The organism is Luteimonas gilva, assembly GCF_005239095.1.
GTDB classification, from domain to species: Bacteria; Pseudomonadota; Gammaproteobacteria; order Xanthomonadales; family Xanthomonadaceae; genus Luteimonas_C; species Luteimonas_C gilva.
In genome coordinates this window covers 1,442,730-1,673,415 of record NZ_SZUA01000001.1, presented here as the reverse complement: position 1 = coordinate 1,673,415, position 230,686 = coordinate 1,442,730, and the positions used below count along the sequence as shown (strand labels likewise).

The 230,686-nt window shown below is 65.5% G+C and carries 179 protein-coding genes, 6 tRNA genes and 2 pseudogenes (1 of these 187 running past the window's edge); 130 read left to right on the top strand and 57 right to left on the bottom strand.

Annotation, left to right across the window (positions count from 1 at the left end):
* Together btuB and FCE95_RS07830 are read left to right on the top strand one after the other, a co-directional pair.
* On the top strand, positions 1-71 hold the 3' portion of the coding sequence (btuB, locus tag FCE95_RS07835) for a TonB-dependent vitamin B12 receptor (RefSeq protein WP_137266366.1). 1,786 nt of this gene lie to the left of the window's left edge; the window shows 71 of its 1,857 coding nt (coding positions 1,787-1,857); the start codon falls outside the window, past its left edge; it ends in the stop codon at positions 69-71.
* 184 nt (positions 72-255) lie between these two features.
* Positions 256-1,914, top strand: coding sequence for an alpha/beta hydrolase (locus FCE95_RS07830; protein ID WP_137266365.1), 1,659 nt, complete (start codon positions 256-258; stop codon positions 1,912-1,914).
* Between the two features lie 119 nt (positions 1,915-2,033).
* On the opposite strand, the gene FCE95_RS07825 is transcribed toward FCE95_RS07830, so the two are convergent.
* On the bottom strand, positions 2,034-4,457 hold the full coding sequence (locus FCE95_RS07825; RefSeq protein ID WP_137266364.1) for a TonB-dependent receptor plug domain-containing protein: 2,424 nt from the start codon (positions 4,455-4,457) through the stop codon (positions 2,034-2,036).
* A gap of 154 nt (positions 4,458-4,611) precedes the next feature.
* Between FCE95_RS07825 and FCE95_RS07820 the strand changes: the two genes are divergently transcribed.
* A complete protein-coding gene (locus tag FCE95_RS07820; RefSeq protein ID WP_137266363.1) occupies positions 4,612-6,546 on the top strand; it encodes an ABC-F family ATP-binding cassette domain-containing protein in 1,935 nt (644 codons plus the stop codon).
* Between the two features lie 66 nt (positions 6,547-6,612).
* The gene (locus tag FCE95_RS07815) at positions 6,613-6,918 is read left to right on the top strand and encodes an FmdB family zinc ribbon protein (RefSeq protein WP_137266362.1); all 306 of its coding nucleotides are present in this window, start codon (positions 6,613-6,615) and stop codon (positions 6,916-6,918) included.
* 139 nt (positions 6,919-7,057) lie between these two features.
* Here the strand turns inward: FCE95_RS07815 and FCE95_RS07810 are convergent, their stop codons facing one another.
* Positions 7,058-7,984, bottom strand: a complete 927-nt coding sequence (locus FCE95_RS07810; RefSeq protein ID WP_137266361.1) for a DUF3011 domain-containing protein — start codon at positions 7,982-7,984, stop codon at positions 7,058-7,060.
* Positions 7,985-8,254: 270 nt separating this feature from the next.
* On the opposite strand from FCE95_RS07810, the gene aspS reads away from it, so the two are divergent.
* The 35 genes and pseudogenes from aspS to FCE95_RS07630 all read left to right on the top strand — a co-directional run bounded on the left by aspS (position 8,255) and on the right by FCE95_RS07630 (position 45,405).
* On the top strand, positions 8,255-10,036 hold the full coding sequence (gene aspS / locus FCE95_RS07805) for an aspartate--tRNA ligase (protein ID WP_137266360.1): 1,782 nt from the start codon (positions 8,255-8,257) through the stop codon (positions 10,034-10,036).
* A gap of 167 nt (positions 10,037-10,203) precedes the next feature.
* On the top strand, positions 10,204-10,434 hold the full coding sequence (locus FCE95_RS07800) for a DUF6289 family protein (protein WP_137266359.1): 231 nt from the start codon (positions 10,204-10,206) through the stop codon (positions 10,432-10,434).
* A 188-nt stretch (positions 10,435-10,622) separates the two neighbouring features.
* Positions 10,623-11,240 (top strand): esterase/lipase family protein, encoded by a 618-nt coding sequence (locus FCE95_RS07795; protein WP_137266358.1) that lies wholly within the window; start codon positions 10,623-10,625, stop codon positions 11,238-11,240.
* A 63-nt stretch (positions 11,241-11,303) separates the two neighbouring features.
* Complete coding sequence (locus FCE95_RS07790; protein WP_137266357.1) at positions 11,304-12,032, top strand: YebC/PmpR family DNA-binding transcriptional regulator; 729 nt, start codon at positions 11,304-11,306, stop codon at positions 12,030-12,032.
* 8 nt (positions 12,033-12,040) lie between these two features.
* A complete protein-coding gene (gene ruvC / locus FCE95_RS07785) occupies positions 12,041-12,574 on the top strand; it encodes a crossover junction endodeoxyribonuclease RuvC (RefSeq protein WP_137266356.1) in 534 nt (177 codons plus the stop codon).
* 130 nt (positions 12,575-12,704) lie between these two features.
* The gene (gene ruvA, locus FCE95_RS07780) at positions 12,705-13,295 is read left to right on the top strand and encodes a Holliday junction branch migration protein RuvA (RefSeq protein WP_137266355.1); all 591 of its coding nucleotides are present in this window, start codon (positions 12,705-12,707) and stop codon (positions 13,293-13,295) included.
* A 38-nt stretch (positions 13,296-13,333) separates the two neighbouring features.
* A complete protein-coding gene (locus tag FCE95_RS07775) occupies positions 13,334-15,244 on the top strand; it encodes a potassium transporter Kup (protein WP_137266354.1) in 1,911 nt (636 codons plus the stop codon).
* Positions 15,245-15,375: 131 nt separating this feature from the next.
* Positions 15,376-15,825 carry a cupin domain-containing protein gene (locus FCE95_RS07770; protein WP_137266353.1) on the top strand — a complete coding sequence of 150 codons (450 nt, stop codon included), beginning with the start codon at positions 15,376-15,378 and terminating at the stop codon, positions 15,823-15,825.
* Between the two features lie 50 nt (positions 15,826-15,875).
* Entirely contained in the window at positions 15,876-16,925 is a 1,050-nt protein-coding gene (gene ruvB / locus FCE95_RS07765) for a Holliday junction branch migration DNA helicase RuvB (RefSeq protein ID WP_137266352.1), read from the top strand.
* A 67-nt stretch (positions 16,926-16,992) separates the two neighbouring features.
* Positions 16,993-17,406 carry a tol-pal system-associated acyl-CoA thioesterase gene (gene ybgC, locus FCE95_RS07760; protein WP_137266351.1) on the top strand — a complete coding sequence of 138 codons (414 nt, stop codon included), beginning with the start codon at positions 16,993-16,995 and terminating at the stop codon, positions 17,404-17,406.
* A 4-nt stretch (positions 17,407-17,410) separates the two neighbouring features.
* Positions 17,411-18,193, top strand: coding sequence for a protein TolQ (gene tolQ / locus FCE95_RS07755; RefSeq protein WP_137266350.1), 783 nt, complete (start codon positions 17,411-17,413; stop codon positions 18,191-18,193).
* 93 nt (positions 18,194-18,286) lie between these two features.
* Positions 18,287-18,730, top strand: coding sequence for an ExbD/TolR family protein (locus FCE95_RS07750; protein WP_137266349.1), 444 nt, complete (start codon positions 18,287-18,289; stop codon positions 18,728-18,730).
* On the top strand, positions 18,727-19,689 hold the full coding sequence (gene tolA / locus FCE95_RS07745) for a cell envelope integrity protein TolA (RefSeq protein WP_223266813.1): 963 nt from the start codon (positions 18,727-18,729) through the stop codon (positions 19,687-19,689). Before FCE95_RS07750 ends, tolA begins: the two co-directional genes overlap by 4 nt.
* Before the next feature lie 117 nt (positions 19,690-19,806).
* Positions 19,807-21,117 (top strand): Tol-Pal system beta propeller repeat protein TolB, encoded by a 1,311-nt coding sequence (tolB, locus tag FCE95_RS07740; RefSeq protein ID WP_137266348.1) that lies wholly within the window; start codon positions 19,807-19,809, stop codon positions 21,115-21,117.
* Between the two features lie 44 nt (positions 21,118-21,161).
* A complete protein-coding gene (pal, locus tag FCE95_RS07735) occupies positions 21,162-21,677 on the top strand; it encodes a peptidoglycan-associated lipoprotein Pal (RefSeq protein ID WP_137266347.1) in 516 nt (171 codons plus the stop codon).
* Between the two features lie 31 nt (positions 21,678-21,708).
* Positions 21,709-22,503 carry a tol-pal system protein YbgF gene (ybgF, locus tag FCE95_RS07730; RefSeq protein WP_137266496.1) on the top strand — a complete coding sequence of 265 codons (795 nt, stop codon included), beginning with the start codon at positions 21,709-21,711 and terminating at the stop codon, positions 22,501-22,503.
* Between the two features lie 147 nt (positions 22,504-22,650).
* Positions 22,651-23,331 (top strand): 7-carboxy-7-deazaguanine synthase QueE, encoded by a 681-nt coding sequence (queE, locus tag FCE95_RS07725; protein WP_137266346.1) that lies wholly within the window; start codon positions 22,651-22,653, stop codon positions 23,329-23,331.
* A 119-nt stretch (positions 23,332-23,450) separates the two neighbouring features.
* Positions 23,451-24,149, top strand: coding sequence for a 7-cyano-7-deazaguanine synthase QueC (queC, locus tag FCE95_RS07720; RefSeq protein WP_137266345.1), 699 nt, complete (start codon positions 23,451-23,453; stop codon positions 24,147-24,149).
* Between the two features lie 101 nt (positions 24,150-24,250).
* Positions 24,251-24,326, top strand: a tRNA-Lys gene (locus tag FCE95_RS07715).
* A 177-nt stretch (positions 24,327-24,503) separates the two neighbouring features.
* Complete coding sequence (locus tag FCE95_RS07710; RefSeq protein ID WP_137266344.1) at positions 24,504-25,772, top strand: tyrosine-type recombinase/integrase; 1,269 nt, start codon at positions 24,504-24,506, stop codon at positions 25,770-25,772.
* Positions 25,773-26,065: 293 nt separating this feature from the next.
* Positions 26,066-26,425, top strand: a complete 360-nt coding sequence (locus FCE95_RS07700; protein WP_137266342.1) for a hypothetical protein — start codon at positions 26,066-26,068, stop codon at positions 26,423-26,425.
* Between the two features lie 39 nt (positions 26,426-26,464).
* On the top strand, positions 26,465-27,085 hold the full coding sequence (locus FCE95_RS07695; RefSeq protein WP_137266341.1) for a hypothetical protein: 621 nt from the start codon (positions 26,465-26,467) through the stop codon (positions 27,083-27,085).
* Positions 27,086-27,190: 105 nt separating this feature from the next.
* Positions 27,191-27,508 carry a helix-turn-helix transcriptional regulator gene (locus FCE95_RS17470; RefSeq protein WP_137266340.1) on the top strand — a complete coding sequence of 106 codons (318 nt, stop codon included), beginning with the start codon at positions 27,191-27,193 and terminating at the stop codon, positions 27,506-27,508.
* A gap of 365 nt (positions 27,509-27,873) precedes the next feature.
* Positions 27,874-28,824 (top strand): hypothetical protein, encoded by a 951-nt coding sequence (locus tag FCE95_RS07685; RefSeq protein ID WP_137266339.1) that lies wholly within the window; start codon positions 27,874-27,876, stop codon positions 28,822-28,824.
* A 166-nt stretch (positions 28,825-28,990) separates the two neighbouring features.
* A pseudogene (locus tag FCE95_RS17465) lies at positions 28,991-29,290 on the top strand (DUF1376 domain-containing protein); the annotation flags it as partial.
* 1,171 nt (positions 29,291-30,461) lie between these two features.
* On the top strand, positions 30,462-30,842 hold the full coding sequence (locus tag FCE95_RS17460) for an HGGxSTG domain-containing protein (RefSeq protein WP_137266338.1): 381 nt from the start codon (positions 30,462-30,464) through the stop codon (positions 30,840-30,842).
* A 427-nt stretch (positions 30,843-31,269) separates the two neighbouring features.
* Positions 31,270-32,292 (top strand): Fic family protein, encoded by a 1,023-nt coding sequence (locus FCE95_RS07670; RefSeq protein ID WP_189644663.1) that lies wholly within the window; start codon positions 31,270-31,272, stop codon positions 32,290-32,292.
* A gap of 6 nt (positions 32,293-32,298) precedes the next feature.
* Positions 32,299-37,446 carry an RHS repeat-associated core domain-containing protein gene (locus tag FCE95_RS07665; RefSeq protein ID WP_137266336.1) on the top strand — a complete coding sequence of 1,716 codons (5,148 nt, stop codon included), beginning with the start codon at positions 32,299-32,301 and terminating at the stop codon, positions 37,444-37,446.
* Positions 37,447-37,586: 140 nt separating this feature from the next.
* Positions 37,587-38,081: a hypothetical protein gene (locus FCE95_RS07660; RefSeq protein WP_137266335.1), complete on the top strand. Its 495-nt coding sequence runs from the start codon at positions 37,587-37,589 to the stop codon at positions 38,079-38,081.
* Positions 38,082-38,191: 110 nt separating this feature from the next.
* Positions 38,192-38,704 carry a methionyl-tRNA formyltransferase-like protein gene (locus FCE95_RS07655; RefSeq protein ID WP_137266334.1) on the top strand — a complete coding sequence of 171 codons (513 nt, stop codon included), beginning with the start codon at positions 38,192-38,194 and terminating at the stop codon, positions 38,702-38,704.
* A 36-nt stretch (positions 38,705-38,740) separates the two neighbouring features.
* Positions 38,741-39,409: a hypothetical protein gene (locus tag FCE95_RS07650; RefSeq protein ID WP_137266333.1), complete on the top strand. Its 669-nt coding sequence runs from the start codon at positions 38,741-38,743 to the stop codon at positions 39,407-39,409.
* A 271-nt stretch (positions 39,410-39,680) separates the two neighbouring features.
* A complete protein-coding gene (gene lexA / locus FCE95_RS07645; RefSeq protein WP_137266332.1) occupies positions 39,681-40,289 on the top strand; it encodes a transcriptional repressor LexA in 609 nt (202 codons plus the stop codon).
* Positions 40,290-40,291: 2 nt separating this feature from the next.
* The gene (gene imuA / locus FCE95_RS07640) at positions 40,292-40,906 is read left to right on the top strand and encodes a translesion DNA synthesis-associated protein ImuA (RefSeq protein WP_137266331.1); all 615 of its coding nucleotides are present in this window, start codon (positions 40,292-40,294) and stop codon (positions 40,904-40,906) included.
* Between the two features lie 9 nt (positions 40,907-40,915).
* The gene (locus tag FCE95_RS07635) at positions 40,916-42,331 is read left to right on the top strand and encodes a Y-family DNA polymerase (protein WP_137266330.1); all 1,416 of its coding nucleotides are present in this window, start codon (positions 40,916-40,918) and stop codon (positions 42,329-42,331) included.
* On the top strand, positions 42,328-45,405 hold the full coding sequence (locus FCE95_RS07630; RefSeq protein WP_137266329.1) for an error-prone DNA polymerase: 3,078 nt from the start codon (positions 42,328-42,330) through the stop codon (positions 45,403-45,405). The genes FCE95_RS07635 and FCE95_RS07630 overlap by 4 nt, the downstream gene beginning before the upstream one ends.
* A gap of 20 nt (positions 45,406-45,425) precedes the next feature.
* Here FCE95_RS07630 and FCE95_RS07625 read toward each other — a convergent pair whose 3' ends face one another.
* Both FCE95_RS07625 and FCE95_RS07620 read right to left on the bottom strand, forming a co-directional pair.
* Positions 45,426-47,942, bottom strand: coding sequence for a hypothetical protein (locus FCE95_RS07625; RefSeq protein WP_137266328.1), 2,517 nt, complete (start codon positions 47,940-47,942; stop codon positions 45,426-45,428).
* 583 nt (positions 47,943-48,525) lie between these two features.
* Positions 48,526-53,163, bottom strand: a complete 4,638-nt coding sequence (locus tag FCE95_RS07620) for a hypothetical protein (RefSeq protein WP_137266327.1) — start codon at positions 53,161-53,163, stop codon at positions 48,526-48,528.
* A 975-nt stretch (positions 53,164-54,138) separates the two neighbouring features.
* Between FCE95_RS07620 and FCE95_RS07615 the strand changes: the two genes are divergently transcribed.
* The 6 genes from FCE95_RS07615 to FCE95_RS07590 all read left to right on the top strand — a co-directional run bounded on the left by FCE95_RS07615 (position 54,139) and on the right by FCE95_RS07590 (position 75,424).
* Entirely contained in the window at positions 54,139-55,590 is a 1,452-nt protein-coding gene (locus tag FCE95_RS07615) for a collagen-like triple helix repeat-containing protein (protein ID WP_137266326.1), read from the top strand.
* A 151-nt stretch (positions 55,591-55,741) separates the two neighbouring features.
* Positions 55,742-57,433 carry a ShlB/FhaC/HecB family hemolysin secretion/activation protein gene (locus FCE95_RS07610; protein WP_137266325.1) on the top strand — a complete coding sequence of 564 codons (1,692 nt, stop codon included), beginning with the start codon at positions 55,742-55,744 and terminating at the stop codon, positions 57,431-57,433.
* Positions 57,434-57,743: 310 nt separating this feature from the next.
* On the top strand, positions 57,744-67,607 hold the full coding sequence (locus FCE95_RS07605; protein WP_189644662.1) for a DUF7507 domain-containing protein: 9,864 nt from the start codon (positions 57,744-57,746) through the stop codon (positions 67,605-67,607).
* Positions 67,608-67,623: 16 nt separating this feature from the next.
* Positions 67,624-71,394 carry a TonB-dependent receptor gene (locus FCE95_RS07600; protein ID WP_223266812.1) on the top strand — a complete coding sequence of 1,257 codons (3,771 nt, stop codon included), beginning with the start codon at positions 67,624-67,626 and terminating at the stop codon, positions 71,392-71,394.
* Between the two features lie 52 nt (positions 71,395-71,446).
* Complete coding sequence (locus FCE95_RS07595; RefSeq protein ID WP_189644661.1) at positions 71,447-73,321, top strand: DUF11 domain-containing protein; 1,875 nt, start codon at positions 71,447-71,449, stop codon at positions 73,319-73,321.
* Between the two features lie 240 nt (positions 73,322-73,561).
* Complete coding sequence (locus tag FCE95_RS07590) at positions 73,562-75,424, top strand: DUF11 domain-containing protein (RefSeq protein ID WP_189644660.1); 1,863 nt, start codon at positions 73,562-73,564, stop codon at positions 75,422-75,424.
* Positions 75,425-75,534: 110 nt separating this feature from the next.
* Here FCE95_RS07590 and recQ read toward each other — a convergent pair whose 3' ends face one another.
* Together recQ and FCE95_RS07580 are read right to left on the bottom strand one after the other, a co-directional pair.
* Complete coding sequence (gene recQ, locus FCE95_RS07585; protein ID WP_137266321.1) at positions 75,535-77,334, bottom strand: DNA helicase RecQ; 1,800 nt, start codon at positions 77,332-77,334, stop codon at positions 75,535-75,537.
* Positions 77,335-77,687: 353 nt separating this feature from the next.
* Positions 77,688-78,239: a Dps family protein gene (locus FCE95_RS07580; protein ID WP_137266320.1), complete on the bottom strand. Its 552-nt coding sequence runs from the start codon at positions 78,237-78,239 to the stop codon at positions 77,688-77,690.
* 83 nt (positions 78,240-78,322) lie between these two features.
* Here FCE95_RS07580 and hrpA point away from each other — a divergent pair, with 83 nt between their 5' ends.
* Complete coding sequence (gene hrpA / locus FCE95_RS07575) at positions 78,323-82,375, top strand: ATP-dependent RNA helicase HrpA (protein WP_137266319.1); 4,053 nt, start codon at positions 78,323-78,325, stop codon at positions 82,373-82,375.
* A 249-nt stretch (positions 82,376-82,624) separates the two neighbouring features.
* Here hrpA and FCE95_RS07570 read toward each other — a convergent pair whose 3' ends face one another.
* A complete protein-coding gene (locus FCE95_RS07570) occupies positions 82,625-83,113 on the bottom strand; it encodes a hypothetical protein (protein ID WP_137266318.1) in 489 nt (162 codons plus the stop codon).
* A gap of 266 nt (positions 83,114-83,379) precedes the next feature.
* Here FCE95_RS07570 and FCE95_RS07565 point away from each other — a divergent pair, with 266 nt between their 5' ends.
* A complete protein-coding gene (locus tag FCE95_RS07565) occupies positions 83,380-85,530 on the top strand; it encodes a RelA/SpoT family protein (RefSeq protein ID WP_137266317.1) in 2,151 nt (716 codons plus the stop codon).
* Positions 85,531-85,697: 167 nt separating this feature from the next.
* Positions 85,698-87,149 (top strand): tetratricopeptide repeat protein, encoded by a 1,452-nt coding sequence (locus FCE95_RS07560; protein ID WP_425481295.1) that lies wholly within the window; start codon positions 85,698-85,700, stop codon positions 87,147-87,149.
* Here the strand turns inward: FCE95_RS07560 and FCE95_RS07555 are convergent.
* Positions 87,133-89,238, bottom strand: a complete 2,106-nt coding sequence (locus FCE95_RS07555; RefSeq protein WP_137266315.1) for a glycosyltransferase — start codon at positions 89,236-89,238, stop codon at positions 87,133-87,135. The genes FCE95_RS07560 and FCE95_RS07555 overlap by 17 nt on opposite strands.
* Positions 89,239-89,326: 88 nt before the next feature.
* Between FCE95_RS07555 and mrcB the strand changes: the two genes are divergently transcribed.
* The 4 genes from mrcB (at position 89,327) to tsaB (ending at position 95,176) form a co-directional block, all read left to right on the top strand.
* Entirely contained in the window at positions 89,327-91,726 is a 2,400-nt protein-coding gene (mrcB, locus tag FCE95_RS07550) for a penicillin-binding protein 1B (RefSeq protein WP_137266314.1), read from the top strand.
* On the top strand, positions 91,723-92,253 hold the full coding sequence (locus tag FCE95_RS07545) for a tetratricopeptide repeat protein (RefSeq protein WP_223266811.1): 531 nt from the start codon (positions 91,723-91,725) through the stop codon (positions 92,251-92,253). Before mrcB ends, FCE95_RS07545 begins: the two co-directional genes overlap by 4 nt.
* Positions 92,254-92,407: 154 nt before the next feature.
* Positions 92,408-94,423, top strand: coding sequence for a DNA repair helicase YoaA (gene yoaA, locus FCE95_RS07540; protein WP_137266313.1), 2,016 nt, complete (start codon positions 92,408-92,410; stop codon positions 94,421-94,423).
* Between the two features lie 54 nt (positions 94,424-94,477).
* Positions 94,478-95,176 (top strand): tRNA (adenosine(37)-N6)-threonylcarbamoyltransferase complex dimerization subunit type 1 TsaB, encoded by a 699-nt coding sequence (tsaB, locus tag FCE95_RS07535; RefSeq protein WP_137266312.1) that lies wholly within the window; start codon positions 94,478-94,480, stop codon positions 95,174-95,176.
* A gap of 225 nt (positions 95,177-95,401) precedes the next feature.
* On the opposite strand, the gene FCE95_RS07530 is transcribed toward tsaB, so the two are convergent.
* The 3 genes from FCE95_RS07530 to gshB form a co-directional block, all read right to left on the bottom strand.
* Positions 95,402-95,965 (bottom strand): hypothetical protein, encoded by a 564-nt coding sequence (locus FCE95_RS07530; RefSeq protein WP_137266311.1) that lies wholly within the window; start codon positions 95,963-95,965, stop codon positions 95,402-95,404.
* A 1-nt stretch (position 95,966) separates the two neighbouring features.
* Complete coding sequence (locus tag FCE95_RS07525) at positions 95,967-96,845, bottom strand: energy transducer TonB (protein WP_137266310.1); 879 nt, start codon at positions 96,843-96,845, stop codon at positions 95,967-95,969.
* 117 nt (positions 96,846-96,962) lie between these two features.
* On the bottom strand, positions 96,963-97,910 hold the full coding sequence (gene gshB, locus FCE95_RS07520) for a glutathione synthase (protein WP_137266309.1): 948 nt from the start codon (positions 97,908-97,910) through the stop codon (positions 96,963-96,965).
* A gap of 241 nt (positions 97,911-98,151) precedes the next feature.
* Here gshB and pilG point away from each other — a divergent pair, with 241 nt between their 5' ends.
* The 7 genes from pilG to FCE95_RS07485 all read left to right on the top strand — a co-directional run bounded on the left by pilG (position 98,152) and on the right by FCE95_RS07485 (position 109,494).
* The gene (gene pilG / locus FCE95_RS07515; RefSeq protein WP_137266308.1) at positions 98,152-98,550 is read left to right on the top strand and encodes a twitching motility response regulator PilG; all 399 of its coding nucleotides are present in this window, start codon (positions 98,152-98,154) and stop codon (positions 98,548-98,550) included.
* A gap of 19 nt (positions 98,551-98,569) precedes the next feature.
* The gene (locus FCE95_RS07510; RefSeq protein WP_137266307.1) at positions 98,570-98,935 is read left to right on the top strand and encodes a response regulator; all 366 of its coding nucleotides are present in this window, start codon (positions 98,570-98,572) and stop codon (positions 98,933-98,935) included.
* A gap of 3 nt (positions 98,936-98,938) precedes the next feature.
* The gene (locus FCE95_RS07505) at positions 98,939-99,499 is read left to right on the top strand and encodes a chemotaxis protein CheW (protein WP_137266306.1); all 561 of its coding nucleotides are present in this window, start codon (positions 98,939-98,941) and stop codon (positions 99,497-99,499) included.
* Between the two features lie 50 nt (positions 99,500-99,549).
* Positions 99,550-101,565 carry a methyl-accepting chemotaxis protein gene (locus FCE95_RS07500; RefSeq protein WP_137266305.1) on the top strand — a complete coding sequence of 672 codons (2,016 nt, stop codon included), beginning with the start codon at positions 99,550-99,552 and terminating at the stop codon, positions 101,563-101,565.
* 115 nt (positions 101,566-101,680) lie between these two features.
* Positions 101,681-107,602 (top strand): Hpt domain-containing protein, encoded by a 5,922-nt coding sequence (locus FCE95_RS07495; RefSeq protein WP_223266810.1) that lies wholly within the window; start codon positions 101,681-101,683, stop codon positions 107,600-107,602.
* The gene (locus FCE95_RS07490) at positions 107,589-108,995 is read left to right on the top strand and encodes a chemotaxis protein CheB (protein WP_137266304.1); all 1,407 of its coding nucleotides are present in this window, start codon (positions 107,589-107,591) and stop codon (positions 108,993-108,995) included. The genes FCE95_RS07495 and FCE95_RS07490 overlap by 14 nt, the downstream gene beginning before the upstream one ends.
* A 25-nt stretch (positions 108,996-109,020) precedes the next feature.
* Complete coding sequence (locus FCE95_RS07485; RefSeq protein WP_137266303.1) at positions 109,021-109,494, top strand: chemotaxis protein CheW; 474 nt, start codon at positions 109,021-109,023, stop codon at positions 109,492-109,494.
* A 139-nt stretch (positions 109,495-109,633) separates the two neighbouring features.
* Here FCE95_RS07485 and FCE95_RS07480 read toward each other — a convergent pair whose 3' ends face one another.
* Positions 109,634-110,368, bottom strand: coding sequence for a 16S rRNA (uracil(1498)-N(3))-methyltransferase (locus FCE95_RS07480; RefSeq protein ID WP_137266302.1), 735 nt, complete (start codon positions 110,366-110,368; stop codon positions 109,634-109,636).
* Between the two features lie 172 nt (positions 110,369-110,540).
* Complete coding sequence (bioA, locus tag FCE95_RS07475; RefSeq protein ID WP_137266301.1) at positions 110,541-111,935, bottom strand: adenosylmethionine--8-amino-7-oxononanoate transaminase; 1,395 nt, start codon at positions 111,933-111,935, stop codon at positions 110,541-110,543.
* 53 nt (positions 111,936-111,988) lie between these two features.
* Here bioA and nudE point away from each other — a divergent pair, with 53 nt between their 5' ends.
* From nudE to FCE95_RS07455, 4 genes are all read left to right on the top strand, one after another.
* On the top strand, positions 111,989-112,549 hold the full coding sequence (gene nudE / locus FCE95_RS07470; RefSeq protein ID WP_137266300.1) for an ADP compounds hydrolase NudE: 561 nt from the start codon (positions 111,989-111,991) through the stop codon (positions 112,547-112,549).
* Positions 112,533-113,327: a 3'(2'),5'-bisphosphate nucleotidase CysQ gene (cysQ, locus tag FCE95_RS07465; protein ID WP_137266299.1), complete on the top strand. Its 795-nt coding sequence runs from the start codon at positions 112,533-112,535 to the stop codon at positions 113,325-113,327. The genes nudE and cysQ overlap by 17 nt, the downstream gene beginning before the upstream one ends.
* Positions 113,328-113,432: 105 nt before the next feature.
* Positions 113,433-114,290 carry a nucleoside triphosphate pyrophosphohydrolase gene (gene mazG, locus FCE95_RS07460; protein WP_137266298.1) on the top strand — a complete coding sequence of 286 codons (858 nt, stop codon included), beginning with the start codon at positions 113,433-113,435 and terminating at the stop codon, positions 114,288-114,290.
* 146 nt (positions 114,291-114,436) lie between these two features.
* A complete protein-coding gene (locus tag FCE95_RS07455; protein ID WP_137266297.1) occupies positions 114,437-114,739 on the top strand; it encodes an Mpo1-like protein in 303 nt (100 codons plus the stop codon).
* 78 nt (positions 114,740-114,817) lie between these two features.
* Here FCE95_RS07455 and FCE95_RS07450 read toward each other — a convergent pair whose 3' ends face one another.
* Positions 114,818-115,162, bottom strand: coding sequence for a DMT family protein (locus FCE95_RS07450; protein ID WP_137266296.1), 345 nt, complete (start codon positions 115,160-115,162; stop codon positions 114,818-114,820).
* Positions 115,163-115,263: 101 nt separating this feature from the next.
* Between FCE95_RS07450 and FCE95_RS07445 the strand changes: the two genes are divergently transcribed.
* The 5 genes from FCE95_RS07445 to FCE95_RS07425 all read left to right on the top strand — a co-directional run bounded on the left by FCE95_RS07445 (position 115,264) and on the right by FCE95_RS07425 (position 121,085).
* Positions 115,264-115,977 (top strand): response regulator transcription factor, encoded by a 714-nt coding sequence (locus tag FCE95_RS07445; protein ID WP_137266295.1) that lies wholly within the window; start codon positions 115,264-115,266, stop codon positions 115,975-115,977.
* A gap of 7 nt (positions 115,978-115,984) precedes the next feature.
* Positions 115,985-117,262, top strand: coding sequence for a sensor histidine kinase (locus FCE95_RS07440; RefSeq protein ID WP_137266294.1), 1,278 nt, complete (start codon positions 115,985-115,987; stop codon positions 117,260-117,262).
* Positions 117,263-117,610: 348 nt separating this feature from the next.
* A complete protein-coding gene (locus FCE95_RS07435) occupies positions 117,611-119,149 on the top strand; it encodes an efflux RND transporter periplasmic adaptor subunit (RefSeq protein WP_137266293.1) in 1,539 nt (512 codons plus the stop codon).
* A complete protein-coding gene (locus tag FCE95_RS07430; RefSeq protein ID WP_137266292.1) occupies positions 119,146-119,853 on the top strand; it encodes an ABC transporter ATP-binding protein in 708 nt (235 codons plus the stop codon). Before FCE95_RS07435 ends, FCE95_RS07430 begins: the two co-directional genes overlap by 4 nt.
* On the top strand, positions 119,850-121,085 hold the full coding sequence (locus tag FCE95_RS07425) for an ABC transporter permease (protein ID WP_137266291.1): 1,236 nt from the start codon (positions 119,850-119,852) through the stop codon (positions 121,083-121,085). Before FCE95_RS07430 ends, FCE95_RS07425 begins: the two co-directional genes overlap by 4 nt.
* A 154-nt stretch (positions 121,086-121,239) precedes the next feature.
* On the opposite strand, the gene FCE95_RS07420 is transcribed toward FCE95_RS07425, so the two are convergent.
* Positions 121,240-121,806: an SGNH/GDSL hydrolase family protein gene (locus tag FCE95_RS07420; RefSeq protein ID WP_223266809.1), complete on the bottom strand. Its 567-nt coding sequence runs from the start codon at positions 121,804-121,806 to the stop codon at positions 121,240-121,242.
* A gap of 399 nt (positions 121,807-122,205) precedes the next feature.
* On the opposite strand from FCE95_RS07420, the gene FCE95_RS07415 reads away from it, so the two are divergent.
* The 9 genes from FCE95_RS07415 (at position 122,206) to FCE95_RS07375 (ending at position 128,415) form a co-directional block, all read left to right on the top strand.
* The gene (locus tag FCE95_RS07415) at positions 122,206-122,586 is read left to right on the top strand and encodes a diacylglycerol kinase (protein ID WP_137266289.1); all 381 of its coding nucleotides are present in this window, start codon (positions 122,206-122,208) and stop codon (positions 122,584-122,586) included.
* Positions 122,587-122,601: 15 nt separating this feature from the next.
* A complete protein-coding gene (locus tag FCE95_RS07410; protein ID WP_137266288.1) occupies positions 122,602-123,351 on the top strand; it encodes a TerC family protein in 750 nt (249 codons plus the stop codon).
* Positions 123,352-123,476: 125 nt separating this feature from the next.
* Positions 123,477-124,115 (top strand): LemA family protein, encoded by a 639-nt coding sequence (locus tag FCE95_RS07405; RefSeq protein ID WP_137266287.1) that lies wholly within the window; start codon positions 123,477-123,479, stop codon positions 124,113-124,115.
* Between the two features lie 30 nt (positions 124,116-124,145).
* Positions 124,146-125,030 carry a TPM domain-containing protein gene (locus FCE95_RS07400; protein WP_137266491.1) on the top strand — a complete coding sequence of 295 codons (885 nt, stop codon included), beginning with the start codon at positions 124,146-124,148 and terminating at the stop codon, positions 125,028-125,030.
* Positions 125,030-125,521: a TPM domain-containing protein gene (locus FCE95_RS07395; protein ID WP_137266286.1), complete on the top strand. Its 492-nt coding sequence runs from the start codon at positions 125,030-125,032 to the stop codon at positions 125,519-125,521. The genes FCE95_RS07400 and FCE95_RS07395 overlap by 1 nt, the downstream gene beginning before the upstream one ends.
* Before the next feature lie 154 nt (positions 125,522-125,675).
* Positions 125,676-126,578, top strand: coding sequence for a prolipoprotein diacylglyceryl transferase (gene lgt / locus FCE95_RS07390; RefSeq protein ID WP_137266285.1), 903 nt, complete (start codon positions 125,676-125,678; stop codon positions 126,576-126,578).
* A gap of 9 nt (positions 126,579-126,587) precedes the next feature.
* A complete protein-coding gene (locus tag FCE95_RS07385) occupies positions 126,588-127,382 on the top strand; it encodes a thymidylate synthase (protein WP_137266284.1) in 795 nt (264 codons plus the stop codon).
* Positions 127,383-127,480: 98 nt separating this feature from the next.
* Positions 127,481-127,921, top strand: a complete 441-nt coding sequence (locus tag FCE95_RS07380) for a DoxX family protein (RefSeq protein WP_189644659.1) — start codon at positions 127,481-127,483, stop codon at positions 127,919-127,921.
* Entirely contained in the window at positions 127,918-128,415 is a 498-nt protein-coding gene (locus FCE95_RS07375) for a dihydrofolate reductase (RefSeq protein ID WP_189644658.1), read from the top strand. The genes FCE95_RS07380 and FCE95_RS07375 overlap by 4 nt, the downstream gene beginning before the upstream one ends.
* Here FCE95_RS07375 and FCE95_RS07370 read toward each other — a convergent pair.
* The 10 genes from FCE95_RS07370 to FCE95_RS07325 form a co-directional block, all read right to left on the bottom strand.
* The gene (locus FCE95_RS07370; RefSeq protein WP_137266282.1) at positions 128,400-129,263 is read right to left on the bottom strand and encodes a symmetrical bis(5'-nucleosyl)-tetraphosphatase; all 864 of its coding nucleotides are present in this window, start codon (positions 129,261-129,263) and stop codon (positions 128,400-128,402) included. The two genes, FCE95_RS07375 and FCE95_RS07370, sit on opposite strands and share 16 nt — an antisense overlap.
* Before the next feature lie 11 nt (positions 129,264-129,274).
* Positions 129,275-129,655, bottom strand: coding sequence for a Co2+/Mg2+ efflux protein ApaG (apaG, locus tag FCE95_RS07365; protein ID WP_137266281.1), 381 nt, complete (start codon positions 129,653-129,655; stop codon positions 129,275-129,277).
* Positions 129,656-129,690: 35 nt separating this feature from the next.
* Positions 129,691-130,476 carry a 16S rRNA (adenine(1518)-N(6)/adenine(1519)-N(6))-dimethyltransferase RsmA gene (rsmA, locus tag FCE95_RS07360; RefSeq protein ID WP_137266280.1) on the bottom strand — a complete coding sequence of 262 codons (786 nt, stop codon included), beginning with the start codon at positions 130,474-130,476 and terminating at the stop codon, positions 129,691-129,693.
* Entirely contained in the window at positions 130,473-131,447 is a 975-nt protein-coding gene (gene pdxA, locus FCE95_RS07355) for a 4-hydroxythreonine-4-phosphate dehydrogenase PdxA (protein ID WP_137266279.1), read from the bottom strand. The genes rsmA and pdxA overlap by 4 nt, the downstream gene beginning before the upstream one ends.
* A gap of 1 nt (position 131,448) precedes the next feature.
* Positions 131,449-132,852: a peptidylprolyl isomerase gene (locus tag FCE95_RS07350; protein WP_137266278.1), complete on the bottom strand. Its 1,404-nt coding sequence runs from the start codon at positions 132,850-132,852 to the stop codon at positions 131,449-131,451.
* Positions 132,849-135,221 carry an LPS-assembly protein LptD gene (lptD, locus tag FCE95_RS07345; protein ID WP_137266277.1) on the bottom strand — a complete coding sequence of 791 codons (2,373 nt, stop codon included), beginning with the start codon at positions 135,219-135,221 and terminating at the stop codon, positions 132,849-132,851. Before lptD ends, FCE95_RS07350 begins: the two co-directional genes overlap by 4 nt.
* 203 nt (positions 135,222-135,424) lie before the next feature.
* Complete coding sequence (locus FCE95_RS07340; protein ID WP_137266276.1) at positions 135,425-136,354, bottom strand: histone deacetylase family protein; 930 nt, start codon at positions 136,352-136,354, stop codon at positions 135,425-135,427.
* Between the two features lies 1 nt (position 136,355).
* The gene (locus tag FCE95_RS07335; RefSeq protein WP_137266275.1) at positions 136,356-136,571 is read right to left on the bottom strand and encodes a YdeI/OmpD-associated family protein; all 216 of its coding nucleotides are present in this window, start codon (positions 136,569-136,571) and stop codon (positions 136,356-136,358) included.
* A 53-nt stretch (positions 136,572-136,624) separates the two neighbouring features.
* Positions 136,625-137,179, bottom strand: a complete 555-nt coding sequence (locus tag FCE95_RS07330) for a cob(I)yrinic acid a,c-diamide adenosyltransferase (protein ID WP_137266274.1) — start codon at positions 137,177-137,179, stop codon at positions 136,625-136,627.
* Positions 137,180-137,184: 5 nt separating this feature from the next.
* Positions 137,185-137,784: a hypothetical protein gene (locus FCE95_RS07325; RefSeq protein WP_137266273.1), complete on the bottom strand. Its 600-nt coding sequence runs from the start codon at positions 137,782-137,784 to the stop codon at positions 137,185-137,187.
* 81 nt (positions 137,785-137,865) lie between these two features.
* On the opposite strand from FCE95_RS07325, the gene ubiH reads away from it, so the two are divergent.
* Both ubiH and FCE95_RS07315 read left to right on the top strand, forming a co-directional pair.
* Positions 137,866-139,080 carry a 2-octaprenyl-6-methoxyphenyl hydroxylase gene (gene ubiH / locus FCE95_RS07320; RefSeq protein ID WP_137266272.1) on the top strand — a complete coding sequence of 405 codons (1,215 nt, stop codon included), beginning with the start codon at positions 137,866-137,868 and terminating at the stop codon, positions 139,078-139,080.
* The gene (locus FCE95_RS07315) at positions 139,077-140,264 is read left to right on the top strand and encodes a UbiH/UbiF family hydroxylase (RefSeq protein ID WP_137266271.1); all 1,188 of its coding nucleotides are present in this window, start codon (positions 139,077-139,079) and stop codon (positions 140,262-140,264) included. The genes ubiH and FCE95_RS07315 overlap by 4 nt, the downstream gene beginning before the upstream one ends.
* A gap of 112 nt (positions 140,265-140,376) precedes the next feature.
* On the opposite strand, the gene FCE95_RS17230 is transcribed toward FCE95_RS07315, so the two are convergent.
* From FCE95_RS17230 to FCE95_RS07290, 5 genes are all read right to left on the bottom strand, one after another.
* The gene (locus tag FCE95_RS17230; RefSeq protein ID WP_223266808.1) at positions 140,377-141,087 is read right to left on the bottom strand and encodes an EF-hand domain-containing protein; all 711 of its coding nucleotides are present in this window, start codon (positions 141,085-141,087) and stop codon (positions 140,377-140,379) included.
* Between the two features lie 95 nt (positions 141,088-141,182).
* The gene (gene rlmM, locus FCE95_RS07305) at positions 141,183-142,235 is read right to left on the bottom strand and encodes a 23S rRNA (cytidine(2498)-2'-O)-methyltransferase RlmM (RefSeq protein ID WP_137266488.1); all 1,053 of its coding nucleotides are present in this window, start codon (positions 142,233-142,235) and stop codon (positions 141,183-141,185) included.
* A gap of 120 nt (positions 142,236-142,355) precedes the next feature.
* Positions 142,356-142,931 (bottom strand): nucleoside deaminase, encoded by a 576-nt coding sequence (locus tag FCE95_RS07300; RefSeq protein ID WP_137266270.1) that lies wholly within the window; start codon positions 142,929-142,931, stop codon positions 142,356-142,358.
* Entirely contained in the window at positions 142,931-143,368 is a 438-nt protein-coding gene (locus tag FCE95_RS07295) for a hypothetical protein (RefSeq protein ID WP_137266269.1), read from the bottom strand. The genes FCE95_RS07300 and FCE95_RS07295 overlap by 1 nt, the downstream gene beginning before the upstream one ends.
* A 4-nt stretch (positions 143,369-143,372) precedes the next feature.
* Positions 143,373-145,154: a glutamine--tRNA ligase/YqeY domain fusion protein gene (locus FCE95_RS07290; protein ID WP_137266268.1), complete on the bottom strand. Its 1,782-nt coding sequence runs from the start codon at positions 145,152-145,154 to the stop codon at positions 143,373-143,375.
* A 232-nt stretch (positions 145,155-145,386) separates the two neighbouring features.
* Between FCE95_RS07290 and FCE95_RS07285 the strand changes: the two genes are divergently transcribed.
* The 4 genes from FCE95_RS07285 (at position 145,387) to msrA (ending at position 150,098) form a co-directional block, all read left to right on the top strand.
* Positions 145,387-147,573: a sensor domain-containing diguanylate cyclase gene (locus FCE95_RS07285; protein WP_137266267.1), complete on the top strand. Its 2,187-nt coding sequence runs from the start codon at positions 145,387-145,389 to the stop codon at positions 147,571-147,573.
* 242 nt (positions 147,574-147,815) lie between these two features.
* Entirely contained in the window at positions 147,816-148,472 is a 657-nt protein-coding gene (locus FCE95_RS07280) for a glutathione S-transferase family protein (RefSeq protein ID WP_223266807.1), read from the top strand.
* Positions 148,469-149,389 carry a DMT family transporter gene (locus FCE95_RS07275; RefSeq protein WP_137266266.1) on the top strand — a complete coding sequence of 307 codons (921 nt, stop codon included), beginning with the start codon at positions 148,469-148,471 and terminating at the stop codon, positions 149,387-149,389. Before FCE95_RS07280 ends, FCE95_RS07275 begins: the two co-directional genes overlap by 4 nt.
* A gap of 52 nt (positions 149,390-149,441) precedes the next feature.
* On the top strand, positions 149,442-150,098 hold the full coding sequence (msrA, locus tag FCE95_RS07270; RefSeq protein WP_137266265.1) for a peptide-methionine (S)-S-oxide reductase MsrA: 657 nt from the start codon (positions 149,442-149,444) through the stop codon (positions 150,096-150,098).
* A 153-nt stretch (positions 150,099-150,251) separates the two neighbouring features.
* Here the strand turns inward: msrA and rnk are convergent, their stop codons facing one another.
* The 3 genes from rnk to oxyR all read right to left on the bottom strand — a co-directional run bounded on the left by rnk (position 150,252) and on the right by oxyR (position 152,438).
* Positions 150,252-150,659 carry a nucleoside diphosphate kinase regulator gene (gene rnk / locus FCE95_RS07265; RefSeq protein ID WP_137266264.1) on the bottom strand — a complete coding sequence of 136 codons (408 nt, stop codon included), beginning with the start codon at positions 150,657-150,659 and terminating at the stop codon, positions 150,252-150,254.
* 122 nt (positions 150,660-150,781) lie between these two features.
* Positions 150,782-151,354 carry a DJ-1/PfpI family protein gene (locus FCE95_RS07260; RefSeq protein WP_137266263.1) on the bottom strand — a complete coding sequence of 191 codons (573 nt, stop codon included), beginning with the start codon at positions 151,352-151,354 and terminating at the stop codon, positions 150,782-150,784.
* Positions 151,355-151,505: 151 nt separating this feature from the next.
* Positions 151,506-152,438, bottom strand: a complete 933-nt coding sequence (gene oxyR, locus FCE95_RS07255) for a DNA-binding transcriptional regulator OxyR (protein WP_137266262.1) — start codon at positions 152,436-152,438, stop codon at positions 151,506-151,508.
* Between the two features lie 140 nt (positions 152,439-152,578).
* Here oxyR and FCE95_RS07250 point away from each other — a divergent pair, with 140 nt between their 5' ends.
* The 7 genes and pseudogenes from FCE95_RS07250 to FCE95_RS07220 all read left to right on the top strand — a co-directional run bounded on the left by FCE95_RS07250 (position 152,579) and on the right by FCE95_RS07220 (position 160,588).
* Positions 152,579-153,118, top strand: a complete 540-nt coding sequence (locus FCE95_RS07250) for a peroxiredoxin (protein WP_137266261.1) — start codon at positions 152,579-152,581, stop codon at positions 153,116-153,118.
* A gap of 206 nt (positions 153,119-153,324) precedes the next feature.
* Positions 153,325-153,858: an alkylhydroperoxidase, AhpD family gene (gene ahpD, locus FCE95_RS07245; RefSeq protein ID WP_137266260.1), complete on the top strand. Its 534-nt coding sequence runs from the start codon at positions 153,325-153,327 to the stop codon at positions 153,856-153,858.
* Positions 153,859-153,975: 117 nt separating this feature from the next.
* A complete protein-coding gene (locus FCE95_RS07240) occupies positions 153,976-156,657 on the top strand; it encodes a M1 family metallopeptidase (protein ID WP_189644657.1) in 2,682 nt (893 codons plus the stop codon).
* Between the two features lie 224 nt (positions 156,658-156,881).
* Positions 156,882-157,721 (top strand): peptide chain release factor N(5)-glutamine methyltransferase, encoded by an 840-nt coding sequence (gene prmC, locus FCE95_RS07235; protein WP_137266258.1) that lies wholly within the window; start codon positions 156,882-156,884, stop codon positions 157,719-157,721.
* Between the two features lie 144 nt (positions 157,722-157,865).
* The gene (pip, locus tag FCE95_RS07230) at positions 157,866-158,822 is read left to right on the top strand and encodes a prolyl aminopeptidase (RefSeq protein ID WP_137266257.1); all 957 of its coding nucleotides are present in this window, start codon (positions 157,866-157,868) and stop codon (positions 158,820-158,822) included.
* A 17-nt stretch (positions 158,823-158,839) separates the two neighbouring features.
* Positions 158,840-159,046, top strand: a pseudogene (locus FCE95_RS07225) (alkylphosphonate utilization protein); the annotation flags it as partial.
* A gap of 132 nt (positions 159,047-159,178) precedes the next feature.
* Positions 159,179-160,588 carry a sugar porter family MFS transporter gene (locus tag FCE95_RS07220; protein ID WP_137266255.1) on the top strand — a complete coding sequence of 470 codons (1,410 nt, stop codon included), beginning with the start codon at positions 159,179-159,181 and terminating at the stop codon, positions 160,586-160,588.
* A gap of 124 nt (positions 160,589-160,712) precedes the next feature.
* Here the strand turns inward: FCE95_RS07220 and FCE95_RS07215 are convergent, their stop codons facing one another.
* From FCE95_RS07215 to FCE95_RS07205, 3 genes are read right to left on the bottom strand one after another with little or no spacing between them, the layout of a single operon-like run.
* Positions 160,713-161,282 (bottom strand): NUDIX hydrolase, encoded by a 570-nt coding sequence (locus FCE95_RS07215; RefSeq protein ID WP_137266254.1) that lies wholly within the window; start codon positions 161,280-161,282, stop codon positions 160,713-160,715.
* Positions 161,283-161,291: 9 nt separating this feature from the next.
* The gene (locus tag FCE95_RS07210) at positions 161,292-162,218 is read right to left on the bottom strand and encodes a 5'-3' exonuclease (protein WP_137266253.1); all 927 of its coding nucleotides are present in this window, start codon (positions 162,216-162,218) and stop codon (positions 161,292-161,294) included.
* A complete protein-coding gene (locus FCE95_RS07205) occupies positions 162,215-162,778 on the bottom strand; it encodes a nitroreductase family protein (protein WP_137266252.1) in 564 nt (187 codons plus the stop codon). Before FCE95_RS07205 ends, FCE95_RS07210 begins: the two co-directional genes overlap by 4 nt.
* A 102-nt stretch (positions 162,779-162,880) precedes the next feature.
* On the opposite strand from FCE95_RS07205, the gene FCE95_RS07200 reads away from it, so the two are divergent.
* A complete protein-coding gene (locus FCE95_RS07200) occupies positions 162,881-165,202 on the top strand; it encodes a DUF1631 family protein (protein WP_137266251.1) in 2,322 nt (773 codons plus the stop codon).
* 55 nt (positions 165,203-165,257) lie between these two features.
* Entirely contained in the window at positions 165,258-166,355 is a 1,098-nt protein-coding gene (locus tag FCE95_RS07195; protein ID WP_137266250.1) for an NAD(P) transhydrogenase subunit alpha, read from the top strand.
* Positions 166,356-166,530: 175 nt separating this feature from the next.
* Here the strand turns inward: FCE95_RS07195 and FCE95_RS07190 are convergent, their stop codons facing one another.
* From FCE95_RS07190 to FCE95_RS07175, 4 genes are read right to left on the bottom strand one after another with little or no spacing between them, the layout of a single operon-like run.
* Complete coding sequence (locus FCE95_RS07190) at positions 166,531-166,962, bottom strand: DUF3106 domain-containing protein (protein ID WP_137266249.1); 432 nt, start codon at positions 166,960-166,962, stop codon at positions 166,531-166,533.
* Positions 166,963-166,967: 5 nt separating this feature from the next.
* A complete protein-coding gene (locus tag FCE95_RS07185; RefSeq protein WP_137266248.1) occupies positions 166,968-167,327 on the bottom strand; it encodes a hypothetical protein in 360 nt (119 codons plus the stop codon).
* A complete protein-coding gene (locus FCE95_RS07180; RefSeq protein WP_137266247.1) occupies positions 167,324-167,920 on the bottom strand; it encodes an RNA polymerase sigma factor in 597 nt (198 codons plus the stop codon). The genes FCE95_RS07185 and FCE95_RS07180 overlap by 4 nt, the downstream gene beginning before the upstream one ends.
* 13 nt (positions 167,921-167,933) lie before the next feature.
* Positions 167,934-168,260: a hypothetical protein gene (locus FCE95_RS07175; RefSeq protein WP_137266246.1), complete on the bottom strand. Its 327-nt coding sequence runs from the start codon at positions 168,258-168,260 to the stop codon at positions 167,934-167,936.
* Positions 168,261-168,390: 130 nt separating this feature from the next.
* Between FCE95_RS07175 and FCE95_RS07170 the strand changes: the two genes are divergently transcribed.
* Positions 168,391-168,690, top strand: coding sequence for an NAD(P) transhydrogenase subunit alpha part 2 (locus FCE95_RS07170; protein WP_137266245.1), 300 nt, complete (start codon positions 168,391-168,393; stop codon positions 168,688-168,690).
* Positions 168,687-170,075: an NAD(P)(+) transhydrogenase (Re/Si-specific) subunit beta gene (locus tag FCE95_RS07165; RefSeq protein WP_137266244.1), complete on the top strand. Its 1,389-nt coding sequence runs from the start codon at positions 168,687-168,689 to the stop codon at positions 170,073-170,075. Before FCE95_RS07170 ends, FCE95_RS07165 begins: the two co-directional genes overlap by 4 nt.
* Positions 170,076-170,088: 13 nt before the next feature.
* On the opposite strand, the gene FCE95_RS07160 is transcribed toward FCE95_RS07165, so the two are convergent.
* Both FCE95_RS07160 and FCE95_RS07155 read right to left on the bottom strand, forming a co-directional pair.
* On the bottom strand, positions 170,089-170,571 hold the full coding sequence (locus tag FCE95_RS07160; protein ID WP_137266243.1) for a hypothetical protein: 483 nt from the start codon (positions 170,569-170,571) through the stop codon (positions 170,089-170,091).
* Between the two features lie 141 nt (positions 170,572-170,712).
* Positions 170,713-173,697 (bottom strand): TonB-dependent receptor, encoded by a 2,985-nt coding sequence (locus FCE95_RS07155; RefSeq protein WP_137266242.1) that lies wholly within the window; start codon positions 173,695-173,697, stop codon positions 170,713-170,715.
* A gap of 386 nt (positions 173,698-174,083) precedes the next feature.
* Between FCE95_RS07155 and pdxR (FCE95_RS07150) the strand changes: the two genes are divergently transcribed.
* Complete coding sequence (gene pdxR, locus FCE95_RS07150; protein WP_137266241.1) at positions 174,084-175,526, top strand: MocR-like pyridoxine biosynthesis transcription factor PdxR; 1,443 nt, start codon at positions 174,084-174,086, stop codon at positions 175,524-175,526.
* On the opposite strand, the gene FCE95_RS07145 is transcribed toward pdxR (FCE95_RS07150), so the two are convergent.
* Positions 175,523-176,032 carry a hypothetical protein gene (locus FCE95_RS07145; protein ID WP_137266240.1) on the bottom strand — a complete coding sequence of 170 codons (510 nt, stop codon included), beginning with the start codon at positions 176,030-176,032 and terminating at the stop codon, positions 175,523-175,525. The genes pdxR (FCE95_RS07150) and FCE95_RS07145 overlap by 4 nt on opposite strands.
* A 132-nt stretch (positions 176,033-176,164) precedes the next feature.
* Between FCE95_RS07145 and pdxR (FCE95_RS07140) the strand changes: the two genes are divergently transcribed.
* Positions 176,165-177,604: a MocR-like pyridoxine biosynthesis transcription factor PdxR gene (gene pdxR, locus FCE95_RS07140; protein WP_137266239.1), complete on the top strand. Its 1,440-nt coding sequence runs from the start codon at positions 176,165-176,167 to the stop codon at positions 177,602-177,604.
* A gap of 123 nt (positions 177,605-177,727) precedes the next feature.
* On the opposite strand, the gene FCE95_RS07135 is transcribed toward pdxR (FCE95_RS07140), so the two are convergent.
* Positions 177,728-178,147 carry a hypothetical protein gene (locus tag FCE95_RS07135; protein WP_137266238.1) on the bottom strand — a complete coding sequence of 140 codons (420 nt, stop codon included), beginning with the start codon at positions 178,145-178,147 and terminating at the stop codon, positions 177,728-177,730.
* A 91-nt stretch (positions 178,148-178,238) separates the two neighbouring features.
* Here FCE95_RS07135 and sufT point away from each other — a divergent pair, with 91 nt between their 5' ends.
* The 4 genes from sufT (at position 178,239) to FCE95_RS07115 (ending at position 186,346) form a co-directional block, all read left to right on the top strand.
* Positions 178,239-178,790 (top strand): putative Fe-S cluster assembly protein SufT, encoded by a 552-nt coding sequence (sufT, locus tag FCE95_RS07130; RefSeq protein ID WP_137266237.1) that lies wholly within the window; start codon positions 178,239-178,241, stop codon positions 178,788-178,790.
* A gap of 709 nt (positions 178,791-179,499) precedes the next feature.
* The gene (locus FCE95_RS07125) at positions 179,500-181,317 is read left to right on the top strand and encodes a M4 family metallopeptidase (RefSeq protein WP_137266236.1); all 1,818 of its coding nucleotides are present in this window, start codon (positions 179,500-179,502) and stop codon (positions 181,315-181,317) included.
* Positions 181,318-181,512: 195 nt separating this feature from the next.
* On the top strand, positions 181,513-183,408 hold the full coding sequence (locus FCE95_RS07120) for a M20/M25/M40 family metallo-hydrolase (RefSeq protein WP_137266235.1): 1,896 nt from the start codon (positions 181,513-181,515) through the stop codon (positions 183,406-183,408).
* Between the two features lie 694 nt (positions 183,409-184,102).
* Entirely contained in the window at positions 184,103-186,346 is a 2,244-nt protein-coding gene (locus FCE95_RS07115) for a M4 family metallopeptidase (protein WP_223266805.1), read from the top strand.
* A gap of 152 nt (positions 186,347-186,498) precedes the next feature.
* On the opposite strand, the gene FCE95_RS07110 is transcribed toward FCE95_RS07115, so the two are convergent.
* The 4 genes from FCE95_RS07110 to wrbA form a co-directional block, all read right to left on the bottom strand.
* Positions 186,499-188,058 carry a tetratricopeptide repeat-containing sulfotransferase family protein gene (locus FCE95_RS07110; RefSeq protein WP_137266233.1) on the bottom strand — a complete coding sequence of 520 codons (1,560 nt, stop codon included), beginning with the start codon at positions 188,056-188,058 and terminating at the stop codon, positions 186,499-186,501.
* A 25-nt stretch (positions 188,059-188,083) separates the two neighbouring features.
* The gene (locus tag FCE95_RS07105; RefSeq protein ID WP_137266232.1) at positions 188,084-188,572 is read right to left on the bottom strand and encodes an asparaginase domain-containing protein; all 489 of its coding nucleotides are present in this window, start codon (positions 188,570-188,572) and stop codon (positions 188,084-188,086) included.
* Between the two features lie 99 nt (positions 188,573-188,671).
* The gene (locus FCE95_RS07100) at positions 188,672-189,016 is read right to left on the bottom strand and encodes a DUF2069 domain-containing protein (protein WP_137266231.1); all 345 of its coding nucleotides are present in this window, start codon (positions 189,014-189,016) and stop codon (positions 188,672-188,674) included.
* On the bottom strand, positions 189,013-189,606 hold the full coding sequence (gene wrbA / locus FCE95_RS07095; protein WP_137266230.1) for an NAD(P)H:quinone oxidoreductase: 594 nt from the start codon (positions 189,604-189,606) through the stop codon (positions 189,013-189,015). Before wrbA ends, FCE95_RS07100 begins: the two co-directional genes overlap by 4 nt.
* 82 nt (positions 189,607-189,688) lie before the next feature.
* On the opposite strand from wrbA, the gene FCE95_RS07090 reads away from it, so the two are divergent.
* Genes FCE95_RS07090 through yccX form a run of 3 tightly spaced genes read left to right on the top strand, consistent with a single transcriptional unit; the run spans position 189,689 to position 191,735 of the window.
* Positions 189,689-190,963, top strand: a complete 1,275-nt coding sequence (locus FCE95_RS07090; RefSeq protein WP_137266229.1) for a YihY family inner membrane protein — start codon at positions 189,689-189,691, stop codon at positions 190,961-190,963.
* Positions 190,960-191,469 carry a TlpA family protein disulfide reductase gene (locus FCE95_RS07085; protein WP_137266228.1) on the top strand — a complete coding sequence of 170 codons (510 nt, stop codon included), beginning with the start codon at positions 190,960-190,962 and terminating at the stop codon, positions 191,467-191,469. The genes FCE95_RS07090 and FCE95_RS07085 overlap by 4 nt, the downstream gene beginning before the upstream one ends.
* Positions 191,469-191,735: an acylphosphatase gene (gene yccX, locus FCE95_RS07080; RefSeq protein ID WP_137266227.1), complete on the top strand. Its 267-nt coding sequence runs from the start codon at positions 191,469-191,471 to the stop codon at positions 191,733-191,735. Before FCE95_RS07085 ends, yccX begins: the two co-directional genes overlap by 1 nt.
* A 119-nt stretch (positions 191,736-191,854) precedes the next feature.
* Here the strand turns inward: yccX and ppk2 are convergent, their stop codons facing one another.
* From ppk2 to hemA, 6 genes are all read right to left on the bottom strand, one after another.
* Entirely contained in the window at positions 191,855-192,637 is a 783-nt protein-coding gene (gene ppk2, locus FCE95_RS07075) for a polyphosphate kinase 2 (protein WP_137266226.1), read from the bottom strand.
* Between the two features lie 18 nt (positions 192,638-192,655).
* Entirely contained in the window at positions 192,656-192,985 is a 330-nt protein-coding gene (locus FCE95_RS07070) for a helix-turn-helix domain-containing protein (RefSeq protein ID WP_137266225.1), read from the bottom strand.
* Positions 192,986-192,987: 2 nt separating this feature from the next.
* Entirely contained in the window at positions 192,988-193,506 is a 519-nt protein-coding gene (gene moaB, locus FCE95_RS07065) for a molybdenum cofactor biosynthesis protein B (RefSeq protein WP_137266224.1), read from the bottom strand.
* Positions 193,507-194,091: 585 nt separating this feature from the next.
* The gene (locus FCE95_RS07060; protein WP_137266223.1) at positions 194,092-194,538 is read right to left on the bottom strand and encodes a GNAT family N-acetyltransferase; all 447 of its coding nucleotides are present in this window, start codon (positions 194,536-194,538) and stop codon (positions 194,092-194,094) included.
* Positions 194,535-195,620 (bottom strand): peptide chain release factor 1, encoded by a 1,086-nt coding sequence (gene prfA, locus FCE95_RS07055; RefSeq protein ID WP_137266222.1) that lies wholly within the window; start codon positions 195,618-195,620, stop codon positions 194,535-194,537. The genes FCE95_RS07060 and prfA overlap by 4 nt, the downstream gene beginning before the upstream one ends.
* A complete protein-coding gene (hemA, locus tag FCE95_RS07050; RefSeq protein ID WP_137266221.1) occupies positions 195,598-196,884 on the bottom strand; it encodes a glutamyl-tRNA reductase in 1,287 nt (428 codons plus the stop codon). The genes prfA and hemA overlap by 23 nt, the downstream gene beginning before the upstream one ends.
* 163 nt (positions 196,885-197,047) lie before the next feature.
* Here hemA and FCE95_RS07045 point away from each other — a divergent pair, with 163 nt between their 5' ends.
* The 8 genes from FCE95_RS07045 (at position 197,048) to ychF (ending at position 204,073) form a co-directional block, all read left to right on the top strand.
* Positions 197,048-198,649: a tetratricopeptide repeat protein gene (locus FCE95_RS07045; RefSeq protein WP_189644680.1), complete on the top strand. Its 1,602-nt coding sequence runs from the start codon at positions 197,048-197,050 to the stop codon at positions 198,647-198,649.
* 165 nt (positions 198,650-198,814) lie between these two features.
* On the top strand, positions 198,815-199,471 hold the full coding sequence (lolB, locus tag FCE95_RS07040) for a lipoprotein insertase outer membrane protein LolB (protein WP_137266219.1): 657 nt from the start codon (positions 198,815-198,817) through the stop codon (positions 199,469-199,471).
* Positions 199,468-200,325 carry a 4-(cytidine 5'-diphospho)-2-C-methyl-D-erythritol kinase gene (gene ispE / locus FCE95_RS07035; RefSeq protein ID WP_137266218.1) on the top strand — a complete coding sequence of 286 codons (858 nt, stop codon included), beginning with the start codon at positions 199,468-199,470 and terminating at the stop codon, positions 200,323-200,325. Before lolB ends, ispE begins: the two co-directional genes overlap by 4 nt.
* A 4-nt stretch (positions 200,326-200,329) precedes the next feature.
* Positions 200,330-200,406: transfer RNA gene (locus tag FCE95_RS07030), tRNA-Gln, on the top strand.
* Positions 200,407-200,438: 32 nt separating this feature from the next.
* On the top strand, positions 200,439-201,398 hold the full coding sequence (locus tag FCE95_RS07025; protein ID WP_137266217.1) for a ribose-phosphate diphosphokinase: 960 nt from the start codon (positions 200,439-200,441) through the stop codon (positions 201,396-201,398).
* 102 nt (positions 201,399-201,500) lie between these two features.
* Entirely contained in the window at positions 201,501-202,172 is a 672-nt protein-coding gene (locus FCE95_RS07020) for a 50S ribosomal protein L25/general stress protein Ctc (RefSeq protein ID WP_137266216.1), read from the top strand.
* Positions 202,173-202,258: 86 nt separating this feature from the next.
* Positions 202,259-202,843: an aminoacyl-tRNA hydrolase gene (pth, locus tag FCE95_RS07015; protein ID WP_137266215.1), complete on the top strand. Its 585-nt coding sequence runs from the start codon at positions 202,259-202,261 to the stop codon at positions 202,841-202,843.
* A 138-nt stretch (positions 202,844-202,981) separates the two neighbouring features.
* Positions 202,982-204,073 carry a redox-regulated ATPase YchF gene (gene ychF / locus FCE95_RS07010; protein WP_137266214.1) on the top strand — a complete coding sequence of 364 codons (1,092 nt, stop codon included), beginning with the start codon at positions 202,982-202,984 and terminating at the stop codon, positions 204,071-204,073.
* 250 nt (positions 204,074-204,323) lie between these two features.
* Here the strand turns inward: ychF and FCE95_RS07005 are convergent, their stop codons facing one another.
* The 3 genes from FCE95_RS07005 to FCE95_RS06995 all read right to left on the bottom strand — a co-directional run bounded on the left by FCE95_RS07005 (position 204,324) and on the right by FCE95_RS06995 (position 209,133).
* Positions 204,324-207,428, bottom strand: a complete 3,105-nt coding sequence (locus tag FCE95_RS07005; protein ID WP_137266213.1) for a TonB-dependent receptor — start codon at positions 207,426-207,428, stop codon at positions 204,324-204,326.
* 87 nt (positions 207,429-207,515) lie between these two features.
* Positions 207,516-208,571, bottom strand: a complete 1,056-nt coding sequence (locus FCE95_RS07000; RefSeq protein ID WP_137266212.1) for a FecR family protein — start codon at positions 208,569-208,571, stop codon at positions 207,516-207,518.
* Positions 208,549-209,133 carry an RNA polymerase sigma factor gene (locus tag FCE95_RS06995; protein WP_137266211.1) on the bottom strand — a complete coding sequence of 195 codons (585 nt, stop codon included), beginning with the start codon at positions 209,131-209,133 and terminating at the stop codon, positions 208,549-208,551. Before FCE95_RS06995 ends, FCE95_RS07000 begins: the two co-directional genes overlap by 23 nt.
* A 134-nt stretch (positions 209,134-209,267) precedes the next feature.
* Between FCE95_RS06995 and FCE95_RS06990 the strand changes: the two genes are divergently transcribed.
* From FCE95_RS06990 to tuf (FCE95_RS06900), 19 genes are all read left to right on the top strand, one after another.
* Positions 209,268-210,299 carry a cyanophycinase gene (locus tag FCE95_RS06990; protein ID WP_137266210.1) on the top strand — a complete coding sequence of 344 codons (1,032 nt, stop codon included), beginning with the start codon at positions 209,268-209,270 and terminating at the stop codon, positions 210,297-210,299.
* A 31-nt stretch (positions 210,300-210,330) separates the two neighbouring features.
* Positions 210,331-211,353 (top strand): isoaspartyl peptidase/L-asparaginase family protein, encoded by a 1,023-nt coding sequence (locus FCE95_RS06985; RefSeq protein ID WP_137266209.1) that lies wholly within the window; start codon positions 210,331-210,333, stop codon positions 211,351-211,353.
* Between the two features lie 214 nt (positions 211,354-211,567).
* Positions 211,568-211,653 (top strand) — tRNA-Tyr (locus FCE95_RS06980).
* A 17-nt stretch (positions 211,654-211,670) separates the two neighbouring features.
* Positions 211,671-211,744: transfer RNA gene (locus FCE95_RS06975), tRNA-Gly, on the top strand.
* Positions 211,745-211,799: 55 nt separating this feature from the next.
* Positions 211,800-211,875, top strand: a tRNA-Thr gene (locus tag FCE95_RS06970).
* A gap of 138 nt (positions 211,876-212,013) precedes the next feature.
* Positions 212,014-213,204: an elongation factor Tu gene (tuf, locus tag FCE95_RS06965; protein ID WP_137266197.1), complete on the top strand. Its 1,191-nt coding sequence runs from the start codon at positions 212,014-212,016 to the stop codon at positions 213,202-213,204.
* A gap of 129 nt (positions 213,205-213,333) precedes the next feature.
* A tRNA-Trp gene (locus FCE95_RS06960) sits at positions 213,334-213,409 on the top strand.
* 23 nt (positions 213,410-213,432) lie between these two features.
* A complete protein-coding gene (secE, locus tag FCE95_RS06955; protein ID WP_137266208.1) occupies positions 213,433-213,816 on the top strand; it encodes a preprotein translocase subunit SecE in 384 nt (127 codons plus the stop codon).
* Between the two features lie 11 nt (positions 213,817-213,827).
* The gene (gene nusG / locus FCE95_RS06950; protein ID WP_137266207.1) at positions 213,828-214,412 is read left to right on the top strand and encodes a transcription termination/antitermination protein NusG; all 585 of its coding nucleotides are present in this window, start codon (positions 213,828-213,830) and stop codon (positions 214,410-214,412) included.
* Between the two features lie 83 nt (positions 214,413-214,495).
* Positions 214,496-214,924: a 50S ribosomal protein L11 gene (rplK, locus tag FCE95_RS06945; protein WP_137266206.1), complete on the top strand. Its 429-nt coding sequence runs from the start codon at positions 214,496-214,498 to the stop codon at positions 214,922-214,924.
* Between the two features lie 2 nt (positions 214,925-214,926).
* Positions 214,927-215,622: a 50S ribosomal protein L1 gene (gene rplA, locus FCE95_RS06940; RefSeq protein WP_137266205.1), complete on the top strand. Its 696-nt coding sequence runs from the start codon at positions 214,927-214,929 to the stop codon at positions 215,620-215,622.
* 464 nt (positions 215,623-216,086) lie between these two features.
* A complete protein-coding gene (gene rplJ / locus FCE95_RS06935; RefSeq protein ID WP_137266204.1) occupies positions 216,087-216,611 on the top strand; it encodes a 50S ribosomal protein L10 in 525 nt (174 codons plus the stop codon).
* A gap of 73 nt (positions 216,612-216,684) precedes the next feature.
* A complete protein-coding gene (gene rplL / locus FCE95_RS06930) occupies positions 216,685-217,059 on the top strand; it encodes a 50S ribosomal protein L7/L12 (RefSeq protein WP_137266203.1) in 375 nt (124 codons plus the stop codon).
* A gap of 247 nt (positions 217,060-217,306) precedes the next feature.
* A complete protein-coding gene (rpoB, locus tag FCE95_RS06925) occupies positions 217,307-221,458 on the top strand; it encodes a DNA-directed RNA polymerase subunit beta (protein WP_137266202.1) in 4,152 nt (1,383 codons plus the stop codon).
* A gap of 51 nt (positions 221,459-221,509) precedes the next feature.
* On the top strand, positions 221,510-225,739 hold the full coding sequence (rpoC, locus tag FCE95_RS06920) for a DNA-directed RNA polymerase subunit beta' (RefSeq protein WP_137266201.1): 4,230 nt from the start codon (positions 221,510-221,512) through the stop codon (positions 225,737-225,739).
* Between the two features lie 282 nt (positions 225,740-226,021).
* Positions 226,022-226,396 carry a 30S ribosomal protein S12 gene (gene rpsL, locus FCE95_RS06915; protein WP_137266200.1) on the top strand — a complete coding sequence of 125 codons (375 nt, stop codon included), beginning with the start codon at positions 226,022-226,024 and terminating at the stop codon, positions 226,394-226,396.
* A gap of 80 nt (positions 226,397-226,476) precedes the next feature.
* On the top strand, positions 226,477-226,944 hold the full coding sequence (rpsG, locus tag FCE95_RS06910; RefSeq protein ID WP_137266199.1) for a 30S ribosomal protein S7: 468 nt from the start codon (positions 226,477-226,479) through the stop codon (positions 226,942-226,944).
* Positions 226,945-227,078: 134 nt separating this feature from the next.
* Complete coding sequence (fusA, locus tag FCE95_RS06905; RefSeq protein ID WP_137266198.1) at positions 227,079-229,196, top strand: elongation factor G; 2,118 nt, start codon at positions 227,079-227,081, stop codon at positions 229,194-229,196.
* Between the two features lie 94 nt (positions 229,197-229,290).
* On the top strand, positions 229,291-230,481 hold the full coding sequence (gene tuf / locus FCE95_RS06900) for an elongation factor Tu (protein ID WP_137266197.1): 1,191 nt from the start codon (positions 229,291-229,293) through the stop codon (positions 230,479-230,481).
* Positions 230,482-230,686 lie beyond the last annotated feature (205 nt).

Here is a 230,686-nt window from a genome sequence, read left to right as displayed (position 1 = left end):
AAACCGCCGCGTATTACAACCAGCCGGGCCGCAGCTACACCCTGAGCCTGCGGTTCCAGCCGAAGCGCTGACCGGCGCTTCCGTAGCCCGGGGGAGCGAAGCGATACCCGGGACGCGTTATCTCGTGAAATATGGCGCCCCCGGGTATCGCTTCGCTCCACCCGGGCTACTGCTTCATCGAGCGGCTGTGACTCTCGTCATTGGCCCGAGGCCGATCTTCGTGCTTGACTGCGCCTTTCCGCCCGAGGCGCAGACATGGCCGCATACCTCATCCGACGCACCGCCGGCGCAAGCCTGATCCTGTTGCTCCTGCTCGCCGGCTGCCGCCGCGACGATGCGGCGCAAGCCGACGGCCTGCGCGTGCAGCTCAGCGCTTCCGCCGCGCATCCGGTTTCCGGGCGCCTGCTGGTGTTCGCGATGCCGGCGGATGCGGCGCGCGCCGCGGCCAAGGACGGCAAGATCGAGCAGGTCGACAACGATCCTTTCGACCCTTCGCAGGTCAGCGTCGCGGCGATGGACGTGCCGCATCTGGCGCCGGGCGAAACCTTGCGCGCCGACACCGAGACGCTCGCCTTCCCCGAGGCGTTCTCCAAGCTCAAGCCGGGCGAGTACGCGGTGCAGGCCGTTTTGGACGTGAACGGCGATTACAACTACGGTGGCCGCGGCGCGGGCGATTGGGTCAGCGACGTGGCCACGGTCGAGCTCGGCGGCGGTGCGATCGCGCCGTTGCCGCTGGTGCGCGAACTGCCGGGCGAAAGCGCGCCGACCTGGGATCTGCCGGCCGATGCGCCGAAGGAAGTGAAGGACGACGCGGCGGCGGCGCTGCCGCACGCCGAGCGCGTGGATTTCGTCAGTCCCGCCCTGAGCGCGTTCTGGGGGCGCCCGTTGCATATGCGCGGCTGGGTGCTGTTGCCGCCCGGTTACGCCGAACAAACGCAGCAGCGTTATCCCACCGTGTACTTCACCCACGGGTTCACCGGCAAATTGAAGCATCTGATCGCCGAAGCGGGGTCGGTCGACAAGCGCATGCGCGACGGGCGCATGCCGCCGATGATCTGGGTCTTCCTGGACGAATCCGGCGCCAGCGGCACGCACGAATTCGCCGATTCGGTCAACAACGGTCCCTGGGGCGCCGCGCTCACCACCGAACTGATTCCGGACTTGGAAAAGCGCTATCGGATGGACGCGCAGCCTTCGGGCCGTTTCCTCACCGGGCATTCCTCCGGCGGTTGGGCGACGCTGTGGCTGCAGGTGGCGTATCCGAAGGTTTTCGGCGGCACTTGGTCGACTTCGCCGGACCCCAGCGACTTCACCGATTTCACCGGCGTCGACCTCTATGCCAAGGACGCCAACGTCTACCGCAAGCCCGACGGCGGCGCAGTGCCGCTGGTGCGCGACAAGGGCGAAGTGAAGGCGAGCTTCGAGCAGTTCTCCCGGCTCGAACGCGTGCTCGGCCCGTACGGCGGGCAGATGGCTTCGTTCGAATGGGTGTTCTCGCCGCGCGGCGCGGACGGCCGCCCGGTGCCGCTGTTCGATCGCGATACCGGCAAGGTCGATCCGCAGGTCGCGGCGTATTGGCGCGACCATTACGACATCGCGCACAAGCTGCGCACGCAATGGCCGGCGCTGAAGCCGGATTTGGACGGCAAGATCCACGTCATCGTCGGCGACGCCGACACGTTCTATCTGGACGGCGCAGCGCGCAAGCTGAAGGCTACGCTGGAATCGCTGGGCGCCAAGACCGACGTGCGCTTCCTGCCGGGCCGCACTCACTTCGATCTGTACGTCGAAGGCGACGACCGCCGCGCGCTGTCGAGCAAGATCGCTTGGGAGATGTACGCGGTGGCGCGGCCGGATGCGCCCAAGCCGGCAAAAGAGAATGCGCCTTCGAATGCGGTACCGGTGAAGCGTTGAGCGTAGCCCGGGTAAGCGGAGCGCACCCGGGGATTCGCTGCGACGTGCTTGCCCTCACCCAACCCTCTCCCGCAAGCGGGAGAGGGCTCGAAGCTGAGCTGCGACTCGATGTCGGCCATTCACCACTTATACCCGACCTTGCCGTACACGAATGCGCCGTTGAAGCCGAACGGCGAAGCCGCGCTGTACGGGATCTGGCCGCCGGTGGTGTTGGGCGGAATGATCTCGTCCGGATATTCGTCGAGCACGTTGTCGCCGCCGATCGTGTATTCCCAGCCGTTGCGCTTGTAGGTCGCGGCCAGATCCAGAGTCCACTTCGCGCCGAAAGTCTGGTCGCGGTTGGCCGAGGCCGGATCGAACAGTACGGTGAATTCGCCGTAGCGGGTGGCGCCGACGCTGAAGTTCCAATGGTCGCTGTTCCAGACGCCGCCGAGGAAGGTCTTGTCGCGCGGCGCGCCTTTCGTGATGCGGCCCTGTTCGACGCGGCCGATGCGGTTGAGGTTCAAGCCGCCCGAGGTCAGCTCCGGCGGATTCGGCGCGATCTTCTCGATCTCGGTCTTGTTGTAGTTGTAGCCGGCGGTGAAATCGAGATTGCCGCCGCTCAGCTTCCAGCGATAAGTGCCGACCAGATCCACGCCTTGGGTCTTGGTGTCGACCGCATTGGTGAAGTAGCGGCCGCCGGTGACGCCGGTGATGCCGCGCGCGGCCAGGAAGTTGGTGACCGCGGCGCCGATCAGGTTCTCGGACAGGATGATGCGGTCGTCGATCTTGATCTGGTAGGCGTCGATGGTGATGTACAGGCCGTCGGCCGGTTGCAGCACCAGTCCTAAGCCGTAGTTGGTCGATTCTTCCGCCTTCAGCGGTTCGGCGCCGAGCGCGATCGCCACCGGATCGGTCACCGCGAAAGTGCGCACGTCGAACGGCGCGCCGCCGATGAAGTTGGTTGCGGTGGACTGGAAGAACTGCTGCTGCAGCGACGGCGCGCGGAAGCCGGTCGATACCGTGGCGCGCAAGGCCACCGCATCGGTGAACGCGTAGCGCGCCGAGAGCTTGCCGGACGTGGTGTTGCCGAAGTCGCTGTATTTCTCGTAGCGCCCGGCGATGCCGGCCGAGAGCTTCTCGGTGATGTCGGCTTCGAGGTCTACGTAGACCGACGAACTGTGGCGGTCGTAATGGCCGGCGTCGCTCGGCTTGAAGCCGGGAAAGACCTGCGCGCCGGGCGGCGTGTTCACCGGCCCGTCGCCGTCGACGTAGGAGCCGAGTTCGCCTGGACTTTCGTTGAACTTCTCGCGCCGGTATTCGGCGCCGACCGCGAAAGTCAGCGGCCCGGCCAGCCAGTCGACGTCGAACGGCTTGCTGAGGTCGGCGTTGAACACGTTCTGAGTGACTTCCAGCGCGCCGGCGTAGAACTGCGTCGGCGAGCTGTTGCCCAGGCTGCGGTTCAAGGTGTGCTCGATGTTGAACGACAGGTGGTTGTAGCCGTAGTTGTAGCTCACGTCCCAGTCCCAGCCGCCGGCGAACTGGCCGCGCACGCCGAACACGGCCGAGCGGTCCTGCGCCAGGTTGTGGATCTGCGGCAGGAAGCCGTTCGGATAGATGGCCGGATTGTTGCGGCTGTCGTTGGCGGCGCGGAAGAAGCCGTTGGACAGGGCGTCGCGGTTGCTGGCCATCGCAAAGCCATAGGCGGTGATGTCGTCGGTGAAGGCGAACTCGCCGTTGACCGATATCGCGCCCTGGCTCACTTTCGGATCGCCGTAGCGCTGCACCACCTTGCCCAGCGGCGGCACCGGATTGGGCAGCGGCACCGCGCTCAGATCCACGGGCTGCGCGCGGTCGGTCTGTTCGTTGTGCAGGGCTTGCGCGGCCAGATGCACTTGGCCGCGGTCGCCTGCGAAATTGAAGCCGCCGTCGCCGATCAGCTGGGTCTGCGCGCCGTCGCCGGCGGACATTTGCCCGTACTTGGCTTCGATGCCGCCGCCGGCGCCGCCCTTGAGCACGATGTTGATCACGCCGGCGATCGCATCCGAACCGTATTGCGCCGAAGCGCCGTCGCGCAGCACTTCCACGCGCTCGACGGCGGCGATCGGAATCGCGTTGATGTCCACCGGCGAAGAGCCGCGGCCCTGGCTGCCGTTGAGGTTGATCAGCGCGGTGGTGTGGCGGCGCTTGCCGTTCACCAGCACCAGCACCTGATCGGGCGCCAGGCCGCGCAGCTGCGCCGGCTTGATCGCGTCGGTGCCGTCGGTGATCGCCGGCCGCGGAAAATTCAGCGAGGGCAGGGCGCGCGCCAAGGCCGAGGCGAGTTCGGAGGTACCGGTCGATTGCAGCGTCTCGGGCGTGATCACGTCTATCGGCGCCAGCGATTCGGCCACGGTGCGGTCGGCGACGCGCGTGCCGGTGACGACGACGTTGTCGAGCGTCCTGACGGCATCGGCAGGTGTGGGGGCGGGGGGTTGCTGGGCGAAGGCGGGAATCGCGAGCGCGCTAAGCACGGCGAGGACGAGCGGACGGCGGGAACGGTCGAAAGCGGAGCGATACGGCATGGACGGGAACTCCTCTCGGGGGAAATGGAGTACGGCTATATTCGCTTTAACATCGTTTTAACAATCATGTCAATTGCTGTATCGGCATGAGGAGATGCCCGTCGCATATATGCGTCCGGCGCAGCCGCGGCCGCTTCGGTAGAATTCGCGCCTCATGATTTCCTTCCGAAATTTCGCCCTAAGGCGCGGCGAACGCCTGCTGCTGTCCGATGTCGACCTGGCCCTGCACGCAGGCTGGCGCGTTGGCGTGGTCGGCCGCAACGGCACCGGCAAGTCCTCGCTGTTCGCCGCCATCCGCAACGAACTGGAGCCCGACCGCGGCGATCTGGACGTGCCCAATCGCGTTCGCATCGCCAGCATCGCCCAGGAAATGCCGTCGCTGCCCGATCCCGCGATCGACTTCGTGCTGTCCGGGGACGCCGACGTGCACGCGGCGCTGCACGCCGAAGCCAATGCGTTCGCGGCCGAGGATTGGGAAGCCGTCGCCGAGGCGCATCACCGCTTGGAAGAGGTCAACGGCTACGACGCCACGGCGCGCGCCGGCAAATTGCTGCATGGCCTGGGTTTTCCGGCGGAAACCCATTCGCGCGCGGTGAGCACGTTCTCGGGCGGCTGGCGCGTGCGCCTGAACTTGGCGCGCGCGCTGATGACGCCATCGGACCTGCTGCTGCTCGACGAGCCCACCAACCATTTGGACTTGGACGCGGTGCTCTGGCTGGAGCAGTGGCTGCTGAAATATCCCGGCACGCTGCTGCTGATCAGCCACGACCGCGAATTCCTGGACAACGTCAGCACCCACACCCTGCATCTGCACGAAGGCAAGGCCAAGCTGTACGTGGGCGACTACACCGCGTTCGAGCGACAGCGCGCGGAACAATTGCGCCAGCAGCAGATTGCGTTCGAGAAGGAACAGGCCGAGCGCGCGCATCTGCAGAGCTTCATCGACCGCTTCAAGGCCAAGGCCAGCAAGGCCAAGCAGGCGCAGTCGCGGATGAAGCGCTTGGCCAAGCTGGCCGGCACCGAGGCGGTGCGCGCCGAGCGCGAACTGCGGATCGATTTCCCCGAGCCGCTGAAGCTGCCGCATGCGTTGCTGCGGCTGAATCATGCCGATTGCGGTTATGTGGGAGGGGCTTCAGCCCCGACAGACGGCGCGGCGAACCTTGTCGGGGCTGAAGCCCCTCCCACAAGAGCCTCGTCCGTCACGATCCTCCACAACGTCGGCTTCGGCCTGGAGGCAGGCGACCGCATCGGCCTGCTCGGCGCGAACGGCGCCGGCAAGTCGACGCTGGTGAAGACGCTGGTCGGCGAACTGCCGCCGTTGTCCGGCGAGCGTTACGCGCACCCCGATCTGCGCATCGGCTATTTCGCCCAGCACACGGTCGAATCGCTGAAGAAAGGCACTTCGCCCATCGACCATCTGCGCGAACTGTCGCCGAACCTGGCGACGCAATCGTTCCGCGATTTCCTGGGCAAGTGGAACTTCCCCGGCGACCGCGCCTTCGAGAGCATCGACGGCTTCTCCGGCGGCGAGCGCGCGCGCCTGGCGCTGGCGCTGATCGCCTGGCGCCAGCCGAACGTGCTGCTGCTCGACGAACCGACCAACCACCTCGACCTGGACATGCGCGAAGCGCTGGCCGAGGCGCTCAGCGATTTCGACGGCGCCATCGTGCTGGTGTCGCACGACCGGCATTTGATCGGCCTGGTCAGCGACACGTTCTGGCGGGTCGCCGACGGCAAGGTCGAACCCTTCGACGGCGATCTGGACGAATACGCCGCCTGGCTGCGCGCGCGTCCGGCGGCGGATACGCTGGCGGGGCCGGTCGCGGCGGCCGCAGCAACGGCTCCGTCGCCCGCGCCGAAACCGAAAACCGCCAAGGTCAATCCGCACAAATTGGCCAAGGCCGAAGCGCGCGTGGCCGAGTTGGAAACCGAATTGGCCGGCATCGAAAGCGCGCTGGCCGATCCGCTCGCCTATGCCGACGGCGGCGCGCGCGCCGCCGACTTGGGCCGCCGCCAAGGCGAACTGCACGACGCCTTGCAAGCCGCCGAGGCCGAACTGCTCCAGCTCTACGAGGCGAACGCGGCCTGATCCGCCTTGGAAACGGCCGCCGCCGGCCCCAGAATCCTCTCAGCAACGATAGCGACACGACCCGCCATGCCGATCTACGCCTTCCGCTGCGCCGAATGCGGTTACGAATTCGACCGCTTGCAGAAACTCTCGGATCCCGACCCCGACACGTGCCCGAACTGCGGCGCGCACGCGGTCGGTCGCCAGGTGACCGCGCCTTCGTTCCGTTTGTCGGGCAGCGGCTGGTACGAAACCGACTTCAAGAAAGGCGGCGACAAGAAGCGCAACCTGGCTGAAGGGGGCGAGGGCGCCAGCAAGCCGGCCGCCGCGGAGAAGAAAGCCGAGGCCGCGCCCAAGAGCGATGCGAAGCCTGCGGACAAGCCCGCGGCGTAAGTGCGGGCTGCATTTATAAGAGCGGCTTGTGGGAGCGGCTTTAGCCGCGAGCTTTTCCCAGATGTCGCGACCTACTCGAAAAGCTCGCGGCTAAAAGCCGCCCAAGCGGAGCGGGGCGAACCCGCTCCGCTTGGCACGATCAACGCCAGCTCGAAGCGAACCGGCCGCTGCAGCCGCCGTTGACCCAGATGGCGCGGTTGCCGTCGTAGCCCCAGGTGCGGCCCTCGACGCAGGCGCTGCCCGACAATTGCTGTTGCAGATAGGGCCGGCCGTTGCGCGAATCCCAGGCGCAAGTCGTCGGGCGCATCTTTACGCTGGAACAGGTGACGCTGTAATTCGGATTGCCGCCGCCACCGCCGCCGCGGCCGGGGGCGAATTCGGCGCGGCAACCGCCGCTGACGGAGACCTGTCCGCGCTGCGAAAACCAGGTGCGGCCTTCGTCGCAAGCCGATCCGGAGATCTGGCGCACCAGACGCGAAGGACCCGCCCACGGCGTGCGGCAGGTATTCGGACGGCCGTTGGTGCTTTCGCAGCGGATGCTGCCGCCGATGCCGTGGCCCGGATCGTACGGCGCTTCTTCGAACTCGGCGCGGCAACCGCCGCCCACATAGACTTGGCCGCGCTGCGATTGCCAAGTACGGCCTTCCTCGCAAGCCGTGCCCGACAACTGCCGGACCAGTCTGGAGTCTCCGCGCCAGGGCGTGGGGCAAGTCTGGGATCGGTTGTTGACGCTTTCGCAGCGGATCCGTTGGCCGTTGCCGGGATAGGGCGGTTGCGGTCCGCCGTTGTTGTGGCCCAGCGATTGGGAGATGTCTTGCTTGATCCGGCTGAAGGTCCAGTTGGAACGGTTGACCTGGTCCAGATAGAAGCGCAGTTGGTCGTCCGGAATGCGGCGGCCGCGCGATTGCTCCTGGTATTCCAGGCTGATCACCCGGACTTGGTCGTTGTAGGGCAGGGTGCGCAGGTTTTCCGGCGCATAGGCGCGTTGTTGCATCTGGGCGTGCACCGGTACCGCCAGCAGCGACAGGCCGAAGGCGAGCAGTGCGCAATCGAGCAGCCTTTTCATAGCGAAATCCTCTAGCGGTGGTGTTGGATTGGTAGGGGCTTCAGCCCCGACGCTTTTCGGCGGGTTGCTGTGGGGCTGAAGCCCCTCCCACAAGATCGGTTTGGTGTTTAAAACGACCGCTGAACTCGACGCCGCCTGCGATCTCCCCGTTCAGCGGCCGCCCAAGTCGCCAAGTAAGGCGCCGGAACCGTTAAAATCGCGTGTTCCGGCCCTGCCGCCGGGCCCCACCGGCCGGCCGCTCATGCGGGCCGGCCCGCTCCGGAGTTCCTAATGCGTACCCATTACTGCGGCCTCGTCGACGAGGCGCTGATCGGCCAGACCGTCACCTTGTGCGGCTGGGCCGACGTCGCCCGCAACCTCGGCGGCCTGTGCTTCATCGATCTGCGCGACCACGAAGGCATCGTCCAGGTCGTCGCCGAACCCGACGCCGACACCGCCGGCAATGCCGAAGTGATCGCCGCCGCCGCGCACGTGGGTTACGAAGACTGCCTGCGCGTCACCGGCGTGGTGCGCAAGCGCCAATCGGTGAACGAGAAGATCAAGACCGGCCGCGTCGAAGTCGTGGCGACCCAGATCGAGCTGTTGAACAAAGCCGAGCCGCTGCCGTTCCACGCGCACGAAAATCCGGGCGAAGACATTCGGCTCAAGTACCGCTACCTGGATCTGCGTACGCCGGACATGCAGCGGATGATGCGTACCCGCATCAAGCTGGTGCAGGCGCTGCGCCGATGGTTGGACGCGCGCGGCTTCCAGGACATCGAAACGCCGATCCTCACCAAAGCCACGCCCGAGGGCGCGCGCGACTTCCTGGTTCCGGCGCGGATGCATCCGGGCGAGTTCTACGCCTTGCCGCAGTCGCCGCAGCTGTTCAAGCAGATCCTGATGATGGCCGGCTTCGACCGCTACTACCAGATCGCGCGCTGCTTCCGCGACGAGGCCCTGCGCGCCGACCGCCAGCTGGAATTCACCCAGCTCGACATGGAATTCGCCTGGGTCGACGAAAAGATCGTGCAGGACGCCGTCGAAGGCATGATGCGCGACGTGTTCCGCGAAGTGATGCAAGTCGAACTGGCGAGCCCGTTCCCGCGCATGACTTACGAAGAAGCCATGCGCCGTTACGGTTCGGACAAGCCGGATCTGCGCATCGCGCTGGAGCTGGTCGACGTCGCCGCGTTGGTGAAAACCTCGGAGTTCAAGGTATTCGCGGATTGGGCGAACCACGAAGACGGCCGCGTGGTCGCGCTGCGCGCGCCGGGCGGCGCGACGCTGTCGCGCAAGCAGATCGACGACTACGCCGCGCACGCCGCCAAGTACGGCGCCAAGGGCCTGGCGTGGCTGAAGGTGGAAGACGCGGCGAAGGGGCGCGATGGCGTCAATTCGCCGATCGCCAAGTTCCTGGACGACGCGACGCTCGCCGCGATCCTGCAGGCGACCGGCGCGCAGACCGGCGATCTGCTGTTCTTCGGCGCGGCCACCTACAAGACCGCGTCGGATTTCATGGGCGCGCTGCGGCTGAAATTGGGCAAGGACCTGGGCCTGGTCGCCGAAGGCTGGGCGCCGCTGTGGGTCACCGATTTCCCGATGTTCGAATGGGACGAGGAAGAAGGCCGTTACGTCGCCTTGCATCACCCGTTCACCGCGCCCGCCGTCGACGACGAGGCGGACTTGCGCGCCAACGCCAAGACCGCGGTGTCGCGCGGCTACGACATGGTGCTGAACGGCAACGAGATCGGCGGCGGTTCGATCCGCATCCATCGCTCGTCGATGCAGAGCGCGGTGTTCGACCTGCTCGGCATCGGCGCGGAAGAGGCGCAGGGCAAATTCGGCTTCCTGCTGGACGCGCTGAAGTACGGCGCCCCGCCGCACGGCGGCATCGCTTTCGGCATCGACCGCATCGCCGCGCTGATGGCCGGCACCGAATCGATCCGCGACGTGATCGCGTTCCCCAAGACCACCACTGCGCAATGCCTGATGACCGGTGCGCCGTCGCCGGTGCCGGACAAGCAATTGGCCGAAGTGCATATCTCCGTCCGAGAGAAGCCCGCGGCGTAAACGCAGCCCGGGTAAGCGCAGCGCACCCGGGACCGCGTCGCGACGACGGCCCGGGTGCGCTGCGCTTACCCGGGCTACGCGAAAAACGTGACGCACCCCAACGCGCCGCTCCGATATCGGCGCTAGCCTTGCCCTTGCAGGGGGAAGACTAGCCAAAGGAGTGGAACATGGAACGTACGAACCGAATCCTGCGCATCGCCGCAGCGGTTTTCCTGTTGCTGTTCGTCGCCGGCACCGCATCGGCGCGCTGGCCGATCCTCGGCGAGGAATGGGCCGAATGGACGCGTTACGACAGCAGCGGCAATCCGGTCGGCGGCGGCCGCATCGAATGTGACGGCAGCATCCAGACCTGGGGCAATGCCGGCGCGCCGACGGGTTTGACCTTGCACGATTGCTGATCGCCGCGCGGCGGACGGCGACCCCGTCCGCCGCGTTTCCGCCGATTTTGTAGAGTCGAGCCTGCTCGACTGCTTTTCTGTCCGGTCATTGCATTGCCGGAACGAAGAGCAGTCGAGCAGGCTCGACTCTACAAAGCGCGGGCTTTCCTTCATGATCGCAGATCGTTAGCGAGGCCCGGAAAGAACGAATGGCGACCGACCGCGTTGTCCTGCTGCACGGCATCTGGATGGTCGCGCCGACCATGCAATGGTTCGCGTCGCGGCTGAAAGCGGAAGGTTTCGCGCCGGAAACTTTCGGCTACCACAGCGTCGTCGGCGGTCCCGATTCGGCGGTGCCGCAATTGGCCGAACAGCTTCGCGCCGGCGGGCCGACGCATGTCGTGGCCCACAGCCTGGGCGGGTTGATCGCGCTGCAAGCGCTGGCCGCGCATCCTGATCTGCCGGTGGAACGCGTGGTCTGCCTGGGCGTGCCTTTGTGCGGCAGCGCCGCCGCCGCCGGACTGGCGCACGTGCCGGTCGCCGGCTTGATGCTGGGGCGGAGCGCGCCGTTGCTGCAGGAAGGCTGCGCGGTGTGGCCCGAGCGGTTCCGGGTGGGCATGGTGGCGGGCCGGCTGCCGCACGGCCTGGGCAATTTCTTCGCCCATTTCGACGGCGAGCACGACGGCACGGTTTCGGTGGAGGAAACCCGCAGCCCCGCGCTGGCCGACCATGTCCTAGTCGAGGCCGGCCACAGCGGCCTGTTGTTTTCCGCGGACGCGGCGCGGCATGCGGCCGAATTCCTGCGCGAGGGGCGGTTCCGGCGTTGATCCGCGGCGGACCGGGCGGATCGAGTAAAATCGCGACTTTCCACCGCCGGATCCGGAATTTCCATGGGTAGAGGACCGTCCATCGAGGCCCGCAAGAACGCCGAGGACGCCCGCCGCGGCAAGATCTTCACCAAGATCATCCGCGAGATTTCCGTTTCCGCCCGCGCCGGCGGCGGCGATCCGGCCGCCAATCCGCGCCTGCGCAGCGCGATCGACAAGGCCTTGTCGGCCAACATGTCCAAGGACGTGATCGAACGCGCCGTGAAGAAGGCCACCGGCGAGCTGGAAGGCGTGGAATACGAAGAGATCCGCTACGAAGGCTATGCGCCGGGCGGCGTGGCGGTGATCGTCGACTGCTTGACCGACAACAAAGTCCGCACCGTCGCCGACGTGCGCCATGCGTTCGGCAAATTCGGCGGCAACCTCGGCACCGACGGTTCGGTCGCCTTCATGTTCAAGAAGCTCGGCGTGCTGGCGTTCGCGGCCGGCGACGAGGACAAGATCACCGAAGCCGCGATCGAAGCCGGCGCCGACGACGTGGTCGCCTATCCCGACGACGGTTCCATCGAAGTGCTGATCGCGCCCGAGAATTTCGCCGAAGTGAAGTCGGCGATGGAAAAGGCGGGCCTGAAGCCCGATCTGGCCGAAGTGACGATGCGCGCCGACAACGACATCGCCGTCGAAGGCGAAACCGCGCAGCAAGTCGCCAAGTTGCTGGCCTGGTTGGAGGACATGGACGACGTGCAGAACGTGTACAGCAACGCCGATCTCGGCGAAGACGCGTACGCATAGCCGGCGACGTGACCCGCATCCTCGGCATCGATCCCGGTTCGCAGCGGACCGGCGTGGGCATCATCGACGTGGACGGCGCCGGCAAGACCACGCACGTCTTCCACGGACCGCTGGACCTGCTGGCCGATCCCGCCGCCAAAACCGACTTCCCGCGCCGGTTGAAGCTATTGCTCGAAGGCTTGTCCGGGATAATCGACGCCCATCGGCCCGACGAGGTCGCGATCGAGCAGGTCTTCATGGCCCGCAATCCGGATTCCGCGCTGAAACTCGGCCAGGCCCGCGGCGCGGCCTTGTGCGCGGTGGTGATGCGCGACCTGCCGGTGCACGAATACGCCGCCAAGGAGATCAAACTGGCGCTGGTGGGCAAGGGCGGCGCGGACAAGGTCCAGGTGCAGCACATGGTCGGCGTCATGCTGAATTTGAAAGGCAAATTGCAGGCCGACGCGGCCGACGCGCTGGCGGTGGCGATCACGCATGCGCACGTGCGGGCGAGCGCGAAGCGCCTGGGCGTGAACGTGCGCGAGGCTTGGAGCCGGAAATGAGCGCTTTCAAGCCGCCATTCCCGCGGAGGCGGACCGTAGCCCGGGTAAGCGCAGCGCACCCGGGACGGCGTCGCGACGTGACCCCGGGTGCGCTGCGCTTACCCGGGCTACTCAACGCAAGGCGCGACGCATGATCGGACGTCTGAAAGGAATCCTGCTCCACAAGCAACCGCCTTGGCTGGTGGTGGACGTGCACGGCGTCGGCTACGAGCTGGAAGCGCCGATGAGCACTTTCTACGACTTGCCCGAGGCCGGCCGCGAGGTGTCGCTGTTCACCCATTACGCGCAGAAGGAAGACAGCGTGTCGCTGTACGGCTTCCTCAGCGAATCCGAGCGACGCCTGTTCCGCGACGTGCAGCGGGTGAGCGGCATCGGGGCCAAGATCGCGCTGGCGGTGCTGTCGGGCGTGTCGGTGGACGAGTTCGCGCGGCTGGTGCAGACGGGCGACGTGACCGCGCTGACGCGGATCCCGGGCATCGGCAAGAAGACCGCCGAACGCATGGTCGTGGAATTGCGCGACCGCGCCGCGGACCTGCTGGGCGGCGCGTCGCCGATCGCGGCCGGCAAGGGGCCGGCGGATCCGCTTTCCGAAGCGATCGTGGCCTTGCAGCAGCTCGGCTACAAGCCCGCCGAAGCGCAGCGCATGGCTAAAGTCGCGGCCGCCGACGGCGACGCTGCCGAAACCATCATCCGCAAAGCGCTACAGTCCGCGCTTCGTTGACTCCGCACGGTCCGCCGCGCGGACGCGACAGGAAGCCCATGGCCACCTCACGCAACGGCAATTCGCACGACCATCACGGCCACGGCAAGCCCGGCTTGCCGGCGCTGGTGGTGGGCGCGATCGGGGTGGTGTTCGGCGACATCGGCACCAGTCCGCTGTACACGCTGAAGGAAGCGTTCTCCCCTCATTTCGGCTTGACCGGCAACCACGACACCGTGCTCGGCATCCTGTCGCTGGTGTTCTGGGCGCTGATGATCGTGGTGACGGTGAAGTACGTGACCATCATCATGCGCGCCGACAACGAAGGCGAGGGCGGGATCATGGCGTTGATGACGCTGGCCCAGCGCACGCTCGCCAAGGGCGGGCGCTCGGCCTACGTGGTCGGCATCCTGGGCATCTTCGGCGCCTCGCTGTTCTTCGGCGACAGCGTGATCACGCCGGCGATCTCGGTGCTTGGCGCGGTGGAAGGCCTGGAAGTCGCCGCGCCGGGCCTGCACCGCTTCATCGTGCCGATCACCGTCGTGATCCTGATCGCCGTGTTCGTCGCGCAGCGCTTCGGCACGGAAAAAGTCGGCAAGGTGTTCGGGCCGATCACTTCGCTCTGGTTTCTGGCCCTGGCCGCGATCGGCATCCACAACATCGTCGACGCGCCGGAAGTGCTGAAGGCGCTGAATCCGCTGTGGGGCGCGCGCTTCTTCCTCCAGCACGGTTCGCATTCGGTGCTGATCCTGGGCGTGGTGGTGCTGGCGGTGACCGGCGGCGAGGCGCTGTATGCCGACATGGGCCATTTCGGCGCCAGGCCCATCCGCTACGCCTGGTACATCATGGTGCTGCCCTGCCTGATGCTGAACTATTTGGGCCAGGGCGCGTTCGTACTCAAGCATCCGGACGCGGTGGTCAATCCGTTTTTCGAAGCGGTGCCGTCGTGGGCGCTGTATCCGATGATCGTGCTGGCCACGATGGCCGCGGTGATCGCCTCGCAGGCGGTGATCACCGGCGCCTATTCGGTGGCGCGGCAGGCGATGCAGCTGGGCTACATCCCGCGGATGCAGATCAAGCACACCTCGCGCGAGACCATCGGCCAGATCTACGTGCCCTACATCAATTGGGTGCTGATGATCGCGGTGCTGGTGGTGGTACTGATGTTCCGCAGCTCGACCGCGCTGGCCACCGCTTACGGCATCTCGGTGTCGGCGACGATGTTGATCGACACGCTGCTGCTGGCGCTGGTGGCGCGCGCGTTGTGGCCGAAGTGGCGCACGATCGTGCTGCCGCTGTGCGTGGTGTTCTTCATCGTCGACGCCGGCTTCGTGTTCGCCAACGGCGCCAAGTTCCTCGACGGCGCGTGGTTCCCGGTGCTGCTGGGCCTGTTGGTGTTCACTCTGCTTCGCACTTGGCGCCGCGGGCGCGAACTGCTGCACGAGGAAGTGCGCAAGGAAGGCATCCAGCTGGACAGCTTCCTGCCGGGCCTGATGCTGGCGCCCCCGGCGCGCGTGCCCGGCACCGCCGTCTTCCTCACCGCCGATCCGGGCGTGGTGCCGCATGCGCTGCTGCACAATCTGAAGCACAACAAGGTGCTGCACGAGCGCAACGTGTTCCTGACCGTGGAGACGCTGACGGTGCCGATCGCGCCGGCGAACAAGCGCCTGAAGATCGAGCCGATCGGCGACGATTTCTACCGCGTCCTGATCCGCTACGGCTTCATCGAATCGCCCGACGTGCCGCTGGCGCTGATGCGCAGCTGCGACGCCGGCGGCATCTATTTCGATCCGATGGACACCACTTATTTCGCCAGTCGCGAAACCGTGGTCGCCAGCCGCCACCGCGGGATGCCGATCTGGCGCGACAAGCTGTTCGCCTTCATGCACCGCAATGCTGCGCCGGCGACCGGGTTCTTCCGGATTCCGGGCAATCGGCTGGTCGAGCTCGGCGCGCAGGTCGAGATCTGACGCATCCGTTCGGCGCCGGGCGGGCAGCGATCCGTCGGCACGGCCGAGAAGGATCGTTCCATCCGCGGCGGCGGTTTGCGGCGCCTGCGTTCCTACACTCGCGTCCATATCCATCGCGCGAGGTTTCTTCCATGACCGCTAATCGGGCCTTCGTGATCCAGGCGAGAGACGCCGAAATCCTGGCCGGCGACGGCAGCCGCCTGTGGCTGCTGGCCGACGCCAGCGATTGCTGCGGCGCGCTGGGCGCCAACCGGCTGCGCCTGGAAGCGGGCGCGGCCGGCGCCAAACGGCATCTGCACAAGAAATCGAGCGAAGCCTTCTACGTGCTGGAGGGCACGCTGGAGATGGACATCGAAGGCGAAACCGTCCGCATCGACGAAGGCGGATATGCGGTCGTCCCGCCCGGCGTCGTGCACGCGTTCCGCGCTGCGGCCGGGAAAACGGCCGACGTGCTGGTGACCCTGGTGCCCGGCGTGGACCGGTTCGGCTATTTCCGCAGCCTGCCGAGCATCCTGCGCGGCGAGCTGGACGAACGCGCCCTGGCCGAGATGCAGGAGCGCTACGACGTGCACTTCGCCTGAGCCGGCGGCCGCGGGAGCCGCGCCGCGCCGTCTCGTGCGAACATAGCCGCATGAACGACCCGCGCATCATCGGCTCAGACGCGACCCGCGAAGACGACGCCATCGAGGCGTCGATCCGCCCCAAGCGGCTGGACGAATACCTGGGCCAGCAGCCGGTGCGCGAGCAGTTGGCGATCTACATCGAAGCGGCCAAGCACCGCAGCGAGGCGCTCGACCATGTGCTGATCTTCGGGCCGCCGGGGTTGGGCAAGACCACGCTGAGCCACGTCATCGCCAACGAGCTCGGCGTCAATCTGCGGGTGACCTCGGGGCCTGTGATCGAGAAGGCCGGCGACCTGGCCGCGCTGCTGACCAATCTGCAACCGCACGACGTGCTGTTCATCGACGAGATCCATCGCCTCTCGCCGGTGGTCGAAGAAGTGCTGTATCCGGCGATGGAGGATTTCCAGATCGACATCATGATCGGCGAAGGCCCGGCCGCGCGTTCGATCAAGCTCGATCTGCCGCCCTTCACCCTGATCGGCGCCACCACCCGCGCCGGTCTGCTGACCGCGCCGCTGCGCGACCGCTTCGGCATCGTGCAGCGGCTGGAGTTCTACAGCGCCGAGGAGCTGGCGCGGATCGTGCGGCGTTCGGCCAAGATCCTCGGCATCGATTGCGCGACCGAAGGCGCGGGCGAGATCGCGCGCCGCGCGCGCGGCACCCCGCGCATCGCCAACCGCCTGCTGCGGCGGGTGCGCGACTATGCCCAGGTGCGCGCCGGTGGGCACATCGACCACGCGGTGGCACAGGCGGCGATGCAGATGCTGAAGGTCGATCCGGAAGGCTTCGACGAGCTCGACCGGCGCCTGCTCAACTTGATCATCGACAACTTCGACGGCGGCCCGGTCGGCGTCGAATCGCTGGCCGCGGCGCTGAGCGAGGAGCGCGGCACGCTGGAAGACGTGATCGAACCGTATCTGATCCAGCAGGGTTTCCTGGTCCGCACCGCGCGCGGCCGGATGGCCACGCACAAGGCGTATCGCCACCTCGGGCTCAAGCCCAAACGCCCCAACGCGGATCTTTTCGCGGCCGACGAAGGGCCGGAAAACGTCGGCTGAGGTTCGGCGCAGCGTCCGCAGCCGCTATCATTGCGGCTGTTTCTGCGAGTTCCCGGGCGTTTTCTCCATGTTCAGTTGGCCGACACGCGTGTATTGGGAAGATACCGACGCCGGTGGCGTGGTCTACCACGCGCAATACCTGGCGTTCCTGGAGCGGGCGCGCACCGAATGGATGCGCGCGCTCGGGCACGGCCAGGAAACGCTGCGCGCGGAGCACGATCTGGTGTTCGCGGTGCGGGCGATGCGGGTCGATTTCCGCGCTCCCGCGCGTTTGGACGATGTTCTGGACGTGTCGGTGTCGCTGAGCGGATGCCGGCGCGCGAGCTTGGTGCTGGACCAGGCGATCCGCCGCGGCGGATCGCTGCTGCTGGATGCGCAGGTGCGCGTCGCGGCGCTGGGCGCGGCGGATTTCCGTCCGCGCGCCATCCCCGACGCGCTGTACGCAGAATTGAAATCCCACGAAACGAAGATTGCGGAGTGAACGGATGATCGCGATGTTGCTCGCCACGCAGGCCGCCACGGCGGAACCCTTGCCGGAGGAGGCCGCCAACACCGCGGTCCAGGCCGCCGCGGCCGTTGCGCCCGCTTCCGCCGACCACTTCAACATCCTCACGTTGATATTGCACGCCAGCATTCCCGTGCAGTTGGTGATGCTGCTGCTGCTGTTCGCCTCGATCGCCTCCTGGGTGATCATCTTCCGCAAGAAGCGCGTGCTGGACCGGGCCGAGAACGAGGCCATCAAGTTCGAGGAACGCTTCTGGTCCGGCGCCGAGCTGAGCAAGCTCTACGCCGGCGCGTCCGAGCGCAACCGCGACATCGGCGGCCTGGAAGCGATCTTCGAGGGCGGCTTCCGCGAGTTCAACCGCATCCGCCAGCGCCGCGGCGTCGACAGCCGCATCCAGCTGGAAGGAGCGCAGCGCGCGATGCGCGCGACCGCTTCGCGCGAACTCGACGGCCTGGAGCACAACCTGGAATTCCTGGCCAACGTCGGCTCGATCAGCCCGTACGTGGGCCTGTTCGGCACCGTGTGGGGCATCATGATTTCGTTCCAGGGCCTGGCCAACGTGAAGGAGGCGACCATCGCCACCGTGGCGCCGGGCATTTCCGAAGCGCTGATCGCCACCGCGATGGGCCTGTTCGCGGCGATCCCAGCGGTGTGGGCCTACAACCGCTTCGCCACCAAGGTCGAGCGGATCGGCGTGCGCTACGAGGCCTTCGCCGAAGAGTTCTCCTCGATCCTGCAGCGCCAGGCGCACCTGGACGAATGACCCTTTCCGCGCCCGCCGGACGTTGACGTCCGACGGGCCAGCGACGCGCCCGCGCAAGCACAGCGCCGGCGCGCGCCACGAGGACGAAACCGCATGACCGTCGCCATCCGCCGCAAACGCAAACGCAAGCTCAAGGCCGAGATCAACGTCGTGCCCTACATCGACGTGATGCTGGTGCTGTTGATCATCTTCATGGTCACCGCGCCGCTGCTCAACCTGGGCGTGGACATCCAGCTGCCGCAGTCCAACGCCAAGTCGATCCAGGAGAAGAAGGATCCGGTGATCGTCAGCGTCGACCGCGAGGGCCACCTGTTCCTGACCATCGAAGGCGCCAAGAACCAGGCGGTCAGTTCGGCCGAGATGGTGACCAAGGTCGGCGCCTACGTGCGCAACAACCCGAAGGTGGCGGTGTTCGTGGCCGGCGACGGCAACGCGCCGTACCAGACCATCTATACCGTGCTCACCGACCTGCAGACCAAGGCGAACGTGCCGCGCGCGGGGTTGATGAGCAACCCGACCGAGGCGCCGGCGAAGTGAGGGAAACCCGCGCCGACAACAGGCTGGCGGTGGTCTATGCCATCGTCTTGCACGCGCTGTTGTTCCTGCTGATGTTCGCCGGTTTGTGGTGGACGCGCGTCAGCGCGCCGGTGTCGGCCGCGGGGCCGATCGTGGAAGCCGAGTTGATCGATCCGAACGCCTTGTCCGCGCGCATGAAACGCGTGCTGGCGCAGCGTCCCGAACCGGTGCCGCCGGAAGAGGTAACGCCGCCTCCGCAACCGGCCGAAGAAGAAACGAACCCGCCGCCGCAACCGCAGCCCGAGCCGCGCCCGCAGGACGCGCCGGTGCCGCAGCAGCAACAGGCGCAGGAACAGGTTCCCGAACCCGATACGCGCGAGCAGGAGCGCGTCGACCGCGAGGCGATCGCGCTGGAGCAGCGCGAGAAGGAACAAGAGGAAAAGCGCCGCCAGGAGCAAATCGATCTGACCGAGCGCCAGCGCCAGGAAGAAGCCGAGCAGAAACAGCGTTTGGCGCAGCAGCAGAAAGAAGAGGAATTGAAGAAGATCCGCGCCGAGATCGCCAAAGCCAAGCGCGACGAGGATCTGGCCCAGCAGCGTCTGAAGCAGCTCGCCGACCGCCGCGCGCAGCAAGCATCGTCCTATGCCGATGCCGCGCCCAGCGCCAGTCCGCCGCCCGGCAACGAAGGCGCGAACAGCGATTTGGCGGCGAAATACGCCGCCGCGCTGCAGGAAGCGATCCTGCGCAACTGGACCCGGCCCGATACCGTGCCGCTCGGCCAGCGCTGCCGTTTGAACATCCGCCAGCTGCCGGGCGGCGAGGTGGTGGACGTCCAGGTCTCGCCGTCCTGTCCCTACGACGAGCTGGGCCGGCGTTCGGTCGAGGCGGCGGTGCTGAAAGCGCAGCCTTTGCCTTATGCGGGCTTCGAAGCGGTGTTTCAGCGCAATCTGACGCTCAATTTCGAGGCTCAGGACCGCTAGATCCGCTGTGCGAGCAGGCCCCCGTTCATCTTTGAGATGAATTTCACATACAAGCTGTTTAATAGCCCGGGCCGCCACGGCTCGATCCCGGACTCTCCGAAATCGATGGAACCGCCGATGAAACGACCGCTGCACCTGCTCGCTACGCTGTTCGCGCTCTTCTTGCTGCCCCTGATCGCCTCGGCGCAAGAGAAAGGGCTGGAAATCGACATCGTCGGCGGCAACGCCTCGGCCCTGCCGATCGTGGTGGTGCCGTTCCAGGGCAGCGCGGGCGAAACCGACGTCGCCGCGGTGATCCGCGCCGATCTGGCCCGTTCCGGCCAGTTCCGCGGCCTGCCCGAGCAGGACATCGTCGAGCGTCCCAGCCGCGGCAGCGAGATCAACTATCCGACCTGGCGGATGCTCAAGCAGGACTACATCGTGGTCGGCCGCATTCTGCCCGGCGGCGACGGCAGCGCGCGGGTCGAATACGAATTGTTCGACGTGGCCAAGCAAGAACGCCTGCTCGGCTTCGCGTTGACCGCGCGCAGCAACGCGATGCGCGACGTCGCCCACCAGATCGCCGATGCCGTCTACGAAAAAATCCTCGGCGTGCGCGGCGCGTTCTGGACCCGGATCGCCTACATCACCGCCAGCGGCACCGGCAAAGGCAGCCGCTACGCGTTGATGGTCGCCGACTCGGACGGCTACAACCCGCAGGTCGTGGTGCGTTCGAGCGAGCCGATGCTGTCGCCGGCCTGGAGTCCGGACGGACGCAAGTTGGCTTATGTGAGTTTCGAGCGCGGCAACTCGGCGGTCTACATCCAGGACATCGCCACCGGCGCGCGCGAACTGGTCGCCAGCTTCCGCGGCATCAACGGCTCGCCCAGCTTCTCGCCCGACGGCAACCGCCTGGCCTTGATGCTGTCGCGCAGCGGCAATCCCGAGATCTACGTGATGAACCTGGGCAGCAAGGCGCTGACCCAGATCACCAACCAATTCGGCATCGACACCGAGCCGAGCTTCAGCGCCGACGGCGGCACGATCTACTTCACTTCCGACCGCGGCGGCCGGCCGCAGATCTACCAGGCTTCGGCTTCCGGCGGCGGCGCCACGCGGGTCACTTTCCAAGGCAGCTACAACGCCAGCGCCACCGTGTCCTACGACGGCAAGAAGATCGCCGTGGCGCAGGGCGCTGGAAACGTTTACCGTATCGCGTTGATGGACCGGAGCCTCGGTTCGCCACGCTGGACCACGCTGTCCCCGGGCTCGCTGGACGAATCGCCCAGCTTCGCCCCCAACGCCAGCATGGTCGTGTATGCGGCCAAAGAGGGCGGACGCGGCGTGCTGTACGCCGTCTCCGCCGACGGCCGCGTGCGCAGCCGCCTGACCGTCGCCAATGGCGATGTGCGTGAGCCGGCCTGGTCGCCGTATCGGCAGAAGCGCTGAATCACCGCAGTAGAATTCCAACCCCCGCAAGACGAGGATCGACGATGAACACCACCACCCGCCTCATGCTGACCGCCGCGCTCGTTTGCGTCGCCGCCGTCGGCTGCTCCAAGAAGGTCAAGGAACAGCCGCAGCCGCCGACCGGCGACACCGGCGCCGTGACCCAGCCCGACACCGGCACCGCCGGCGCCTACGGCCCGAACGATTTGGACACCGACGCTTGCCTGCGCCAGCGCATCGTCTACTTCGATCTGGACCAGGACGCGCTGAAGCCGGAATTCCAGGCGGCGATGGCCTGCCACGCCAAGTACTTGCGCGACCGTCCGTCCTCGCGCATCACTCTGGAAGGCAACGCCGACGAGCGCGGCAGCCGCGCCTACAACATGGGCCTGGGCGAGCGCCGCGGCAACGCCGTGTCGTCCGCACTGCAGGCCAACGGCGGTTCGGGCAGCCAGCTCACCGTGGTCAGCTACGGCGAAGAGCGCCCGACCTGCACCGAATCCAGCGAGGACTGCTGGGCCAAGAACCGCCGCGTCGAGATCGTCTACACGGCTAAGTAAGCAGCGCCCAGTAAACGGAAGACGTTCGATGATGCGTGTCTCCATCGCAAGCATCGCGTTCGCGGCGGCCCTCGTGGCCGCCGCGCCCGCATTCGCGCAACGCGCCAGCCTGGCCGATCGCGTGACCGCGCTCGAGCAGCAGGCCTCCAACAACCAAGGCAACGTCGACCTCTTGAACCAGGTCACGCAGCTGAGGAGCGAGATGCAGACCCTGCGCTCGCAGATCGAAGAACTGCAGCAACAGTTGGAACAGCAGAAAGCCAGCAACCGCAGCCAGTATCTCGATCTGGATGGTCGCTTGAACCGCGTGGAAAGCGGCGGAAGCAATCCGACCATCGTGCCTCCGCCTGCGGCGAGCGCCAAACCGGCCAAACCGGCGGCGCCGGCCGACAAGCCTCCGGTCGTGCGCGGCGACGCAGGCGCCCTGGCCAAAGGCGCCGACGAACGCACCGCGTACAACGCCGCGTTCGATGCGCTCAAAGCCGGCCAGTACGTGGATTCGGCGCGCCTGTTCTCCGATTTCCTGCAGGCCTATCCCAGCGGCGCCTACGCGCCGAACGCGCTGTATTGGCTGGGCGAGAGCTATTACGTCACCCAGAACTACGCGCTGGCGCAAGAGCAATTCCAAGCTTTGCTCGACCGCTATCCGACCCACGACAAGGCGCCGGGCGCCTTGCTCAAGGTCGGTTTGTCGCAGTACGGCCTCAAGCAGATGGATGCGGCCGGACGCACCTTGACGCAGGTGACCCAGCGGTTCCCCGGCACCGACGCGGCCCGCGCCGCCGACGCCCGTTTGCGGGCGATCGAGATTTCGCAAGTCCGCTGACCGCTTTCGCTCTTGTAGGAGCGGCTTCAGCCGCGAGCTTTTCCTTCAAATCGCGGCATCGCGACGATTTCATAGAAAGAGCTCGCGGCAGAAGCCGATCCTACGAAAAGCCGGCCTGGACGGGTTCCAGGCGCTAAAATAACGCCCATGAACGCCGTTTCCGCCCCCGATGCGGCCGCCGCATCCGCGGACCGGCTGCGGATCACCGAGATCTTCCTGTCGCTGCAGGGCGAGGCGCGCGACGCCGGCTGGCCCACCGTATTCGTGCGCCTTACCGGCTGCCCGCTGCGCTGCCAATACTGCGACACCGCCTACGCCTTCCACGGCGGCGAATGGCGGACGATCGATGCGATCCTCGAAGAAGTCGCGCGCCAAGGGGTGCGCCACGTATGCGTGACCGGCGGCGAGCCGCTGGCGCAGAAACGCTGCCTGGGCCTGCTGTCGCGGTTGTGCGACGCGGGCTACATCGTGTCGTTGGAGACGTCCGGCGCGATCGACGTCGCCGCGGTCGATCCGCGCGTGAGCCGGGTGCTGGACATCAAGACGCCCGGCTCGGCCGAGGTCGGCCGCAATCTGTGGCAGAACCTGCCGCTGCTGACCGCGCGCGACCAGGTCAAGTTCGTGCTGTGCGGGCGGGGCGACTACGAATGGGCGCGCGCGTTGCTGGCCGAGCATCGCTTGGCCGAACGCTGCGACGTGCTGTTCTCGCCGAGCAAGACCGAGTTGGATCCGACCGAGCTGGCGGACTGGATCGTCGCCGACCGGCTGCCGGTGCGGTTCCAGATGCAGTTGCACAAGCTGTTGTGGAACGACGAGCCCGGCCGTTGATACTGCTTTTTGTGGGAGCGGCTTCAGCCGCGAGCTTTTACGATCCGGTCGGCGAAGTGTGGGAAGAGCTCGCGGCTGAAGCCGCTCCCACAAAAGCATTTTCGATAAGCGAGAAAAAGATGAAACCCGCAGTCGTACTCGTTTCCGGGGGCATGGATTCCGCCGTCGTCCTGGCCATCGCGCGCGAGCGCGGGCATGCGGTGCACGCGCTGAGCGTGCGCTACGGCCAGCGCCATACTTCCGAACTGGACGCCGCCGCGCGCATCGCGACCGCGCTCGGCGCGGTCGCGCACAAGACCGTCAACGTCGACCTGCGCGCGATCGGCGGCTCGGCCCTGACCGACGACATCGACGTGCCGTTGGATACCGACGGACATCCGGTCGGGCAAAGCGCGCCGAAGGACGCGATTCCGGTCACCTACGTGCCGGCGCGCAACACCATCATGCTGTCGGTGGCGCTGGGCTGGGCCGAGGTGCTGGGCGCCAGCGACATCTACTGCGGCGTCAACGCGGTGGACTATTCCGGCTATCCGGATTGCCGCCCGGAGTTCGTCGAAGCCTTCGAACGCCTGGCCAACCTGGCCACCAAGGCGGGCGTCGAAGGCGCCGGCCTGCGCGTGCAGGCGCCGCTGCAATACCTCAGCAAGGCCGACATCGTCCGCGAGGGCCTGCGCCTGGGCGTGGACTTCGGCTTGACCGTCTCCTGCTATCAGGCCGACGAGCAGGGCAGGGCCTGCGGCCACTGCGACGCCTGCCGGCTGCGCGCCGAAGGCTTCGCCGCCGCGGGCGTCGCCGATCCCACGCATTACGTCGGCTGACCGCGCTGGGTTAGAATATCGGGCCGCCGCTCTCGACGCGGCCCGGCCTCATCGGCCGCGATGCGCCCGATAGGCCCATCGATCAATTCGCAAGCAAGACCGGGTCGTTAGCTCAGTCGGTAGAGCATCGGACTTTTAATCCGCTGGTCGTTGGTTCGATTCCAACACGACCCACCAAATCTTGTGCTGTTTGCGTCCAACTCAGTCCGATCCATCTCAAAAACCTCTTTGTAAACCTAGGTTTACATTCAGAACCTGGTTTGTCAGAGTCCGGTCTGGCCCACTTGAATCCGTCTGATTCCGGGGGTACCTTCAGGGGTATGGAGCCGGCGAGGGCCCTGTCTGGGGGTATGAGTGGCCGGAGATGGCGGAAAACTCACCGCGTTGGCGATCAAGGCTGCCAAGCCTGGCAAGCATTTCGATGGCGGCGGCTTGTATCTCGACGTGCGAGAGGTCGGCCGGTATTGGCGGTTGAAGTACCGCTTCGCCGGCAAGGAGAAGCTGCTGGCGCTCGGCGTGTTCCCCGAGGTGTCCTTGGCTGAAGCCCGCCGTGGCCGCGAAGCAGCGCGCGCTGTACTGCGTACGGGCAAGGACCCGTCGGCCGAGCGGCAAGGGGCCAAGACCAGAGCCAAGATAGCGGCCGCCAATAGTTTCGAAGCGATCGCGGAAGAGTGGCTGGAGCTGCGGTCCCACAACTGGACTCGCCGCCAATTCCTCAAGGAGCGGGCCCGGCTGGTAGTGCACGCTTACCCGTGGCTAGGCAAGACACCTATAGCCGACGTGGGGGTGGCAGAGATCAGACCCCTCCTGATGCGGCTCGTGAAGAAGGGACATACCGACCAGGCTCACAGGCTTCGGCAAGAGTTGAGCCGGATTTTCCGGCATGCCATCGCCACTGAGCGCGCCTCAAGGGATCCGGCTCACGATTTGAGGGACGTCTTGCCGGCGCATGCAAAGCGCAACTACGCCACGATCACGGATCCCGGACGGGTAGGTGAGCTCCTCCGGGCAATCGAGGCCTTTGGCGGCACCTTCCCGGTGGCCTGCGCCCTTCGGCTAGCTCCGTTGCTGTTCGCCCGGCCAGGCGAAATCCGGGCAGCGGAGTGGTCGGAGATCGACCTTGAGCACGCAGAAGGCGCGCGCTGGGTAATACCGGCGCATCGGCGGAAGCTGAAAAAGGCAGATAAAGACAATCCGCGGACACCCCCTCACATTGTCCCGCTTTCGGCTCAGGCGCTATCCATACTCCGCGAACTTCAGCCGCTCACGGGCCACGGCCGCTACCTATTTCCCGGGCAGCGCAGTCCGACGCGATCGATAAGCGAGAACACAATCAACGCCGCGTTGCGCCGTATCGGCTATGACAGGGATGCGATGACTGGGCACGGCTTCCGTCATATGGCGTCGACGTTGCTCAACGAGCTCGGTTTCGACAAAGACGCTATCGAGCGGCAGTTGTCGCATAAGGAGCCTGGAGTGGCTGGCGTCTACAACAAAGCCGAGCACTTAGGTCTGCGTACGAAGATGATGCAAGCGTGGGCTGACTACTTGGATGCGCTGCGGCAGGAAACTGGGAAAGTTGTACCGATTCATAGTGGGATCATTCGTGAGGTCCGCGCATGACAATTCGCTATGTGACCATCAAGAAATTCGAAGAATTAACCGGGTATACCACCAAAGCGGTTCAATCGAAGATGGCCAGGGGCGACTGGCTACTTGATCGCGAATACCTCAAAGCGCCAGACGGGCGGATATTAATGGACCTCCAGGGGTTCGAGCGCTGGGTAGAAAGCTCTGCGCTGATGCTCGCTGACCGTGTGACGTTCGGGAGGCCGCGAAGAGATCGATAACAAGCGGCCCGCGGCGTGTGCTACCACGTCGCGGGCCTTCCACAACCGTTCGATAGGAGAACGATCATGGCACCACCAAGCATAAGCCAGTTCCGTGGTCAGAAGCAGTACGCATCTGGAGCATTGATCCAATTGCTTCCCTCGTTGTCGGAGATAGAGGTTATGTTGAAATTTGTCCCAGAGCTTCCAACTGCGCATTGCGCAGCCGCAATCGCCAAGATCGACATCGGCGATGACGTCACCGACAAAGATCCGTGTTTACTTTTAATGGATCAGAAGGGAAAAATGGCGCTGACAGGCCCAATCAGTACGATTGATGAGTTGCCCACTGGTTACTCTCTCGTTGCTTCGATGGGACCTTCGACGGATGTGGAACGTCTAACGCATCGAATCGTGTGGGCTGACGCGGATAGGCTTCGGCGCTAAGTCGTGATAACCGCGGGTAAAGCCCAATTTGAAGAGCGCTTGCGTGAACTGCTTGTCGCGCAGAAGAGGCTGGGCGATGTTGATGAGGTCATGGCAGCGCTGAGCGTTGCTGTGAAAGTCTATTCGCAATTCACGCACAAAAAGCCCCGTCGAGCTGGGAAACAGTTCCCGTCCAAAGGAGTAAAGACCATCAAAGATGCGCGAGCTGAGCTCGCCGCTTTGGCGAAATCAATCGACGAAATGCAGAAGGATTTGCTAGCCGTTTCGCCGATTACTCTCTTGCATTTTTCAAGGGCGCGCGCCTACCGGAAAAGAGAACTGCCAAGAGGACGGGTATTGGCAAGTTTTAAGGACCTGGGATCAATATCAGAAGATATTAAATCAACGGTTGAGCGCGCCTCTGAGTTGGCTCGTAACGAGCCCGATAAGCCGGGCAATACTCCGCTGGTTTCCCTTGCGTACAAGGTCGGCCTGCAGCTTAAGACATTAGGAGTAGCACTCTCCATTTCAGAAGAATCCAGCGAAGTAAGCGGGAGGAGAGGTGGTGCGGTGTGGGCGCGAGTGACAAACCTCCTTTTGTCTATGAACGGATATCAGGTTCGCGTAGACAAGGGCGTATTAAGGGCCGCACGCGGTTGGTTTCAAGAGTTCGGGGATTAGCGTGAACTGGGGGAAATGTCGAGCAAATAATGTGCTGCATTTCCCCCAAGACTGAAGTCAGCGTCCATTGCATGATGTCGGCGTCCAGATAAGCCGGGATATGTCATGCAAAATAAAGAGGTCAATGAGGGGTTTCGGAATAGCACTGCGCAGCCATATCTTCGAGCTGCGCAAGCGGCGGCTCGGTACGGTATCGCGCGCAGCACGTTCTGGCTCTATGTCAAAGAGGGAAAACTCCCGCAGCCGATAAGATTCGGACCTCGTATTCGAGTCTGGAAAGTTGAGGAGATCGATAGGGCCTTTGAGGAGTTCTCGGGGAAGGGCGTTGGTGTGTCAGAGCTCACCAGTTCACGCAGAGAGTCTCCGCAGAGATCTACGCGACGGAGGGCCGGCCGGCAAAGCGCCGCGGTGGCGGAACTGTGACTCCGTTCGATGCCGCGCCTCGGAGGCGCCTGGGCACTCAAAGTACAGAGGATCCGTGGGCCCAAAGCGGAGCGGGAGTACGACGAACTCTCGACCAAACCGCTGACCGCGCGCAAGAGCGATGGGCCGCTGCAGGAGCGGTAGGCGTCAAACCAAGCAATTTCGATCAAGCTCCAAGAGCTGGCCTTGGTGGAGCGATCAGCGGCTTCGTGCGCGGCTTGTCAGGTGCACCAGCGATGGCGAGCGCACCTACGCCTATGAAGCCCGCCAGTCGACCTACAGCCGTAGTGCCTGCAGCGCCGATGGCTCGTCGGTCCTTAGGAGGTCCGAATGCTGGTGTCCGACCTACGGTGGCGGCGGATGCCATGCCAGCGGCCAATATCGCGATGCCCGCGACGGCTCGACTGCGCCCCGGTGACCCCAACACTTTTACCGGGTCCGATGGTCGCACGCATTCGGTGCCATACGATGTAGCCAACTCAGTGCCTCCTGTGGTGCCTAGCGTGCGGCGGCTGGATCCAGTTTTTGCCCCACCCAGCACTGCGCCCCAGGTTCAAGACGTCACGCAACGAACGCTCAATAGCGCGCGCGGCGCGGCGATCGACGCCAGGAACGATGCTGCAGAAATCCTCAACCCGTTGTCGACCAGTGGCGAATTGCTGCGTCGGCTCGAGATTAGCCAGGGCGGGTTCAAGGGAAGCCCTTCCGCACGCCGTGCTATGGCGGAGGCCTTAACCGGCCAGATCGGCGCTCAAAATGCTGCGTCAAGCATCGGCCAGGCGGCGGCCAATCAAGCTCTACAGCAGGGAGCGCAGGCTGAGAATGTCGCCAATGAAACTTACGCGCGCCGCAGGCTTGATGCCGACCAGTTCAACGTAGGCTCCGAATTAGACAGGGCCGTACTCGACGCGAAGGCAAGGAGACCGAGCGAAGCGATTCCGCTGATCCGTTCCCTTGATGGAAGAACGAGCCTTGTGAGAGAGGACGGTTCTGCAGAAACCCTTCGCGATGAAGCAGGCAATCCGATCCAAACGATTGCTGCAGGCGGTATCACGGAGAAGGACCTGTTCGAGGCCAGAAATAGTGAAATCCGTGCGGTGCAGGAGAACAGCTTCCGCGCGCTGGAAGATCGGGCTAGACAGTTGCGCGAAATCGACGAAAGACCGGAATACCAGCGGATTTTGCGCCGACTTTCTAAGCCGGAGAGCCCGGCCTTGGCGGAATTTCTTCCGCGGGCCAGGAAGCAGAATCCGGGTATGGCAGACGCGGTGCTTATCGAGTTTTACAACAAGCGATACGGTGGAGGTAATTCATGATCCACACAAATGAAACCGCCACGGTCCGGGCAGACGGTGGCGGTTTTTTGAACATAGCGCTGGGAACGCGATGGGAAGATATCACAGTTCGTAACGGAGAATTGCACGGGCGTGTCCTGAGTGGCCATCGCGGAGCAGTTAGGTGCCTTGAGCGCAGGGGGCTCCTATGACGGCGCCCCTGGTTCCTCCTGAAGTAGACCTACGAGATTTCGGCTTTATGCCGCTCGATGTGCGCCGCCTCCTTACTTCGGAAACTTGGATCGAAGCTGCGTACAACCCTAAGGTAGGCCATGCTGCAGTTTGCCTTTGGTGCGAAGCCTGGCATCAGGTGCCGGCGGGATCTCTACCCGATAACAATCGAGTGTTGGCTCGACTGGCCATGTGTGATGCCAGGACATGGGGTCGCATTCGAGCCGCGGTCCTGGCCGGCTGGGTGAAATGCAGCGATGGCCTGCTGTACCACCCCACGGTGGCAGAGAAGGCGCTCGAATCTTGGGGGCACAAGATCGCTCAGAGGAAGCGCACGGAGGCCGCAACGGCTGCTCGAAGTGCGAACCGAAAGTCAAAACCAGGTAAGCAGGAACAGAACGGCCACGATCGTCAACGCGGTGATCGTGCCGAACAACGTCACGACCAACGTGACGCACCGCGTAACGTTCACCAAGAGACAGGGACAGGGATAGGACAGGGAACAGAGATAGAAGAGCGCGCTCCCGCGGGATGTTCCGCTGAAGAAGGAGACCATGAGCTATCGCGTCTGGCTAGTCAGGCAAGTATGGCGATGAGGCGCGCGGGATTGATGCACGCCAACGATGCAGATCCACGGCTCAAGGCAGCCCTTGCGGCTGGAGTCGGCGTCCCGGAGCTCGAAGCCGCGGCCAAGGAAGCCCATGCGAAGGACTTGTCATTCGCATGGGCAGTGGCAGCAGCGGTAGGGCGCCGGCGCGATGCTGGCCCAGCAGCTCCCATCCGCGGAGTTGATTATCACGGGCGTGTGGGACTGGCCGACAAATTCCCATCCGTCTTGGCTGAATTCGATAACAGGGAGCCGATCGATGCTACGGCCATCGTTATCAGTTCTTGAGGTGGTCTGGCGTCATATGCTGGCCATGTTTGGCAATGCGTGGGCATCGCAATATGGCGAGCGGCCGGCAGGGATCACGGCGAGGACGTGGGCTGGAGTGCTCTCAGGCCTTTCAGAGGATCAGATATCGCACGGCCTGAGGAAGTGCACGAGCGAGGGGACCACCTTTCCTCCGACAGCACCGCAGTTCAGAGCGATGTGCCTCGAAATCCCGGACCTGGCCGAGGTTCGCCGGGAAATCGCGCCGGGCAGAAAGCCATCCTCTTTTGGCCGTTTGGTCTGGTCTTTTTTGGATAGCTACGCATACGGACACGCGAGTATCCGCGACGCCGATCGCCTGCTTCGTGAGGCATACAAACTTGCCCGCCAGCATGTCCTCGGTGGAGGAGAGCTGCCCGCCGAGCCCCAGGCGCTAATTGGCCAAGAAACGGCGGTCTACGTGCCCGCTTCACCTGACGTCGTTCGTCGACACCTCCTGAATATCTCGAAGGTCCTGGGTCGGAGCGAACACTCAGAGGGCTAGGCCGAAGTAACCACTTTGAGGGCGCACACCATGAAAGCAGATCAAACCCACGATACGAACGAGCAAGGTCCTAGTAGGCGCCCGGTAGGCGACTCCTCGCGCGGGCGCGCGCGTTTGACTTTGAGCGACCCGGCAAGTTTGTCGCCGGAAGCACGGACCAAACTGGTCGCGATGCTTGAAAAGCTGTGGGGTCAAGAGACTAAGCGACGTGGTCGGAAGAAGAGGGCGAAGGAGCGGGTGATATGCGGCGCGAAGATGGGGTTCGGCGTCCTTTGCCGTCTCAAGAGTGAACCAGGAAAGAAGCGCTGCCGATATCATGGCGGACGATCAACAGGACCCCGCACCGAGGCAGGCAAGGCGAGGTCGGCGGCGAACCTGCCGAATAGGCACAAGGAGCAACCCGAAGGCTAGGCTTGATATGGTGGTAATGGCAGGTCCGACCTTGCGCCAGCTTTGGGAGCAGGAATGCCGGCGGATCTGCCTTGCTTTCCGGTATCCCCATTCCCCGTCACCTACCGCCGGCCTGGTCGATCCCAGCTCGACACGCTGACGGGCGTTTTCAAAGTCCGTCAGGTTCTGGCCACTGCCATAACCATTCCGTAACAATTTAAGGTCGATCTACCGCAAGCCCAAAACAATGACCCGTGCGGCAGATGTTGACGCCATCCGGGACTGATAGGATTAGTCTGGGGTGATTGAAAGGGGCGATGCCGCCTGGCATCGGATCGCAGACGGGGTCTAGGGCAGCTCACATGCTTCCTCTCAGGGATGAGGTCTCAACGCGCCCATGAGGACAGCGTCAGACTCCGCAACTCACAGCCCTTCTTTTAGGCCGGGTATGGACCAGCCGCCGGGAAGGGTGGACAACGTGCCGTCCGCTATCACCGGGCTGCCTCTGCGCTACTTCACGCCCGATCCCCTAACGGTGCTGCTCGATCGCTGCAGGCCGACAGCGGGGGCTGTCCCTGTTGTACAAGACCCGCGGCTTGAAGACGCAGGCCTGCTGTTGATCGCGTCTTCGTCGCGGCGCGGGCCCAGTGGCGGTGTTGATTTCGCGCAGGCGATGCGATTTGCCGAAATCCTCACGGGTTTAAAGCAGCTAGATACGCTAGATGAAATTGTCAACGCCGGAAGAACGCTTTCAACGCGGGTCACGGGGCTCCGGGATGAGATCGTATTTTCGGGTGGGCCTACAGCAAGCGATGCGCATTTGGTCTACGCGTTGCCGGCCTCATTGCGGCAACTCCTTGTGTCGCTTGAAGCAGGACTAGCGGGTTTGAACGAATCACCGCTAGACCCCGCCATTGTGGTCGGGGTCACAGGCTTCTTTTGCATCCATCTCCATCCCTTTGTAGACGCCAACGGCCGATGGTCGCGGCTCGTTATGGCATCTGTAGGTGCGCGGCGCAAAGCGGGTTGGCCGGCAATGGTTCAGACAAGCTTGCAAAACGCATGCAAGCGCGAGTTCGGCGAGAGGATATGGCCGGAAGCTAGGGCAAATGGACTTAAGAATTATCTTTTACTGGTTCATCGCTTCGAGCAAGAGCTGACGGGTAGGCTTCACGGGTCAGAAATACTGCACGCGCTTTCGACGATTACAGGCGAAATAAATAGGCAGGCCAGAACCCGCAGCGCCAGACAAACGACGATCGCGGAACTGTTTTCGAAGAATAGCGTTTCGGTGCACAAGTTGCGGGAGAAGTTCGGCTCGTCTGCCAAATCCATGGCAGGTTTCTTGGACAGGGTCACGAGTTACAGCACGATAGTTCGGGTCGAAAAGGACATGCTCTCGATACAGGGCTTGATCGATGCGTCGGAAGCGGAATTCGGCGCTTGCGTTGAAAAAATTGTACGGGGATAGGAACGAATGAACTGCCAAAATCTTCAGCATCTCGGTCGCGAGTTGCCACCAGCCGCCATGACCGATTTGAAGCGGGCGATCGCGACGCTATTGTTTATCGGTGCGGCGTCTATGGGGTTCCAAGCTTCCGCGCAATCTGCCCATGACCCCACTAAAAGGGTCACGACGTTAGATGGGCTTCTAGTGATTGGCCGCAATCCGGGCGGTGGCGGTAGTTATGGCGCGGGTGGCTACGCCTATGGCGGCGGTTTTGATACTGGAAGTAGCAATACTTACTCAGGGGAAACGGGAGATCCTCCCGCCGATGATCCAGGGCCAAGTAAAGAAACCCTATGCGACAATCCTGTCGATATCGTCACAGGAAAGAAGTCTCATTTCGAAACGGACTTCGCATCCGAAGCAGATGATGGGCTGAGGTTCGATAGAGCCTACAACCAACTCTGGGCTGGTTATGGCCTTTTGGGAGGCCGATGGATCACGAACTTCGATCTGACCCTTTCTTTCGATACACGGTGGCCCGAACAGGTGGGGTGCTACCCCACTGTCGATCCGACATATTGCGTGCCGTCTGCGCCGACGAATATCTATTCGCATCGTGAAGGCGGCGACGTCATTACTTTCACGTACGACGCGGCGAGTGGAACCTGGAAAGGCTCAGAAGAGGCTCCCAATGCCAGCATCGTTAAGTTAGGCGACGGCACTTTTAAGTTAAGCCTCCCTGGGAAAGGATATGAGATATATGCGGGCGGCGGGCTGATTACCCAGCGTAAGGGCCTGGATAACGTCGGCCTGACCTACAGCTACAACGGAACCTTGCTTACTCAGGTGACGCACACTTCCGGTCGCAACATCCAAATCGAGCAAGATCGGAGCCCGACTGGGTGGGTGAAGGTAAAGGACCCGGCCGGAAATGTATATACGTATGCATTTGGATACGAAACTGCTCTTCTAACATACGTAACTTTCCCAGACGGGAAAGGAAATATTACCTATGGGTACGATGGGTATGATGGTGCCTTAGGTGGCATATATGTGAATGGAGTTAGAAAAACCCGCTATACCTATGACGCTTCACGACGGGTAATCGAGTCTCGCAAGGAAGACGGAAGTGACATCAAGACGTACGCCTACTTTTCTGATCGAACCGAAAGAACGAATTCGCTCGGGAAAAAGACAATATATGCGATCCAAAATGGAAAGATCGCTTCGGTTTCTGGCGTGGTCTCTGCGCATTGTGCGGCGACCTTTAGCGCTAGAACGTTCGATAGCGAAGGACGACTTGATGAGGAAACAGACGAAAATGGCGTTAAGATCAACTACGACTACGACACAAATGGTCGGCTGATCAAGAAAACTGAAGCAGTCGGAACCCCGCAGCAAAGGGTGTCGGAACTGGAGTGGGATGCAGAGAACAGGCTGACGCGTCGGAAGGTGGTTGGATTCGCCGAGGATATTTTTAGCTATACGCCGGATGGGTATATCGCGAGCGTCGTCAACAAAAATCTTTCGACGAAAGGGGTTAGTGGAGCTACCCACACCACGACATACGTATATACCAAGCAGCCAAATGGGATGCTCGCTTCAGCGACGCTTGATGGTCCACTTCAAGGCTCAGGCGATGCGATCACGAGCACATACGATGCCTACGGGCGTCTTTCCTCTGTCACAAATAGCCTTGGCCATACCACGCTTTACAGCAACTACAATGTGCTTGGTAAGCCTGGCCGAATAACCAGCGCCAATGGTGCAATTGCGGACTACTCGTACGATGTTCGCGGACGAGTTTTGACAGAAACGACTTACGTCGGCACCTCGCCGAGCACAACGATCAATAGCTACGATGCTCGTGGGCGCCTAGCAGCAACCACTACTCCCGACAATGTCACGACCAGTTTCTTCTACGACAGTAGTGATCGGCTGATCAAGGCGACGCGTCCCGAGCCCGGCTCGCCCTATGCCAGCCAGATGAGCAGTCTGACGGGCCCGACTTCTTCGGCGGGTTCTACGGGGCAATTCACCGTAGAAGGCGAATTGGACGGCGGCGGCACCGTCGCACCGATGATCTGCCATCCGCAGCCGGATTGCGAAACCGATCCGCCGGGACCGCCCCTCCGTTCGGCCGGCTTCGTCGACCAGAACGTACCTACGATGATGGTGGCCGGACAAACCTATTCCGTCACGCTGCGCATGATCAACGGTGGCAGCGAGACTTGGACCGCCGCAACCAACCACAACCTGGGTTCGGCCAACCCGCTCGACAACATGACTTGGGGCTTGCAGCGCGTCGCGACGCCAGGCTCGGTAGCCAATGGGCAAACCGCGACCTTCAATTTCAACGTCACCGCTCCGGCTACCGCCGGCAACTACAATTTCCAGTGGCGGATGGTGCGCGACGGCGTGGCTTGGTTCGGCGCCTATACGCCGAATACCGTGATCACCGTTCAGCCCGCCCCTACGAACGGCGCTTCGTTCGTGAGCAAGAGCATCCCGGCATCCGTGGAGACCGGGAAGCCGGTGACTTTCAACATTCAGATGCTCAATAGCGGCACCACCACGTGGACGCCGGACCTCTACTTCCTCTCTCCGACCAACGGCGCCAACTACGCGCTATGGAATATGAGCTGGGGCACGCTGTCCGCCCCGGTGGCGCCTGGCCAGACCGCAAACTTCAGCATTCCGGCGACGGCTCCGGCCGTCGGCAATTATTCGCTACAGTGGTCGATGATCAAATACGGCGTCGAATGGTTCGGGCCGCTGGTCGACGCGTCTATCGCGGTCCAGCCCCCACCCCCGCCGCCGCTCGGCTTCCAGAAATTCAGCTACAACTTGAACGGCGACGTCACCATGATCGAGACCGGCATCGAATCCGGCTCATCGACGCTGGTCCTGTCGCGCACCTACATCGACTACGACGAGCTCGCGCGCGTCCGCGCCAGACGCGGTAACGACGTCAACGGTAGCAGTTCGAATATTCGTTATACCTACGATGGCGTAGGTCGAGTCAAGACGATTACCGACTCGCTCAATAGAGTCACGACGTTAACTTACGACGGCTTGGCTCGGATGGTCACATCTACCGATCCTCGCAATGCAATTACTCAGTTCGAATATGACGCTGGGGACCGATTAGCCAAGGTGGTGGATTCGCGGGGCCTTATCACGACTTACAGCTATGACGGATTCGGGCAGCTCTGGTCTCAATCTAGTCCGGATACAGGTATCACTACTTTCCAATATAGCCCTGAGGGGTTACGTACAAGTCTAAGTAGGGCAGACGGCAGCGGATTGGTCTACCAATACGATGGGCTCGGGCGTATTACTTGGTATGGCACAAGTACCGCCGGTCGCAACTACACGTACGATACGTGCGCCAATGGCAAGGGCATGTTGTGTGAGACCAATACGAATCTCGCTGGCGGGACTATCACTCAATATTCCTACACCCCTCAAGGGCAGGTGGCGACTAAGCACGATTGGACACCAAGCTCTAGCTACCACACGGGTTACGCTTACGACGGCATGGGCCGGATCACCGGCATTAGCTATCCGAGCGGCGTCTATGTTGCCTACTCCTATGCCAATGGCCGCTTGTCGGGCGTGGCCGCCAACGCGAGTGGGACAGGCGTCTATGTGGCCACGAACTTCCTCTATCGACCTTTTGGGCCAGCGATCGGCTGGACCTACGGCAACGGCTTAGAGCGCCGCTACAACTACGACATGGATGGTCGCCTGAGCGGCATCAGCACCAGCGATACCGACACTCTGACTCAGAGCTTGACTTATGCTTTCGACAAGAACAACGACATCACGTCTATGACCGATGCCGCAACGCCATCGTTGAGCCGGAACTACGGTTACGACGAGCTAAGCCGATTAACCAGCGTGTCTGCAGGTGGCGCGAATATGGCGACCTGGCAGCACGACGCCAACGGCAACCGCGGCAGTTATGTCGGGCCCAACGGCGACAGGGTGTACAGCATCGATGCGTACAGTAATCGTGTCATAGGGTCTAATCTTTCAAACAACAACACCGCCGTCGAATACCAATACGATGGCCGTGGCAACCGAAATTGGGAACATGCGCACTACCATCACATCACCTCGTACGAGTACGACGCCTTCAACCGTATGTCGAAGGCTTCCTACTACAATGGCGCGACTACGGCGGACACTACCTATACATTTAACGCGCACGACCAACGCGTCGCCAAATCGAATTCGACGGGCACGACCCGCTTCGTCTACGCCGGCCAGAACCAACTGTTGGCCGAATCCGATGCCAGTGGATGGAAGAGCTATATTTGGGTAGGGAACGAACTGCTAGGCGTCGTTACACCGAATAGCGTGCTCAACTTTGTGCATAACGACAATCTGGGGCGGCCTGAGACCGTCACCAGTTCGACGCAGCAGCCGGTTTGGCGTGCCGCGAACTATGCCTTTGAACGAACCGTTTACCAAGACGGTATTGGTGGTCTCAATATCGGGTATCCGGGGCAGTATTTCGACTCAGAGACGGGGAATTGGTACAACGGCTTCCGGGATTACGACGCGAGCATCGGTCGCTACTTGCAATCTGACCCGATAGGACTAGTTGGCGGCATGAATACCTATGCCTATGTCGGCGGGAATCCGATGACTCGCGTCGATCCGGCTGGACTCGAGTGCAATGAGAAGGGCTGTTGGGTTTCGGATGTTGAGAGAAGGGCGGCGAATAATGGCGATTGGGATGTTTACTATCAATCCGCTTGCGCCGGCGGCGACACCTATGCATGCAGGGGCTACGAGGTTGCATCGCAAACCGGAGCCTCGCTAGGAAATTATGCTGGAGCACTCTTCACCAACGTGCGGCTGGCGAATTCTTTAAAGGAAAACGATCCCGAGCTAAATAACTGCCCGCGGGAACTAGAAAACAGGATGAACAAGGTTCGGGTGGGCTTGGTTCGAGGGCATATGAACGCCTTAGATAGAGCCGGGGCAAGCCCATCGAACCCAGTGCGGTTGAGCGGTCAAACAATCGCTGAATTTCATTATGATGTTTTCCGAGCAAATGGGGCTTCGCCAGACATATTTGGTGGCGATTTCCTTTGGACTGTCGGAAGGCCTGTCGTGAACTTCTTCTTTACATGGTGCACTCTACCGAGTTGTGAACTATGAAGTGGCTCGTACTCAGTATTGGACTTTTGTGCTCGACAGCATGTGGTTCACGAAACCACGGGGCCGACAAGGGTGTTTTTTGTGTTCCGGCAGCGCGTGCCATCTCTAACGTGGGTTGGGCGCCAGCCGATACTGGCCATATGGGTGACGTTGCATTTCGCGGATGCGAAGCAGCCGATAAGGATTGCGGACTGCCAAAAGAGATCAGTAGTGGTCTTATCACCACCAAAACCGCACAGGTTTGGAAGTGGGAGAGCCTTCCGGCTGACTCCTTTTATAAACGCGTAGCGATTGAAGGCAGTCCTCAGTTCGAATTGTCTGGCGACGGCCGTACGGTGACTATTTCAAACCCCAACCTAACAAGCGACCTCTATGTTTGGAGGAAGGTAGCGTCTGCTAATGGGCGGCAAAATCCCCTTGCTGACGGCGACGAGCTTTTGGCGGTTTGTCGCCTAGCGGAACAAGCGGGGCGGTCCGCCGAATCATGGATTCTTTCTTGCGATCGTTATGTGCAAGGTAAGGGCTATGGATTGCACTACACATTTAAATCAACGGGTCGAGTGCCGCAAGACGTTCAGTCGATGGACTCTAAGACCCTCGCGCAGGTTGAAAGCTGGCGTTGCAAAAAAGATTGATCGCGCGCGCGTAATCGCTATGGGCGTTTTCGGCCGACTGCTTGATATTTTTGAGACAGAGATGCTGATGTTTGAAGTGGGATATAGCAACGGTGCTTATGCGATAAGCCATGAATCTTGTTGAAAAAATTAGACAGGCGACTCAACGTATAGACGGCCGCTATTTTGATTTGCCCGTTGCGGGCCGAGAGCCAATTAAGCGTGAGCGCGCTTATTGCTACGAACTCTATCATCAACTCCGCCTCATATTCGGCGATATGCGTCTCACGCTAACTGCTGAGCCAGACAAGCGGGGTCATCCAGATTTTGACTCGCATACCGGCCCAAACCCAGACCTAATTCTTCACCTTCCCGGCGTACATCGATATAACGCTGCGGTCATAGAGGTTGAATGTCGCCCCGACCTGGGCCACCTCAAGAAAGACCTTAAGACGCTCAAGCTGATGCAGGGCATAGGATATCGAAGGCTAATCTTGTTGCTTTTTGGAGTGGATAGCGTTCCCTGGAAAAAATTGATCGACGCGACGGCTGCGGCTGATCTTCCTTTAGCAGAAATAGTCGTTCTGCTTCATCGAACGAGCGGCGAGGAAGCGCGTCTCGAGCTTCCACCGAATCTAGCCTAAACATTTGGTCGATCATCTTCTTTAGGAATAAGCTGTGTGCAAGACATTCTCCCGCCATCACTAATAAGCATGCTTCGTGACCGATATCTGGCGGGCGTTGCGGATGCAGAAGCTTTCTTTGATCAAAATCGCGGCGATGAGGACTCTCTGACGGGTGCGCTTGGACAAGCGCTGGCCATGCGTGAGCCGATCCTATTTACCGGCCCAGAAGGCATCTACTCGGTTCGTGTTAGTTATATGAAGCTGCGTGGCCGCGGCCCAAATGCTCCTGAGAAACGACTGGGTGCGGACGGCATCTTTCAGATTGAAGTTGCGAACAATCGTGGAGACGTAATTCGCAGAAAAGGTCTTCCATTCCAAGCGAAAACAAACTGGCGAGGGAAGAGCTCAACTCTGCTGCGGCAGGCCGAGCTTATGGAGCAGATGTCTCCCGGGGGGCTTGTGATTGACTATTCTTCAAACGGTTACAAAGCATGCCTTGCGAATAATGTGGTTGTAGTGGGAGGGCATAGATCTGGCGTCAATCACAGCGGTGCGATGCGTCCGCTCGGCCAAGTTCTAAGCCGTGATTTTTTGAATTGCACTATTGGGACGAGAGATTTGTATTTTGACCCGGAAAGAGAAATTTATAGTCAGTTTGAAGGGGCCGGCGGCTTAAATTTAATTACGACGCAGGTCACCAAGGTTGGTCAAGATGAGGCGTGACTGAAGCGCGTTGGTCCAAGCACTAATTCAAGACACGCTTCTATACGCGGAGCGGAGACTGGGTGCACGGATGCCTCAATCAACGATAGAGGAATGTAAATGAGGCCTGCAGCTAATCTAGGTATCGCCTCGGGACCCGCGATCCGCTACCAGGTCAGCCCTTAAGAACGGCCGGCAAAGGCTTGTTTTGCCTACTGTCTTAACCGGTGAGATGGGGCCGGCGTTCACTGGGTTTGGACTTTTATACCCTTAGGGTGTAAATATTTACACCATGAGCCTAACCGACCGCCAAGACGCGATCTTGGAATACCTGCGCGCCTCTATTGCGGCCAACGGACGTCCGCCAACCATTTTGGAGATTGCTGAAGGCTTTGGCCTGGCTAGCCCCAATGGGGTAGCCAAACACCTCCAGGCGTTAGCCGAAAAAGGGTTCATCGAGCTCACGCGAGGCCGAGCGCGTGGGATCCGCTTACTGGAGGCGAGGCGCGCCTCCGACACCCTGAGCTTGCCCCTCATAGGGCGAGTGGCCGCTGGCATACCGATTCTGGTCGGTGATCATATCGAGCGCGAAATTGCGGTAGATCGGGCTTTGTTTCGACCACGGCCGCGCTATCTGCTTCGAGTCCAAGGCCAGTCGATGATCGAAGCGGGGATCCTCGATGGCGATCTGATTGGCGTCCATCCCACGCCCGATGCTGAGCATGGGCAAATCGTGGTGGCGCGAGTGGGTGAGGAAGGCATTACCGTCAAACGCTTGCACCGCAAAGGGCGATCGTTACGTCTGATGCCTTGCAATCCGACTTTTGCGCCGATCGATCCGGATCCGACCGAAGACTTCGCGGTCGAGGGACTTTACTGCGGCCTAATCCGGACGGTCTAAGCATGGGCCAGGTGATAGCACTGGATAACCTGTTGCTCGCGCGTCAGGTGTGGCGCGGTCGCTCGAATGCGCTGCCGCTTAGTCGACAATCCACAGGACACGCCTCGCTGGATGAAGCGCTGCCTTTGGGTGGATGGCCCGAGCGCTCGCTTACCGAGATATTGATACCCGCCGACGGGGTAGGCGAGTTGGATCTGCTCATGCCGACCTTGGAGCGGTTTACGCAAGCAGGTAAAGCCGTCGCCTTGATCGCTCCGCCTTACATTCCCTATGCGCCGGCTTGGCAAGTGCGCGGGATCGATCTGCGCCATCTCCATATCGTGGAGGCCGAGCCCAGGCAAGCGGTGTGGGCCTTTGAACAGGCGCTGCGCTCGGGCGCATGCGCCGCGGTGGTGGCCTGGCCACAGAAAGTTAACCATCATGCGTTGCGCCGTCTGCAGGTAGCCGCAGATACCGGCCAAACGCTGGGCTTTGCCGTTCGCGACCTGCGTTATGCCAATGAGGCATCGCCCGCCGCTTTGCGTCTGGAGATTGGCGTGGACCGTCAGGTCTTTGTGCGCAAATGCCGCGGTGGACCCGCGCCAACACGCGCATTTCCCATTGCCGTTCGCCATTGAGCCGCGACCATGCTGTGGGCAGGTATCTATTTCCCTCATCTGGGTATCGACAGCATCCTTCGTTGGCATCCCGCACCCGATGAACCTTTGGCGATTATTGGAGGGCATGCACAGCGTCGCGACCTGATCGCCGTCAATCGAGCTGCGGGGCAGGCAGGCCTAAGGCCGGGCATGCGCTTGATCGCGGCGCAAGCCATCGTGCCCGGATTTGCCGCGATCAACCATGACCCCAAAACCGAAGAGCGCTGGCAGCAGTTCCTTGCCGCCTGGGCTTACCGTTTCAGTTCGCAGGTTTACGCCGGCTGGCCAGGGGCGATCGTATTGGAGGCCAAAGGAAGCTTCGGCCTCCATGGCTCTTGGCCTCAGTTCCAAAGGCAATTGCGTGAGGACCTCACCGCGTTGGGCTTTCGTCACCACATTGCCCTGGCACCCACTGCTTACGGTGCGCGACTGTTGGCGCGCATGGAAGATGGGCTCACGATCCTTAACCAAGAACAGTTGCGCAACATGCTAGGGCGTGTGCCTGTGCGGCGCGCGTTCTTGCCGGAGGACTGCGGCGACCGCCTTCATGCGATGGGGCTGCGGCATCTGCGCCAAGTGTTCGAGTTACCCCGCGACGGATTGCGCCGCCGTTTCGGGCAGGAACTGCTGACGACCCTGGATTACATGTTGGGGGATGCGCCTGAGTTGCTGGAGTGCTACCAGCCACCGGACCGTTTCGATATGAAAATCGAGCTGTCCTATGAGGTCGAAAACCATCAAGCCTTGCTGTTTCCAGTACGCCGGATGACGGCAGACCTGGCGGCGTATCTGGCCGGGCGCGATGGAGGCGTCCAACAATTCCAGTTGCACCTGGAGCATGAAGGCCTGCCACCCACCATCGTGATGGTGGGACTGCTCTGCGCCGAACGCGAGGCTGGCATGCTGTTCGAGCTGACCAAGGGTCGTTTGGAACAAGCCCAGATCCCGAAGGCCATCGTGGCGTTGAGATTGATCGCCAAGGACTTGCCGACTTTCGTGCCGGGTGGCCGGGATCTATTCGATGAGCGTCCCGCCCATGCGATGCCGTGGGAGCAATTGCGCGAGCGGCTACGTGCGCGGCTAGGGAACGAAGCGGTCTATCAGGTCGCGCCTGAGGTGGACCCGCGTCCCGAGCGGGCCTGGTCGCGTTGGAGTGCGAGCAAGCTTCCAGTGGCACCCCAGAGGCCGCTGCGGCCGAGTTGGTTGCTGCATCGCCCCCTACCGCTTCGCGACCCGCGGCCGACGGTCCTGTCCGGTCCCGAACGGTTGGAAACCGGGTGGTGGGACGGGGAGGATGCTCGACGCGATTACTACATTCTGGAGCTATCCACCGGGCAGCGCGCGTGGGCCTTCTGCCCGATTAACGAACCGGGCACCTGGATGCTGCAGGGCTGGTTCGCATGACCCCGGAGTATGCCGAGCTCCATTGCCTGAGTGATTTCTCGTTCCAGCGCGGTGCTGCCAACGCCGAAGAGCTCTTCGTGCGTGCCAAGGCCTGCGGCTATACCGCGCTGGCCATCACCGATGAATGCTCGATGGCCGGCATCGTCCGGGCGCATGAGGCGGCCAAGCGTCACGAGATGAAGCTGATCGTCGGCACCGAGATCACATTGGTCGATGGGCCCAAGCTGGTGTTACTCGCTCAAACCAAGGAAGGTTATGAGGCGTTGTGCGCTCTGATAACGCTCGGGCGCCGCGCGGCGGAAAAGGGCGAATATCGGCTCACTCGTGCCGACTTGGCCGGTGGTTTGCCCGGCACCTTGGTGCTGTGGGCGCCGGGGGCGCAAATCGTGCGTGAGCACGGTGCATGGTTCAAAGCTTTGTTTGGCGATCGCGGTTGGCTGGCCGTCGAGCTCCACCGAGATGGCAACGATGCCGAGCGTTTGGTGGCTTTGGAAGGGGTGGCCTGCGAGCTGGGATTGCCGATGGTGGCCGCCGGCGATGTGCATATGGATATCCGGCGCCGGCGCGCGCTTCAGGACACCATGACCGCGATCCGGCATAACCGGACCATCAGTGCCGCTGGCGGCTATTTGTTCCGTAACGGTGAGCGGCATCTACGCACACGCGACCTTCTGGCCAAGGTCTATCCCCCCTCGTTGCTGGAGGAAACCCTTCGCATCGCGCAGCGCTGTAGTTTTTCCCTGAACGAGCTTTGCTATCGCTATCCCGCCGAAATCGTGCCCGAGGGCCATACGCCCGCCTCCTGGCTACGTCACCTGACCGAGGAAGGGATTAAATGGCGCTGGCCCGAGGGCATCTCGGACAAGGTTCGCGCCCAGATCGAGCATGAGCTCGATCTCATTCGGGCATTGAACTACGAAGCCTACTTTTTAACCGTTTACGACCTAGTCCGCTTCGCCCGCAGCCAGAACATCCTCTGTCAGGGGAGAGGGTCGGCGGCCAATTCGGCAGTGTGCTTTGCCATCGGCGTCACCGAGGTCGATCCCATGCGCATGAACATGCTTATGGAGCGGTTCATTTCCAAGGAGCGTAATGAGCCGCCGGACATCGATATCGACTTCGAACACGAGCGGCGCGAAGAGGTCATCCAATACATTTACCAGCGTTACGGGCGCGAGCGTGCGGCGCTGGCCGCGACCGTCATCTGCTATCGGGGCAAAAGCGCCGTGCGCGATGTGGCCAAGGCCCTGGGGCTGCCGGCCGACCAAGTCGATGCGCTGTCCCATTGTTTCGGCTGGTGGTCAGGCGAAGACCCGATCGAGGACAAACTGATCGAGGCAGGGTTTGATCCTGCCGCGCCAATCATCCGACGCGTTATCGGGCTGACCGCCGAGTTGCTCGATCACCCACGGCATCTCTCCCAACATGTAGGCGGTTTCGTCATTTCCGACGCCCCCCTATCGACGCTGGTGCCCGTCGAAAATGCAGCAATGGAGGATCGCACCATCATCCAATGGGACAAGGACGACCTAGACAGCTTAGGGCTACTCAAGGTCGACTGTCTGGCGCTCGGTATGCTGACCTGTATCCGCAAAACACTCGATCTGCTGCGTGCGCATCGCAATCGTGACCTGACGCCCGCCACGATTCAGTCCGAGGATCCAGCGACCTACGACATGATCTGCAAGGCCGACACGATCGGTGTCTTTCAGATCGAAAGCCGAGCGCAGATGTCCATGCTGCCGCGGATGCAGCCTCGCTGCTTTTACGACTTAGTTATTGAGGTGGCGATCATTCGCCCGGGACCGATCCAAGGAAAAATGGTCCACCCCTTCCTCCAGCGCCGACAGGGCAAGGAATTTGCGACTTACCCCAACGAAGACATCAAAGCTATCTACGAACGCACGATGGGGGTGCCCCTGTTCCAGGAACAAGTGATGCGCGTAGCGATCGTGGCGGCGGGCTACTCCGCCGGCGATGCCGACCAACTACGCCGATCGATGGCGGCCTGGAAGCGCCACGGCACCATGGATCACCATCGCGAGAAAATCATCAATGGCATGCTCGCCAAGGGTTACACCCAGGCCTACGCCGAAGAAACTTTCCAGCAAATCATCGGGTTTTCCGGTTACGGCTTTCCCGAGAGCCATGCGGTCTCTTTCGCCTTACTGACCTACACCAGTTGCTGGCTTAAGTGCCATGAGCCCGCTGCCTTTGCCTGCGGCTTGCTCAATTCCCAGCCCATGGGCTTCTATTCGTCTAGCCAGATCATCCAGGACTTGCGCCGACATGAGGTCGAGGTGCGTCCGGTCGATGTGACGGTCAGTGGCTGGAACAACACCTTGGAAGCTGGGCCCGACCTCGCGAAGCAGCCCGCCCTTCGATTGGGCCTACGCGAGATCCGTGGGATGTCCGAAGCGGCCGCGCTGCGGATTGAATCTGCTCGCGCGAGGGCGCCCTTCTGGGATGTAGCCGATTTGTGCCACCGGGCAGGGTTAGATCATCGGGAACGCTCAGTCCTTGTCGAGGCTGGCGCCTTGGCGAGCTTAGCTGGCCACCGTAACGCGGCTCGCTGGTCGGTCGCAGGTGTAGAGCATCAAAGCCCACTGCGGCAAGGCAGCCCGCAGGAGACCCGTGTGGAACTTCCAGTGCCGACCCCGGGCGAAGACCTGCTGTCGGATTACGCGTCAGTAGGGCTCACGCTGGGGCCGCATCCTGTGTCTTTGGTCCGCGCGAAGCTTAAGCGTCAACGCTGCCTCATGAGCCGGGAAGTAATGGTCCGTCGCAATGGCGCGCGTGTCCGGGTCGCAGGTTTGGTGACGCTTCGTCAGCGCCCGGCCACCGCCCATGGGACGACCTTCTTGACCTTGGAAGATGAGACGGGGGTAGTGCAGGTCATCGTCTGGCAAGACTTGGGTAATCGGCAGCGTAAGGAACTCTTGGGTTCTCGACTGCTGGTCGTGGACGGCATTTGGGAGATGGCCGATGGGGTAGGGAATCTAGTGGCGGCCAAACTGCATGACCTTTCGGAGCTCTTGGGTAGACTGGATGCTCGAAGCCGAGATTTCCATTAATACGATAGCTTCTCGCATGGCTATCGACCAGATCGAGAATGTTCCCAATCAAGTCTTCCTACACGAGAGCCCCTCCAACCAAGATCGGCTGGAACTTCATTGAACTCCGGAAAGTCATTGGCGATAAGCACTTCGAGCCCTATCCAGGGCGCGATCCGCTCGCGAATCTCTTTAGCAGTAGCCACCAATCGCTCCCTTGTAGCGGCTTCATCCACGCCAGCTTCGCAAAGCTGCTGGAAGGACAGCACTGCAACATCGGGACGAAGTCGAATAACATTCGCACAAAACTTGTCTGCAGCGTCTAAGGCGTTAAGAAAGGTGGTTGCGCTACGTTTGACCTCGACCGCGTAGAACTTGCGGCCTAATACACACAGAATGTCTAGCTCAACCTTATCGTTTCCTTCGTGGCTCAAGAAAAGGTCAACTTCAGGCAAGTACAGGAAGGAATCCGAGTGCAGGCGATCTAGCAGAAAGCCCAGTGTCCAAAGCACGGGAAGCCCAGCATGACGCTTCAGAGAACGATGTACGAAGTCGTTGAGCTCGAAATGCCATTCCAGGTCTATCGGCGCCATGTAGTCGGTCGCACAGATTTCGCACTCGTTCCTAATCTGCATCTTGTCGAACGTTCGAGAATTTGAGTGACCGCAGTAAATACATCGCCAATTTGCGACCTGAAAGAACACATTCGCTCTAACTAGGTGCTCCAAAGTATCGAATAACCCGGCCTCAAGATACTTCTTGGCTTCCCCGATGTTTTGGCATCTTTGTTCCCGCTTGACACGTTCAACCGAATTCTTGTCATCTCGAATCAAGCTAAGAAGCTTATCGCGCTTGAATGTGCGAGGTCTGGCTGTGTCCTCCGTTGCCGCATTAAGCACTTTGCGCCAGAAGGCGTTTGCAAGAATGTTCGCTGCAGTTGATAGGTGGTCAAACATTGCAATGATGCCGCGAAGGTTTTGCCCTTTATCCGAGACGGCTAAGTCAGCATAGCCGTACTTTTCAAGGCCGGATCGTAGGTCGTCGTCGGGATACGAGAATGCGTCCAGCGCCAGGTGTCGGAAGAACGTCTCGTCCGAAGGCAGGGAAAGTTCGTAGTGGTAGTGTTCAACGACCGGCCGGCCGCCAAAGGGGAAGCTGTCGTTCAAGGGTAACAAGGCGAGTGCTCCCTGCCTGGTGGGCCTTGAAGAACGTTCGGTAAATGCGCGTGAAATTTTTCTTCGCCGCGGGAGTTGCCATTTGTCGATGACGTTGCTGTATTTGGAGAGGTTGTTATGACGGTCGACATTGAGTTCAATTACCCATTGGCCGCGACCCGCGCCCCTAAATTGCGGTGCCAGGTAGGCGAGATGCGCTGGCGCGTCGGCCCTGACCTTGGTGAAATCCTCGTTGATCTTGAGACTTACGGTGTCTTGAACAGTGCGGTGAAGATTGTGTTTTAGATCTTGTTGACTTGGTACGGCTAGTGTTTCGGGAGAAGCGCCTACTGCTACCGAGTTCCAAGTTACCTGTTGCAGCATGTCCCGCAACGCTCTGAGCACCTCAACGCTGAGGCTTGCGCTGTGCAGTGAGGCGTGATGTGGCCCGCCGTTCCCGCCCAAGAAGTTGTTCTTGTTAAGGTACTGACCGAGCTGTCGGACGAGGAGATCGTCATTAAAGAAGGATTCGTCGAGAACTAGTGCGTTGGTTGTTCGAGTCCAACCATCCTTTAGATGACGACAGTTCCAAAAGTTAACCCTGTCGAGAGGCGAGCTTCCGACGAATATGCGAAACGAGGAAGTCCAGGCGGAAGCCTCTACACTCGCGGCACCGTCGCTATGGGCCATTGCGAGTTGCGAGATCGGCGTTGCCTGGTGGTCAGTAATGGCCTTGAAGGCCTCCAGTAGGGAGGTGCAGCGATCACTCCCGGCGATGTGGTTTTCGGGGAGGTCTGTCGGAACCAGACAAAGTGTCCGAAAGAGCCCGGGAGTGCCATGCGTGCTTGCAAGAAGGTCAAAGCTAACGCCGAAGTTATCTGCTAGTACTCGGTTTAGCGGGGACATGCTGTACTGACTGAATATCGTCAATTCTGTGGGTAGCTCATCGCGACGAGGTGGAACACGCAGCGCGGGGCTTTGAACAGTGCTGAGTGATGAGATCGACTTGAAGTGGTGGTCCCAACGGGGAAGATATGCTCGCCACTTTCTCGCAGCGTCGTCGCGTTCTTGTATTCGGTGCTTCAGAAACGCGATAGGACAAGACAAACGATCGATGTCCGCTATCGTCGAGCTTTCTAGCGTTGAATAAGCATAGAGGTAATCCGGGTCGAAGTGGTCTAGCCACGATCGGAAGGATTCGTCCAAAAAGCGACCGCCCGATATAGGAACAATCAGGGTGTAGACGCCTGCCCAACGCGTATACGATTCATAGAAGACGGCGTCTAGAATCAGGTGGGCCTCCTCCAAATCATCGAGTGGCACCAGATACGCAACTTTGATTGGGCGGGAAGACGCCGTAACCTCGACTGTCTTTCCTAGTGAGGACGGACGGTTCCAGCGCATACCTCATCTCCGTTGCTGTCGCGGCCGTTAATTAGATCCAAATACCCACGCTTCGGCCAGCGAAGGCCGACGAAGGGATTTTGGGGGTTAGGCCCTATCCCCAAGCATATAGCCAGGAGAGGAGGGTGCTCATGCGTCAGTCCACGAATGGACTGTCATTTCCGCCAGAGGCGTGTCGTGCATTTTTCACGTGAAAGCTCAGCAGTGCTCCTGCTGAAATGGATCGGCGACCTCGGAACTGCAAGTAAGAATTTTCTTATTCAGGAGAGCTACGGAGTGCAGTTAGCTAAGTCATCTGGCAGCCTATTGCCGTTGGACTGGTCGCCCTAGGCGCTTATCCGCAAGGTACTCGGTGTCGAAAGAAACTCGACTAAGGAGCTAACCAAGGATGGCTTTGGCTATGCTAGGAGTGCTATTCGGTCCTGGGTCTAATTCGCCAGGCTCGCTTTCTTAGGCGCGCTAAGAGTGCTAAGCAGCTCGAGCAATTCCTTGTCTCAACCCTCGTAAGGGGGCAATGACATGAGCGGCCGAAATTCGTATCTAGCTACGGCGAGCTGCAAGGTAAGGCTGTTGGTGCGCCGGACTACGAGCGCTCGCGCCATGGCCATACCTTTGCCTCGATCCTCCGGCGGAGGAACTTTCGGCCCAACTGCAATTTACTCTCCTCTGCCCCATGCTTTAGGCTGAGACGGTTCGCTTGCCAGTGGCGTCGCTTGGTCTCTTTTAATGACGCTGAATTTGGAGATTGCTCTGCGATGGGCCCCATCCAGGAAAGTGCTCGTCTGTCCGCGAAGTGTCCGAACAGCACCCAGGCAGCGTAGGCTTCGTCCAGGTTCTCAAGCCGCCAGTACTCAGTCCACCAGTGGCGTGCGCATGCCTCAAAGTACCGCGCGCGCGCGGATTGGCGGCCGACTTCCTCGGCCCATGATTTCGATGGGCCTTCGGGCCAGGCTTCCGCAATGGATAGTTCGTTGTTGATTGTGAAACCCGAGAGAACCGCCGCACGTTGCTGGCGCCAAGGCAAATCCGAAGTCGTGTCGCTTGCCATCTGAGATTCAAGCCAATCGGTCTGATGATTGAGGATTGCAACCAGCGCCACCTCATATAGATCCGCATCGCTGTTGGTTGTTGTCAGGTCGAACAACTCTCTACGCGCCTCAAGCACGGGCGGCGAGGTCGGAGCCCGAAAGATAACGTGCAACAGCTCGGGCAGATCAGCAGGACCCGTGATGCGTGTTCGAATTGCTAGGCGAAGTGACTTCCAAAGGCGCACTCCCCGCTCGGGTGCGATAATGAGCAGGGCCTCACAAAGAGCGAGAAAGAGGCCCTCGGCTTGGGTCACCCGCCGGATGAACTGTGGGCTCAACGAATCGTGACCATCCAGCCACCGCTCCATAACCTCTGGGGCGTGCCTGCAGAGCGCTAAGCCGTCCTCAGGGGTTACAAACTCAAGAAAAAGGCTGGCACCTTCTCGCCGGACTTTTTCGATCTGCTGACGGACTACTTCGCTGACGCGGTCTCGTGCCGCAAGACGTGCGTCATCATCAAGAATGTCACGCATGGCCTCAAGCGAGTGGGGGTTATCATGCGGCAGCGGTTCAACGGAATACCAGGACGGATCTGTTGAACCAGCTTTACGACGAACTCCAAGTTGCCCCGCCATGTCGAGTGGTTGAGCCGGGCCCCCAGTAAGAACCGAATCCAGGATCTCGACAGCCAGGCGCGTCTCCGCGGCGTCGCCTCCTCGATGGCGGACGGCCTCGAGCAGGCGCCAGGGCGCCAGTCGAACAGCAACTTGCTCAAAGGGGACTCCAACCGTCGCCTCAAATAGGGCGCCGGATGCATAGTGCGCTGAAAAGGTATCTAGCTCGGCCGTGAACCGCCATCCTTGGCTATCAAGATCCCGGCCCAACCGTTTTGCGTCGGTGCGCACGAGCACGATATGCCCTATTCGCACGTCGATCGGATCCTCGGAAGTCGTTAATGTCGAGACCCACTCCCAAGCGAAGTCGCTGAGCAGTGGCGGGTCTGCGGCAAGCAGAACGGCAAGATCCCGCTGTTGCTCAGGCGTGCCGTGCTGAAAGCGTCGTATGAGCTCATCTACCTGTTCAGTCGTAAGCGCCGGCAAAGCGTCGATCAAAGCCGTAGGGATATGTGGTAATGCAGCCTCGATCACAGTGATGGCTTGGGTTAGTGCATCAAGTCTAGCTAGTTCCGGGCGTAATAGTTCGGAAGCCGCGACAGTTTCGTCGCCATCCCGCAACTCTCGCCCCAAGGTCCGGGCAGCCCGGGCACCGGCCGCTTCATCCGCACCATAGATCAACAGCGCTTGATTGATCTGCCAAGAGCGAGCGGCACGGCTGGCTTGCGTGGCAGGATCACGGGCCAGGCGCCTGCGCAAATCAGCAAGTTGTTTCGGCGCGCAGCGAGCTAGTACCGCCTGGAACTGATCAAACTCGTGGTCGTCAGCGGTGAGATAGCGCCCAGTAAACAAGCGCTCGACGGATAGATTATCGGCAAAAGCAGCGACCTCCTCGCAGAACGCCGCGGGTGGTTCAAAGGTTGGATCTGCCCACAGGGTTTCACAGCGCTGAGCTCGATAGCGCAAGTTGAGCGACGTATCGGTTAAAGCTGCCGAGGCGTGACGACGTTCCAGGGCGTAAAAGCTTGTACTAGGATTCGATAGGTAATCGGCCTCGTAATCGGGTCGTCCCATAAATCCTACTTCTATCGCTGCCGCTGACTCGTCATCCTGGCGTGTTCCTGGGATGCGCAGTAGGAGTTCTGCTACCCGAGCGTTCAGGTGCGGATGTACGCTCGGTTCTGGCACCCGACTCATCATTTCGGTTGCAGCTTGCCGCGCGGCTTCAGCAACTTCGTGTGGGTCGATGGGATTGAGCAGGCATGTCCATCGCAACTGGTTCCACCCCAGATGGTTTAAACTCACTGCTGCGGATATGGCTGCGATTCGCAAAGCCGGCAACGCCCCCAATAACGGATAGCCCTCGAGTAGCCCTGGAAGGTGCTCCGCCAACATCGTGTCATCGCGATCGACCAGCTCCATCGACTCGCCAAGTAGTTGGCGTTCTCCCGCAACGTCAACCCCGATACGACCTATTAGACGATCACGGCGAGAGCGTTCGGCCTCTGCGTTAGGTGTGGATCGTGGCTCAACATCACGGGAGATTACACGCAGCCAATGCTCGGCCCGCTTAAGCACTACCTGTCGCACCGTTGGATTATTTCGATCGACGCTTCGAAGCGCGGCAACCGCGATTTCCTGGCTGGCAGCATGTGTGTGTCGATGCGACATTTCGATCGTGTCCAACAGCGCCTCGGATATTTCGGGAGCCAAGGCATGGATGTCACGAAGGTGGACTTCTGCAAGATTCTGGGTTTGGAGCCACGCGGCAGTTAAGACGCCGTGCAAGAGCCGCGGCGCGCCGGACTCTAGCGCGATCGCGACGGCCGCCCTAAGGATCTGGGCACGCTGATCGAGCCCGCTAATCGGATCGAGCCATTGGGCAAGCGTTGATTCCATGGCGCCTCGATCTTTCGTCGGAGCGGACGTGAGCAGCGAGACGGCCATCGCGCCAAGGGCGTGTGCTACTAGGTCGGGCGACAGCTCCAGCGTTTGATCGGCGCGCGCTTGGACAAAGGGGGTGTCGATAATCTCGCTTAGGCGCTGATATACCTCAGTGGTATTGAGGTCAGGCCGCGCGGCTAAGGTGCTGAGCTCTTGTGTCGTATAGGTTCGGATGCCGCCCCGTAACGAACGTGCCGTGGTTTGTAACCACTCCTCCCACTCCCGTTCCGAGAAGACACGGTTCATTATCTGCCCGGCTGTGTCGCGTCCGTACTCCCAGAGTAAGCGATGAAGAGTTACACCTCCACCATCGACCAGTCGCCCGCGAAAGCGGATTACCAGATCGAATAGGCGGGGATTTTGCGCAAGTTGAATCAGATCGGGATGCAGATCGCTGCGCGTGAGCGCGTTCAGGCCGAGCATCTGGTCAAGCTCGCCTGCAGGGAGAGCGTCGTACACGTTGACTTCGACTTCCACCGCTCGGTCGAGGAGCCGGCGGAGTTTCTGGAGACGTGTTTCGAAGTGGTGCGATCGGGTGGTTGCGATGACACGGATACGACCACGAAACTCATCGCTCTGAAGCATGCTCAACAAGCCAGCCCAATCTACCCCGGGTTGCTGGTTCAGTCCGTCGAATACGATGAGTAGAGCACAGCCTTCCTCTTCGGGGCGAAGAAGTATGCGATCTAGGCGATTGCGCCAATGCTCGACATCCCGCACCTGCATCAGCTCCTGGAGACGTTGGGCGAGAAAGGTCTTGAGTGCGTAGACGGAGCTGAACCCACTCGACACGGCGGACGCAGGCACAAGCAAGGTGGTGGGCAACGAATCCTTGTTGCGAATCAGCCAATCGGCGACCACCCAAGTCTTGCCGACACCGAAAAACCCAACAGCGCAGAGAGGCGCGCCAATGCCCGGCGGCGACTTCCACCAATCGTCGATCGATTGAAGCAGATTGGTTCGGTGGATTAACTTCTTTGCGCCGCCGGAAACCACTTGGCCGAAATGTGATTGTGATTGACGCGGGTCATCCCAGATTGCTTCCAGGCGTTCCCAGGCCCGTCGTCGAAGGTTAGCGGTACCTATCTGCCAACTGGCCAAATCCCGACGCAGCCGCTCGATCTGAGACGCCGCGAGCGGCTGTAGGGCAGCGGCGATCGCTGCGGCCTCGTGGCCTAACAAATCGTCCACGATGGTGGGACTGGACGCTAAGAGCGCGGCTAGGGTCGGCGTTTCGTGAGACTTCCAATCAATGATCAGCACGGGCACGCCCTGCCCGTCGCCTTTGCGAGAAAGGGCTTTCTCTAGTTGCTCCGGGACTTCGCGGGTGGCTGCCAAGACCCAAGCTTCTAAGGCCGGATCCTGGGCGAACGCCTGATCCATTTCGCCGAGTAGCTCCCGATCGTTCAGCCCGGTGTTGTCCTGATAGCGTTTGCATTCGATGCGTAGGTAACGCTGTTGGCGTCCTGTCGTTCCCGCATCAGCGCCGTGCTGAAAGCCAGGCTTGGCAACGGCGAGGCTCGTTCCGATCAGCTCTCCGATGAGGCCCGCAACCAAATGCTCAAAGACCCTGGTGTCGACAGCCTGCACCACAGCTTTAAGTCTCTGTAGTTCCGCTGAATTAATTGCGGTCATCAAGATCCCCTATATAGCCGCTGATCAGGCACTCGCATTCGCACGCGCTCCATGTGAACGGCAATCCGATGCGAATTATGTTCCCGCCAAGGGTTCTGTCTTGGCCGTTAGCTTGATAAGTACCTGATCGATATCAGGGCGATGCCCGCCGCAAATTGATTCTGTGGTCGATAGCAAAGCCAATTATGTGGGGGTATCTCTGGGGGTATCTGCTGCGTGCAAATTTGCAGAATGGCTTCATAGTGCGCTGTAGCCACGGAATTCGGATGCAACACGACCCACCATCCTCGCTTGCAGTCGGCATCCGAATCGGCCTCAACCGTTGGTTCGATTCCAACGCGACCTCATCTTCTTGGCTGCAGTGGAATCGGTCTCGATCCGCTGTTCGACTCCAGACGACATCGTTCGCGCTCGTTGTAGAACCTGTCGACTGCTCGTCGCAGCCGAGTTCGAATCCGGCCACTTGCTGATTCCGATCGTCCTGTGGCGATAGCGCACGATTCGTTGCTGCGGTTCGCAGGCCGGCTTTCTACGCGCAACGAAAATTTTGCGCGAATCGCTTACGGGCGCCGAAGGTATGCGACGTGGTTCTCATTTGGATCGATACAGGGCAAAGCGTGGCCGGAGCGCTGTTTTTTTCGCGTTTAGCGCGGTTTTCGACCGCTAGTCCTCTGTTTTAAGCCGTTTGTCGAGCAAACCGGAAATAAGTCGCAAAATAACATTTGTGAGTATTTGTCTCACTGGCCGTTCACTTCCGCCGAGAGCAGTCTCGTGGTGAGTCGCACGGACAAGCGACGACTTGCTGACGCAAGCCGGTGGACCTTGTTCGAAGCGACGGGGGCAACACTTGATGGTTTCTCCGCCAAGAAGCATCGGAGCGCTTCACACAGGAGGATGGTCATGGACACTTCTCGCGTTCGCGCGGTACTTACTCAATCGATACTGGCGACCTGCCTGCTGACAGCGACCGTTGCAATGACGGCCTGCTCCGGTTCGGGCGGGGTCAAATCTTCTTTCAACGGTGGTGGCAAGGGCGGCCCAGGCGGCCCTGGCGATCCGGGTGGCCCCGGTGGTCCCGGCGATCCGGGCGGCCCTGGTGGTCCCGGTGGTCCAGGCGGTCCCGGCCCGGGTGGTCCAGGCGGTCCCGGCGGCCCGGGTGGCCCCGGCAATCCCGATCCGGGCGGTCCCGGCAATCCGACCCCGCAGGCGCCTTCCAATGCGCTCGGTTCGATCATCACCTCGGGCGGCAACGTCGTCACCACGGTCGGCGGCGCGCTGGATAGCCTCGGCAACCAGATCCCGAACCAGCAATTGCTCGGCGGCGACAACGCGACGACCCAGGGCTTGGGCAAAGTCGTGAAGGATCTAGGCACGACGGTCACCGCGATCGGCACCGCGACCAAGGTCGGGCTGGGCCAGATCGGCAACATCGACGATCCGGTCGGCGTCACTCTCGACGACGCCGGCAACATCGTGGTCGATGCCGGCCAGACGGTCGACGATCTCGGCCACACCGTGGGCACCGTCGGCGCCTTCCAAGGTTCGCCGATCAGCCCGATCACCTCGACCGTCGGCACCGTCGTGTCGAAAGTCGGCACCGGCGTGAAGCAGATCGGCAACGGTTTGGACGGCGTGCTCGAAAGCGACGGCACGCATGGCCTGACCGGCGCGGTCAGCGATGTGCTGACGCCGGTCGCCGGCATCGGCCAAGCGAACGGCGGCGGCAATGCGGGCGGATCCGGCGGCGGCAATCTGATCGCTTCGGTCTCGCAAGCGGCAGGCGGCGGCACGTCCGGCGTCGGCGGCGCGGTGACCGCGATCGGCAGCCAGATCGCAGGGCAATCCCTGCCGGGCGGACTGGGCAACGGCACCACGGCCGCTTTGGGCGGCACGGTGCAATCGCTCGGCGGCGCGGTCAGCACGGTCGGCAACGGCGTCACCCAAGGCCTCGGCCAGAGCGGCAGCATCGCCAATCCGGTCGGCGTGACCGCCACCGGCGTGGCGGGCGGCGTTTCCGGACTCGGCCAGACCGTGAACGGTGCGGGCCAGACGGTCGCCAGCCTCGGCGGCGGTCAGTTGGGCGCGTTGAATCCGGTGACATCGCTCGCCGGCGGCGCAGTCAGCCAAGTTGGCAACGGCATCACCGCGATCGGCAATGGCGTGGCCGGTGCGGTCAACGGTCCGCTGCAGCCAGTGACCCAAGGCGTGAGCAACGTCGTCAACGGTGTGGCCAATGCGACTTCCGGCGGCCTGAGCGGCGGCGGATTGGGCGGCGTGGTCGGCCAAGTGACCGGCGCGCTCCAGGGCGGCACGCAGGGCGGCGGCCTGGGCGGCGTGCTCGGCAACGTGACCGGCGCGGTGCAAGGCAACGACAGCGGCCAGCAACAGCAGGGCGGTCTGTTGGGCGGTCTGCTCGGCGGTCATTGATCGCCTGCGATAGGCAATGCCTGCAGGGACGGCGCGAGCCGTCCCTGCAGTATCGGAAGCACGGATAGGGGAGAAGGAATGCCATCGTTCGCGTACGGGCGCCGCCGCGGGAGGGCGCGCCGATATTCCGCCTCGGCCGGGATCGTGGTGAATGCGATCGGTCGCTAGGATGTGCGCAGCGGCAGCGCTGTCCGCCGCATCGCTCGCGCATGCGCAATCGCGCCTGCCCGCGACCAATCCTTTGCAAACCCTGCCCACGGCCGAAGTGCCCAAGCAGGAACCGAAAGTCAGCACGACCATCCAGCCGCAGCAGAATCCGGAACTGGCGGCGTTGCTGGCGACCCAGATCGTGCCGAAGCGATTCGACGTATCCGGCGTGAGCGCGGTGCCTTTCGACGAAATCGCGGCTTTCTTCACTCCGCTCGCCGGCAAGACGATCACCGTCGCCGACTTGCTGAAAGCGGCCGACGAATGCACGGGCGCCTACAAACGGCACGGCTATGCGCTTTCGTTCTGCTACGTGCCGACCCAGGACTTCGCCGACGGCGTGGTCAAGGTGATCGCGATCGAAGGCTACGTCGCCGAAGTGAAGATCGCCGGCGATACCGGCAAACTCGACAAACGCATCCGCGCGATCGCCAAACGCATCGCCGACGACCGTCCGTTGCGGCAGGCCACGTTCGACCGCTATTCGCAAATCCTCGGTTTTCTGCCGGGCGCCAAGATCGCGATCAACGTGCCCGTGCCGACCACCACCGACGGCGCCACCCGGCTCGAACTGCAAGTGACGCGCAAGCGCTTCGACGGCAGCTATGCGCTGGATTTCAACCACCCCGGCGTGCAGGGCCTGGCCACGTTCAACGCCAATGCGCTCACAACGCTGGGCGAACAATGGAGCGCGTCGGCGCTGTATCCGCCGGGCCGCGGTAGCCAGCGCTTCTATTCCGGCGCGTATTCGCAATTGCTCGGCAGCGACGGTCTGAGCCTGCGGCTGGACGCCTCGCGTTTCCGCGGCGAACCGGACGACCGGCAACTGCCCGATTTCCTGCGCCACAACGTCGAGCAGGATCGCCGCTCGGTTTCGTTGCGCTATCCGCTGGTGCTGCGAGCCACGCGCGTGCTGTTCCTCGGCGGCGGCGCCTATGCCGCAGACCAATCGGACCGCTACTTGAACACCAACGACGGCGCGTCGCTGGAGCTGCGCACGCAGGCGCGGGTGGTCCATGCCGAGCTCGACTATGCGTCGGCCTCGCCGACGGGCGACGCTTCGCGACGTGCGGGCCTGGGCGTGTCGCGCGGACTCGATGCGTGGGGTGCGTCCTCGCGCACGATCAGCAACATCCCCGGCGCGGTCCTCGCCGCGCCCAGCGACATCTCGTTCACGCGCTACAACCTGAGCTACGCCCAGGGCAAAACCTGGAAGAACCGCATCGGCGCCGTGCTCAGCATGGCCGGGCAGTACAGCGGAAACCGGCTGCCGACTTCCGAACAGATCGCTTTCGGCGGCCCCCGCTTCGCCTTGGCTTACGACCCGGGCAGCGCCTCGGGCGATAGCGGCTGGGGGGCATCGTTCGAACTGAACCGCTCCTTCGCCCGCGGCAACGGTCGGGTGAAGGCCGTGGTGCCGTATCTCGCCGGGCAGTACGCCCGCGTCTATCTCAATCGGGCGCAGCCGCCGATCGACCGACTGGGGACCGTGGCCTTAGGCGTGCGCCTATCGGACAACAAGCACTACAACGTCGATTTCTCGGTAGCCCAGCCCACGGCCGACGTGCCGCTGGATTCCGAATCCGGCCGTCGCCGGCCTAGGCTGAATCTCACCTTCGCCTACGACTTCCGCTGACCGGCTCGTAGGCCGCCGTCGCTTAACACGTCAGGTTCCAACCCGGAGCCTTGGTCACTCTTTGCCCTAAATGGTCAGGTTGCTGAACCTGACAGGGGTAAGCGCGCGCTTTTGCAGTTGGCACGAAAACTGCTGATAGAATCCCACAAATTTTGTGAGGTAGCTCACAAAAATGTGAGTTTTCCTCCGAGGAGAGCCGTCTGGCTATACGTCGGACGGTCGTATTGGGCGCAGGAAGCGCTTGGGGAATTTAAACGTCTGATGCGGCGGCCTTATGGATAGGGCCGGCGCGTGCTGGGGAGCAGTCGGCGTGGCGGTCAATCTGAAGAGCTTCAAGGCGGCTATCGGTCGTCTGATCCTGTCGTGCGCACTGGTCGGCATCGCCGCAGTTCCCGCATACGCGCAGAACGCCTCCAATACGGCGACGATCGCCGTGCCGTCCGGGGTCTCCGATCCCAATACGGGCAATAACAGCGCGACCGACACCGATCCCATCGCCCGGATCGCCGACTTGTCGGTCGCCAAGACCGACGGCGTGGCCAGCGTGCAGGCCGGTGGTTCGACCGTCTACACGATCACCGTCAGCAACAACGGCCCGAGCGAACTCACGGGCGCGACGGTCGTCGACACCGCTCCGGCCGGCTTGACCATCGGCAGCTGGACTTGCGCCGTCACCACCGCCGGCACGGGCGGCAGCGTGACCACGGCCTGCGGCGCGGCGAGCGGCACGGGCAACATCAACACTACCGTCAATCTGAAGAACGGCGCGGTGATCACCTATACGGTGAACGCGACCGTTGCGGCCTCGGCGACGGGCTCGATCGCCAATACCGTCACCGTCGCCGTGCCCAGTGGCGCGAGCGACCCCACCCCCGCCAACAACTCCGCGACCGACACCAACACGGTGACGCCGGTAGCGAATTTGGCCGTGACCAAAACCGACGGCGTGGCCAGCGTGCAAGCGGGCGGCTCGACCGCCTACACGATCACCGTCACCAACAACGGTCCGAGCGAGATCACCGGCGGCACGGTGGTCGACACCGCGCCGGCCGGTTTGACCATCGGCGGCTGGACTTGCACGGTTACCACCGTCGGCACCGGTGGCACGGTCACCACCGCGTGCGGCGCGGCGAGCGGCACCGGCAACATCAACACCAGCGTCAATATGAAGAACGGTGCGGTGATCACCTACACGGTGAACGCGACCGTCGCCGGCTCCACGACCGGTTCTGTCGCCAATACCGTCACCGTCGGCACGCCGGCCGGCACCACGGATCCGACCCCAGGCAACAACAGCGCGACGGACACCAACGCGGTCACGCCAGTGGCGAACTTGGCGATCACCAAGACCGACGGCGTTTCCAGCGTTGCGGCCGGCGGTTCGACGGTTTACACGATTACCGTCACCAACAACGGCCCGAGCGAAATCACCGGCGGCACGGTGGTCGACACGGCGCCGGCCGGATTGACGATCGGCAACTGGACTTGCGCCGTGGCTACGGCGGGTTCGGGCGGCACGGTGACCACGGCCTGCGGCGCGGCGAGCGGCACGGGCAACATCAACACGACCGTTACTATGAAGAACGGCGCGGTCATCACCTATACGGTGAACGCGACCGTTTCGGGCTCGGCTACGGGCTCCATCGCCAACACGGCCACGGTCGCAACGCCGGCCGGCACTAACGACCCCACGCCGGGCAACAACAGCGCGACCGATACCAACACAATCACGCCGATAGCGGATCTATCGATCGCCAAGACCGACGGCGCGACCAATGTGCAAGCCGGCGGTTCGACCGCCTACACAATCACCGTCACCAACAACGGTCCGAGCGAACTCACCGGGGGCACCGTCGTCGACACGGCGCCGGCCGGTTTGACCATCGGCAACTGGACCTGCGCAGTCACGACCGCCGGCACCGGCGGCAGCGTGACCACGGCCTGCGGCGCGGCCAGCGGCACCGGCAACATCAATACCACCGTCAACATGAAGAACGGCGCGGTGATCACCTATACGGTGAACGCGACCGTCTCCGGCTCGGCGACCGGTTCCATCGCCAATACGGCGACCGTCGGTACGCCAGCCGGTACCAACGATCCGACGCCGGGCAATAACAGCGCGACCGACACCAACACGGTGACGGCGGTGGCGAATCTGTCGGTCACCAAGACCGACGGCGCAACCAACGTTCCTGCAGGCGGTTCCACGGTCTACACGATCGTGGTCAGCAACGGCGGCCCGAGCGAAGTCGCGGGCGCGACGGTGGTCGACACGGCCCCGGCGGGCCTGACCATCGGCAACTGGACTTGCGCCGTCACCACCGCCGGCAGCGGCGGCACGGTGACCACGGCCTGCGGCGCGGCGAGCGGCACCGGCAACATCAATACCACCGTCAATCTCAAGAACGGCGCGGCGATCACCTACACGGTGAACGCGACCGTTTCGGGCACGGCGACGGGTTCCATCGCCAACACGGTCACGGTGGCGACGCCGGCTGGCACCAACGATCCAACGCCGGGCGACAACACGGCTACGGATACGAACAACGTCACTGCGCAAGCCGATTTGTCGATCACCAAGACCGACGGCGCGACCAATGTGCAAGCCGGCGGTTCGACCGTCTACACGATCGCGGTCGGCAACGCCGGCCCGAGCGAAATCACGGGCGCGACCGTCGTAGATACAGCGCCGGCCGGCCTGACCATCGGCAACTGGACTTGCGCCGTCACCACCGCGGGCACCGGCGGCAGCGTGGTCACGGCCTGCGGCGCGGCCAGCGGCACGGGCAACATCAACACCACCGTCAATCTGAAGAACGGCGCGGTGATCACCTACACGGTGAACGCGACCGTGGCGGGTTCGGCTACGGGCTCCATCGCCAATACGGCGACGGTCGGCGTACCGGCGGGCGCGAACGATCCGACCCCGGGCAATAACAACGCGACCGATACGAATACGGTCACGCCGGTGGCGAACCTGTCGGTCACCAAGACCGACGGCGCGACCAGCGTGCCTCCGGGCGGCTCCACGGTCTATACGATCGTGGTCAGCAACGCCGGCCCGAGCGAAGTGACTGGCGCGACCGTCGTCGACACGGCGCCGGCGGGTCTGACCATCGGCAACTGGAGCTGCGCGGTCACCACCGCCGGCACCGGCGGCACGGTCGCCACCGCGTGCGGCGCGGCCAGCGGCACGGGCAACATCAACACCACCGTCAACATGAAGAACGGCGCGGCGATCACCTATACGGTTAACGCCACCGTCGCCGCGTCGGCCACAGGTTCCATCGCCAATACGGTCACCGTCGCTCCGCCGGCCGGCACCACCGATCCGGGTCCGGACGGCAACACCGCCACCGACACCAACACCGTTCCGCGCACGGCCGACATCGCCGTGCAGAAAACGCTGACCACGCCGGCGCCGTATGTGATCGGCCAGGCGGTGACGTATTCCATCGTCGTCACCAACAACGGCCCGTCGCAGGCGCTGAACGTCGGCGTCAGCGATACGCCCAGCAATCTGACCATCACCGGCGTCAGCGGCGCCTGCACCGCTTTCCCGTGCACGATCGCGTCGATCAATAGCGGCGCCAACGCCACGATCACCGTCACCGGCACGGTCGGCAACACGTCCGGCGCGTTCAACAACACCGCGACGGCGACGGTGCCCGCGGGCACCACGGATCCGGTGCCGGCCAACAACACCGACGACGCGCCGGCGACGGCGGCCGAGTCGGCCGACGTTTCCATCGTCAAGACGCTGACCACGGCGGGGCCGTTCTTCGTCGGGCAGGCCATTACCTATTCGTTGACGGTCGCCAACGCCGGCCCGTCGACGGCGACCTCGGTGCAGGTCACCGATACGCCGACCAATTTGACGATCCAGTCCGTGTCCGGCGCCTGCACGGCGCTGCCGTGCACGATCGCCTCGTTGGCGCCGGGCGCCAATGCCGCGATCAACGTGACGGCGACCGTCGTCGCCGCCGGCGCGTTCGACAACAGCGCTTCGGCGAACGCGACCCAGAGCGATCCCAACCCGGCCAACAACACCGACAACGCCGGCAACGGCGGCAACGCCAGCGCTTCGGCCGACGTGTCGGTCGTCAAGACCTTGACGACGGCCGGTCCGTACACCATCGGCCAGGCGGTGTCGTTCGACATCGTGGTCAGCAACGTCGGTCCGTCGCCTGCCACGGGCATCAATGTCGCCGACGTTCCGACGAATTTGACGCTCGGTACGGTCAGCGGCGCCTGCGCGGCGCTGCCTTGCACCATCGCTTCCATCGCTTCCGGCGCGTCGGCGACGATCACCGTCACCGGTACGATCCAAGCCGACGGCGCGTTCTCCAATAGCGCGACCGCCACGCCGACCGAGAACGATCCGAACACCGGCAACAACACCGGCACCGACGGCGACAACACCACGCCGACCGCCGATATCCGCGTCGTCAAGACGCTGACCACGGCCGGTCCGTACACCATCGGCCAGGCGGTGTCGTTCGACATCGTGGTCAGCAACCTCGGTCCGTCGGACGCGAATACCGTCCAAGTCACCGATACGCCGACCAACTTGACGCTGGGCGCGGTCAGCGGCGCCTGCACGGCGCTGCCTTGCACCATCGCGTCCATCGCTTCCGGCGCATCGGCGACGATCACCGTCGCCGGCACGATCCAAGCCGACGGCGCGTTCGCCAATAGCGCGACCGCGACCGCGACCGAAACCGATCCGGCCCCGGGCAACAACACGAGCACCGACGGCGACAACACCACGCCGACCGCCGATATCCGCGTCGTCAAGACGCTGACCACGGCCGGTCCGTACACCATCGGCCAAGTGGTGTCGTTCGACATCGTCGTCAGCAATGCGGGTCCGTCGGCCGCCACGGGCGTCAACGTCACCGATACGCCGACCAATCTGACGTTGGGCACGGTCAGCGGCGCCTGCACGGCGCTGCCTTGCACCATCGCGTCCATCGCTTCCGGCGCATCGGCGACGATTACCGTCACCGGCACGATCCAGGCCGACGGCGCCTTCGCCAACTCGGCGACTGCGACGCCGACCGAGAACGACCCGAACGGCGGCAACAACACCAGTACCGACGGCGACAACACCACGCCGACCGCCGATGTCCGCGTCGTCAAGACACTGACCACCGCAGGCCCGTACACCATCGGCCAGATCGTTTCCTTCGACATCGTGGTCAGCAACGCCGGCCCATCGGCCGCGACCAACGTATCGGTCGCCGACACCCCGACCAATCTGACCCTGGGTACGATCAGCGGCGCCTGCACGGCGCTGCCGTGCACGATCGCGAGCATCGCGTCCGGCGCGTCCGCTACGATCACCGTGACCGGCACGATTCAAGCCGATGGCGCGTTCGGCAACAGCGCCACGGCCACGCCGAACGAAACCGATCCGAATACGGGCAACAACACGAGCACCGACGGCGACAACACCACGCCGACGGCCGATGTCCGTGTCGTCAAGACCCTGACGACCGCGGGTCCGTACGTGATCGGCCAGGCCGTTACGTTCGATATCGTCGCCAGCAACGCCGGCCCGTCGGCCGCGACCAACGTTTCGGTCACCGATACGCCGACCAACTTGACATTGGGCGCCGTGAGCGGCGCTTGCACCGCGCTGCCTTGCACGATCTCGAGCATCGCTTCCGGCAGCTCGGCCACGATCACCGTGACCGGCACCATCGTCGCGGACGGCGCGTTCGGCAACAGCGCGACCGCGACGCCGAGCGAGACCGACCCGAACGGCGGCAACAACACCAGCACCGACGGCGACAACACGACGCCGACGGCGGACGTGTCGGTCGTCAAGACGCTGACGACCGCGGGTCCGTACACGATCGGCCAAACGGTGTCGTTCGACATCGTCGTGAGCAATGCGGGTCCGTCGGCGGCGACGAACGTCTCCGTCACCGACACGCCGACCAATCTCGCCATCACCGGCGTGTCCGGCGCCTGCACGGCGATGCCGTGCAGCATCGCCAGCATCGCCTCGGGCGCGAACGCGACGGTCACGGTCACCGGCACGATCCAGGCCGACGGCGCCTTCGCCAACTCGGCGACCGCGACGCCGACCGAGAACGATCCGAACGGCGGCAACAACACCAGCAGCGACGGCGACAACACCACGCCGACCGCCGATGTCCGCGTCGTCAAGACGCTGACCACCGCGGGCCCGTACGTGATCGGCCAGACCGTGTCGTTCGACATCGTCGTCAGCAACGCCGGTCCGTCCGCCGCGACCAACGTCTCGGTTACTGACACGCCGACCAATCTGACCCTGGGTACGATCAGCGGCGCTTGTACGGCGCTGCCGTGCTCCATTGCCTCGATCGCCTCCGGCGCATCGGCGACGATTACCGTCAGCGGCACGATCCAGGCCGACGGCGCCTTCGCCAACTCGGCGACCGCAACGCCGACCGAAAACGACCCGAACGGCGGCAACAACACCAGCACCGACGGCGACAACACGACGCCGACGGCGGACGTGTCGGTCGTCAAGACGCTGACGACCGCCGGTCCGTACGTGATTGGCCAGGCCGTCTCGTTCGACATCGTGGTCAGCAACGCCGGTCCGTCGACGGGGACCAACGTCTCGGTCACCGACACGCCGACGAACCTGACCATCACGGCCGTCTCCGGCGCCGGCTGCAGCGCGATGCCGTGCACGGTCGCGTCGATCGCTTCCGGCGCATCGGCCACGATCACCGTGACCGGCACCATCGTCGCGGACGGCGCGTTCGGCAACAGCGCGACCGCGACGCCGAGCGAGACCGACCCGAACGGCGGCAACAACACCAGCACCGACGGCGACAACACGACGCCGACGGCGGACGTGTCGGTCGTCAAGACGCTGACCACCGCGGGCCCGTACACGATCGGCCAAACGGTGTCGTTCGACATCGTCGTGAGCAATGCGGGTCCGTCGACGGCGACGAACGTCTCCGCCACCGACACGCCGAACAACCTGACGATCACGAACGTCTCCGGCGCCGGCTGCAGCGCGTTGCCGTGCACGGTCGCGTCGATCGCTTCCGGCGCTTCGGCCACGATCACCGTGACCGGCACGATCGACGCCGACGGCGCGTTCGCGAACAGCGCGACCGCCACGCCGGCCGAGACCGATCCGAACGGCGGCAACAACACCGGCAGCGACGGCGACAGCACCACGCCGACGGCCGACGTGTCGCTGGCGAAGACCTTGACGACCGCCGGTCCGTACCTGGCCGGCCAGGCGGTGCAGTACTCGATCGTCGTCGCCAACGCGGGTCCGTCGACGGCGACGAACGTGCAGGTCGCCGATACGCCGACCAACCTGACGATCACGGGCGTGTCCGGCGCCGGCTGCAGCGCGCTGCCGTGCACCATCGCTTCGATCGCTTCGGGTGCGAGCGCGACGATCACGGTCAACGCCACCATCGGCGCGACCGGCGGCGCGTTCAACAACAGCGCCACGGCGACCGGCAGCGAAACCGATCCGAACGGCGGCAACAACACCGACGACGATCCGGCCACCGCGAGCGCGTTGCCGATCGTCGCCAATCCGGACAGCGCGACCACGCCGCAGAACACGCCGGTGACGGTGTCGGTGCTGGGCAACGACACGCTCAACGGCGTGCCGGCCAATCCGACGACGGTGACGGTCACGCAGGCCTCGCCGCCGGCCAATGGCAGCATCGTCGTCAATCCGGACGGCACGATCGCGTACACGCCGGCGCCCGGCTTCTCGGGCACCGACACGTACAGCTATCAGATCTGCGAAATCGCCAATCCGGCCAACTGCGCCACCGCCACGGTGACCGTGACGGTGCAGCCGAACGTCGTGACCGCGGTCGACGACAGCGCTTCGACGCCGGCCAACACGCCGGCGACGATCTCGCCGCTGGCGAACGACAGCGCGACCGGCGCGCCGCTGAATCCGGCGTCGGTGACGATCACCGCCCAGCCCGCGCACGGCACCGTCGCCGTCAATCCGGACGGCACGGTGGTCTACACGCCGGCCACGAACTATCTGGGCGCCGATACGTTCACCTATCAGGTCTGCGACACCTCGACGCCGACCGCGATCTGCGACACCGCCGTGGTCACGGTCAACGTCACCGGCCGTCCGCCGGTGACCGGCGCCGCGGGCGATCAAGGCAGCGGCCCGGCCGGCCAACCGGTCACCATTCCGGTGCTGGCGAACGACAGCGATCCGGACGGCAACTTGGATCCGACCACCGTCGTCATCGTCGGCGCGCCGGGCAACGGCAAGAGCCTGGTCGTGCCGGGGCAGGGCGCGTGGACGGTGAATCCGGACGGCAGCATCACCTTCACGCCGGAGCCCGGTTTCGCTGGTCAGGCGACGCCGATCCAGTACACCGTGTCGGACACGACCGGGCTGGTTTCGAATCCGTCGACGGTCAACGTGACCATCCTGGGCGACGTGCAGTTGCGCGTCAGCAAGACCGCCAGCCCGCGCGACGTGAAAATCGGCGACCTGGTCCGCTACACCGTGACCATCGAGAACGTCGGCGTGGCCAACGCGAACGATGCGACCCTGGTCGACACGCCGCCAGCCGGCTTCAGCTACGTCGCCGATTCGTTGACCGTCGTCGACGGCAACGGCGGCGGCCGCCTGGCGGGCACGTATCCGATCCGCGTCGATCAGCTCGACATCGCCATCGGCGAACGCGCGACGATCACCTACCTGCTGCGCGTCGGCGCCGGCGTGCGTCCGGGTGTGCACACCAACCATGCGTTCGCGCAGGACGGCGGCGCCACGGTCTCTAACGAGGCGACTGCGGACGTGCAATTGGTCGCCGATCCGCTGCTCGACGAATCGCTGCTGATCGGTACGGTGTTCGACGATCGCGACGGCGACGGTTGGCAGGATCGCGCCACGCTCGACGGCGTGCGCGTGCAGGGCGGCTTCGCGCCGGGCGCTTACGTCGCCGGCTCGACGACGGTGGATCGCGGCGAAGGCGCCAAGCCCGAGCCCGACGCCAGCGCGCCGTTGTTGCACGGCATCGACCTGGGCAAGGTCGCCGGCCGCGAAACCGAGGCCGACACGGCCGCGGCGCACGCGATCACGATCAGCCAGACGCTGAGCGCGCTCGATTTCGCCGACGACTTCGTGCTCACCAGCAAGCAAGGCGTCGTCCTGCGCATGGATGCGGCCGGCAACACGCGGATCGAGCGCAATGCGGGCGATGCGGCCAAGGGCCTCACCGGCGCCGAGCCGAAGGTCGAGCGCCGCGTCAGCCAAGTGCAGGGCGGCTACCGCGTCGATTACGTCGTCAGCAACCTCGGCGTCGACGAACGCGGCATCCCCGGCGTGCGCATCGCATCGGTGGAAGGCTTGTTGATCGAGACCGACCAGTACGGCCGCTATCACCTGGAAGGCGTGGCGGGCGGACCTTGGGAACGCGGCCGCAACTTCATCCTCAAGGTCGATCCGGCCACCTTGCCACCGGGCAGCGCGTTCACCACGGACAACCCGTTGGTCCGCCGCATCACTCCGGGCGTGCCGGTGCGCTTCGATTTCGGCGTCAAACTGCCGTCCGGTTTGATCGAGGGCGGCAAGCAGGACGTCGAAATGGAGCTGGGCGAGGTGATGTTCGCCCCGGGCAGCGCCGAGCTGCGCCGCGAGCATCAGCCGGTGATCGACAAGATGGCCGAACAGGTGCAGCAGCACGGCGGCGGCGAAATCGTCATCGCCGCCAACGGCGACACCCAAGCGCTGGCCTACGACCGCGCGCGCGCCGTGCAGGACGCGCTGGCGAAAGCTTTGACGCCGGAACAGTTGGCGGCGCTGAAGATCAGCCTGCGCGCCGATGTCGAAGATCCGCACAGCGCACTGGCTACGGTGGGCGGTTCGACCCTGCTGGGCACCTTGCTGTTCGACACCGACAAGGCCGACATCCGCGCCGAATACCGGCCGTTGATCGAAGCCATCGCCGCCGACATCGAAAAACGCGGCGGCGGCGTGATCGGCGTGGTCGGCCATGCCGACCGGCGCGGTTCGGACGCCTACAACGTGCAATTGGGACTGCGCCGCGCCAAGGCCGTCTACGAAGCGATCGCCGCCAAGCTCGCGCCGGAGGCGCGCGCGAAGTTGCGAGTGGAAATCAGCGACAACCCGACAGCCCCTGTCGGCATTCGTGGCCAGTAAGGGGATGGCGAAGATCATGAAGATGAAACTGCTCGATTACACCTTGATCTGCCTGCTTGCGGGCGTCGCCTCGCAGGCGCGAGCGCAGGAAGAGAATCTGCCCGAGAACCGCCCGCAGGCCGTGCCTGCGGCATCGCCGACTGCCCCGCTGACACCCGCCGCGCAGAAACGCGCCGATGCCGATGCTCCGCCGTCGGACGTCGAGTGCACCGGCGAAGGCTGCGCTTCGGATCGCGGCGTGCTGCTGCGCGTGCGCACGCGCGGCGAACGCCAGCCGGCGACCGAAGGCACGAACGCCGCATCGGGTTCCGAAGCGCTGCAGCCCGACCGCCGCGTCACCGTCGCCACCGAAGCGCCCGGCAAAGCCGTGGCGGTGGGCAAGTGGTCGGTGCAATTGCCCAACGGCGGCGTGATCTGGGCCACCGAAGATCCCAATCTCGGCCAGCCGCAGATGAACGCGTCGGCGCCGAGCCTGGTCGCGTTCGACGGGCAGCGCATCGTCAAGCCGGTGCAGTTCTACGTCTACAACAATTACTCGGCTTTCATCCAGCGCTCGGAAGTGCGGGTGTACCGCGCCAGCGACGCCGACCTGGTGTCGCCGATCGCCACCGTGCCGCTGAAGGCCGGCGCGGTCAGCAGCACCGAATGGGACGGCGCTTTGCCGGCGGATCTGGAACTGCGCGCCGGCGACGAGCTGATCTACATCGTCCGCGCCTACGGCGAAGGCGGCAGCTTCGACGAAACCTATCCGCGCCGCCTGCAATTGGTGAAGCCGGAAGAAGCCGAACGCGGCCAGCAGCTGCTGCGCGATTCCGTGCAGAAACAATTCGGCACGCCGTTCACCGCCGAGCAAGCGCAAGCGCAAAGCCTGGTCGACCAAGTGTTCGGCCAGAACAGCCTGCGCCAGCAGAACATCGCCATCTACGGTTCGCGCATCCGCATCCAGGGCCGCAATCTGCCGGAAGGCTATTCGGTCGAGATCGACGGGCAGAGCCAGCCGGTCGATCTGGAACGCAAGCTGGTGGCCGAATATCTGGTGCCGGTGGGCCGGCATCAGTTCCACTTGGCGCTGACCGGCCGCGACAAGCGGGTGATCGAGCACACGCTCGATGTCGACGTCAGCGGCAAGTATTTCTTCGGCGTGGCCATCGCCGACCTCACCGCGTCCAAGAACAAGGTGAGCGGCTCGGTCGAGCCGCTGGCCAACGATCCGCGCCTGAAGGACGACGACTTCCTGGTCGAAGGCCGCCTGGCCTTCTATATGAAGGGCAAGCTGAAGGGCAAATACCTGGTCACCGCGCAGGCCGACACGCAGGAACGCGAAGTCAGCGAGCTGTTCGACGGTTTCTGGGACGCCGACCCGCAGGACGTGTTCCGCCGCCTGGATCCGGACCTGTATTACCCGGTGTACGGCGACGACTCGGTGGTCTACCGCGACGTCGACACCCAAGGCCGCCTGTATTTGCGCGTCGATTGGGACAAGAACCAGGCGCTGTGGGGCAATTTCGACACCGGCATCACCGGCACCGAATACGGCCAGTATTCGCGCGCGCTGTACGGCGGCGCCTTCAGCTGGCGCAGCCGCGGCAACAATGTCTGGGGCGAACCGGGCAGCGAATTGCGCGCGTTCGGTTCCGAGGCGCAGACCGCGCCCGGCCACACCGAATTCCTCGGCACCGGCGCCAGCGTCTACTTCCTCAAGCACGGCGACGTGCTGCCGGGTTCGGAGCGCGCGGTGATCGAGCTGCGCGACAACACCACCGGCCGCGTCGAAAGCCGGGTCGAGCTGCAGAGCGGCGCCGATTACGAAATCGACGAGCTGCAGGGCCGCATCATCCTGACCAAGCCGCTGCTGACCCGCGCCGACCGCGCCAACCTGCCGCGCCTGACCACGGACGCGCCGCTCGACGGCCTGACCCAGGTGCTGCTGGTCGATTACGAATACGTGCCCAGCGGCTTCAATCCCGACGAAGTCACCGCCGGCGTGCGCGGCAAGCACTGGTTCGGCGACCACCTCGGCGTCGGCGTGACCTACGTCGACGAGAACCGCGCGGGCGACGATTATTCGTTGAAGGGCGCGGACGTCACCTTGCAAGCCGGACGCGGCACTTACCTGAAATTGGAGCATAGCCGCACCGAAGCCACCAGCGCGCCGGTGTTCTTCTCCGACAACGGCGGCTTGAGCTTCACCGAGATCAACTCCGGGCTGGGCGCGCGCAAGGGCGAAGCCCGCGCCGCCGAGGCGCGCGTCAACTTGAAGGAATTGGGTTGGACTTCGCTCGACTGGTCCGCCGGCGCCTGGTGGCGCGAAGTGGACGCCGGCTACTCGATCACCCGCTTCGACCAGGGCTTGGACATCGAAGAAAAGGGCGCCGAACTATTGGGCCTGGTCACCCAGTCCTTCCAGCTGTACGCGCGCTACAGCCGCGCCGAACGCGGCTTGGAATCGCTGACCCAGGCGCAGCTCACCGGCGAATGGCGCATCGACGACGCCAGCACGCTCAGCGGCGAATTGCGCCGCGTCGACGAGGAGCGCGCCTCCGGCCCGTCCGCGGACGCGGTCGGCACGCTGGCCGCGTTGCGTTATCTGCGCCGCTTCGGCAGCAATCTGGAGCTGTACGGCACGGCGCAGAAGACCGTCGACGACGACGACGGCAAATACGCCGACAACGACGCCGTCGCGCTGGGCGCCAAGTACCTGTTCGGCGAGCTGTCCACGGTCGGCGCGGAAGTCAGCAGCGGCGACCGCGGCGACGCGGCGCAGGTCAACGCCGAATACCGGCTCACGCCGGACCATTCGTTCTACGGCGCCTACACCTATTCGACCGACACCACCGAATACGACCCGCTGTTCAACAGCCGGCAGAATCCGGGCTGGACGCTCGGCCAGCGCTGGCGCCTGTCGAACCAGGTCAGCCTGTTCAACGAAAGCCAGTTCCTGAAGGCGCCGAACGAAAGCGGTCTGGCGCACACCTTCGGCATGGATTTCTTCCCGGGCGAAGGCTGGAATCTCGGCTTCACCCTGCAGACGGCGAATTTGGATGCGACGGTCGGCGAAGTGAACCGCGATGCGGTCAGCCTGAGCGGCGGCCGCACGTCCAACGACACCCAGTGGCAGAGCAAGTTGGAATGGCGCCGCGACAGCGGCGCGGAACGCCGCGAGCAGTGGGTGACCACCAACCGTTTCCTGCACAAGCTGAGCGAAAGCTTCCGCATCGCCGCGCGGGTCAACTACTCGAAGACCACCGACGAACTGCAAGCTTCGGCCGGCGCCAAGTTCGTCGAAGCCAACTTGGGCTTCGCCTGGCGTCCGTTCGACAGCACGCGTTGGGCGCTGCTCGGTAAGTACACCTATCTGTACGACGTGTCGGCGCTGGAGCAGATCGGCGACAACATCGCCTTCTACGACCAGCGCAGCCAGGTGCTGTCGCTCGAAGGCGTGTACAACCCCGACAACCGCTGGGAATACGCGGCCAAGCTGATGCGGCGCGAAGGCGAAGTGCGCTTCGGCCGTTTGGAAGGGCAGTGGGCCGACGCGGCCGCCACGTTCGCCGCCGGCCAGGTCCGCTACGAGTTCGGCGACCGCTGGCATGCGCTGGGCGAGTACCGCTGGCTGGACGTGACCAGCGGCGGCACCCGCAGCGGCTTCCTGATCGGCATCGATCGCGACATCGGCGCCAATTTCAGGATCGGCGTGGGCTACAACTTCACCGATTTCAGCGACGACCTGACCGATTTCGATTACGACCACAAGGGGTTCTTCCTCAACGTGGTGGGCAAATACTGAGAACCGGCGCGATGCGGACCCGGTCCGCATCGGCCGCATGACGGGAAAGAAGATGCGCAACCCCATCCGCCTGTACGCTGCAATGCTGGTTTTGGCGCTAGTCGCCCAGACCGCCTACGCGTCCTCCGTGATCCGTTCCTTCACGCCTCGCTACTCGACCACTTCGCGCGGCGAGTTGGTGCTGATAGGCAATGCCAACATGAGCTGCCCGACCGGCGGGGGCTGCGCGGCGGCGCGCAACGGCACCGGCACGAACAACAACAACAACAGCTACACCATGGCGTATCAGAACGCAGACAGCGTCGCGACCTCGCCGGCCAACTCCAGCACCGCCACGCTCACCATTCCGGGCGGCAGCACCGTGCTGTTCGCCGGGCTGTATTGGGGCGCGGACACGTCGGCGGGCAGCGGCGGTTCGGCGGCGCCCAGCGCGGCGGCGCGCAACTCGGTCCGCTTCGCGACGCCGGCGGCGGCTTACGCGTCGATCACCGCCAGCCAGGTCGACGTCAGCGGCACGCGCTATGCCGGTTTCGCCGACGTGACTTCGCAGGTGCAGGCCGGCGGCAGCGGCACTTACAAAGTCGCCGGCATCCAAGCGGGCACCGGCGAAGACCGGTACGCCGGCTGGTCTCTGGTCGTCGTGCTGCGCAATCCTTCGTTGCCGCCGCGCAACATGGTGGTCTTCGACGGCTACGCCAACATCAATTCGTCGAACCCCACATCGGTCACCACGGCGGTCAGCGGCTTCCGCACGCCGCCCACTGGCGCGGTGACCACGCAGATGGGTTTCGTGGCCTACGAAGGCGACCTAGATTCCACCGGCGACCGCTTCCAGTTGAACGCCACAAACCTGTCCAATGCGGTGAATCCGGCCGACAACGCCTTCAATTCGACCATCTCCAATCTCGGCGCGCTGGTCACCAGCCGCAATCCGAACCACCGCAACAACTTCGGTTTCGACATCGATCTGTTCGGCACCAATGTCCTAGGCAACAACGCCACCAGCGCCAACCTGACCTTCACCACCGGCGGCGAAACCTATTTCCCTTCGGTGGTCACGTTCCAGACCGACGTGTTCGAGCCGGTGATCCTGTCCAACGTCACCAAAACCGTCAGCGACGTCAACGGCGGCACGGTCCAGCCGGGAGACGTGCTGGAATATACGATCGGCTTATCCAACACCGGCAACGACGGCGCCACGCAAATGGTGCTGACCGATCCGATTCCGGCCAATACGACCTACGTGCCCAATTCGCTGGTGATCGCCAGCGGCGCCAACGCGGGCAACAAGACCGACGGCACCGGAGACGACCAAGCCAACTTCACCTCCAACCAAGCGGTGTTCCGCCTGGGAACCGGCGCCAACGCCACCGTCGGCGGTACGGTCGATCCCGGCGAGACGACCACGGCGCGCTTCAGGGTCACGGTCAACGCCGGCGTGGCCGACGGCACGGTGATCAGCAACCAGGGTACCGTCAACTTCGTGTCGGAAACCCTCAACGAAGCGGCGAACGGCCCCACGCCGGTCGCCAGCGTGACGGTGGCCAACGTCGCCGATCTGTCCATCACCAAAACCAACACGCCTGCGTCGGGTCCCGCCGACCAGCCCGCCGACACGGTGTCTTCGGGCACCGCGACCACCTACACGCTGCGCATCGTGAACGCGGGCCCCGCGACGGTGGCCAACGCCGTGGTCACCGATACGCCTGGGGCGGGAATCACTTGCCCGGGCGCGTTGGGAAGTACCGTCGTCGCTTGCAATGCGACCAGCTCGCCGGCGGGAGCTACGACCTGCCCTGGCGCCGGCGCATTGACCACCGCGAACCTGTTCGGCGGCGGCATCGCCATTCCCAGCATCGCGGTCAGTCCGAATCCTGGAGCGCCCAACAATGCCGTCACGCTCACCTTCTCGTGCACCGTGAACTGACTTTCACATTCTTCGGCACTCGCGGAGGCTAGGCCGTCTCGCGGCCTCCGCCATTGACGGGCGCGCGCACCAGTGCGCTAAATAGGCCCGCCAGCTATGCGCGCCGTCGCTAGCCACGGCGGGCGAGCCGCTGATGCGGCCAACCCCCGGCAAGCGATCAGGATGCGCTGAGTACGGAGGGACAGAATGGATTGCGCGCCCGACACGATCCGGAAGAGGCGAGCCAAGCTGCCCTTCGCCATGCGTTTATGGCTCGCAGCCATCGCGGCCTGCGCGACGGGTTTCAGCGCGGCTCCCGCCCAAGCCCAGGTCCAGCGCACTTTCGTCAATCTGGGCTTCGAGCAGCCCGCACTGACCGGCAGCAACTGCTATCTCATTTTCTCCGCCACCGCAGTGAACGGTTGGACCACCAATCATCCCAACAACGCGGTCAGCGGCAGTTGCAGCCTGGCCGGACAGACGCCGGGCGCGATCGTGACTCAGCCGGTCGAATTCTGGCGAGGACCGAGCTTCAGCGGCGTGCCGCCGCGCGCCGGACTGCAGCATGCGGAGCTCAATGCCTACGTGGCCTCGCGGCTGTCGCAGAACATCTGTCTTACCACGGGCGAACGCATCGATTGGCGGTTGAGCCATCGAGGCCGTAACGTGACCGCCGACGTGATGAATTTCAATATCGACAGCACGGCGAACACCGTCGCCGTCATCACGAGCGATACCTTGGGCGGCGGCGGCAATCCGGTCTGCGCCAGCAGCGGGCCGATCGACAACCTCAGCTGCTCGGTCGCGGCGGCACCCAACAATTGGCGCGATTTTTCCGGCAGCTTCATCTGGAACGGCACCACGAACAACCACAGCTTCGGTTTCGAGGCGATCGGCGGCACCGGTTCGGGCAATTTCCTGGACGAGATCCAGGTGACCTTGAGGCCCTACGTCGAGTTCACGTCCTCGACTTTCGTCACCCGCGAAGGCCAGGCGATGACGCTGCCGACGATCCGCATCACCGGCACCGTGCCCGCGGGCGGCATCACGGTGTTAGCCACCATCACCGGCGGCACCGCGTCGCGACCCGACGACTACACCACTGCCAGCGGGACGGCGACCGTCAATATCGCGGTACCGCAAGGCGTCTACGACAATAACCTATTCACCGTGCCGATCGCTTCGATCGTCGACGACACGGCGATCGAGAACAACGAGACGGTGACTTTCGAGCTTCAGTCCGACACCGCCAATTACACCCTGTCGTCCACCAGCACCTGCGGCACCGCGGCCATCACCGCGGCCACCCTGACCATCCAGGACAACGACGTCGACTTGCGCACCACCAAGACGGTGAATACGAGTACGCCCGCGCCGGGCGGCACGGCCGTGTTTACGGTCGCCTACCAGAACAACACCGCCCAACCGACCGTCGGCGATACCACCATGCACGACGCGACGGCGACGCTCGCCGATGCGCTGCCCGCGGGCTTCACCGCTTTCTCCTGGACTTGCGCCGCGAGCGGCACGCCCGCACCGGTCTGCCCGGCCGCCAGCGGTACGGGCCCGATCAACACGGCCGCGACCTTGCCGGCCGGTATCGGCGGCGCGGCCGGCGGCACGCTGACCTACACCGTCACCGGCACCTTGGCGACCACCCAATGCACCTCCACCACCAACACCAGCACGGTGACGGCGACGGGCGCGATGGCGGAAGGAGCCTCGGCGCAAGCGGGCTTTCCGACACCGGCTCCGGGCGGCACGGCCAACAACCCGGCGACGGCGGCGGTGGATCCGGTCTGCGCCGATTTGTCGATCGCCAAGACCAACAACGCGACCTCGGTGACGTCGGGCACCATCACGACCTACGACATCGTGGTGAGCAACGCCGGCCCCGATGCGGTGGCGAACGCGATTTTGACCGATCCGTCGCCGACCAACCTCAGCAACTGCGTTCTGGGCGCGCCGGCTTGCGCGGTGAGCGGCGGAACCGCGACTTGTCCTACGGTCGGCGCCGCTGCCGGGCAGTTGTCGATCGCCAATTTGCAGGGCGCGGGCGTGTTGATTCCGTCGATGAATCCGGGGGGCAGTTTGACTTTCAAGATCGCGTGTACGGTGAATTAGCTGGACTCTCTTACTTAATATTGCGGTAGCCGTTTTTTATCCGCGAAAAGCCGAACCCTCTCCCTGGCGCTTCGCGCCTTTCCCTCTCCCGCGGAGGGGAGAGGGAAGAACTACGCACCTTGCACCGCGGCCAATACCTGTTCGCCGTAACGCGCGAGCTTGGTGCCGCCGATGCCGCCGATCGACGCCAATTCGTCCAGCGTGGCCGGACGCCGCTCGGCGATGCTGCGCAAGGTGCTGTCGTGGAAGATCACGTAGGCGGGCACGTTCTGTTCGCGCGCCAGTTGCGCGCGCAAGTCGCGCAAGGCGTCGAACAGGGGTTGGTCCGCGGCTTGCAAGACCGCGCTGGCGGGCGTTCGCGCGGTTCGTTCGCGCTGCTTCTTGCGCGGCATTTCCAGGCGCAGCATCACCGTGCGTTCGCCGCGCAAAATCTCGCGGCTGGCCGGGGTCAAGCGCAAGCCGCCGAAGCCTTCCGCATCCACTTCCAGCCAGCCGCCGGCGACCAGCTGCCGGAGCACGCTGCGCCAGGTGCCGGCGTCGAGATCCTGGCCGACGCCGAAAGTGCTGAGCTGGTCGTGGCGGAACTGGCGGATGCGTTCGTTGTCGACGCCGCGCAGGATGTCGATCAGGTGCATCGCGCCGAAGCGCTGGCCGCTGCGGTACACGCAGCTCAGCGCCTTTTGCGCGGCTACCGTCGCGTCCCAGGTCTGCGCCGGCTGCAGGCAGTTGTCGCAGTTGCCGCAAGCCTCCGGATACGTCTCGCCGAAGCTCGCCAGCAACACTTGCCGCCGGCAGCGCATCGTTTCGCAATAGCCGACTAAGGCGTCGAGCTTGCGCCGCTCCAAGCGCTTGCGTTCTTCGCCGGCTTCGGACTGCTCGATCATCTGCTTGAGCAGCACCACATCGCCCAGGCCGTGGCAAAGCCAGGCCTCGGCGGGTTCGCCGTCGCGGCCGGCGCGGCCGGTCTCCTGGTAGTAGCCTTCGATCGACTTGGGCAAATCCAGATGCGCGACGAAGCGCACGTCCGGCTTGTCGATGCCCATGCCGAAGGCGATGGTCGCCACCATCACCACGCCGTCCTCGCGCAAGAAGCGGCGCTGGTTCGCGGCGCGCACGCCGGCATCCAGCCCGGCGTGGTAGGGCAGGGCGTCGATGCCCATGCCGGCCAGCGTTTCGGCGGTCTTCTCCACCTTCTTGCGCGACAGGCAATACACGATGCCCGACTCGCCGGCGTGCGCGGCGAGGAAGTCGCGCAATTGGCGGGCGCTGTTGTCCTTCTGCACCACGTTGTAGCGGATATTGGGACGGTCGAACGAGCTGACGAAACGGCGCGCGTCCTCCAGCTGCAGGCGTTCGGCGATCTCGCGCTGGGTGGGCGGGTCGGCGGTCGCGGTCAGGGCGACGCGCGGCACCTGCGGCCAGCGTTCGTGCAGGACGGTCAGCTCGCGGTATTCGCGGCGGAAGTCGTGGCCCCATTGCGATACGCAATGCGCTTCGTCGATCGCGAACAGGGCGATCCGGCTGCGTTCGAGCAGCGATAGGAACGAAGCGGTGAGCAGGCGTTCCGGCGCGACGTAGAGCAGGTCGAGCTCGCCGGACAGCAGCGAACGCTCGATCCGCGCCGCTTCCCCGGCTTCCAAGGTCGAATTGAGATAAGCCGCGCGCACGCCGAGCTGGCGCAGCGCTTCCACCTGGTCCTGCATCAGCGCGATCAGCGGCGACACGACGATGCCGCAGCCTTCGCGCAGCAGCGAGGGGATCTGGTAGCAAAGCGATTTGCCGCCGCCGGTGGGCATCAGCACCAGCGCGTCGTTGCCTGCGGCGACGTGTTCGACGATGGCGCCCTGTTCGCCGCGGAAATCGGAATAGCCGAAGACGGTCTGGAGCAGTTCGCGGGCGCGGGAGGGCATGGGCAAAGGATAACGTCGCTGCCCGAGGGGCGCTAAGGGAGAATCTTGTCGCGCCTTCGGAATTTCCCGATCTCGCGCGACTGCCCCCTCTCCCGCTCGCGGGAGAGGGCTGGGGTGAGGGCGCGCAGAGCCTCAGATCGCACCAAACAAATGTCATCCGGTGGATATCTACCGGTTCCGGTATTCGTCGAGGTTGCGATTCCGCTTGCCCTCACCCAACCCCGCTCTGTGTCCGGCTCGTGCTTTTCGCACGGGCGCTCGACGGCGCGCGGCGGTGCCGCGCAAGCAGCGCCGCTTCGCCCGCAAGCGGGAGAGAGCCAAGCAAGCGGCGGCGGGGGCGCTGTGCCGGGGGCTTACTGCAACAACGACCGCAGCATCCACGCGTACTTCTCGTGGGTCTGCAGACGTTGGGTCATCAGGTCCACGGTGGGGTCGTCGTCGCCGCCCTCGGCCACATCCAGCGTTTTGCGCGCGGTGCGGCAGACGGCTTCGTTGCCGATCACCAGCTGGCGCACCATGTCGCGCCAATCCAAGGCTTCGGTCAGGCCGGGCTCTTCCTTGATCGAGGACAGCTTGATGAACTCGGCGTACGAGCCCGGCGCGTTGAAGCCCAGGGCGCGGATGCGTTCGGCCACGTCGTCCAGCGCGTTCCACTGCTCGGTGTATTGCGTCTCGAACATGAGATGCAGCGCGTTGAACATCGGTCCGGTGACGTTCCAGTGGAAGTTGTGGGTCTTCAGATACAGGGTGTAGGCGTCGGCCAGATAGACCGACAGGTTTTGCGCGATCTTCTTGCGATCCTTGGCGTCGATCCCGATATCGATGGCCGGGCCGCGATCGCCGGGGCCGGGCGAAGCGGCCGGATTCGGTTGAGCGGCGGGCTTGGCGGTCTTGGTCTTGGCCATCGGGTCTCTCCGGGGAATGGGATGCGTCACAATAGAACGTGGCGGCGAAAACGCGAAATGCAATATTGCTGTCGGAACGATCGATGAAGCCTATAGCCACCCATGCCAGCGCTGCGTCAACGCAGGCGCGGCGCGCCATCGACGGCGCCTGCAGCCGCGACGCCGCGCGCCTGCATGGATTGTGGCGGCGCTGGCAGACCCGGCCGGACGATGCGAGCCTGCGCGATGCGTTCGCCGCGGCCTTGGCCGAGTCCGTCGCTCGCCGCGAAGCGCGCGCCGCGCGCCTGCCGCAGGCCGAGGTCGATCCGGCGTTGCCGATCGCGGGCGAAGCCGAACGCATCGTCGAGCTGATCCGCAAGCATCCGGTGGTGGTGATCGCCGGCGAAACCGGTTCGGGCAAGACCACCCAATTGCCCAAGCTGTGCCTGGCCGCCGGCCGCGGCGCCGCCGGCATGATCGGCTGCACCCAGCCGCGCCGGATCGCCGCGCGCGCGGTCGCGCGCCGGGTCGCGGAAGAATTGCGCACGCCGCTCGGCGGCGCGGTCGGCTACCAAGTGCGCTTCAACGAGAACGTCGGCGCCGATACGGCGGTCAAGTTCATGACCGACGGCATCCTGCTCGCGGAAATCCAATCCGACCGTTGGCTGTCCGCCTACGACACGATCATCGTCGACGAAGCCCACGAACGCAGCCTAAACATCGATTTCCTGCTCGGCTATCTGAAGCAGTTGCTGGGCAAGCGTTCCGACCTGAAAGTGATCGTGACCTCGGCCACGATCGACACCGAGCGTTTCTCGCAGCATTTCGGCGACGCGCCGGTGGTGAACGTGGAAGGCCGCGGCTATCCGGTGGAAGTGCGCTACCGCCCGCTCGAAGGCGAAGGCGAGAACGAGGGCGAGCGCAGCGTGCTGGACGGCATCGTCGCCGCCTGCGACGAAATACTTTCTGAAAGCCGCGCCCGCGACCGCTCGATGGGAGACACGCTGATCTTCCTGCCCGGCGAACGCGAGATCCGCGACGCGCACCAGGCGCTGGAGCGGCGCAAATACCGCCATACCGAAGTGCTGCCGCTGTACGCGCGGCTGTCGGCGCGCGACCAGGACCGGGTGTTCAATCCCGGGCCGCAGCGGCGGATCGTGCTGGCGACCAACGTCGCCGAAACCTCGCTGACCGTGCCGCGGATCCATTACGTGGTCGATCCGGGCCTGGCCCGGGTCAAGCGCTATAGCCCGCGCCAGAAATTGGATCGTTTGCACATCGAAGCGATCTCGCAGGCGAGCGCCGACCAGCGCAAAGGCCGCTGCGGCCGCGTCGCGCCCGGTACCTGCTTCCGGTTGTATGCGCAGGCAGATTTCGAATCGCGTGCGCAATACACCGACCCGGAAATCCGCCGCGCAGCGTTGGCCGGCGTGATTCTGCGGATGCTGTCGCTTGGGTTGGGGCGGATAGAGGATTTCCCGTTCCTGGAACCGCCCGATCCGCGCGCCATCGCCGACGGTTGGCAACAGCTGCACGAGCTCGGCGCGGTGGACCCGGAGCGCAAGTTGACCGCGATCGGGCGGACCATGTCGCGCTTGCCGGTCGACGTGAAGCTGGCGCGCATGCTGGTCGCCGCGCAAGCGCACGGCTGCCTGCAGGAGATGCTGACGATCGCCTCGTTCCTCGGCATCCAGGATCCGCGCGAACGCCCGGCCGATCAGCGCGCCGCGGCCGACAACGCCCATGCATTGTTCGCCGACCCGAAATCCGAGTTCGTCGGCATCCTCAAATTGTGGGAAGCCTATCGCGAAGCGCACGAAGCGATGACCCAGTCGCAATTGCGCAAATGGTGCGAGAAGCATTTCCTCGGCTTCCTGCGCATGCGCGAGTGGCGCGAGCTGCACCGGCAGCTGAAGCTGCAGTGCGAGGAGCTCGGATGGGGCGACGTCGCTGCAAAAGGCAGCGAAGCCACCCCCCCTTTGAAAAAGGGGGACAGAAGGGATTTACGCGCCAATGCAGTTGCGACGAAACGGCAAGAGCAAAAGCAAATTCTCCTGGATCCCCCTTTTTCAAAAGGGGAGGAACAGCACACCGCAAAGGCTTACGCTACGCTGCACCGCGCCTTGATCGCCGGCCTGCCCACCCAGATCGGCCAGCTTACGGAGCGCGGCCAGTACGACGGCCCGCGAGGCCGCAAATTCCAGTTATTCCCCGGCTCGCCGCTGGCGAAAAAACCGCCGCCTTGGGTCTTGTCGGCGACGCTGCTCGATACCGAGAAAGTGTGGTCGCTGACCAATGCCGCGGTCGAGCCGGAATGGGCGATCGAAGAACTCCCGCACCTGCTCGCGCGGCGACAGCACGATCCGCGCTGGTCGCGCTCGCAAGGCCGCGTGGTCGGAAGCGAACAGATCAGCCTGTTCGGCCTGGTGCTGGCGCCGAAGCGGCCCATCCATTACGGCGCGCTGTTTCCGGAGGAAAGCCGCGTCATCTTCGCGCGCGAGGCGTTGGTGCCGGGCGAGATCAACGCGCGCAGCGCTTTTCTGCCCCGCAACCTGAAAACCTTGGAAGCGGCGCGCCAGGAAGAAGCGAAGCAACGGCGCAGCGGTCTGGTGGTCGACGAAGAGTGGATGGCGCAGTGGTATCTCGACCGTTTGCCGGCCCATGTCCACAACGCGCAAGCGCTCGACGCCTGGTATGCGAAGCTGCCCGAAGCGGAAAAGGCGGCGTTGGAATGGACGCGCCAGGATTTGCTGGTCGGCGACGAGAGCGAAGCGGCGCGGTTTCCGCCTTATTTTTCCGTCGGCGATGCGCGATTGGCGGTGCGCTACCGTTTCGAGCCCGGCGCGCCCGACGACGGCATGACTTTGGCGGTGCCGCTGCATCTGCTCAATGCATTGGATGCCGCGCGCCTGACTTGGCTGGCGCCGGGTTTCGCCGCGGACAAGGCGGCGGCGCTGATCAAGTCGCTGCCCAAGGCGCTGCGCCGCAATTTCGTGCCCGCGCCGGATTTCGCCCGCGCCTTCGTCGAAGCGCATGCGCAACCGGAGCCCGACGCGTTCGCCGGAGCGCTGGCGAGATTCCTGCGCAAACTGACCGGCGTCGAAACGGCCGCGACCGATTTCGACGAAGCGGGGATAGAGCCGCATCTGCGCATGAACCTGCGCCTATTCGACCGCGACGGCAAGACGGTGCTGGCCGAGTCGCGGGACCTGGACGAATTGCGCGTGCGCTTCGGCGAGCGCGCCGAGCGCGCGTTCGCGGCGCAGGCGGCGCAAGGTTTGGCGCAGCGCGGCTTGACCGCTTTCCCGGAGCGGCCGATTCCCGCGTCCGTGCCCGGCGCGGCCGGCGTGCCGGCCTATCCGGCGCTCGACGCCACCGGCGACGGCGTCGACTTGGCGGTGTACGCGCAACGCGAGGAAGCGCGGCGCCGGCATCCGCGCGGCGTGCGCCGGCTGCTCGCGATGGCGCTCGCCGACAAGCTCAAGCAGGCGCGCAAGCAATTGCCGGCGCAGCCCAAGACCGCGCTGCTGTACGCGTCGATCGAATCGGCCGCGCCGCGCCGCGACGGCGGCAACGACGGCGATCGGCTGCGCGCCGATCTGGTCGACGGCGCCTTCGCCGCGCTCGCGGCCGAGGGCTTGGAATCGATCCGCGACGCGGACGCGTTCGCGCAGCGGCGCGAGGCGATCGCCAAAGCCTTGTTTCCGGAAGCCACCGCGCGTCTTCGCCAGGCCGAAACCATCCTCGGCCTGGTCGCCGAGGTGCGCGCCAAGCTCGATTCGGAATTGATCGGCTGGGCCAGCGGCAATCTCGACGACATGCGCGCGCATTTGGCCGCGCTGACGCCGCCCGGATTCCTGCGCGACATGCCCGCGGCGGCTTTGCGCGAGTACCCGCGCTACCTGAAAGCTTTGGCTTTGCGCTGCGAGCGCGCCTTGCGCGATCCGACCCGCGACCAGGCGCGGATGCTGGAAATCAAGCCGTTCGTGGATGCGTTGGCGGCCGCTTCGGCGGACGAAGCGGCTTCCGGCGAGTGGCAGACGCTGCGCTGGGAGCTGGAGGAATTGCGCGTGTCGCTGTTCGCGCAGGAGCTGGGCGTGCGCGGCGGCCCTTCGGCGAAGAAGTTGACGCAGAGGTTTGCCGGATTGCGGAGTTAGCTTTTTCCTCCCCCCTTGTGGGGTGAAGAGGCATGCTTGCGAAGCATTGCTTCGCATGCCTCTGAACGCCCTCGCGCAAGCGAGGGCCGGGGCGCGCAGCGGGATGCCCGAAGGGCAGGGGAGGGGGCGCGAGCGGAGCGAAGCGTGTTTTTGCTGTTGCTTGTAGCGACCCGCCAAAAGCCGAACCCTTTCCCTGGCCCTTCGGGCCTGTCCCTCTCCCGAAGGGGGGAGGGTAAGAGCGCAACGTCGCTACTGGATGCGCTCGACCCGCGGACGCGGCGCATCTTCGTCCACTTGGAAGAACCAGCGGCCCATCATGCCCGGGGCCACTTCGATTTCCGGCGATTGCAGCGGTTTGTTCAACTTCATGCTGCCTTTGAGCACGCGCCAGCGCTGCCCGTTTTCCAGTTCGAAAACGGTGCCCGGGCCCCATTCCTGGATCGAACCTTTGAGCCGGCTGCGCACGGGCTGGTCGTCGCCGATGAAACCCGCGCCGGTCGGCGGCGGAGAGGCCGGCGCCGCCGCGGTGACCGGCGTTTGGGCGGCCTTGCGTCCGAGCCAAGCGTTGAGATGGGCCAGTTCGGCCGCGGACAGCTTGTCCAGGCCGGCGGCTTTGAATTCGTCGGCCGTCATCTGCCGTTCGATGGGCGCTTCTTGCGCGATGGCGTGGGTGGCCAGGCTGAGAAAAAGGGCGCAAACGAACAGTCGGAACACGGATAGGCGGAGCGGTTGTTTCATGGCGGCCTGGCCTCGGGGTGGTTATGCCCGAGTGTAATGGCAATAGGCGATGCGGCTATGACGGGCCGAGCTGCCCACCCAAGCCGAGGCCGGCTTCCGTAGAGTCGAGCCTGCTCGACTGCTTTTCTTGCAGGATCTTTGCGGTATTGGAAAGGGAGTCGAGCAGGCTCGACTCTACGAAAAACGGCGTACGCGGCCGCCCGGACGCAACTCGGCGATGCCTTCTTGGCATTGCGCCGACGGTGCGGTGCGGTAGCCTGTGGCCGATGGCCGCTACTCCCCCGACTCATGCTGCGATCGACGCGCTGCTGGCCTTGCCCGCTGCTTCCGCGATCACGCCCGGGCTCCGTGAAACCCTGCGCGCAGCGGCGACCGCAAACAGCGAAGCGACGCTGCGCGATCCGCTGCCGGTGCTGGCCGATACGCTCGCCTCGCTGGCCCTGCTCGGCGGCGACGGCGAAGTGATGGCCGCGGCGATCCTGCATGTAGCGCCGGAATGGCGCGAGAAGGCCGAGCCAGCCCTGCAACGCGAGCATCCGGCCGTCGCCGCCCTGCTCGAAGGCCAACGCGCCGCCAACCAGGTGTGGGCCTTGCACGCCGAGCATGCGGGGGCGGGCAACAGCGAAGGCTTGCGCCGGTTGCTGCTGGCGATCGTGCGCGACTTGCGCGTGGTGCCGATCCTGCTCGCGCGGCAACTGGCGCGGCTGCGCGCGGCCTCCGATCTGCCCGAAGCCGAACGCCGCGCGCTGGCGCAGCTGACCCGCGACATCCATGCGCCGCTGGCCAACCGGCTCGGCATCTGGCAGCTGAAGTGGGAGCTCGAGGATCTCGCGTTCCGCCATCTGGAGCCGGAAACCTACCAGCGCATCGCGCGTTTGCTCGACGAAAAGCGCAACGACCGCCAGCGCTACATCGAACGCGTCAAGCGCGACCTCCAGAGCGCGATGAAGGCGCAGGGCTTGGCGGTGGAAGTCGCCGGCCGGCCCAAGCACATCTACAGCATCTGGAAGAAGATGCAGAAGAAGGACGTGCCGTTCGGCGAGCTGTACGACCTGCGCGCGGTGCGGGTGCTGGTCGACGACGTGCCCGCCTGCTACGCCGCGCTGGGCGTGGTGCACGCGATCTGGACCCCGATCCCTAGCGAGTTCGACGACTACATCGCCCGCCCCAAGCGCAACGACTACCGATCGCTGCACACCGCCGTGGTCGGCCCGGACGGCAAGACCCTGGAAGTGCAGATCCGCACCCGCGAAATGCACGCGCAGGCCGAACTCGGCGTGGCCGCGCACTGGCGCTACAAGGAAGGACGCAGCGCGGCTGCCGACGCGGCGCTCGACCGCAAGATCGGCTGGATGCGGCGCTTGCTCGAGCAACGCGACGACAACGCCGATCTGATGGGCGAGATCGACGCCGAGCTGATCGAGGATCGGATCTACGCGCTGACGCCGCGCGGCGAGGTGATCGACTTGCCGCAGGGCGCCACGCCGCTGGATTTCGCCTACCACGTGCACACCGAAGTCGGGCATCGCTGCCGCGGCGCCAAGGTCAACGGCCGGATCGTGCCGCTGGACCACAAGCTGCGCAGCGGCGACCGGGTCGAAATCCTCACCGCCAAGACCGGCGAACCGCGGCGCGACTGGCTGGTGGCGGCGAACGGCTTCCTGGCGAGCGGACGTTCGCGCGACAAGGTGCGCGCCTGGTTCCACAAGCTCGACCGCGCGCGCAACGTGCAGGCGGGCAAAGAGCTGCTGGACAAGGAATTGAAGCGGCTCGGATTGCAGAACGCCGAGCTGGCGCCGGTGCTGGCCAAGTTCAACGTCGCCAGCGTCGACGAGTTGCATGTGCAGGTCGCGCTGGGCGACGTCGGTCCGCATCAGGTCGGCCGCGCGCTGCACGACCTGGAGCGCGACCAAGCCGAGCCCGCGCCGGTTTTGCCCGCGCCTTCGCGCAAAGTGCGCAAGACCGGCGCCACGTCGGGCTTGACCGTGCAAGGCGTCGGCAATCTGCTGGTGCAGATCGCGCGCTGCTGCCAACCGCTGCCGGGCGAGCCGATCGTGGGTTATCTGACCCGCGCCCGCGGCGTGTCCGTGCACCGGCCCGATTGCCCGGCCTTCCTGCGCTTGGCCGGCAAGCAGCCGCAGCGCGTGCTGCCGGTCGAATGGGGCGGGACGAGCGGCGGCTACGAGGTCGACGTGCAATTGCTGGCGCTGGACCGCAAATGGCTGTTGAAGGACTTGACCAATTTGATCGCGCAGGAGAACGCGCACGTGGCCGACATCCACAGCCAGGCCGAACGCGGCAGCGGCAGGATCCGGCTGCGCTTGCGGCTGCGCGTGGCCGATTTCGGACAGCTGTCCACGCTGCTTGGCAAGCTGTCAGGGCTGCCCGGTGTGGAGGAAGCGCGTAGAGCCGGCTGAAGCGGCGCTGTTATGCTCGAGGCGTGAGCGCGCCACGCGACGACCGAACCCAGAGCCATGCCGGCGACGGCGCTTCGCGCGGCCGCACGGAACCTCGCCTGGGCTGGCTGGAGGGCGTGCGTTTCCGCGATCCCGCACGCAAGCCGGGCCGCGCCGAAAAATTTCCGATGGCCGTGTGGGCGCTCGCGGCAGCGGTCCTGCTGGTTTTGGCGACCTTCCTGTTCCGGCAGCCCTTGGCCGATTGGCTGTGGCCCGAAACCCGCGCCCAGACCTTGCGCGAACAGGCCGCGCAGGCGCTGGCCGCGGGCCGCTTGAGCGCCGAAGACGGCAGCGGCGCGCGCGAACTGTACGAAGCGGCGCTGGCCTTGGATCCCGACCGCAACGAAGCGCGCGAGGGCTTGATGCAGGTCGCCGCGGCAGCTTTGCGGCAGACTCGCGCCGCGATCGCCGATCACCGCTACGCCGATGCGCACGACGCGCTCAAGCTGGCCCGCGCCTTGTCCGCACCGCGCGCGGAAACCGACGCGGCCGCTGCGCTCTTGCGTCGCCAGGAAGCCGAGCATGCGGGCATCGACGGCTTGCTGGCCCGCGCCGCCGCGGCCCGGTCGCAGGGGCATCTGGACGACGGGCCCGACGCTGCGTTGCCCTTGTATCAGCGGATCCTTGCGCTGCAACCCTCGCGCACCGAAGCCTTGGAGGGCCGCGAGGATGCGCTGGCCGATCTGCTGCAGCGCGCGAATGCGGCGCTCGACGGCGGCAAGCCGGAAGAGGCGGCGGCGCTGATCGCGCGCGCGCGCGAGTACGATCCCGGCCACGTCGATCTGCCGGCCGCGCAGGCGCGCTTGGCGCGCGCGATCGAATCGGTTCGCCAGCGCGCGGATCGCGATCTGCGCAACGGCAAGATCGATGCGGCTTTAACGGGCTATCGCGAGCTGCTGCGGATCGACGCGGCCGATGCCGCGGCGCAGGCGGGCGTCGAGCGCAGCGGCCACGCCTATCTCGAACGCGCCGAACGCCGCGCCGCCGATTTCCGTTTCGCGGAAGCCGAAAAGGATCTGCGCGCCGCCCGCGATGCGCTGTCCGATCCGGCGGTGCGCGACGCCGCGCGCCGCATCGACCGCGCGCGCAAGGCGCACTCGCGCACCGCGCCGGCGATGCCGGCGGCCGAGCGCGGCCGGCGGGTGCGCGCGTTGCTGGCCGAAACCGACCGCGCCGCCGCCCGCGGCGATTGGTTGACGCCGCCCGGCGACAGCGCCTACGACAAATTGCGCGCGGCCCAAGCCTTGGCTCCGGCCGATCCCGCCGTCCGCCGCGCCGCGGCGCGCGCGCTGCCCGAAGTGCGCCGCTGCTACGAAGACGAATTGCGCGGCAACCGCTTGCGCCGCGCGCAAGCTTGCTTGGAGGCGTGGCAGCAATTGCAACCGAGCGATCGCGCCGTGCGCGGCGCCAGAACGCGGCTGGCGCAGCGCTGGCTCGCGGTCGGCAACGAACGACTGGGGGCCGGAGAGATCGCCTTCGCCGAAGCCGCTGTGGTCGAAGCGCGCGCTTTGGATGCGCATGCGCCGGGATTGGACGAATTCGCCGAGCGGGTGAAGACGGCCGCTAACGCGGATCGTTGAAAAAAATCCGGCGCACCGCATCGCGCGCCGCGTCCGGAGAAAAATGGCGCGTCACATTGTCCAAGCCGTTCCTGGACAAGGTCTCCCACAGCGCTGGGTCCTCGTACAGGCGCAGCACGGCGGCGGCGAAGTCCTGCGCCGACTCGGCCACCAGCACGTCGTGGCCGTCGCGCAAATGCATGCCCTCGACCGCGCAAGGCGTGGCGACCACCGGCTGGCCGTGGGCCATGCTCAGATTGACCTTGCCTTTCACCCCGGCGCCGTAGCGCAGGGGCGCCAATCCTATCCTCGCGCCATCCATGTACGGATCGATGTCGGGCACGTGGCCGTGCACCAGCACGCCTTCGCGTCGCGCCAAAGCCAGCACCGATTCGGGCGCATGACTGCCGATGCAGTGGAACCGGATGTCGGGACGCCGTTCGCGGACGCGGGGCAAGACTTCGTTGGCGAACCACAGTACGGCATCCACGTTCGGCGGGTGCCGGAACCCGCCGACGAAAACCAAGTCGCGGCGCTCCTCGAAGGAAGATCCGGGCCGCGCGGCGCGGTGCAGGTTGGACAGCAATTCGACGCGCGCCGAGGGCGCGTCTTCGGCCAATAAGGCGCGCTCCGTGTCGCTGACGACAAGCGTGGCGTCGGTTTGCGCGATCACGTCGAGTTCGAGCTTGCGGGTGAGCCGCGCGCTGCGCATCAGGGCGGGATCCTTGCTCAATTCCGCGCCGCGCATCTCGCGCAGATAGTGCAGGTCCACCGAGTCGAACACGACCCGGGCCTGCGGCGCGTACTTCCGCAACAGCGGAACCAGTTCGCGCGCCACGTAATGGCGGCTCACCATCACCGTATCGAAGCGGTGGCCGTGCTGGCGCAGCCATCCCGGCGCGCGGCCGGCGAAGGGCGCATACCAGGCCTCGACGCCGATATGTTGCAAAGCTTCGGTGTAAGCGCCCGCATGCGCCCGGTTGAGCGGGTAGAAGGCCACATGCGCGCCTTCGTCGATCAGCAGGCGCATGAGGTTGGCCATGCGCAGCGATCCGGAATCCTGGTCGGGGGTCGGCGTCAGCGCGTCTACGATCAGGACCTGCCGGCGGTAGAGGTGGCGCGTCGCGTCTTCCACGGACGTTTCGTGGTCCGGCTGCGTCGCCATCTTCTCGCGCCAGCGTTCGAAGAATTTTTCGGCGTTGCGCGTTTGGTAGGCTTTCACGCCTTTGCGCGTGTCGGTGCCGGACGTGGCGCCTTCCTTGTGCACGACGCGCGATGCCGGCTGATACAAGACATCCAATCCTGCCGATCGCACTTTGAAGCCTATGTCGGTATCTTCGTAGTATGCCGGAGCGTAATAGGCGTCGAAGCCGCCGAAGGACGCGAAGTCGGATTTCCTGATCGCGATCGCGGCGCCCGAACAGTAATCGACCCGGCGCAGATAAGTGAACCGCGGGTCGAAGGGCGATTCGAAGCGGCCGAGGTTGTCGGCGCGTCCGTCGTTGCGGACGATGCCGCCCGCTTCCTGCAGGCGCCCGTCCGGAAACAGCAATTGCGCGCCGACGAGACCGGCTTTCGGGTGCTCGTCGAAAGCCGCCAACAGCGCGTCGAGCCATCCGGGTTGAGGCGCCGTATCGTTGTTCAGAAACACGAGGAACTCGCCGGCGGCCCGGGCGGCGCCGTCGTTGCAGGCCGCGATGAAACCGCCGTTTTCCGAGCGCCGGTGATAGCGCAGTCCCGCGACTTGAAGCAGCGCGGAGGCGGTCTCGTCGCTGGACCCGTCGTCGATCACGAGGATCTCGCACGCGGCCGACGGGGGATGCGCGGCGAGGGCGCGCAAGCATGCCAGCGTGTGCGCGAACTGGTTGTAGACCGGGATGACGATGCTCGCTCGCGGCGCCGGACTGTGCGGCACCGCGAACGGCGCGAACGGCGTTTCTTCCGGCAGATAAGGCTGGAGACGGCGCTGCGCAGGGACGCGGTGGAACTGCGCTTTGACCCGTTTCCAACTCGCCCGCCATCCGCGGGTCCGCAAGCTGGCCAGTCCGCGACGCACCAGGCCGAACGCGCGATCGAACAGGAAGCGCGCCTCGGCCAACGAAAACGACATGCTTGCAGAACTCCGGCTGACTGGGGGTAGGGCGTTGGGATGCGGCCCCCGGAGACTAGGCTAGACTCCGCTGTCCGTTCATTATCGCATCCCCGTGGCCCGCATCGACTACGACGAAGACGACGACACCGACGACCGGAGCGGGCCGCCGGATTGGCGCCGCCGCCTGTTCACTTGGGGCCTGGCCGCGATCGGTTTGGGCCTGGGTTTCCTGATCCCTTACACGCTGTACCTGAATTATCAGGTCGGGCAGCGCTTCGGCCAGTTCCAATGGCAGATCCCGACGCGGGTGTTCGCGCGGCCGTTGCAGTTGAGCCCCGGGCTGGCGATGGATGCGCAGACGCTGAAGACCGAGTTGGATGCGTCCGCTTATCGCGACGACGGCGCCGGCGTGCGTCCGGGCACGTACGCGCGGCAGGGCGGCCGTTGGCTGATCGCCAGCCGCGGTTTCCAGGACGTCGATCGCAAGATCGGTCCGACCCGGATCGAAGTCTCGCTTTCCGGCGGGCGCGTCGCCGCGTTGCGCGATGCGGCGCGCAAGCGCGCGTTGAAGTCGGCATCGCTGGATCCGGCGCGGATCGCCACCCTGTACGGTCAGCAGCAGGAAGAACGCCGCCTGGTGCGCATCGGCGAGGTGCCGCAACTGCTCACAGACACGCTGCAGGCGGTGGAAGACCGCGACTTCGCCCACCATTACGGGATCGATCTCAGTGGCATGGCGCGCGCGATGTGGGTCAACGTCCGCTCCGGCGAAGCCAAGCAGGGCGCCAGCACGCTCACCCAGCAGCTCGCGCGCAGCGGCATGCTCGGCATCGGCCGCGAACAGACGCTGACCCGCAAGTTCAACGAAATCCTGTACGCGCTGCTGATCGAAGCGCGCTACGACAAGGCCACCATCCTCGAGGCTTACCTCAACCAGGTGTATCTGGGCCAGCGCGGCGCGCAGGCGATCCACGGCGTCGCCGCGGGCGCCGAATTCTGGTTCGGGCGCGAATTGCGCGATCTGTCCACCGAACAGATCGCGTTGCTGGTCGGCATCATCCGCGGCCCGTCCTATTACGATCCGCGCCGCAATCCCGAGCGCGCCAAGCAGCGCCGCGATTTCGTGCTGGGCGAGATGCTGGAAACCGAGCTGATCGACAAGGCCGAGTACGACCGCGCGTTGAAGGCGCCGCTGGGCATCACCCAATCGCCGGGCAGCATCGCCGCCAACCGGTTTCCCGCCTACGTCGACCTGGTCCGCCGCCAGCTGGCCCGCGACTATCCGGCCGATGCGCTGCAAGGCGCGGGCTTGAGCGTGCTTACCGGCATGTCGCCTTCGGCGCAGGCTTATGCCGAAGGCGCGGTGACGCGCACGCTGAAATCGCTGGACAACAAGCGCCGACCGGCGTTGCAGGCGGGGCTGGTGATCACCGACGTGCACGACGGCGAAGTCGTCGCCGTGGTCGGCAGCCGCGACTTCGCCCAGCCCGGTTTCAATCGCGCGGTCGAGGCCAGGCGTCCGGTGGGTTCCCTGCTCAAACCGTTCGTGTACCTGCGCGCGCTGGCCTTGCTCGATCGCTATTCGCTGGCGAGCTGGGTCGACGATTCGCCGGTCACCGTTTCGCTCGGCAAGGGCAAGCGCTGGACGCCGGGCAACTCCGACGGACGCAGCCACGGCACCGTCCGCCTGATCGACGCGTTGGCGCAGTCCTACAACCAGGCCACGGTGCGGGTGGGCATGGCGGTGGATCCGGCGGTGATCGCCGATCTGATGCATACGCTGGCCAGCCTGGAAGTGGAGCCGAGGCCGTCGCTCATTCTCGGCTCGATCGACTTGAGTCCGTATGCGATGGCGCAGCTCTATCAATTCCTGGCCAGCGGCGGCGAATTGCAATCGCTGCACGCGGTGCGTGGCGTGCTCGACCGCGACGGCAAGCCGGTGAAGCGCTACGACAAGGCGCCGACGCCGGCGCAGGAAGGCGATTCGATCGCGGTGCGCCTGATCACCATCGCGCTGCAGCAGGCGGTGTCGAACGGCACCGGACGGCAATTGGTCAACGACGGCCTCGGCCGTTTGCAGGCCGCCGGCAAGACCGGCACCAGCAACGACAGCCGCGACAGCTGGTTCGCCGGCTGGACCGGCGATCATCTGGCGGTGATCTGGGTCGGCAACGACCAGAACGAGCAGACCGGCTTGTACGGTTCCACCGGTGCGATGCGCGTTTGGTCCGGCATTTTCTCGCGCCTGCCGACCGCGCCGCTGCAGGTGTCCGACAAAGGCTTGGAATGGCAGTGGGTGGCGCAATCCAACAGCACCGACGCCGGCTGCCCGGGCGCGCGCCGCTTCGCTTTCGTCGCCGGTTATGCGCCGGCCTACCAGCCGTGCGCCGCCGCGCAGCCGCAGGAGGAAAGCGGCGGCTGGCGCGAATGGTTCGGCTGGGGCAAGGACGAGCAGCGTCCGCAGGAACAGGAAAACGCGCCGCCGCCGGCGGAACCGGAGCAATGAATTCGATGACCTCGGCTTTTCGTACCGTTTGCCTCGTCGCTTCGGCGGCCGCATTGGCCGCTTGCGCCGCGGCGCCGCTCATCCAGACTCATTCGCTGACGCAGGCCACGCCCGAACAGATGGTGGCGCAGGTGCGCGCCGCCGCCGGCGGCGAGGACAGCGAACTCGCGGTGCAGCCTTTGCGCGATCCGATGGCCGAAGACCTGCGCGAAAACGCTGCGAAGTTCGAACGCGATAAGCGCTATTCCGAAGCCGCGGCCGCGCTCGACAAGGCCTTGGAGATCGCTCCCGACGACCCGGCGACGCTGCAGGAACGCGCCGAGATCGCGCTGCTGTCCGGCGCCCCGGCGCAAGCCGAAACGCTCGCCCGCCGCGCCTTCGAAAAGGGCGCCAAGGTCGGTCCGCTGTGCCGGCGGCATTGGGCCACGATCGAACAAACGCGCCTGGTCGCGGGCGACGCCGCGGGCGCGCAAGCCGCCAAGACGCAGCTAGGCGCTTGCAAAGTCGCCGCCCTGGAACGCTTTTGATTTGTAGAGCAGGGCTTGCCCCGCTGCTCCTGTTTTTGTGGGAGCGGCTTCAGCCGCGAGCTCTTTTTGCAGATCGCTGCGGTCTGGGAAAGCTCGCGGCTGAAGCCGCTCCCACAAAAGCGAAACAAAAGCCGGAGCGTGCGAAACTAGCGGCGTGAACTCGAAATCCCCGCTCGCCGAAGCCAGTCGCGCCGCGCTTTCCGATGGCGGTTCGCTCGCCGGCAACATCGCCGCTTTCCAGCCGCGCGCGGCGCAGCAACGCTTGGCCGAGGCCGTCGCGCACGCGTTCGAACAGCGCGGCGTACTGCTGGCCGAAGCCGGCACCGGCACCGGCAAGACTTACGCCTATCTCGTGCCTGCGCTGTTGTCGGGTTTGAAGACCATCGTCTCGACCGGCACGCGCGCCTTGCAGGATCAGCTCTACCATCGCGACCTGCCGCGCGTGCGCGACGCGCTCGGCACCGGATTGAAAACCGCGTTGCTGAAAGGCCGCGCGAACTATCTGTGCCGCTATCGCCTGGAAAAAGCCAAGAGCGAGCCGCGCTTCGCCTCGCGCGAGCAGGTATCGCAATTCCAGCGCATCGTCGCCTGGAGCGGCCGCACCAAGATGGGCGACTTGGCCGAGATCGATGCGCTGCCCGAGGATTCGCCGCTGCTGCCGATGGTGACATCGACCGCCGAGAACTGCCTGGGCACCGAATGTCCGCTGTGGAGCGAATGCTTCGTCGTTCAGGCGCGGCAGCGTGCGCAGGCGGCCGACGTCGTGGTCGTCAACCATCACTTATTGCTGGCGGACCTGGCCCTGAAGCAGGAAGGCTTCGGCGAAATCCTACCGGGCGCGCAAGCCTTCGTGGTCGATGAAGCGCATCAGCTGCCTGAACTGGCCGCGCAGTTCTTCGGCGAAGGCCTGGGCGCGCGGCCACTGGTGGAATTGGCGCGCGATTCGCTCGCCGAATGCAAGGATGTGCCAGGTTCGCTCGCGGCGATCCAGCAGCCCGCGCAAGCGCTGGAGCACGCCACCCGCGTGTTGCGCTCGGCGATGGAAGTCCTGCCCGCGCGCGGCACGCGCCACCGCGCGATGCACGATGCCGGCGTGAGCGAAGGCTTCGATGCGTTGTCGGAAGCTCTCGTAGCGATTTCCGCGGCGCTGGAGCCGTTGCGCGACACCTCGCCGGGCTTCGACGGCTGCCATGCGCGCGCCCGCGATTTCATCGGCCGGATGCAGCGCTGGCGCGCCGCGCGCGACGTCGACGACGAGTTCGCCGAACCCGACGACGACGTGCGCTGGTACGAACTGTCGCCGCGCGGCTTCCGTTTGCAACGCACGCCGCTGGACGTGTCCGGGCCGTTGCGCGCGCATCGCGAACGCTCGCAGGCGGCTTGGGTGTTCACTTCGGCGACGCTGGCGATAGAAGGCCGCTTCGAGCACATCGCCACGCGGCTGGGCTTGGACGAACCGGAAACGCTGCTGGAACCCAGCCCGTTCGATTGGCAATCGCAGGCGCTGTGCTATTTGCCGCCTAACCTGCCCGAGCCGATGTCGCGCGACTACAACGAGGCGCTGATCGAAGCGCTGCGGCCGGTGCTGGAAGCGTCCAGCGGCCGCGCCTTCGTCCTGTTCGCTTCGCATCGCGCCCTGCGCGAAGCGGCGGAAGCCCTGCGCGATCTGCCCTGGCCGCTGTTCGTGCAAGGCGAAGCGCCGCGGCACGTGCTGCTGCAGCGCTTCCGCGAATCGGGCCACGGCGTGCTGCTCGGCGCGGCCAGCTTCCGCGAAGGCGTGGACGTGGTCGGCGCGGCCCTGAGCGTGGTGGTGATCGACAAACTGCCGTTCGCGGCGCCCGACGATCCGGTGTTCGAAGCGCGCTTGGATGCGATCCGCCGCGCCGGCGGCAATCCTTTCCGCGACGAACAACTGCCGCAGGCGGTGATCGCGTTGAAGCAGGGCGCCGGACGCCTGATCCGCAGCGAATCGGACCGCGGCGTGCTGGTGCTGTGCGATCCGCGCCTGCTGGGCAAGTCCTACGGCCGCACCTTCCTGGATTCGCTGCCGCCGTTGCCGCGGACGCGCAACGTCCAGGACGTGATGGCGTTCTTCGCGGAAGAGGGCGCCGTGGGATTGCCGCAGCCGCCGGCGCGCCTCGACGCCGCCGAAGAATATTTCCCTCTTTGAGAAAAGGCGGAAAAGCACCATGCTATGCCGAACTCCGCCGCCCGCTCCCTGCGCTTGAAACTTCTCGCTTTCGAAACCGCCACCGAAGCCTGCTCGGTCGCTTTGTGGATCGACGGGCAGGTGCGCGAACGTTTCGAGATCGCGCCGCGCCGGCATGCCGAGCTCGCCCTGCCTTGGGCCGAAGCGCTGCTGGCGGAGGCGGGCCTGGCCAAATCGCAGCTGGACGCGATCGCGGTCGGCCGCGGTCCGGGCGCGTTCACCGGCGTGCGCTTGGCGATCGCGGTCGCGCAGGGCATCGCGCTGGCGCTCGACAAACCGGCGGTGCCGGTATCGACGCTCGCCGCTTTGGCGATGCGCGGCGAAGGCCCGCGCATGCTCGCGGCGATCGATGCGCGTATGGGCGAGGTGTATGCCGCGGCCTTCCGTCGGGAGGGCGAAGAGCTGGCGTTGCAGTCGACCGAAACCGTCGGCGCTCCGCACGACGTGCGGTTGCCGGATTCGGAACCGGACTGGGAGGGCGTCGGCACCGGCTTCGCGGCCGCCGAAGGCTATTTGCAACGCAGTTTGGTTTCGCAGTTGCGCCGCGTCGATGCGACGGCGTTGCCGCACGCGGCCGACGTCGCGCGCTTGGCCGCCGCCGCTTTCGCGCGCGGCGAGAGCGTCGCGCCGGAGCGGCTCGAGCCCGCCTATCTGCGCGACAACGTGGCCTTGACCTTGGCGCAGCAGCAAGCGCTGCGCGACAGCCGCCGTTGATTTCAGCCGTCATTCCCGCGAAAGCGGGAATCCGGCGACTTTTGCTTCTCTCAGGGAGCAAGTCACTGGCGCGGGGAAGGTTTCGTCTGGAAGAAGCTGTAGCCGCTTTCCGCTCTTCGTAGGAGCGGCTTTAGCCGCGAGCTTTTTATATGAAATCGTTGCGATATCGCGATTTGAAGGAAAAAGCTCGCGGCTAAAGCCGCTCCTACGAAGAGCCGAAGCGGGTCAGCGCAATTGCAGGAACAGCACCGAAACGTAAGCCACGAAGCCGCAGAGCACGAAAACCGCGTTCCACAACTGGAATCGCGCGCTGCGCACGCAGGCGGCCAGCACGCACAAGCCCAGGAAGACGAACCGGAACGCGGCGTCCGAATCCAGCGGGATGTTGCCGTCGTGCGTCCATTCCTCGATCAGGCTCACTGCCGGGACCAAGCCCAGCAGGCCGAAGAACCACGGGCGGTTGCCGTCGAAATTCGCGGCGAGATCGACTTGATCCTCGTCGCCCAGATCCGGCAGCACCAGGAAACTCACCAGAAAAGTGGCGATCGGCATCATCAGGTAAAGCAGGAAAGCGAAGAACGAGAACTCGTTCGCCTCGCGCCGCTCGAACGCCACCCACCAGATCTGGATGTTGGCCAGGAACAGCATCGCCATCCAGCACAGCGTGGTCGCGTGCGGCTTGACCCGCGCGCGCAGCTGGATCAGGCGCGCTGCGCCGGACAGCAGGTTGGCCAGCGCCAGGCCGATGATGATCGAGGTGAGGACCGAGAGGTATTCGAATTTGGTCATGTCAGCGGTCGATCAGTTCGCCGCCGGGCATGAATTGCCAGGTGCGGGTGACGTGCAGGATATCGACGTTCTCGTCGGTCTTCGGCAAAGCCTCGAACGGTTCGGACAGGCGCACGATGCGCAGCGCCGCGGCGTCCAGCATCGGAATATGGCTGGATTGGATGACGTCGGCGCGTTCGACGCTGCCGTCGCGGCGGATCGCCACGGTGATGACCACCACGCCGCCGATGTGGCGGCGCCGCGCTTCGTCGGGATAGTTGAGGTTGCCCACGCGTTCCACCCGGTCGACCCACGAGCGCAGGTAAGTGGCGTAGACGTATTCGCGGGTGCTGGCCGAGACGAACTTGCGCTTAGGCCGCTTGGCGTAGCGCTGCGAACGCAAATGGATTTCGGCCGCCAGCCGCGCCATCGCCAGATCGCGTTCGACCTTCTGCTCGCCTTGCGGCAGCGGCGTTTGCGTCGGCGTCGGCGTGGCTTGCGGCGTCGGCAATTGCGTTTCGGCGTTGCGGGTGCTGACCACGCGCGCTTCGGGCGGCGGTTGCGGCGCCGGCGCCTGGGCGCGCAGTTCGCGCGGGGCGACGCCGGCTTCGGGCTGCGGCACGCGGCCGAGTTCGGCTTCGCGCGGGCGCAGGGTCTTGTCGTGTTCGCCGCCGCCCTGGTTGTTGGCCTGGGCCAGGAAATCGGCCTGCTTGGGCGTCAGCGGGGTTTGGGCCTGGGTCAGGATCACGTCCAGCGTCGGCATCACCGGCGCCGCGTCGTCCAGCGCAAAGCCCAACCCCAGGATCAGCATGCCGTGCAGCAGCAGCGACAGCGCCAGCGACGCGGTGAGGCGCTGGTTTTCGCCGATCTGCACGGGGGGCGGGGCGGGGATGGCGGACATCGAAACCTTCAAGAGCCTTTTAGACGCGGATCAGATCTGAAGACACGGATAAAGCCTTTTTCAATTTAAATGCTTTTATCCGTTTTTATCGGACTCGATCCGTGTCTAAAAACGCTCTTACGCCATTTTTCTTTCGATGACGTCGAACAGCATCCCGGCGATGTTGATCCCGAACTGCGCGTCCAGTTCCCGGATGCAGGTGGGGCTGGTGACGTTGACCTCGGTCAGATAGTCCCCGATCGCATCCAGGCCCACGAACAGCATGCCGCGGCGCTTCATCTCCGGGCCGACCTGGGCGGCGATCCAGCGGTCGCGTTCGCTCAGCGGGCGGCCTTCGCCGCGGCCGCCGGCGGCCAGGTTGCCGCGGAACTCGTCGCCCTGCGGGATCCGGGCCAGGCAGTAGTCCACCGGTTCGCCGTCGACCAGCAGGATGCGCTTGTCGCCGTCCACGATCTCCGGCAGGTAGCGCTGGGCCATGGCCAGGTGGCGTCCGCCCTCGGTCAAGGTTTCCAGGATCACGTTGAGATTGGCGTCGCCGGCCTTGGCCCGGAAGATCGAGCGCCCGCCCATCCCGTCCAGCGGCTTGAGCACCGCGTCGCCGTGTTCGGCGACGAAGGCCTTCAGCGCGGCGGCTTCGCGGCTCACCAGGGTCGGCGGGCAGCATTGCGGGAATTCCTGGGCGGCCAGCTTCTCGTTGAAGTCGCGCAGGCCCTGCGGATCGTTGACCACCAGGGCTCCGGCGCGCTGGGCGAAGCCGAGCAGGTGGGTGTCGTGCAGATAGTCCGCATCCACCGGCGGATCCTTGCGCATCAGGACGACGTGGCCACGGCTCAATGAGATTTGTGACGCATTTCCCAATTCGAACCAAGCTTTGGGGTCGTCGTGGACCGTTAAGGGCGCGACGCGGGCCTCGCAGTGCCCTTCCCGCAGCGACAGGCCGCCCGGTAGGACGTAATGCAGCCGATGGCCGCGGCGCTGGCCTTCCAGCAGCATCGCGAAAGTCGAATCCTTGGCGATCTTGATCGACCCGATCGGGTCCATCACTACGACGATGTCGAGCGGCATGGAGCACTCCTGCAAGGCCCGGAATGTTAACAGGGGCGGGCATGCCGGCTGCTACGAACGCGGGAATTCGGGTCAAAATCTGCCGCAACGGGACCGATTGCGACTCGTCCCGTCCGAGCCCCCGTCCGGCTGCGGTGTCGTGCCATCCATTTAATAAGGGATGCTTGACACCTCGCTGAGAGACTGGGATATAGACGTTTTTGCGGCGTGCGTAATTTCCCGCCGCGCATGGGGAAAACGAATGCAAGACCAGGGCAGCGCACCGAGCCAGAACGGCTTGAAGGTGATGGTGATCGACGACTCCAAGACGATCCGCCGCACCGCCGAAACCTTGCTCAAGCGCGAAGGCTACGCGGTCGTCACCGCCAACGACGGTTTCGAGGCCTTGGCCAAGATCGCCGACGAGCAGCCGCAGATCATCTTCGTCGACATCATGATGCCGCGGCTGGACGGCTACCAGACCTGCGCCCTGATCAAAAACAACCAGATGTTCAAGTCCACCCCCGTGGTCATGCTGTCCTCCAAGGACGGCCTGTTCGACAAGGCGCGCGGCCGCATCGTCGGTTCCGAGCAATACCTGACCAAGCCATTCACGCGCGAGGAGCTGCTCAGCGCGATCCGTACACACGTCAACGCCTGACCAGGGGGTAAGGCAACGCATGGCCCGCATTCTGCTGATCGAAGATTCGCCCACCGACACCGCGGTGCTGACCCAGCTGCTGGAGCGCAACGGCCACCAGGTGCTGGCCTCCGGCAACGCCGAGGACGGCATCGAGCTGTGCCGCCGCGAAATGCCCGACCTGGTGCTCATGGACCTGGTGCTGCCGGGCATGAACGGCTTCCAGGCCACCCGAGCGTTGTCCAAGGACGCGGCGACCAGCGCCATCCCGGTGCTGATCGTGAGCACCAAGGGCATGGAGACCGATCGCGCCTGGGGCCTGCGCCAGGGCGCCAAGGACTACATCGTCAAGCCGCCGCGGGAGGACGCCCTGATCGCTCGCATCAACGAGCTGATCGGCGCCTAATCCATGTCCAAGCAGCGCAATCCCGCGCCTTTCGAGATCCTGGCCGAGTACGAGCGCAAGAGCCTGGCGCACGTCGCCGGCTTGCCCGAGCAGCTCGACGCGCCCGGCCTGTGGCGCGGCGTGGCTTATCGGATCGGCGCGCACCGGCTGGCTTCGGGCTTCGACGAAGTGGTCGAAATCCTGCAAGTTCCGGCCATCACCCCGGTGCCCGGCGCGCAGCCGTGGATGCTGGGCGTGGCCAACGTGCGCGGCAATCTGCTGCCGATCATCGACCTGAAGCAATTCCTGGAAGGCGCGCGCACCGTGCTGCACGAAAGCCAGCGCATGCTGCTGATGCGCCAGCAAGGCGGCGACGTGGCGGTGCTGATCGACGAGCTGTACGGCCAGCGCGGCTTCACCGAAGAACAGAAACTCGCCCAGGACGATCTGGCCGCGGCGCAACTGGCGGAAGGGCGTTACGCCCATTTCGTCGAGCGCGGCTACCGGCTGGGCGACCACGCTTGGGGCATCTTCAGCCTGGAACGGCTGTCGCGCACCCCCGAATTCCGGCAAGCCGCGGCTTGATCGCGGCGAATCCTCCGAAACGCAGCAAACAGTAGAGATCGAGGTCGAACATGAGCACTGTGATGGATACCGTGGCCGGCAAGAGCCGCAATATCGGTACCAACGTCTGGCTGCTGATCCTGGGCGGCGCCATCCTGATCTTCGGCGCCAACACGGGCTACGCGATCTGGAAAGCGTCGCGCTTGGGCGGCGCCAGCACATCGGCCTCGAACATCCAGGTGAATTCGCAGCGATTGGCCGTGCAGGGGCGCGAGGCGGTGGGCGGCAACGCCGCATCCTTCGCCGCGTTCCGCGCCACCAAGAACCAGATCGAAAGCGACGCCAAGCTGCTCAGCGAACGCTTCGGCACCACCGCCGGCGTGGCCGGGCAGATCGACACCGTGCTCGCGACCTGGTCGCCGCTCGGCAAGAGCGCGGACCAACTGCTGGCCAGCGAAAAAGCGGTGACCGACCTGGCCGGCAACGCCGACCGCTTCAACCAGCGAGTGCCGCAATTGCAGGCGCAGCTGGACGAAGTGGTGCGCGCGATGTCCTCCAGCGGTTCGCCGGCTTCGCAGGTGTACCTGGCCGTGCGCCAGAACGTGCTGGTCGGCAACCTCGCGCGCCGCCTGACCGAAGTGCGCGCCGGCGGCCCGACCGCTCAGATCGCGGGCGATGCGCTCAACCGCGACCTGGGCGTGTTCGACAGCGTGTTCACCGGTTTGCGCCAGGGCGGCGGCGAAGTGCAGCGCGTCACCGCGCCGGCCGCGGTCGCGGCCTTGAACCAGGCCAATACGTTGTGGGTCGAGATGAAGAAGGACCTGGACGCGATCCTGGGCTCCTCGCAGAACCTGTTCCGCGCGCAGGCCGCCGCGTCGTCGATCACCACCGGTTCGGACAAGCTGCTGTCCGACAGCCAGGGCCTGTTCCGCGCGCTGACCGCGTTCGGTTCGCTGCGCGATACCTCGGTCTTCGGCGGCGTCTGGGTGTCGATCATCTCCGGCGTGGCCGTGCTGCTGGCGCTCGCCGGCTTGCTGTTCAGCCTGAGCCGCGCGCAGCGCATCCGCTACCAGAGCACGAAGGAACTCAACGACCGCAACCAGGAGGCGATCATGCGCCTGCTGGACGAAATGGGTTCGCTCGCGGAAGGCGACCTGACCGTGAAGGCGACCGTGACCGAAGACATGACCGGCGCGATCGCGGACTCCATCAACTTCGCCGTCGAACAGCTGCGCAGCCTGGTGCAGACGATCACCGACACCTCGGTGCAGGTGGCGTCCAGCGCGCAGGAAACCCAGGCGACCGCCATGCATCTGGCCGAAGCCGCGGAACACCAGGCGCAGGAAATCTCCTCGGCTTCGGACCGCATCAGCGAAATCGCGGCCAGCATCAACCAAGTGTCGAAGAACTCCGCCGAATCGGCGGACGTGGCGCAGCGCTCGGTGCAGATCGCGACCAAGGGCGCGGGCGTGGTGCGCGAAACGATCGCCGGCATGGACTCGATCCGCGACCAGATCCAGGAAACCTCGAAGCGAATCAAGCGCCTGGGCGAAAGCTCGCAGGAAATCGGCTCGATCGTGGAACTGATCAACGACATCTCCGAACAAACCAACATCCTGGCGCTGAACGCGGCGATTCAGGCCGCATCGGCCGGCGAAGCGGGCCGCGGCTTCGCGGTGGTGGCGGACGAAGTGCAGCGACTCGCCGAACGCGCGTCCAACGCGACCAAGCGAATCGAAACGCTGGTGCAGACGATTCAGTCCGACACCAACGAAGCGGTCAGCTCGATGGAGCAAACGACCGCCGAGGTGGTGAGCGGCGCGCGCCTGGCCGAAGACGCCGGTACCGCGCTGGGCGAGATCGAACGCGTGTCGAACGACTTGTCGAGCCTGATTCAAGGCATCTCGTCGGCGGCGCAGCAGCAGTCCAGCGCCGCGTCGAACATCACCGCGACGATGAACACGATCCAGTCGATTACCGCGCAGACGTCGCAAGGCGCCAACCAAACCGCCGAGTCGATCGGAAACCTGGCGCAACTGGCGGCGGACCTGCGCCGTTCGGTCGCCGACTTCAAGCTGCCGGCCTGAAAAGCAAGGATCGCAAGCGGATGAAAGGCATTCAAACCCGCTGTGGGAGGGGCTTCAGCCCCGACTGCCGCCCGTCGCGGCTGAAGCCGCTCCCACAAAAGCAGGGAGCGGTTCTGTGACGGCACTGCGGGAAGCAATCGACTACACCACGCTGGGCTGGGTCAAACCCGAGCTCGACGAGACCCTGCGCCAGACGCAGAGCGAGATCGAGGGCTACGCCGAAGATCCGGCCGATCCGAGCCGGATGCGATTCGCCGCCGGCTTCCTGCACCAAGTGCAGGGCACGCTGCGGATGGTGGAGCTGTACGCGCCGGCGATGGTGGCCGAAGAGATGGAGGCGCTGGCCAAGTCCATCGCCGCCGGCCAAGTCGGCAACCGCGACGAGGCCTGCGCCAGCCTGATGCGCGGCGTGGTGTTGCTGCCCGATTATCTGGAACGCTTGCAGGGCGGGCACAAGGACATCCCGATCGTCCTGTTGCCGCTGTTGAACGAACTGCGCGGCGCGCGCGGCGAAAAGGGCCTGAGCGAAAGCGTGCTGTTCGCGCCCGATCTGGACCGCCCGCTGCCGGTGACGCTGCCGCAGCCGATCGACGCGCCGGCGCGCCAGCGCGAAACCGACGCCCAGCCGCTGCTGGCCGAATTGCGCGAAGCGCTGGCCGGCTGGACCGAAAACACGCCCGGCGATTACGCCACGCTGGCGCAGTCGCTGCAGGGTTTGCTCGGCTTGGCCAGCGATCCCGCCGCGCGGCGCATGCTGTGGGTGGCGACCGAAACCGCGGCCGCGCTGCGCGACGGCGGCCTGGGCGGCGTCTATTCGCTGCGCGAAGCCTTCGGCAGCGTCGAACGCGAAGCGCGCCGCGAATTCGGCGACAGCGATGGCGTCTCGCGCGGCGCCAATTCGCAATCCGAATCGACCCGGCAATTGCTTTATCACGTCGCTCAGGCCACCGAGCCGCATCCGGCCCTGGACGCCTTGCGCGCGACCTTCGGCCTGGTCGGCGACGAACCGAGCGAATCCGAGCTCGCGCACGCGCGCGGCAGCCTCAGCGGGCGCAACCGCGCGCTGCTGGACACCGTCGCCGGCGCGATCAAAGAAGATTTGTTGCGGATCAAGGACGCGCTCGATCTGCATCTGCGCACCAGCCGCACCGACGCGGGCGAACTGCAGCCGCAGGTCGTCGCCCTGGACCGCGTCGCCGACACGCTCGGCATGCTGGGACTGGGCGTCGCCCGCGACGTCGTGCTCCAGCAGCGCGACGCGCTGCGCGAACTCACCTCCGGCGAGCGCCCGGCCGACGAAGACGCTTTGCTCGACGTCGCCGGCGCGCTGCTGTACGTCGACGCCTCGCTCGACGACCAAGTAGCGCGCCTGGGCCAACCGGGCGCCGGCGGCGACCAGCAGGAAGACCTGCTCGCCACCGAATCGCACAAGGTGCTGGAAGTGCTGGTGCGCGAGGCGATCGCCAATTTCGCCGACGCGCGCCAGGCCTTCGTCGCCTTCGTCGAGACCAATTGGGATCACGGCCAGCTCGCCGAAGTGCCGCGCCTGCTGACCGAAGTGTCCGGCGCGCTGCGCATGCTCGAACTGCCCGAGCCGGCCAACTACCTGGAAGGCGTGAAGCGCTACACCGACGCCGAATTGGTTTCACGCAAGCGCGTCCCCAACGGCCGTCAGCTCGACACTTTGGCCGATGCGCTGGCCAGCCTCGAGTACTACCTGGAGGCTTTGCGCGACCGCCGCCAGAATTCCGACGAGATCCTGGCGATCACCCGGCAAAGCCTGGAATCGCTGCGCTACTGGCCGTTGCCGCAGGCTCAAGCGCAAACGCCGGCCGTCGAACTGGTGCAGGACGAAACCCGGCAGCAGATCGATGAACTCGTCGCCGCCGAAGCCGCGCCCGCGCCCGTCTCGCACGCTCCTGCGGCGCACGAACTGCAGGCCGTCGAAGCGGGCAGCGGCGGATTCGATTTCAGCAACGACGAAATCGACGACGAAATCCGCGAGGTCTTCCTCGAGGAATTCGAAGAAGAGATCGCCAACCTCGGCCAGTTGCTGCCGCAATGGCGCGAACAACCGGACCAGCTCGATCGCCTGCGTCCGATCCGTCGCGTCTTCCACACGCTCAAAGGCAGCGGCCGGCTGGTCGGCGCGCGCGTGCTGGGCGAGTTCAGCTGGAAGGTGGAAAACATGCTCAACCGCGTGCTGGACGGCACGCGGCCGCCCACGCCGGCGGTGCTGGCGTTGGTCGACACCGCCTACGGGGCGCTGCCGCAGTTGCACGCCGCGCTGAGCGGCGCCGCGCCGCTGACCGCCGATCTGGCGGGCATCGAAGCGGTGGCCGACCGGCTCGGCGCCGGCGAGGAAGCGATCTACGACGCACCGGCCTACGTGCCGGCGCCGGTCGTCGAAGCGCCCGCGCCCGTCGAGGCCGAAACCGCGCCGGCATCGGCGTCGGTCGAGCAGCGCGCGGTGAAAGTGGATGCGGTGCTGTTGGAGATCCTGGCGGTCGAAGTCGAAGGCCATTTGCAGACCGTCGACGCTTGGGTGGAGCGCTCGCGTCCGACGCCGCAGCCGGCCGACGACGCGCTGCTGCGCGCGATCCACACCATGAACGGCGCGTTCGCGATGACCGAAGTGCCGGAAATCGTCGATGCGACGTTGCCGGCCGAAGCCTACGTCAAGCGTTTACTGGCCGCAGGCCGCTTGCCGGAACCCGAAGGCGTCGCCGCGCTGGCCGAACTTGCGGACCAGATCCGCGCGACCGTCGCCGGCTTGCAGAAGCCGGCCTCGACCGTGCCGGTGCAAACCTTGCTCGCGGTGCGTTTAATCGATTTGCGCGACAGCCTGCCGGAACCGAGCGTGTCGATCTTCGGCCTGGAAGAAGAAATTCCGGCCGTCGACATGAGCGACGAACCGAGCGCGGAAGAAACGGCCGCGGCCGCCGAAGCCGAACGCCTGGAAGCCGAGCGCGCCGAAGCCGAACGCGCGGAAGCGGCGCGGATCGAAGCCGAGTCGCTCGAAGCCGAACGTCTCGAAGCCGAACGTCTCGAAGCGGCGCGCGTGGAAGCCGAGCAGGCCGAAGCGGCGCGTCTGGAAGCCGAGCGCGCCCAAGCCGCGGAAGCCGAAGCGGCCCGCTTGGAGGCCGAACAAGCCGAAGTCGCCCGACTTGAAGCCGAACGCGCCGAAGCCGCCCGCCTCGAATCCGAACGCGCAGAAGCGGCCCGTCTGGACGCCGAGCGCACCGAAGCCGAACAAGCCGAGGCGGCGCGTCTGGAAGCCGAGCGTGCGGAAGCCGCACGCATCGCCGAAGAAGAGGCGGAATACGCGCGCCTCGAAGCCGAATACGCCGAAGCCGACCGCATCGCTCGCGAACAGAAGCTCGAAGCCGAACGCGCCGAAGCCGCCCGCTTGGAAGCCGAGCGTCTGGAAGCGGAACGTCTCGAAGCCGAGCGCGCCGATGCGGCCCGTTTGGAAGCCGAGCGCGCCGATGCGGCCCGTTTGGAAGCCGAACGCGCCGAAGCCGCCCGCCTCGAAGCCGAACGCGAGCAAGCCGAAGCGGCGCGCCTGGAAGTTGAGCGCGCCAAAGCCGCGCGCTTGGAAGCCGAAGCCGCACTGGCTGCCGAAGCGGAAGCCGAAACCGAAGACGACGGCGCCGTGGCCACGCTGCTGGCCGGCGTGATGGCTTCGACCGAAGATCCGGACGAAGCGCTCGACCTCACCGATCTCGACCCTGAGCTCATCGACATCTTCGTCGAGGAAGGCGGCGACATCCTCGATCACGCCGACGGCCTGCTCGCGAAATTGCGCGAGGCGCCCGAGGACCGCGAACCGCTGGTCGGCCTGCAGCGCGATCTGCATACGCTGAAGGGCGGCGCGCGCATGGCCGGCATCATGGCCGTGGGCGATCTGGGCCATGCCATGGAGTCGCTGCTCGAAGCGGTGGCCGAACACCGTTCCGAACTCGGCCGCGACGGCGTGCCGCTGCTGGAGCGCGGGTTCGATCGCCTGCACGCGATGATCGGCCGCGTCGCCGCGCGCCGCGCCGTAGCGGTGCCGGCCGGGCTGATCGAAGAACTCGATGCGCGCGCCCGCGGCGAAAGCGCCGTCGGTGCGCCTTCGCGGCCCGCCGCCCAGCCCGCGGCGCCCGCGCCTGCGCCCGAACTCAAGCCCTTGTCGGCGCCGATCGAAGCCGGGCAGGGCGACGAGGAAGACATCTCCGTCCGCGCGCCGCAAGAGCAGGTGCGCATCCGCGCCGATCTGCTCGACCGGCTGGTGAACTACGCGGGCGAAGTCGCCATCTACCGCGCCCGCCTGGAACAGCAGCTCGGCAACTTCCGCACGGCGATGGGCGAAATGGAGCAGACCAACGCGCGTCTGCGCGACCAGCTGCGCCGCCTGGACATCGAAACCGAAGCGCAGATCATCGCCCGCTACCAGCGCGAGCACGAAACTTCGGACCAGACCTTCGATCCGCTGGAACTCGACCGCTTCTCGACCCTGCAACAGCTCTCGCGCGCGCTCGGCGAATCCGCCGCCGACTTGAGCAGCTTGCAGGGTTCGATGGAGGATCTGACCCGACAGTACGAAACCTTGCTGCTGCAGCAGTCGCGCGTGAGCTCGGACCTGCAGGAAGGCCTGATGCGCACCCGCATGGTGCCGTTCGACGCGCTGGTGCCGCGCTTGCGCCGCGTGATCCGCCAGGCCGCCAGCGAAACCGGCAAGCAGGTGCAGCTGAAGCTCGACGGCGCGCAGGGCGAACTGGACCGCAACGTGCTCGAGCGCATGACCGCGCCGCTGGAACACATGCTGCGCAACGCGGTCGCGCACGGCCTGGAAACGCCGCAGCAGCGGCGCAAGGCCGGCAAGCCCGAAGAAGGCACGGTACGCATCGCGATGCGCCGCGAAGGTTCGGAAGTGGTGCTGGAAGTCGCCGACGACGGCGCCGGCCTCAACCGCGCCGCGATCCGCAAGCGCGCCGAAGAACGCGGCCTGGTCCGTCCCGACGCGATCCTGGCCGACGCCGACCTCGATACGCTGATCCTGGAATCGGGCTTTTCCACCGCCGACACGGTCAGCCATTTGGCCGGCCGCGGCGTCGGCATGGACGTGGTCCACAGCGAAGTGCGGCAGCTCGGCGGCGCGCTCGACATCGTGTCGCGGCCCAAGCAGGGCGTCACCTTCACCATGCGCCTGCCGCAGACCCTCGCGGTCACCCAGGCGGTGTTCGTGCGCATCGGCGAGACCAGCTTCGCGGTGCCGATCGCTTCGGTCCGCGGCGTCGGCCGCATCGAGCGCGACCAATTGGGCAATGCCGATGCGGTCTACCGCTACGGCGGCGAAGATTACGCTTTGCACGATCTCGGCTCGCTGCTCGGCCACGCGCCGGCCAAGGCCGAAGGCCAATTGCAGGTGCCGCTGCTGCTGATCCGCTCGGGCGACCTGCGCGCGGCGGTCAGCATCGACCAAGTGCTGGGCAACCGCGAAATCGTGGTGAAGCCGGTCGGTCCGCAGGTCGCTTCGGTGCCCGGCATCTTCGGCGCCACGATCATGGGCGACGGCAGCGTCGTCGTGATCCTGGACATCGCTCCGCTGGTGCGCCGCCAGGCCGCGCTGCCGCGCGAACCGGCCGCCGCGCAGCCCGCCGTCGATCGCGGCGTGCCGCTGGTGATGGTGGTCGACGACTCCGTCACCATGCGCAAGGTCACCGGCCGCGTGCTGGAGCGCCACAATTTCGAAGTCGTCACCGCGAAGGACGGTCTGGACGCGCTGGAGCGGATGGCCGAGCGCGTGCCCGACCTGATGCTGCTCGACATCGAAATGCCGCGGATGGACGGCTACGAGCTGGCCACCACGATGAAACTGGACCCGCGCTTGCGCAACGTGCCGATCGCGATGATCACCTCGCGTACCGGCGAGAAGCACCGCCAGCGCGCCTTCGATATCGGCGTCGAGCGCTATCTCGGCAAGCCGTATCAGGAGCAGGAGCTGATGCGCAACGTATTCGATTTGCTGGGCCTGACCCGTGACCACGCCTGAGCCGAACGCGTTGGGTTCCCCGCGCCGCACCGTCCTGCTCGCGCAGCCGGGCGCCGCCAGCGACCGCCTGCGCGAAGCCTTGCGCCAGGCCGGCGCCGAGGTGGTGCTGGTGGCCGATCCTTCCGGCGTCGCCGTCGATGCGGTGATCGCCGCCGAACCGGACAGCGTGCTGGTCGCGCTCGATCCCACGGTCGAAGGCCAGCTCGAGCGCTTCGACGCGGTGCTGGGCGATCCGTCGATCACCGTGATCTTCGACGAAGCCGAATTGGCCGCGCGCCGCGAAGGCTGGGACGCGGCGCGCTGGTCGCGGCATCTGCAGGCCAAGCTTTACGGCCACGACGATGTGCTGCCGCCCGGCCAGAGCGAAACCGACGACGATTACCTGCCGCAACCGGGCTTGCCGGTCACGCCGGAACAGCACCACGCGCAGGCTGCGTTCGGCGATTACGCCGAAGAGGCCGATCTGGTGACGGACGTGCTGCCGATCGATGCGGTGGGCGCGGGCTTGGCCGAAGTGGACGAGGTCGACGCGGACATGCTCGAAGTCGATGAGACCGAACTCGGCGCGATCGACTTCAGCAGCTTCGACATCAACGACGAACGCAGCGAACCCCGGGCGACGCCGCAGGAAAACGTGGCCGGCTTGGACGAATTCCTGTTCGCCACCGGCAGCGATGAAGAGCCTGTGCCGCAAGCGGCCGCAACGCCCGCGGCGCCGGCCCGCAGCTTCAATCACCAAGACTGGAGCTTGGACGAAAGCGAAGCGGCGGGACATAAGCCGCGCGCCGAGGCCCTGTCGTCGAACCATATCGAGGATTTGGAGCGCCGCATCGCCGGTCTTTCGCTCGCCGACACCGACAGCTACGGGCACGGACCGTTGCGCGGCGCGGTGGTGTTGCTGGCCGGCCTGGGCGGCCCGGACGCGGTGCGCCAGATATTGAAGGGCTTGCCGGAAGGCTTCCCGCGGCCGGTGCTGATCCGGCAACGGCTCGACGGCGGCCAATACGACAAGTTGGTCGGGCAGATGGCTCGCGCTTCGGCGATGCCGGTGCAGCTGGCTACGGCCAACGTCGCGCCCGAACCCGGCAACGTGTACGTCGTGCCGCCGAACTTGGGCCTGGTGCGCAAAGGCGCCGACTTGCTGTTCGCGGCGTCGGCGGATCCTTTCGAAGCGCTGCCGGCCAACGACACCGCGATCGTCGTGCTCAGCGGCGGCGACACGGCGGCGGTCGATCCGGCGATGCGCTTGGCGGCCGCCGGCGCGTTGGTCGCCGGCCAGTCGGCGGAAGGCTGTTTCGAACCCAGCGCGGCCAACGACGTCGTCGCGCGCGGCGGCGAAACCGGTTTGCCGGCGCGATTGGCCGAACGCCTCGCCGAACGCTGGCCGGTCTGATTCGATCTTGCGGTAGAGGAAACAAATGGCCACCACCACCGATATCCGCGGCGTCCTGATCCAGGTGAGCGGCGCGCGCCTGTTGCTGCCGAACGCGACCATCGCCGAAGTGCTTTCTTACGCGCAGCCCGAGCCCGTCGAGAACGCGCCGGATTGGATGCTGGGACGCATCCGCTGGCGCGGCTGGCGCTTGCCGCTGATCGCGTTCGCGCGCTTGGCCGGCATCGCCGAAGAAAGCGGCGCGTTGGGCAACAAGGTGCTGGTGCTCAAGGCGCTGGGCGGCGACGCCAAGCTGCCGTATTTCGCGCTGCTGACCCAGGGCTTCCCGCGTCTGGTGACGGTGGCGGAAAGCGAATTGGCGGCCGACGCCAATGATGGCGATGCGTTGCCGCCAGGCGTGCAGGCGCGCGTGCTGCTGCGCGAGGACCCGGCGTTGTTGCCGGATCTGGCCGCGGTCGAAAGCCGGATCGGCGAAGCGCTGCAGGCCGCAGCGGCCTGATCGGCGAAAAAAAAGCGGCTCCATTCGCTTTTTGTGGGAGCGGCTTTAGCCGCGAGCTTTCTATTCAATCACCATTAGGCTGCGCTTTGCGGGAAAGAGCTCGCGGCTGAAGCCGCCCCACAAAAGCGCATGCGCGGCATTAAAGATCGCCGAAACGCGCTTGCAATGCGGCGATGGCGGCCAGCCCCGCGGTCTCGGTGCGCAGCACCCGCGGGCCCAGGCGCAAGCCTACGAATCCGGCCGCGCGCAAGGTTTCGCGGTCGCGCGGCGACCATCCGCCTTCCGGGCCGATCGCCACGACCAGGCCGCCCGCCTCCGGCGCCTGCAGCGACGCCGAGGTGAATTCGCCGGTCGGATCGAGGGTCAATTTCAGCGCACCGGATGCCGCCGCGCTCGCGGCCGCGGCCGGCGCGGCCGGCGCCGCAAGTTCGGGAATCCGCGTGCGGCCCGACTGTTCGCACGCCGCAACGATCACGCTGCGCCAATGCGCCATGCGCTTCTCGCTGCGTTGCGCGTCCAATTTCACTTCGGTGCGCTCGGCCACCACCGGCACGATCCCGGCGACGCCCAGTTCGGTCGCTTTCTGCAGGATCAAGTCCATCTTTTCGCCGCGGGCGATGCCTTGCAGCAGCACGATCCGCAACGGCGATTCGTTGCCGACTTCGCGCACCGCCACGATTTCCGCTTCCGCGCCGCGCTTGCCGGCGGACAGCAGCCGCGCGTCGTAGTCGTTGCCGTCGCCGTTGAACAGGACGCAGGCGTCGCCTTCACCCAAGCGCAGCACCCGCACCAGATGCGCCGTCGCGTCTTCCGGCAGGGCCACGCGGCGGCCGACCGCCAGCGATAGGTCGACGTACGTGCGGGTCAGGCGCATACGTTTCTCGGCGACTGCATTTGATGTTCCCCCCTTTGAAAAAGGGGGGAGGGGGGGATTTGCTGTTGAAGTTGCTGTTGCTTCGAGAAAAGCAAATCCCCCGGTCCGCTGCGCGGCCCGCCCCCTTTTTCAAAGGGGGCGACAGCGGCATTGTCGTCATGGGCGGCGCAAATCACGCGGTCGCCTCGTCGATCGCTTCGCGCGTCACGCGCGCGAGCAACGCGAGCTGCTCGTCGTCGATGCAATACGGCGGCATCCAATAGAGGATGTCGCCCAAAGGCCGCAGCAGCACGCCGCGCCGCAGCGCCGCGCGGTAGGCGCGCAAGCCGATCCGTTCGGCGCGATCGAACGGGGTCCGCTTGTCGCCGTTCCGGGTCAATTCGAAGGCCGCGATCATGCCGGCCTGGCGCGCGTCGGCGACGTGCGGATGCTCGCGCAAGGGCGTCGCCTGCCCCGCCATTTTCGCCGCGATCGCGCGGTTGCGCGCCAGGACGTCGTCGGTCTCGAAAATGCGCAGCGAAGCCAGCGCCGCCGCACAGGCCAGCGGATTGCCGGTGTAGCTGTGCGAATGCAGGAAGGCGCGTTCGCGCGAATCGTCGAGGAAGCCGTCGTAGATCTCCTGCGTCGTCAGTACCGCGGCCAGCGGCAGGAAGCCGCCGGTCAGGCCCTTCGACAGGCACAGCAGGTCCGGCATCACGCCGCTTTGTTCGCTGGCGAACATCGTGCCGGTGCGGCCGAAGCCGACCGCGATCTCGTCTGCGATCAGGAACGCGCCGTGCACGTCGCACAGCTCGCGCGCGCGGCGCAGGTAGGCGGGATCGTGCATGCGCATGCCCCCGGCGCATTGCACGCGCGGCTCCAGGATCACCGCGCAGACTTCGCCGACGTGGTCGTCGAGCAGCCGCGCGAGCGCATCGGCCGCGTCTTCCGCGTGTCCGGCCGCGCTTTGCCCGTCGCGCGCCAGATAGGCGTCGGGCGAGGGCGCGAACAGCGCCTCGGCGAGCAGCGGCGCATAGGTGCGCCGGTACAACGGAATGTCGCCGACCGCGAGCGCGCCCAGCGTTTCGCCGTGGTAGCCGTTCTCCAAGGCTACGAATTTGGTGCGGCGCGTCTCGCCACGGTTGAGGTGCCAATGGAAGGCCATCTTCAGCGCCACTTCCACGCCGGCCGAGCCGTTGTCGGCATAGAACACCTTGGCCAGCGGCACGCGTCCGGCCTGGCGCGGCGCAATGGCCAACAAGCGCTCGGCGAGTTCGACAGCCGGCTCGTGCGAACAGCCGGCCAGGATCACTTGCTCGAGCGTGCGCGCCTGGCGCGCGATGGCGTCGGCGATGCGCGGCTCGGCATGGCCGAACAGGTTGGTCCACCAACTGCTCACCGCGTCCAGGGTGCGGCTGCCGTCCTGGCCGATCAGCCAGGCGCCGTCGCCGCGGGCCACCGGCAGCAGCGGCAATACGTCCGGGTGTTCGCGCATTTGCGTGCACGGATGCCACAGCACGGCCAGGTCGCGCGCGCGCCAACGCTCGGCGTCCGCTATCATCGAAGGGTCATGAGTTTCGTTCGCCATCCCCGCATTATCCCTTGCCCGGCCGCCGTCCGCTCCATCGCGGGTATTCCCCGATGACGCGCCGCCTGCCCACCATCCACGGCATCACCGAGCACGATGCCGGTCCGTACCGCATGGAACGGCTGGATCTGGAGTTCGGCAACGGCGAGCGCCGCAGCTACGAACGCCTGCATGGACGCGGCCACGGCGCGGTCGCGGTGGTGCCCATGCTCGACGACGACACCGTGCTGCTGGTGCGCGAATACGCCGCCGGCGTGCATCGCTACGAACTGGGCCTGGTCAAGGGCCGGATCGACGCCGGCGAGACGCCCGAACAAGCCGCCGACCGCGAACTGAAGGAAGAGGCCGGCTACGGCGCCCGCTCGCTGGTCGTGCTGCGTTCGCTGACCCTGGCGCCGGTCTATATGAGCCATCAGACGGCATTGGTGATCGCGCGCGATCTTTATCCCGAGCGCTTGCCCGGCGACGAACCGGAAGAACTGGAAGTGGTGCCTTGGAAATTGGACGACCTGCACGAGCTGATCCTGCGCGAGGATTTCTCCGAAGGCCGCTCGATCGCGGCCTTGTTCATCGCGCGCGAATGGCTGAGGCGGGGCGATGCCGATAAGCGCTGAACTGCGCGAAGGCGTGATCGCGCTGGCGCGCGATGCGGCCGCCGCCATCCTCGAAGTGTACGAAGGCGCGTTCGACGTCGAGCGCAAGGCCGATGCGAGCCCGCTGACCGCGGCCGATTTGGCCGCGCATAGCCGCATCGTCGCGGGTCTGGCGCGATTGACGCCCGACATCCCCGTGCTGTCGGAAGAGGCCGCCGACGAGACTCCGGCTGCGCAGCGCCGCGTCTGGGACCGGCTGTGGCTGGTCGATCCGCTCGACGGCACCCGCGAATTCGTCAAGCGCAACGGCGAATTCACCGTCAACATCGCGCTGATTGAAGACGGCGCGCCGGTGTTCGGCGTGATCCAGGCGCCGGTCGGCGGCGCGCTGTGGCACGGCGAAGCGGGACGCGGCGCGTTCCGCCGCGACGGCGACGAAGAACGCACGATCCGTGTCCGCGCGCCGGCCGTCATGCCGTTGCGCGTCGCGGCCAGCCGTTCGCATCGCGATCCGCGCACCGAGGCGTTGATGGCGCGTATCGGCGACACCGAAACGATCGCGCGCGGCTCCTCGCTGAAATTCTGCTTGCTGGCCGAAGGCGGCATGGACGTGTATCCGCGCTTCGGGCCGACCAGCGAATGGGATACCGCGGCCGGGCAATGCGTCTTGGAAGCTGCGGGCGGTTGCGTGATCGATCCGAAAGGCCGGCCGCTGCGCTACAACCAGCGCGATACGATCCTCAACGGCGATTTCCTGGCGCTGGGCGATCCGCAATTGCCGTGGCGGGATTGGCTTTAGCCCTCTCCCGCTCGCGGAAGAGGGCTGGGTGAGGGCGCGCGTGGTGCCGGATTGCTTCGCTGGCTGCTGGAAGGCGAAAGTCACTGGATTCCCGCCTTCGCGGGAATGACGGCTAAGAGCAAAGGCGAGGAGCAGCGCGTGACCAAAAACGAATCCGGCATCCAGCGCCTGCTGGAGATCATGGCTAAGCTGCGCGACCGCGAAACCGGCTGCCCTTGGGACGTCGAGCAAACCTTCGCCACCATCGCGCCGTACACCATCGAAGAAGCCTACGAAGTCGCAGACGCCATCGACCGCGGCGACATGCCGGGATTGAAGGACGAACTCGGCGATCTGCTGCTGCAGGTCGTGTTCCATGCGCGCATGGCCGAGGAGCAGGGCGCTTTCGCCTTCGCCGACGTGGCCGCGGCGATTTCCGACAAGATGACCCGGCGCCATCCGCATGTGTTCGGCGATGCCCACGTCGAAGACGCCGCCGCGCAAACCGTCGCTTGGGAAGAGCACAAGCGCCGCGAGCGCGAGTCGAACGGAGACGCCGACCGCTCGGCGTTGGCCGGCATCGCGCGCGGTTTGCCGGAGTGGCAGCGCGCGATCAAGCTGCAGAACCGTGCGGCGAAGGTGGGTTTCGATTGGCCCGGGCCGGCGCCGGTGATCGAAAAATTGCACGAGGAAATCGACGAGGTCCGCGCCGAGTTCGCCGCGTCGGCCGCCGCGCCCGAAGACGCGCAAGTCCGGGCGCGGTTGGAAGACGAGATCGGCGATCTTCTGTTCGTCTGCGCCAATCTCGCGCGTCACGCCAAGGTCGATGTCGGCAGCGCCTTGCGCTGCGCGAACCTGAAGTTCGAACGCCGGTTCCGCGCGATGGAGGCTTTGGCCGCCGCCGACGGGACCGAGCTTGCGGGCTTGCCGCTGGAAGCGCAGGATCGTTATTGGGACAGAGCCAAGGCCGCCGAACGCAGTTGAGGCTGCCGCTCGGTTTGTGTAGAGCGGAGCTTGCTCCGCTGCTTTTCGCGCGCAAGATCGTGCGCGATGATAAAGAGCAAGAGCAGCGGAGCAAGCTCCGCTCTACACGAACAAAAGCATATTGCAGGGTGTCGGGAGAGGCCGCGATGAGCCGTTTCGCCAGTTTCCGAGAGTTCTATCCGTTCTATCTCAGCGAGCATCAAAACAAAGTCAGCCGGCGCCTGCATTTCATCGGCAGCTGCGGCGTGCTGGCGTTGGTCGCCATCGCCATCCTGCGCGGCAATGCCTGGTGGCTGCTGGCCGCATTGCTCTGCGGCTACGGCTTCGCCTGGGTCGGCCATTTCTTCTTCGAGAAGAACCGGCCGGCGACCTTCAAGCACCCGTTCTATTCGTTCGCGGGCGATTGGGTGATGTTCAAGGACATCCTGGTCGGCAAGGTCAAGTTGTAGGGTGGGCTTTAGCCCGCCATCGCCATCTCCACATTTGCGCCATGCATGCGGCAGCACGACGGTGGGCAAAAGCCCACCCTACGTTTCCATGAAAATCAACCACGCCGCCACCGCGATCAGGGCGAACCCGGCCCAATGGTTCCACTTCAGCGGCTGTCCGAGGTAACCCGCCGAAAACACGGCGAACACCAACAGCGTGATCACTTCCTGCATGCCCTTGAGCTGGGGCGCCGAATAGACCGCGCTGCCCCAGCGGTTGGCCGGCACCTGCAGGCAGTACTCGAAGAAGGCGATGCCCCAACTGGCGAGAATCGCCCAGAACAGCGGCGTGGTCTTGTACTTCAGATGCCCGTACCAGGCGAACGTCATGAAGATGTTCGAACCCAGCAACAACAGGATCGGCATGAGTCTTTCGGGGGTCATGGCATGGCCTTCGCGGTGGCTTAGGTGGGTTAACAAGGGCCTTCACATTGTCTCGACCGCCGGATTGGCACCTTTCACAAAGCTGAAGGAACGGGGGTTGCATGAGGAATCCACAAGAGCCCGCAGGGCTGGTGCTGATCGTCGAGGACAACCGCAACATTTCGGAAATGGTCGGCGAATACCTGGAAGGCCGCGGTTTCGAGGTCGATTACGCGGCCGACGGTTTGGATGGCTATCGCTTGGCCACCGAGAACAATTACGACGTGATCGTCCTGGATCTGATGCTGCCGCGCCTGGACGGCATCGAGGTCTGCCGCCGCCTGCGCGAGGAAGCGCGCAAATCCACGCCGGTGCTGATGCTCACCGCACGCGACACCTTGGACGAAAAACTCACCGGCCTGGGCGCCGGCGCCGACGATTACCTGACCAAGCCGTTCGCGATCCAGGAATTGGAAGCGCGCCTGCGCGCCCTTATCCGCCGCGAACGACGCCAGGTCGGCGCCGAAGTGCTGAAGGTCGCCGACCTGGTGCTGGACCCGGCCAGCCTGCGCGCCACCCGCGGCGGCACCGAACTGCAGCTCTCGCCGATCGGATTGAAGCTGCTGACCATCCTGATGCGCGAATCGCCGCGTGTGGTCAGCCGGCAGGAGATCGAACGCGAGATCTGGGGCAACGGATTGCCGGATTCGGACACCCTGCGCAGCCATTTGTACAACCTGCGCAAGACCATCGATAAGCCGTTCGACCGGCCGTTGCTGCACACCGTGCAAAGCGCCGGCTACCGGATCGCGGACATCGAACATCCACCCGCCTGACGCCGTCATGGCGCACGGGCTGCCGCGCAAGATTAGGATCGCCTTCATCCTGCAGGCGGTGATCGCCAGCTTGGTGATCATCGTCGGCGTGTTCGCGATCAACCTGTCGCTCAAGCAGCAATTCCTGGAGCGGCGGTTGAAGGCGCAGGCCGATTTCTACTGGGACCACTGGGAGCGGGACCCGCGCCGGGCTCTGCCGGTCGGCATGGTGCTGAGGGGTTTCGTGGTCCCGACCGGAGCATCGGTGCCGCTGCCGTCCGAGTTCGCCGGCCTGCAGGATTTGGGCGAAGGCTTCCACAAACTTCCCGAGGACGGCCGCATCGCCTACATCGACGACCGTCCGCCCGGCAGGCTGTATTTGAGCTACGACGCGGCCTTCGTCGACGAGCTGACGATTTGGCTGGCGATCGTCCCGATCGCGTTCGCGCTGCTGGCCATCTACGCGGTGAGCTGGCTGACTTATCGCGCTTCGCGCACCTTGGTCGAACCCGTTTCCTGGCTGGCGCGGGAAGTGTCGCAGTGGGATCCGCAAAAGCCCGACGCGGGCGTGCTGGCGCCCGAACGGTTGCCGCGCTCGGTCGAGGGCGAAGTCAAGCAACTCGCCGACTCGCTGCATTCGCTGGCGGTGCGCATCGGCGCGTTCGTCACCCGCGAGCGTGCCTTCACCCGCGACGCGAGCCACGAACTGCGCACGCCGCTGACCGTGATCCGGGTCGCCGCCGATTTGCTGATCGCGGACCCGGACTTGCCGCCGCGCACTCAGCGCTCGCTGTCGCGGATCCAGGTCGCCGCGCGCGACATGCAGGGAGTGATCGACGCTTTCCTGGTGCTGGCGCGCGAAGCGGACGTCGCGCCGCAGAGCGAGGATTTCAACGTCCGCGACATCGTCTACGAAGAAGTGGTCAATGTGCGCCCGCTGCTGGCCGGAAAGCCGGTGCAACTGGATGTGATCGAAGAGTCCTCGTTGCGCCTGCACGCGCCGCCGCGGGTGCTGGGCGTCATGGTCGGCAACCTGCTCGGCAACGCCTGCCAATTCACCGACGAGGGCAGGATCGAAGTGCGCATCGGCCGCGACCGCATCGTGGTCCGCGACACCGGCATCGGCATGAACCGGGATGAATTGGACAAGGCTTTCGAACCGTTCTACCGCGCCGATCAAGCCCATCCGGTCGGCAAGGGCATCGGCCTGTCGATCGTCAGGCGGCTGGGCGAGCGCTTCGGTTGGCCGGTGTCGTTGGAAAGCGCGCCGGGCGAGGGCACCACGGCGACGATCGTTTTCGCTTGAGTTCGCGGATCTACACTTCCTTCTCCCATCGGGGAGAAGGTGCCCGAAGGGCGGATGAGGGTTCGGCGAAGCGGCGATGGAAAAGATCGCAGCGCTCGTTTGCCGACTCGCACGCATCCGCGGGAACGACGCTTCGCAGAACCTCACCCCAACCCCTCTCCCGGCGGGAGAGGGGTTATGGCGTCCGCTTCTGCACGCGGCTTGCGTCTGAAATGCGACCCTTTTCGGCCTCCTAGCATCTAGGCCCGGGAACGTCCGCGCCGGAACTATCGGCTCCCGTTAAGCTCTACAGTCAACCTTTTCATGGCGGATGCGTTAGCGTCCGTCGAACCCCAGCGACCGGACCGCATGAGCGCCAACCGCAAAGCCTCTTCCAACCGCTTGTACCGCCGGATCGGCATCGCCGTGGCCGTGCTGGCGCTCGCCGCCGCCGCTTTCTGGTTCTGGAACCAGCGCAAAGCCGCCGCCGCCGAAGGCGGCTACCGCACCACGCAGGTCGAGCGCGGCAATATCCGGGTCGCGATTTCCGCCACGGGCACGCTCAGCGCGATCTCCACGGTCACCGTCGGCAGCCAGATCTCCGGCCAGGTGACCGACGTGCTGGTCGACTTCAACGACCGGGTCAAGAAGGACCAGATCATCGCCAAGATCGATCCGTCCAGCTACGAAGCGCAGATCCAGCAAGGCTCGGCCGCGATCGCCAGCGCGCAGGCTTCGCTGCGGCAGATGCAGGCGGCCTTGCGCAACGCCGAACTCGACTACCAGCGCAAGGCCGACCTCGGCAAACAGAAACTCGTCGCGCAGAGCGACGTCGACCTGGCCCGCGCCGCGCGCGACCAGGCCCAGGCGCAGGTGAACTCGGCGCAGGCGCAAATCCGCCAGCAAACCGCATCCACGCAAACGACGCGGATCAATCTGGGCCGCACCGTGATCCGTTCGCCCGTGGACGGCGTGGTGCTGACCCGCACCATCGAGCCCGGCCAAACCGTGGCCGCCAGCTTGCAGGCGCCGGAGCTGTTCAAGATCGCCGAAGACCTGGCCAAGATGAAGATCGAATTGGCCGTGGACGAAGCCGACATCGGCCAGGTCAAAGTCGGCCAGCCGGTCACCTTCACCGCCGACGCTTTCGCCGACCGCCAATTCAAAGGCGTGGTCGACCAGGTGCGCTTGTCGGCGACCACCACCAACAACGTGGTGACGTATCCGGTCGTGGTCACCGTCGACAACAGCGACGGCACGCTGTTGCCGGGATTGACCGTGAACGCCGAGATCGAAGTCAGCCGCCGCAACGATGTGCTGAAAGTGTCCAACGCCGCGTTGCGCTACAAGCCCACCGCCGAAGAAGGCGCGGCCGGGCCGCAGGGCGGACCGCAAGTGGTGCAGATGCGCGGCGGCGGCATGAGCGAGGACCTGGCGCGCGTCGCTTCGGGCCTGAAGCTCAATGCACAACAGCAGGCGGCGTTCGACGCGGCGATACAAGCCATGCGCGAACGCATGGCCGCGCGCATGGCGCCGCAATCCAGCGGCGGCGGCAACGGCCTGTTCGGCCGCGGCGGCGGTCCGGGCGGCGGCGGCATGCGCATCGTGATGGGCGGCTCGGGCGGCGACCTGCAGGCGCAGATCCGCCAGCGCATGATCGAACGCACCACCCAGCAGTTCGCGCCGTTCCGCGCCACCTTGTCGCCGGAGCAGCAGAAGCAGTGGGATGCGCAGATCGCCGCGCTGGTCGGCGCCAAGCGCGCGCCGCTGTACAAGCTGGTCGACGGCAAGCCTCAGATGACGATGGTGCGCGTCGGCGCCAGCGACGGCACCAGCACCGAAGTGTCGGGTCCGATCCAGCAGGGCGACGAGGTCGTGACCGGCGAGCGCGCCGCGGCGGCGAAATGAGCGAACCGGCACCGATCGCGGTGATCCGCACCCAAGCGTTGGGCAAGGTGTACTCGCCCGGCACCGAAGCCGAGGTCGTCGCGCTGAAAGGCGTCGACCTTTCGATCGGGCGCGGCGATTTCGTCGCGATCATGGGGCCGTCGGGCTCGGGCAAGTCGACGCTGATGAACCTGATCGGCTGCCTGGATACGCCCAGCAGCGGCAAGTACGAGTGCGACGGCGTCGACGTATCCACGCTCGACAAAGAAGAATTGGCGACGCTGCGCCGGGACAAGATCGGCTTCGTGTTCCAAGGCTTCAATCTGCTGCCGCGCATGAGCGCGCTGGAGAACGTGGCGATGCCGCTGGGCTATGCGCAAATACCGCCGGCCGAACGCAAGCGCTTGGCGCAGGAGGCCTTGGCCGCGGTGGGTTTGTCCGAGCGCGCGGGCCACCGGCCCAGCGAATTGTCGGGCGGCCAACAGCAACGCGTGGCGATCGCGCGCGCCTTGATCAACAAGCCGCCGATCCTGCTCGCCGACGAGCCGACCGGCGCCCTGGATTCCAAGACCGGTGAAGAAATCCTGGCCTTATTCAAGCGCCTGCGCGACGAGGACCATACCGTGGTGCTGATCACCCACGACGCCGAAGTCGCCGCGCACGCCGACCGCATCTACCTGATGCACGACGGCGAGCTGCACGAACAAACCGGAGCGGCGGCATGAATTTCGCCGACATCCTGCGTACCGCGATCTTCGCCCTGCGCGGCAATTGGCTGCGCAGCGCGCTGACTTCGCTGGGCGTGATCATCGGCATCGCCGCCGTGATCGTGATGGTGTCGGTCGGGCAGGGCACCCAAGCCGAAATCGACAAGCTGGTGTCGGGCCTGGGCTCGCAGCGGCTGGACATATCGCCCGGCGCCAACCGCGGCGCGGGCGGCGTGCGGATGAGTTCGAGCAGCTTCTTCACCCTCACCGAAGGCGACGTCGACGCGATCCGCAACGAGATACCGGAAGTGCAGTACGTGGCCGGGGCGCTGCGCGGCGGCACCCAGGTGGTGTACGCCGAGAACAATTGGTCCAGCAATTGGCAGGGCGTGCAGCCCGATTTCTTCGACATCAACGGTTGGACTCTGGCCAACGGCGAAATGTTCGACGCGCAGGACTACAGCAGCGCGGGCAAGGAAGTGATCCTGGGCGAAACCGTGCGCCGCGAACTGTTCGGCGACGACAGCGGCATCGGCCAGACCGTGCGCTTGGGCCGCGTACCGTTCACCGTGGTCGGCACTCTGGCGCCGAAGGGCCAAGGCGGTTTCGGCCAGGACCAGGACGATGTGGTGATGGTGCCGCTGGAAACCGGGCGTCGCCGCTTGATGGGCATGATGGGCCTGCCGCCGAGCGCGGTGATGCAGATTTCGCTGACCGTGGCCGACGCCAAGGACCTGACCTACACGCAGGGCGAAGTCGAAGCGCTGCTGCGCCAGCGCCACAAGATCAAGCCCGGCGACGACGACGATTTCACCGTTCGCAACATCTCCGAGATCGTCGCCACGCGCACGGCCACCACGAACCTGATGTCGAAGATGCTGGGCGCGGTGGCGAGCATCTGCCTGATCATCGGCGGCATCGGCATCATGAACATCATGCTGGTGTCGGTGACCGAACGGATCCGCGAAATCGGCCTGCGCATGGCGGTCGGCGCCGGTCCCGGCGACGTGCGCCGGCAATTCCTGGCCGAGGCTATGCTGATCTCGCTGATCGGCGGCGTGATCGGCATCGCGGTGGGCATCGTCGGCGCATTGCTGGTGAGCAAGTTCAGCGAGTTGCCGGTGGCCTTGAACGAGAAGGTGATCGGCTTGGCCACCGCTTTCTCGATCGCGACCGGTTTGTTCTTCGGTTACTACCCGGCGCGCAAGGCGTCGCAGCTGGATCCGATCGAGGCGCTGCGCCAGCAGTAGGCCTTGCTTGTGTAGAGCGGAGCTTGCTCCGCTGCTTCGGCTCCGAATCGCCGCGATGTTGCAATTGGGAGGAAGGGGCTCGCGGCTAAAGCCGATCTTACGAAGAGCAACGGCAAGGGCAGCGGAGCAAGCTCCGCTCCACACAAGCGAACAGCTATTTCAAATACGGCGCGACGACCTTCCGCCACACCGCATAACCTTCCGCGTTCATGTGCAATCGGTCGGCCATGAACAATTCGCCGCGCGGTTGCCCGCTCGCATCCAGCATCGGCGCCGTCACGTCGATGAACTCCACCCGCCGCCATTTATTCGCTTCGGCCCGGATCAACGCATTCGCCTCGCGCTGGGCGGGCAATTGCGCGACGCGCAGCGGGCTGGGCTTGATCGACAGATAGGCGATCGGCGTGTCCGGCAGGTCCTTGCGCAGCCGCGCGATCAGCGCGACGAAATCCGAATGCACCTGTTGCGGCGTGCGCTTGGCGTCGATGTCGTTGTCGCCGGCGTAGACCACGATCATGCGCGGCCGATAACGGATCGCGACCTGGTCCGCGTAATGCACCACGTCGCGCAATTGCGAGCCGCCGAAGCCGCGATTGAGCACGGGCCGGCCCGGGAAATCGGCGCCCAGCGAGGCCCACAATCGGACCGAAGAACTGCCGGTGAACACGATCGGACGCGCAGGCGGCGCATGGGCCGCGTCCTCCGCGTCGAAACGGGCCATGTCCTGCGTCCATTCCGGCGAGGACGGCGGATCGACGGGCGGCGAAACGGGGGCTGGGGCCGCCGGGACGCCCGCACAGCCGGCGGCGACCGTTACGACAGCGATTGCAGACAGAAAAAACAGGCGCGCGTCAGACAGGCGCATGGGCGGTTTCCGGCAGGGGTCGCGGACCAGTGAAACAGCCCGGTCATCGCTTTGCAAACCGGCCGGCACAGGTCGCGGCGCGCGCCCTTATGGCAAAATCGGCTGGTTCGGCCATCGGCCAACCCGAGACCCTGCATGCTCGACTCAACGCGGCTCGTCATCGAGCCCTCACCGCTCCATCGCAGTAGCGTTGTTCCGGCATTTCCCGTTTCTTTTTTCCGCGCCGCGGCGCGGACGGCAGCGGTTTGAGCGCGTATGGCGGACGAATTCGGCCATCTGCCGCGCGGCCCGATCCGGGTGATGAAGGCCGCGGTCTGGTCGCTGCAAGGCCTGCGCGCGGCCTGGTTGCACGAGTCTTCGTTCCGCCTGGAGGTCTACCTGTTCGCGGTGCTCGCCCCGATCGGCTGGTGGCTGGGCGAAACCGGCGTCGAGCGCGCATTGCTGATCGGTTCGATGCTGCTGGTGCTGAGCATCGAATTGCTCAATTCGGCGGTCGAAGCGGTGATCGAACGCTACGGCCCCGAGCACCACGAACTCGCCGGACGCGCCAAAGACATGGGGTCGGCGGCGGTTTTCGTATTGATGCTCAACGTATTGCTGGTCTGGGGCGCGATCCTCGGCTCGCGCTACCTCTGACGATGTGAGACACGAATGGATCTGAGTTTCCTGGCTTCTCCCGATGCATGGCTGACCCTGGTGACCTTGAGCGCGCTGGAAATCGTGCTCGGCATCGACAATTTGGTGTTCATCTCGATCGCCGTCGGCCGGCTGCCCGAACACCGGCGCCCGGTCGCGCGCAAGATCGGCATCGCGGTGGCGTGCATCACCCGGATCTTGCTGCTGGTCATGCTCGCCTTCCTGGCGCGGATGGAACGCGACTTGTTCGTGCTGTTCGGCATGGGCATTTCGATCCGCGACCTGGTGCTGATCCTGGGAGGCGTGTTTCTGCTGGTGAAAGGCACGCTTGAGATACGCGACCTGATCAGCGGCGGCGAGGACGAGGATCCGCGCACCACGAAATCCTCGCAGGTGTTCTGGGTGGTGATCGCCCAGATCGCGGTGATCGACATCGTGTTCTCGCTGGACTCGGTGATCACCGCGGTCGGCATGGCCCAGCACATCCCGATCATGGTGTTCGCGATCCTGCTGGCGGTGGCGATCATGCTGCTGGCGGCCAATCCGCTAGGCAAGTTCATCGACGGGAATCCGACGGTGAAGATGCTGGCGCTGGCCTTCATCCTGCTGATCGGCGCGGTGCTGATCCTGGACGGCTTCGGCGTGCACGTGCCCAAGCCCTACATCTACTTCGCGATGGGCTTCTCGGTGATGGTCGAGTGGCTGAACCTGCTGATGCGCCGTGCGGCCGCGAAGCACCACGTGCCCGGCGCGGGGGAGTGGTAGCTCCAAAGCGAGGAACTAGAAACTAGAGATGAGAAACCAAGCCAGCGGGAACTAGTTTCTAGTTCCTAACCTCTAGTTCCTGCCTTTAGGGTAAATTGACCCCGCCATCCCACTGGAGCGGGGCCATGCGTATCACTTCTTCTTTGCGTTTCGTGCTGTTGGCGGTCCTGGCGATGCTGCTGTCCGGTTGCGGCTACAACCAGATCCAGCAGAAGGACGAGGCGGTCAAGGCCGGCTGGTCCGAAGTGCTGAACCAATACAAGCGCCGCGCCGACCTGATTCCGAACCTGGTGAGCACGGTGAAGGGCTACGCCGCGCACGAGGCGCAGGTGTTGACCGCGGTCACCGAAGCGCGCGCCAAGGTCAGCCAGATCAACGTCAACGCCGATGATGCAGAATCGCTGGCCAAGTTCCAGCAGGCGCAGGGCGAACTGTCGAGCGCGCTGTCGCGATTGATGGTGGTCACCGAGAACTATCCGAACCTGAAGGCCGACCAATCTTTCCTCGGTCTGCAGACCCAGCTGGAAGGCACCGAGAACCGGATCACCGTGGCCCGCGGCCGCTACATCCAACTGGTGCAGGACTACAACACCTACATCCGCTCGTTCCCGCAGAACCTGGTCGCGATGGTGTTCGGCTACAAGCCCAAGCCGAATTTCACGGTCGAGAACGAAGCGCAGATCCAGAACGCGCCGACGGTCGATTTCAACCAGCCGCCCGCGCAGCAGCCGCAGCAACAGCCGCAGCCGCAGCCGGCCAACTGACGGCGCGGAGATAACGGCGTGTTCCGGCGCATCCTGGCGCTGATCCTTCTGTGCTGCGCTTGCGCATTCGCGCAGGCGCAGACGCTGGCGACGATTCCGCCGCTGGATTCGCCGGTGATCGACACCACCGGCACGCTCACCGCGGAACAAAAGCAGCAACTGGAACAACAGGCGCTGGCGCTGCAGCAACGCAAAGGCAGCCAGCTGCAAGTGCTGATGATTCCGACCACGCAGCCGGAAACCATCGAGCAATACACCGTGCGCGCTTTCGAGCAATGGAAGCTCGGCCGCAAAGGCGTCGACGACGGCGTGCTGCTGGTGGTGGCCAAGGACGACCGCCGGGTGCGGATCGAACCCGGCTACGGCCTGGAAGGCGCGATTCCGGACATCACCGCCGGCCGCATCATCCAGGAATACCTGGTGCCGAAATTCCGCGCCGGCGATTTCGGCGGGGGCATCCTCGACGCGACCGCCGCACTGACCAAATTGATCGACGGCGAACCGCTGCCCGAACCGATGGCCGACAACCGCGGCGAAGACGGCGCCGGCGGCAACTGGATATTCGCCCTGTTCGCCGCATTCATCGTCGCCAACATCGCGCGCGGCATCTTCCGGCGCGCACCGGCGGGCGTGCGCGGCCTGGTCACGGGCGGTGCGGCGGGCGGTACGGCCTGGTTGATCTCCTCGCTGCTCGGTATAGGCATCGCCGGCGGCGTGCTCGGCCTGCTGTTCGGGCTGGCGAGCGTGCCGACCGGCCGTTTCGCCCGCGGCGGCGGCGACTGGGGCGGTTTCGGCGGTGGCGGCGGATTCGGGGGCGGTGGCTTCGGAGGGGGAGGCGGCTTCGGCGGCGGAGGCGGCGGCTGGTCGGGCGGCGGCGGCTCGAGCGGAGGCGGCGGCGCCTCGGGGAGCTGGTGATGAGACTCTTGCGCCATCTTTTCGCTCGCTCGGCGCGCAGCCTGTATCCGCAGGACAGCCTGCAGCGCATTGCCGAAGCGATCGCCGAGGGCGAGCGCCGGCATCGCGGCGAAGTCTGTTTCGCCGTGGAATCGACTTTGCCGGCGCTAGACGTGTTGCGCGGCCGCGACGCGCGCCATCGCGCAGGCGAAGTGTTCGCGCAGTTGCGGGTGTGGGACACCCAGGCCAACAACGGCGTGCTGATCTACCTGCTGCTGGCCGACCATCGCATCGAAATCGTCGCCGACCGCGGCCTCGACTCACTGGTCAGCGCCGAGCAATGGCGCGGCATCTGCCTGCTGATGGAGGAGCGGCTGAAGGCGGGCGAGCCGGAAGCGGCCGCCTTACGCGGCGTCGCCGCAGTGTCCGATCTGCTGGCCGAGCATTTCCCGCGCGCGCCGGGCGATGTCGACGAGAACGAGCTGCCGGACCTGCCGCGGATACTGCGCTGACCCGTCCGGCTCTTGCGGGAGGGGCTTCAGCCCCGACAGCTTCTCGCGAACGGGTCGTCGGGGCTGAAGCCCCTCCCACCAAGGCCAAGCCGCCGGGCTACGTTCGGGGTTTCTCGGGCACAATAAACCCATCGAAGTACGAGTTCCGCGTCCGATGATCTACCTGCACCAAATCGACCCGATCGCTTTCTGGCTGCCCGCGTTCACGCTGTTCGGGAAGCAGTTCCATCCGTCGGTCCACTGGTACGGGATCATGTACCTGCTCGGCTTCGCCGCGGCCTGGTATCTGGGCCGCAGCCGGATCAAGGCCGGACGTTTGCCGGGCGTGGACACCAACGGCTACGGCGACCTGATGTTCTACGCGATGCTCGGCGTCGTTCTCGGCGGCCGCATCGGTTACGTGCTGTTCTACGCTTTCGGCGATTTCCTCAGCAATCCGCTCATGCTGATCCGCGTCTGGGAAGGCGGGATGAGCTTCCACGGCGGCCTGCTGGGCGTGTTCGGCGCGGTGGCGTGGTGGGCGCGGCGGCATCGTTTGCACGTATTCGACGTGGTCGATTTCATCGCGCCGCTGGTGCCGCCGGGATTGGGCTTCGGACGCTTGGGCAATTTCATCGGCGGCGAGCTCTGGGGCAAGTACACCCAGGCCGGCTGGGGCGTGATCTTCCCGCGCGCGGAGAACTATCTCGCGAACATGGACGCGGCCACGCTGCAATCCGAATACGCACGCGGCGCGCTGGACCATTTCGCGCGCCATCCTTCGCAGCTGTACCAAGCCGCGCTGGAAGGCCTGGTGCTGTTCTGCGTGCTGTGGTTCTACTCGCGCAAGCCGCGGCCGCGCTATGCGGTGGCGGGGCTGTTCGCTCTGCTGTACGGCCTGTTCCGCTTCGCGGTGGAGTTCGTGCGCATGCCGGATTCGCAGCTCGGTTATCTGGCTTTCGGCTGGGTGACGATGGGCCAGGTGCTGAGCCTGCCGCTGATCCTGCTGGGCCTGTTCTGGTTGTGGCGTTCGCGCAGCGCGCCGACGCTGCAGCCGCAATCGGCGCCGGCGGCGTAAGGACGTTCGATGCGCCAATACCTGGAACTGCTGCGTCACGTCCTCGAACACGGTGCCGAAAAAGGCGACCGCACCGGCACCGGTACGCGCAGCGTGTTCGGCTGGCAGATGCGCTTCGATCTGAACGATGGCTTCCCGCTGGTCACCACCAAGAAGCTGCATCTGCGTTCGATCGTGCACGAACTGCTGTGGTTTTTGCGCGGCGAGACCAACATCGAATACTTGCGCCAGAACAAGGTTTCGATCTGGGACGAATGGGCCGACGCGAACGGCGAACTCGGGCCGGTATACGGCAAGCAGTGGCGCCGCTGGGCGGCGCCGGACGGCCGCGAGATCGACCAGATGCGCTGGCTGGTCGGCGAGATCAAGCGTAATCCGGATTCGCGGCGGCTGATCGTCAGCGCCTGGAACGTGGCCGACTTGCCGGACATGGCGCTGATGCCCTGCCATACGATGTTCCAGTTCTACGTGGCCGACGGCAAGCTCAGCTGCCAACTTTACCAACGCAGCGGCGATATCTTCCTCGGCGTGCCGTTCAACATCGCCAGCTACGCCTTGCTGACCCATATGGTGGCGCAGGCGACGGGTTTGGGTGTCGGCGATTTCGTGCATACGCTGGGCGACGCGCATCTGTACTCGAACCATTTCGAACAAGCGCGCGAACAGCTCGTGCGCGAGCCGCGGCCGTTGCCGAAACTGAAGCTCAATCCGGACGTGACCGACCTGTTCGCGTTCACGTACGACGACATCGCGATCGAAGGCTACGATCCGCTGCCCGCGATCAAGGCGCCGGTGGCGGTCTGACGTTCGTCACCGGCCAGAACGCTTTCGTCCCGCTGCGCTGGCGCGCGGCGCGGGAAACGGCTCGAATGCCCGCAACGTTTTCGGCGAGCGGAGCGGGCATGGGCAACAAGATCGCGCAATGGCACGACGCGGTGGAGCGCAGGCTGGCCGGCAGCGGCGACGTCGGTTTGTTGGCGTTGCGTCTGGTGACCGGCGGGCATTTGATGTTCATGACGCAGGACAACGTGTTCTCGTGGATGCGGATGCTGGAATTCCGGGATTTCCTGGCCCAGTTCGGCTTTCCGTTTCCGCTGTTCTGCGCCGTGCTGTCGGTGGTCGGCCAATTCGGCGGCGGCTTGGCCCTGGTGCTGGGCTTGTGCACGCGCTTCGCCGGCGCGATCGTGGCTTTCAATTTCATCGTGGCGATCGTCATGGTCGATTCGAAACAGCCGTATCCCGGCGCTTTCGCCGCGCTCGCCTTGGTCGCCGCCGGCGTGTGCCTGATGTTCACCGGCGCGGGCCGCTATTCGCTGGATCGCGCTTGGCGCAAGGCTGCATGACCCGGCTGTCCTTGATCGCGGCGCTGGACCGGAATTCCGCCATCGGCAAGGGCAATGCGCTGCCTTGGCATCTTCCCGACGATCTGAAGCGCTTCAAGAAACTGACCTTGGGCAAGCCGGTGCTGATGGGCCGCAAGACCGCCGAATCGCTGGGCCGCGCGTTGCCGGGTCGGCAAAATCTGGTGTTGACCCGATCCGGGCGCGTGCCGTTCGAAGGCATGCAAGCGGTGGCGTCGCTGGACGCCGCATTCCGCGCCGCCGATGCGGCCGGCGCCGAGGAGGTGTGCGTGATCGGCGGCGGCGAGATCTACGCGCTGGCGCTGCCGTCGGCCACGCATCTGCATCTGACCTACGTCGACACCGTCGTCGACGGCGCCGACGCCTTCTTTCCGCAGTTCGATATCGCGCAATGGCGGATCGCCGCGAGCGAGACTCGCTCCGCCGACGAACGGCATGCGCATGCGTTCGTGTTCGCGGATTACTTGCGCGCTTGACCCGCGTTCGCTTGCGGCGGATTCGCCGGCACGTCGCGCCCGGCCACCTGCACGAGGCGCAATTCATCGCCGTCCAGGCGCAACGCGGTCAGCTTGCCGCCCCACACCGCGCCGGTGTCCAGCGCGTGCACGCCATGGCCGATGAACAGCCCGAGCGTGGACCAATGGCCGCAGACGATCTTCAGATCGCGTTCGGCGCGGCCGGGCACTTCGTACCAGGGATAGAGCCCCGGCAGTTGCGTGCCGGGCGCGCCCTTGGCGTCGAAGGCGATGCGTCCGCGCGGCGTGCAATAGCGCAGCCGGGTGAACACGTTGATGATGGCGCGATCGCGATCGCTGCCGGTCAGTTTCGGCGACCAAGCGGGCTGGTCGCCGTACATGTTCTTCAGCAATTTGCGATAGCCGTCGCTGCGCAAGCGTTGCTCGACTTCGCGCGCGTGCTTTTCGGCCAGCGACACCGTCCACTTCGGCGCCAGTCCGGCGTGCACCATCATCCAGCCGAGCGCGCGGTCGATGTGCAACAGGGGCTGCATGCGCAGCCAATCGAGCAGGACGTCGCGATCCTCGGCGAACAGCACCCGCTGCAAGTCGGCGTTGACCTTGCGCTGGTCTTCGGGCCGGCGTTCGGCGATCGCCAGCAGCGACAAATCGTGGTTGCCGAGCACCGACACCGCGCTGGCGCGCAGCGAATGCACCAGGCGCAGCGTTTCCAGCGACTCGCCGCCGCGGTTGACCAGGTCGCCGCAGAACCACAGCCGGTCGGCCGCGGGATCGAAGTTGATGCGGTCGAGCAGCCGCCGCGTCGGTTCGTAACAGCCTTGCAGGTCGCCTATCGCCCAAACGGCCATCGAACGGGCTCTCAGTGCAGCGTGCGCGGCGTGGACAGGGTGAAAGCCGGGATCGGCGCGTCGAAGCGCGTGCCGTCGTCGGCCAACACGTCGTAGCTGCCGCGCATCGTGCCCAGGCTGGTTTCCAGCACCGCGCCGGAGGTGTATTGGTAGTCCTCGCCGGGCCTCAGCCAGGGTTGTTCGCCGACCACGCCTTCGCCTTGCACTTCCTCGACCTTGCCGTTGGCGTCGGTGATGATCCAATGCCGGCCCAACAGCCGCGCCGGGACCCGGCCGCTATTGCGGATGTGGATGGTGTAGGCGAATACGAAGCGGCCTTCTTCCGGCGCGGATTGGTCGTCCAGGTAGCGGGTCGCGACGTCGATGTCGAAGGCGTAATCGGCACGGTCCATGCCGACAGTGTAAGCGAGCGGCGTGAACGCGCGGGCTACGCTGCAGGCAAATTGGCCAGGCGCACGAAGCCGGCCACGTCGACCTGTTCGGCGCGCAGGCCGGGCTCGAGGCCGGCGGCCGTGATCGCGTCGGTGTCGGCGACGCCGTGCAGGGCGTTGCGCAGCGTTTTGCGGCGCTGGCCGAAGGCGGCGCGCACGATCGCGGCGAAGCGCGCGCGGTCGGCGATGCCGATCTCCGCGTCCGCGCGCGGCACCAGTCGCACCACCGCCGAATCCACCTTCGGCGGCGGCCGGAACGCGCCGGGCGGCACCTTGAACAGCGGCGTCACCCGGCAATAGGCCTGCAGCATCACGCTGAGCCGTCCGTAGACCTTGCTGCCCGGCGCGGCGGCCATGCGGTCGACGACTTCCTTCTGCAGCATGAAATGCATGTCGCGGATCGCCGCGGCGTGGGCCAGGGCATGGAACAGGATCGGCGAGGACACGTTGTAGGGCAGGTTGCCGACCAGTCGGATTCGTCGGCCGGCGGCGAGCGCGGTCAGGTCGACGTCCAGCACGTCGCCGGAGATCAGGGTCAATTCGCCGACGTCCCGCGCCGCCGCGGCGAGCGGAGCGAGCAGATCGCGGTCGAATTCGATCGCCGTCAGCGCGCCGTGCTTGGCGAGCAGCGGCAAGGTCAGCGCGCCCTGGCCGGGGCCGATTTCGACGATGGCGTCGCCCGGCCGCGGATCGACCGCCAGCACGATCTTGTCGATCACCCCGCGTTCGTGCAGGAAATGCTGGCCTAAGGCTTTCTTCGGCGGCTCGGTGAAGCCGCTCATCGCGCGCGCCTGGCCGCGATGCGCGCGCAGGTTTCCACCGCGGCGAACAGGCTGGAAGGATCGGCGCGGCCGCTGCCGGCCAAATCGAGCGCGGTGCCGTGGTCGACCGCGACGCGCGGATAGGGCAGGCCCAAGGTGAGATTGACCGCGCGTTCGAAGCCGCTGTACTTCAGCACCGGCAGGCCTTGGTCGTGGTACATCGCCAGCACCGCGTCGAAGCCGGCCAGTTTGGCGGGCAAGAAAGCGGTATCGGCGGGCAACGGGCCGATCAGCGACAAGCCTTCGGCGGCGAGCTCGGCCATGGCCGGCGCGATGGTTTCGATTTCCTCGCGGCCCAGGTGCCCGGCTTCGCCGGCATGCGGATTCAGCCCCAGCACCGCGATGCGCGGCGACTCGATGCCGAAATCGTTGCGCAGCGCGGCGTGGACGATGCGCAGCGTCGTCTTCAACCCTTCGCGGCCGATCGCATCGGCCACCGCGCGCAACGGCAAGTGCGTCGTGGCCAGCGCGACGCGGACGATGTCGTTGGCGAGCATCATCACCACCTCGCGGCCGGCCCGTTCGGCGAGCAGCTCGGTGGTGCCGGTGTAGGCGATGCCGCCGGCGTTGATCGTGGCTTTGTGCACGGGGCCGGTAACCAGGCCGTCGTAGCCGCCGCGCAGGCAGCCGTCGGCGGCGGCGGTCAGGGCGTCGATCACCGCCCGCGCATTGCTGGGATCGGGCGTGCCGAAACGGCTCGGGACCGCGTTAGGAACGGCGCGCAATGCGATGTCGCCGGGCTTTTCGGCGGCGGCGCCGGGATCGAGCAGGCGCAGCGGCAGCGACAACGCCTCGGCGGCAGCGCGCAAAGTGTCGGGATCGGCGAAAACTTCGAGTCTGGAATCCTGGCGCGGCTGTTGCGCCAGCCGCACGCAGAGCTCGGGACCGACCCCGGCCGGCTCGCCGGCGACAAGGGCGAGCCGGGGGCCCATGTCAGCGTTGGCTGGCGCTGCCCGGGTCGACCTTGGGCTTGCGCTGCGAACGCGGCACTTCCGCCGGCGGCGCTTCGGTCGGCAACGGTTGCGTCGTCTGGCCGGCGGCGGCGCCGCTGCGGATGTCGACGTAGGCATCGCCGCGCATCTCGCGCAGGAAGCGGCCGTATTCGTCTTCCAACTTGCGGCGGCCGATCGTCTCGCGCACCTGGGCGCGGCGGGTGTCGTCGGTGGTGGCGGCGGCTTGGCGCGAGGCGACGCGCTGGACCAAATTCAGGCCGGCCGAAGTGCGGAAGGGTTCGGATACCTGGCCGTCGCGCAGACCGGCGACCATGCTGCCGAAATCGGCGCCGTAGGTTTCCTGCGAGAACCAGCCCAGGTCGCCGCCCTTTTCGCGGGTGCGTTCGTCGTCCGAATTTTCCTTGGCCAGTTGGACGAAATCGGCGCCGCCGGCGAGGCGGGCGCGCAAGGTGTCGAGCTTGGCCTTGGCCTGCGCCTCGGTGGTGTCGGCATCGATGCGGATCAGGATGTTGCGCGCCTGGTACTGCGTCACCTGGCCGCCGCCCTGCGCGGCGTCGCGGGTTTCGACCAGCTTCACCAGCTGGAAGCCGCTGGGACCGCGGATCGGTCCGACCACTTGGCCCGGCTGCAGATTGCGGATCTGCTCGGCGAACGCGGTCGGGATTTCATCCTGGCTGCGCCAACCCAGGTCGCCGCCTTCCAGCGCGTTGGGGCTGTCCGAATAGCGCACGGCGGCGGCGGCGAAATCCATCTCGCCCTTGTCGAGCAGCGCCTTGACGCCGTCGATCTTCTTCTGGCCGACCGCGATCTGCTCGGCGGTGGCGCCGTCGGGCAAGGCGACCAGGATGTGGGCCAGATGGAACTGGGCGCCGGAATTGGCCTGCGCGGACATCGCCGAGGTCACTTCCGCTTCGCTGACGTTGATCCGGCCCTGCGCATAGCTCTGACGCAGGCGCTGGGTGACCATTTCGTCGCGCAGCGTGGAACGGAAATCGTTGAAGCCGATGCCTTCCGAAGTCAGCTGCTGGCGCAATTGGTCGACGCTGATGCCGTTTTGGCTGGCGACGCCGTTGACCGCTTGGTCGACTTCTTCGTCGCTGACCCGGATGCCGACCTGATCGGCGCGCGATACTTGCAAGCGCACCAGGATCAAGCGTTCCAGCACCTGCTTCTCGAGCACGTCGCGCGGCGGCAGCTGGTCCTGGCGGCTGGAGTACTGGGCCAGGATGTTGCGCACGGCGCGATCCAGTTCGCTTTGCAGGATCACGTCTTCGCCCACCACCGCGGCGATCTTGTCGATCGGTTCGGCGGTCTGGGCTTGCGCGGAGAAGGCGGCGCCGGCGAATGCGACTGCGGCCAGCAAGGACAACAAAGGTTTGTTCATGGCAGGGGATCCGGATCGGCTTTCTGGCCCGTGGTGGTGCTGGGCGGCACAAGATAGAGGTCGTCCCGGTAGTAGCCCAGGATAGCACGGCGCAAAGTACGCCTCGTATCCTGGCCCGCGGAGCCGAGACCTTTGAGTTCGATTTCGAACAACAGGCCGCTGTTGAGGTCGCCTTCGCTGTTTTCCACGTAACGCCGCGCCACCAGGCGCGCCGCCACGCAGCAGCTTTCCCATTGCACGCCGGCGATGGTCTCCAGCGGCTTCTTGTCCAGGATGGAGTAGTAGTAGCGGCCCACTACGCTCCAGGTGTCGTTGATCGGATACAGGAACGACAGGTCGACTTGTTCGAGCAAGGCGGAACGGTTGAGCTCGCTTTTCGGCAACGTGGCGTTGAAGCCCGGATTGCGGCGATAGCGATAGGCGAAGTTGATGACGCCGTCGTCTTTCAGCAGGTATTGCGCGCGCACGCTCGCCATGTTTTCGCGATGCAGCCGCGCGTCCCATTCGTAGGATGCGCCGATGTTCCAATCGTCGCTCGGCGACCAGTCGGCGTCGGCGACCCACGCGGACTTGCCCTTCTGCAGGATCGGCTCGCCCGGCAGGCCGACGCGCGAATCTTCGAAGTAGCGGATCTGTCCCAAGTTGAGCGCGAGTTTCTCGCGTCCGTCGGAACCGCGGATGAACCGGCTGCTGATCGCGGTGGTGAGCTGGTTCGCGTCGGCTTGCCGGTCCGCGCCCGAATAACGGTTGTCGCGGAACAGCTGTCCCCAGCTGAAGGTCAATCCGCCGGTGTCGAAGACCGGATACTTGGATTGATCCCGGTAAGGCACGTTCAAATAGAAGATGCGCGGCTCGAGCGTTTGCGTGTATTCCTCGCCGCGCCAGCGGAAGGCGCGATCGAAATACAGGCCGCCGTCGACGGTCAGGATGGGCAGGCTGCGGGTCAGGCGATCGTCGGTGCCGAGCTGGGACGCCAGGCCGTCGTCGAGTTGGTAGCTGGTGTAGCGCCAAGCGGCGGTGGGGCGCAGGAACCAGCTCGCGCCTTCCAGCGGCACCGAAACGTAGGGCTTCAAGTCCAGGCGCGTGCCGCCGGGGAATTCGAAGCGCTGCGAGTTGATCCTCGCATCGCCTTTCTGGAAGCGCACCGCCTCGGCTTCGACGCCGGCGGTGAACCAATTGGAAAGCGGCTGCTCCCAATTGAAGGTCGCGCCCGGCTTGCTGGAGTAGGGCAGATTCGCTTCGGTCAGCGAGGGATCCGCCACCTGGTAGTGGTTGGCGTAGATCGAGCTGGTCCAGTAGCGGCCGGTGCCGAACACGCCGGTGTAGCTGTAGGCGCTGGTGATCGAAACGCCGTTGATGCTGTTGCTGAAGTCTTCGAAATAGCGCGGATCGCTGATCCAGACGATGCCGCTGCGCGCCTGCCAGTGCTGGCTCAGGCTCTGGTAGCCGTTGTACAGGAAGAAGCCGCGGTCGCGGTCGCGCAGATCGTCGTTCGGCATGTACATGCCGGCCACGGTGCCGGCGCCGCGCGGCACCAGATAGCGGAATTCCGCGCCCAGCGAGGCGCCGCGATTGGTCATGATCCGCGGCGTCAGGGTCAGGTCGTAGTTCGGCGCCAGGTTCAGGTAGATCGGCTGCCGGTAATCGAAGCCGTTGCGGTCGGAGTTGGAGATCGACGGATACAGCAGGCCGGTCCGGCGGGTGTCGTCGATCGGGAACATGAACCAGGGTACGTACAGCACCGGGAACTTGCCGATGCGCAGCGTCGCGTTGCGCGCCACGCCCATGCCCTTGTCGGTGTCGACGTCGATCCGCGCCGCGCGCAGTTCCCAACGTTTGTCGCCGGGCGGGCAGGTGGTGTAGGTCGAATGGTTCATCCGGCCTTTGGCGCCGGCCAGTTCGATGCTGTCGGCGCCGCCGTTGCCGCGGCGTTCCACCAATTGGTAGCGCACGTCCTCGATCTTGTGCTCGTCCTTGGCCTGGTTGCCTTCGGCGCGGTCGGCGACCACGCGCATCCCGCCGTCCTGGTAGCGGACGTTGCCTTCGGCGACGTAGGTTTCGCTGTCCTCGTTGTAGGTCAGCTTGTCGGTGCCCAGGAACTGGTCGCCGCGGGTCAGCGCGACGTTGCCTTGGTATTCGACCGATTGGTCCTTGACGCCGCCCAGGCGGTCGCCTTCGATGTCGGTCTGCTGCTCGCTGCGCGGCAGCGCGACCTGGCCCGGAGCGAGCTTGGGCGGAGCGCCGGCGAAAGCGGGGATGGCGTCGTCCACCGGGCACAGCCCCCAATCCGGAACCCGGTCGGCCGCCTGCGCGGACAGCGATAGTGCGATGCCGAGGGGCAGCGGGAGCAGGCGGAAAACAGGGCGCACGCGGCGGTCCGTGGCGGAAATCGGCCGTTAGCTTGCCGTATCGCCCGCGGGCCGGCAACGCGGCCCGGGCGCAGTCGTTCAGGTGGAAGGGCGTACGGCCGGGCTGGGCTTTGTGGGAGCGGCTTGCGCCGCGAGCTCTTCGGGCTTGCGCCGCCTCTAGGGCAACGGAAAGCTCGCGGCTGAAGCTCCCACAATAGCCGGATCTAGGATTCGGCCAGCGCGCGGACGTGGGCCACGCTGCAGTCGCGCAGCGCTTCCAGGTCGTAGCCGCCTTCCAGCATCGACACGATCCTGCCGCTCGCATGGCGCTGCGCCAGCGCCGCCAATGCCTGCGTGATCCACGCATAGTCGTCTTCGACTAGGCGCAGCTGCGCCAGGGGATCGCGCCAATGTGCGTCGAAGCCGGCCGACACCAGGATCAACTGCGGGGCGAACGCGTCGAGCGCCGGCAGCAGGGTCTCGCGCCAGGCCTTGCGGAACGCCGCGCCGTCGGCGCCCGCGTGCAGCGGCGCGTTGACGATGTTGCCGGCGCCGCGTTCATCGGCGCGTCCGGTGTCGGGATACAGCGGCCACTGGTGGGAACTCAGGTACAGCACCCGCGGCTCGGCTTCGAAGATGGCCTGGGTGCCGTTGCCGTGGTGCACGTCGAAATCGACCACGGCCACACGCGCCAAGCCATGCTTGTCCAAAGCGTGGCGGGCCGCGACGGCGATCGAATTGAACAAGCAGAAACCCATCGCCGCATCGGCGGTCGCGTGATGGCCGGGCGGCCGCACCGCGCAGAACGCATTGCGCGCCTGGCCCGCCATGACCGCGTCGACCGCCGCCACGCCCGCGCCCGCCGCACGCAATGCCGCCTCCGCGGAGGCCGGAGACAGCACCGTGTCCGGATCCAGCATGACGCGGCCGTCCGGGTGCGTTTCCAGCACCATCTCCAGCAAGGCGGCGTCGTGGACGTGCAGCAGCTGGCCGCGGCTGGCGCGCGGCGCCTCGCGCCAATCCGCGTCGGCGAACGCGCCGCGCAAGCCGTCGATCACCGCGCCCAGGCGTTCGGCGCGCTCGGGATGGCCGGGGCCGGTGTCGTGCGCGAAGCAAGCGGCGTGAGTGAAGAAAACGGGCGCGTTCGCGGCCATCTCAGCGCACCGGCACGCGCCGGCGCCAAATCATGTTCATGTAGACGTCGCCGCGCGCCAGTTCGTCGAGCATCTGCGCGAGCCGCTTGGCGCGCGTGACTTCGAGCTTCGCGGCCGCGATCCAGCCCAAATAGTCGTTGCGCTGATAGTCGGGCCGGCTTTCGTAGGCGGCGGTCAATTCGCGTTGCGCCAAGGCCTCGCGCACGGGGGCCGGCATCGGGTTCGGCGCGCGAGTCGGGCGCGCTGGGACGGGTTTGATGGGCATATCGGTCAGCGCTTGCGCCGCTCGTGCTTCCACAGCACTTCGCCGTGGCCGCTCGCGCGCGCCAGCACCCGCGCCAGCACGAACAGCAGGTCGGACAGGCGGTTGAGGTAGCGGATCGCTTCCGGCCGCACCGAATCGTGGTGCGACAAAGTGACGGCCTCGCGTTCGGCTCGGCGCACCACGGTGCGGGCCAGATGGCAGCGCGCCGCCGCTTCGCCGCCGCCGGGCAGGATGAAATCCTTCAGCGGCGGCAGCGGTTCGTTGTAGCGGTCCAGATGCTGTTCCAGCGCGTCGATATCCGCATCGAAGATCGCCGCATGGCCCGGGATGCACAGCTCGCCGCCCAGGTCGAACAACTGATGCTGCACCGTGGTCAGCAACTCGCGGACGCCTTCGTCGATGTCGGCGGCCAGCAGCAGCCCGATCGCCGAATTGGCTTCGTCCACCGTACCGTAGGCGGTGACGCGGGCCGAATCCTTCGCCACCCGCGTGCCATCGCCCAGGCCGGTGCTGCCGTCGTCGCCGGTGCGGGTGTAGATCTTGCTGAGACGATTTCCCATCGCCGTCAGCGGCGCGCGGAATCCCGCGCTTCGCCGCGGCTGGCCTTGACCACCTGCTCGGAGGCCACCTGCGCGATCGCGGCCACGGCCACGAACATCGCGGTGCTGCGCAGATAGGGCAGGAACCAGTCGGTGTAGTTCTTCCACCAGCCGGCGAAACTCGGCTCGGCGACGCTGCTGCTCAGCCAGTAGAAGCTGCCCTGCGCGAGCAGATGGCAAACCGCGGTCGCGACCACGACGCTCAGCGCCAATTTGCCCAGCGCCGTCCAACTGGCGCCCTCGTAGCCGCGGCGCAGCCACAGGCCGCCCAGCCACATCGCCAGATGCGCCGGGATCAGGAACCAGTAGCCGGGCGAAACGCAGTAGTGGCTCCAGAAGCTGATGCCCTGGCTGGTGATCACGTACCAGTCGATGCCCACCGCCAGCGCCATCAGCAGCGGAAAGGCCCAGCGCGCCCAGCCGCGCAGATAGAAGCCGCCGATGAAGAACGCGGCCCACGAAGCGTCGGGCACCGGCGTGAAGTGCGAGAACACGTGGCTCCGGGTCGCCGCCATCAGCAGCACCAGCAGCGAGAGGACGATGGCGCGTTGAGCGTTGGTATTCATAGAGGGCGGACTCCGGGCACGGCGTGCAGGTCAGGCGCCCATTCTAGCGAACCGGGCCCGCTGCGGCCTTATCATGGTGCGATGAAGGCGAAACACGACGTGATCATCGTCGGCGGCGGCCTGGTCGGCGCCAGCCTGGCGATCGCGCTGGACCGGCTGGGACTGGATACGGCACTGGTGGAGGCTACGCCCGCCGGCGTCATGCCGGCGGTGTTCGATCAGCGCAACCTCAGCTTCGCCGCGGCCACGGTGCGCGCGCTGACCGCGCTGGGCGTCATGCAGAAGCTAGCCGCGCCGACCGGACCGATCCGCCGGATCCAGGTCAGCCGCCGCGGCGATTTCGGCCGCGTCCGGCTGCAGGCCGGCGATTACGGCCGCGACGAGTTCGGGCAGGTGGTGGTGGCCAGCGATTTCGGCAAGGCGCTGGAAAGCCGGCTCGACGAGTTGCGCCATTTCACCCGTTACCGGCCCGCGCGCTTCCTCGGTATCGAAGCCGAAGCCGATGGCCGGCGCGGCATCAGGATCGCCGAGGGCGACACCGAAAAGACTGTCGACGCGAAGTTGATCGTCGCCGCCGACGGCACCCGCAGCGGCCTGCGCGCCGCGCTCGGCATCGGTCACGACGAACGCGATTACGGGCAGACGCTGTTCGTGGCGCGCCTGCGCGCCGAACGCGCGCCCGACGGCACCGCCTACGAACGCTTCGGCGACGACGGCCCGACCGCGCTGCTGCCGCGCGGCGACGGCCACTTCGGCGTGGTCCACGCGGTCGCGCGCGAACAAGCCGACGCCGTCGCCGCGCTCGACGACGCGGCTTGGCTCGACCGTCTGCAAAACGCGCTGGGCTGGCGCATCGGCAAGCTGCTGGCGAGCGGGCCGCGCAGCGTCTATCCGGCGATCGGCGTGATCGCGAATTCGACCACCGCGCCGCGCGCGGCGCTGGTCGGCAATGCCGCGCAGACGTTGCATCCGATCGGCGCACAGGGATTCAACCTGGGCTTGCGCGATGCGTTGACCTTGGCCGAATTGATCCAAGCGCGGATCGCGCGCGACGGCGCCGCCGATCCGGGCGCCGCCGATCTGCTGGCCGCTTATGCGGCGCGCCGTCGCGAAGACCGCGAGCGCACGCTTGGTTTTTCCGACGGTTTGGCCCGGTTGACGGCGAATCCCGCGCCTTGGCTGCGTCCTTTGCGCAGCCTCGGTTTCTTGGCCTTGGATCGGGTGCCTTCGATGCAGGGTTTCCTGGTCGGCGGCGCGATGGGTTTCCGCAGCGAAGTGCCGGAGCTGTGCCGATGAACGCGCGTCGCGGCCGCTTGAATGCCGCCGTGGTCGGCGGCGGCGCAGTCGGCGCGGCTTGCGCGCTGGCGCTCGCCGATTTGGGTTTGGAAGTCGCCTTGATCGAAGCGCAGGCGCCGCCGCCCTGGCGAGCGGATCGTCCGGATCTGCGCGTCTACGCCTTCGCGCCGGACAACGCGGCCCTGTTGCAGCGGCTGGGCGTATGGCCGCGGGTGCTTGCGGCGCGCGCGCAGCCCTACCGGCGCATGCGCGTGTGGGACGCGGCCGGCGGCGGCGAGTTGGCGTTCGACGCCGACGCCTTCGGCCGCGGCGAACTCGGCTGGATCGTCGAGCACGGTCTGCTGGTCGACAAATTGTGGGCGGCCTTGTCGGCTGCCGGCGTGCGCGTTTGCTGTCCGGCAAAAGTGGAAGCGTTGGAGCAGCTCGACGACGGCGTGCGCCTGCGGTTAGACGACGGCACCCGCGTCGAGGCGGATTTGGCGATCGCCGCCGACGGCGCCGAGTCCAGCGTGCGCGGCCTGGCGGGATTGGGTGTGGATGCGCACAGCTATGCGCAGCGCGGCGTCGTCGCTTACGTGCGCACCGAGCGTCCGCACGAAAACACGGCTTGGCAGCGTTTCTTGCCGAGCGGGCCGCTGGCCTTCCTGCCTTGCGCGGACGGAACGAGTTCGATCGTGTGGACGCTGCCCGAAGCCGAGGCCGCGCGGATGACGGCGATGGACGACGAGGCGTTCGGAGCGGCATTGACCGCGGCGTTCGGCGCGCGGCTCGGCCAGACGGTTCCGCTCACCCAGCGCGTGGCGTTTCCGCTGCGCCGCCAGCTCGTACGCGATTACGCGGTCGGCCGCGTCGCGGTGATCGGCGATGCCGCGCATGTGGTGCATCCGTTGGCGGGGCAGGGCGTGAATCTTGGGTTGCGCGACGTTACTGCCTTGTGCGACGCCTTCGAACAGGCGAAGCCGCGCCGCGCCGAGGCTTTGTCCCCGCAACGCCTGGCGCGCTGGGCGCGCGAGCGCAAGAGCGAGAATGCGGCGGCCGCTTACGCCTTCGACGGGATCAACCGCGTATTTTCGAACGACGGCGTCGCCGCGACGCTGTTGCGCGGGCATCTATTGGGCATTGCTGGACGCATGCCTATGGTCTCGCATGGGTTGTGGCGTCGGGCGGCGGGGTTGTCGGCGTAGGGTGGGCCTTGGCCCACCATCGCCATTTTCCATCTGAGGCAAGCAACTAACGAAGCGCTATCGACGGTTTCTATCAGACCGGCGACATCGCGCCGGTGGGCCAAGGCCCACCCTACATCCAGCCTTTCAACTCATCCTTGCTCAACCGGCCGTTGTTGTTGACGTCCACGGCGCGGAATTCCTGAGTCAGCGTCGCGTTCGAACTGGCTTCGGCGCGGCTGAGGCTGCCGTCGTGGTTCTTGTCCATCGCGGCGAAGTCGATTTTGTATTCGCCGACCACCGAGTCCGGCGGCAGCGAATGCACGGTGACCGGCGCCTGCGGAGGCGGCGCGGTTTGCGCGGGCGGAGGCGGCGGTGCGGCTGCGGCGTCTTGCGCATTCTGCGCGGCGGCCTGCGCCTGCATCGCCGCTTCGCCCGCCGTCGTGCTAGCGGCGCCTGCGATGGCCTTGGACGCTTCGGCGACTTCCGACGCTTGCTTGCTTTGCGCAGCGCCTCGGCCCGTTTCGTCGAACGCATTGTTGGCGGTCGCCGCGGCGCCGCCGGCGATGCTGGCCGCGGCGTTCGCCGCCGCGGCATGGTCTACGGCTGCGGAAGCGTTCGCCGCTGCTGCCGCGCTGGCCGGTTGCGTGGCGCTGGCGTTCGTCGCCGCTTGCGCGGCGATCTGCGCGCTTTGCGCATTGGCGCTGGCTTGCTGCGCGCTCTCGGCCGCGGTCTTGCTGTCGCGTTGCGCCTGCTGCTGTTCCGCGGTCTGCGCGAACGCAGGCGCGGAGAAACCGAAGACCGTCGCCAGCGCGATCGAAATTGCACTGAACTTGCGCGTCATGTCGGATACCTCGCTTGGGAGACGCTGCGAACGTATTCCCGCCCGGATCAACCTCGCGTCAATCGCATGCGCTCAGGCTGAATGGAGGGCAACGTTCAGCCTGGGCCGGCCGGCGAGGCGAAAACGGTGATCTCTTCGCGGTCGTGGTAGAGCTGGCGCGCGCGTACCGTCAACGGTCGTTGCGCGGCGTGCGCGAAATCCGACAGGCAAGTTCGAGTTTCCGCCCATCGCTTCTTCATCGGCAATTTCAAATTGAAGATAGCGTGACGGCACCAGCCGCGGGCGAACCATTCGGCCATGCGCGCGGCGACGCGCTTGGGCTGTTCGACCATGTCGCAGACCATCCAATCCAGCGGCTGCTGCGGCTGCCAGGCGAAACCGTCCGCCCGCAGATGTTCGACCAAGCCGCTGTCGAGCAGATGCGGGCGCAGCGGCCCGTTGTCGATCGCCACGACATGCAAGCCCTGCCGCGTCAGCACCCAGGTCCAACCGCCCGGCGCTGCGCCCAGATCCGCGGCGCGCATGCCGGGACGCAGCAGGCGCGCGCGTTCGTCGGCGTCGAGCAGGCAGAGCAGGGCTTCTTCCAGTTTGAGCGCAGAACGCGACGGCGCGTCCGCGTGCATGCGCAACCGCGGCACGCCGAGCGGCCAGGGGGAACTGTCGCTCGGATCGGAAATCGCGAGGAAAGCATGGTCGCCGGCGACGAAGCACACGTGCAGACGCTGCAGCGCAGCGTCGTCGGCCGCGCTGAGCAGGCGGGCCTTGCGCAACGCCGGCCGCAACGCATTGCCGAAGCTGCGCGCCAGTCCCGAGAGCGGTTTGGATTCGTCACTGTCGGGATGCTCGACGACCAGCGCGCCGAAGCGGCGGTCGGAAGGCAGCGTGGCCAGCATCGGCGCGATCCGGTCGCTCGGATCCAGGCCGCGCAATTCGGCGATCAGCCGCAGCTTCTGCCGCGCGAAGATCAACTCGCGCCAGGGTAGGGCTTGCGACAAACGATCGGCCTCGTCGTCCGCGAATACGACGTAGCCGCTGCCGCGTTCGGCGCGCGCGAAACCGGCATGGCCGGCCTGCGCGGCGCGTTCGGTGAGTTCCGCGGCCAGTTCGGGTTCGAAGCCGGCGCGGCAATAGCACAATAAACCGTTCATCCGCGTCGCTGCCGTCATTTGGCTGTTTGTGGGAGCGGCTGAAGCCGCGAGCTCTTCGAGATTGCGACGATCTTGCAAAAGCTCGCGGCTGAAGCCGCTCCCACAAAATCGTTTAGAAATTCAGTAACGCCGGCCGCCGAGCTGTCCGTAGGCCCGCAGCACATCGCATGCTGCCTCGCGCTTCAGGTCGCGCGCCACTTCGATGCCGCGCGCCTGCAGCTCGCCGATCCAGTCCGCCGGCAGCGGGCCTTCGTCGAATTCGGTCAAGGCCATCACGTCTTCGCTGCGCGCGCCGATCAGCAAGCGGTCGATGCCGGCCCAGATGGTCGCGCCGTAGCATTGGCAGCAGGGCTGCGAAGAGGTCGCCAAGGTGTAGCGCCCGTCGGGTTCGCCTGCTTCGTTGCGGTTGAGCCGGGCGCGTTGCAGGCGTTGCTGCGCCAGCATGTAAGCCATGTTCTCGGCGTGCGCCAGCGACGTGCTTTGCGGCAGCACCACGTTGACGCCGGCCGCGACCACGCGATCGCCGGGGCCGAAAACCACCGCGCCGAACGGGCCGCCGGTGCCGGCTTCGATGTTCGAGCGCGACAGTTCGACCGCCAGCGCGACTTTGTCTTCGTCCGCGGCGTAAACGCGGCCCGTATCCACCGCATCGTGGACCCAGGCCGGCAAGGTGAGGTGGACCTGCGCGTACAGCATCACTCTTCCACCGGCGGCGCGGGCGCGGGGTCGATGCTCGGATCGATCGCCGGCGCGATCGCCACGCAGTGCCCGCGCGCGCACTTGCAGCCTTCGATCGCCGGGAAACCGCACACCGCCATGCTGCCGCCGCGCTGGCAGTCCTCTTGCACTTTCGCCGGATCGATCTTGGCGTCGACGCTGACGCAGGACGGCATCGCGCCGCAGCAATTGCGCACGTCCTTCACCACGCAATCGGCGTCGGTGCGGCAGCTGCGGTCGATGTCGGCGCGGGCGCGTTCGGCCGGCAACGGGCCGCCGGTGGTCGGTCGCGGTTTGACGGGCGCCGGTGCGGCGGATTGCGCCTCGTCCGTAGCGGCGGAAGTGGGCGGCGCGGTGCAGGCCGCGACGGCTGCCGCCAAGCAGGCGGCGAGGAAGCAGCGAATGGCGTAGCGCATCCGATTACCCTCCGTTCTGGCTCCACGCGTCGCGCAGCGTCACGCTGCGATTGAACACCGGCGCGTCGGGCGCGTGATCGCGGCGGTCGGCGACGAAATAACCCAAGCGTTCGAACTGGAACGAAGTCTCCGGCGCCGCGGTGGCGGCCGCGGGCTCGACCCAGCCGCGCACGACGCTGCGCGAAGCCGGATTGAGATGGTCGCGATAGCTCTTGCCTTCGGATTCGTCGTCCGGATCGGCGACCGCGAACAGACGGTCGTACAGGCGGATCTCGGCGGGCACCGCATGCGGCGCGCTGACCCAATGGATCGTGCCCTTGATCTTGCGGTCGGCGCCGGTCATGCCCGGCCGCGATTCCAGATCCAGCGTGCCGCGCAATTCGACGATCTCGCCGGCTGCGTTCTTGATCACCTCGTCGCAGCGGGCGATGCCGGCGCCGCGCAGGCGCACTTCGCCGCCGGGCACCAGCCGCTTCCAGCCCTTCGGCGGCGCTTCGGCGAAGTCCTCGCGCTCGATCCACAACTCGCGCGAGAACGGCACCACGCGGTGGCCCATCGCTTCGTCCTTGGGATGGTTGGGGAACGACAGCGTTTCGGCGTGCCCTTCCGGCAGATTGGTCAGCACGAACTTGAGCGGATCGACCACCGCCATGCGCCGCGGCGCGTGCGCGTCCAGGTCGTCGCGCAGGCAGCCTTCCAGCACGCCGAAATCGATCACCGAATTCTGCTTGCTGATCCCGACCCGGTCGATCAGCAGGCGCAGCGACGCCGGCGTGTAGCCGCGCCGGCGCAGGCCCTGCAGCGTGTACATGCGCGGATCGTCCCAACCCTCGACCAGGCCGTCGTTGACCAGCGCCACCAGCTTGCGCTTGCTCATCACCGTGTAGCTGATGTTCAAGCGCGAGAATTCGATCTGGCGCGGCTTGGCCGCCTGGTTCGGCAGGCCGCGGTCCAGCAGCGGCTGCAGCAGTTCGGGCGAATGCGCCAAGTCGACCTTGTCCACGCACCAGTCGTACAGCGGCCGGTGGTCTTCGAATTCCAGAGTGCACAGCGAATGGGTGATGCCTTCGACCGCATCGCTCAACGCGTGGGCGAAGTCGTACATCGGATAGATCGGCCAATCGTCGCCGGTGTTCTGGTGCGCCACTTTCTTGATCCGGTACAGGGCCGGATCGCGCAGGTTGATGTTGCCGCTGGCCATGTCGATCTTGGCGCGCAGGGTGCGCGCGCCGTCGGCGAATTCGCCTGCGCGCATGCGCGCGAACAGGTCCAGGTTCTCTTCGACGCTGCGCTCGCGGAACGGCGAATGGCGGCCCGGCTCTGTCAGCGTGCCGCGGTATTCGCGCACCTGTTCGGCGCTGAGGTCGCAGACGAAGGCGTCGCCCTGGCGGATCAGCTTTTCGGCGGCGCGGTACAGCACCTCGAAATAGTCCGAAGCGTGGCGCAGCTCGGCCCATTCGAAGCCCAGCCAGCGCACGTCGTCCTCGATGGCGCGGACGAATTCGGGGTCTTCCTTGGCCGGGTTGGTGTCGTCGAAGCGCAGGTTGCAGACCCCGCCGAACTCGCTGGCGATGCCGAAATTCAGGCAGATGGCCTTGGCATGGCCGATGTGCAGGTAGCCGTTGGGCTCGGGCGGGAAGCGGGTTTTGGGCGCCTTGTGCCGTCCCTGGGCCAGGTCGTCGCGGACGATTTGGCGGATGAAGTCCTGTTTGCCCACGGCCGGGCCGGGTTCGGTATGCTTGTCCGGCGTGATGGCCGTCACGTTTTTGGAGGTCGAAGCGGGCATGTCAGGCGGGGCCGAGGTGGGGCAACAGTCTACCGGCCCGGATTGCGTTCGTCGCCGCCGATAAGGCCCGATTCTTGCATTCGTGGTCGTTGGTCGGGGTGTCCGCCCGATCGGCGCCGGAATCACAGGGGGGCGCCACCATGAAGGTGGTGTTTGAAACCGGGCCTTGCGGCGAAGCGATATCGCCGTTCGGCGCGAGGGACCAGAGCGGGGGCGCGCGGCGGTGACGTCGTTGCGTTCTTCGCACCACGAATGGCTGTTCGCCGCCGGGCTGCTGGTGCTCGCCGCGGTGTGCGCGGCCAGCGTGCTGGCGGCTTCGTTCCGGACCGAGCGCGACATCCAGGTGCATGTCGTGCCCCTCGCCGGCCAGGACGCGAGGCTCACCGCCGCCGGCGGCGGTTGGCGAGTCGACGGCGGCTCGCGGCCGCAATCGGCGCGCCTGCATTTCGTTTTGCCCGACCAAGCCGTACCCGGCCAGCGCTGGGTGCTGGCGTTCAACCGCGACATCGTCGAAGAGATTTCGGTCGGCAACGGCGTTTGGCGCAGTCCGGTGCGGCGTTTCTTCGCGCCGGGCGAGGACGAAGGCGCGATTCCGTCCTTGTTCCTGTTCCCGCTGCCCGAAGACTGGCGCGGGCCGGTCGTGCTGGATGTGACGATGCACTCGCCCGTCGGCAACGTAATGCGGCCGCGGGTGTTGCGCGACTTCACCGCGACCCGGATCGAGCAGCGCACCATCGCCATGGCCGCTTCGGTCTACGCCAGCTTGTTCATGCTGGCGCTGGTGATGCTGGCGCTGTTCTACGCAGCGCACGACCGCGTGTTCTTGGCTTATTTCGGCTTCGCGCTGAGCGCCTTGCTCATGCTCGCCGCGTTGAACGGGCATTTGTACCTGCTGCCCGGCTTCCGCGCGCTGGCGCCGTGGCGCGAGCAAGGCGTGGCGGCGCTGACCATGATCTTCTGCGCCGCCGCGGTGCAGATCTATCTGCGCTACGCCGATCTGCGCACGCTTTCGCCGCGTGCGGCGCGAGCGGCCAACGCGCTGTGCGCGACGCTACTGGGGATCGCCGGCCTGTGCCTGCTCGGCCTGGATGCCCTGCGCGGCGCGATGCAGACCGCGTCGATGCTCGGCCGGCTGGCCGCCAGCTTCGGCTGCATCGCGATCAGCGTCGACGCCGCGCGGCGCAAACTGCCGATGGCCTGGCCGATCGCGGCGATGAGCGTGCTGACCGGTGTGGCCGCGATCGTCGCCGAGTTGCTGTCGCGAGGCTATTTCGACGATATGTGGTGGACCGGGCGCGGTTATCAGGTGGCGCTGGTCGCTTGCGCGGCGCTGCTGGCGATCGGCTTGGCCGCGCGCGTCGGCGACTACCGGTCGCAGCGCGACCGCGCCAAGCTGGCGCACGAGGATTCCGACCGGCGCGCCGCGCGCGAGGCCGCGCGGTTGGCGCTGGCCGAAGGCTTGCAAGCGCAATTGAAGACGCTCGCCGCGGGCGATCTGGAATGGACGGCCTATCGCCGCGTGCTGGACCAGCTGCAAGCCATCCTCGGCCTGGATGCGGCGGCGGTGGCCGTATTCGGCGCGGACGACCAGACGTTCCTGGTCGCCGAACCGGTCGAGCGCAAACCGTATTTCGCGCGCATCGTCGCCCAGCGGCAAAGCGTGCTGAAAGGCTTGGCGCGCACGCGCGCGCCGCTGCAAGTGTCGCTGGACGATCCCGCCGCGCCGGCCCAGCCCGGGCCGGTGCCGGCGGTGGTGCCGCTGCCGCTGCGTTCGCCGCAATGGGGCGTGATGATTCTGGAGCGCGCGCGGGGCGAAGGCTTCACCACCGACGAACTGTCGCTGGCCGGCGAGTTCGGCCGCCTGGCCGTGCAGGCGCTGGAGCAGGCGCACGCCGCGATCCGCCTGCGCCGTTCCGCCGAAATGGACGCGCTGACCGGCGCGCTGAACCGCCGCACGCTGGACCAGTGGCTGACCCGCAGCTTCGCCGAGGCGCACCGCGGCAACAAGGAACTGTCGATCCTGTTCGTCGATTTGGACAACTTCAAGTCGATCAACGACACCCATGGCCACGCCGCGGGCGACCATTGCTTGCGGCGCGTGTCGGGCGCGCTGCACGGCGTGATCGATGGCCAGGACCTGCTCGCGCGCTACGGCGGCGAAGAATTCCTGGTGGCCTCGCCCGGCGCCAATGCCGATCTCGCCCGCCAGCTCGGCGAGCGCATCCGCGCCGCGGTGGAAGATCTGCCCGTGGAATGGAGCGGGCATGCGCTCAAGCTGACCGCCAGCGTCGGCGTGGCTTCGCGCTGGCCGCACGAGCACACGCCCAACGAAACCATCGAACGCGCCGACAAGGCGCTGTACGCCGCCAAGCGCGGCGGACGCAACCGGGTGAGCGTGGCGCCGGCGGTGTTCGTTTGAGGGTTGCTCCCTCTCCCGCTTGCGGGAGAGGGCTGGGGTGAGCGCGCGGGCTATCCGATTGCGTCAAACCATACTTTCCCGATGGTCAGTCTTTAAAAGCATCGGAAACGACTGTTCGCGGCGATCTCCCTGCTGCGCGCGCCCTCACCAACCCTCTCCCGCAAGCGGGAGAGGGCTATACGGCGCGACGGGGTTTGTCCGCGCGAGTTTAAGATGGGCAGGTCTCCCTATCGGTCCGACCTGTGCTCACTTTGGTCATCGGCAACAAGAACTATTCGTCGTGGTCGCTGCGGCCGTGGCTGTTGATGCGCCATTTCGGCGTTCCTTTCCGAGAACACGGCCTGCTGCTCGATACGCCCGAATTCGAGCGCGAAATCGGGCGCTGGTCGCCAGGCCGCACCGTGCCCGCGCTGCACGATGAGGATGGTGTAGTCGCCTGGGATTCGCTGGCGATCTGCGAATACGTCAACGACCATTACCTGGACGGCCGCGGCTGGCCGCGCGATCCGCGCGCCCGCGCGCATGCGCGTTCAGCGGCGGGCGAGATGCATTCCGGCTTCGTCGCGCTGCGCAAGCAGCTGCCGATGAACCTGCGCCGCCGGCCCGACGCCTACCGCTGGAACGCCGACGCCGACCGCAACATCGCCCGCATCCAGGCGCTGTGGCGCGAGCTGCGCGAGGCGCACGGCGCGGGCGGGCCTTTCCTGTGCGGCGAATTCGGCATCGTCGATGCGATGTTCGCGCCGGTGATGGTGCGTTTCGACGGCTACGGCGTCGAGACCGACGACAACGCGCGCGCCTGGTGCGACGCGTTGCGCGCGCTGCCGGCCTTCGTCGAATGGCGCGACGCGGCGCTGGCGGAAACGGTGCGCTTGCCCGCAACGGACGACATCCGATGACCGCCGCCCACAGCAACCGCGCCGCGCTGTTGTCGATGCTGGCCGGCGCGGCGCTGATCGGCACCAACGGATTGATGGTGCGCTTCGCGCAGACGCCGCCGACCGTGTCCGCGTTCTACCGGATGTTGATCGCCGGCGTATTCCTGACTTTGCTGCTGCGCCTGCGCGGACGCTGGCAAAAGCTGCCGCGCGGGGTATGGCTGCTGGCGCTGTTGCCCGCGGTGGCGTTCGCGACCGATTTGTGGCTCTGGCATCGCAGCATCCTGCTGATCGGGCCGGGCTTGTCGACGCTGCTGGCGAATTCGCAGGTGTTCTTCATGGCGCTGGCGGGCATGCTGCTTTACCGCGAGCGCATCGGGCCGCGTTTCATGGCCGGCATCGTGCTGGCCTTCCTCGGCCTGTGGCTGCTGCTGGGCGGCGAATGGAGCAAATTGCCGGCCGAATACCGCTGGGGCGTGTGGCTGGCGTTGGGCACGGGCATTTGCTACGCGATCTACAACATCAGCTTGCGCAACGCGCAGCAGCGGGCCGCGCAGGACCGCGAAGGGCGGCCGCCGGTAGAGCAGGTATTAGCGATCGTCTCGCTCGGCACCGCCGTTTTCCTGGGCCTGGCCGTGGCCGGCGAGGGCGCTTCCTTCGCCATCCCATCGTGGTGGTCGCTGGGCGTGCTGCTGACTTTGGCCCTGATCGGCCACTGCCTGAGCTGGGTGCTGATTTCGCGCGCGATGCCGCAGTTGAGCGTGGCGCTGATCGGCCTGCTGTTGCTGGTGCAGCCGATCGTCGCGTTCCTGCTGGACGTGGGCCTGCTGGGCCGCGCCACGACGCCGCGCGAATGGGCCGGCGTCGCGGTCAGCCTGGCCGGCATTTTCGTCGCCGGCCTCAAAGGACGCACGCGTTTGCCCGAACAACCGACTTGAACCGGGCCCGCCGAGGCCGCAAATAGTGGGCAGGCCAAAGCGGAGCAGCGTCATGTTGGGAATCGGAGTCTACAAGCAGCGCATGGTCGATCCGTCGAAGGCCCTGCGCGGCCGCGACACGCCGATCCGCATCGGCAATGCGCACCACGTCCACGGCCGCCCCATCGCCGGCGATTTCGCCGGCCTGCAAAAAGTGCAGTTCGGCATGGGCTGCTTCTGGGGCGCCGAACGCAAATTCTGGTCGCTGTCCGGCGTGGAGACCACGGCGGTCGGCTATGCCGGCGGCTACACGCCGAATCCGACTTACGAAGAAGTGTGTTCGGGGGAGACCGGGCACGCCGAAGTCGTGCTGGTGGCGTACGACGCGAACAAGATCGCGTTCGAAAGCCTGCTCAAGACGTTCTGGGAAAACCACGACCCGACCCAGGGCATGCGCCAAGGCAACGATGCGGGCACTCAGTACCGTTCCGCGATCTACTGCTACGACCAGGCGCAGTACGAAGCGGCCATCGCGAGCCGCGATCTATATCAACAGAAATTGCGCGAAGCCGGTTACGGCGACATCACCACCGAAATCGCGTATCCGGCGCCGGAGTTCTATTACGCCGAGGACTACCATCAGCAATACCTGTCGAAGAATCCGGCCGGCTATTGCGGCTTGGGCGGGACCAGCGTGAGTTGCCCGATCGGGTTGGGCGCTCAAGCCTAATGCCTTGGCTTGTGCAGAGCGGAGCTTGCTCCGCTGCCGTTGCTTTGTAGAGCGGCTTGCCCGCTGCTTTGATCTTGTCGACGAACAGCAAAGCAGCGGAGCAAGCTCCGCTCTACACGAGCGAAAGCGGTCGCTGCGCCCTTTGCCGCCGGATCAGCGGTGGTATTCGCCCGCGGCTTCCGGTTGGTAATGGACCGCCAGCACTTGCAAGCGGGCCTGCCGCCCGCCGGGCATCGGCCAATCGATCGTCTGGCCGACGCGCAGGCCCAAGAGGGCGGTCCCGACAGGCGCCAAGATCGATACCCGATCCGTTTCGCCGTGCGCGTCGCGCGGGTAAACCAAGGTCATCTCGCGTTCTTCCCCGCTTTCGTCGCGGAAGCGGGCGGTGGAGTTCATCGTGATCACGTCGGCGGGCATCGCCTGCGGCTCGACGATATGCGCGCGCGCGAGTTCTTCGCGCAACGCCGACGCGTTCGACGCTTGCGCGAGCGGTCGTTCCAGCAATTCTTCGATGCGTTCGCAATCCAGGCGCGAAACGAGCAGATCGGGTGCGGTGTTCATGCGTCGAGTCCTCCAAAGCAGCGCGGGCGGCGCGTGGTGCGCGCCGCCCGCAGCGATCGGGTTGTCCGGCACACCCTAGCCCGGCGGCGATGCCGCTTCAAGTCCGTCGACAGGAATCCGCATCAAGCGAACTCGCGGGCGAAGGACGCGCGCACTTCTTCGATCATGGCTTGCCGCTCGGGCGCGAGGATGCGCAAGCATTCGACCGCGAAGCCGATCGGCCCCATGCCCGATGCGCTGACGACCAGGCCGTCGCTGACGCAGGGGCGGTCGACGTAATGTCCGCCGCCGCCGTAATTCGGCGCGTTATCCTTCAGGAATTGCAGGCTGTTGCTGGTGTGCGGCCTGTCTTCGAGCAAACCCGCGGTCGCCAGCGCCACCGTCGCGCCGCAGATCGCCGCCACCGGCTTGCCGGCGGCGACGCGAGTCTTGATGCCTTCCAAAATCGCGGGCGGAATCCGTTCGCGCCACGCATCGCTGCCGGGCAGGATCCACAGATCCGCTTCGGTCGGCGCGAGATCGGCCAATTTGCGCTGCGGCAATATCGTGACGCCGCCGATCGATACGATCGGTTGCCCGTCCTCGGTCGCGGTGATCACGTTCATACCGAACCATTCGCGCACCGCGGCCAGCACCGGGCCCATTTCCCAGTCGGCGGGGCCGTCGACCATCACTACGGCGACTGTCTTGGTCATGTTGCGCGCTCCTGAATTTGCAGGCCCGAGTGTACGCGGCGCATCCGTTTTTTGTGGGAGCGGCTTTAGCCGCGAGCTCTTGCTCAGGTCGCAGCGGCATGCGGGAAGAGCTCGCGGCTAAAGCCGCTCCCACAATTGAAAGAGACGGCGCTCAGGCGCGCTTTTCCGCCACCAAATCTGCCCGCGGCGTGAACAATTCCGCCGGCAATTCGCGGAATACTTCCGCCAAGTTCCGCAGGAATTCGTGCATCGCCGAACTCTTGCGCCAGACCAGGGCGATCCGCCGGCTGGGCTGCGAATCGTGGAAGCCGAGCAGATGGATGGTCTCCGAACGCGCCACCGGCGGCTTGATCGCCAGCGTCGGCAGCAAAGTCACGCCGACGTCGGCGGCCACCATCTGACGCAGCGTTTCCAGGCTGGTGGCCTGGAAGCCGGACTTCTCGCTGGCGCCGGACATCTGGCACACGTCCAGGGCTTGATCGCGCATGCAATGGCCGTCTTCGAGCAGCAACAGGCGCTGGTCGGCCAGTTCCTTCAGCGCCAAGCTGCTGCGCTTGGCCAGCGGATGATGCTCGGGCACCGCCAGCAGGAACGGTTCCTCGAACAGGAATTCGGTATGCAACTGCTCGTCGTGCACCGGCAGCGCCAGCAGGCCGGCGTCGAGCTTGCCTTCGCGCAGGCGCGACAGCAGCACGTCGCTTTTTTCTTCGACCAGCAGCAATTCCAGCTTCGGAAAACGCTTGCGGATCCGCGGCACGACGTGCGGCAGCAGATACGGGCCGAGAGTGGGGAACACGCCCAGGCGGATCGTGCCGGCTTCGGGATCCTGGCTGCGCCGCGCCGATTCCTTCATCTGTTCGACTTCGGCGACGATCCGGCGCGCGCGATCGGCGATGTCGCGTCCGGCCGGCGTCAGCATCGCCTGGCGCGGCGCGCGTTCGATCAGCGTCACGCCCAGTTCTTCCTCCAGCTTGCGCACCTGGGTGGACAGGGTCGGCTGGCTGACGAAGCACGCCTCCGCGGCCCGGCCGAAATGCTTGTGGTCGGCGAGGGCGACGAAATAGCGGAGGTCGCGCAGGTTCATGATTGCGATAGCTTACACCTATCGGTATCATATGAACAATCGGCTTGATGAATCGATGTTGCGGCGCAATAATGTGTCCATCGAGCCGCAGGACACCGCCGGCTTTCCGTTTTACCCCTCACCACCTCAGGAGCGATCACATGCTGACCGTTGGCGACAAGCTGCCCACCTTCAAGTTGAAGGCCACCGTTTCCACCGACCTCAACAACGCCTTCGCCGATATCGACAACGATACCTACAAGGGCAAGTGGCTGGTCCTGTTCTTCTATCCGAAGGATTTCACCTTCGTCTGCCCGACCGAGATCGCCGGTTTCGCCGCGCACAACCAGGCCTTCCTGGACCGCGACGCGCAACTGCTCACCGGCAGCACCGACAGCGAGTTCGTGCACCACGCCTGGCGCACGCACCACAAGGATCTGGCCAATCTGCCGTTCCCGATGCTGGCCGACATCAAGCGCGAGTTCACCAGCGCGCTCGGCATCCTCGACAAGAACGAAGGCGTGGCGCAGCGCGCGACCTTCATCGTCGATCCGGACGGCGTCATCCGCTTCGTGTACGTGACCGACCTGTCGGTCGGCCGCAGCCCGGAAGAAGTGCTGCGCGTGCTCGACGCGCTGCAGACCGACGAGCTGTGCCCGTGCAACTGGAAGCAGGGCGACGACACCCTCAAGGCCGCCTGATTCCGGCCTTCGTTTAGGTTCCGCCGCGTTCCCCCCTCCCTCGCGTCGGCGGAATCCCGAAGGCGGCCTGATGGCCGCCTTCGTTTTTTATGTTCTTTTGTGGGAGCGGCTTTAGCCGCGAGCTCTTTCCCGCACGCCGCCGCGATTTGACGCGAAGAGCTCGCGGCTAAAGCCGCTCCCACAAGATAAGAGACAGGATGACGAACATGAGCCTTTCCGACCTGCGCAACCAACTCCCCGATTACGCCAAGGACCTCAAGCTCAACCTGGACAGCGTGCTGTCCGGTCCGGGCTCGCCCGGCATCGACGCCAAGCAGATCCGCGTCGTCGCGCTGGCCTGCGCCATCGCCTCGCGCCATGCGCCGCTGGTGCGCGCGATCGAAACCTTCGCCGCCGAGCAGCTGTCGCCCGAGGAAATCTCCGGCGCCAAGGCCGCCGCCGCGATCATGGCGATGAACAACATCTACTACCGCGCCACCCACCTCATCCATAACGACGAGTACGGCCAGTTGCGCGCCGGCTTGCGCATGAACGTCATGGGCAACCCGGGCGTGGACAAGGTCACTTTCGAACTCGCCTCGCTGGCGGTGTCGGCGATCAACGGCTGCGGCGCGTGCCTGGATTCGCACGAGCGCACGCTGCGCCAGCACGACGTGAGCGCGCAGGGCGTGCAGAGCGCGCTGAAGATCGCGGCGGTGATCCACGCGGTCGCCGTGACGCTGGAGCAGTGCGCGGACTAAGCTAAGTCCGCGTTTTTCCTCGGCCCGAGCGGCCGGCCTGCGGCGGCCGGGACTTTCGTCATGGGCCGCGGGCCGCGGCGGCTGGGTATCCTCGGGGATCGACCTGGGGAGACCACCATGCGTTCGTTCCGTCCCGCTTTGCTCGCTTCCGCCCTGCTTGTCGCCACCGGCCTGGCCCACGCCGCCGATCCCGAAGTGCCCCGCGGCCCGCTGCCGCGCACCGTGGTGCCGTCGCTGGTCAAGCTGGAACTCAAGCTCGATCCCAAGCAGGCCCGTTTCAGCGGCAGCACGCGCATCGAAGCCAAGGTCGCCAAAGCGACCGACACGATCTGGATGCACGGCCGCGACATGAAGATCGGCAAAGCCGAAGCGATCGTCGGCGGCAAGCGCATCGCGCTGACCGCGACCGACGCCGACGTGTCCGGCGTGCTGAAGCTGAGCGCGGCGGAAAAGATTCCGGCCGGCGATGCGGTCATCGAAATCGCCTACGAGGCGCCGTTCGGCGAATTGCAGGGCGCGTACCGCGTCAAGCCCGACGGCAACGACTACGTCGTCACCCAGATGGAACCGCTGGGCGCGCGCACCGCGTTCCCCGGTTTCGACGAACCCAGCTTCAAGCAGCCCTGGGACATCACCCTGATCGTTCCGGAAAACGACGTCGCCGTCGCCAACAGCGCCGAAACCAAGACCGAAAAACTCGGCGACGGCTGGAAGAAGGTGACCTTCGCCCGCACCGAAGCCTTGCCGAGCTATCTGATCGCGTTCGCGGTCGGTCCTTGGGACGTGCCGGCCGGCCCGGACATCTCGCCTAACGGTTCGCGCACGCAGCCGATCAAGCTGCGCGGCATCGCCGCCAAGGGCCAGGGCGAGCGCATGAAGTATTCGCTGGCCAACACGCCGGCGATCGTGAAGGGGCTGGAAGACTATTTCGGCATCCCGTATCCGTTCGACAAGCTCGACAACGTCGCCGCACCCGATTTCTGGGCCGGCGCGATGGAGAACGCGGGCCTGATCGTCTACCGCGACACGCTGATGTTCCCCGACGAGAAGTCGGCGGTCGGCGCGCGCCAGGGTTTCTGGGGCGTGAGCGCGCACGAATTGGCGCACCAGTGGTTCGGCGATTACGTGACCATGAAGTGGTGGGACGACTTGTGGCTCAACGAAGGTTTCGCGACCTGGATGGGCAACAAAGTCCATGGCCAACTGCGGCCCGAAGCGCATACCGACCGCGGCCTGCTGGAAGGCGCGATCGGCGCCATGGGCGCCGACAGCCTGGCCAGCAGCCGCCGCATCCACGAGCCGATCAAGGATTTCACCGACATCCAGTCCGCGTTCGACGGCATCACCTACCAGAAGGGCGCCGCGACGCTGGTGATGTTCGAGAACTACATCGGCCCGGAGAAGTTCAAGCAGGGCATCCGCAATTACATGAAGGCGCACGCGCGCGCCAACGCCACCAGCGCGGATCTGATCGGCGCGCTGGCGGCGCAGAGCGACAACCCCGACGCGGTAAGCAAGGCTTTCTTCAGCTTCATCGACCAGGCCGGCGTGCCGAGCCTGAAGATCGACGTGGATTGCGCGCAGGGCAAGCCGGTGTTGGTGCTGGAACAGCAGCGCTACGTGCCGCTGGGCTCGACCCTCAGTCCGGAGCAGACCTGGGGCATCCCGCTGAGCGTGCGCTACGCCGACGGCGGCCAGATCCGCGAAGAGAAGGGCATCGTCACCGGCAAGCAGGCGCGCTTCGAACTGAAGCAGGCGCAAAGCTGCCCGGCGTGGGTGATGCCGAACGCGCACGGCACCGGCTACTACCGGTTCTCGCTGGCGCCCAAGTGGCAGCAGTCCCTGTCCGATGCGTTCGCCAAGCTGGACGAGCGCGAGCAGCGCGTCTATGCCGATTCGATCACCTCGGCCTACGGCGCCGGCCAGCTGACGCCGTCGCAGTTCCTCGCCGCGTTGCCGCAATTCGCGAACGCGAAAGTCCGGCAGACCGCGTCCGCCGGCATGTTCGAAGTCGCGCGGATGGCCGTGTTCCAGACCAAGGACGCCGCCGAGCGCGCCAAGTTCCGCGCCGAAGCGGCCGAAATCTACCGTCCGCGCCTGCAAGCGCTGGGCATGTCGCCCAAGCCGGGCGAGGAAGACGACGACCGTCTGATGCGCTCGAACCTGATCGCCTATCTCGCCGATTCGCTGAAGGACAAGGGCGTGCGCGACATGCTGGCCAAGCAAGGCCGCGCCGTGCTCGGCATCGGCGGCAGCGGCAAGCTCGATCCCGACGCCGCGCCGCGCGACGTGCGCGGCTGGGCGCTGGCGATGGCGGTGGAGGACGGCGACAAGTCCGTGTTCGACGTGGCGGAGAAGCATTTCCGCGCCACCCAGGACGCCGAACTGCGCGGACAGCTGTTGCGCGCGCTGGGCAGCACGCACGATCCGAAACAGGCCGAGCATGCGCGCGCGATGGTCCTGGAAAAGGGCCTGCTGCGCCGGAACGAGATCCCGAACATCCTCGGCGGCCAGACCGACGACGACACGATCCGTCCGCAGATGCGCGCGTGGCTGGACCAGAACTTCTCCGAACTGGAAGCCCGCCTGGCCCCTGCCGGCGCGCGCCTGCTCGGCCTGTACGCGGAGCGCATGTGCAGCGATGCCGAGGCGACCGAACTGCAGGACAAGTTGGCCAAGCGCATGGAGACCGTCGAAGGCGGCCCGCGCGCGCTGAAGCAGGAAGTGGAGGGCATCCGCCTGTGCGCCGCGCAGGTGAAGGCGCGCGAAGGCCAGCCGCTGCAGTTCTCCAAGAAATGACGTCGCCGGCCGGGCTCGCCGCCCTCGTCGTCGGCGGGCCCCGGCCGGTAACGGCATCCGGTCGAAGCGCGGACTCGTCCGCGCTTTTGCTTTTTTGTAGGAGCGGCTTGAGCCGCGAGCTCTTCCCTGCACGACGCTGCGACCTGAGGGAAAGAGCTCGCGGCTCAAGCCGCTCCCACAAAAAGCAGTCCCTGCAGCGGCGGCTTGTCGCTACGATGGCGGTTATGACTGCATCGCCGCTCTCCGTCGACCAAGCCTTGCGCGCCGCGCGCGCCCGCGTCGATGCCGCGGACGCCGAACTCCTATTGCTGCATGCGTTGGGCCGCCGCGATCGCGCGTGGCTGTTCGCGCATGCGGGCGATCCGCTGCCGGCGACGGCCGCCGAGCGGTTCGAATCCTTGCTGGCCCGCCGCCAGCGAGGCGAACCGGTTGCTTATATGCTCGGCCGCCGCGGCTTTTGGACGCTCGATCTGGAAGTGACGCCGGCCACGCTGATTCCGCGACCGGAAACGGAATTGCTGGTCGAATTGGCCATCGCCCGCATTCCCGCCGATCACGGCGCGCACGTCGCCGACCTAGGCACGGGCAGCGGCGCGATAGCGCTCGCGCTGGCGACCGAGCGCCCGCTCGCGCGCGTGACGGCCACCGACGCCAGCCGGGAAGCGCTGGCGGTCGCGATGGCCAACGCGCGCTCGCACCAGATCGACAACGTCGAATTCCGCCACGGCGATTGGTGGGCCCCGTTGATCGGCGAGCGTTTCGATCTGGTGGTCAGCAATCCGCCCTACATCGCCCAAGCCGATCCGCACCTGGAGCAGGGCGATCTGCGCTTCGAGCCGCAGGCGGCCCTGGCTTCCGGCGCCGACGGGCTCGATGCGATACGCATCATCGTGGCGGGAGCGCCAGAACGCCTGCGTGCCGGCGGCTGGCTGCTGTTGGAACACGGCTGGGAGCAGGCCCCGGCCGTGCGGGACTTGCTGCTGGCCGCCGGCTTCGCCGAAGTCGCCACGGAGTTGGATCTCGAAGGCCGCGATCGCGTCACTTTGGGCCGTTGCTCTTCGTAGGAGCGGCTTTAGCCGCGAGCTCTTTTCTGCAAATCCTTGCGATGTCGCTATTTCAAGGAAAAAGCTCGCGGCTAAAGCCGCTCCCACAAAGCCTAAGCGCGTCGCGGCGGTTAGACTATCCGCCTCCCTCGCGGAAAATTCCCCATGCGCGACTTGTACCCGGACATCGAACCCTACGACAGCGGCACGCTCGAGGTCGACGATCGCCACACGCTGTATTACGAACAGTGCGGCAATCCGAATGGCAAGCCGGTGGTGCTGCTGCACGGCGGACCCGGCGCCGGTTGCAGCCCGAAGATGCGCCGTTTCCACGATCCGAAAAAATACCGCATCGTCCTGTTCGACCAGCGCGGCAGCGGGCGTTCGACGCCGCACGCCGACTTGGTCGACAACACCACGTGGGACCTGGTCGCCGACATCGAAAAGCTGCGCGAGAAGCTCGGCATCGACCGTTGGCAGGTGTTCGGCGGTTCCTGGGGTTCGACCCTCGCGCTGGCTTACGCCGAAACCCATCCGCAGCGCGCGACCGAGCTGGTGTTGCGCGGCATCTTCATGCTGCGGCGTTGGGAATTGGAATGGTTCTACCAGGAGGGCGCATCGCGCCTGTTCCCCGATGCTTGGGAGCATTACCTGGCCGCGATTCCGCCGGTCGAGCGCCACGATCTGATTTCGGCTTTCCACCGCCGCCTGACCAGCGACGACGAAGCCACCCGCCTGGCCGCGGCGCGCGCGTGGAGCGTGTGGGAAGGCGCGACTTCGTTCCTGCACGTCGACCAGGATTTCGTCAGCGGCCACGAGGACGCCAAGTTCGCGCTCGCTTTCGCTCGCATCGAGAACCATTACTTCGTCAACGGCGGCTTCTTCGAAGTCGAGGACCAGTTGCTGCGCGACGCGCATAAGATCGCGGCCATCCCGGGCGTGATCGTGCACGGCCGCTACGATGTGGTCTGCCCGATCCAGAGCGCTTGGGAACTGCACAAGGCTTGGCCGAAATCGAAGCTGGAGATCACCCCGGCTTCCGGCCATTCCGCGTTCGAAGCCGAAAATGCCGACGCGCTGGTCCGCGCCACCGACGCCTTCGCCGACAGGAGCGCGGCATGACGGACGAAACTCCGAAACCGAAAGACAGCAACGGCACCGTCCTCAACGAGGGCGATTCGGTGACGCTGATCAAGGACCTGAAAGTGAAGGGGACTTCGGTCACCTTGAAGCGCGGCACGCTGGTCAAGAACATCCGCCTGACCGACGACGAAGCCTTGATCGAAGGCAACGTCGAAAAGGTCAAAGGCCTCGTGTTGCGCACCGAGTTCCTGAAGAAGGCCTGATGCGCGGGCCGCGGCCGCCGCATACGTATTCTTGACTCGCCGGTTGCGAAAAGGGCCAGAATCGGCCTAGCGGCGATGGCCGCGGCGCAATATCCGCACCGGTAAGGCGGGCCCGGCCCGCGAGGAGTCGCGATGGCCACCGCAGTCCGACCGCACGTCCGCCCGCGCGTCTTCGCCATCGCGGCGGTCGCCGCGTTGGGCGGATTCCTGTTCGGTTTCGACACCGCAGTGATCAACGGCGCGGTCGACGCCGTCCGTGCGGATTTCGGTTTGGATGCGACCTCGATCGGCTTCGCCGTGTCCTGCGCTCTGCTCGGCTCGGCTTTGGGCGCTTGGTACGCGGGACCGATCGCGGACCGCTGGGGACGCTTGCGCGCCATGCAGGTGGCGGCGGTCGCGCTGGCGGCGAGCGCCTTGGGTTCGGGCTTGGTGGCGGGCGTGTGGGATCTGGTCCTGTGGCGCCAGGTCGGCGGCATCGGCGTCGGCGTGGCGTCGGTGATCGCGCCCGCCTACATCGCCGAAATCTCGCCGGCGCACGTGCGCGGACGCTTGGGTTCGCTGCAGCAGCTCGCCATCGTGCTGGGCATCTTCGCCGCGCTCGGCTCCGATGCCTTGCTCGCCGCATGGGCCGGCGGCGCGTCGGCCCCGTTGTGGTTCGGGCTGTCGGCGTGGCGCTGGATGTTCATCGTCGCGTTCGTGCCGGCCGTGATTTACGGGCTGCTCGTGCTGGGCGTGCCCGAATCGCCGCGTTATCTGGTGGCCAAGGGCGACAAGGGCATGGCCGCGACCGTGTTGCGGCAAGTGCTGAACCTGGACGACGACGCAGCGCTGCAGCGCAAAGTCGGCGAGATCGGCGCGAGCCTGCGCTCGGAATATCGACCGCGGTTGCGCGATCTGTGCGGACCGGGCGGCGGGCTGTTGCCGGTGGTATGGATCGGGATCCTGCTGTCGGTGTTCCAGCAGTTCGTCGGCATCAACGTGATCTTTTACTACTCGTCGACGCTGTGGCATTCGGTCGGCTTCAGCGAGGCCGATTCGTTCAAGATCACGGTCGCGACTTCGATCGTGAACGTCTTGGTCACGCTGGTGGCGATCGCCTTGGTCGACAAGATCGGCCGCAAACCGCTGCTGGCGATCGGTTCGGCGGGAATGGCGGCGACGCTGGCGCTGATGGCCTGGTGTTTCGCCCAAGCCGGCGCCGGCCCGGGCGGGGAATTGCGATTGCCGGCGCCCTGGGGAGCGACGGCGCTGGTCGCGGCGAATCTGTACGTCGTGTTCTTCGGCGTGAGCTGGGGTCCGGTCGTATGGGTATTGCTGGGCGAGATGTTCCCCAACCGCATCCGCGCCATCGCCCTGGCGGTGGCCGCTTCAGCGCAGTGGCTGGCCAACTTCGCCATCACCAGCAGCTTCCCGCGCTTGGCCGAACGGGGCTTGAGCTTGGCTTACGCCGTGTATGCGGCGTTCGCGCTGCTGTCGCTGCTGTTCGTGGTCTATGCCGTGCGCGAGACCAAGGGCCTGGAGCTGGAACAGATGCGCGATTGAGCGCATCGCTTCGCTTTTGTGGGAGCGGCTTTAGCCGCGAGCTTTTTTTCTCAAATCGCTACGATGCCGCGATCTGAAGGAAAGAGCTCGCGGCTGAAGCCGCTCCTACAAAAAACCGAAGCCCTCAAACGATCAGCGGCTCTTCGTCCGCGCGGCTGCCGTCGGGGTTGTGCTCGATCATCCACAAGCCGGCCCACAGCTTCAGGTCCAGCTCGTAGCCTTCCTTGTATTTGCGCATCAGCCACGCCGGCGCTTCGCGCCGCGGCACGGTGTGCACGGTGATGTCCTCGTTGCCGACGCCGCCGCCGTCGCCGACTTTGCGCAAATCGCGCGCGCGGACGAAGGCGATGCGCTCGTTGCTCATGCCCGAAGAAGTGGGGCCGATCAGCAGCACCTCGACCTTGCCGGCTTCCCAACCGGTTTCCTCGACGATCTCGCGCCGCGCCGCGGCCTCGAGCGTGTCGTGGGCGTGGTCGTCGCCGACCAGTCCCGCCGGCATCTCGATGGTCTTCGCGCCCAGCGGCACCCGGTACTGCTCGACGAACAGCACCTCGTCGTCCGGAGTGACCGCGATGACGATCACCGCCATGCCTTGGGCGTGGGTGCGTTCGCAGGATTCCCAATGGCCGCGCTTGACCAGGCGCAGCCAATCGCCTTGATAGAGGATTTCGGGGGTTTGGGTATCTTCGATCATGTTCCGATCCTACGATGCCGCGGATGACAGCGCGACCTCCAGCCCCGCGGCCGCATGCATCCGGCGCCGGGTCAGCGGGCCGAAACGCAGGGTTTCGCACAGGGCCGACAGCTGCCCGCCGTCGGCGTCGCGGCGCGCGAACAAGCCGTGGTCCTCGGCCAGCGGCGCGTCCAGCGCGATCGTCGACAGCCGGCGGTACAGCAGCACTTCCTCGCGCTGCGCGCGCAGCCGCGCGGCCATCTGCGCGGCGCCGCGCAGGCGCAGGAAAGGGATTTCGTCGATCCGCGCCAAGATCGCGTCCAGGCTGCCGAAATGCGCGAGCAGCACCGCCGCGCTCTTGGAACCGATGCCGCTGACGCCGGGGATGTTGTCGATGGCGTCGCCGGCCAGCGCCAGGTAATCGGCGATCTGGTGCGCCTCGACGCCGTGCCGCGCCTTGACCCCGCTCATGCCCCAACGCAAGCCGCGGCCGAAATCGAATTGTTCGTCGTGCTCGCCCAGCAGTTGCGACAGGTCCTTGTCCGCCGAGACGATCACGCCGCGGAAGCCGTTGCCGCGGGCCAGATGCAGGGCGCTGCCGATCAGGTCGTCGGCCTCGTAATCGCTATGCGCCAGCGTGGTCAGGCCCAGCGCATCGCAAACCGCCTTGCAGTACGCGAATTGGCGGGTGAGTTCCTCCGGCGCCTGCTCGCGGTTCGCCTTGTAGGCCGGATACAGCGCGTTGCGGAAGCAGGAATCCAGCGCTTCGTCGAAAGCGACCGCGATGTGCCGCGGGCGCTCGCGTTCGAGCAACTCCACCACGAAGCGGGAGAAACCGTGCACCGCGTTGAGCGGCCAGCCGTCGGCGTCGTGCCATTCGTCCGGCATCGAATGCCAGGCGCGAAAGACGTACAGGCTGGCATCGACCAGGTAGAGGGTCGGTCGAACCTCGTTCATTGCGGATGCCAATCCGTCAGCAAATCTCGCGGATCGGGCCGCTCGCGCTCCGGCGCTTCCAGTTTCGGCGTGCCGATATGGATGAAGCCGGCGATGTTTTCGTCGGCATCCAAACCCAGGGTGCGCAGGATCGCCGGATCGTAGGCCGGCCAGCCGGTCAGCCACTGCGCGCCGTAGCCCATGGCTTGCGCCGCTTGCAGCAAGGCGAAGCAGACGCAGCCGGCGGAGAGCAGGCGTTCCTGTTCGGGAATCTTGTCGTCCGGGCCGAGCTTGGCGATCACGGCGACGATGACCGGCGCGTGCGCGAAGCGGCCGCGATCCTTCTCGATCGCCGCCTCGCCGGCGCCCGGGTCCCGCTCACGCGTGCGTGCGACGAGCTTTTCGCCCAGGGCCAGCCGATCCGGGCCGGCGATGCGCAAGAAGCGGAACGGCACCCGCTTGCCGTGGTCCGGCACCCGGCAGGCCGATTGCAGCATCCGCAGCAGGGTGTCGTGGTCGGGGCCGGGGGCGTCGAGCTGTTTGGCGGGCACGGAGCGGCGCGTGTCCAATACGTGCAACATTTCTTTGTTCACCTTGCGATACCCGTCACAGACAACCCCGGCAGCAGTTAAGGCATCATCCTAACGCGGACGAGGGAAGCTCCGCGCTGGAAGAATCCCCCGATGACTTCGCCCCTGGACAAAGCCGGCTCAGGCGCTGCGCTGCACTCGCGGCAGACGCCCACGTTCCTGGTCGAAAGTCTCAAGCGCACGGCGCTGGACCAGCTAGGCGGCATCGTCCGCGGGCTGATCAAGCCGACCGAGCTGACCCTGCATGAGATCGAGCTGGAATCGCCCGGCACGCGCCGCGCGGACCAGGAATCGCTGGCCCTGATCAAGCAACGCGAAGCGGCGCTGGTGATGCGCTACCGGCAATTGCTGGCCGACAGCTTCGATCAACTGCTGAGCCAGGCCGGCGTCGCCGGTCAGGCCAAGACCGCGCTCAGCCTGCTCAGCGAAGAGGAATTGGACCAGCATCTGGACGCGCAGCGCATCGCGGCCACGCTGCGCATCCGCCACGCACGCGCCTTGCTCGGCGCGGAGGCGCGTTTCGCGACCTTGGCCCGATCGCTGGGCGTGCCGGACACCAAGCATCCGATCGATCCCGAGCGCTTGGCGGAGCTGCTGGTGAAGACGCTGCAGGGCCAGACCGTGCCCGACGGCTTGCGCGACCTGTTGTTCAAGCAGTACCAGGCCGAGCTGAGCCACGTGCTGGACGCGTTCTACAGCCAGATCGACACCTTGCTGGGCGCCGCCGGCTACGGCCTGCACGTGCCCGGCATGGCGGCTTCGCGGCCGGTCGCCGCGCCGGCGCCCGCCGCGTCCTCGACCGAGCCGATGATGTGGGAACAAGTAGCGCCGCGCCACGGCGCGCCTGCCGCGCCGGCCCCGGCCTCCTATGCCGCGCCCGCTGTGCCTGCGGGTTCGCCTTACCCGCCTGCAGCGCCCGCAGCCGGCCACGCGGGTGCGGCGAGCGCGTATGCCGGCGTGGCGTCCGAACAATTGGTGCGCGAGCTGGGTTTGCTGCGCGAACAGTTGCACCAGTGGCGGCAGCAGGCCGGCATCACCGGCCATTCGACCTTGCCGCGCGCGCCGGGGCAGGAAGCGCCGATCCCGGGCGCCCAGCGCCGTCCGCTGCGCACCGACGAATTGCGCAGCGTCGCCAGCCTGTTGCAAGGCGAGGACACCAGCCACTTCGCCGAGGCCTTGGCCCACGGCGGCGGCCATCTACAGACCGCCCTGCGCAACGAAATGCTGGAAGGCGCGCGCAAGCTGGGCCTGGATCCGCAGTACACCAGCCTCAGCCCGGAAGAACAGGACGCGATCGATTTGATCGGCCTGTTGTTCGAAGCCATCTGCGACGTGCACCGGCTGTGGGAAGAAGGCCGCAACCTGCTCGGCCGCCTGGTGCTGCCGTATCTGAAGCTGGCGCTGCACGACGACAGCCTGTTCGTGCAGCCCACCCATCCGGCGCGCCGCTTGCTCGACGTGCTCACCGAAGCCTGCGAGAGCAACCGCGGCGCCAGTCCGCACGACCGCGAATTGCTCGACCGCGCGCAGCAAGCGGTGGAGCGCGTCATCGCCGAATACCAGGAAGACCTGAGCGTCTTCGAAATGGCGGCATCGGAATTGAACGAACTGGTGCAGCAACAGCGGCGACGGATCGAACTGGCCGAGCGCCGCGCCGCCGAGGCCGCCTTCGGCCGCGAACGCTTGATGCAGGCGCGCCAGGACGCCGCCGACGCGCTTTCGCAATGCGTGCGCGAATACAAGCTGACCGCGCCGGTGCGCCAATTCCTGAGCGAACACTGGCAGCACCACGTGGTGCAGACGCTGCTGCGCGACGGCGCCGATTCGGCGCGCCATATCGGCGCGATGAATTTGGGCCAGGCTCTGGTGGAGATCGACATCGCCGCGGCTTCCGCGCAAGGCGCGGTCATCGCCGACCGGCTGCTGTTGCTGATGCCGTTGCTGCGCGATTGCCTGGCCAGCTCCGGGCTCGACGCCAGCGCCGCCGACGAGGCGATCGCGCGCTTGGTGCGCGCGCTGGCCTGGCCGGACGTGCCGCGCTCGATCGTGACGCCGATCGCCGTGGCCGCGCCGCTGGAAGCGGCCGAGAACGATTCCGCGCTGCGCCTGGTCGACCACGCCGAGCAGCGCCAGATCAACCAGGACGCCCTGTCGGCGATGCGCCGGCTGTCGCTCGGCGATTGGGTGCGTCTGATCGACGACGAAGGCTTCGAGCGCGCGCTGAAAATCGCCTGGATCAGCCCGCTCACCTCGCGTTTCCTCATCGTCAACCGCCGCGGCGTGCGCGAACTGGTCGCCACCGCCGAACAGCTGGCCTTGCTGGCGCAGGCCGGGCGCCTGATCGTCGGCTTGCCGGACGCGCCGTTCGAAGGCGCGATGAAGCAGGTCTGGAAGCACCTGCAGCGCGCGGCGTAGTTCGCAAGCGATTTCGGGCTACGATTGCCCCATCCGAACTCAGGGCGGGGTAGGCATGGCAGTCACGATCGGGGTCGCACGCGAGCGTGCGCCGGGCGAGAAGCGGGTCGCGGCCACGCCGGAAACCTGCAAGAAATTGGTCGCTCTGGGCGCCGTCGTGCAGATCGAGCGCGGCGCCGGCAGCGGCGCGCATTTTCCCGATCAGGCCTACGCCGACGCCGGCGCGCAGCTCGTCGCCGATCAGGCCGCGGCCTACGGCGGCGCGGACTTGGTGCTGTGCGTGCAAGCCCCGGATGCGGCCTCGATCGGCTTGCTGAAGAGCGGCGCGGCGCTGGTGGGCTCCTTGCAGCCGCAAGCCGACCCGGCGCGCGCCGAAGCCTTGCAGGCGCGGCAGATCGTCGCCTTCCCGCTGGAAAAACTGCCGCGCACCACCCGTGCGCAGGCGATGGATGTGCTCAGCTCGCAGGCGGGCATGGCCGGCTACAAGGCGGTGCTGATCGCCGCGCAACTCGCGCCGCGCTTCTTCCCGATGCTGACCACCGCCGCGGGCACGATCCGTCCGTCGAAATTGCTGATCATCGGCGCCGGCGTGGCCGGTTTGCAGGCCATCGCCACCGGCAAGCGCTTGGGCGCGCAGGTCGAAGGCTTCGACGTGCGGCCCGAGGTGCGCGAGCAGATCGAATCGTTGGGCGGCAAATTCCTGGACCTGGGCGTCAGCGCGGCGGGCGAGGGCGGTTATGCGCGCCAGCTCACCGACGAGGAACGCGCCGAGCAGCAGCGCCGCCTGGGCGAGCATTTGAAGAGCATCGACGCCATCGTTTGCACCGCGGCGGTGCCGGGCCGGCCCGCGCCGAAGATCGTCAGCGCGGCGATGGTCGCGGGCATGAAACCGGGCAGCGTGATCGTCGACTTGGCGGCGGAAACCGGCGGCAATTGCGAACTCACCCGGCCGGGCGAAACCTACGAGCAAAGCGGCGTGACCATCGCCGGGCCCTTGAACCTGGCCAGCAGCGGCGCGATGCACGCCAGCGAGATGTACGCCCGCAACCTGCTCAATTTCGTCGGCCTGTTCGTCAAGGACGGCGCGATCGCGTTCGACTGGAACGACGAATTGCTGGCCAAAACGGTGTGGCCGGAGCGGGCCGCGGCCTGAGGCTTTCGCTTTGTAGAGCGGAGCTTGCTCCGCTGCTTTCGCTCTTCGTAGGAGCGGCTTTCGCCGCGAGCTTCTTCTCTCAAATCGCTGCGATGCCGCGATTTCAACTAAAGAGCTCGCGGCTAAAGCCGCTCCTACGAAAAGCCAGCGAGCTAAGCGGCGGAGCGAGTTCCACTCAGGGCTTGGACCGGTTTTCCTCGAACCACTGCTTGCGCTGCTCCGGCGTCATCTCCCGCCACTTCTCCTTGAGCGCCTTGCGGTCTTCCGGACTCATGCCGCGCATGTGTTCGAACAAGGCGCGCGCCTGTTCGCGCTTCTGCGGGTCCATCTGCTCCCATCGCTGCATGCCTTTGCGCGCCTCGCGGCGCTGTTCGGGCGACATCGTGCGCCAGCGGTGGGCGTGGTCGTACATGCGCTGGCGGTCTTCGGGCGAGCGGTTCCAGCGTTCGCGCATCGGCGCGATCAGTTCGTCGCGCTGCGCCGGCGTCAGTTGTTCCCAAGTGGGCAGCGGAGCGGCCGCCGGCGGCCTGTCCTTGTCCTGGGCTTGAGCCAGGCCGGCCAGGGCGCACAGCAGCAGCGCTGCGGCGATTCGGTAGGTTTTTTTCATCGCGCTCACTCCACTGCCACCAGCTCGGCGTCGGACGAGCCGAGCCAAGCGTAGAAATCGGGATCCTGGTCCAAGGCCGATGCCGGTTCGGCCGCTGCCGCCGCGACCGTGGCCGGCGCCGCCGGATTCGTTTCCTGCAGCGCATCCTGACGCAGGTTCAAGCCGAAGGCGACCGCGAACGCCGCCGCCGCGCCGCCGAACAGCAACGGCCAGGAAAAGCCGCGCTTGCGGACTTCGCCCGTCGCGGCTTCGCGCCGGGCCTGCCGTAACCGCGCGCGCGCAGCGGGCGACACGCTGCCGGCGGCCTGCCGATAGCGGGCGCGCATCGCCGCGTCGAAGAGATCGTTGTCGTGGATGTCGTTCATCGCCAGTCTTCCAGTTGTTTCTGCAGCGCCTCGCGGGCGCGCGACAGATGGGTCTTCACCGAACCCTCGGTACAGCCCATCGCCTTGGCCGTATCGGCTACGTCCAATTCTTCCAGCACGCGCAAGGTGAAAGCCTCGCGCTGCCGCGCCGGCAGCTTGCGTAAGGCTTCGGCCAGCTTGCCGTAGGCCTCGCGCCCGTCGTGCGCGCGTTGCGGGTCCGGGCCTTCGTCGGCCCAGTCGATCGCGCTTTCCTCGTCGCGATGGTCCTGCGGCGACAGCCAGCGCAGCCGGAACGTGCGCCGCCGCTGCACATCGACGATGCGGCTGCGCAGGATGCTCCAAAACAGCGGCGTCCATTCCGCCGCCGGCCGTTCGGCGTAAGCCAGCATCTTCATCATCGCGTCCTGCACCGCGTCCAGCGCGTCGTCGCGATGGCGCAAGCCCAGTTCCGCGAAACGGAACGCGCGGGTGCCGATGCCGGCCAGGAATTGGTCGATCGAGGCCGGCTCCGGCGCGGCCGCATCCGATGCGGCCGCGTCGAAGGCCTGCGCAGGGTGGCGGGGGTCGGCATCGGGGCTCACCCGGGCAAGCATAGGCGGCTAGGCCTCAATGTCGCCTGTCCCAGCGCCGGTCGAAGCGCTCGCCGCGGCGGTCCCAGCGGTTGTCGGCCCGATCGCCGCGCCGGTCCAGGCGGTTTTCGATGCGATCGCCGCGGTTGTCCAGCTGGGCGGCGCGGCGCTCGTGGCCCAGGTTCTCCTGACGCTGGGAACGCAGGTCCAGACGGTGGTCGATGCGCTCGCCGCGCCGGTCCAGGCGTTGGTCGATGCGGTCGCCGTGGCGCTCCATCCGGTGCTGCACGCGGTCGCCGAAATCGCCGGCCATGGCCGCGCCCGCCGACAACAGCAAAGGCAAGGACAGCAGTAGTGCCTTCATGGGTCTCTCCTGATGATTGGGGTGCGCAGGCCTGCGATGGTGGGAACGACGGGCCGCGGCCGCGGTTGACAGGGCGGCCGCCGCATTCACGGGCCGGTTATGATGCGGAAGACCTGGGAGGGAGACGGCGATGAGCGACGGCTTCGTGGCGCTGTACATCTTCATGCTGGCGGCCATCGCCGGCCACGTGATCATCTCGCGGGTGCCGGTGATCCTGCATACCCCGTTGATGTCGGGCAGCAACTTCATCCACGGTATCGTCCTGATCGGCGCGATGGTGGTACTGGGGCACGCCGACACGACGCTGGAAAAGGCGATCGGCTTCGTCGCGGTGCTGCTCGGCGCAGGCAACGCGGCCGGCGGTTATGTGGTGACCGAGCGCATGCTCGAGATGTTCAAATCGAGTAAGAAACCGGAGAAGAAGGCATGAGTTGGCTGCCTCTGCTGGTGAAGGCGAGCTATCTGGTCGCCGCGACGCTGTTCCTGCTCGGCCTGCAGCGCATGGCCTCGCCCAAGACCGCGCGCAGCGGCATCCAGTGGGCAGGCGCGGGCATGCTGATCGCCACTTTCGCGACCTTCCTGCTGCCCGGGCTGCATAACCTGCCGCTGATCGCCACCGCATTGGTGATCGGCACCGCAGCGGCCTGGATTTCCGGCAAGAAAGTCGCGATCACCGACATGCCGCAGATGGTCGCGCTGTACAACGGCATGGGCGGCGGTTCGGCGGCGGCGATCGGCGCGGTGGAGTTGCTCAGGTTTTCGTCCGAAGGCGCGGCGCCTTCGATCACGACGCTGGTGTTGGGCGTCGTCGGCGCGCTGATCGGCGCGGTCTCGCTGTCCGGTTCGATCATCGCCTGGGCCAAGCTCGACGGCCGCATGGACAAGCGCTACACCTTTCCGGGCCAGCAGTTCTTCAACGCGGCGGTGGCGATCGCCGCGGTCGTGCTTGGCGGCATTGTGATCCATTCGCTCGGCGTGCCGATGATCATCGCGTTCTTCATCTGCGCTTTGGCGCTGGGCGTGCTGATGACGCTGCCGATCGGCGGCGCCGATATGCCGGTGGTGATCTCGCTGTACAACGCGCTCACCGGCCTGGCCGTGGCGTTCGAAGGCTATGTGCTGCAGAACGAGGCGCTGATCATCGCCGGCATGATGGTCGGCGCGGCCGGCACCCTGCTGACCCAGCTGATGGCCAAGGCCATGAACCGCTCGATCAAGAGCGTGCTGTTCTCCAACTTCGGCGGCGGCGGCGCGCTGCAGGAGATCAGCGGTTCGCAGAAGCCCATCGAAGCCGGCGACGTCGCCGCGATGATGGCCTACGCCGAGCGCGTGGTGATCGTGCCCGGCTACGGCATGGCGGTGGCGCAGGCGCAGCACAAGATCTGGGAGTTGACCCAAAAACTCATCGAACGCGGCGTCAAAGTGAAATTCGCGATCCATCCGGTCGCCGGCCGCATGCCGGGCCATATGAACGTGCTGCTGGCCGAGGCCGGCGTGCCTTACGACTTGATCGCCGACATGGACGACATCAACCCCGAGTTCGCGGTCACCGACGTCAGCCTGGTGATCGGCGCCAACGACGTGGTCAATCCGGTCGCCAAGACCGATCCGGCTAGCCCGATCTACGGCATGCCGATCCTGGACGTGGTGAATTCCAAGAACACCATCGTCATCAAGCGCGGCAAGGGCACCGGTTTCGCCGGCATCGAGAACGCGCTGTTTTACGCCGACAACACGCGCATGCTGTACGGCGACGGCGCCGAAATGGCGGCGGCGCTGGTCAGCGAGCTGAAGGCGCTGGACGGCGGCCACTGACGGCCGCCAAGGCTCAGCCGCGCGCGGCGCGGCGCGAGAACAACGCGCAAATAACGCCGAACACGGCGTGCATGATCACGCTGCTGACGACCCACGCCGTGTTCTTGAACGAAGGCATGCCGGCGGCCGATAGCGGCAACACCACCAGATTCATCGCCAAATACAGCACGACGCCGTACGGCAGTCCGAAGAGAACAGGCTTGCGAATCAGCGCCGGCCAGATGCGGGAAACGGCGTAATAGACCGCGACCATCGCGGTCGCGATGAAGTAGTGGAAGAACGCGCCCAGCGCCATGCTGGTGCCGCCCATCGTGAAGCTGGCATCGCCGAAAGCTCCCGCCGCGATGCTTTGCAGGATTCGCAGCGGCGGCACGCCCTGCGGCATCCAGAACGCCCAGGCGAACAATAGATCCAAGGTGCCCAGGGCGATGCCGCCGAGCAGCAACCAGCGCGAGGGCCGGGGGTGGTCCGCCTGAGCGGCGTGGATTGCGTTCATGCGGATCTCCGAGTGTGAGCGCCGAGTAGACGGCAGTTCGAGCGCGAAAAAAAGTCCCGCAGCCGTGGGATGCCGGCTGCGGGAGGGTCCGGGGGTTACGACAATGGCACCATGAATGGCGCTCTTACTTTATTTCCTCGATCAGAAGTCGTACTGCACCATGAAGCGCACCGAGCGCGGCGCTTGGAACGATAGCGGCAGGTTCGCGATCTCGACCCGCGCGCCGGTCGAGGGATCCTCGACCTGCTCGTTGACCGCGGTCACTTCCTGGTTGTTGAACACGTTGAAGACGTCGATCTTGAACTGCAGGCCCTTGGCGAAGGCGGGCTTGTAGGCCACGTTCAAGTCGACGTTGCGGGTCCAGGGCAAGCGGCCTTCGGTGCCGCGTGGCGTAGGCACGCCGTTACAGCGGAAGAACGAAGAGCCGTACGGATGGAACACGCCCGGCGCCACTTCCAGCACGCCCAGGCAGTTCTTCGGCCGGCCCGATTGCACCAGCAGGTTGCCGCCGACCGACCATTCGTCCGTGATCTGGTAGTTGCCGAACAACTTCAGGCTGTGCCGGCGGTCGTTGGGCAGGTAGCCGTAGCTGTCCACCGTGAGCTCGGGGTAGTCGAAGTCCTGGGTGGTGCCGGTGTCGGCTTGGCCGATGTCCGACTTCACGCCGCCTTCGGTGTTGCCCTTGCTCTTGGCGTAGGTGTACGAGCCCTGCATGAAGAACTTGTCCCAGTTCGCGTCGAAGAAGAATTCGACGGCGGAGTAGGTGCGCTTGGCCTTGGGGCTGAGCCGCGCGCCGGGGATGGTGTAGCTGCGCAGAGTCCCGTCGCCCTCCACGTCGGTGACGAATACCGAGTCTTCGCCCGGATTGAACAGACGGCAGTAGGGGAAGCCGCTGTTGGGCAGGTTCGGGGTCAGGCCCGGGTCTTTCTCGGCGATCGCGTCCAGTACCGCGGTGTAGTCGCAAGTGTCGTCGATCGCCGCTTTCAGATCGCGGAAGATGCCGCGCATGCCGAGAGTGAAGTGGTCGCTCAAGGTCTTCTGGAAGCCGAGGATGTACTCGTCCTGGTACATCGGGTCGAGGTTCTTCGAAGCGATCGTTTCCGCGTTCTTCGGGCTGCCGAACTCGCCGTTGATGAAGATGAAGTCGTTGCGCGAGGTAAGGCCGGTCGGCGCGCCGGTCACCGGATCGAAGCCGGTGAAGTTGAAGTTCTCGCGGGAGAACAGCGAGGCGCTGGCGCCGCGGATCGCGACCGTCGCCGTCAGCGGCAGCGCGTAGCGGCCGGCATTGCCGAACACCTTGAAGGTCGAATCGCCGAACACGTCCCAGGAGAAGCCCAGGCGCGGGCCGAACTGGTTGTCGATCTTGACGTAGGTGGCGCCTTGGCCGTTGAGGTTTTCGAAGCTGTCCCAGCGGCCGCCGATGTAAGCGATGAAGTTGTCGGTGATGTTCCAGCTGTCCTGGACGTAGAACGCGCGCTGCTTGACCTCGACGGTGGCGCCTTGGTTGGTGATCTGCTCGCGGACGACGTCGAATTCGTCGCCGGTGTTGGGCAGCTTGTCCGGACCGTTGTTGGTGGCGTAGCGCCAGGCGCGGCCGCCTTCGATGGAGGTGCCCGCGGTGGATTTGAAATTATCGACGTCGTAGCCGAAGCGCAACAGATGGTCGCCCAACTGCCATTCCGCGTCGATCCGATACTGGTCGCGCTCGTCGCCCGAGTCCTGGCGGGCGATCGCACCGCCGGTGATGTTGCAGGAGCTGACCCGGGTGCCGTTGAGCGCGCGGCGGTAAGCGGGGCGGGCGTCGATGATGATCGGACAGCCACTGGCAGGGTTGTTGAGGTCGCCGCCGTAGCGCACGTCGACGCCGTTGGCGGTGCGCAGGTGCTGCGAACGCGAGAACTCGCCGTGGCCGAGCAAGGCCGACAGGGTGAACGTGTCGGTCAGGTAGCCGGTGTACTTGAGCACGTAATTTTCGCCGCCGGTCTCGGTGAAGTTCGTGCCCAGGAAGGTGGTCCGGTCGAGTTTGCCCACCGTGTTGCGGAAGACGTCGGTGTCGGTCTTGGTCTTGTCCGAGAACGCGGTCAACTCCAGCAGATGGTTGTCGGAAATGTTCCAATCCATCTTCAACAGCCAGTTCGGGTTCTTAGCCACCGCGCTGGTGTTGGTCGAGTTGACCACGCTGAGCCAAGTATCGGTGCTGGTGCGGCCGTATTGGACCAGACCGTAAGCGAACAGCTTGTCTTTGACCAATGCGCCGCTAGCCCAGACCGAAGCCACCGCGTTCCAGGTGGAATCCTTGGAGTTGTCCTGGCGCAGGACGCCATTTTCCTGGTAGACGTTTTTGGTCTTCTCGTTGAGCGATTCGGGCTCGTAGAAGACGTTGCCGCCGGCGTGGAAATCGTTGGTGCCGCGTTTGGTGATCATGTTGATCACGCCGCCCAGCGAACGGCCGAATTCGGCGCCGTAGCCGCCGGTCTTGATCTGCTGCTCGGCGACCGCTTCGAACGGAATCTGGGCGAAGTTGAGGTTCTGGAACGAGTTGGTGATGTTGAAGCCGTTGACGTAATACTGGTTCTCGGCCACCGACGAACCGCCGAACGAAGCCAGGTTGCCGAACGCGGCGTCGCCGCGCACCGTGCCCGGCGCCAGCAGGGCGACGCTGGTGGCGTCGCGCGCGACCGGGATCTTGGCGATCTGCTGCGCGGTCAGGATGGTGGTCGATTCGACCGAGGTGATGTCGATCGGATTGACCGCGCCGGTGCCGATCACGGTCACCGTGTCCAGCGTTTGCGCATCGCCGCCGGCGGTGACGAAATCGACGCTGGAAGCGGTGCCGACGCTGACGTTGGCGGTGCGCGTGCTGGTGGCGCCGTCGGCGCCCTTGCGGGTGACGGTGTATTGGCCGATCGGGATCTGCGACAGGCGATAGCTGCCGTCGCCGCCGACGGTGATGGTGCGCGAGAAGCCGGTGGCGGCGTTCTCGATGGTGATGGTGTCGCCGGCGGTGGCGCGGCCCGCGACCGCGCCGGCGGTATTGGTCTGCGCTTGGACGCCCGCCGAGAAGCACAGGCCCAAGGCCAGGCCCAAGGCGCTGCGGCGGAAAAGACGTTGATGGTGTTGGGACATGTCGCTGTATCTCCCCGGACGGTGGTGAAGTGCGTGGGTCACAAATCGGTGTGGCCGAAACGTTCGTTCGAACGCAGTGGACGCATGACGAGAAGCGGCCGGAGCGGCCATCGGTGCGCGAACGCGTGACGCGTTAAAAAGTAGTGATCCGGGTCGGCAGCGGCGAGGACCACTTCGGCGCGATGGCACCGAGCCAATTCAGCGGCGCAACGGATCCGTTGCGCGCCGCGATGCCGCGTCCAAGCGCGCCCGATGCGCGCTATGCGCATGCAACGGGCCGATAACTGAGGCCGATTCGTTAATCGGCTCCTGCCGTCCGGTCGGCATTGGCTCTCCCAGGAGCCAATTGGTTACATTGGAATGGCGCCAATTTCCGGGAGCGAGCCATGTATCTGGAACTGGACGGCAGCGGGCCGCTACACGGCCAACTGACCCGCGCGCTGAAAGGAGCCATGTCCTCGGGAAGCGTGCACGCCGGGATGCGGCTGCCGCCGAGCCGGCTGTTGGCGCGCGAATTGGGCGTCTCGCGCAATACCGTGCTGGCTGCGTACGAACAGTTGCGCGCGGAAGGATTTCTGGACGGCCGCGTCGGCTCGGGCAGCTTCGTTGCGCCGTTGCCGCAGGGCGCGCGCAAGGATGTCGGCGAACCGGCGACGGCCGAGCCGCAATCGCGCTACGCGCGCCGCGGACGCCGTTTCCACGACCACGCCAAGGTGCCGGGGCTGCCGATTCCCGGCGTGCGCCATGCCTTCCAATACGGCGTGCCGCTCACCCATCCGGCGATCACCACCGCTTGGGCGCGCGCGCTGTCGCAGGCCGCGCAATACACCTCGCCGTTCTATCCGATGACGCGCGGCTTGCCGGCATTGCGCGAAGCGGTCTGCGACTACCTGGTGCGGCGGCGCGGCATCGCCGCGACGCCGGAGGACGTCCTGATCGTGTCGGGCACGCAGCAGGCGATCGCGCTGACCGCGCGCGTGCTGCTGGATCCGGGCGAGCGCGCCGCGATCGAGGAACCGCATTACTTCGCCCTGCGCACCGGCTTGCTGGTGCACGGCGCCGAGCTCTATCCGGTGTCGGTCGACGAAGACGGCTTGCGCTGCGAGGAATTGCCGCAGCCGGCGCCGAAGCTCGTTTGCGTGACGCCTTCGCACCAATTCCCCAGCGGCGCGGTGTTGTCGCTGCCGCGGCGGATGGCCTTGCTGGAATACGCGCGCAAGCACGGCAGTTGGATCTTCGAAGACGACTACGACGGCGAATTCCGCTACGACGGCAAGCCCGTGCCCGCGCTGCGGTCGTTGGACGACTCGGGCCGGGTCGTTTACGTCGGTTCGTTCTCGAAAGTGATGTTCCCGGCCTTGCGGATGGCGTATCTGCTGATGCCGCCTTCGCTGCGCGAGGATTTCGTCAACGCGAAATGGATGGACGACTTCGGCTGCGCGGCGATCGAGCAGGCGGCGATGGCCGGCTTCATCTCCAGCGGCGCGTTCGAACGGCATTTGCGCCGCAGCGCGCTTACTTTGCGCGAACGGCGCGGCATCCTGCTGAAAGGACTGCGCGCCTGCGGCCGCGGCCGGCTGGAGATTTCCGACTCGCACGCCGGCATGCATTTGGTCGTGTGGTTGCGCAACGCTTCGCAGGCGCAAGGCGACGAATTGATCGAGCACGCCCGCAGCCGCGGCCTGGGCTTGTATTCGATCGCGCCGCTCTTCATCCGTCCGCCCGCGCGCGCCGGCTTGCTGATGGGCTTCGCCGGACTGTCGCCGACCGAGATCGAACAGGCGCTGGCGACCTTCGCCGAAAGCCTGGACGCCGTGCTGCCGGTCTAGCGTTCGGAATCCGCCGCCGCGATCGCGATCCGCGCAGACAAAGCCAACGGCACGCCGATCAGGACCATGTGCGCGACGGCGCAAGAGCACTGCCACAGCCAATCGGTGGGCGCGGTCGACGGCGGCATGGAGGCGATCAGCGGCACCACCAGGTAATGGTTCGTCAGGAACACTGCCAGGCCGAACAAGGCGCCCCACAGATAGGGGCGCTCGATCAGCGCCGGATAAGGCCGGGCCGCGATGCGGTAGAGCGCGGCCAGCAAGATCATGCGGCCGAAGAACAGCGCCATGCCGAGGACGGCGGTGGCCATGCCGCCCGCATAGGCGTCGCGGCCCCAGCCCCAATACGCGGCGATCGCCTGCATCACCCGGGTCGACGAGGAACCGGCCAATTCCCAGTAAATAGCCGCGAAGGTCAGGTCCAGAGCGGTAGCGATCACGGCGCCGAGCAAGGTCCAAGCAGCGGCGGGCAGGCGCAGAGGAAGCGAGGCGAGGGCGGTGTTCAAGAGAATCTCCGGTCGGACAACGTGGGGAAAGCCGCCCTATCCGGGCGAATGGCCCTATCTAAGCCCCATTAATTGGCCCTCGTAAGGTCCATTTCAGTGGCTTTGAATGGTGCCAATTTCCAGGAGCGCCCCATGTACCTCGAACTCGACGGCAGCGGACCCCTGCACGGACAGCTGACCCGTGCCCTCAAATCGGCGATGTTCGCAGGCACCGTCCATGTCGGCTCCCGGCTGCCGCCCACGCGCTTGCTGGCGCGTGAATTGGGCGTGTCGCGCAATACCGTGCTGGCGGCGTACGAACAATTGCGCGCCGAAGGCTTCGTCGACGGACGCGTCGGTTCGGGCAGCTACGTCACGCCGCCGTTGCAATCGACCGCGCCCGCGCCCGCGGCGTCCGGGCCGATCGAACCGCAATCGTCCTACGCCCGCCGCTCGCGCCAATTCCAGGACCAGGGCCGCTTCTTCCGTCCGCGGCCGGTGGAAGCGCGTTACGCCTTCCATTACGGCATGCCGTCGACCAATCCGATCCTGACCAACGCTTGGGCGCGCGAGTTGTCGCATGCCGCGTTGTACACGCCGCCGAACTATCCCACCGCGCAGGGTTCGCGCGCGTTGCGCGAAGCGGTGTGCGACTACTTGTCGCGGCGGCGCGGCGTGCAGGCGCTGCCGGAAGACGTGCTGATCGTCGGCGGCACCCAGCAGGCGATGACGCTGACCGCGCGCGTGCTGCTCGACGACGGCGATGCCGTCGCGATCGAAGACCCGCAGTATTCGGCGATCCGCGCCGTGCTGAAAGTGCACGGCGCGCAGCTGGCGCCGGTGCCGGTGGACGAGCAGGGCATGCGCATCGACGCGCTGCCGGTGAAGGCGCCCAAGTTGGTTTGCGTAACGCCGTCGCACCAATTCCCGATGGGTTCGGTGCTGTCGCTGTCGCGGCGTTTGGCCTTGCTCGATTACGCGCGCCGCCAGCGCTGCTGGATCTTCGAGGACGACTACGACGGCGAATTCCGCTACGACGCCAAACCGCTGGCGGCGCTGCGCTCGCTGGACGAGGACGGCCGGGTCATCTACATCGGCACGTTCTCCAAGGCCTTGTTCCCGGCCCTGCGCCTGGGCTATCTGGTGATGCCGCCGCAGCTGCGCGGCGATTTCGTCTCCGCGAAATGGCTGGACGATTTCGGCGCGCCGACGGTGGAACAGGCGGCGCTGGCCAACTTCATGGCCAACGGCGGCTTCGAGCGCCATTTGCGCCGCACCGCCAAGACGCTGAAGGAACGGCGGCAAGTCCTGCTCGACGGCCTGCGCCGGCTGGCGGGCGATCGGATCGACATCGCCGATTCGCACGCCGGCATGCATCTGGTGGTCTGGCTGAAGGGCAGAACGCGCGAGGAAGGCGAGGCTTTCATCGCCCACGCCCGCACCCGCGAGTTGGGCCTGGCGCCGATTTCTCAGTACTACATCGATCCGCCGGACCGCGCGGGCTTGCTGCTCGGCTATGCGTCGATGTCGGTGGCGGAAATCGAACAGGCGCTGGTGGCGTTCGGACGGTGCTTGGACGAGATGCCGGCGTAGACCAGGGAAACCTCGCCGCGAATCCGTAGAGTCGAGCCTGCTCGACTGCTCTTTCTCAAGCCGCCGCACAGCGGGCCGAAGCCGCAAAAGCAGTCGAGCAGGCTCGACTCTACGAAAAGCGGGCTATCGTCCTAGCCAAGCCGCCAGCGCGAGCGCTGCGCCCGCGCAAAGCCATTCGACGGCGCCGTTGGCCAATTGCGCCAGCGTCCAGGCATAGCGCGGTCCCAGCTTCAGCAACGATTCCCAAGGCAGCAGGCCCATGACGGTGCCGATCTGCCCGGCGGCGATGCCCCAATTGGCCAGCGCGACGATCGTCAGGGTCGCCGCGACCGCCCACGCGGCCCGCGCCGCGCCGCGCGGCAAGCCGCCCAAGCGGACCAGCACGACGGCGTCCAGCGCGCCCAGCAGGGCCATCCAGCCGAGCTGGCGGTCGGTGTACAGCGCGGCCAGCACCCACAATGCGGCGAAACCGGCGCAGCCCAGGGCCAACAACAAGACGGACAGCCACAGACCGGGCCGGGTTTTCGGAAAGGACTGATCCATCGGCGCTCCGCAAGGGTCGCCTAGGATAGCGGGCGGGCGGCGTTAGAATGCGCGGCCTTGCGCCGGGCGCCGACGCCCGCATCTTTCGAGCATGTATTCCCGCCATAGCGAACCGGTCCGATTCGAACGCGATTGCGACGCCGTCCTGGTGCCGCAGGGCGAAACCGTGCGCCTGCCTGCGGGCAGCATCGGCTACATCACCCAGGCCCTGGGCGGCAGCTATACCGTCTTCGTCGAGGGCAATCTGTTCCGCATCGCCGGCCGCGACGCCGACGCGATCGGCAAGGAACCCGACGAGCCGCTGCAATTGCCCGAAGGCGCCAGCGACGACGACGTCGAAACCTTGGTTTGGAAGCAGTTGCGCACCTGTTTCGATCCGGAAATACCGATCAACGTCGTGGACCTGGGCCTGGTGTACGAAGCGCAGGTGCATCGCCGCGACGACGGCCAGCGCGAAGTCGGGATCAAGATGACCCTCACCGCGCCCGGTTGCGGCATGGGCGAGATCCTGGTCGACGACGTGCGCAGTAAGCTCGAACTGATTCCCACCGTCGCCGAAGCGGACGTCGAGCTGGTGTTCGATCCGCCCTGGAACCGCAACATGATGTCGGAAGCCGCGCGCTTGGAAACCGGCATGCTGTAGCCGCGCTGCGGGGCGCTTCTCTGCGATGCTCACACAACGCGCCGCCGCGCGTGCGCATGGCCGGTTGCGGCGTTTTTTTTCGCAGAGCTCGAAGCTGCATACCCTAGCGAACGGTTGCATCTGAAATCGTTTACGTGATCGATCCGTGAACTCGATCACATCGCAAGCCTCTATTCAGCCCAGAGTTATGCTGCACCTGCAGCGTGAAAACCCCTGGAAGTGTCCGATATGGTCACATTTCGGACGCATTGCGTCAGGCGTCCGAATTCACCGGGCCTAGCGAAGACGACGACCCGGTTTTGCCGTTTAGCGCGGCTTTTTTATGTTTCGGGGGTGTCGCCATGTCGGACCAGTACTTGCATCGCCTGCGCTCGCCAGCGTTAGCGATCGCCACCGCGCGCGCGATTCCGCGCACGCATCCCACCCGCCCCCGGCCACCGCACATCCAGGACGGAACAAGCAGCTAAGGAAAGGGGCACCGGCATCCGCACGGACGTCGGATTGGATCGCAAGCCGGCTTACGGTCCGCAGGGGGTTGATAGATTTCGATGCGCGGCATCGTCGCATCGTGGCAGTTGGATTTGCCGGGAAAAAAGCAGTCGCGTTCGCGCGATCCCATTTTTTCCAAACTCGTAGGGACACAGACATGAGGAATTCGAAGAAAGCTTTGGGACTTATCGCGGTCTCGCCCTTGGCGTTGGCGCTTTCCATGGCCTCCGCCGCCGAACGGGTGGACTTGCACGGCAAGGATGTCGCCCAGCTCAATCGTCAGTACCAGGCCGCCACGGCCGGCTTGGCCGCACCGGCCAACGCGCGCGACCGCCACGCCGAACTCATCGGCTTGGAACAGGATTCGGGCCTGAACCTGCTGCGTTCGAAGAAAGAAAGCGACGGCTCCACGATCTATCGCTACGAGCAGACCTTCCGCGGCGTGCCCGTGTTCGGCGAGCACGTCATCGTGCGCGAAGACAAGAACGGCGCGGTGACCCGCCTGTTCGGCCGCTCGGTCAACGGCCTGGCTTCCGAGATTCCGGCATCGCTTGCCCGCATTCCCGCGACGCAAGCGATGACCATCGCCAAACGCGCCACGCTGGGCACCGGCCTGGTCGGCAAGACCGTCGAAAACGAAAGCAACCGGCAGATGATCTACGTCGGCAACGACGGCCGCGCCCGCATGGCGTATGTCATCAACTTCTTCGCCGACGCGCCCAAGGGCGGCGCGCCGACCCGTCCGTTCGTGATCGTCGACGCCCAGAACGGCGCGATCCTGGACAAGTGGGAAGGCCTGGCCCATGCCTTGATCGGCACCGGCCCCGGGGGCAACCAGAAGACCGGCCAGTACGAGTACGGCACCAACTTCGGTTATCTGGACGTGGCGCAGAGCGGCAGCACCTGCACCATGAACAACGCCAACGTGAAGACGGTGAACCTCAACGGCGGCACCAGCGGCAGCACCGCGTTCTCCTACACCTGTCCGCGCAACACCGTGAAGACCATCAACGGCGCCTATTCGCCGCTGAACGACGCCCATTATTTCGGCGGCGTGGTCTTCAACATGTTCAACGCCTACGTCGGCGCGCCGCCGCTGACCTTCCAGCTGATGATGCGCGTGCACTACAGCACCAATTACGAGAACGCGTTCTGGAACGGCACGTCGATGACCTTCGGCGACGGCGCCAACACCTTCTATCCGCTGGTCAGCCTGGACGTGGGTTCGCACGAAGTCGCGCACGGCTTCACCGAGCAGAACTCGAACCTGACCTATTCCGGCCAGTCGGGCGGCATCAACGAAGCGTTCTCGGACATGGCCGGCGAGGCCGCCGAGTACTACAACGAAGGCAGCAACGACTTCCTGGTCGGCGCGGACATCTTCAAGGCCGCGGGCCAGGCGCTGCGCTACATGAGCAATCCGCCGCAGGACGGCGCGTCGATCGACAACGCCTCGCAGTACTATAACGGCCTGGACGTGCACTACTCGTCGGGCGTGTACAACAAGGCGTTCTGGAAGCTGGCCACGACCGCGGGCTGGAACACGCAGAAAGCGTTCAAGGCCTTCGCCAAGGCCAACCAGGACTACTGGACGGCCAGCACCAACTTCAATCAGGGCGCGTGCGGCGTGGAATCGGCGGCCGTGGACTTGGGCTACACCAAGGCCGACGTCACCGCCGCCTTCAGCCTGGTCGGCGTGAGCTGCGCCGGCGGTCCGGGCGGCGGCGTGGTGGTGTTGAACGTCAATCTGCCGACCGTGACCACGGGCAATTGGTCGACGCAGTACACCGTCAGCATCCCGGCCGGCACGACCTCGCTGGTCGTCAACACGTCCGGCGGCACCGGCGACGCCGATCTGTACGTCCGCAAGAACGCGGCGCCGACGACGACGAGCTACACCTGCCGTCCGTATACCAGCGGCAACGCCGAGACCTGCACCTTCACCAACCCGACGGCGGGCAGCACGTACTACATCCGCGTGCGCGCCTACTCGACGTTCTCGGGCGTGAACCTGAAGGCGACTCGTTCGCCGAACTGAGCGAGCCTCACAGGGATGTGACGAGGATGGCGGCCGTCGCGACGGCGGCCGCCATCCGCTTTCCCCGCGTGCCTGCAAGCGCGGGCGTTCGGCAGGGCGCACGGATCGGGCCGGAACGTTCCGGCCCGGTCCGTGCGGCCATTTTCTTATGCGAACAGCATCCGGGCGGCGCCCGGACACGAAGGAGCGTTTCCGATGAATCCGCACCGCACCGTATTCGCCGGCCTGCTGTCGGCGGGCCTGATCTCGGCGGGACTGTCGCCCGGCACCGTCCACGCGCAGCCGGCCGTCGCCCGCGACGCGCACGAAATCGCCGACGCCGCCAAGTTCGAACAACAACCGTTCGCGCCGGTCTACATCGTCACTTCGCGCGACACCTTCATCAACACGCTGCAGCCGATCGCGCGCGAAGGCGTCGCCCGCCGCGACAGCATCGGCGCCGATCTGGTCGTTTCGGAAATCAAGGCGCACCAGCTGCCGCAAGTCGCCGAGCGCATCCATGCCCGCGAAAAGCGTTGCGGCGGCTATTTCGCCTTCGCCACGCGTGCCGAGGCCGACGCCTTCGTACGCAACGACCGCACCGCGCAAGCCGCGCGGCTGGCCGCGCTGGTCGACTACACCATCGACAACCACGCCACCGTCGATCCCTGGCTGCCGCAGGTGCAGGCTTCGAACATCCTGTCCACCATCCAGCACCTGTCGACCGCCTATCCCAACCGCTACTACAGCAGCACCCACGGCCAGACTTCGGCCAACTGGATCCGCGACACCTGGGCCGCGCTGGGCAGCGGCCGCAGCGACGTGAGCACCGAGCTGTTCTCGTGCGGCAATTGCTCGACCCAGCCCTCGGTGATCCTCACCATCCAGGGCACCGACCTGCCCAACGAGATCGTCGTGCTCGGCGCGCACTTGGATTCGATCAACGTCAGCGGCGGCGGCCAGAACATGGCCGCGCCGGGCGCGGACGACGACGCTTCGGGCATCGCCACCCTCACCGAAGTGCTGCGCGTGGCCATGGCCAGCGGCTGGAAGCCCAAGCGCACGGTGAAGTTCATGGGCTACGCGGCCGAGGAAGTCGGCTTGCGCGGGTCGGCCGCCATCGCCCAATCGTTCCAGAGCCAGGGCAAGAACGTGGTCGGCGTGCTGCAGCTGGACATGACCAACTACAAGTCGGGCAACGGCGTCGACATGCAGCTGATCACCGACTATTCGAACGCTTCGATGAAGACGTTCCTGACTAATTTGTTCGACGCCTATCTGGCGCCGCTCGGCTTGACCCGCGGCAGCTACACCTGCGGCTACGGTTGCTCGGACCATGCGTCCTGGACCAGCGCCGGTTTCCCGTCGGCGATGATGTTCGAAGCCGGCGACGCGTCCGGCGAATACTTCCCCTACATCCACAGCGCCAACGACACGCTGCAGAACATGGGCAATTCGGCCGCGAACAGCGCCAAGTTCGCCAAGCTGGGTTTGGCCTTCCTGGGCGAACTCGGCAAGACTTCCGGCGGCGGCCCCGGTCCGGGCAACACGCCGCCGATCGCGAACTTCACCGCCGCGGTCAGCGGCTTGAACGTGCAGTTCACCGATACGTCCACCGACAGCGACGGCAGCGTCGTTTCGCGCAGTTGGAACTTCGGCGACGGCGGCAGTTCGACATCGGCCAATCCCAGCCACGCTTACGCCGCGGCCGGAACGTACAGCGTCGGCTTGACGGTGACCGACGACGACGGCGCCAGCCACACCAAGACGCAATCGGTGACGGTGGGCAGCGGCGGCGACGCGGTAGTGTTGAATGTTGCGTTGCCGACGGTGACCAGCGGCAATTGGTCGTCGACCTACACCGTCAGCATTCCGGCCGGAACGACCAAGCTGGTGGTGAGCACCTCCGGCGGCACGGGCGATGCCGATCTGTACGTCCGCAAGGGCGCGGCGCCGACCAGCACCAGCTACACCTGCCGGCCTTACACCAGCGGCAACGCCGAAACCTGCACCATCAACGCCCCGACGGCAGGCAGCACGTACTACATCCGCGTGCGCGCTTACTCGACGTTCTCGGGCGTCAACTTGAAGGCCGTTCGTTCGCCGAACTGAACCGGTGGCGGAGGATGGCGGCTGCCGCAACGGCCGCCATCCCGACTTCTGAAGGGGGCGCGGCTCTTCGCGCAGCGCGATGAGACGTTCGCATGTCGCGCACCGGGTCACAATGCATTTGCAAACAAGGTGTTAGCGCATCGTTAAAGCTTGCGTCACTTACTTTCGACATGATAGAAATGTGATGCAGTTCACACTTTTAAGCTTGTTTTGCTGCGCTTGCAGCGTGAACCTGTCCTGAAGTGTCGTTTATTGTCACTTTCGGACAGGGAAGTCCACCTGTTGCAGAACTGCCGGAAGCCGCGTTCGGGTTTCGGGCAGCCGGATCGAATCGGGGATGTGGATGTCTGAACGCTCGCACCATGCGCACTTCCGGCATGCGGCCGCCTACCGTGCATCGGCACGGGCGACGGTCGCGGCTACATGCCCCTGATTGACCCAAACGCCGCGGACGCATGTCCGCGGCGTTTTCATTTGTTCTGTCGGAGCGTCAGCAAAAAGGAGCGATAACGGAGACTGTTCGGACCGCTAGCCGGCTTTGCGGTCCACAGGGGGTTGATGTGATTGATCGGGCGCGCCGCATTTGCGGCGGCTCCGTTGGCTATTTTTTCGCCGGGAAAACGAAGTCGCGCGAGCGACCCAGAATTTCCAATCTTGCAGGGACACACACATCATGAGGCACACAAGGCAACGTTTGACCCTTATCGCTCTGTCTCCGTTGGCGCTCGCGCTTTCGGTCGCGTCCGCGCAGGCCGCCAATCGCGTCGACCTCCGTGGCGCCGATCTGGCCCGGCTCAACAGCCAATACCAATCGGCCAGCCGCGGCTTGGCCGCGCCGGCGAACGCGCGCGACCGCCACGCCGAATTGATCGGCTTGGATTCGGATTCCGGTTTGAGCCTGCTGCGCTCCAACAAGGACGGCGACGGCTCCATCGTGTACCGCTATCAGCAAACCTTCCGCGGCGTGCCGGTGTTCGGCGAGCACGTGATCGTGCGCGAAGGCAAGGACGGCAAGGCCAATCGCCTGTTCGGCAAGATGGTCAACGGCCTGGCCAGCGAAATTCCGGCCACCGCCGCCAAAATCCCGACCACGCAGGCGCTGGCGATCGCCAAGCGCGCGCGGTTGGGCAGCGGCTTGACCACCAAGATCGTGCAGCGCGAAAACGTGCAGCAGCAGATCTACGTCGACAAGGACGGCCGCGCGCGCTTGAGCTATCTGGTGAGCTTCTTCGCCGATCAGCCCAAGGGCGGCGCTCCGACGCGTCCGTACGTGATCGTCGACGCCCAGAGCGGCGCGATCCTGCAGCAGTGGGAAGGCCTGACCACGGCCGAAATCGGCACCGGCCCCGGTGGCAACGAGAAGACCGGCCAGTACGAATACGGCACCGACTTCGGCTTCAACGACGTCACCGTGGACGGCGCCAACTGCGTCATGGACAACGCCACCGTCCGCACGATCAACCTCAACCACGACGACACCTATCCGGTGCCGACCGGCCAGGACGCTTTCGTCTACACCTGCCCGCGCAACACGTTCCAGGCGATCAACGGCGCTTATTCGCCGGCCAACGACGCGCATTATTTCGGCAAGGTCGTGTTCGACACGTACAACGCCTATGTCGGCGCGCCGCCGCTGACCCAGAAGCTGGAAATGCGCGTGCACTACGGCACGTCGTACGAGAACGCGTTCTGGGACGGCGTGGGCATGACCTTCGGCGACGGCGCCAGCACGTTCTATCCGCTGGTCAGCCTGGACGTTTCGGCGCACGAAGTCTCGCACGGCTTCACCGAGCAGAATTCGGGCCTGATCTACGCCGGCCAGTCGGGCGGCATCAACGAAGCGTATTCGGACATCGCCGGCGAGGCGGCCGAATACTTCTTCAAGGGCGGCACGAACGACTTCCTGGTCGGCGCGGACATCTTCAAGGCCGCCGGCGAAGCGCTGCGCTACATGGAAGATCCGACGCTGGACGGCATCTCCATCGGCAGCGCCGACGACTACTACGACGGCTTGAACGTCCACTATTCCTCGGGCGTGTACAACCGCGCGTTCTTCATCCTGGCCAACACTGCCGGCTGGAACACCGAAAAAGCCTTCAAGGCCTTCGCCAAGGCCAATCAGGATTACTGGACGCCGAGCACCGACTTCTACGACGGCGCTTGCGGCGTGGAATCGGCGGCCGAAGACCTGGGCTACGCCAAGGCCGACGTCACCGCCGCGTTCGCAGCGGTCGATTCGGAATGCGGCGGCGGTCCCGAGCCGCCGACGGTGGATCCGCTGACCAAGGGCGTGCCGGTCACCGGGCTGTCGTCGAGCACGGGCCAGTCGCTGTACTACTCGCTGGACGTTCCGGCGGGCGCCAGCAACCTGACCTTCACCATGTCCGGCGGCACCGGCGATGCGGACATGTACATGAAGTTCGGCGAGATCCCGACCGACGTGGTGTGGGACTGCCGCCCGTACAAGTCGGGCAACGCCGAAGTCTGCACCGTCGCCGCGCCGGCGGCCGGCACGTACTACGTGCGCTTGAAGGCCTACGCCGCGTTCACGGGCGTCAGCCTGGTCGGCGACTACACGACCTCGGGCGGCGGCGGCACCCAGACCTACACCAACGATACGGACGTGACGATCGTCGACAACGCGACCGTCGCCAGCCCGATCACGGTGTCGGGCCGCAGCGGCCGCGCCAAGAACGACGCGCAGGTGTCGGTCAACATCGTCCACACCTATCGCGGCGACCTGCGCGTGGATCTGGTGTCCCCGGACGGCAGCGTCTACAACCTGCACAACCGGACCGGCGGCAGCGCCGACAACCTGATCCAGACGTACACCAAGAACCTGTCCAGCGAAAAGCTGAACGGCACTTGGAAGCTGCGCGTCAACGACAACGCCAGCGGCGATACCGGCTATATCAACAGCTGGAGCATCACGTTCTAAGCGTTGCCGCAACCGCTCCAAGAAAAACCCCGGCTTCGGCCGGGGTTTTTTTTGCCGCGGTTTGTCTTTGCAGAGCGGGGGTTGCTCCGCTGCCTTGCTTTTCTCCTTCCCCTTGAAGGGAGGGCTTTGAAAGCAGCGGAGCAAGCTCCGCTCTACAAAGAAAAAGCGGACAGGGCCGTGCGCAGAGGGTCGAGCAGGGCGCCGTAGCGCGCGGCGCGGGCGGTGTCGCCGCGCAACGGTTGCCGCACCTGGGAGGCGCTGGGGGTGCGCACGCTGCGCTCGCCGCGATGGAATTCCAAACAGGCCGGATCGAAGGGCAGGCCGCAGAAATCGAGCAGCTCGCGGATCTGGCCTTCCGGATCGGCCAACAGCGCTTCGTACGACTGCGCGCGGAGGCGTCGCGGATCCGCGGCGCGCCAGTGCGCGAGCGCGCGGCCGCAATCGTGCGCGTAGCTGGCCAAGTCGCCGAAGTCGCAGGCGAAATGCGGCAACCGGTAGAACTGCTGTTTGTAGCAGGACCAGGCCGTCTCGAGCGGATCGCGCCGTGTTTCGACGATCTTCGCGCCCGGCAGCATCGCGCGCAGCGCGCCCGCGTACAGCCAGTTCTCCGGCATCTTGTCGGTGAAGCGCGGCCGCTTTTCGCGCCAGCGCGCGGTGCGCTGCAGATAGTCGCGGCCCAGGCGCTGCCAATCTTGCGCGGTGGCCAGCGGCGCCCATTTCGGGAACGTGGTGCCGCGCCGCGCCGATTCGTCGCGGAACACGTCGGCCAAGTCGGGAAGTTCGCTCGCGCCCTCCACTCGCGGGTGCGCGGCGAGGATCTGTTCGAACAAAGTGGAACCCGAGCGGGGCAAGCCGACGATCAGGATCGCTTCTTTTCCCAAACTCGGATCGAGCGGTTCGGGCAAGGCCGAGGTCGCCGCGATCGCCGCATCGGCGAAAGCCCGGAACGCGGCCGCATTCCACGGCGCCATGCGATTCAGGCGGGCGTTGGCGTCGCTGAGCGCGGCGAAGGCCTCCGGATAGCGCGCTTGGTCTTCGCACACTTTGCCTAGCGCGTAGCCCATCGCGATGCGGTCGGTTTCGCCGGTGTCCGCGCGGCGGAGTTGCGCAGAAAGCCGTTCGCGGTCCGCATCCGTCAGCGGCCGCGTCTTGATATTGGCCAGCCCGCGCCAGGCGTCGCCGGAAGCGGGGTGGATGTCCAGCGCGGCGCGATAAGCCGCCTCTGCTTCGTCGAAACGGCCGGCGTGCACTCGTGCATCGCCCAACAGGATGTGCGCCGGCAGGAATTGCGGCGCCAAGGCGACGCCGCGTTGCAGCGCGTCGATCGCCGCCGCGGTGGCGCCTTCCAGTTGCAAGTTGCGGCCCAGGTTGTACCAGGGCATCGGCTCCTGCGGCGCGAGTTCGGTGGCGCGTCGCCATGTCGCGAAAGCCGCATCGCGTTCGCCGGCGCTGCGCAAGGCGCTGCCGAGATCGTTGAGCGCTTGCGGATCGTCGGGGCGCAGCGCCAGCGATTTCTCGAGCATGGCGCGCGCTTCGGCATGGCGGCCCAGGCGGCCGTACAGGATGCCGTACAAGCGCAGCGCTTCGGGATGGTCCGGCGTTTCGGCCAGGATGCCGTTCAACAAGGCTTGGGCTTGAGGCGCCGCGCCGTCGCGGATCGCGCGCGCCGCCGCGTGCATGCGCGGGACGGCATCGGCCGGTAGGCCGGCCATGCGCGGATCGGCGGCGATACCGGAGTTAATTATTCGCCTCGAAGCGATTGGCCGCGACGTTCTTGCGCACCTTCGCCGGATCCCAGATGCGGCCGTTCATGGCGATGTACACGCCGGGCGGCAGCGATTGCACCGCGCCGACCGCGGTGCCGATGTTGAATTCCGCGTCCGAGCCGCGGAAGCGCGCCGGATTCAGCGCGCCGGTCAGCACGATGGTCTTGTCGGGAATGCTCGCCAGCACTTTCGCGGTTTCGACCATGCTGTCGGTGCCGTGGGTGACCAGCACATGGCGCGCGGGCTGCGCGGCGATGGCGGCGCGGATCAGTTCGCGGTCGTCGCTATTGATGTGCAGCGAATCCTTGCGGATGATCGGAATCACTTCGAAGCGGAACGCCACGCCCAATTCCTGCAGAATGCGGCCGATCTGCGGCTCGCCGACCTGGTAGTCCGACTTGTCGTCGAAATAGACCTTGTCGATGGTACCGCCGGTGGTGACGACGAGAAGCTGTTCCATGCGCATTCCTGTGGGTTTCGCGGCATCGGATCGCTGGGTCCGCGGCCCCGATATGATACGGCCCGGCGCGCGATCCGCGGAATTACGATCGGCCGCGCGTCATCCGCCGGATCGTTTGCGCCCGCCGAATCGGGCGCGCAGCCCCGCCTGGCTGGCCAGCGTCACGACGGCCAGCGATAGCGCGATCTCGATCCAGGCCAAGCTGCGTTCGGACGGGCTGGACCAAGCGATCATCACGCCGTGCGAAAACCAAAACAGGGCGAGCAAGCCCGCCCAGAACGCGGCGCGGGCGGCGCCGGCGCGCAGGGTGCCGAACGCGAGCAGCAGCGGCGGCAAGCCGAATACGCAGGCCGCGACCGTTTCGCCGCCGCGCAGGAACCAGAACGCGTACAGTGCCGACAGCGCCAGCAATGCGAGCGCGAGCAGCGGCTTGGCGGGCTTCATGCGGACAACTTCGCCGCGACCGCGGCCAGCCGCTTGCCCAGCGCGCGCGCCAGTTGCGCTTCTTCTTCGCTCAATTCCGGATCGTCGCGGGTGCCGGAAACGTGGCTGGCGCCGTAGGGCGTACCGCCGCTGCGGGTGCTGGTGAGCGCGGGTTCGGTATAAGGGATGCCGACCAGCACGCAGCCGTGGTGCAGCAACGGAGTCATCATCGACAGCAGCGTCGATTCCTGACCGCCGTGCATGGTCGACGTGGAAGTGAACACCGCGGCCGGCTTGCCGACCAAGGTGCCGCTGGCCCATTCCGCGCCGAGCGAATCGAAGAAATGCTTCATCGGCGCGGCCATGTTGCCGAAGCGGGTGGGGCTGCCGATCGCCAAGCCGACGCACTCGGCCAGGTCGCGCTTGTCGACGTAGGGCGCGCCGTCGGCCGGCACCGGCGGCGATGCGGTTTCGGTGGTCGGCGCGACCGGCGGCACGCTGCGCACGCGCGCGGCCATGCCGTCCACTTCGCCGATGCCGCGGGCGATATGGCGCGCCAGCCGGGCCACGGAGCCGCCGCGGCTGTAGTACAGCACCAGGATGTCGGCCATGCGGTCCTGCATCGTTCGGGAGTGCCGATAGTTTGGCAGGGATCGGGCCGTGGCGGGCCGGGTCTTTGCTACTCTGCCGCCCATGGAGCCGCTGGATTCCTGGAACCGTTGGAGCGACCGCGTGCGCGATCGCGCACGCGCCGGCACGTTTTTCCGCTTCCTGTGGCGGCGCTTCCTGGACGACCGGCTGTTCGAGGCAGCCGGTTCGCTGTCCTATACCACGGTATTCGCGCTGGTGCCGCTGGCCACGGTGGTGTTCAGCGCGCTGTCCGCGTTCCCGGTGTTCGGCGAATGGCGCGACAAGCTCAGCGATTACGTGTTCTCCAACTTCGTGCCGACCTCGGCGCGCGCGGTGCAAGCCTATATCAAGCAGTTCACCGATAGCGCGGGCCAGCTGACCACGATCGGGGTGATCGCTTTGGTGGTGTCGCTGCTGATCACGCTGATCAGCGTGGAGACCACGTTCAACCGGATCTGGCGGGTGGAGACCGCGCGGCCGAAGTTCGGCCGCTTCCTGGTGTACTGGACCGTGCTCACGCTGGGCGCCTTGATCTCTACCGCCAGCTTGGCTTTGTCGGTGCGGTTCTTCGCGTTGGCGATCTTCGAGACCGAAGCGGGACGCTGGTTCGAAGACTTGATGATCCGGCTGACGCCGATCCTGATCGAATTGGCCGCGTTCGCCGCGATCTACCGGGTGGTGCCGCACCGCACGGTCAAATGGCGCCATGCGGTCGCCGGCGCCTTGTTCGCGGTGTTCGCGTTCGAACTGGTGAAGGCCGGCTTGGGCCTGTTCCTGGGCGCGTTCAACTCCTATCAGAAGCTGTACGGCGCGGTCGCGTTCGCGCCGATCTTCTTGTTGTGGATCTATCTGAGTTGGGTATCGGTGCTGCTCGGCGCGTCGTTGGCTTCGTCGATCTCCGCGTTCCGCTACCAGCCGGCTTCGATGCGCTTGCCGCAGGGCTACGAGCTGTACGGCATGCTGCGCATGCTCGGCCGTTTCGACGAATACCGCGCCCGCGGCCGCGGCTTGCACAGCGACGAGATCCAGCAATTAGAGCCGATGCTGACCGATTCGCTGGTGCAGCACATGCTGGCGCAACTGTGCGAGATCGGCTTGGTGAGCCGCGCCGAAACCGGCGAATGGCTGCTGGCGCGCGACCTGGATGCGCTGACCCTCGCCGAACTCTACGAAGCTTGCCATCTGCGCATTCCGATCGCCGAAGCGCATTTGCCGTGCCGCGACGACGCGCTCGGCAAGGCCGCGATCGGCGCCCTGGACGAACTCCGCATCCCCTTGCGCGAGCTGCTCAAGCATCGCGTGGGCGATATCTACTCGACTACGAAGGAAAGCGCATGACCGCGCGCAAATGGCTGTTCCTGCCCCTGGCGCTGCTGCTGGCCGCCTGCAACAAGCCCGCCGACGACGCCGCCAAGCCGAAAGGCCCGGTGCCGGCGTTGAAGATCGCCACCATCGACGGCAAGGCCTACGACCTGGCCGCGCATCGCGGCAAATGGGTCGTGGTCAATTTCTGGGCGACCTGGTGCGCGCCGTGCTTGAAGGAGATGCCGGAATTGTCGGCCTTGGACGCGATGCGCGAGCACATCGAAGTGCTGGGCCTGGCCTACGAGGAGATCGAACCGAACGAGATGCAGGCCTTCTTGAAGGAGCATCCGGTCGTCTATCCGATCGCCATCGTCGACGTGTACAACCCGCCCAAGAGTTTCGAAACACCGCGCGGGTTGCCGATGACCTATTTGCTCGCGCCGGACGGCACCGTCGCAAAACGTTTCCTAGGACCGGTGACCGCGAAGGAAGTGGAATCGGCCATCGCCGCGGCGGGCGGGCCGAAAGCGGACGCGTGATGGCCGCTGCGCGATTCCTGGTGGCCGGGAAAGTGCAGGGCGTGTTCTTCCGCGCTTCCGCCCGCGAACAGGCATTGCGCTTGGGCTTGCGCGGGTACGCCAAGAACCTGGGCGACGGGCGCGTCGAAGTGCTGGCGATCGGCGAGGCGGAGCGGATCGATGCGATGGCGCGCTGGTTGGAGCGGGGGCCGCCGATGGCGCGGGTCGATCGGGTCGAGCGCGGCGAATCCTCCGACGAAGCCGCAGCCGGATTCGAAATCCGCTGATCATCGTTTGTGTAGGAGCGGCTTTAGCCGCGAGTTTTTTCCTTCAAATCGCGACAACACCGCGATTTCTGAGAAAAAGCTCGCGGCTAAAGCCGCTCCTACGAAAAGCGAATGCGCGCTCAGTCTTTGGGATGGAAGACCGGAATCGGCTGCAACACGCCGTAGCGTTCCTTGTGCGGCTTGCCGGTCAATTTCGGCAATCTGAGCTTGGCGTCGGGGATGTGCGTGTCCGGCAGCCGATCCAGCAAATCGCGTATCAAGGTCAAGCGCCCGAGCCGCTGGTCGTTGAAATCGACCAAGGTCCACGGCGCGTAATCGGTATGGGTGGCCTTGAGCATCGCTTCGCGCGCCTTGGTGTAGTCGGCGTACTTCTTCCGCGCTTCGAGGTCGATCGGCGACAGCTTCCATCGCTTGAGCGGATCCTGCGAACGTTCGGCGAAGCGTTTTTCCTGCTCGGCCTGGTCGCAGCACAGCCAGTACTTGAACAGCAGGATGCCGTCGTCGGCGAGTTGTTTCTCGAAGGCGGGCGCTTGGCTCAGGAAGGCTTTGACTTGGGCGCCGTCGGCGAAACCCATCACTTGCTCGACGCCGGCGCGGTTGTACCAGCTGCGGTCGAACAGCGCGACTTCGCCCGCGGCCGGCAATTGCGCGGCGTAGCGCTGGAAATACCATTGCCCGGCTTCGCGCTCGGTCGGTTTGGGCAGCGCGACGACGCGGCATTGGCGCGGATTCAGATGCTCGCGGATCGCATCGATGGCGCCGCCTTTGCCGGCGGTGTCGCGGCCTTCGAACAGCACGACCAGGCGCTTGCCGGCGGCGGCGATCCAGCGCGCCATCGCCGCCAGTTCGACCTGCATCGGCTCCAGCAATTCCTCGTAGTCCTTGCGCTTGAGTTTTTTCATCGTCGGATCCGTATCGGATTAGCGCTTGCGGGTTCCGGTCATCGAACGCGCCACTTCCAACAGCGCGCCCTGCTGTTTGGTGTTGAGCTTGCGGTAAGCGGCGAGCAAATCGTGCTCGCCCTTGGTGCGGGCGGGATCGAGCGTGCTGGCCAGCTCGGCCAGCAGCGCGCCGGCGGGCACGCCGAACATCCGTGCCAGAGCGTCGAGCTGGTCCTTGCCCGGCAGTTTTTCGCCGCGCAGCCAGGCCGACACGGTCGCCGCGCCGGCGCGCGGGATCGCGGTGGCGATGTCGGTGGCGCTGAATCCGCGCGCCTTGGCCAGCAAGCGCAACGTGGTATCGATCGACATCATCACTCCTTCAGCCGCGGCTTGAGCGTGGCGAGATTGCAGGGTTTGGTGCGCGCGTCCAACTGCGCGCGGACGATCTTTTCCCACGCCGTGCGGCAAGCCGAAGTCGAGCCCGGCAGGCAGAACACGAAGGTCGAATTGGCCAGCCCGGCGAAGGCGCGCGATTGCAGCGACGAGGTGCCGATCTCCTCGAAAGAGATCGCGCGGAACAATTCGCCGAAACCGGGCATCTCTTTATCCAGCAAGGGCAGCAGCGCTTCGGGCGTGGAATCGCGGCCGGTGAAGCCGGTGCCGCCGGTGACCAGCACGCCGTCGATGGCCGGATCGGCGATCCATTGCGATACGGCCGCGCGCAGCCGGTATCGGTCGTCGGGAAGCAGGGCGCGACCGGCGAGGCGGTGCCCCTCCGCTTCGAGCGCGGACACCAGATAGTCGCCGGACGCGTCGTTCTCGATCGTGCGCGAATCCGACACGGTCAGCACGCATAGGTTCAGGGCGATGGGGCGGTCGGCGGCGGTCATGGGGCAAGCGTAACGCAAGAAGGCTACGGCTACGAACGGCCGAGCCACGTCGTTCGCCGCTGGTGTGCTTAACGTGGCCAGTAACCGCGCACGCACACTTCTGGGCCGCCAGCGACCATGCAGCGAAGCGACGTCAAGTCACCGGCCAGCCATCGGACTTCGGGCCGAGACCGAGAGTCGGCATGCTGTCCAGCCGCAACGCCCGGCGGATCGAGAATTGCGACGATACGCACCGCCGTTGAATTTAGGCGCTTTCTTTGGTTACTTTTTATGCCAGTAAAGAAAGTGACTCGGGCGAAAGCCCGGAAGCCTTTGTCCATGCGATGAGTCGCATCCCAATCGGCCAGTTCATTGGATGGTCTGAATCCCAGCTTGCGCCGGGATGACGAGCAAGAGCAACGGCGAAGTCACTGGATTACGCGCCGCTCCTGCGGCGCGCCCTTCGGGCCATCGGCTTCGCCGATGTTCGCTCCGGCATCCTGCCTCCGCAGTCCAGCCTTCGCGGGAATGACGGCTTGAAGCGAGAGCGGGAGCGAATGGCTCCAGGTTGCGCTGTAATGACGAGATTGAAGAAGCTGGCGGAGCTTAGAGAAGGCTCAACGAATACCACTGCGTCTGGTCTTCGTTCCATCCCGCGTTTCGGTACAGCGCGCGCGCCGGCGCGTTGTCGCGGGTGGTTTCCAGCACGATGCTGCGCGCGCCGTCGTCGCGGGCGAATGCCGCCGCCGCATCGAGCAAGGCGCGGGCCACGCCGCCGCGGCGCGCGTCCGCGTCCACGTACAGATCGTTGAGGATCCACGTGCGCGCCGTGCCGACCGACGAGAACATCGGATACAGCTGGACGAAGCCCACGGCGGCGCCGTCGCGTTCGGCCACCAGTACGACCGATTCGCCGGCGTCCATCCGCGCCCGCAACCAGTCGCGGGCGCGGGGCAGATCGGAAGGCTGGCCGTAGAAGCCGCGGTAGGCGTCGAACAACGGCGCGACGGCTTCGATGTCCTGCAAAGCGGCGCGTCGGGTGCGAAGGGTCATGCGGCCTCGGTCATGCGGGCGAGTTCGTCGGCTTGGTGCTCGCGGCTCAATCGTTCGATGAGCGCATCGAGATCGCCTTCGAGCACGTTCGGCAGATCGTACAACGTCAAGCCTTCGACGCGATGGTCGGTGATGCGGCCCTGAGGATAGTTGTAGGTGCGGATGCGCTGGCTGCGGTCGCCGCTTCCGACCTGCAATTTACGGTCTTTAGCTTGCGCGGCTTCGCGTTTGGCGATCTCGGTTTCGACCAAAGTGGCCCTCAGTCTTTTCATCGCTTTGTCGCGATTGGCATGCTGCGAGCGTTCGGTTTGGCTTTCCACGACCACGCCGCTGGGCACGTGGGTGATGCGGATCGCCGATTCGGTCTTGTTGACGTGCTGGCCGCCCGCGCCGGAGGAGCGGAAGGTGTCGACCTTCAGATCGGCGGGATTGATCTCGACGTCGATGTCGCTGGTTTCTTCGGCGATGATCGCCACCGTCGCCGCCGAGGTGTGGATGCGGCCCTGCGATTCGGTTTCCGGCACGCGCTGCACGCGATGCGTGCCGGATTCGAACTTCAGCTTCGAATACGCGCCGCGGCCTTCGACCCGGGCGATGATTTCCTTGTAGCCGCCGCGCTCGCCCGGACTGGCCGATTCGACTTCCACCTTCCAGCCTTGCCGTTCGGCGTACCGCGTGTACATGCGGAACAAGTCGCCGGCGAAGATCGCCGCTTCGTCGCCGCCGGTGCCGGCGCGCACTTCCAAATACAGGCCGCCGTCGTCGCGTGCGTCCTTGGGCACCAGGTGCGACATCAACTCTTCGTCGAGCGCGATCAAGCGTTCGTTGGCCGCGGCGATTTCCTCTTCGGCCAATTCGCGCATTTCCGGATCGGCGCGCATCGCTTCGGCAGCCGCGAGGTCGCGCCGCGCCTGTGCTTCGCGCGCCAGCGCGGCGGAAACGGGTTCCAGCTGCGAGAATTCGCGCGAATAGCTTCGGAAACGGTCGGCGTCGGCGATCGTGGCCGGATCGGACAGCAGCCGTTCCAACTCTTCGCGCCGTTCGGCCAGGGCCTCGAGCTTACGGCGCAGGTTCGCTTGCATCTTCTTCCGGGTCGCGTTCCGTCAGCGCAGGAAACAATTTGTCGGCTGCGCGCGCGAGTTCGGCGTCGCCGGCCAGCGCCGCTTCGCGCAAGGCCACGGTCGGCGCGTGCAGCAAGCGGTTGGTCAAGGTGTGCGCCAGCAGGTCGAGCACTTCGTTCGGGTCGACGCCTGCGGCCAATTCGCGGCGCGCCTTGGCCAGCGCTTCGGCGCGGGCGCTGTCGCCGTGCGCGCGCAGGCGCTTGAGCGGCGCGTGGCGGGTGCTGGCGATCACGCCTTCCATGAAGCGCGCCGCTTGCAGGTCGACGATCGCTTCGGCTTCGGCTGCGGCTTCGCGGCGGCTGCGCCGGTTGTCTTCGACCGCGCGCTCCAGATCGTCGACGGTGTAGAGGAAGGCGTCCTTCAGCTGCGCCACGTCGGCGTCGATGTCGCGCGGCACGGCCAGGTCGAGCAGCAGCATCGGCCGGTGCCGGCGCGAAGCCAGGGCGCTGCGCACCTGTTCGGTCTTCACCACCGTTTCGCGGCTCGCGGTGGCCGACAGCACCAGGTCGGCTTCGGCCAAGTGGCGGTCCAATTCGGCCAGCGGCAAGGCGACGCCGCCATGGCGCGAGGCGATGTCTTGGGCGTGGGCCAAGGTGCGGTTGGCGATCAACAAGCGCTTGACCTTGCCTTCGCTCAAATGGCGCGCGGCCAATTCGATGGTTTCGCCGGCGCCGATCAGCAGGGCGGTCGACTCGTCCAGCCGCGCGAACGCGTTCTGCGCCAGCCGCACCGCGGCCGAGGCGACCGACACCGGATGGGCGCCGATGCGGGTGTCGGTGCGCGCGCGCTTGGCGGTGGCGAAGGCTTGCTGGAACAAACGGTCCAGTCCGCTGCCGAGCGTTCCCGCGGCGCGCGCCGCCGCCCAGGATTCCTTCACTTGGCCCAGGATCTGCGGTTCGCCCAGCACCAGGGAATCCAATCCGCTGGCGACGCGGAACAGGTGCCGCACCGCGTCCAGATCGCGATGGCCGTAGAGATACGCGTGCAGATCCAGGCCGCCGTCGGGATGGCTCGCCAGCCAGTCGCGCACGCCGGCGCCGTCGTCGTCGACCACGGCATAGAGTTCGGTGCGGTTGCAGGTGGAGAGCAGCGCCACTTCGCGGACCTCGGGCAAGGCGTGCAGGGACGCTAGCGCGGCGGGCAGGGCGGCGGCGTCGAAAGCGACCCGCTCGCGCAGGCTGACCGGCGCGGTCTGATGGTTCAGTCCCAAGGCGTACAACGGCATATTCAGCGGCTTGCGATTAAGCTAGCTATTCACTACCCAGCCGCCATTTTACCGGCCCGGTCGCCCGATGCTCGCTTTCTCCCGTTTTTCCCTTCATACGGCCCCCGGAAAACGCCCACTGGCCTGGGTCTTGGCGCTGTCGCTGGCCTTCGGCGCGCCGGCCATGGCGGCCAAGCCCGCCAAACCGTCGGACGGCGCGTTGGAACCGGTCATGGCCGGCGAATTCGCGCTGCAGAGCGGCCAGCTGAAGGATGCCGCGCGCTGGTATTTGGAAGCGGCGCGCACTTCCGGCGACATCGGCCTGGCCGAGCGCGCCACGCGCATCGCGCTGTTGGCCAACGACGACGCCCGCGCCGCCGAGGCCTTGAAGCTGTGGCGCGAGCAATCGCCGCGTTCGCTGGCGATCCGCGCCGCGGAAACGACGCTGTCCCTGCGCCGCGGCGATGCCCCGGCCGCGCGCAAGCAGTTGGAAGAGCTGTTGCGCGATCCGGACAAGACGGCTTGGGCGCACGCCTTCGTCGCGCTCGGCAGCGGCGGCAAGGATCCGAAGCTGGGCGCGCGCTTGTTGGGGCAGTTGATCGACGACAACGCGATCCCGAACCAGCTGCAGGCCTGGCTGGCCTTCGGCGGCCTGGCGCAGCGGCTGGACGACGAGCCGCTGGCCGAACGCATCGTCGCCGAAGTGGTCAAGCGTTTCCCCGGCGAGCCGCGCGTGGCCTTGCTCGGCGCCAGCCAGTTGCGCGAGGCCGGCAAGACCGAAGAGGCCAAGCAGGCGCTGGCCAAGCTGTTGCCGCAGGCTGCGCGCGACCCCGACATCCGCCGCGCGATGGCCGCCGAATACGATCTGCTCGGCGACAGCGTCGCCGCTGCGGACGTGCTGGCGCAAGGCCCGCAGGACGACCGCAGTTACGGCTTGCGCGCGTCGCTGCTCGCCAAGTCCGAGGACAAGGCGGCGCTGACCAAGCTCTACGACGAATTGCGCAAACAGGGCGCGCAGCCGAATCCTTCGCGGCGCCTGTTGTTGGGCCAGATGGCCGAGTTCCTGAAGCGCAACGACGAAGCGCTGGAGTGGTATCGCGGCGTTCCGGGCGGGCAGGAGCGCTGGGTCGCGCGCTTGCGCTCGGCGAACATGCTGTACCAGCTGGACCGCAAGGACGAGGCCTACGCCGAAGTGCGCAAGCTGCAAGCGGACGCCGGCGCCGGCGAGGACGTGCAGCGCGACGCTTATCTGCTCGAATCCGAATTGCGCGCCAAGGACAAGGACGATGCCGGCGAACTGGCCGCCTTCGCGCGCGGCCTGGGCGCCTACCCGGACGACGGCGCGCTGCTGTACGCGCGTGCGCTGGCCTGGGAGCGCCGCGACCGCATCGACCGCGCCGAAGCGGACCTGCGCAAGATACTCGTCGCCGAACCGGACAACGTGGCCGCGCTGAACGCGCTCGGCTACACCCTGGCCGACCGCACCACGCGCTACGCCGAGGCGATGGAGCTGATCGACCGCGCCCGCGCCGCCGATCCGAGCAACGCCGCGATCATCGACAGCCACGGCTGGGTGCTCTATCGGCTCGGCCGCAACGAGGAAGCGCTGGTGCAGTTGCGTCGCGCCTTCACTCTGCAGAAAGACCCGGAAATCGCCGCGCACGTCGGCGAAGTGCTGTGGGTGCTGGGCAAGAAGGAGGAGGCGCGCAGGTATTTCGACGAGGCGCGCAAGCTCGATCCGGAGAATCGCGCGTTGCGGCGCGCTTTGTCGAAGACGGGGGCTTAGCAGGTGCCGGCGCTTCGTAGGTGCGAATTCATTCGCACGCTTTTGCCTCGGCTTTGTAGAGCGGAGCTTGCTCCGCTGCTTTTGCCCAACCGGTCATCGATGAAAAGCAGCGGAGCAAGCTCCGCTCTACAGAGCGGGTCCCAGGGCGACGGCAAAAGCGTGCGAATGAATTCGCATCTGCAAAAAATCGCGGGCTTCGCGTTGGTTGCTGCTTTGTGCGCTTGCGCGCCCGCGCGCATGGTGCGCGAGCCTTTGCCCGCGCTGTCGGCGCAAGAGCTCGCGCAGGCGCAAGCGCAACAACAGGCGCGCGAAACCGCGATCGCCGCGATGCCCGATTGGGCGCTGCAGGGCCGGGTGGCGTTGTCGAACGGACGCAACGGCGGCAGCGGCGGCATCGAATGGTCGCAACGCGGCGCGAACTACGAAGTCGCGTTGAGCGCGCCGGTGACCCGGCAGAGCTGGCGATTGAGCGGGGACGCCGGCTCCGCGCGCATCGAGGGCCTGGAAGGCGGCCCGCGCAGCGGCAGCGACGCGCAAACGCTGTTGCGCGAAACCACCGGCTGGGAAATTCCGGTGGCGGCATTGTCGTCCTGGGTGCGCGGCGCGCGCGCGGACGAAGGCGCGTTCGGCGCGGCGACGCTTTCTTATGCCGCCGACGGCCGCTTGGCGAGGCTGGAACAAGGCGGCTGGACCGTCGACTACAACGCCTGGCAAGCCGCAGGCGAAACGGGCGCGGCGCTGCCGACCCGCCTCAACGCGGAGCGCGGCCAGGCCCGGGTCCGGCTGGTCGTCGACCGCTGGGAAGGCGCCGCCGCGCCATGAGCCCGGCCGACTGGTCCGCCTGGCCGGCTCCGGCCAAGCTCAATCTGTTCCTGCGCATCGTCGGCCGTCGGCCCGACGGCTACCACCGCTTGCAGACCCTCTTCCGTCTCCTGGAGTGGGGCGACACGGTGCGGCTGCGGGTGCGCGACGACGGCCGGATCGTCCGTCACGGTCAGGGCGCGCCCGGTGTCGCCGAGCGGGACGATCTCGCGGTGCGTGCGGCCGTTTTGCTAAGAAATGAAGCGAATGGCGGCCCAGGTGCCGATATCGTCGTCGAAAAGCGCATTCCGACCGGAGCCGGTTTGGGCGGCGGATCGTCGGATGCGGCCACCGTTCTGGTGGCGCTGAACCGGCTGTGGGGCCTGAACTGGGAGTTCCAGCGGCTGGCGGACTTGGGCTTGCGCTTGGGCGCCGATGTGCCGGTCTTCGTCCGCGGCGAGAACGCTTGGGCCGAGGGCGTGGGCGAAATCCTGACCCCGGTCGAGCTGCCGCCGGCCTGGTATTTGCTGGCCGATCCGGGCGTCCACGCCGCCACCGGCCCATTATTCCAAGCCCCTGAATTGACGCGCGATTCGCCGCCCGCGACAATATCCGACTTCGTTTCGGGTGCTCCGCTCGGCAATGCGTTCGAGCCGGTGCTGCGCCGCCGCGAACCGGCCGTGGAGGCCGCGTTCCAGGCTTTGGCGCAGATCGGCGAGCCGCGTTTGACCGGGTCGGGCAGCGGCTGTTTCGTGGAATTCGTCGATCGCGTTTCGGCCGAGGCCGGGCTGGCGGCATTGCCGCCGGGCCTGAATGGTTGGATCGCGCAAGGCGCTTCGCGATCGCCGCTGCATCGGACGCTCGAAACCAGGTAACCGCAGGGGCGTCGCCAAGAGGCCCAAGGCACCAGGTTTTGATCCTGGCATTCGTAGGTTCGAATCCTACCGCCCCTGCCATCCCGCAACGGTCAGAGCGAGCGGAGCAACACATGCAAGACGATCGGAACCTGCTGGTGTTCAGCGGCAACGCGAACCGGCCGCTGGCGCAGTCGGTGTGTCGAGAGCTCGGCATCCGGATGGGCAAGGCGCTGGTCGGGCGGTTCTCCGATGGCGAGGTGCAGATCGAGATCGAGGAAAACGTCCGCGGCCAGGAAGTGTTCGTGATCCAGCCGACCTGCGCGCCCAGCGCGGAGAACCTGATCGAATTGTTGGTGCTGGTGGACGCGCTGAAGCGCGCCTCGGCCAACAAGGTCACCGCGGTGGTGCCGTATTTCGGCTATGCGCGGCAGGATCGGCGGCCGCGTTCGGCGCGAGTGCCGATCACGGCGAAAGTGGCGGCGCAGATGTTCTCGACGGTGGGCACCGACCGGGTGCTGACCATCGATCTGCACGCCGAACAGATCCAAGCGTTCTTCGACATCCCGGTCGACAACGTGTACGGGTCGCCGCTGCTGCTCGCCGACGTCTGGCGCGCGCACGGCACCGACAACCTGATCGTGGTCTCGCCGGACGTGGGCGGTGTGGTCCGCGCCCGAGCCATCGCCAAGCGCCTCGACGATGCCGACCTGGCCATCATCGACAAGCGCCGGCCGAAGGCCAACGTCGCGACGGTGATGAACATCATCGGCGATGTGTCGGGCAAGACCTGCGTGCTAGTCGACGACATCGTCGACACCGCCGGCACCTTGTGCGCGGCGGCGGCGGCGCTGAAGGCGCAGGGCGCGATCAAGGTGGTCGCGTACTGCACCCATCCGGTGCTGTCGGGCGCGGCGATCGACAATTTGAACGGTTCGGAATTGGACGAACTGGTGGTGACCGACACGATCCCGCTGTCGGAAACGGCCAGGGCCTGCAAGAAGATCCGCCAGCTCAGCGTGGCGGAACTGCTGGCCGAGACCATCCGGCGCATCGCGTTCGGCGAATCGGTGAGTTCGCTGTACGTGGATTGAGATTAGGAAGGCGCAAGCCTTCCGATACGGCTCTTCTGGTCGCGGAAGAGTCGTCCAAAGCCGCCGCGAGGCGGCATCAACGCTAGAGAGTGAGTGAATAGAATGGCTACCGAACATAAAATCGCAGCTGCCGCGCGCGGCGACGAGGGCAAGGGTGCGAGCCGCCGCCTGCGTCGCGCCGGCAAGATCCCGGCCGTGGTCTACGGCGGCCACGCCGATCCCAAGAGCATCCAGCTCGAGCACGAGAAGACCTGGCTGGCCAGCCAGAACGAGTGGTTCTACTCGTCGATCCTGACCCTGGAAGTCGACGGCAAGGCCGAGCAGGTGCTGCTGCGCGATATGCAGCGCCACCCGTACAAGCAGATCATCATGCACATGGACTTCCAGCGGGTCAGCGCCAACGAAGCGATCCGCGTGGCCGTGCCGCTGCACTTCATCAACGAAGACAAGTCGCCGGCCGGCAAGGCCGCCGATGTCGCCGTGACCCACGAGTTGACCGAACTGCAGATCAGCTGCCTGCCGAAGGACCTGCCGGAGTTCATCGAAGTCGACCTGTCCGACCTGAAGGTCGGCGACACCGTGCACCTGTCCGAGATCAAGCTGCCGGCGGGCGTGGAAGTGCCGGAGCTCAAGCTCGGCGCCGACCACGACGTGGCGGTGGTCGTGGCGCGCTTCGTCAAGGAAGAAGCGGAAGAGGCTCCGGAAGGCGAGGCTTCGGCCGAAGTGCCGGCCGCGAAGGTCTCCGACGACGAAGAGGGCGGCGACAAGGAGTGATCGCCGCATCGCGGCTTTCGTTCTTCGTGCCAACGGGGGACCTGCTCGCGCAGGTCCCTCGCTTCTTTCGGGACAACGGTTGAACTATGGCGGGTTTGCGCCTCATCGTCGGCCTCGGCAATCCGGGGCCGGAACATGTCAGGACCCGGCACAACGCCGGATTCTGGTTCGTCGACGCGCTGGCCGAAAAGACCGGCGCGCGTTTTTCGGTGGACGCCAAATTGTTCGGCGAGACCGCGAAGGCGGAGATCGCCGGCCGTTCGGTGTGGCTGCTGAAGCCTTCGACGTACATGAACCTGTCGGGTAAGTCGATCGGCGCCGCGTTGCGCTTCTGGAAAATCGAGCCGGAAGAGTGCCTGGTGGCGCACGACGAACTGGATCTGGCGCCGGGCATCGCGCGCCTGAAGTTCGACGGCGGCCACGGCGGCCAGAACGGCGTGCGCGACACCATGGCCATGCTGGGCCACGGCAAGTTCCACCGTTTGCGCATCGGCATCGGCCATCCCGGCAACAAGGATAAGGTCACGCCCTGGCTGCTGAAGGGCGGTCCGGGCAAGGACGACCAGATTTCGATCGATCGGGCGATCGACGCCGCGATCGACGTTTTGCCGCTGGCGGTGTCCGGCGATTTCAACGAGGCGATGAAGCGCCTGCACACCACCAAGGAATAACCGCTTTCGCTTTCGTAGAGTCGAGCCTGCTCGACTGCTCTTGATCTTCACCGACTCAGGGCGGAAAAGCAGTCGAGCAGGCTCGACTCTACGAAAAAGCAAAGCGACAAAGCTTCTTCATTTTCGGATTCTGAAATCATGGGCATCAAATGCGGCATCGTCGGCCTGCCTAACGTCGGCAAGTCGACCCTGTTCAACGCGCTGACCAAAGCGGGCATCGCCGCGGCCAACTTCCCGTTCTGCACGATCGAGCCGAACGTCGGTGTGGTGCCCGTGCCCGATCCGCGCCTGAACGCGCTGGCCGGCATCGCCAAGCCGCTGAAGGTGATCCCGACCGCGGTCGAGTTCGTCGACATCGCCGGCTTGGTCGCTGGCGCGGCCAGCGGCGAAGGCCTGGGCAACAAGTTCCTGGCCCACATCCGCGAAGTGGACGCGATCACCCACGTGGTGCGTTGCTTCGAGAATCCGGACGTGATCCACGTCAACAACAAGGTCGATCCGATCGCCGACATCGACACCATCGACACCGAACTGGCGCTGGCCGATCTGGAATCGGTGGACAAGGCGCTGCAGCGCGCCGAGCGTTCGGCCAAGACCGGCGACAAGGATGCGAAGGCCCGCGTCGAAGTGCTCGCTCGCGTGCGTGCGGGCCTGGACGAAGGCAAGCCGGCGCGCGGCCTGGCCCTGTCGGACGACGACAAGGCGCTGCTGCGCGATCTGTTCTTGCTGACGCTGAAGCCGGTGATGTACGTGGCCAACGTGCTGGAAGACGGCTTCGAGAACAACCCGCACTTGGAAGCCGTGCGCAAGCGTGCGGCGGGCGAGGGCGCGGAAGTCGTGCCGGTCTCGGCCGCCATCGAAGAAGAACTGTCGCAGCTGGACGACGCCGACCGCGATGCGTTCCTGCACGACATGGGCCTGGAGGAGCCAGGCTTGAACCGGGTGATCCGCGCCGCCTACAAGCTGCTCGGCCTGCAGACCTATTTCACCGCCGGCGAAAAGGAAGTGCGCGCTTGGACGGTGAAGGCGGGCTCGACCGCGCCGCAGGCCGCGGGCGTGATCCACACCGATTTCGAAAAAGGCTTCATCCGCGCCGAAACCATCGGCTACGACGACTACATCAAGTACAAGGGCGAAGCCGGCGCCCGCGACGCCGGCCGCCTGCGCCTGGAAGGCAAGGAATACCGCGTCCAGGAAGGCGACGTGCTGCACTTCCGCTTCAACGTCTGACCCGCGCCTGCGGCCTGCCTTCGTTTGGTAGCGGGGACTTGCTCCGCTGCTTCGCTTCTGCTCGTGTAGAGCGGAGCTTGCTCCGCTGCTTTTTTGCCGCTCCGGGTCGTAAAGCAGCGGGGCAAGCCCCGCTCTACAAAGCTAGAGCGGTGAAGCCAACAGCGGCGGCAGCGGAGCGAGCTCCGCTCTACACAAGCCGAAGGCATAAAAAAACCTCCCGTTGCCGGGAGGTTCGGGGGCGGATCACTGATTAGAGCGCCTTTCCGCCAAACTTATAGGTGAACTGCACGAAGTAGGTGCGCCCCAGCGTGTCGAACCAGGACACGTCGTAATAGGGATAGGCCGTGTAGCTGCGGTCGCGCGGCGGCATCTTGTCGAACAGGTTGTCCACCGCCAGCGAAAGCTTCGCGTGGTCGGTGAAGCGGTATTGCAGGGTCGCGTTGTAACGGTAGGTGGCCGCGATATAAGGGCTGCCGCCTTCCTCGGGGTCGAACACGCCGTCGTAGGAATCCGAGTTGGGCAATTTGCCCAAGCGTTCGCCGTGCAAGCTGGCGCTCCAGGCGTTCCGCTCCCACGACACCGTGGCGCTGGCCTTGGTGCGCGGGATGTCGAAGCCGCTGTTCACCGCGAACTCGTCTTCGACCACGTCGCCGTCGAACTGCTGGAAGTCGTGCTTGCGCACCCAGGTGTAGTTGCCGGCGAAGCGGAAATCGCCGATGCCGGTTTGCAGCCGGTAGTGCGTGCTGAAGTCGATGCCGCTGGTGCTTTCGCGGGCCACGTTGATGGGATTGGTGTAGATGCCGTACAGCCGGCCGTCGATGCGGGTCACGCGAGCGATCGCGTCCTTGCACGTCGGCGAGTTCACGTCCACGGATGTGCCGTCGACGCGGGTGCCGATCCGGCAGTCGGCTTCGTCGCGCAGGATCGCGTCGTTGCGCATGTCCTGCACCTGGTCGCGCATGTCGATGTCGAAATAATCCAGCGACAGGTCGAAGCTATCGTTCGGCGACCATACCAGGCCCGCGGTCCACGACGTGCTGGTTTCCGCATCGAGTTCGCGATTGCCCGAACGCGTCCGGATCAAGCCTTCGTCCCCCCAACTGCAGTCTTCGAAGGTTTCGCCGGGTTCCTCGGTGCGGCAGCGGTAGTAGTCCACGCCGGAAGTCTCGTCGTTGCCGACGCCGGCGTAGATGTAATGCAGATCCGCGGCGCGGAACGCGGTGCCGTAGGAACCGCGCACCAGCAGCGTGTCGATCGGACGCCATTCCAGACCCGCGCTGTAGGTGAACTTGCCTATTTCGTGGCCCGCATACCGGTATTGGTCGTAGCGCGCGGCGGTGCTCAGGTTGAGCGTTTCGTGCAGCGGCATGCGCAATTCGCCGGCGACCGCCCAACGGTCGCGGTTGCCTTTGCCGTTGGAATCCTTCCAGCTGAAGTAGTAGTACTCCAGCGCGTGCGGATCCGGATTCAGGTCGTAGGACTGGTTGCCGATTTCGATCACGCCGGCGAAACCCGCAGGACCCGCCGGCAGTTCGAACAGATCGGTATTGGTCAACGTGAACGACAGCGTGTCGGTGCGCGAGCGGGGATGGTAGGTGGTGTAGTCGGCGATCGAGTCGTACTCGGCGCGGGTGAGCGGCGTGTACAGACGGTTCGGATCGGCGTTGAAGATCGGCAGATCGTAGTCGGGGTTCACGCCCAGCTGCGGACCGAGAAACAGATTGTTGGCCGCCGCGGCGACGATCTGCGGCCAGCCGATTTCGGACTGGTATTGCGAGTGGCTGAACGACGCTTCCCAATCCCAGTCCTGGCCCCACACGCCCTTGAAGCCGGTGACGATGCCGAAGGTCTTCTGCTTGTTGCGGATCATCCCCTTGTCCAGCCCGCCCATCTCCTCGGGCGTGAACTGGCGCTGCCAATACTCGACACGATCGGTGGCCTGGTTGAAGAAATAGCCTTCCTCGTTGCCGTCGGGCGCCATGTAGTTCCAGCTGCGCACGTCGGTGAACAGCTCGACTTCGTGATAGCCCAGCTGCACTTCGGCGAACCATTCGGTGTTTTCGTCGAAGGCGTAGCTCAACGAGGCGTACGCGTTGGCACCGCGGCGCTTGCTGATGATGGTGCCGTAGCCGATGGTTTCGTCGCTGCCGCAGAAACGGCCGGGAGGATAGTCGTCCGCGACGGGATCGTAGCGCCCCCAGTTCGGACGGCTGGCGCGATAGGTGGTGCCTTTGTTGAGATAGGCCAGCGCATCGCAAGTCGCCTGGCCAGGGTCGACGTAGTATTCGTTGTCGCCGTCGTCCGGGTCCCATGCGGTCTGCAGAAACACGCGCCGCGAGGCCGCATTGGGATCGGGCGAATCCTTGGTCGAATCCTGCTGGCTGCGCTCGTAGGCCCACAGCGGCTTTTGGTCGAGCAATTCGATGCCGTACACGGCGTTGAAATCGCCTCGCGAGAAGCCGGACGACAGGCTCAGCTTGAGCGATTCGCCGCCGCCGCGCTGGCTGTCGCCGTAGCGCAAATCGACGGTGGTGCCGTCGGCGTAATCCTTGAGGATGAAGTTGACCACGCCGGAAATCGCATCCGAGCCGTACACCGCCGAAGCGCTGCCGGTGAGCACTTCGATGCGGTCGACCATGCCCAGCGGAATGTTGGAAATATCGGTGAAGTTGCTGCGGCCCTTGAACGGCATCGGAAAGTCGGCGATGCGGCGCCCGTTGACCAGCACGAGGGTGTGGTTGGGTCCCAATCCGCGCAGATCCACCTGCTGCGCGCCGGGCGAGAAATCGCCGCCGCTGAAGGATTGCTGGCTCTGCGTTTCGCCACCGTTCTGGGTCATCGCGCGCAGCACGTCCGGAACGCTGGTGAAACCGCTGGTCTGGATGTCCTGCGCGGTCATCACCGTCACCGGTGCGGGCCCCTCGGTCTGCGCGCGCGGAATGCGCGAGCCGGTGACTTGCACCGTTTCCAATTGCGTCGGCGCTTGCTGCGGCACGGCGTCGACATCGGCAGAGGCGCCGCCCGATGCCGCGGGTCGCGGGGCGGGCCGCGCCGGCGCATCGCTCTTCACGATCACCACCGCGCCGGAAGCGTCGCGCCGAGCGACGTAACCGCTGCCGCGCAATAGCCGGTCCAACGCGTCGTCGGCCGAGGCCGCGCCTTGCACGCCGGGCGTGCGCAATCCTTTCAGCTGATCGGCGCGATACACGAACTGCACGCCGGAACGCTTGGCCAGCGCGTCCAACGCGCCGATCAGATCGCCCGCCGGTATATCGATCCGCCTGGTCTGGGCTTGCGCCGCCAGCGAAGCCGAGCACGCCAAAGCCAGCAGCAAGACACGGAACTTGCGCACCATCGGGTTCCCCTCCCCATCGGCGCTCGAAACGGCGCCCGTTCGAGTGTCGGGACGAACGAGCCCGAAAAATCCCCCGTTCGCCGCGGATTACTGGCTATGCAAAACGATGGCGTCGCCGCGCCGCTCGGCGCGGATCGGGAAGCCTTGCTCCAGCAGCCGCACGAACACGTCGGTATTGGACCAGCGGAAATTGCCGCCGACCCGCATCGCCGCGACCTGCGCATCGCCCATCAGGATCTTGCGGGCGTTGTAGCGGTTGAATTCGGCCGCGGCATCGGCCAGCGGCGTGTCGTGGAAGGCCACGAAGCCGCTGCGCCAATTCAACTGCTGCTCGGCTTCTTCCACCGGACCCGAACGCACCAGAACGCCGTTGCCGTCGGCCAGGGCCACGCTGCCGGCCGGCAGCAGCGCGGTGGGTTGGGCGTGGCGGCCGGGCGCGGCTTGGGTTTCCAAGCGGACGGTGCCTTCGGTCACGACGACGCGCAGGCTCACCGCATCGCGCCGCACCGAAAAGCGCGTGCCGACCGCGATGGCTTGGCGACCGCCGGCGTCGACCACGAACGGTCGGCCCGGATCCTTCGCGACGTCGAAGAACGCTTCGCCGCGTTGCAAATCGATGCGGCGCTCGCGCCGCGACAGCGATACGACGATGCGGCTGTCGCTGCTGAGCGTGGCTTGCGAGCCGTCCGGCATCGGCACCAGGCGCAATTCGCCGAGAGAAGTGGCGTAGGCCGTTCGTTCGACGGCGGTGTAGTGGCGCCAGGCGACCGTGGAACCGACGGCGATCAGCGCCATCGCCGCCGCGGCGCCGAAATACGCGCGCCAACGCGAACGCGGCGGCGGGGCGGAGATTCGTGCGGCCTCCCGCGGCGGTGCGGATTCGCCGTCGCGCGGCCCGAAGAACGGCGACGCGGCCCACTGCTCGCGACGCGGCAACGTGCCCGCCGGCAAGCCCGCGCCGAGCGCTTTCAGCCGGTCGCTTTCCCGCCACGCGTTTTCCAGGCGCAAGAACGCGACCCGGTGCGCCGTCGCTTCCGACAGCCAGGCGTCGAACTGCGCTTGGTCGCGTTCCGACCAGCGTCCGCTGTCGCGCCGCGCCAGCCAAGCGGCCGCGGTGCGTTCAATCTGTCTGCTGCCGGCCATGTCCGTGTTCCCGTTCGGCATCCTTCGCCTGCCGCGTCCGCTCGTCTTGCGCTTGTCCGCTGTAGAAATGTTCGGCGATCAGGCGCACGCCTTTAGCGACGTGTTTTTCCACGGTCTTCTCGGTGATGCCCAGGCGCGCTGCGACTTCCTTCTGCGGCAATTCCTCCACCCGCCGCAGCCAGACCACTTCGCGGCAGCGGTCGGGCAAGCGGTCGAAAGCTTCGGCCAGCCGCCGCAGGACTTGCCGCACGCCCAGGCGGCGTTCCGGAGAGACCTCGTCTATCAAGACGTTCATCGACTCGAAATCACCCACTGTCTCGATCGACACGACGCGATTGCGGCGCAGGCGGTCGGTCATCAGGTGGCGCGCGGTCGCGAACAGGAAGGATTTGGCCATCGCCGGCCGGGCCTTGCCGGCGGCTTCATAGACGCGGACGTAGACTTCCTGGCGCAGATCGTGGATGTCGTCGCGCTGCGGCCAACTGCGCCGCAGGTACAGCACTAGCGCATCCTCGTGGGCGAGGATTTCGCGGGCGAACCAGGCGTCCAGCGACTCGTGCATCGGCCGACATTACCGCATCGGCGCGCGGCCGGAAGAGGGCCCGGGCTTTATTTTTCGCGGCGATGGGCGGGATGGGGGATCGCGCGCCGCCGTTCGTCCCGTGCCCAATAGGTCGTCGAGAAAATGGAGTGGCGATGGAAACCGCGTTTCGCAAACCGCTCGCGATCTTCGCGTTCGCCCTGGGATTGTTGTGCTGCGCAGCCATGGTTGCGGCGCAGAGACCACCGGCCGGCAAGGGCTACCGCTATTTCGAAATCGGCGACGTGCAGGCGAAGCGCCCCGGCGCCACGCAAGCGGGGCTGATGCTGGTCGGCGGCGGCGATTGGCCCTACGACGCGTTCCGTTGGATGATCGAACGCGCCGGCCACGGCCGCATCGTGATCCTGCGCGCTTCGGGCACCACCGAATCGCAGGACGAATTCTTCAAGGACATCGGCGGCATCACCGCCGCGCAGACGATCGTGTTCAGCGACCGCCGCGCGGCCAGCGATCCGAAAGTGCTGGAGATCGTGCGCAACGCCGACGGCATCTTCTTGGCCGGCGGCGACCAATCGAACTACGTCAATTTCTGGAAAGGCACGCCGCTGAACCGCGCGCTGGACGCGCACGTCCGCGCCGGCAAGCCGATCGGCGGCACCAGCGCGGGCTTGGCCGTGCTCGGCGCCTGGTCGTACGGCGCGATGGACGGCGGCAGCGTGGTTTCGGAAACCGCGCTGAAAAACCCGATGAGTTCCGAAGTCACGCTGGTCGGCGATTTCCTGCACATGCCGTATCTGCAGAACGTGATCACCGATAGCCACTTCGGCAAGCGCGAACGCTTGGGCCGGCTGATCGCCTTCGTCGCGCGATTGTCGAAAGAGCAGGGCAGGACCGACATCGCCGGCATCGGCGTGGACGAGTACACCGCGCTGTGCATCGACAACAACGGCGTCGGCCGGGTGTTCACCGGCAACGGCGGTTACGCCTGGCTGGTGCGGCCGCAGCGCCAAGCCGACGAGTTCGGCGCGGGGCGGCTGACTTTCCGCGGCGTGCCGGTGACCGGCATCGGCAAGGACAGCCTGCTGCGGCTGCCCGGCTTCCAAGTCGAAAAACCCGCTTTTACCCGCACTTACGACGTTCAGGCCGGCCGGCTGACCAGATCCGGCCGAACCGCCTCATTAGAATGAATCCTCGCCCGATCTACTCCCGGAGCCCCACATGACCCGCGTGCTGCGCTGCTGCCTTGCCCTGCTGCTATGTTCGGCCCCGATGGCCTACGCCGCCGACGCTCCGAAACCCTTGCTGGTGATCCACGGCGGCGCCGGCGTGGAGCGCAAGGACATGACCCCGGAAGACGAAAAAGCCGCCCGGGCCGCTCTGGAGCTGGCGCTGCGCCGCGGCCACGCCGCGTTGGCGGCCGGCAAGCCGGCCCTGGACGCGGTGACGGCCGCGATCACGACCCTGGAAGACGACCCCCACTTCAACGCCGGCAAGGGCGCGGTCTTCACCCACGACGGCAAAAACGAGCTCGACGCTTCGCTGATGGACGGCGCCACCCTTCGAGCCGGCGCCGTGGCCGGAGTGCACCGGGTCAAGAACCCGATCCTGCTGGCCCAGGCGGTGATGCAGAAGTCCAAGCACGTGATGATGGTCGGCGACGGGGCCGAGATCTTCGCCAAACAGGAAGGCATCGAGCTGGTCGACCCTTCCTATTTCCGGACCGAGAAGCGCTGGCAGCAGCTGCAGCGGGCGCTCAAGGAAGAGGCCGCCGGTCAGGCCCACGCCGATCTGGAAACCGCCAAGCACTTCGGCACGGTCGGCGCCGTGGCCCTGGACGCCCGAGGGCATCTGGCGGCCGGCACCTCCACCGGCGGCATGACCAATAAGCGTTACGGCCGGGTCGGCGACTCGCCGATCATCGGCGCCGGCACCTACGCCAATGCCCACTGCGCCGTCTCGGGCACCGGCTGGGGCGAGTTCTACATCCGCACCGCCGCCGCCCACGAGATCTGCGCCCGGGTGGCCTATTTGAAGGAAACCCCGGCCCAGGCCGGCGAGGCGGTCATCGATCAGGCCATCCCGAAGCTGGGCGGGGACGGCGGAGCGATCGTGCTGGGCGCGGACGGGAGCGCGGCCTTCCCGTTCAATACCGAGGGCATGTTCCGGGGCTGGATCGGGGTCGACGGCGTCCCGCACGTGGCGATCTATTCGGACGATGCCCTGCCGATGCCCGGCAAATAAAGCCGCAATCCTCTCGCAAGAGCCGAACCCGACTGCGGCGGGCAATCGCCGCGGGAACGGCCATCCAGGGCCGATCGGGCCTTCAGCGCTGAACGGAATCGAGAACTGGGCCGAGGGCGACACCGGCCTGCTCATTTTTCGTTAGCTCGGCGTTGACAGAAAACCCGGCCGGCGTCAAAATCGCGGGCTGTTTCACGGGTTTACGAGAACGACCGGAGGGATACCCAAGCGGCCAACGGGGGCAGACTGTAAATCTGCTGGCTTACGCCTTCGGTGGTTCGAATCCACCTCCCTCCACCAGTTCGGTTCCGCCCGGCGCGGGAGTAGTTCAATGGTAGAACTGTAGCCTTCCAAGCTACTAGTGCGGGTTCGATTCCCGTCTCCCGCTCCATTGCAACGCCCGCTCCGAGCAAATTGATTTACCGCAATACAGCCCCATTTAACACGCTCACGTAGCTCAGTCGGTAGAGCACCTCCTTGGTAAGGAGGAGGTCGATGGTTCGATTCCATTCGTGAGCACCAATATGCGGATCCCTCCGCAAGAGCCCGCACTTCCATGTGCGGACTTTCCAAAAGAGGGGCCCTCCGCAAGAGCCTGGCCATCCGTGGCCAGACCTTTAAAAAAGCAAAAATTGACAACCTAACGTTAGCGAGACAGTCATGGCCAAGGGTAAATTCGAGCGCACCAAGCCCCACGTGAACGTGGGCACGATCGGGCACGTGGATCACGGCAAGACGACGCTGACGGCGGCGCTGACGAAGATCGGCGCGGAGCGTTTCGGCGGCGAGTTCAAGGCGTACGACCAGATCGACGCGGCGCCGGAAGAGAAGGCGCGCGGGATCACGATCTCGACCGCGCACGTGGAATACGAAAGCCCCACGCGCCACTACGCGCACGTGGACTGCCCGGGCCACGCGGACTACGTGAAGAACATGATCACCGGTGCGGCGCAGATGGACGGTGCGATCCTGGTGTGCTCGGCCGCCGACGGCCCGATGCCGCAGACGCGCGAACACATCCTGCTGGCGCGCCAGGTGGGCGTGCCGTACATCGTGGTGTTCCTGAACAAGGCGGACATGGTGGACGACGCCGAGCTGTTGGAGCTCGTGGAGATGGAAGTGCGTGAACTCCTGAGCAAGTACGAGTTCCCGGGCGACGACACCCCGATCGTGAAGGGTTCGGCGCTGAAGGCGCTGGAAGGCGACCAGAGCGAAATCGGCGTGCCGGCGATCCTGAAGCTGGTGGAAGCGCTGGACACCTACATTCCCGAGCCCGAGCGCGACATCGACAAGCCGTTCCTGATGCCGGTGGAAGACGTGTTCTCGATCTCCGGCCGCGGCACGGTGGTGACCGGTCGTATCGAGCGCGGGATCATCAAGGTGGGCGACGAAATCGAAATCGTCGGTATCCGTCCGACCCAGAAGACCACGGTGACGGGCGTTGAGATGTTCCGCAAGCTGCTGGACCAGGGCCAGGCGGGCGACAACGCGGGCCTGCTGCTGCGCGGCACCAAGCGCGACGACGTGGAGCGCGGCCAGGTGCTGTGCAAGCCGGGCAGCATCTCCCCGCACACCGAGTTCGAGGCCGAGGTGTACGTGCTGAGCAAGGACGAAGGCGGCCGTCACACGCCGTTCTTCAAGGGCTACCGTCCGCAGTTCTACTTCCGCACGACCGACATCACCGGTGCGGTGACCTTGCCGGAAGGCGTGGAGATGGTGATGCCGGGCGACAACATCAAAATGGTGGTGTCGCTGATCAACCCGGTGGCGATGGACGAAGGCCTGCGCTTCGCGATCCGCGAAGGCGGCCGCACCGTCGGCGCCGGCGTGGTGGCCAAGATCATCAAGTGATGCACCGGCCGTAAGGCCTGGGCGTCATCCCGGCGAAAGCCGGGATCCAGGACGCCGAAAGCCGGCGAAACGGCGGGCCGCGATGCGGCCCGCCTTCGCCGTTTGATGGAACCCGCAGATTTACGAAATACGCCAGTAGCTCAATTGGCAGAGCAGCGGTCTCCAAAACCGCAGGTTGGGGGTTCGAGTCCCTCCTGGCGTGCCAGTACGTAATTCAGGTAAAGAGATTTGAATAGCAGAGTCCAACAATCCGGTAACGCGACCTCCGTGGGCGATATCGCGAAGTACGCGCTGGCGTTGCTGCTGGCCGCGGGCGGCGTGTTCGCGTTCTATTGGTTCGACCCGCAGTGGCCGACCGCGGCGCGCATCGGCGCGGTGATCGGCGGCCTGCTGCTGGGCGCCGGATTGTTCATGGCCACCCGCAAGGGCGTGCAGACCCGCGAATTCCTGTCCGAATCGCGGTTCGAACTGCGCAAGGTGGTGTGGCCGACCCGGCAGGAGGCGATACGTACGACTTGGGTGGTGATCGTGGTGGTGATTATCGTCAGCCTGGTGCTGGCGGGCTTCGACGCGATCATCCAGTTCGGCATCAAGTCGCTGCTGGGCCGCTGAGGAGTATGGAAATGCAGACCGCCGAAAACACCCCGAACAACCGCCGCTGGTACGTGGTGCACGCCTATTCCGGCTTCGAGAAGTCGGTGGCGCAGGCGCTGCGCGACCGCATCGCGCGCACGGGCATGCAGGACAAGTTCGGCGACGTGCTGGTGCCGACCGAAGAAGTGGTGGAAATGCGCTCCGGCCAGAAGCGCCGTTCCGAGCGCAAGTTCTTCCCCGGCTACGTGCTGGTGCAGATCGCGACCCACGAGGAAGCCGGCATTCCGCGCATCGACAGCGAAAGCTGGCACTTGATCAAGGAAACGCCGAAGGTGATGGGCTTCATCGGCGGCACCGCCGACCGCCCGCTGCCGATCCGCGACGAAGAGGCCGACATGATCCTGCAGCGCGTGCAGGAAGGCGTCGAGAAGCCGCGTCCGAAGGTGCTGTTCGAGCCGGGCGAGATGGTGCGCGTCACCGACGGCCCGTTCAACGACTTCAACGGCGTGGTCGAGGAAGTGAATTACGAGAAGAGCAGGGTCCGCGTGGCGGTCCTGATCTTCGGCCGCTCCACCCCGGTCGAGCTTGAGTTCGGCCAGGTCGAGAAGGCCTAAGCAGAAATTCGCCGGCGCGAGTGGTTCGCACCGGCAAGTGAAGCGAGGAGCCGCAAGGCGTTCGCACTCGCAGGAGCAATGAAATGGCAAAGAAAGTAGTCGGTTACATCAAACTGCAGGTCAAGGCCGGGCAGGCGAATCCGTCGCCGCCGGTCGGTCCCGCCCTGGGTCAGCGCGGCCTGAACATCATGGAGTTCTGCAAAGCGTTCAACGCCGCGACCTCCAAGTTGGAGCCGGGTCTGCCGACGCCGGTGATCATCACCGCGTATTCGGACCGCACCTTCACCTTCATCACCAAGTCGACCCCGGCTTCGGTGCTGTTGAAGAAGGCGGCCGGCATCCAGTCCGGTTCCAAGCGCCCGAACACCGAGAAGGTGGGCAAGGTCACCCGCAAGCAGTTGGAAGACATCGCCAAGGCGAAGGAAGCCGACCTGACCGCGGCCGATCTGGACGCGGCGGTGAATACGATCGCGGGCTCGGCCCGTTCCATGGGTCTGGTGGTGGAGGGCTGATCATGACGACGACCAAGCGAATCAAGGCTCAGATCAAGGTCGAACCGGGCAAGGCCTATCCGATCGACGAAGCGATCAAGATCGTCCGCGAGAACAGCAAGGTGAAGTTCGTCGAGTCCGTTGATGTCGCCGTGCGTTTGGGCGTGGACGCGAAGAAGTCCGACCAGCAGGTGCGCGGTTCGACCGTGTTGCCGGCCGGCACCGGCAAGTCGGTGCGCGTGGCGGTGTTCGCCCCCGCCGGCGCCAAGGCCGACGAGGCCCTGGCCGCGGGCGCCGAAGCCGTGGGCATGGACGACCTGGCCGAGAAGATGCAGGCCGGCGACCTGAACTACGACGTGGTCATCGCCACGCCGGACGCCATGCGCGTGGTCGGCAAGCTCGGCCAGGTGCTGGGCCCGCGCGGCCTGATGCCGAACCCGAAGGTGGGCACCGTGTCGCCGAACCCGGCCGAAGCGGTGAAGAACGCCAAGGGCGGCCAGGTGCGCTACCGCACCGACAAAGCCGGCATCATCCACTGCACCATCGGCAAGGCCGATTTCGACGCCGACAAGCTGAAGGACAACCTGCACGCGCTGCTGGCCGACCTGCTCAAGGCCAAGCCGTCCAGCGCCAAGGGCACCTACCTGCAGAAGATCTCGCTGAGCTCGACCATGGGCCCGGGCGTGATCGTCGATCAGTCCACTTTGTCGTTGAAGTAATGCTTTAGCCCCTTCTCCCGCTCGCGGGAGAAGGCTGGGATGAGGGCGCGAGCGCAGCGAGCTAATTCGCTGGCCGGCCCTCACCCCAATCCTCTCCCGCAAGCGGGAGAGGGAGCAAGAATTTTGAGGGCATCGCCGAGGCGCAAGCCGAAGCGAAGCCGTCAAAGACCGCAGGCGCGGTCAGCGCACCACGACGACGGGCACGGATGCTCGATTGGCAAGGAATCGCCGTCGCGGAAAGCGAGGTCGCTTAATCGCAACAGCCTGCGCAGATGGTTGCCGACCCTCCAGTGATTTTGTGTTGTACGAGATCTGGAAACGGCCAACCGCAGAGGGCGCCAATTTTCGGGCGTCCCGGCATCGAAGGACCGATGCCGACCAGGACCATCCCGGTTCGGAACCGGTGATGGCGTTCAGGAGTTCCGAAGGCAGTTCACCGCCATCGGAATCATCGAGGTAATGCAATGGCTCTAAATCTGACCCAGAAGCAGGAAGTCGTTGCCGAACTGGCCGAGGTCGCCGGCAAGGCGCACTCGCTGGTCGCCGCGGAATACGTGGGCCTTACCGTCGAGCAGCTGACCAACCTTCGCAAGAAGGCGCGTCAGGAAGGCGTTTTCTTGAAAGTAGCCAAGAACACGCTGGTCTCGCGCGCAGTGGAGGGCACCGATTACGCCGTCGTCAAAGACGCGCTGACCGGCCCCTTGCTGTACGCCTTCTCGAAGGAAGATCCCGGCGCCGCCGGACGTCTGATCAAAGAGTTCGCGAAAGCGAACGAAAAGCTGAAGCCGCGCCTGGTGTCGTTGGGCGGGCAGATGTACCCGGGCTCCCATGTGGATGTCCTGGCGTCGCTGCCGACCCGCGACCAAGCGCTGTCGATGCTGCTCAGCGTCATGGTGCAGCCGGCGACCATGCTGGTCCGCCTGCTCAGCGAGCCGGCCTCGCAGATCGCCCGCGTCACCAACGCGGTCGGACAGCAGAAGGCCGCCTAAGGCGAACCGTTCGGTATCCGATTTCCGAAATCCAATAGTCGTTTCCAATCTTAGATAACAGAGGTAAATCACAATGTCCCTTTCCAACGAGCAGATCATCGAAGCGATCAGCAGCAAGACCCTCGTCGAGGTGATGGAGCTGGTCAAGGCGATGGAAGAGAAGTTCGGCGTGTCCGCCGCCGCTCCGGTGGCCGTCGCCGCTGGCCCGGCCGCCGCCGCTGCCGCTCCGGCCGAAGAGCAGACCGAGTTCACCGTCGTGCTGAAGACCGCCGGCGAGAAGAAGGTCGAAGTCATCAAGGTCGTCCGCGCCATCACCGGCCTGGGCCTGAAGGAAGCCAAGGACCTCACCGAGGCCGGCGGCACCGTGAAGGAAGGCGTGTCGAAGGACGACGCCGCCAAGTTCAAGAAGGACTTGGAAGCGGCCGGCGCCACGGTCGAAGTCAAGTAAGCGTTGTTGCGTCGCCAGAGGTAGTGGCGGCCAGCCGAGGCTGGGGGCGGAAGCCCCCGGCCTTCGGTCGTTGTTGAAGTTCCGGTTCGCGGCATTCGCGCCGCCAACCGCAAGAGGTCGAGTTGACAGTCGGAAGTAGCGGGAGAAGGCGTGCTGGTGCCGGCAATACCAGCGACTTCCCACTGGCAATTCTTGTTCCCCCAGGCCCGCGGACGCGCGGCGCCCACAGACAAGGCGGTAGTTCTCCATGACGACTTATTCGTTCACCGAAAAGAAGCGCATCCGCAAGGATTTCGGCAAGCGCGGCTCGATCCTCGAAGTGCCGTTCCTGCTGGCCATCCAGGTCGATTCCTATCGCGAATTCCTGCAGGAAAACGCGGACCCGGCCAAGCGCGAAGACCGCGGCCTGCACGCCGCGCTGAAGTCGGTGTTTCCGATCACCAGCTACAACGGCTACGCCTCGCTGGAATACGTCGGCTACAAGCTCGGCGAGCCGGCGTTCGACGAGCGCGAGTGCCGCAACCGCGGCCTCAGCTACGGCGCGCCGCTGCGCGTCACCGTGCGCCTGGTCATCTACGATCGCGAATCGTCGAGCAAGGCCATCAAGTACGTGAAGGAGCAGGAAGTCTACATGGGCGAAATCCCGCTCATGACCGACAACGGCACCTTCATAGTCAACGGCACCGAACGCGTCATCGTCTCGCAGCTGCACCGCTCGCCGGGCGTGTTCTTCGACCACGACCGCGGCAAGACCCACAGCTCGGGCAAGCTGCTGTACAGCGCCCGCATCATTCCTTACCGCGGCTCCTGGCTCGATTTCGAATTCGACCCGAAGGACGCGCTGTTCACCCGCATCGACCGCCGCCGCAAGCTGCCGGTCAGCGTGCTGCTGCGCGCGCTGGGCTACTCCAACGAGGAGATGCTCAACGAGTTCTTCGAGATCAACACCTTCCATATCCTGCCCGAAGGCGTGGAGCTGGAGCTGGTGGCCGAGCGCCTGCGCGGCGAAACCCTCGAATTCGACCTGGCCGACGGCGACAAGGTCATCGTCGAAGCGGGCAAGCGCATCACCGCGCGCCACGTGAAGCAGCTCGAGCAGTCGGGCATCGCCGCGCTGGCCGTGCCGGACGCGTACTTGGTGGGCCGGATACTGTCGCACGACGTGATCGACGCCTCGACCGGCGAAGTGCTGGCTACCGCCAACGACGAGATCACTGAAGACCAACTGGCCAAGTTCCGCAAGGCGGAAGTGACGGCCGTGGGCACGATCTGGGTCAACGACCTGGATCGCGGCGCTTATCTGTCCAATACGCTGCGCATCGACGGCACCAAGACCCAGCTCGAAGCGCTGGTAGAAATCTACCGGATGATGCGTCCGGGCGAACCGCCGACCAAGGACGCCGCGCAGAACCTGTTCCACAACCTGTTCTTCACTTTCGAGCGCTACGACCTGTCGGCCGTGGGCCGGATGAAGTTCAACCGCCGCATCGGCCGCAAGGAAGTCACCGGCGCCTCGGTGCTGTACGACCACAAGTACTTCGCCGAGCGCGGCGACGACGAGAGCAAGCGCCTGGTCGGCGAATACGGCAACACGTCCGACATCCTGGACGTGATCAAGGTCCTGACCGAAATCCGCAACGGCCGCGGCACGGTGGACGACATCGATCACCTGGGCAACCGTCGCGTGCGCAGCGTCGGCGAAATGGCCGAGAACGTGTTCCGCGTGGGCTTGGTCCGCGTCGAGCGCGCCGTCAAGGAGCGCCTGACGATGGCCGAGGCCGACGGCCTGACCCCGCAGGACCTGATCAACGCCAAGCCCGTCGCGGCCGCGATCAAGGAGTTCTTCGGTTCCAGCCAGCTGTCGCAGTTCATGGACCAGAACAACCCGCTGTCGGAAGTCACGCACAAGCGTCGCGTGTCCGCGTTGGGCCCGGGCGGCCTGACCCGCGAGCGCGCCGGCTTCGAAGTGCGCGACGTGCATCCGACCCACTACGGCCGCGTCTGCACCATCGAGACGCCGGAAGGCCCGAACATCGGCCTGATCAACTCGCTGGCCGTGTTCGCGCGCACCAACGGCTACGGCTTCCTGGAGACGCCGTACCGCAAGGTCGTCAACAGCCGCGTCACCGACGAGATCGAGTACCTGTCGGCGATCGAGGAGAACGAGTACGTCATCGCCCAGGCCAACGCGCCGCAGGACGATAAGGGCAATCTGACCTCACAGTTCGTCGCCTGCCGCTTCCAGGGCGAAAACCTGCTCAAGCCGCCGAGCGAAATCCACTTCATGGACGTCTCGCCGATGCAGACCGTGTCGGTCGCGGCCGCGCTGGTGCCGTTCCTGGAGCACGACGACGCCAACCGCGCGCTGATGGGCGCGAACATGCAGCGCCAGGCCGTGCCGACGCTGAAGTCGCAGAAGCCGCTGGTGGGCACCGGCATCGAGCGCGCCGTGGCGCGCGACTCGGGCGTGACGGTGAACGCGCGCCGCGGCGGCGTGATCGAGCAGATCGACGCCGGCCGCATCGTGGTCAAGGTCAACGAGAATGAGATCTCCGGCGATACCGATGCCGGCGTCGACATCTACACCCTGATCAAGTACACGCGTTCCAACCAGAACACCTGCATCAACCAGACCCCGCTGGTGAACGTGGGCGACAAGGTCGCGCGCGGCGACGTGCTGGCCGACGGTCCTTCGACCGACATCGGCGAGCTCGCGCTCGGCCAGAACATGCTGGTCGCGTTCATGCCGTGGAACGGCTACAACTTCGAAGACTCGATCCTGCTCTCCGAGCGCGTGGTCGAGGAGGATCGCTACACCACGATCCACATCGAAGAGCTGACCTGCGTGGCGCGCGACACCAAGCTGGGTCCGGAAGAGATCTCCGCGGACATCCCGAACGTGTCCGAGCAGGCGCTGAACCGGCTGGACGAGTCGGGCGTGGTGTACATCGGCGCCGAAGTGCGCGCCGGCGACATCATGGTCGGCAAGGTCACGCCGAAGGGCGAGTCGCAGCTCACTCCGGAAGAGAAGCTGCTGCGCGCGATCTTCGGCGAGAAGGCCTCCGACGTTAAGGACAGCTCGCTGCGCGTGCCGCCGGGCATGGACGGCACCGTCATCGACGTGCAGGTCTTCACCCGCGACGGCATCGAGAAGGACAAGCGCGCGCGCCAGATCGAGGAAAACGAGATCAAGCGCGTCAAGAAGGACTTCGACGACCAGTTCCGCATCCTGGAATCGGCGATCTACGCCCGTCTGCGTTCGCAAATCATCGGCAAGATCGCCAACGGCGGCCCGGGCCTGAAGAAGGGCGACACGGTCAGCTCGCTGGTGCTCGACGGCCTGAAGAAGTCCGACTGGTTCCAGATCCGGATGAAGGACGACGACGCGATCGACGCGATCGAACGCGCCCAGAAGCAGATCGACGCCCATCAGAAGGAATTCGAGAAGCGTTTCGCCGACAAGCGCGGCAAGATCACTCAGGGCGACGACCTCGCTCCGGGCGTGCTGAAGATGGTCAAGGTGTTCCTGGCCGTCAAGCGCCGCATCCAGCCGGGCGACAAGATGGCCGGCCGCCACGGCAACAAGGGTGTGGTCTCGACGATTGTTCCTGTCGAGGACATGCCGTACATGGCCGACGGCCAGACCGTCGACATCGTGCTGAACCCGCTGGGCGTGCCGAGCCGAATGAACATCGGCCAGATTTTGGAAACGCACTTGGGTTGGGCGGCGAAGGGCCTGGGCCAGAAGATCCAGCGGATGATGGAAGCGCAGGCCAAGGTGGCCGAGCTGCGTTCGTTCCTGGACCAGATCTACAACCACGACCAGAAGCTGCACGGTCAGCGCGTGGATCTGACCAAGTTCAGCGATCAGGAACTGCTGGCGCTGGCGGGCAACCTGCAGGACGGCGTGCCGATGGCGACCCCGGTGTTCGACGGCGCCAACGAAGCCGAAATCAAGGCGATGCTGCAACTCGCCGACCTGCCGACCAACGGCCAGACCATGCTGCACGACGGCCGCACCGGCGAAGCCTTCGAACGTCCGGTCACGGTCGGCTACATGCACATGCTGAAGCTGAACCACCTGGTCGACGACAAGATGCACGCCCGTTCGACCGGTCCGTACTCGCTCGTCACCCAGCAGCCGCTGGGCGGCAAGGCGCAGTTCGGCGGCCAGCGTTTCGGCGAAATGGAAGTCTGGGCGCTGGAAGCCTACGGCGCGGCCTACACCCTGCAGGAAATGCTGACGGTGAAGTCCGACGACGTGCAGGGCCGCAACCAGATGTACAAGAACATTGTCGACGGCGAGTACGAGATGGTGGCCGGCATGCCGGAGTCCTTCAACGTCCTGGTGAAGGAAATCCGTTCGCTCGGCATCAACATGGAGTTGGAAGAGCACTGAGTGCGGGGAAACCGAAACTCGAACCTCTCATCCAGCTCCTAGGAGACAGCAATGAAAGACCTATTGAACCTGTTCAACCAGCAGCGCCAGGCTCCGGACTTCGACGCGATCAAGATCGCGCTCGCTTCGCCGGACTTGATCCGTTCCTGGTCCTACGGCGAAGTGAAGAAGCCGGAAACCATCAACTACCGCACCTTCAAGCCGGAGCGCGACGGCCTGTTCTGCGCCGCCATCTTCGGCCCGATCAAGGACTACGAGTGCCTGTGCGGCAAGTACAAGCGCATGAAGCACCGCGGCGTGGTCTGCGAGAAGTGCGGCACCGAAGTCACCCTGGCCAAGGTGCGCCGCGAGCGCATGGGCCACATCGACCTCGCATCGCCGGTCGCCCACATCTGGTTCCTCAAGTCGCTGCCCTCGCGCATCGGCCTGATGCTGGACATGACCCTGCGCGACATCGAACGCATCCTGTACTTCGAAGCCTACGTCGTGACCGAGCCGGGCCTGACCCCGCTCGAGCAGGGTCAGCTGCTGAACGAAGAGCAGTTCATGCAGGCGCGCCAGGAGCACGGCGACGACTTCGAAGCCTCGATGGGCGCCGAAGCGGTGTTCGAACTGCTGCGCACGATCGACCTGCAGGCCGAGATGGTGAAGCTGAAGGAAGAGATCGCCTCGACCAACAGCGAGACCAAGCTCAAGCGCCTGACCAAGCGGATCAAGCTGGTCGAAGCCTTCCTCGAGTCGGGCAACCGCCCCGAATGGATGGTGATGACCGTGCTGCCGGTGCTGCCGCCGGACCTGCGTCCGCTGGTGCCGCTGGACGGCGGCCGCTTCGCGACTTCGGATCTGAACGATCTGTACCGCCGCGTCATCAACCGCAACAACCGCCTGCGCCGCCTGCTCGAACTCAACGCGCCCGACATCATCGTGCGCAACGAGAAGCGCATGCTGCAGGAGTCGGTCGACGCGCTGATGGACAACGGCCGCCGCGGCCGCGCCATCACCGGCACCAACAAGCGCCCGCTCAAGTCGCTGGCCGACATGATCAAGGGCAAGCAGGGCCGGTTCCGCCAGAACCTGCTCGGCAAGCGCGTGGACTACTCGGGCCGTTCGGTGATCGTGGTCGGTCCGACCCTGCGCCTGCACGAGTGCGGCCTGCCGAAGAAGATGGCGCTGGAACTGTTCAAGCCCTTCATCTTCGCCAAGCTGCAGCGCCGCGGCCTGGCCACCACCATCAAGGCGGCCAAGAAGCTGGTCGAGCGCGAAGAAGCCGAAGTCTGGGACATCCTGGAAGAGGTCATCCGCGAACATCCGGTGCTGCTGAACCGCGCGCCGACCCTGCACCGTTTGGGCATCCAGGCGTTCGAGCCGGTGCTGATCGAAGGCAAGGCGATCCAGCTGCATCCGCTGGTCTGCACCGCGTTCAACGCCGACTTCGACGGCGACCAGATGGCCGTGCACGTGCCGCTGAGCCTCGAGGCCCAGCTGGAAGCGCGCGCGCTGATGATGTCGTCCAACAACATCCTGTCCCCGGCGAACGGCGAGCCTATCATCGTGCCGTCGCAGGACGTGGTGCTGGGCCTGTACTACATGACCCGCGCGCTGGAGAACGCCCGCGGCGAGGGCATGGTGTTCGCGAACATCGCCGAGGTTAAGCGCGCCTTCGACAACAAGGCCGTCGGCATTCACGCCAAGGTCAAGGTGCGCATCACCGAAACCGTGGTCAACGAAGACGGTTCGCGCGAGAAGAAGACCTCGATCGTGGACACCACGGTCGGGCGCGCGCTGCTGGCCGAGATCCTGCCCGAAGGCCTGCCGTTCTCGCTGGCCAACACCGAGCTGACCAAGAAGAACATCAGCCGCCTGATCAACACCTGCTACCGCATGCTGGGGTTGAAGGAGACGGTGGTGTTCGCCGACCAGCTGATGTACACCGGTTTCGCCAACGCGACCCGCGCCGGCGTGTCGATCGGCATCGACGACATGATCATCCCGGACGAGAAGAAGGGCATCCTGGACGAGGCCGAGGCCGAAGTGCTGGAGATCCAGCAGCAGTACCAGAGCGGCCTGGTCACCGCCGGCGAGCGCTACAACAAGGTCGTCGACATCTGGTCGCGCACCAACGAGCGCGTGGCCAAGGCGATGATGGACGCGATCGGCACCGAGACGGTGACCAACGCCAAGGGCGAGAAGATCGAGCAGAAGTCGATGAACTCGATCTACATCATGGCCGACTCGGGCGCGCGCGGTTCGCAAGCGCAGATCCGCCAGCTCGCCGGCATGCGCGGCCTGATGGCCAAGCCGGACGGCTCGATCATCGAGACGCCGATCACCTCGAACTTCCGCGAAGGCCTGAACGTCCAGCAGTACTTCATCTCGACCCACGGCGCTCGTAAGGGCTTGGCGGACACCGCGTTGAAGACGGCGAACTCGGGTTACCTGACCCGTCGCCTGGTCGACGTGGCCCAGGACGTGGTGATCACCGAAGTCGATTGCGGCACCAGCGACGGCCTGACCATGGCCCCGATCGTCGAAGGCGGCGACGTGGTCGAACCGCTGCGCGACCGCGTGCTCGGCCGCATCGTGGCCGAGGACGTGTACCTGCCCGGCAACGACGCCGATCCGATCGTCACCCGCAACACGCTCCTGGACGAAGTCTGGGTGCAGAAGCTGGAAGACGCCGGCGTGCAGTCGATCAAGGTGCGTTCGACCATCACCTGCGAATCGGCGTTCGGCGTGTGCGCGCACTGCTACGGACGCGACCTGGCGCGCGGCCACATCGTCAACATCGGCGAGTCGGTCGGCGTCATCGCCGCGCAGTCGATCGGCGAGCCCGGCACGCAGCTCACCATGCGTACCTTCCACATCGGCGGCGCGGCTTCGCGTGCGGCGGCGGTGGACAACGTCACGGTCAAGACCACCGGTTCGATCAAGTTCAACAATTTGAAGACGGTGTCGCACGCCAGCGGCAGCCTGGTCGCGGTGTCGCGTTCGGGCGAGTTGTCCGTGCTCGACGGCCACGGCCGCGAGCGTGAGCGCTACAAGTTGCCTTACGGCGCGACCATCACGGTCAAGGACGGCGCGTCGATCAAGGCCGGCCAGACCGTCGCCAATTGGGATCCGCATAACCACCCGATCGTGTCGGAAGTGGCGGGCTTCATGCGCTTCTACGACTTCATCGACGGCGTCACCGTCATCGAGAAGACCGACGAACTGACCGGCCTGGCCTCGCGCGAGATCACCGATCCCAAGCGTCGCGGTTCGCAGGGCAAGGATCTGCGTCCGATCGTGCGCATCGTCGACAAGAACGGCAAGGACCTGAACATCCCGGGCACCGATCTGCCGGCGCAGTACCTGCTGCCGCCGCGCTCGATCGTGAACCTGCAGGACGGCGCCGCGGTCGGCGTCGGCGACGTGGTCGCGAAGATCCCGCAGGAAGCGTCCAAGACCCGCGACATCACCGGCGGTCTGCCGCGCGTGGCCGACCTGTTCGAGGCGCGCAAGCCGAAGGATCCGGCCATCCTGGCCGAGATCTCCGGCATCGTCTCGTTCGGCAAGGACACCAAGGGCAAGCAGCGCCTGATCATCAAGGATCCGGACGGCAACGATCACGAAGAGCTGATCCCCAAGTACCGCCAGATCATCGTGTTCGAAGGCGAGCACGTGGAGAAGGGCGAGACCGTGGTGGACGGCGAGCCGAGCCCGCAGGACATCCTGCGCCTGCTCGGCGTGGAGCCGTTGGCCGTGTACCTGACCAAGGAAATTCAGGACGTCTACCGCTTGCAGGGCGTGAAGATCAACGACAAGCACATCGAAGTGATCGTTCGCCAGATGCTGCGCAAGGTCGAGATCACCGACCAGGGCGACACCAAGTTCCTGCAGGGCGAACAGGCCGAGCGCCTGCGCGTGCTGGAGGAGAACGTGAAGGCCGACGCCCGCAACGAACTGCCGGCCAAGTACGACCCGGTCCTGCTGGGCATCACCAAGGCCTCGCTGGCGACCGAGTCGTTCATCTCCGCGGCTTCGTTCCAGGAGACCACGCGAGTCCTGACCGAGGCGGCCGTCCGCGGCACCCGCGACGGCCTGCGCGGCCTGAAGGAGAACGTGATCGTCGGCCGCCTGATTCCGGCCGGTACCGGTCTGGCGTACCACACCCAGCGCCGCAAGAACGCCTCCGGGCTGACCGCGGCCGAGATGGACGCCCTGGCCGGCACCGACGCGCCGGCGGCGGTCGAAACGGCCGAGCCAGCCGAAGCTTCGGCCGGCGAGGAGTCCGGCAACTAGCTGAACTGCGGTATCGCGACGGCCTCCGGGCCGTCCCAGACCCCGAAATGAGGCGCACGGAGCGCCTCGTGTTCGGCCCAAGGATTGGGCGGGAAACTCCAAGGGATTCAAGCCGTTCCGCGCGCGGAACGGCTTGGGATTCCGGACCGGCTTGCGTTGACGGCAACGTTTAACGCCAGCTATACTTTTTCGTCTTGGTAGGCCGGGTTTCCGCCTGCCTTCCTGTTTTTCACCAAACCGGGGCCGTTTCGGCCGCGGCACAACCGACAGAACCGATAACCGATGGCAACGATCAACCAGCTGGTGCGTAAGCCGCGCAGCCCCGAAACCTACAAGAGCGCTTCGCCTGCGTTGGCTAACTGCCCGCAGCGCCGCGGCGTCTGCACGCGCGTCTACACGACCACGCCGAAGAAGCCGAACTCGGCCTTGCGCAAAGTCGCCAAGGTGCGCCTGACCAACGGCTACGAGGTGATCTCGTACATCGGCGGCGAAGGCCACAACCTGCAGGAGCACAGCGTGGTCCTGATCCGCGGCGGTCGCGTCAAGGACCTGCCGGGCGTGCGCTACCACACCGTGCGCGGTTCGCTGGACGCCGCCGGCGTCGCCAAGCGTCGCCAGGCCCGCTCCAAGTACGGCGCCAAGCGTCCCAAGAGTTGAGTATTCCGGGCGTTCGCCCGGGAAAAGCTAGCGCGGCCGTTCCTGGCCGCACTTCCAACAAGCAATAGGCAGATACATCCATGTCCCGTAAAGGTTCCGCCCCCCAACGCACCGTCCTGCCCGACCCGAAGCACGGGAGCGAGACGATCGCCCGCTTCATCAACATGGTCATGCAGAGCGGCAAGAAGTCCGTCGCCGAGAAGATCGTGTACGGCGCCATGGACGTGATCGGCGAAAAGAACGCCAATGCGCTCGAGCTGGTCGAGAAGGCGCTGGGCAACATCTCGCCGTCGGTCGAGGTGAAGTCCCGTCGCGTCGGCGGCGCCACCTACCAGGTGCCGGTCGAAGTGCGCGCCTCGCGCCGCATGGCGCTGGCGATGCGCTGGCTGATCGAATCGGCCCGCAAGCGCGGCGAGAACAGCATGCCGCGCAAGCTGGCCGCCGAACTGATCGACGCTTCGGAAAACCGCGGCGGCGCCATCAAGAAGCGCGAAGAAACCCATCGCATGGCGGAAGCGAACAAGGCGTTCGCGCACTACCGCTGGTAACGGCCTTGGCCCCTTGTTTCTAGGGGCTTCCGGCACCATTTAGGTGCCCCTGCGGCGTCCGCGCCGCACGACGAATCCGAAGGCCGCCTCAAAGGCGGCGTTCGGCCATCCGCAAACAGAAAAGAGAGACTGTCGTGGCTCGCACCACTCCCATCGAGCGCTACCGCAACTTCGGCATCATGGCGCACATCGACGCCGGCAAGACGACGACGACCGAGCGCATCCTGTTCTACACCGGTGTGAACCACAAGATCGGCGAGGTGCACGAAGGCGCCGCGACGATGGACTGGATGGAGCAGGAGCAGGAACGCGGCATCACCATCACGTCGGCGGCGACGACGGCGTTCTGGAAGGGCATGGACAAGTCCTTCCCGGAGCACCGCTTCAACATCATCGACACCCCCGGGCACGTCGACTTCACCATCGAAGTCGAGCGTTCCTTGCGCGTGCTCGACGGTGCTGTGTTCGTGCTGTGCGCCGTGGGCGGCGTGCAGCCGCAGTCCGAGACCGTGTGGCGCCAGGCCAACAAGTACTCGGTGCCGCGCCTTGCGTTCGTCAACAAGATGGACCGCACCGGTGCCAACTTCGACAAGGTCGTCGAGCAGCTGAAGTCGCGCCTGGGCGCGTACGCCGTGCCGATGCAGGTGCCGATCGGCGCCGAAGAAGGCTTCGAGGGCGTGGTCGACCTGGTCAAGATGAAATCCATCATCTGGAACATGGAAGACAAGGGCGCCACGTTCACTTACGGCGACATTCCGGCCAACCTGGTCGACAAGGCCACGGCCGCGCGCAACTTCATGGTCGAGGCCGCCGCCGAAGCCAACGAAGTGCTGATGGACAAGTATCTGAACGAAGGCGACCTGTCCGAGGACGAAATCCTCGCCGGCATCCGCGAGCGCACCCTGAAGGTCGAGGTGATCCCGGTCTACTGCGGCACCGCGTTCAAGAACAAGGGCGTGCAGGCGATGCTCGACGCCGTCGTGCAGCTGCTGCCGTCGCCGGCCGACCGTCCGCCGGTCAAGGGCATCGACGAAGACGAGAAGGAAGACACGCGCAAGGCCGACGACGCCGCGCCGTTCTCCGCGCTCGCGTTCAAGATCATGACCGACCCGTTCGTGGGCTCGCTGACGTTCTTCCGCGTCTATTCCGGCACGCTCAACTCCGGCGACCAGGTGTACAACCCGGTCAAGTCGAAGAAGGAGCGCATCGGCCGCATCCTGCAGATGCACGCCAACAACCGCGAAGAGATCAAGGAAGTCCGCGCCGGCGACATCGCCGCGGCCGTGGGCTTGAAGGACGTGACCACCGGCGACACGCTGTGCGCTGGCGATCACGTCATCACCCTCGAGCGCATGGTGTTCCCGGAGCCGGTCATCTCGATGGCGGTCGAGCCGAAGACCAAGTCGGACCAGGAAAAGATGGGTCTCGCCCTGGGCCGTTTGGCGCAGGAAGATCCTTCGTTCCGCGTGCGTACCGACGAAGAATCGGGCCAGACCATCATCGCCGGCATGGGCGAGCTGCACCTGGACATCATCGTCGACCGCATGCGCCGCGAATTCAACGTGGAAGCCAACGTCGGCAAGCCGCAGGTGGCCTACCGCGAAACGATCCGCAAGTCGGACGTCAAGTCGGACTACAAGCACGCCAAGCAGTCGGGCGGTAAGGGCCAGTACGGCCACGTGGTGATCGAGCTGTCGCCGATGACGGCCGAAGATCGCGCCAACCCGGACGTCGAGAACGATTTCCTGTTCATCAACGACATCACCGGCGGCGTGATCCCGAAGGAATTCATCCCGGCGGTGGAGAAGGGCTTGCGCGAAACCATCACCAGCGGTCCGCTCGCGGGCTTCCCGGTGGTGGGCATCAAGACCAAGCTGGTGTTCGGTTCGTACCACGACGTCGACTCGTCGGAAATGGCGTTCAAGCTCGCCGCGTCGATGGCCTTCAAGGAAGGCTTCCGCAAGGCCGATCCGGTCCTGCTGGAGCCGATGATGAAGGTCGAAGTGGTGACGCCTGAAGAGTACGTCGGCGACGTGATGGGCGACCTGAGCCGTCGTCGCGGCCTGCTCCAGGGCCAGGACGACACGCCGTCGGGCAAGACCATCAACGCGATGGTGCCGCTGGGCGAGATGTTCGGTTACGCGACCACCATCCGTTCGCTCACCCAGGGCCGCGCGACCTTCACGATGGAGTTCGACCATTACGCCGAGGCGCCGAACAACATCGCCGAAGCGGTCATCAAGAAGGCGTAAGCCGGTTGTTGCATCTTGCGGGTTCGGCCAGGCCGAACCCGCTTCTTCCGGAATCCGGATTCCCCATTCGAATCAGATTTAAAGAGAGACCATCATGGCCAAGGGTAAATTCGAGCGCACCAAGCCCCACGTGAACGTGGGCACGATCGGGCACGTGGATCACGGCAAGACGACGCTGACGGCGGCGCTGACGAAGATCGGCGCGGAGCGTTTCGGCGGCGAGTTCAAGGCGTACGACCAGATCGACGCGGCGCCGGAAGAGAAGGCGCGCGGGATCACGATCTCGACCGCGCACGTGGAATACGAAAGCCCCACGCGCCACTACGCGCACGTGGACTGCCCGGGCCACGCGGACTACGTGAAGAACATGATCACCGGTGCGGCGCAGATGGACGGTGCGATCCTGGTGTGCTCGGCCGCCGACGGCCCGATGCCGCAGACGCGCGAACACATCCTGCTGGCGCGCCAGGTGGGCGTGCCGTACATCGTGGTGTTCCTGAACAAGGCGGACATGGTGGACGACGCCGAGCTGTTGGAGCTCGTGGAGATGGAAGTGCGTGAACTCCTGAGCAAGTACGAGTTCCCGGGCGACGACACCCCGATCGTGAAGGGTTCGGCGCTGAAGGCGCTGGAAGGCGACCAGAGCGAAATCGGCGTGCCGGCGATCCTGAAGCTGGTGGAAGCGCTGGACACCTACATTCCCGAGCCCGAGCGCGACATCGACAAGCCGTTCCTGATGCCGGTGGAAGACGTGTTCTCGATCTCCGGCCGCGGCACGGTGGTGACCGGTCGTATCGAGCGCGGGATCATCAAGGTGGGCGACGAAATCGAAATCGTCGGTATCCGTCCGACCCAGAAGACCACGGTGACGGGCGTTGAGATGTTCCGCAAGCTGCTGGACCAGGGCCAGGCGGGCGACAACGCGGGCCTGCTGCTGCGCGGCACCAAGCGCGACGACGTGGAGCGCGGCCAGGTGCTGTGCAAGCCGGGCAGCATCTCCCCGCACACCGAGTTCGAGGCCGAGGTGTACGTGCTGAGCAAGGACGAAGGCGGCCGTCACACGCCGTTCTTCAAGGGCTACCGTCCGCAGTTCTACTTCCGCACGACCGACATCACCGGTGCGGTGACCTTGCCGGAAGGCGTGGAGATGGTGATGCCGGGCGACAACATCAAAATGGTGGTGTCGCTGATCAACCCGGTGGCGATGGACGAAGGCCTGCGCTTCGCGATCCGCGAAGGCGGCCGCACCGTCGGCGCCGGCGTGGTGGCCAAGATCATCAAGTGATGCACCGGCCGTAAGGCCTGGGCGTCATCCCGGCGAAAGCCGGGATCCAGAGCTACGACGCAGTAATTCGTCCGGGTTAAATTAGTCCGGACAGAAAGAAATACCACCGGCGTCCGCTTGGGTCGCGCGCCGGCTACCGCGAAAAGAGGTCCAGGACGGGCCTCGTGTTCGCCAGACAAGGAAGAAAGTCGTGTGGCAGGCCTCC

Coding starts and splice junctions, on each gene's coding strand:
- FCE95_RS07830 (WP_137266365.1), top strand. CDS start 256: ATGGCCGCATACCTCATCCGACGCACCGCCGGCGCAAGCCTGATCCTG.
- FCE95_RS07825 (WP_137266364.1), bottom strand. CDS start 4,457: ATGCCGTATCGCTCCGCTTTCGACCGTTCCCGCCGTCCGCTCGTCCTC.
- FCE95_RS07820 (WP_137266363.1), top strand. CDS start 4,612: ATGATTTCCTTCCGAAATTTCGCCCTAAGGCGCGGCGAACGCCTGCTG.
- FCE95_RS07815 (WP_137266362.1), top strand. CDS start 6,613: ATGCCGATCTACGCCTTCCGCTGCGCCGAATGCGGTTACGAATTCGAC.
- FCE95_RS07810 (WP_137266361.1), bottom strand. CDS start 7,984: ATGAAAAGGCTGCTCGATTGCGCACTGCTCGCCTTCGGCCTGTCGCTG.
- aspS (WP_137266360.1), top strand. CDS start 8,255: ATGCGTACCCATTACTGCGGCCTCGTCGACGAGGCGCTGATCGGCCAG.
- FCE95_RS07800 (WP_137266359.1), top strand. CDS start 10,204: ATGGAACGTACGAACCGAATCCTGCGCATCGCCGCAGCGGTTTTCCTG.
- FCE95_RS07795 (WP_137266358.1), top strand. CDS start 10,623: ATGGCGACCGACCGCGTTGTCCTGCTGCACGGCATCTGGATGGTCGCG.
- FCE95_RS07790 (WP_137266357.1), top strand. CDS start 11,304: ATGGGTAGAGGACCGTCCATCGAGGCCCGCAAGAACGCCGAGGACGCC.
- ruvA (WP_137266355.1), top strand. CDS start 12,705: ATGATCGGACGTCTGAAAGGAATCCTGCTCCACAAGCAACCGCCTTGG.
- FCE95_RS07775 (WP_137266354.1), top strand. CDS start 13,334: ATGGCCACCTCACGCAACGGCAATTCGCACGACCATCACGGCCACGGC.
- FCE95_RS07770 (WP_137266353.1), top strand. CDS start 15,376: ATGACCGCTAATCGGGCCTTCGTGATCCAGGCGAGAGACGCCGAAATC.
- ruvB (WP_137266352.1), top strand. CDS start 15,876: ATGAACGACCCGCGCATCATCGGCTCAGACGCGACCCGCGAAGACGAC.
- ybgC (WP_137266351.1), top strand. CDS start 16,993: ATGTTCAGTTGGCCGACACGCGTGTATTGGGAAGATACCGACGCCGGT.
- tolQ (WP_137266350.1), top strand. CDS start 17,411: ATGATCGCGATGTTGCTCGCCACGCAGGCCGCCACGGCGGAACCCTTG.
- FCE95_RS07750 (WP_137266349.1), top strand. CDS start 18,287: ATGACCGTCGCCATCCGCCGCAAACGCAAACGCAAGCTCAAGGCCGAG.
- tolB (WP_137266348.1), top strand. CDS start 19,807: ATGAAACGACCGCTGCACCTGCTCGCTACGCTGTTCGCGCTCTTCTTG.
- pal (WP_137266347.1), top strand. CDS start 21,162: ATGAACACCACCACCCGCCTCATGCTGACCGCCGCGCTCGTTTGCGTC.
- ybgF (WP_137266496.1), top strand. CDS start 21,709: ATGCGTGTCTCCATCGCAAGCATCGCGTTCGCGGCGGCCCTCGTGGCC.
- queE (WP_137266346.1), top strand. CDS start 22,651: ATGAACGCCGTTTCCGCCCCCGATGCGGCCGCCGCATCCGCGGACCGG.
- queC (WP_137266345.1), top strand. CDS start 23,451: ATGAAACCCGCAGTCGTACTCGTTTCCGGGGGCATGGATTCCGCCGTC.
- FCE95_RS07700 (WP_137266342.1), top strand. CDS start 26,066: ATGGCACCACCAAGCATAAGCCAGTTCCGTGGTCAGAAGCAGTACGCA.
- FCE95_RS17470 (WP_137266340.1), top strand. CDS start 27,191: ATGCAAAATAAAGAGGTCAATGAGGGGTTTCGGAATAGCACTGCGCAG.
- FCE95_RS07685 (WP_137266339.1), top strand. CDS start 27,874: ATGCCAGCGGCCAATATCGCGATGCCCGCGACGGCTCGACTGCGCCCC.
- FCE95_RS17460 (WP_137266338.1), top strand. CDS start 30,462: ATGAAAGCAGATCAAACCCACGATACGAACGAGCAAGGTCCTAGTAGG.
- FCE95_RS07670 (WP_189644663.1), top strand. CDS start 31,270: ATGGACCAGCCGCCGGGAAGGGTGGACAACGTGCCGTCCGCTATCACC.
- FCE95_RS07665 (WP_137266336.1), top strand. CDS start 32,299: ATGAACTGCCAAAATCTTCAGCATCTCGGTCGCGAGTTGCCACCAGCC.
- FCE95_RS07660 (WP_137266335.1), top strand. CDS start 37,587: ATGGGTGACGTTGCATTTCGCGGATGCGAAGCAGCCGATAAGGATTGC.
- FCE95_RS07655 (WP_137266334.1), top strand. CDS start 38,192: ATGAATCTTGTTGAAAAAATTAGACAGGCGACTCAACGTATAGACGGC.
- lexA (WP_137266332.1), top strand. CDS start 39,681: ATGAGCCTAACCGACCGCCAAGACGCGATCTTGGAATACCTGCGCGCC.
- imuA (WP_137266331.1), top strand. CDS start 40,292: ATGGGCCAGGTGATAGCACTGGATAACCTGTTGCTCGCGCGTCAGGTG.
- FCE95_RS07635 (WP_137266330.1), top strand. CDS start 40,916: ATGCTGTGGGCAGGTATCTATTTCCCTCATCTGGGTATCGACAGCATC.
- FCE95_RS07630 (WP_137266329.1), top strand. CDS start 42,328: ATGACCCCGGAGTATGCCGAGCTCCATTGCCTGAGTGATTTCTCGTTC.
- FCE95_RS07625 (WP_137266328.1), bottom strand. CDS start 47,942: ATGCGCTGGAACCGTCCGTCCTCACTAGGAAAGACAGTCGAGGTTACG.
- FCE95_RS07620 (WP_137266327.1), bottom strand. CDS start 53,163: ATGACCGCAATTAATTCAGCGGAACTACAGAGACTTAAAGCTGTGGTG.
- FCE95_RS07615 (WP_137266326.1), top strand. CDS start 54,139: ATGACGGCCTGCTCCGGTTCGGGCGGGGTCAAATCTTCTTTCAACGGT.
- FCE95_RS07610 (WP_137266325.1), top strand. CDS start 55,742: ATGCGATCGGTCGCTAGGATGTGCGCAGCGGCAGCGCTGTCCGCCGCA.
- FCE95_RS07600 (WP_223266812.1), top strand. CDS start 67,624: ATGAAGATGAAACTGCTCGATTACACCTTGATCTGCCTGCTTGCGGGC.
- FCE95_RS07595 (WP_189644661.1), top strand. CDS start 71,447: ATGCGCAACCCCATCCGCCTGTACGCTGCAATGCTGGTTTTGGCGCTA.
- FCE95_RS07590 (WP_189644660.1), top strand. CDS start 73,562: ATGCGTTTATGGCTCGCAGCCATCGCGGCCTGCGCGACGGGTTTCAGC.
- recQ (WP_137266321.1), bottom strand. CDS start 77,334: ATGCCCTCCCGCGCCCGCGAACTGCTCCAGACCGTCTTCGGCTATTCC.
- FCE95_RS07580 (WP_137266320.1), bottom strand. CDS start 78,239: ATGGCCAAGACCAAGACCGCCAAGCCCGCCGCTCAACCGAATCCGGCC.
- hrpA (WP_137266319.1), top strand. CDS start 78,323: ATGAAGCCTATAGCCACCCATGCCAGCGCTGCGTCAACGCAGGCGCGG.
- FCE95_RS07570 (WP_137266318.1), bottom strand. CDS start 83,113: ATGAAACAACCGCTCCGCCTATCCGTGTTCCGACTGTTCGTTTGCGCC.
- FCE95_RS07565 (WP_137266317.1), top strand. CDS start 83,380: ATGGCCGCTACTCCCCCGACTCATGCTGCGATCGACGCGCTGCTGGCC.
- FCE95_RS07560 (WP_425481295.1), top strand. CDS start 85,698: ATGGCCGTGTGGGCGCTCGCGGCAGCGGTCCTGCTGGTTTTGGCGACC.
- FCE95_RS07555 (WP_137266315.1), bottom strand. CDS start 89,238: ATGTCGTTTTCGTTGGCCGAGGCGCGCTTCCTGTTCGATCGCGCGTTC.
- FCE95_RS07545 (WP_223266811.1), top strand. CDS start 91,723: ATGAATTCGATGACCTCGGCTTTTCGTACCGTTTGCCTCGTCGCTTCG.
- FCE95_RS07530 (WP_137266311.1), bottom strand. CDS start 95,965: ATGACCAAATTCGAATACCTCTCGGTCCTCACCTCGATCATCATCGGC.
- FCE95_RS07525 (WP_137266310.1), bottom strand. CDS start 96,845: ATGTCCGCCATCCCCGCCCCGCCCCCCGTGCAGATCGGCGAAAACCAG.
- gshB (WP_137266309.1), bottom strand. CDS start 97,910: ATGCCGCTCGACATCGTCGTAGTGATGGACCCGATCGGGTCGATCAAG.
- pilG (WP_137266308.1), top strand. CDS start 98,152: ATGCAAGACCAGGGCAGCGCACCGAGCCAGAACGGCTTGAAGGTGATG.
- FCE95_RS07510 (WP_137266307.1), top strand. CDS start 98,570: ATGGCCCGCATTCTGCTGATCGAAGATTCGCCCACCGACACCGCGGTG.
- FCE95_RS07505 (WP_137266306.1), top strand. CDS start 98,939: ATGTCCAAGCAGCGCAATCCCGCGCCTTTCGAGATCCTGGCCGAGTAC.
- FCE95_RS07500 (WP_137266305.1), top strand. CDS start 99,550: ATGAGCACTGTGATGGATACCGTGGCCGGCAAGAGCCGCAATATCGGT.
- FCE95_RS07485 (WP_137266303.1), top strand. CDS start 109,021: ATGGCCACCACCACCGATATCCGCGGCGTCCTGATCCAGGTGAGCGGC.
- FCE95_RS07480 (WP_137266302.1), bottom strand. CDS start 110,368: ATGCGCCTGACCCGCACGTACGTCGACCTATCGCTGGCGGTCGGCCGC.
- bioA (WP_137266301.1), bottom strand. CDS start 111,935: ATGGCGAACGAAACTCATGACCCTTCGATGATAGCGGACGCCGAGCGT.
- nudE (WP_137266300.1), top strand. CDS start 111,989: ATGACGCGCCGCCTGCCCACCATCCACGGCATCACCGAGCACGATGCC.
- cysQ (WP_137266299.1), top strand. CDS start 112,533: ATGCCGATAAGCGCTGAACTGCGCGAAGGCGTGATCGCGCTGGCGCGC.
- mazG (WP_137266298.1), top strand. CDS start 113,433: ATGACGGCTAAGAGCAAAGGCGAGGAGCAGCGCGTGACCAAAAACGAA.
- FCE95_RS07455 (WP_137266297.1), top strand. CDS start 114,437: ATGAGCCGTTTCGCCAGTTTCCGAGAGTTCTATCCGTTCTATCTCAGC.
- FCE95_RS07450 (WP_137266296.1), bottom strand. CDS start 115,162: ATGACCCCCGAAAGACTCATGCCGATCCTGTTGTTGCTGGGTTCGAAC.
- FCE95_RS07445 (WP_137266295.1), top strand. CDS start 115,264: ATGAGGAATCCACAAGAGCCCGCAGGGCTGGTGCTGATCGTCGAGGAC.
- FCE95_RS07440 (WP_137266294.1), top strand. CDS start 115,985: ATGGCGCACGGGCTGCCGCGCAAGATTAGGATCGCCTTCATCCTGCAG.
- FCE95_RS07435 (WP_137266293.1), top strand. CDS start 117,611: ATGAGCGCCAACCGCAAAGCCTCTTCCAACCGCTTGTACCGCCGGATC.
- FCE95_RS07430 (WP_137266292.1), top strand. CDS start 119,146: ATGAGCGAACCGGCACCGATCGCGGTGATCCGCACCCAAGCGTTGGGC.
- FCE95_RS07425 (WP_137266291.1), top strand. CDS start 119,850: ATGAATTTCGCCGACATCCTGCGTACCGCGATCTTCGCCCTGCGCGGC.
- FCE95_RS07420 (WP_223266809.1), bottom strand. CDS start 121,806: ATGGCCCGTTTCGACGCGGAGGACGCGGCCCATGCGCCGCCTGCGCGT.
- FCE95_RS07415 (WP_137266289.1), top strand. CDS start 122,206: ATGGCGGACGAATTCGGCCATCTGCCGCGCGGCCCGATCCGGGTGATG.
- FCE95_RS07410 (WP_137266288.1), top strand. CDS start 122,602: ATGGATCTGAGTTTCCTGGCTTCTCCCGATGCATGGCTGACCCTGGTG.
- FCE95_RS07405 (WP_137266287.1), top strand. CDS start 123,477: ATGCGTATCACTTCTTCTTTGCGTTTCGTGCTGTTGGCGGTCCTGGCG.
- FCE95_RS07395 (WP_137266286.1), top strand. CDS start 125,030: ATGAGACTCTTGCGCCATCTTTTCGCTCGCTCGGCGCGCAGCCTGTAT.
- lgt (WP_137266285.1), top strand. CDS start 125,676: ATGATCTACCTGCACCAAATCGACCCGATCGCTTTCTGGCTGCCCGCG.
- FCE95_RS07385 (WP_137266284.1), top strand. CDS start 126,588: ATGCGCCAATACCTGGAACTGCTGCGTCACGTCCTCGAACACGGTGCC.
- FCE95_RS07380 (WP_189644659.1), top strand. CDS start 127,481: ATGGGCAACAAGATCGCGCAATGGCACGACGCGGTGGAGCGCAGGCTG.
- FCE95_RS07375 (WP_189644658.1), top strand. CDS start 127,918: ATGACCCGGCTGTCCTTGATCGCGGCGCTGGACCGGAATTCCGCCATC.
- FCE95_RS07370 (WP_137266282.1), bottom strand. CDS start 129,263: ATGGCCGTTTGGGCGATAGGCGACCTGCAAGGCTGTTACGAACCGACG.
- apaG (WP_137266281.1), bottom strand. CDS start 129,655: ATGGACCGTGCCGATTACGCCTTCGACATCGACGTCGCGACCCGCTAC.
- rsmA (WP_137266280.1), bottom strand. CDS start 130,476: ATGAGCGGCTTCACCGAGCCGCCGAAGAAAGCCTTAGGCCAGCATTTC.
- pdxA (WP_137266279.1), bottom strand. CDS start 131,447: ATGGGCCCCCGGCTCGCCCTTGTCGCCGGCGAGCCGGCCGGGGTCGGT.
- FCE95_RS07350 (WP_137266278.1), bottom strand. CDS start 132,852: ATGAACAAACCTTTGTTGTCCTTGCTGGCCGCAGTCGCATTCGCCGGC.
- FCE95_RS07340 (WP_137266276.1), bottom strand. CDS start 136,354: ATGGCCGCGAACGCGCCCGTTTTCTTCACTCACGCCGCTTGCTTCGCG.
- FCE95_RS07335 (WP_137266275.1), bottom strand. CDS start 136,571: ATGCCGGCCCCCGTGCGCGAGGCCTTGGCGCAACGCGAATTGACCGCC.
- FCE95_RS07330 (WP_137266274.1), bottom strand. CDS start 137,179: ATGGGAAATCGTCTCAGCAAGATCTACACCCGCACCGGCGACGACGGC.
- FCE95_RS07325 (WP_137266273.1), bottom strand. CDS start 137,784: ATGAATACCAACGCTCAACGCGCCATCGTCCTCTCGCTGCTGGTGCTG.
- ubiH (WP_137266272.1), top strand. CDS start 137,866: ATGAAGGCGAAACACGACGTGATCATCGTCGGCGGCGGCCTGGTCGGC.
- FCE95_RS07315 (WP_137266271.1), top strand. CDS start 139,077: ATGAACGCGCGTCGCGGCCGCTTGAATGCCGCCGTGGTCGGCGGCGGC.
- FCE95_RS17230 (WP_223266808.1), bottom strand. CDS start 141,087: ATGACGCGCAAGTTCAGTGCAATTTCGATCGCGCTGGCGACGGTCTTC.
- rlmM (WP_137266488.1), bottom strand. CDS start 142,235: ATGAACGGTTTATTGTGCTATTGCCGCGCCGGCTTCGAACCCGAACTG.
- FCE95_RS07300 (WP_137266270.1), bottom strand. CDS start 142,931: ATGCTGTACGCGCAGGTCCACCTCACCTTGCCGGCCTGGGTCCACGAT.
- FCE95_RS07295 (WP_137266269.1), bottom strand. CDS start 143,368: ATGCGCTACGCCATTCGCTGCTTCCTCGCCGCCTGCTTGGCGGCAGCC.
- FCE95_RS07290 (WP_137266268.1), bottom strand. CDS start 145,154: ATGCCCGCTTCGACCTCCAAAAACGTGACGGCCATCACGCCGGACAAG.
- FCE95_RS07275 (WP_137266266.1), top strand. CDS start 148,469: ATGACCGCCGCCCACAGCAACCGCGCCGCGCTGTTGTCGATGCTGGCC.
- msrA (WP_137266265.1), top strand. CDS start 149,442: ATGTTGGGAATCGGAGTCTACAAGCAGCGCATGGTCGATCCGTCGAAG.
- rnk (WP_137266264.1), bottom strand. CDS start 150,659: ATGAACACCGCACCCGATCTGCTCGTTTCGCGCCTGGATTGCGAACGC.
- FCE95_RS07260 (WP_137266263.1), bottom strand. CDS start 151,354: ATGACCAAGACAGTCGCCGTAGTGATGGTCGACGGCCCCGCCGACTGG.
- oxyR (WP_137266262.1), bottom strand. CDS start 152,438: ATGAACCTGCGCGACCTCCGCTATTTCGTCGCCCTCGCCGACCACAAG.
- FCE95_RS07250 (WP_137266261.1), top strand. CDS start 152,579: ATGCTGACCGTTGGCGACAAGCTGCCCACCTTCAAGTTGAAGGCCACC.
- ahpD (WP_137266260.1), top strand. CDS start 153,325: ATGAGCCTTTCCGACCTGCGCAACCAACTCCCCGATTACGCCAAGGAC.
- FCE95_RS07240 (WP_189644657.1), top strand. CDS start 153,976: ATGCGTTCGTTCCGTCCCGCTTTGCTCGCTTCCGCCCTGCTTGTCGCC.
- prmC (WP_137266258.1), top strand. CDS start 156,882: ATGACTGCATCGCCGCTCTCCGTCGACCAAGCCTTGCGCGCCGCGCGC.
- pip (WP_137266257.1), top strand. CDS start 157,866: ATGCGCGACTTGTACCCGGACATCGAACCCTACGACAGCGGCACGCTC.
- FCE95_RS07220 (WP_137266255.1), top strand. CDS start 159,179: ATGGCCACCGCAGTCCGACCGCACGTCCGCCCGCGCGTCTTCGCCATC.
- FCE95_RS07215 (WP_137266254.1), bottom strand. CDS start 161,282: ATGATCGAAGATACCCAAACCCCCGAAATCCTCTATCAAGGCGATTGG.
- FCE95_RS07210 (WP_137266253.1), bottom strand. CDS start 162,218: ATGAACGAGGTTCGACCGACCCTCTACCTGGTCGATGCCAGCCTGTAC.
- FCE95_RS07205 (WP_137266252.1), bottom strand. CDS start 162,778: ATGTTGCACGTATTGGACACGCGCCGCTCCGTGCCCGCCAAACAGCTC.
- FCE95_RS07200 (WP_137266251.1), top strand. CDS start 162,881: ATGACTTCGCCCCTGGACAAAGCCGGCTCAGGCGCTGCGCTGCACTCG.
- FCE95_RS07195 (WP_137266250.1), top strand. CDS start 165,258: ATGGCAGTCACGATCGGGGTCGCACGCGAGCGTGCGCCGGGCGAGAAG.
- FCE95_RS07190 (WP_137266249.1), bottom strand. CDS start 166,962: ATGAAAAAAACCTACCGAATCGCCGCAGCGCTGCTGCTGTGCGCCCTG.
- FCE95_RS07185 (WP_137266248.1), bottom strand. CDS start 167,327: ATGAACGACATCCACGACAACGATCTCTTCGACGCGGCGATGCGCGCC.
- FCE95_RS07180 (WP_137266247.1), bottom strand. CDS start 167,920: ATGCTTGCCCGGGTGAGCCCCGATGCCGACCCCCGCCACCCTGCGCAG.
- FCE95_RS07175 (WP_137266246.1), bottom strand. CDS start 168,260: ATGAAGGCACTACTGCTGTCCTTGCCTTTGCTGTTGTCGGCGGGCGCG.
- FCE95_RS07170 (WP_137266245.1), top strand. CDS start 168,391: ATGAGCGACGGCTTCGTGGCGCTGTACATCTTCATGCTGGCGGCCATC.
- FCE95_RS07165 (WP_137266244.1), top strand. CDS start 168,687: ATGAGTTGGCTGCCTCTGCTGGTGAAGGCGAGCTATCTGGTCGCCGCG.
- FCE95_RS07160 (WP_137266243.1), bottom strand. CDS start 170,571: ATGAACGCAATCCACGCCGCTCAGGCGGACCACCCCCGGCCCTCGCGC.
- FCE95_RS07155 (WP_137266242.1), bottom strand. CDS start 173,697: ATGTCCCAACACCATCAACGTCTTTTCCGCCGCAGCGCCTTGGGCCTG.
- pdxR (WP_137266241.1), top strand. CDS start 174,084: ATGTATCTGGAACTGGACGGCAGCGGGCCGCTACACGGCCAACTGACC.
- pdxR (WP_137266239.1), top strand. CDS start 176,165: ATGTACCTCGAACTCGACGGCAGCGGACCCCTGCACGGACAGCTGACC.
- FCE95_RS07135 (WP_137266238.1), bottom strand. CDS start 178,147: ATGGATCAGTCCTTTCCGAAAACCCGGCCCGGTCTGTGGCTGTCCGTC.
- sufT (WP_137266237.1), top strand. CDS start 178,239: ATGTATTCCCGCCATAGCGAACCGGTCCGATTCGAACGCGATTGCGAC.
- FCE95_RS07125 (WP_137266236.1), top strand. CDS start 179,500: ATGGCCTCCGCCGCCGAACGGGTGGACTTGCACGGCAAGGATGTCGCC.
- FCE95_RS07120 (WP_137266235.1), top strand. CDS start 181,513: ATGAATCCGCACCGCACCGTATTCGCCGGCCTGCTGTCGGCGGGCCTG.
- FCE95_RS07110 (WP_137266233.1), bottom strand. CDS start 188,058: ATGGCCGGCCTACCGGCCGATGCCGTCCCGCGCATGCACGCGGCGGCG.
- FCE95_RS07105 (WP_137266232.1), bottom strand. CDS start 188,572: ATGGAACAGCTTCTCGTCGTCACCACCGGCGGTACCATCGACAAGGTC.
- FCE95_RS07100 (WP_137266231.1), bottom strand. CDS start 189,016: ATGAAGCCCGCCAAGCCGCTGCTCGCGCTCGCATTGCTGGCGCTGTCG.
- wrbA (WP_137266230.1), bottom strand. CDS start 189,606: ATGGCCGACATCCTGGTGCTGTACTACAGCCGCGGCGGCTCCGTGGCC.
- FCE95_RS07090 (WP_137266229.1), top strand. CDS start 189,689: ATGGAGCCGCTGGATTCCTGGAACCGTTGGAGCGACCGCGTGCGCGAT.
- FCE95_RS07085 (WP_137266228.1), top strand. CDS start 190,960: ATGACCGCGCGCAAATGGCTGTTCCTGCCCCTGGCGCTGCTGCTGGCC.
- yccX (WP_137266227.1), top strand. CDS start 191,469: ATGGCCGCTGCGCGATTCCTGGTGGCCGGGAAAGTGCAGGGCGTGTTC.
- ppk2 (WP_137266226.1), bottom strand. CDS start 192,637: ATGAAAAAACTCAAGCGCAAGGACTACGAGGAATTGCTGGAGCCGATG.
- FCE95_RS07070 (WP_137266225.1), bottom strand. CDS start 192,985: ATGTCGATCGATACCACGTTGCGCTTGCTGGCCAAGGCGCGCGGATTC.
- moaB (WP_137266224.1), bottom strand. CDS start 193,506: ATGACCGCCGCCGACCGCCCCATCGCCCTGAACCTATGCGTGCTGACC.
- FCE95_RS07060 (WP_137266223.1), bottom strand. CDS start 194,538: ATGACCCTTCGCACCCGACGCGCCGCTTTGCAGGACATCGAAGCCGTC.
- prfA (WP_137266222.1), bottom strand. CDS start 195,620: ATGCAAGCGAACCTGCGCCGTAAGCTCGAGGCCCTGGCCGAACGGCGC.
- hemA (WP_137266221.1), bottom strand. CDS start 196,884: ATGCCGTTGTACGCCTTGGGACTGAACCATCAGACCGCGCCGGTCAGC.
- FCE95_RS07045 (WP_189644680.1), top strand. CDS start 197,048: ATGGCGGCCAAGCCCGCCAAACCGTCGGACGGCGCGTTGGAACCGGTC.
- lolB (WP_137266219.1), top strand. CDS start 198,815: ATGAATTCGCATCTGCAAAAAATCGCGGGCTTCGCGTTGGTTGCTGCT.
- ispE (WP_137266218.1), top strand. CDS start 199,468: ATGAGCCCGGCCGACTGGTCCGCCTGGCCGGCTCCGGCCAAGCTCAAT.
- FCE95_RS07025 (WP_137266217.1), top strand. CDS start 200,439: ATGCAAGACGATCGGAACCTGCTGGTGTTCAGCGGCAACGCGAACCGG.
- FCE95_RS07020 (WP_137266216.1), top strand. CDS start 201,501: ATGGCTACCGAACATAAAATCGCAGCTGCCGCGCGCGGCGACGAGGGC.
- pth (WP_137266215.1), top strand. CDS start 202,259: ATGGCGGGTTTGCGCCTCATCGTCGGCCTCGGCAATCCGGGGCCGGAA.
- ychF (WP_137266214.1), top strand. CDS start 202,982: ATGGGCATCAAATGCGGCATCGTCGGCCTGCCTAACGTCGGCAAGTCG.
- FCE95_RS07005 (WP_137266213.1), bottom strand. CDS start 207,428: ATGGTGCGCAAGTTCCGTGTCTTGCTGCTGGCTTTGGCGTGCTCGGCT.
- FCE95_RS07000 (WP_137266212.1), bottom strand. CDS start 208,571: ATGGCCGGCAGCAGACAGATTGAACGCACCGCGGCCGCTTGGCTGGCG.
- FCE95_RS06995 (WP_137266211.1), bottom strand. CDS start 209,133: ATGCACGAGTCGCTGGACGCCTGGTTCGCCCGCGAAATCCTCGCCCAC.
- FCE95_RS06990 (WP_137266210.1), top strand. CDS start 209,268: ATGGAAACCGCGTTTCGCAAACCGCTCGCGATCTTCGCGTTCGCCCTG.
- FCE95_RS06985 (WP_137266209.1), top strand. CDS start 210,331: ATGACCCGCGTGCTGCGCTGCTGCCTTGCCCTGCTGCTATGTTCGGCC.
- tuf (WP_137266197.1), top strand. CDS start 212,014: ATGGCCAAGGGTAAATTCGAGCGCACCAAGCCCCACGTGAACGTGGGC.
- nusG (WP_137266207.1), top strand. CDS start 213,828: ATGCAGACCGCCGAAAACACCCCGAACAACCGCCGCTGGTACGTGGTG.
- rplK (WP_137266206.1), top strand. CDS start 214,496: ATGGCAAAGAAAGTAGTCGGTTACATCAAACTGCAGGTCAAGGCCGGG.
- rplA (WP_137266205.1), top strand. CDS start 214,927: ATGACGACGACCAAGCGAATCAAGGCTCAGATCAAGGTCGAACCGGGC.
- rplJ (WP_137266204.1), top strand. CDS start 216,087: ATGGCTCTAAATCTGACCCAGAAGCAGGAAGTCGTTGCCGAACTGGCC.
- rplL (WP_137266203.1), top strand. CDS start 216,685: ATGTCCCTTTCCAACGAGCAGATCATCGAAGCGATCAGCAGCAAGACC.
- rpoB (WP_137266202.1), top strand. CDS start 217,307: ATGACGACTTATTCGTTCACCGAAAAGAAGCGCATCCGCAAGGATTTC.
- rpoC (WP_137266201.1), top strand. CDS start 221,510: ATGAAAGACCTATTGAACCTGTTCAACCAGCAGCGCCAGGCTCCGGAC.
- rpsL (WP_137266200.1), top strand. CDS start 226,022: ATGGCAACGATCAACCAGCTGGTGCGTAAGCCGCGCAGCCCCGAAACC.
- rpsG (WP_137266199.1), top strand. CDS start 226,477: ATGTCCCGTAAAGGTTCCGCCCCCCAACGCACCGTCCTGCCCGACCCG.
- tuf (WP_137266197.1), top strand. CDS start 229,291: ATGGCCAAGGGTAAATTCGAGCGCACCAAGCCCCACGTGAACGTGGGC.